Here is a 230,686-nt window from a genome sequence, read left to right as displayed (position 1 = left end):
GCGCTCCGCCAGCGTCTGACAGCGCTTCACGCTCGCTTTCAGCCGCTGCAAAAACGGCTGCGCCAGAATGCGGAAAGCGTGCAGAAAGCGCAGGCTGAGCAGGCTAAGCTGAATGAAACGCTGATCCTGCGGCGTCAGCAGTTCAAAGAGAAAAATCAGCACTATGCCGACCTGAAAGCGCTCTGTGAGCGTGAGGCGACAATCAAGGATCTTGAGAACTATCGTGCACAGCTCGAAGCGGGTAAGCCTTGCCCGCTCTGCGGTTCACGCGAACATCCGGCAGTTGTGCAGTATCAGGCGCTTGAACTGACTGACAATCAGCGCCGCCGCGACGCGCTGGAGAAAGAGGTTGCTGCGCTAAAAGAGGAAGGATTGCTGGTGCTCGCGCAGGTGAATGCGCTGACCCAGCAGATCCAGCGCGAGACAGAGGAAGCACAGGCTCTCTCTGAGGAAGAGCAAGCACTTACTAAGGAGTGGCTGGAGGTCTGCGCCTCCCTGAACATAGCGCTGAATATTCAGGATGATATAGCCCCCTGGATGAGCGAACAGGAACAGTATGAACGCCAGCTGTATCAGCTCAGCCAGCGTCTGACGCTGCAAAACCAGCTCAATGAACAGGAAGGTCAGGCGCGCCAGTACCAGCAGCAGCTGACGGCGACGCGTCAGGCGCTGGCGGCCTCGTTACAATCGCTGTCGCTTAGCGTACCCGATGAAGGGGCTGAAAGCGCCTGGCTGAGCGCGCGCGAAAGCGAATATACCCTGTGGCAGGAAAAACAGGCCCAGCACGGTACGATTCAGGAAGGTATTAACGCCCTGATGCCCATTCTGGAGACGCTGCCGGTTACCAATGATGCAGAAGCCGACGCGGTTATCCCTGAGAACTGGCGCGGCATCCACGACGAATGCGTGTCGCTGCAAAGTCAGCTCACCACCCTACAGCAACAGGAGACGCTTGAGCGTGAACGGCTCCAGCAATCACAGGCTCAGTTCAACGCCGCGCTGACCGCGAGCTGCTTTGCCGATCGGGACGCATTTCTCTCCGCCCTGCTGGATGAAACGTCGATCCGCCAGCTTGAACAACAAAAGCAGACGCTGGAAAACCAGCTCCAGCAGGCCACGGCGCTTTCGGTGCAGGCAAGCATGCAGCTTCAGGCGCATCAGGCACAGCGCCCCGAGGGGCTGGAAACCGATGCCGCAACGCTTCAGGCGCAGTTACACCAGCTGGCGCAACAGCTTCGGGACAACACCACGCATCAGGGGGAGATCCGCCAGCAGCTCAAACAGGACGCCGATAACCGTCTGCACCAGCAGGCGCTTATGCAGCAGATTGAGGAGGCGGCGCGTCAGGCCGACGACTGGGGCTATCTCAACGCGCTGATAGGCTCCAGCACCGGCGATAAATTCCGTAAATTCGCCCAGGGGCTGACGCTGGATAATCTGGTGTGGCTTGCCAACCAGCAGCTCAACCGTCTGCATGGCCGCTATCTGCTTCAGCGTAAAGCCAGCGACGCGCTGGAGCTGGAAGTGGTCGATACCTGGCAGGCCGATGCGGTACGCGATACCCGTACCCTTTCCGGCGGGGAGAGTTTCCTGGTCAGTCTGGCGCTGGCTTTAGCGCTTTCCGATCTGGTCAGTCACAAAACGCGCATTGACTCGCTGTTCCTGGATGAAGGATTCGGCACGCTCGACAGCGAAACGCTGGACACCGCGCTGGACGCGCTCGACGCGCTGAACGCCACCGGGAAAACCATTGGCGTGATCAGCCACGTAGAGGCAATGAAAGAGCGCATTCCGGTGCAGATCAAAGTGAAGAAGATCAACGGGCTGGGATATAGCAGGCTGGACAGGGAGTTTGCGGTGCAGTAAATGGGGGGATGATGCGCTCTGGTGCCCTCACCCTGGCCCTCTCCCACGGGGAGAGGGCACAAACATCAAAAACGGTTTGCGTTTATTCCGGCCAGAGCCACGCCGCGCCGCGTACGCCGCTGGAATCTCCGTGGACGGCTTTGCGGATCGGCGTTTCGCACTCGCCGCCAAATACCCACTGTTTCACCAGCGTTGGCACCGTGGCGTACAGCCGGTCGACGTTGCTCATGCCGCCGCCCAGTACAATCACGTCGGGATCAAGAATATTGATCACATGCGCCAGTGACTTAGCCAGCCGCATTTCGTAGCGGCTGAGCGCCAGTTCAGCCACCGGATCCTGCTCCTCAACCAGACGCATAATCTCGTTACCTTTCAGCGGCTGACCGCTCAGACGATGATAATCGGTGGCAAACCCCGTGCCGGAAATAAAGGTCTCAATACAGCCCTGCTTGCCACAGTAGCACGGTACTTCGGCGCGGTATTTGAGTTCATCTTCGTCCATCCACGGCAACGGATTGTGTCCCCACTCGCCCGCGGTGCCGTTGCTGCCAATATGCGAGCGCCCACCGAAGGCCACGCCCGCCCCGCAGCCGGTGCCGATAATGACCGCAAATACGGTCTGCGCGCCAGCCGCTGCGCCATCCACGGCCTCAGACACCGCAAGGCAGTTAGCGTCATTCGCCAGACGCACCTCCCGGTTCAGGCGTTGGCTTAAGTCTTTATCAAACGGCTGACCGTTGAGCCAGGTGGAGTTGGCGTTTTTCACCACGCCGGTATACGGCGAAATGGAGCCGGGGATCCCCATCCCGACCGTGCCCGTCTCGCCCGTTGCCTGCTCTGCCATATCGACCAGGCGGGCAATCGTCTCTATGGTCTGGTGATAATCATCGCGCGGCGTAGGCAGACGGTGGCGAAACAGTTGCTCCCCCTGCTCGCTCAGCGCAATAACTTCTGTTTTGGTGCCGCCCAAATCAATCCCAATACGCACAAGACACTCCTCATTATTTTGATTATCAACAGAGTAGAAGCCCACTTCCCGATTAGCAATGCAAGCGATGCGACAATTCGTTATCATGCCCGCTGATTTAACGACAAGGCCGTGGAAATTATCATGCTGTGGTTCAAAAATTTGATGGTTTACCGTCTCAGCCGCGACGTTTCGCTGCGTGCAGAAGAGATGGAAAAACAGTTAGCCGCTTACTCCTTTACCCCTTGCGGTAGCCAGGATATGGCAAAAACTGGCTGGGTTCCGCCAATGGGTTCTCAAAGCGATGCGCTGACCCACGCCAGCAGCACGGGGCAAATCATCGTTTGCGCCCGTAAAGAAGAGAAGATCCTGCCGACGCCCGTGGTTAAGCAGGCGCTCGAAGCGAAGATCTTCAAGCTGGAAGCTGAACAGGGCCGTAAGCTTAAAAAAACCGAAAAAGATTCGCTTAAGGATGAAGTGCTGCACTCGCTGCTGCCGCGCGCTTTTAGCCGCTTTAGCCAGACCATGATGTGGATCGACACTGTTAACGGGCTGATCATGGTGGACTGCGCCAGCGCCAAAAAAGCGGAAGATACGCTGGCGCTGCTGCGTAAGAGCCTTGGCTCATTACCGGTGGTACCGCTGGCGCTGGAAACGCCGATTGAGCTGACCCTGACCGAGTGGGTGCGCAGCGGGACTGCCGCGCAGGGCTTCCAGATCCTTGATGAAGCAGAGCTGAAAGCGCTGCTGGAAGATGGCGGCGTGATCCGCGCGAAGAAACAGGATCTGGTGAGCGACGAAATCGCCGTGCACATTGAAGCGGGCAAAGTGGTGACCAAACTGGCACTCGACTGGCAGCAGCGCATTCAGTTTGTGATGTGTGATGACGGCTCCGTGAAGCGCCTTAAGTTCTGCGATGAACTGCGCGATCAGAACGAAGATATCGACCGCGAAGATTATGCTCAGCGCTTTGACGCAGACTTTATCCTGATGACCGGCGAGCTGGCGGCGTTAATTCAGAACCTGGTGGAAGGTCTCGGCGGCGAAGCGCAGCGCTGACAGGCAAAACGCAGGCCGGGTAAGCGAATGCGCCACCCGGCATGCTTTTATTTCAGATAGCGGCACAGATAAGAGGTTGGCTCTGCAACCTGCAAATGGAACTCGCTGTGGCCCGGCACGTTGAAGACCTGCCCGGCACTATAGACTTTCCACTCCGTTTCACCCGGCAGCAGGACGTTCAGCGCGCCGCTGATCACCGTCATCTCTTCCGCTTCTGCGGTGCCAAAGGTGTATTCCCCTTCCGCCATGACGCCGACACTGGCGCGGCCAGTGCTGCTGCTGGTAAAACCAATGGATTTCACTTTACCGGAAAAGTATTCGTTACTTTGAAGCATGAACTGGCCCTTATATTTATAGAGAAAAATCCACTATAGGGGCCATGCTCATGACCTGTCACGCAAAATCATTACACCAGTAATTCTGACGCCAGGCGCGCCATCAGGACGTTAGAGAGCAGCACCGGAACATCCAGCGCCTTTTGCAGTAAATCACGATGCCGCTGATGGAAGCCCAGGCAGTCGAGCATCAGGACATCCGCCCCTCTGTCGATCAACTCCTGCCCGGCCGCAATCAGCTTCGCTTCGCTGTCCCAGAACGGGTTTGCCAGCGCGTACAGCGGGGTGTGCTCCAGCGCGGCCCACTTCACCGTCTGGTTATCCAGCAGTTCCTCAACGGGAACGATGACCCCAACCTGATGACCATCAACAATTGAGGCCACCAGCGGGGGGATAATCCGCATCGGTTCGAGCAGAATGGCATTACGCGCGCTGAGCCCTTTAACGGGTGCCGTGCTCATCAGCAAAATAACGTCATAGTCCTGATTGTCGAGCACTTCGATCACGCCCTGTAGCGCGCGCTCGATTTTCTGGCGTGACACATGCGCCAGTTTACCGTCACTGAGTAACGTTGCCAGGGGATCTTCCCCCTCTCCGACCGCGTAGTCTTCCATGACCTCTTCCCGACTGAGCTTCCCTAACAGACTGAGATGCGTAATTTGTTGTTCAGAGACATGCTCGGTTAAGAGCGGTAATACTTCGCTTACAGGCACCACACCAATCGTGAGGATCGCCAACGTCGCCTTCATTTTGATCGCCTTCCGTTACTACCACAACTGCCACATAAGTACAGGCTCACTACGCTGCACTGTTCATTTTTTCAACAAAACAGCACCAAGGGTAGCAGGGGATCTCTACACCGTAATGTAAAGATCGACTGGCCTTTCCGAATCCACCTGTAATAACTAAATATTAACTGCTGCTTAACATCAGCGATATGTTAAAAGTGTGATTCAGGCACGGTTGTAACGAATTCGGATTCCTGTCAGGACTTCTCAGGATCCTCATAGCGCCGTTTCGCATCCAGCGCTTCCTGTTCGGTTTCATGTTCGCTGATCAGCGAATCAGGTTTAGGGTGATCGGCACGCAGCTGGTACCAGGTTACGGTCTGATCGCCGTTACCTTTTTCAACGGTAACGATGCGGGCTTCTCGTGGATAGGGAGGTCTGGTTGGCATAGCTCATCCTTTTTTTATGTCTGAGCTATGAGTATAGACGGCTGTTAGCTGGCGCAAGCCAAACGCAGGGCGGTAATAATCTGAATCGCAACTTTCTCGGGTGACGCTGACGCATCCACAACGTGGTGTGCCGCCTCGCGGTACAGTGCATCGCGTTCGGCGAGGACGTCGCTGACCTCTTCACTCAGCGGTTTCGCGGTCAGCGCCGGGCGCTGTCCCTCTTCCGGAAACGCCTCCAGCCGCCCCACCAGCGTAGAGACCGGGGCACAGAGGTAGATCACGACACCCTTTTCGCGCATAAACTGGCGGTTATACGGTGCCAGAATAATGCCCCCACCGGTCGCGATCACGGTTGACGGCGCGGTCACCGCTTCCAGCGTGGCCGTTTCACGCGCACGAAAGCTCTCCCAACCCTCATCTTCAACGATATCGGCGATGGTCTTACCGGCATTCTCCTGGAGCCAGTGGTCAGTATCGACAAACTGACTCTGGCACAGACGCGCCAGCTCCAGACCAACGGTGGTTTTCCCACAGCCGCGAGGGCCAACTAAAAAGATGGGTGGGTTCATAACCAGGTGTTCCCCTTGCTGCCGGATAACTGAAGGCTGTAAAGAAATGATTGCAGTAGATGTTGCGCTAACTTTACTGCAAAGCGGTACGGAATGACAAGCCTGTGGAAGCCACACTGTACCACAAAACCGCCCGGAGGTGGGCTACGCCGGGCGGCGCTTCACTTCCAGCAGCCATTTATCCAGCTCGGCGGCAAACTGCTGGCGATCGCGCTGCGACAGGCTGTCCGGCCCACCGGTTTGCACGCCGCTGGAACGAAGCGTATCCATAAAATCACGCATGGTGAGCTTCTCGCGGATCGTTGCCGGCGAATAGCGTTCTCCGCGCGGGTTCAGCGCCGCCGCCCCTTTCGCCAGTACATCGGCAGCCAGCGGGATATCCGCGGTGATCACCAGATCTCCTGCGTCACACAGGCGTACTATCTCGTTATCCGCCACGTCAAACCCGGCCGGAACGCGCAGAGAACGGATGTATCTGGAGGGCGGCACGCGGATATTCTGGTTCGCCACCAGCGTCAGCGGCATCTGCACGCGCTCGGCAGCGCGAAATAAAATCTCTTTGATGACATTCGGACACGCGTCCGCATCAACCCAAATCGCCATAGTCTCTCCCCATTATGATTCTGGTGACTATTGTCGCCTGCATTTCGTTGTTAAGCTATCAATGAGAGATAACAACGCATAATAACGGAGAGACGTGATGGATAAGAAAATCGGGTTTATCGGCTGCGGAAATATGGGCAAAGCTATCCTCGGCGGACTGATTGCCAGCGGGCAGGTGTTGCCGGGGCAGATTTGGGTCTATACCCCATCCCCGGATAAAGTCGCGGCGCTGCGTGATGAGTATGGTGTCAACGCTGCCGAAAGCGCACAGGACGTGGCTCAGGTGGCGGATATTGTCTTTGGCGCCGTTAAGCCGAATATCATGATTAAAGTCCTGAGCGAGATCACCTCCAGCCTTAACAAAGAGACCCTGGTGGTATCGATTGCCGCAGGCGTGACCCTCGATCAGCTCGCCCGCGCGCTGGGCCACGACCGTAAGATTGTTCGCGCCATGCCAAACACCCCGTCGCTGGTGAATGCCGGTATGACATCCGTTACCCCGAACGCGCTGGTCACATCTGAAGACGTGGCGGATGTACTGAATATTTTCCGCTGCTTCGGCGAAGCGGAAGTGATTGCCGAACCGATGATCCACCCGGTAGTCGGCGTGAGCGGCTCTGCCCCGGCGTATGTCTTTATGTTTATCGAAGCCATGGCCGATGCCGCCGTACTGGGTGGAATGCCGCGCGCGCAGGCCTACAAATTTGCAGCGCAGGCGGTGATGGGTTCGGCCAAAATGGTGCTGGAAACGGGTAAACATCCGGGCGAACTGAAAGATATGGTGTGCTCACCGGGGGGCACAACCATTGAAGCCGTGCGCGTGCTGGAAGATCGCGGGTTCCGCTCCGCCGTGATCGAGGCGATGGAAAAATGCATGGAAAAATCAGAGAAGCTCAGTAAGTCCTGATGCGTTACGCCGGGCGTCAGGCGGCCACTTCGGTGCGGCCCCGTCCGGCATTTTTGGCTTTATAGAGGGCCACGTCCGCCGCCTTTAGCCATTCACGATAGTGGGTGAACTGCGCCCCCCAGGGGGCAACCCCAACGCTGATACACAACCTCGCCATAGGTGCTCCGTGCAGCGGCATGTTGACCAGCCGTTCGTGGACGCGCGACATCGCTGCAATCGCGCTGTCGGCAGGCGTGCCGGACATGATCACCGCGAACTCATCCCCGCCAAAACGGCCAATATAATCGCCTGAGCGCAGGGTCAGCTGAAGCTGGCGCGTGATGGCGACAATCGCTTCATCCCCCACGTCATGCCCCCAGGTGTCGTTGATCGTCTTGAAGTGATCGATATCGATGAGCAGTATCGTCGCCTGTCGATGGCTTCGACGGCAGGCCTCAAATTCGTTACGCAGCAGCGTTTCCCAGTGACGGCGATTGAATACGCCGGTCATTCCGTCGCGGGTACTCATCAGCTCAAGCCGACGCTTATGCTCTGCCAGACGGATCGCCGTGCGGTGGCTGAGCCAGGCAAACAGTATGGGGTAGACCACCAGCACGGGGAGCGTCAGCCACAACGCCAGCGGTTCAGAGGTCAATACCACAGGACTACCCGTGGATTGCACGGTGAGCAGAGCAGACAGAGCAAGCAGCGCCAGTCCTGTCAGAAATAACCGACATCCCCCCGATCCCATCATATTCATGCCGATCATCACGATCAGCGCCGCCGTTGGTAGCGCACTGAACCCTGTTAGCCCCATCCAGACACCGGCAATAATGGCATCGATTTTCAGATTAACAATTTCACTGCTGTGGGGTTCAGCCGAACGAAAAGCCAGCTGCCAGGCCAGATGGGGCCAGACAAAGACCCAGCCCACCAGCAATAACCACCAGACGCCGGAAAGAAACTGGCTCACCAGAACGCTGGCAAGCGGAACAAATAGCGCCGCCAGACCAACGATGCGTGCCAGCCGTATTCGCCGGGCAAATCGCAGACCGGAACGGTATGAATCATCCTGAGAAAGCTGCTGGTGCCACGCTTCCCGAATGTTCTCGTGATTGTCATAAAACTCATCATTCATCATTTTTGGGAATATTCTGAAACATTTTCCCAAATTATAGAGAGGGGGATAGCGGGGAAAGTATGAAATTTTGGGTGAGCCACAGCCGTGACTCACCCGTTAGCACTACGCCTGTTTTTTCAGGCACGCGCTCATAAACTTGCTGCGATCGTCGCCTTTCAGCATCTGCTGTGTCGCCTGGGCGTTGCACTCACGCATTTTTTGCTGCTGTGGGGTCAGGCTTTTTACACCGGGTTTAGCCGCACCATTTTTAAGGCAGTCGCTCATGTACGTTTTACGGGCATCCCCTTTCAGGCTTTGCGATGTCGCCTGTTGGTTACAGGTCGTCATGCGCTGCTGCTGGGGCGTTAACGTTTTCTCTTCCGCGTGTGCTGAGGCGATCAGACACAGGCCAGAGAGCAGGGTAACCAGTATTGTTGTTTTCATTGCACCATCCTTTATGTGAAGTTCCACGTTAAGTCTGGCTCGTTACGGGAAAAAAACCACCCTGCGACTCTGATTTTCGCCGGGCTCTGCGGTTATTTCAGCCCTGTATCGGAACAATATTCATTAACCGATTTCGCCGGGTGGGAGGCGGTAATTAATAACAGAAATTATGCGGTGAAAGGTGTGCTCTGTCTCAATTAAATTTTCCCTGCATAAATGTGTAAAAATAAAAACAGAGCGACGCCAGGCATCCTGCATGACAATTCTGTGACACGTCATTTCACCTCAGGCAGGTTAGCTGCGAGGATGCCTTAAAAGCTTCTTTACGTATTGCTGAAGCAGCTCCGCATCTTCCGCAGGCACCTGGGAATCAGGACGCGCTTTTTCCAGCGCGCCTTCAACGTTGTCGATCAACGCCTCCTGCTCCGGTTTTGCCATCTGTCGCAGCAGCGCCGTCACAACGATTTCCAGCGCCTCGACCTGGGCAACCAGCTCTTTCGACTCTTCTTCCTTTTGGGCAAGCTTAACCAACAACTCAGCAATGAGATTTTTCATGGTGCTATTTCCTTATGTGATTTCCCCTGAAATTAACACCCTCTCTGAATAATGAAAAGCATGGATTAGCTTTATCTTATGCAAAAGTGACATCGCTGCCAAAAAAGATATTTCAGCGCGAAAGCGAAACGTTTTCCTGAAAGAAAGGCGCCGCATTTCGTTATATAAAAATGCGGCGTTCATAAGAATAAATAATATATTATCGTGTTTACCGGGCCGACTTTGCCTCAGCGATTCGCCTGCGGCGTCGCAAGGCAAAGGCCAGTTGAATAATATTCAGCAGGACCACCACCGCCGTCGCGGCAAATACCCAGCGGAAACCCGCCATCGCCGAGACCGAGGCGCCGATAAGCGGGCCCGCTACGTTGCCTAAATACATGAACGACTGGTTGTAGCCAAAAATGCGGCCGGTTACCTGGTCACTGGAATATTTCACCAGCAGCGTCTGAACAGCGGGCAGCATGGCGCCATCTGCGAAGCCAAGCAGGAAGCGCAGGATGCCGAGCTGAAGAGGTGTGGTGACGAATGACATGGCAAAGAAAAGGATCACCGCAATGATGAGCGTTGCCATCAGAATACGTGCCGTACCGATCCTGTCGCCCAGTTTCCCCAGACGCGGAGCAGACATCAGCGCCGACACGCCCGGCACCGCGGCAATCATCCCGCTCAGAAAAGCAATGTTGCTGCTGTCCGGCGCCATCGACTTGATAAACAGCGCCAGAATCGGCCCTACCGAACCGTTACAGAGCTGGATCACCATCGTCGTCACAAAGAGGCTAATCATCAGGCCAGGATAAGGCAGCGAGGCGAAAACCGCTTTTCCGCTCAGGCGTTCGGATTTACTGACAACAGGCCGCCCGCCCTCTTTAATCAGAAAAAGGGTGACCAGAAAGCTGATCGTTAGCAGGATCGCGGTAATGATAAAGACCGCACGCAGCCCGACATGGTCCGCCAGGAAGCCGCCGAGCAGCGGGCCGCCAATGACCCCGCTGATCTGGGCCGTGGAAAGCGTGCTGAGCGCCCAGCCGCTTCGCTCACGCGGTACCTGTGAGGCCACCAGCGCCATGGCATTCGGAATGTAACCGGAGGTCAGCCCCATTATCGCCCGCAGAATAAACAGCTGCCAGACGTTGGTGGCGAAGGCCTGGAGCAAAATGGCTATCGCCATCCCCAGCGAGGCGCGGAGCAGCATCAACTTGCGCCCCTTGCGATCCGCCAGGCTGCCCCACATCGGCGACACAATGGCGGAGACCAGAAACGTCACGCTGAACGTCAGGCCGGACCACATCGAGAGCGCTTCATGGGAAGTCACTCCCAGCTGCGATACATACAGCGGCAGGAAGGGCAATATCTGGCTGATAGCCAGTCCGGTGAAGAAGCAGCCGAACCAGACTGAAATGAGATTAACTTTCCAGGATTCCATAACAGAAATAGTCTTCATTTTTAGGCGAATTCGCCGACAGATTAGCAAGTTACGCGCAATGACATAGCGCCAGAGATGCGGCCTTGCAGACTTTGGTGTTTTATCTTCCCAGTCATCATATTTGTGAAATAAGTCACAATTTATCCAATTTTTGGCGGAAGATTATGCTTCATCGACATAATCCATAGCCGCGCATCCCCAGATGGAAATGGTTGGCATGGGCGGCATTATAGTCCGGCCCCAGACCGTTACCGTAATAGCCACAGCTTGCCGAGAGCAGGGCCTGTAGCCAGGGCTGCGTCTTTTCCGCTTTCCAGCCGTTCAGGACGGTAACGCGCTGTCCATTTGCCAGCCTGAAAGCGCTGATATCCAGCGCATCCGCCGTGGCATGTTCGCTGCGCCGCGCATCCGGGCGGCTGTAGATATTGCGGCAAGCGAAGCTGCCCAGATGTTCAATACGAGTAAGCTCGCTTCCGGTCCAGGTTTTGGTGAGCGGTCGGGCCTGCTGGCTGACAAACAGCGCCGAACTTAACGCCAGCGGACAACTGGCCAGAAAGCTGCTGTTCAGGCTCACCGGGCCAAAATCGCGCACGCGCACCACGTTACTCAGCGGACACTCACCGGCGCTGTCAGCGACAGCCTGGGTACGGATAAGCTGGCGTTGATTCGCCTGCGCTAACAGGCTTTCGCATGCCTTCGGTGTTAAACGTCGAAGTTTAAACTGGGTTATTTTTCCGGGCGGATCGTCAAGCGTAAGCGGCACGAAAGGATTGTAATACGGCGGCAACCAGCGGTAGCCCACCGTGGCGATCCCGGCAATAACAATAAGAATAAGCAGACCTTTTCCTTTCACGCGCCCCCCTTCAGCATCCCCAAAACATTATGGCAGAAGGCCGCGAAACCCGCCGGGCATCGTGGTATGTTATGGGCTTTTCGTCAGACTGGAAGAGAGTGAGATGGCAAAGCAGCGCGTAGGTATTGTCTTTGGGGGAAAATCGGCAGAGCACGAGGTGTCATTGCAATCGGCTAAAAATATCGTTGATGCGATTGATAAAAGCCGTTTTGACGTGGTGCTGCTGGGCATTGATAAACAGGGCCAGTGGCATGTTAACGATGCCAGCCAGTATCTGTTACACGCTGACGATCCGGCGCACATTGCCCTTAATCCTTCTGATATCAGCGTCGCAACGGTTCCGGGCGTGGAACAGGGACAGCTTATCGATGCCGGGAACGCGCAGGCGCTGGCACAGATTGACGTGGTATTCCCTATCGTTCACGGCACGCTGGGCGAAGACGGCTCCCTGCAAGGCATGTTGCGGATGGCGAACCTGCCGTTTGTCGGTTCCGATGTGCTGGGCTCTGCCGCCTGCATGGATAAAGACGTCACAAAACGTCTCCTGCGCGACGCTGGTCTGAATATTGCGCCGTTCGTGACGCTCACTCGCGCCAACCGCGATAAACACAGCTTCGCGCAGATCCAGGCGCAACTCGGCCTGCCGCTGTTTGTGAAACCGGCGAATCAGGGCTCGTCCGTCGGCGTCAGCAAAGTCACCAGCGAAGCGCAGTTTAACGATGCCGTTCGTCTGGCCTTTGAGTTTGACCATAAGGTGGTGGTTGAGCAGGGAATTAACGGACGCGAAATTGAGTGCGCCGTTCTGGGCAACGACTTCCCGCAGGCGAGTACCTGCGGTGAAGTCGTGTTGAACAGCGACTTCTATTCCTACGACACCAAATATATTGACGACAAAGGTGCCCAGGTTGTGGTTCCCGCCGCGCTCGATCCTGACGTTAACGACAAGATCCGGGCGATCGCCGTTGAAGCCTATCAGGCGCTGGGATGCTGTGGGATGGCGCGCGTCGACGTGTTTCTGACGCCGGATAACGAGGTGGTGATTAACGAAATCAACACTCTGCCGGGCTTTACCAATATCAGCATGTACCCGAAGCTGTGGCAGGCCAGCGGGATAAGCTATCCGGAACTGATCACCCGCCTGATTGAACTGGCGCTGGAACGTCACGCCGCTGACAGCGCCCTGAAAAGTTCCGTTAACTAACGGTTAGTCAGCTTTCTCTGCCGTCGTCGTCTCATCGGGACGACGGCGGATAATAAATCCCGCCAGCCAGAAACTGATTACCCAGGTTACCAGCCCAACCGCATAGGTTTGCCAGCCTTTCGCTTCAAATCCCAGCAGCCCGACAACACCGTTGAGAATAAAGATCAGCCCGATCGCAAAGGCGTAGTAATGCCAGTCACGGCGTAATTTGGAAGTGAGCTTCATGACAACTCCGGCAGAAAAAAAACTATCCTCTCACAGTTTGATAAAGGCGTCTGTGGCGGATACGTAAATTCTGAAATGCAGCGCAGTTTCACTTATGTTATCAATTTGTGACGTGATGCAGAAATCGACAATCCAGGAGAAATCCTGAGCCGAATTTCCCACGATTCTGATATTGACAAATGCTATGACCTGTCACACTCACCCTGTACGACGCGTATTAAAACAGAGTGATATTATCGGGAGGTCTTATGGCAGACTTTACATTGTCGAAACCGATTTTTGGCGGAAAACAACCAAAAACCTCCACGGCGGGGAATATTGCCTATGCCCTGTTTGTTCTGTTTTGTTTCTGGGCAGGAACCCAACTGCTGAATATGCTGGTGCATGCCCCTGGCGTGTATGAGCATCTGATGCAGGTGCAGGATACAGGCCGCCCGCGCGTTGAAATCGGTTTAGGCGTGAGCACCGTATTTGGACTCATTCCCTTCCTTGCGGGCAGCATGGTTCTGGGCGTGATTGCCCTTGTCCTGCGCTGGCGCAACCGCCACTGATTACAGTCCCATACAGCGTGCCCGACGATCGTCAACGCGTTTCGCGAACCAGGCGGTCGTCAGGTTACGCGTGATCTTCGGGCTTTCCAGCTGAATGCCTGGCAGAATGGCTCTGGGTAAAGCCTTTCCACTTTTCTTCTCGGCCAGCGCAAAGACCTGCTTATACAGATCCGTTTTCTCAAACGCCAGGCTGTCGCCCTTCTCCAGCTGTCGGCGAATGTCGCTGTTGCTCATCTCCAGCTTCGTCGAGAGTTTTCGCACCGCACGTTCGGTGGTCCCGGCCTCACTGCTGCCGTAAGCAATGAGATCGCCGTCCAAAGCGAGCTTCACACCGCTGGCGCGGCTTACCGCATTCTGGAAGGCTGCATTTCGGCTGGCATACCAGCCCGCGTTAAAGTCGGCAAAGCGATACAGCGGTTTATCGTAGTTGGCCGGATAATTCAGCAGGTGATACGTCCCAAACCACAGCCCACCGCGCAGGGAGAAGACCTCCTGACGTACCGTACCGTCGATATCCCACGGATAGCCGTCGGTATGCTTTTCCGCAAATGCGATACTGACCTGCATCGGACCGCCGGTATGCACCGGATTTAGCGAGCCAAACAGCTTCTGCCCCATCGGCACCATATTGATGAAATCATCGAAAATGGCGCTAAGCTGTTTCTCGGTTTTCACCGTATCCAGCCGTTCACTGTAGCTTTTACCGTTTGGCGAGGTGATTTTAAGGGCGGTATGCACCAGGAAAACCGGGATATGCATCGATTCGGCCCGGCGGTCGATCTCCTTCCAGGCGATTTTGTTCAGGCCAGGCACTACAGGATCTGACTGATACATCGATTCCTGCTGCGCCACCGCGAGCACCGAGCAGATATTCTCCTCGGTAGGCGCGATCTTCTGGCTTTTGAAGGTCGCTGCCAGCGCATCAGCCCACTCACTGCGATCCTTCACGCTGGCGGGCATCTTTTGCCGCACCACGCTCGCCACATCAACGGGCTTCTCCCCTTCTTTGAGCGGGGCAGCCCCTTTTTCGGCACAGCCCGCCAGCACAAAAGCGGCGAGTAACGTCAGCGGTAATGCACGTGGTACGGCAAATGGCATAGCAATTCCTTTTTAACCTAATGTATGGGTGACTTCCTGCACGTCCTTATCGTCCAGCTCACGCTCGAAACTGCGTAAACGTTTGTAGATGGACATCAGCTCCACCAGCGTAGTCCAGGAGCTGATCAGATACTGGAACGAACCGCGAACCTGACCAAAGACGTTGGTGATTTGGGTCATCAGACCGAGCGTAATCGTACCCGCAACGATGGACGGGAACAGCAGGAACAGCCCGAAAACGTTATCAACCTGAAGATAAAGAATGCGCGCGATATTGAAATACATGTAATGGAAATAGAGGCGGAAATAGTTACGACGTACGGCGCCAAACAGCTCACGCACGGTAGGCGGTGACGCACGGTTGGCATCGTCTTCGCCATACACCAGTTCTTTACGGTAGGCCGCTTCCACGCGCTGGTTTTTAAACTCCAGCCCCGGCAGCTTGATCCCCACCACCGCCAGCAGCCCCGTTCCCATCAGCGACCAGACAATCGCAGCAATCACCAGGCCGTATGGCAGATGGCCGACAATCGGCAGCTCCGGAACGTGCGACGAGAGCGTCACCAGCACCGGCAGGAAGGCGATCAGCGTCATGATGGCGTTGATAAAGCTCACGCCCATATCTTCCAGAGTAGAGGCAAAACGCATGGTGTCTTCCTGCACACGCTGTGCGGCACCTTCGATATGCCGCAGGTGCTGCCAGTGTGCCATATAGTGTTCGTTCATCGCGGTACGCCAGCGGAACACATAGTGGCTGACGAAAAAGTTATTCATCACGCCAATCACCACGGCGATAAGGGCGATGCCGAGGAAGATCCCCACCTCATGGTAGAACTGGTTAATGGTCACTTTATGCGGCGAACTCAGCGCCGTCTGGATCAGATCGTAAAATGGCGCATACCAGGCGTTGACCGCTACGCCCACTTCCACCAGGAACCAGGTGACAAAGATGATTAACGACGTGCCGAGAATCGACCAGTATTGCCAGCGGTGAGGAGAATAGACAAACCAGAACATGGCAAAAAGCCCTACGCAGAGCACGTAATAAGCGTAGAAAAGCAGATAGCTCATGGACCAGAAGCGCGCTGCGCTAATGGGAATATCGCCCGTTGCCCCCGTAAGACGGGTCAGCCACGCGCCGCCACCGGCCTGCCAGAAAATGACAGCCAGCAGTGCCCAAATAAATGCCGACAGGAAAAAGGGCCCCGGCTTTGGGAAAAAAGACTTAAACATTGTGCTTCCTTCTTGTTGTTATGGCTGTTGCTGTGTTCAACATATCGCCACACGAAACCTTGCCTGTGCCAGCCTCCCGGCTCAGGCAAAAAAGTGAGACCTGCGGGTGAATTATTAGTTCGCTTCACAGTTTTCAGGAATTGTTTCGGTGCGTTTCATTCGCAACAGCGATCGTAGCGTCTATCATACGGTCGATGTCACAAAATGGGAGCCACGCCGCAAGTAAATTGTTCAAATTTACCCACGGTTACGTTTTTCTCGCTATCGTTATGCAAATCGGGCCATTGCCCGACGCCGATTAGTAGTATAACTACCCGTAACTTTCCTTATTCACTTGATGGATGCTTTTCGTTGAAACGTTGTCTGCTCTCTATCGCCGCGCTGTGTGCGGTGAGCCTGTCCACCGCCCAGGCAGCACAGCCTCTGACGGCCCCGGTTCTGGCCTCTGACATTGCCGATCGCTACGCGAACCTTATTTATTACGGCAGCGGTGCGACGGGAATGGCGCTGGTCGTGATCGACGGTAACCAGCGGGTGTTTCGCAGCTTCGGTGAAACACGACCGGGAAATAACGTTCGTCCGCAGCTGGATTCCGTTATCCGTGTCGCATCGATAACCAAGCTGATGACCAGCGAAATGCTGGTGAAACTGCTCGATCAGGGCGTGGTGAAACTCGACGATCCGCTCAGCAAATATGCACCGCCCGGCGCTCGCGTTCCGACATATCAGGGAACGCCGATCAGACTGGTGAATCTTGCGACCCATACCAGCGCCCTGCCGCGAGAACAGCCCGGTGGCGCTGCGCATCGCCCTGTCTTTGTCTGGCCAACCCGCGAGCAACGCTGGAACTACCTGAGCACAGCAACCCTGAAATCGGCCCCGGGCTCGCAGGCCGGCTATTCTAACCTGGCGTTTGATCTGCTGGCCGACGCTTTAGCGACGGCGTCGGGTAAACCTTACCCTCAACTGTTTGAAGAGCAGATCACGCGTCCGCTCGGGATGAAAGATACCACGTACACCCCTTCCCCGGACCAGTGCAAGCGTCTGATGGTGGCGGAAAAAGGGGCCAGCCCGTGCAATAACACGCTGGCCGCCATTGGCAGCGGTGGCGTTTACTCTACGCCTGGCGACATGATGCGCTGGATGCAACAGTTCCTCTCATCGGATTTTTACGCGCGTAGCAATCAGGCCGACCGAATGCAGACGCTCATCTACCAGCGTGCTCAGCTACGACGCGTCATTGGCATGGATGTTCCAGGTAAAGCCGATGCCCTCGGCATGGGCTGGGTGTATATGGCGCCAAAAGATGGCCGACCGGGGATTATTCAAAAAACCGGTGGAGGTGGCGGGTTCATCACCTACATGGCGATGATTCCGCAATCAAACGTAGGCGCTTTTGTGGTGGTCACCCGGTCGCCAAATACACGCTTCGTGAATATGAGTGATGGCGTAAATAATCTGGTGGCCGAGCTGAGTGCCAATAAAGCGCAGGTGCTTACGGCCTCTAACTGATCTCAATAGTCCGTGGGCAAACGGTTGATACTGATCAGTTTGCCCCGGCTCATATTGATGTAGTTCCCCTGTCGCAGCGCCGCCAGAACCTCAGCAACGACCGAACGAGAAATACGAGTGCTACGCTGAATATGATTCATAACACCAATTTTTGAACGTAGCGTGTCATCCCACTCGGCCATATTGATCAGCATCGCCCGGATTTGGCTATAGGAATTATTTCCGACCAATTGCATGTCACGTTTTCCCAATAAATGGTTAAGCCATGACAGCCAGCAGAAAGCCTCTTGCCAAAGTTGCGCGTCCTGAATAAGCTGGTACGCGTCAGATGCCGGTAAATAAAATCCGGTACAAGGCGTCTGTGCCATCAAAGAATATTCAAGATAGTTTTCATTTATCCATGCGCTTAAACCGTGGATATACGGTGCCCGCGCAATACCCATAAGTAATTCGTCTGATTTACGGTGGACGGCCGTCAGGCCGGATTGTATGACAACGGTCAATGGTTCATCATCATTATTGCCGGTAGTTATTAATTGTTGTGGTTCGATCTTAAATGGGGTACCGGCGACTTCCAGACACTTTATGAGCCGGCTTAATTCAGAAAGTGGCTTCGCATTAACGTTCATGCATACCTCAAGTCATCTGTATATGTCGGTTCTTTATAATTTTTAAAACACATAAAAAAGCGGGGGAAAAATCCCCCGCGCTTTCTATATTACCAGGTGTATTTCACACCCAGGTTTGCTCCCCAGTTCTGGTCAACGTCGCCGCCGCCCAGATAAGTCGCATCAGTGTAAGCACTGAAGTTTTTCGTGAAGCTGAACTGAGTGCCCAGTCCCACGCGAACCGCAGAGCCTTCCACGCCGTTATCAATGCTGTCATTGTTGATATCAGCATTGTTGTCGGCATCGTCATACACGTAAGCCAGTTTGAAGTAAGGCGTTAATGCCTGCTCGCCGCCGTAGTTGAAGGTATAACCTGCATCCACGCCGAGCTCATAACGCATACTGTCGTAAGACTGACCATCGATACGCATGTCGTTGCTTAGCTGGTAGTCATCACCGGACTGGAACAGGCCAGAGATCGCCGCGTAAGGCGTGACGTAGCCAGACAGGTTTGGTTTCCAGTCATAGCCCAGTTTCATCCCGAAACCAACGGCGTCAGTCGTGGTATTACCGTCAACATACTGACCGTTGCTCATGGTAGCAGAGAGGTCGTTGTTGAAGCGGGTGTAGCTCAGGGAGCTGTAGAGGAAGATGTCGTTCATGAACTTCGCCGACGCGTAGATCATCGCAGTCTGGCTGTCCTGATCGACCTGACCAGTACGATCGCTGATATCACCCTTCGCGAAACCAGCCGCACCACCGACAATCCACTTCGCGTTATTACCGTCGATCTGAGTATCCAGACCTACCATAATGCCGCTTACGTCCTGATCGTAGCTAACGGTGCCATTATCCGCGTCAAAGTTGCCGCCGAAATAGCTCACCCATGCGCCGCCGTTATCTGCCAGGCCATGACGGCTGTTGGTCAGACGGGTACCCACGGTATCCTGTTGCAGATTCCAGATGTTGGTATTAGCAGAAGGAATGCTCAGCGCCATGTTGGCGTAGTCAGTCAGCTCTTCCTGCTGGAGAACAACGGTGTCGCCCTTCTGCTGCGCCTGATAGGTATAAGCACCTAAATCGGCTTTGTTTGCGGCAGTAAAGCTGGCTGCGGTATCCGCGTTATTGTCATAGACGCGAACGATCTCTTTGTTTTCGTAGTCAGCTACGGAGCCTGCGCCGGTCGCATCGTCGATGCGCACTTTATAGTTACCGGCAACGTCACCGTTCACCGCCAGATGGCCGTCAGAGTTCAGCGCGACAACACCATAGTCGTAGTCCGCTTTAGAGCGATCGTTGGTGATATAGCGTGCGTTGTTCAGGTCGCTGTTCAGCACATAATCACGGCTGGCAACGTTAAGCACACCGCCATCGGTCAGCACCATATTATGCGTATCAACCTGACCCAGACCCAGCGCCAGCTCTGCACCGTTGTCCACGGTAATGGTGTTGGCATACAGCTCAGCTGTCTCTTCAGTGAGTGCAGCACGGCTGTAGCTATCCAGATACAGGCTGTCGGTAGCCACACCACCGCTGTCGCCAATATTCAGGCTAGACGCATTGGTCAGGGTGATGGAATCTGCCAGCAGGCCGGAGTTTTCAACATTGACCTGAGACTGGTTGTTCACCGTCAGCGCGTCGATGTTGGAGATCTTACGGGTATCCCACTCGGAACCGTTATCCAGCGCCACGTTGAACAGGCCGCTCTGATAAACTTCTTCACCTGCAACATGACCGTTGCTGTCAAAGGTAGAATCAGGCCAGATGCTGTTTGGAGAAAGCGTGTGCCAGTCTACATCGCTGTAGCCTTCACCATACATCTGCGCCGTGCCGATGGCTTCAACGCTGGACTGCGCGGCACCCACCCATTTACTGCCGTTGGTCAGCGTGACATCCAGCTTGTCGGTATCATCCCAGCCGTTGGTAGTTGGGTTATAGACGCCGTCATCGGTGGTATCCGTTGCCGGATCGCCATTCTCGTAGAAGTTGTTATCAAAGGTGCTGGCGAAAAGGATGTCGCCGGTAATGGTAGAGTGATCGAAGGTAGCGGTGGTCTGCATAGCGTTATCAGACGCGCCAGCAACAACGATCAGCGCCGCATCATCCGCAGCCGTGGCGTTGGTTTCACCGTAGTCGCTCGGCTTCGCCGTTTGACCGTAGAAGCCACTGGTACCCAGATCGCTGTACGCACCAGAGGTCAGCACAGAATCTTTCACCACCAGCGTATCGGTAAAGATATTGCTGCTGTTAGCAACGCCTTCAACACCGTCGTATGGCGTGTTATCCAGCTCCTGATAACCCTGCGTCAGCGTGATGCCCGCGATATGGGAGTTGTTCTGAATAACGATGTCAGATTCAACGTCCAGCGTGATCGCGTTACCCAGACCATAGGTGTCCAGATAATGCGTTTCAGTGGTTTCACCATTGACGACATCGTAGGCGTAATGCTCGTAGGTATCGTTGATGGTGGAGTTATCAACAGTCAGGCTAAAACGATCATACTGGGTATGAGTGGTACCGTCAGTATCCACGCCATCTGCACACGTCGTGGTCATACACTCTGACGTGATCATGCCGTTAATGGTGCTGTTAGAAATACTCAACGCGTTCGCACGGCCATTGACACCATCATCCAGATAGTATGTCGAAATAACTCCGTTTACGGTTGATTTATTGATGACTGGATAAATGTCACCATCATGTGTGGCATCTGAATAATCCCAGTCAGCATAACCATAATACCAGGGCGTGGACGCGGTATTGTCATAGCCAAAAGTATTATATGTTGTGCCGGATATATCTTTCGCATTGGCCTGAGAAGCGATAGCCAGTGTGCAGGCTAATGCAAGTTGTGATACAACCAGTTTCTTTTTCCATGTTTGCATTGGGTCATCCCTCCTCAGGGACGTAAGCAAGTTTGTCCATCAAATCATTTAGCAACATTAAATTGCGGAAGGAATTATGCAGTTTCACTTCGAAAAGGTTCAATGAATGATTCCATTAAGTCCGTATTCAGACAAATAAGCTTGTAAACCCAGGGCAATATCAATCATTATGAATAAATATTATAAATTCAACTGATTGCAAACTACTTTAGTTGCTTCGGCACATATAATAAAAAGCAATAAATCATTTATATTTATAATCCCGAACCAATATAGAAACCTCACCAATATTAAACACCACGCTGAACACCAGAATAAGTTTTATAATATAGACAAAATACATACAGCGAATATTAGTCGATTTCGAAAATCTAAAAGACAACTTTAGTAAAACACCGCTCCCTGCTTTCAGGTACACTATACCTCTTTGTTCCACAAACATCAGGCATACCATGACCGATTTAATTGCACGTCCCCGTCGCCTGCGCAAGTCTCCCGCACTGCGCGCCATGTTTGAAGAGACAACACTGACCTTAAACGATCTGGTGTTGCCGATTTTTGTTGAAGAAGAGATCGATGACTACAAAGCCATCGACGCGATGCCGGGCGTGATGCGCATTCCTGAAAAGCATCTGGCCCGCGAGATCGAACGCATCGCGAATGCGGGCATCCGCTCGGTAATGACGTTCGGTATCTCCCACCACACTGACGCGACCGGCAGTGATGCCTGGAAAGAAGACGGCCTCGTCGCCCGCATGTCGCGCATCTGCAAAGAGAGTGTGCCGGAGATGATCGTCATGTCCGATACCTGCTTCTGCGAATACACCTCTCATGGCCACTGTGGTGTGCTGTGCGATCACGGCGTGGACAACGATGCGACCCTGCTGAATCTGGGCAAGCAGGCGGTGGTTGCCGCTGCTGCGGGTGCGGATTTCATTGCGCCTTCTGCGGCAATGGATGGGCAGGTACAGGCGATCCGTCAGGCGCTGGACGCTGCGGGCTTCACCGACACCGCCATCATGTCCTATTCCACCAAATTTGCCTCCTCTTTCTACGGCCCGTTCCGTGAAGCAGCCGGCACGGCGCTGAAAGGCGATCGTAAAACCTATCAGATGAACCCGCTGAACCGCCGCGAAGCGATTCGTGAGTCTCTGCTGGATGAAGCCCAGGGCGCTGACTGCCTGATGGTGAAACCTGCTGGCGCATACCTGGATATCCTGCGCGACATTCGCGAACGCACCGAACTGCCGCTGGGCGCCTACCAGGTGAGCGGCGAGTACGCGATGATCAAATTCGCCGCGCAGGCGGGTGCCATCGACGAAGAGAAAGTGATCCTCGAAAGCCTGGGGGCGATCAAACGCGCGGGCGCGGATCTGATCTTCAGCTATTTCGCGCTGGATCTGGCTGAGAAGAAAATTCTGCGTTAATCCGCTTTAGCGCCGGGTAATGACTTCGCCTTACCCGGCCTGCTCTCTGCGCTAATCTTCACCAAACTGCAATACAAACGACATCTCCTCCTTCTACTGTCTGGGCAAGACGGCAGGAGGAGTGATCAATGTTTAGTCTCGACAGCGTTCTTGATGACCTTTGGCCTCAGGCGAGGCCCGCACCCTGGCAAAAAAGTCTGTTAAAAAGACTGCTTCACGAAGACGAATTTCAGCAGTTTGCCGCCAGCCACCGTCACCTGAAAGGGCTGGATATGGTGGAGCAGGTACTGGAACACCTTGATATTCACTGCTCCGTTTCCGCCCGCGACCTCGAACAAATCCCCGAACACGGCCCACTCATTGTGATAGCGAACCACCCCACCGGCACCCTGGATGGGCTGGCGCTGCTGTATGCCGTTTCCCGCGTGCGCCGCGACGTCAGGGTTGTTACCAACAGGATGCTGTCCCACCTTGAGCCCCTCAGTTCATTATTTATTCCCGTAGATAATATGGGCGGCAGAACCGCAAAAGCTTCGCTGATACAGATGGAGCAGCACCTGCAAAACGCCGGCGTGCTGATCTTCTTTCCGGCGGGCGAAGTTTCCCGCCCAACGCGCAAAGGCATCCGCGATAAAAAATGGCATCCGGGCTTTATCAAGCTGGCCGGCAAACTACGGGTGCCGCTACTCCCGGTACATATCCAGGCGCACAACAGCCTGCTGTTTTATGCCAGTACCCTGGTCTCGCCAACGGTATCCATGCTGCTGCTGATGCAACAGATGTTTCGCCGCCGTCACAGTCAGCTGCCGATCAAAATCGGCCAGCAGATTGCCTGGAATGACCGGTTTAGTTCTACCCTTTCATCGCGTGAGATGGCCGAGCAGTGTCGTCAGCACGTGATACGTCTTGGCAAGGGATTGCCTGGCGTCTTTAAAACCCAGTGCGCCATTGCCCGCCCGGAAGACAGGGCGACGCTCAAGCGCGAACTGGCGCAGGCCGAGTGTCTGGGCAAAACCAGCGATGGTAAGGCCATCTATCTTTGGCAGCGCAACGGGCAGGAAGAGGCGCCTCTGCTGCGCGAGCTGGGGCGGCTGCGCGAGATTGCCTTTCGTGCCGTGGAGGAAGGCAGCGGGAAGCGCCGGGATACCGACAGCTACGATGATGACTATCTGCACCTTATTCTGTGGGATGACGATGACCTGGAGATTGTCGGCGCGTACCGCTTTATGCCAACGGCCATGCAGGTGGAAAAGCGCGGCGTCGAGGGGTTGTACAGCTACAGCCTGTTCCACTACGACGAAAAAATGCAGAACATACTTGAGCACGGTATTGAGCTGGGGCGCAGCTTTATACAGCCGCGCTACTGGGGGCGTCGCGGTCTGGACTATCTGTGGTCAGGCATTGGCGCCTATCTGGCACGCTATCCCCATTACCGTTACCTGTTTGGTCCGGTGTCCATCTCCGGCGGCTTACCGCCAGCCGCACGGGATCTGCTGGTGGCGTTTTATCGTCTCTGGTTTCCGGCCAGCCATCCGCTAGCCGCCTCGCGTCAACCCTACCCGGCCTCACTTCCGGACGTGCTGGCACAGTTTGGCGGGGTGGATTACGTAGATGATCTGACAAAGCTGAAATCCCTGCTCGGCAACCTGGGTTGCGGCATCCCGCCGCTCTATAAACAGTATTCCGAGCTATGCGAGCCAGGCGGCGTGCAGTTTATCGATTTCGGCAGCGATCCGGCGTTCAATAACTGTATCGACGGGCTGGTGCTGGTGGATCTGTGTTATCTGAAGGCGAACCGCTATCAGCGGTATATAGAAGCACACCTTTAGCTCCGTTGCCCGGTGGCGCTGCGCTTACCGGGCCTACAATTAAACGAAGGCCGGGTAAGGCAACGCCGCCACCCGGCAATCAAGGCGCACGGTAAAACGGTTTATCCCCCAGGATCGTCGCCCGCTGCATAATCCTTCGCTGCGGCAGGTAATCCGCATTGGCGTAATGCTGCGTGACGCGGTTATCCCAGATCGCCAGATCGTTCTCCTGCCAGCGCCAGCGCACCTGAAACTCCGGTTTGGTGATGTGCGCGAACAGGAAGCCGAGCAGCGCCTCACTCTCTTTTTCCGCTACGTCCACGATGCGCGTGGTGAACCCTTCATTCACAAACAGCGCCTGTTTGCCCGTCACCGGATGGGTACGCACCACCGGGTGCAGCAGCGGGGGATGTTTCGCCACAGCTTCCTGCCAGCGCTGGTGCTCCTCTTCGCTTTTGCGGTACTTGTACTCCGGGAACGATTTTTTGAAGTCATGCTCCGCCCGCAGGCCGCTCAGCAGAGTCTGGAGCGGCGCGGAGAGCGCCTCAAACGCGGCAATCCCGCTGGCCCACAGCGTATCCCCACCCGTCTCCGGCAGCTGTTTTGCTGCCAGAATCGCCCCGGCTGGCGGTGTGTCGATAAAGGTAACGTCCGTGTGCCAGTTGTCATTATCGGGCGGGTTATCGTTATGGGTGTCCAGCACGATAATTTCCTCCACCCCTTCCGCATGCGGGTAGACCGGGTGGATATGCAGGTCGCCAAAACGCAGGGCCAGCGCGCGCTGCTGCTGTGGGGTAATGGCCTGTTCGCGCAGGAACACCACCTGATGACGCAGCACCGCGTGGTACAGCTGCTCAAACTGGTTATCGCTCAGCGGACGGGTTACGTCCAGGCCCGACACCTGCGCGCCAATATATGGCCCCAGCGGGGTAATGGTCAGTCGTTCACTCATTGTATTTCTCCATGCCAGGGCGTCAGGCGACGCTGTAGCGCGCGCAGTCCCAGTTCTAATCCAAAGGCAATCGCGGCGATCACCGCGATCCCTGCCAGTACCACGTCAGTCGCCAGGAACTCTCCCGCCGACTGCACCATAAACCCAAGGCCGCGCGTGGCGGCTATCAGCTCTGCCGCCACCAGCGTAGACCAGCCCACCCCAAGGCCGATGCGCAGCCCGGTCAGTATCTCCGGCAGCGCGCCTGGTAAAATGATGAACAGCAGTATCTGCGCGCGGCTGGCGCCGAGCGACTGCGCCGCACGTATGCGTACCTGCTGCGCACTCTTTACGCCAGCCAGGGCCGACATGGCTACCGGCGCAAATATCGCCAGGTATATCAGTAAGATCTTTGACGTCTCGCCGATGCCAAACCAGATCACCATCAGGGGCAGGTAAGCCAGCGGCGGGACGGGACGGTAAAGCTCTATCAGCGGGTCGAGAATGCCGCGTACCGTCGGGCTCAGTCCCATCGCGATCCCCACCGGAACGCCAATAATGACCGCCGCCAGCAGCGCCACCAGAATACGCATCAGACTGGCGCCTAAATGCTGCCAGAGCGTGGCATCCATAAAGCCCTGCGGCCCGGCGATAGTAATCAGTTTTTCCAGAACCTGGCCTGGCGGGGGCAGAAACAGCGGGCTGACCCACTGCTGCGCGGCAACCGCCCACCATACCGCCAGCACCACCACCAGCGTGCTGAGGCTTAAGGTGAGCTGGCGAGAGAACGGCCAGCGTAAGGCAAGGCGCGTCCGCCGCGTTTTTTCACTGAAAACAATGCTCATGAGAACGCCTCCCGTTGCTCAAACACGCGGCTTAAGACGTATTCACGCTGTTCAATAAACAGCGGATCGGATTTGATGCTGCGTACCGGCTCTCCCGCCACATAGCGGCGGGCAAACTCAAGCGGCAGGCGCTCCAGCACGCGTCCCGGCCCCGGTGAGAGCAGCACCAGCTCCGTCGCCATAAACACGGCCTCTTCGATATCGTGGGTGATTAACAGCACCTGCTTGCCGGTTTCGTGCCACAGGCGCAGCAGCAGGGTTTGCATCTGCTCGCGGGTGAAGGCATCCAGCGCCCCGAAAGGTTCGTCCAGCAACAGCAGCTGTGGGTTAGCCGCCAGCGCGCGGGCGATCCCGACGCGCTGACGCTGCCCGCCTGAAAGCTGCCAGATAAAGCGTTTTTCAGCCCCCTCCAGCCCGACCTTTTTCAGCATATCGCGCGCCGTACTCAGGCGCTGTTCACGCGCTACACCGGCCAGTTGCAGACCAAACGCAACGTTTTCCTGAACGTTTCGCCACGGGAGTAATCCTTCATTCTGGAAGACCACGCCGCGCTCTGCGCCCGGCCCCGTTACCCGTTTTCCTTCCAGCTGGATCGTGCCGTGCTGATACGGTACAAACCCGGCGATCAGGTTCAGCAGCGTCGTTTTCCCGCAGCCGGACGGCCCCAGCACCACCAGCAGTTCACCGCTGTCCAGCGTCAGGTTGATCTCTTCCAGGGCGGGTTTGCCGCCGTAATCGGCAGACAGGTTTGTAATGTTCAGCATTGCAGCCCCCTTATTTCACAAAGCGATCGGTCACGAACTGGCTGTAATCCGCCGCCACCGCAGGCACTTTGCCCTGCTCTTTCAGGAACGTCGCAGTGTCAACAATCGCTTTGCTCACCGGCCCGTTCAACTGCTGGACCTGCTGCGCAGGCGTCAGATAGGTGTTGCCTTTTACCAGCCCCGGCACGTCAGCTTCCGGCACGCCGCTCAGACGTGAGAGTTTCTCCAGGTTGGCGGGCTGTTTCAGCCATTCATCCGGGTTGCTGATGTATGGCTGCTGTGCGTCGATGGCGCTTTTGGCGAAGGCTTTCACCACTTCAGGGTGTTTCTCGGCAAAGTCCTTACGTACGACCCAGACGTCAAGGGTTGGCGCGCCCCACTGCCCCACTTTTTCGGAGTCGGTCAGCACGGTGCCCTCTTTTTCCAGCTCGTTGACGGCGGGGGCCCAGACGTATGCTCCGTCGATGTCGCCACGCTGCCAGGCGGCAATAATCGCCGGAGGTTGCAGGTTAATGATCTGCACCTGGCCCGGCTTAATGCCCCAGTGTTTCAGCGCTGCCAGCAGGCTGTAATGCGTGGTGGAGATAAACGGCACCGCGATGCGTTTGCCGATCAAATCTTCGGGTTTCGTTATAGTTTTCTTCACTACCAGCGCTTCGGAATTTCCGAGCTGCGACGCCAGCAGGAAAACTTCAATCGGCACCTGCTGGCTGGCGGCCACCGCCAGCGGGCTGGAGCCCAGGTTGCCAATCTGCACATCGCCCGAGGCTAACGCCCGCACAATCGCCGCGCCGCTGTCGAACTTGCGCCAGTCGACGTTCGCCCCGCTCGCTTTGGCGAAGGTGTTGTCCGCCTGCGCGACTTTCGCCGGCTCAGCGGAAGTCTGATACGCGACGGTGACGTCCACCGCCTGCGCCTGAAATGCCCACAGCGCCAGTGCGCCGAGAAGTGTGATTCGCGATGAAATTGCCATAGTGCCTGCTCCCCTTGTTGTTATGAGGGCAGTATTTCCGGCGCGAGAATTTTGATAAAGGAATAAAAAAGAATCGCTAATGACGATTCGTTTTTAGAAAAAAAGCGGGAAAGGATAGTGAATTTTGTGCGGTTGTTTCTCCGGGTGGCGCTGCGCTTACCCGGCCTACGGTTCGTGCAATTTGTAGGCCGGGTAAGGCGCAGCCGCCACCCGGCAAAGACCTCAGCGCTGAACCGTCAGCGCAGCAATATCCTGCGGCGTGGTGCGACAGCAGCCGCCAATCAGCTTCGCACCGGCATCCAGCCACTGCGGTAAATACCCCGCCAGCGTCTCGCAGGCGTCACCATGGTGATGCCAGGTTTTGCTCACCGCATCATAATGCTCGCCGGAATTCGGATAGACCACCAGCGGCAGCGACGTCAGGCTGTGCAGATGCGTCAGCGCCGCGGTGGTGTTTTCCAGCGCGATACAGTTGATCCCCAGCGCGACAACCTGTGGATAGCTTTCGAGCGCAGAAACGACATCCCGCAGCGGCGTCCCGTCACTCAGATGCTCGCTGTCACGCAGGGTAAATGAGAACCATGCCCGGGCGCGAGGATACGCCGTCAGCATCGCCGCCAGCACCTTAATCTCCGGGAAAGAAGGCAGCGTTTCGCAGGCCAGCAGATCCGCGCCCGCATCCAGCAGCGCCTCCACGCGGGGACGGTGGAACGCGGTGAACTCTTCAGCGCGACGCACATAATCGCCGCGATATTCAGATCCATCGGCAAGGTACGCGCCGTACGGCCCTACCGACCCCGCCACCAGCAGCGTGCCCGCCTGCGCATTCTCTGCCAGGTACGCTTCCCGCGCTTTGCGTGCCAGCTCTACGCTTTTGCCAATCAACGCCCGGGATTGCGCCTCGTCGAGCCCGCGTGCGGCAAAGCCCGCAGGCGTGGCCTGATAGCTGGCGGTGATCGCCACCTGTGCCCCCGCGCGGTAATAGTCGAGGTGCACGTCCCGGATCAGCTCCGGGTTTTCCATCAGCACTTTGGCCGACCAGAGGCTGTCGGCAAGGTTACAACCGCGCGCTTCCAGCTCCGTTGCCATCGCCCCATCCAGCACGACAAACGGCTGGTTTTCAAGGAGGGCGGTAAGCGGATTATTCTGCGACATGTTCAGGCTCCTGCGTGGTCATGTTTCGGGTCAGGTAGTACGCACCATAACACAGGGCGACAAACGGAAGCCCGCAATAAAGGGCAATACGCTGGCTGGGGTCAAACCACAGGCCGACGCAGGCCACCAGACAGAGGATAAAGCCAAGCACGGGCACCAGCGGATACCATGGCGCGCGATACTGCAACGCCGAAAGTGGCTGCCCGGACTGCACGTGACGGCGACGAAACACGAAGTGTGACGCGCAGATGCTGATCCACACCGCCACCACCGCAAAACCGGAAATGGCTGACAGGGCCACAAACACCGTATCCGGCGCGACCACGCTGGAGAACAGCGCCAGCACGCCACCCAGCATGGAAACGGAGAGCGCCGTCAGCGGCACGCCGTTTTTGTTGACGCGGGCAAAGCAGCGCGGCAGCGTTTTCTCGTTAGACAGAGACCACAGCATACGGCCAGAGGCGTACAGACCCGAGTTCGCCGCCGAGAGGATCGCCGTCAGGATCACGAAGTTAAAGATATCCGCCGCATACGGAATGCCGACCTTTTCAAACACCAGCACGAACGGGCTTTTCTCCACGCCAGCCTGCTGCATCGGGATCAGCGCCGCCAGCACAAATACGGTGCCAATAAAGAAGATGATGAGCCGGGCGATGGTGGTGCGAATAGCAACCGGAATAACCTTGTGTGGGTTTTCCGTTTCTCCTGCCGCGATGCCGATAAGCTCCGTTCCGGAGAAGGCAAAGTTGACCGCCACCATGGTCATCAGGATCGGCAGACCGCCGTGCGGGAACCAGCCTTCGGCAGTAAGGTTGCTTAAGCCCGGCGCCGGTGAACCGTCCTGCATCGGGATAAAACCGAAGATCGCCGCCCCGCCGAGAATAATGAAGGCGATGATGGTGATGACTTTCACCAGCGAGAACCAGAATTCCCCTTCGGCGAAGAAGCGCGTGGAAATGACGTTAAGAGCAAAAATCACCACACAAAAGACGACGCACCACGTCCAGACAGGAACCTGCGGGAACCAGTACTGCATACAGAACCCGGCTGCGGTAAAGCTCGATCCCAGCGCCACTGTCCACGTTAGCCAGTAGAGCCACGCCACGGTATACCCTGTCGCCGGGCCGAGATAACGAGCGGCGTAGACGTGGAACGCGCCGGTTTCCGGCATCGCCACGGAAAGTTCCCCCAGGCATTGCATAACCAGCCAGACCACCAGCGCACCAATAAGATACGCCAGCAGCGTGCCCGCCGCGCCAGTTGTCGAAATGATGTATCCGGTATTGAAGAATAACCCTGTGCCAATAACGCCACCCAGCGAGAGCATAATCAGGTGACGGGTTTTCATGGTGCGCTTAAGCTGCCCGTTTTGTTGTTCTGTTTGCATATTACCTTCTAAACGTATGGACATCTAAACATCCAAAGAAGGGTGTTATACCGCGATTGTTAACAAAAAGCCACCCGGCATGACTTCGGCGCAATTATTGGTAAATCCTTAAATCAGTTCTATAGTCGACACAGTTTCTTCTTCACCAGGACTCACTATGCGATTTAACGGACTGACCAAAGGTTTCTTTATTCTCATCCTGGCCCTTGTTACCTGGGCTTTCTTTGACGTGCTGTCTCCCTATTTCTCGGCGATTCTGTGGGCCGCTATCCTGACCATCATTTTCAACCCGGTGAAAAACAAACTGCGTACCGCGCTGGGCGATCGCAACGGGCTGGCTTCCCTCCTTACACTCGGCATTATCTGCCTGATCGTGTTTATTCCGTTGATGGTGATCCTTTCCTCGCTCGCGGTGGAACTGAACATGGTTTACACCAAGCTGCAACAGAACAACACGCAGTTCCCGGAAGTCATCGCCGGTATCTTCAATCGCCTGCCGGACTGGGCCAGCGGCTTCCTGGCGGATCACAACCTGACCAACGCCGCGCAGATTCAGAAAAAGCTTTCCGATGTCGCGTTACAGGGTGGACAGTATCTGGCGGGAAGCGCGTTCCTGATTGGTAAAGGGACGTTCGGCTTTGCTATTAGCTTCGGTATTATGCTGTACCTGCTGTTTTTCCTGCTCAAAGACGGGCCCTATCTGGTGCGCCAGATCCTCGACTCGCTGCCGCTGTCTGACTTCGCCAAACAGCACCTGTTCGCTAAGTTTGTCGGCGTCTCGCGAGCCACTGTAAAAGGTACGGCGGTCGTGGCAGTGGTTCAGGGTACGCTTGGCGGTATCGCCTTTGCCATCGTCGGTATTGACGGTAGCGTACTTTGGGGAGCGCTGATGGCGTTCCTCTCCCTGGTGCCCGCCGTCGGCTCGGCTATCGTCTGGGTTCCCGCCGCGATCTTCCTGTTTGCCACTCACCAGCTTTGGCAGGGTCTGTTCATTGTGGGCTTTTTTGTCATTATCGTCGGGCTGGTGGACAACCTTTTACGTCCGCTGCTGGTGGGCAAAGACACCAAAATGCCGGACTACCTGATACTGATCACCACACTCGGCGGTATGGAGCTGTACGGCATTAATGGTTTTGTGATTGGGCCGCTGATTGCCGCCCTGTTTATCGCCTGCTGGAACCTCTTCTCCGGCCGCGACCACGCAGGCAACGCCGAGGAGCTGGACGCAGACTTTATCGAAGAGGGAAAAAACCCTCCGGATCTCTAACGAAACGCGTTTTGTCAGGCGGCCCTGTGCCGCCTTTTTTTTCGCGATAAATCAGGGGTTTTCTATAATCTGAAATGAACGCTCTTCCACATTTGTCGTAGAAGGATCCAACAGGTGCGAATCGCCACGATCACAAACTGGGCCTATGGTGTCACGGTGTGCCTGACCATTGCCTCCGGTATCGTCATGCTGATGGCTTCCCATGCCGACAACGTAGAGCGTCAGGCTGTTAAGCAACGACAAATTTTTGACCAGCTTACGGAAGAGATTGAAGCAGAAACCTGGATGCTCTCCGATTTAGCGCGCCTTTACGCCATCAAAAAAGAGCCCGATGTGCTGAAAGCGTACCAGGCGAAAGAAGGTGAACTGAAGAATATTGAACACAAAGTGGGACAGTTAAAAGATACGGGCGCAACGGGCGAAGAGCTGGCGCTGCTGTATGAAGGGCTGAAGATTGTTGATGGCCTACAGGATGAACAGCAGGCAGCAATTGCCAGCGTCGCCCGGGGTGAGGAACAACAGGCCATTGCGTTACTCTTCGGCAAAATCTACGAACTTGAAACGGAACGCGCCCAGAGCAAGATTGACCATTTTCGTATGCTGCTGGATAAGCGCATTATTGCCGATGTCCAGGCGGCGACCAACACGTCGAAAACGCTGCGTACCGCCTCAGAGGTGATGGTCGGCCTGACCGCCCTGCTCTTCTTATTCGTGATGGGCTTTATTCTCAAGCACCGCGTGCTGCGCCCGGTGGTGCGCCTCAGCGATGTGGTTCACCGCCTGGCCTCACAGGATTACGCCGTCGAAACGCCCAATTTCAACCAGGTCGATGAGATAGGCGATATGGCGCAGGCCATTCGCATTTTCCGCGAGAACGGGCTGGCAAGGCAGCGGCTTGAAAAAGAACGCGACGCAGACTGGGCCATCCGCGAGCTGCTCGCACGAATGACCCAGCGCTTGCAGGGGTGCGAGAACGTCAGCGACGTGATTGAGGTGGCAGAGCTGTTTGCTCCCAACATTGCGCCGGGTATCGCCGGACGTCTGTATATCATGGATCGAAACCCGTGGGAGATGCGCTGTGCGGCGGAATGGTTATCTCCACATGGAGAAAAAAATGCTTTCCACCCCGATCAATGCTGGGCCATACGCCGTGGTCAGAGCCACCCACTGGTCAACGGCGAGCCGGATATCGGTTGCCAGCATCTGCCTGAATCACAAAAAGACAGCTCACTGTGCGTGCCGCTCATTGCGCAGGGGGAAGCCATTGGTTTGCTGTCGTTTCAGAACATCACGCCTGAAACAGCGCCGTCCCGCGCATATCTCGAATTAATGGCGGAAGCCCTGGGTCTGGCGCTGGCCAACCAGCGTCTGCGCGATGCCCTGCTGGAAAAAGCGCTATTCGACCCGCTCACCGGCTTGCGTAACCGCCACCACCTGGAAGATACCCTGCGCACTCAGATAGCTCAGGCAATGCGCAATGATGAGCCGGTGAGCTGCATGATGATCGACATCGATCACTTTAAAAGCATTAACGATCGCTTCGGCCATGAGGCTGGCGATCATGTGATAAAGAGCGTGGCGACAATTGTTCAGCGTGCCGTGCACGATGCCGGCCTGGCCTTCCGCTTTGGTGGCGAAGAGTTTCTGGTGCTGCTAACGGGTGCGGATGAGGAAGCGGCTCACGCCTGCGCAACTGAGATTTATAACGGCGTCCATACGCTGTCGCTGCGCTATGGGCTTGCTGAGATTGGCCCAGTGGATGTGTCGATCGGGATCGCCAGTTACCCGCAGCACGCCCAAAGCGACGACCTGCTGCGCGCGGCAGACGTGGCGCTTTACCGGGCGAAAGAGCTGGGGCGCTCGCGGATCGTCAGTTTCAGTATGCTGGAGACGGGTTAACCGAAACTCAGTGCAAATGACGTCAGAGGTACGCGCACTCTCTTATTCCCTCACATTGAGGGTGCGTTATCATTCTTTGTACAAATAAATTCATCTTAACGATGCCACCATTGATAAAAAATGGGGGTGCGTAAATATATCAATAAATCAAAGCGATCATTTTTTAAACCCGGGTGGCTAATTACACTGAGTTTTAATGTTTTAAAAAACGTAAGCTCCAGCCAGAGGTCTGCAATCACGGGGCAAACAACGATTATCCATTTGATTTTAATACATTTAATGAAGTATCGTTTGCAAAAAGCCGTGGCGTTCAACAAAATAGACAAACTTATAGGATAATTAACTTATAATTCTTATACTTCTGTTAAAAAGAGGAGGCCAATATGCGAATAATCCTAATGCTGTGCTGCTTTTTGGTACAAAGTTTAAGCTGGGCTGGCGAACTGCCAAAGCCTGTGGGCAAACCCATCTTAACAATTACCGGTAATATAGAAAATACGAACGAAAATGGAAAAGCCGTTTTTGATATTGCCAGCCTGGAAAAACTGGGGATGGTGAGTTTCCAGACGACCTCTCCCTGGTATAATGGCCGCACGAAGTTTGAGGGTATCCCGATGCGCAAACTCATGGAGTATGTGGGTGCTAAGGGTTCTGTTCTGAATGTGGTTGCACTCAATGATTATACTACCGTCATCCCTCTCAGCGACTTCCAGAAATACAACGCCATCCTGGCTTTAAAGGTCAATGGCGAATATATGCGCATCCGCGATAAAGGTCCGTCATTCATCGTCTACCCTTATGACAGTCTTCCTGAACTCAATAATCAGATTTATTACTCGCGATCGGCCTGGCAGGTCAGCAAAATGAAGATTGAATAGTAGTTCAGGAGAACATAATGAACAGGATACTGGTTGGAATCATTTTTTCTCTTTTTATCACTACGGGATATATAGCCTTTCTTGTCTACGACCGTCAGCAGGAGTTGCAAAAATTGACTCACTACACTGAGTCCTGGTCTGTAGCCCAACTGGTATCTGAATATTACCGATTTGAATCATGGATTGGACTGTACGCAACCGAGACTGATGACGTTACGGTAGACCAGGTTCGCATGCGCCTGGAAATCATGCTGAGCCAGAATGATTTATTGAAAGAGGGCGGCCTGGGTCGTTATATAAACAGCGCGAAAGCGCATCAGGTGCTCGCCTTACGCCTGGAAAATATACTGAACTATCTGGATGGTCATCTTGAGAAAATGAGCCGTTCAGAGTTAAAGCTCTATCTGAAAAATATGCATTCACTGGATGCACCGCTAAGCCAGCTTTCATCAACGGCTTTAACAAAAGATGTTAATACAATCAATGAAACTAACCTAAAAATACAGGTTCTGTATTATATTTATTCAGCACTTTCGCTGTTACTGGTTATTTTAAGCTTCATACTGGGCTTTTTGATTATCTATCAAAATAAAAACATTCTCAAAGCACATACACAGGTTAAAACTCTGGCTGAAGAACTTCAGCTGTCCAAAGAAACCCTGCAAATCCAGAATACAAAACTGGAATACGATGTTTATCATGACTCCCTTACCGGCATGAAAAACCGTCTTTTCTTCTGGGATGATCTCAATAAACTTAATCTACAGGCTGAGGAAAAACATATTTCGGTCACGGTGATGTTATTCGATTTAGACCGGTTCAAAGAGGTGAATGATACCTACGGTCATGATGCTGGCGATTTACTGTTACGTGAGGTATCCACGCGCCTTAACGCTTTGAGCCGCTTTTCAGAGACATTTTATCGTTTGGGCGGCGACGAATTTGCTTTTCTCTCCAGTGGCTTAACCGAAGCCGCAGCTGTTTCACGCGCGCGAGAAATCAGTGATAGCATCAGCAAGCCCTATACAATTAATAATCAACTCATCAAAATAGCCACCTGTGTGGGTATTGTTTTATCGGATAACGAACGACGTTCGGATTACCTTTATAAATTTGCCGATCTGGCGCTCTATGAAGCCAAGAAAGAAGGTTCTCAGCAGATCAAAGTCTTCCGCCAGCGAATGCTACAGAAGTTGCAGGAGAGCAGAACCCTTGAAAATGATATGGCAAGAGCAATAGAGAATGATGAGTTTGTTGTTTATTACCAGCCTATTGTGAATTCCGTCAGCAAGGAAATTTACGGCTATGAAGCGCTTATTCGCTGGATGCATCCTGTAAAGGGAATGCTCTCTCCGGATAGCTTTATTTTCGCCGCTGAAAAAACAGGCATGATCAACGAGATAGGTAAAACCGTACTTAAACTGGCCTGTAGGGAAGCGGTCTCCTGGGCTGTTCCGGCCAGGATCTCCGTCAACGTCTCGCCTGTTCAATTGGGCAGCAAATCATTTATTAATACGGTGCAGTCCGTTCTGGCTGAGACCGGGCTACCGGCTAATCGTCTTGAGTTAGAGGTCACAGAGTCATCCCTCTTCAGTGACAGAAATAACCCCATTACGATCCTCAAAAAACTCCGCGCACTGGGCGTAAGAATTTCTATTGATGATTTTGGCACGGGTTATTCGTCGCTCTCCAGACTCAGCGAACTGAATTTTGATAAAATCAAGATCGATAAATCTTTTGTCAATCCGATATCTACGCAGGAAGATGCGCTTAATATTGTGAAGCTGATTACCGGTATGGCTAAAAGCCTTAATATGGGCGTCATTGCCGAGGGCGTTGAGACCGAAGAGCAGCTTGAGCGGCTTCAGGCTCTGGGTTGCGAGCTTGTGCAGGGATATCTTTTCAGCAAACCACAGCCTCAGGTCGACAGCAAAATTAAGAGCGGCCAGGAATGATCCCCTCTCCTCAGCCCGATACCAACCGGGATCACATTTTTCACCCCTGGGTATTCACTGACAATAACCAGGTGTTATCATTCACCCCGTAAATACCTATCAACTCAAACCGAGGCTTTGATGCTGGAGAATGTAATCATCCGATAATCAGCTTCCCGACCTTTCCAGGCCGGACTGATTATCAATGCGCCGAAATCGTATGCGGACACCGCTGTGTGTTTGCACGTTTTGCACATGATGATTAAACAGGTTTTCCAGTATGAATTTATCCCGTCAGGAACAACGTACCTTACACGTTCTCGCCAAAGGTGGCCGTATTGTGCACGTCCGCGATAACTCTGGCCGCGTCACCGCCGTTGAATGCTATAGCCGCGAAGGGCTACTGCTGGCTGACTGCACGCTCGCCGTTTTCAAAAAGCTCAAAACCAAAAAGCTGATCAAATCCGTTAACGGTCAGCCCTACCGCATTAACACTACGGGGCTGAACAATGTTCGCGCTCAGCCTGATAATCGTTGAGGAGAGGATGATGGATATCCCACGTATTTTTACTGTTAGCGAAAGCGAACACCGCATTCATAACCCCTTTACACCAGAGAAGTACGCGACGCTGGGCCGCGTGTTACGCATGAAGCCAGGCACTCGCATTCTCGATCTCGGCAGCGGCTCGGGAGAGATGCTTTGTACCTGGGCACGTGATTACGGTATTACCGGTACCGGCATCGACATGAGCCCGCTCTTCACCGCGCAGGCCACGCGGCGCGCAGAGGAACTCGGCGTCAGCGAACGCGTCCATTTCATTCATAACGACGCGGCCGGCTACGTCGCGAATGAAAAATGTGACGTGGCGGCCTGCGTTGGCGCAACCTGGATTGCGGGGGGCGTAGCCGGGACAATGGATCTGCTGGCAAAAAGCCTCAAGCCCGGGGGAATAATGCTCATCGGCGAACCGTACTGGCGTCAGGTACCTGCGACGGAGGAGACAGCCCAGGCCTGCGGCGTCTCGTCGATCGCAGACTTTCTCACTCTGCCCAGTCTGGTTGCGTCTTTCGATCAACAGGGCTATGACCTGGTTGAAATGGTGCTGGCTGATCAGGAAGGCTGGGACAGGTACGAAGCCGCAAAATGGATGACCATGCGGCGCTGGCTGGAGGAAAACCCAGACGATGACTTCGCGCAGGAGGTTCGGGCGGAGCTGACGATAGCGCCTGAACGTCATGTGACGTACACGCGGGAGTACTTTGGCTGGGGGGTGTTTGCGTTAATGGCGCGATAATATGGCGCTGGCGGTATAGCCTTTAGGGTTATGCCGCCGATCAACTTCTTTGAGGTACAAAACGATGACGCGAAAATGTGCAGCCATCAGCAACATTTGCTGCCATGATCTGAGAATGAGATTTACTGGAATGTAGGGCAACTATTTGATTTAGATGGTGCGATAATAGGAATGTAACCTAACTCACAAATTACTGATAAAGATGAATATTTCAAGTTTCTAATAATCACATGCCCCCAATAATGCCCCCACTATCACCGAAGCTCAAAAACACGCATAACATATGCACCAGTGCCCCTATCATCCCGAATCTGGTTTTGGGCGAGCTTGTAGCTAATGGTATGCCATTTAGTAGAAGCATCTGGTCCGTTTAGAATTGAAGCACTTCAAGCTATAGCTATACCTCTACACTTCAAAGAAGATGAAATACGCCAGCGCTCTTCAAGTCCTATAGATTCTTCTTGCGATATCACTCTATGTACGTATGTCCTCTGATTGCCGAGGCAAGATACTTCAATAGTTTTCTGGCAACTCAAAAGCGAGCACTCAAAATCCCCTGCAAAAGCTTTTTGCCATTACCTTGATGATTTAATGAAGGTAAGAACCTTATAGCTTCAAAAGGGATAAAGAGGTTGAAATCGATTAAAAAATGATCAATTTTGTTGGGGTTTGTTCGCTTTTGACTGGTCGGAGAAAGTGTAATGGGTGATGAAAGTCAGAAAAATCATAAAATTAGAGTCGCTCAGTATTTGAGGATGTCCACAGACCATCAACAATTCTCAATCGACAATCAGGCTCTTTATCTAAAAAAATATGCAGAAGATCACAATATGGTGATTGTAGAAACTTATGATGATGAAGGTAAAAGCGGAGTCTCCGCTTCAGGTAGAAAAAACTTCAACAGACTAATAGAAGATGTCGTTACAGGAAGAGTAAAAATAGAAGCTGTTCTTGTTTATGATGTCAGTCGGTTTGGTCGATGGCAAGATAATGATGAGGCAGGGCATTATAGTTATCTACTTAAATATCATGGGGTTAGGATTATTTATTGTGCTGAGAACTTACCAGATGAATCGCCTGAAATCCAAATGCTTACACTTCCTGCTCTTAGATATGCTGCTGGAGCTTACAGTAGGAATCTTTCAGTAAAAGTTTTTGCGGGACACGTAAACCTTGTTAAAAGGGGATACTATCAGGGAGGAATACCAGGATATGGATTAAGAAGAAAGTTAATTGATAATAACAATAGACCAAAAATGATACTTTGTCCTGGTGAAAGAAAGAGCTTGCAAACTGACCGAGTAGTTCTTACCCCTGGTACAAAAAAAGAAATAAAGCTGGTAAAAAAGATATTTAATATGTTTATTTTTGATGGATTAAATGAATATCTTATCGCAACAAAACTAAACAGAGAGGGGTATACATATACTGATAAAACAGAATGGAACAGAAGCAGAATACATTCAATTCTAATTAATATTCGCTACACAGGGAAATACACTTATAATCGTACTTCACAGAAATTGAACGCCCAAAGAATTCAGAATCCACAAGAAGAATGGATCGAATATGATTCATTTTTCAAGCCTATAATTTCACCAGAGAAATTTAGATTAGCTAAAGAAATCATTGATAATCGTTCAAAAAAAATGACCAATGAAGAAATACTTAATTTTTTGAAAAATGTTCTCATTAAACATGGTAAAATTTCAGGTTTTATTATCGATGAAGATGATAATGGTCCGTCGAGTAGTGTCGTAGCAAGTCGTTTTGGTGGGCTTTTGAATGCCTATAAACTCATCAATTACACACCAGAAAGAGATTATCGATTTATAGAAATAAACTCAGCCTTAAGGGTTAGACATGCCGACACTATTAAGACAATATGCAAGGAAATTACAAATAGTGAAGTAACAATATCTGAAAACAAACTCATTACGATCAATAAAAGCTTAACCTTTACCATAATACTTGCACGCTGTAGAAAAACCTCTACAGATAAATGCAGATGGATTGTGAGATTAGACAGAAGCATTAATTCTGACATCAACATAATTGTAAGGATGAATAGCCTTAATAGCGTCCCCTTTGATTACTATATCCTCCCTTCTATTGATTCATTTGAAAATGAATTAAACCTAAAAGAAAATAACAGTCTTCTCTTTGAGATGTATCGATTCGACGATATCAACATATTTTTTAAAATGCTTTCGACCAATAAAAAGGAAGTAGCTTAAATGAAAGATGATCAAATCCACATGATTAAGATATCCGACATAAAAGTAGTCATCCCACGTTCACGAAATAAACTTCGACATTCGGAAATTACTGAAAGTATCGACACAAGTGGACTGAGAAAGCCAATAACCGTACGTCGAATCGTGGACAAAAAGTATCAATTCGCTTTAATTTGTGGTCAAGGAAGGCTCGAATCATTGACAGCTTTAGGAGAAGAATTAACACCAGCAATCGTACTTGATATAGATGAAAACAAAGCCTACATAATGAGTCTGGTTGAAAATATGGCAAGAGTAGTTCCTCGTGCTGGTGAACAGTTCCAACGTATAAAGGAAATGACAGAGCAAGGATTAACCAATAAGGAAATATCTAACTCAACTGGATTATCATTACACTGGATAACAAGTCTGACAATGCTTATCAGTAAAGGTGAAAATAAATTATTATCCGCTGTAGAATCAGGAAGCATACCTATCTCGCTTGCTGTTGAGATTGCAAGAGTCGATTTTGAAGGTGGTCAGGAATTGTTAATTAAAGCATTTGATAAAGGTCTAATAAAACACAAAGATGTAGGAAAAATACGTGAGATACTTGACTCACGAGATGAAGGCTTGAAAGGATACCTAAATAATAACTTTGGGATAACAAAGAAAAAGAAAAAAATGACTACAGATGAATTAAAAAAAATCTATCAAGATAACATTTCTCAGCACAGAAAGATTAAAAACAAAGCAGAATACGTTGAGATGAATTTGTTGATAGCAAATCAAATCTTTAAAGAACTTGTCAATGATGAAGAGTTTTTACGGATATTAGATGAAGAAAGCCTAAATGAAGTAGTAAATATTATAGTTAAAAACACGACCAATTGAGGTGCAAAATGATTAAATATTGCTTTAGTGAAAAAACAATCACTTTCAAATTATCTGATCTTGTTCATACTAAAAAGCTGCCTACTAACTTCAAAAATAGTAAAAAATATTCCCAGATCAAAAGCACCATATCAGCGTTGGGACTTGTTGAACCGATATTAATTTACATCGATCAAAGTGATAAAACTGCTAAAATAATCGATGGACACCTTAGAGTCGAAGCACTAAAAGATATTGGGGAAGATAAAGCAAACTGCCTAATTTCAACTACATATGATACTTATACACCGAACAAAAAAGTTAACCGTATAACAATTATACAAATACAGAGAATGCTGAAAGAAGCTGTAAGAGTGGGAGTGCCTGAAGAAATGCTATGTACATCATTAAATATAAGTATAGATTCTCTAAGAACCAACATGTCCGTATTGAAAGGGATATGCCCTCAAGTAGTTGATTTATTTAATGATAAAGATATTCCCATAAATACTTTTAGAGTATTAAAAAGAATGGTTCCTTTCAGACAAATAGAATGTGCTAATTTAATGATAAGGTTTGATAATTACTCAAAACTTTTTGCTGAGTCTCTATATCATAGTTCCTCCCCTGAGTTGTTAATTGACAAAACTAAAAATAATATAGATACAAAAACTGGTAATAGAAAAGCTATTGAACGACTTGAGAAAGAAATGGCTCAGGTTCATTTTGACACGCAATCAATACAAGAGAGTTATGGCTCAAATAGCTTGAAACTGACAATTCTCATTTCTCACATTAAAAAACTTCTTGAGAACCCTAAAATATTTCACTGGCTCCTTAGGAACAAAAATGAATACCTTAATGAACTGACTAAAATCTCTGACATTGATAAATTAAATTGAATCTTATTTTTTTTTGGGTTTACAAATTTTCTTTTTATAAATTGTGGGGTCTACATCTATCTTGCAGATCCTAACTTCGTATCCGAAATTAGAAATAGTTTTATTAAAATTCTTCAAATTTATCTTAGAAAACAAAGGCAAGTCATCTGGGAGGTTTTTACTTGTGGCAATCGCGAAAACTATTTTGTATTTCTGAGCCTCTGGCCTTAATGTATGGTCAGCTAATTTTATATGCGCTGGCAATTTTTCATTAAGCTTCCATCGAAATTCAGAATCGCTTATGAAAAGTTCAGAGCTTATAAATCCTTGTGAAAATAGATGGCTCATGCTTTGCGCACCGCTATAATATTTCACATGAATAAAATCAGTTGCACCTCTAATAATATCGCAAAATTCAATTTTACTTCGCCCACCACCATGATATATGAACTTTTGATCCATATGAGTAAAGCTTTGATCAGCAAGACAAGTTTCTTTATTGTATTGCTCTTCTCTTTTATAAGAATAAATCGGGAATTTGTCGGCTTCCTCATACAGCTTAATTCGTTTAATTTCATTATCAATGGTGGAAACAAACTTTCTATCAGCCACGTACCAAATCGAATCTCTCAGGATATAGTTTTGATCACCTTCCTTTATCTCAGCATACAGACATCTATAAAGAGACCATTTTTTTAAAGACTGATAATCTGCATCTAAAACATGCAAACTGCTTCCTTTGAGATCATTTAAAGTAATTTCAATCTTTTTGCTTTCAAAATACTCACAAATATGACTAACCGACAAACTTTCATAAATCATGCTTCTTTGCCGCTTCTCAAAACAATAGCCTATCTGATTCTCCCAATCTACAATTTCAGGTTCACCCAGCCATATGTCATTAAAATCTTTTGCTTTTATTAAATCGACCAGAATTGAATCAAGTATCTCAACTTCTGCTTCATCTGCCTCTTTTATATTATTAACCCATTCAAACTCTTCAGGGAGAGGCTGAGAATAAATGGAGTCTATTTTATTTAACAACTCCGGGATGGATTTCAGGTCAATATCAGGCATAATTACAAATGCATCTTTACCCGTTATTTTATTACCTAAAACATCTTCAGTGGAAGTCCCTGTCAGAGTGGTAAGTATATCCATCTCGGAATCAATTTTAAGGTTAAAAATATCAACCTCTTTACTACTTTGACTACGAGTTAATAGATTTGTTTCATTATGGCTGCCTTTATCCAAACTACGAATTTTGTTATGTTCAATACAATTAAGTGTAGTTTTAAGACCAAAACCTTTGACAATACTATTATCATTAATTAAGTGATGCCCTGTCCCGAAAGGAATTAGATATCTTGAGTTATTCATTTCAACAACCAAGACTGCACCAGTGCTACTATTTTTCCCGAAGAAATTATGATCCAATTCTGGCTTTTGGCTTGTAAATAAAGTTGTCCACTCAGGAGGCTTGGGATCTAAGAATTGTTTTGCATACAAATACACCCTAGCCTCATCTATGTTGAACTCAATCGGATTTCTCACTCTCTCCAAATTCAAAACTTTTTCAATATCATCATTGAATCTTTTTGCTTTATATATTGAGAGTTTAATCTTCATTTCATTCCATCCTGAAATCTTTAGCGGGCCAGAATATTTAACGAGTTCAATAATTGAGTATCCAGTGTTTCAGTTGCAGGCGTTGGTAGTCCCTTCGCAATTCGGTAATTTTTTATAGACTGCCTTGTGGAGGGCCCCATTATGCCGTCAATATTCCCGTTGTAATAACCGTTGTCCAGCAAAGCGAATTGAACCCGCATGATTAAGCGCTTACGCTTCTCTGTACCAGAAGTAAGCCCATTACTTGCACGGTTAGCTTCTGTAGTTCCAACTGAATTCGTAGTAGTAGAGTTAATATTGTCGTTAGAACGAAGCGAACGCACAGAGGAAGAGGACGATGAGGAACTTGTTCCTGAACTTGAAGACCCAGATGAACTTGGTGAGCTGTATGTTTTTGGATAATAAGGAGTGCTGCCACCATAGTACCCGCCACCTGATGATGAACGGTGAGAACTATGGCTCCGATGGGAGCTATGACTGCGATGCCCTGCAATGTAGAATGGAACTTCGGTGTTAAGTGGTGCGATCACTAAATCATGTTCATTAAGAGCCATACCAGGCAAATCACTTGCTCCGGTAGATGAATCACTTGCCCATACAGAATTATTGAGTGCTAAAAATCCCGGAAGTAGAGCAGCAAAATTAAATTTTTTCATAAAATTGGTCTCGGTGGTTGATGAAAACGGCCTGTTGAGGAACTGAAATAACCAGCACAGGAAGACTTCTGAGTGCATTCATCACATTCTTTCGGATAGTAATTTTTCCAATCAGAGATCGACTGAGCAGCAAGCTCCCAAGCTCTTTCAGGAAGATGACACAAAGGATAATTAAAAATTGTTAGAGGTATGCCTGACCTGTGTGCAGCGTCTATGGCGGAGATTATTTTCTCACTATAACTGCTGTGCTCAATGAAGATTGTTGACCAGTTCTTTCGTGCCCAACCGATAGATTCCAGCCCCATAAGGGAAATCTGATTGATGTTGGAGAACACACGGCCAACGAACTCTACAATATCATCCAATTCTGTATAGTTAGCCAGTGTCGGAATAACTCTAAGTTCGATATTAATCCCTGAGTTTCCTGCATTAATTAACCCCTTAACCGTTTCATTAAATGCGCCATCATTCCCTACCAGATGATCATGCACAAGTGGTCTTGATGAGTAGAGCGGGATACCAAAGGTGATTTTTATCTTTTTGCTTCGCTTTGCCATTTCCTGAGTAAAGTTGATATCAGAAAATTTGCGTCCGTTTGTTAAAACATGCAAAGCAGTATCTGGTGAATTCTCGATGATAAAATCAATGAAGTGAAGGAAATCATCTCCATACAGCAAAGGTTCTCCACCGCTGACCCCAACAACTCCATCCAAACCAAATGAAGCTATAGCAAGAGCTGATTGGGTAAGTAGCCAGTCATCATTTGATTTCTTTGGTGGCTGCGAACAAAACAGACACAAGTTATTGCAGCGTTCCGTTACTAAGACAGTATTATGATTGGCTCTGCGGGACAGAATTACGCGTATCATATTGCCATTGTTGATTATCCCAATATCTCCATCTTCAATTGACTCATATAATTCAGTGCTAATAACAGAGAAATCAAAGCATGGTTGAATGGCATCATTATTGCCTTCAGCAACTACCAGTAAATTGGGCAAAAAGAATAAAGGGTTCATTGGTTTTTGTTTGCATAACCGATAGAACCCCGTGGGCACATTCTTTTTTGAAGCAAAATGAAAGATATCGTTCCTAATAACCTCAGACATATGCCCATCCTTTTAGCATCTCAGCCTTCGGACCACCTTCTGAGATGCAGTTCATCAGATACCTGAACATCCCCTTGTGATACTGACAAAACGTTGAACGACTCCTATCACCAACAGGCTCACCCTGTACACTTATGTTCTGGCATGGATCTGCACCGCAAAATGGTTGATATGCACATGTATCACAACCCGGCAGAGCAAAATTGAACGATGAACTCAACACTGCGTTATAGTAAGGACTCTTAGAAAATGATAGCGTTTTAACCTCACCCGCACTGAACTCCGTTTCAGGGTTCACCTTCTGCAACATACGGCTCTCATCGCTACCATATACTCGACCGTCATAATTGAAAAGAATACTGTTAAGCACGACCCCGCTTGGCGACTTTAAATCCGCATAACCACTAAAGCCGGGATTGAAGATCCTTTTCAGATGAATGGAGGCCGAATGTTCCACAACCCTTATCCCTTCATTATTCATCTTAAGGATTTCATCTATCAACGAGGCATAGAAACTGAAGTATTCCTCCATAGAAAATGTGAACGATGCATTTTGTGCAAACCCATAGGGACTAACAGGTCGGATAAACATGTCCTTGAGGCCAAGAGACAAGTGAGCCTGGACAATCGATTCAGGATGCCTAATGAGATCTTTAGTAACTGTAGTAACCGTTGCAACGCGACCAGCGCCTAAAGACCGTTTGATAGCCTCTACCCCTGACACTGTTCTACTGTAAGCAAGCCCATGACCAAGAATTCGATTACTGTTGTGAACAACTTCCTCACCATCAAGCGAAACAGAGAACGTTATGTTCCTATCTCTCGTCCATTCAAGCATATCCTCATTCAAGACAGACAGGCTTGATGCTACAACCATCTCAAAATCGGTGCTTCCCAGCGTTTCAGCACATTGCTCATAGATAGATTGAATTAAATCGAACCGCAAGAGTGGCTCTCCACCCTGTATCTCTATCTTGTAAGGTGGTGTCGATAGTTTTTTGATAGTTGAAATGATATCAGGGATGAGAGCGGGATCTAGATCATAACCAGAGGCGTTCACGGAAGCTCTACTGACCTGACAATACTTGCAGGTATGGTCGCAACGTAATGTGGGCACAATCATGAAAATTGGCCTGACCGCCAGTTCATTCATCAATCGTTTTGCAAAAGCAGAACTTAAAGCATAGGGAGTTATACCCGATGAGATTTCGTTAGTTATAAATAGCTTGCTTTCGAGTGCGTTTGAATGTTCCGCATTGATTTGCTCATCAGAAAGATCAAGCAGCTCTTGCTCATCAATGAAGTGATGAAAACCAGCGAGATTGCTTATAAACACCTGTCCATTAGGCAATCTGTCAAAATTGAATGGCATCAATTCCATTACGAAAGCCTTTCATCGACACTGCGAAGCACTTTATGGACAATAGAATCTCTCAACGCCCCTGTTTTATGCTGTAGTTTTTCACGCAAAGTGTAATCATTCAGCAGCCTCTCGAATTCATAGAGGCATTCGGGACTATCGTTTTCAAAAGAGATTGTCCAGGAGGATATATCTTCACAAAGCTTCCATTGAGTAAGAGAAGTCATCCAATACAGGCTATTGCGTATAACCCATTCAGAATAAACATCTTTTTTGAACATCCTTTCGCACATTGCCATTGCCTCACAAAACTAATAATCACAATCAGCAACCGCTTTAAAGCGGATTTTTCCTATGGAAATAAGGATACACCATTTAATTAATATGTTACAGGATGTTAGCATCTGAATGGCAACTGCTTACCATGACTCGTCCAGCAGAAGCTTGAATGACTGGCTGGGATGAGATAGATAAAGAGGCAAAGGAATGGCGTCTCCCGACTTGCCGTATGAAGATGAAGCGTGAGTACGTCGTTCTGCTTTCTGAACAGGCTCTGGTGATTCTGGAAAGAATGAACCCCATCACTAAGCACAGAGAATACGTTTTTCCTCCTGGCTATCGTAATCCACTTGAACCGATTAACAGTTAGACAGCAAATATGGCGTTAAAACGTATGGGCTTCAAAGATCTGCTGGTAGCTCATGGCATGAGATCTATTGCCTCAACGGTTCTGAATGAGAAAGGCTTTCCACCTGACGTGATTGAAGCTGCGTTAGCACATATCGATACTAACGAAGTCAGAAGAGCCTACAACAGACCACAGTATCTGGAACAGCGTAGGGATATGATGAGCTGGTGGGGTGAACATGTAGAAGCGGCTTCTTTTGGGAGGACGAGTATGGGAGCAATTTCTGCCAAGGCACAGCTTAAATCAGAAACTACAAGCTAATGATGCAGCAGTATGCAATTAAATGATTAACTCATTGTATTTTATGTTAATTTTAAAATTAATCAAAATTCAGCATACATATGGCATACATTTTATAATGTGTAAAAAAATACTTTAAGATCAATCCGATTTCTGGTAAAAATTAGCTGTGGGACGAATACCTCACTTGATGAAAATGGAAGCGTTAAAGCAAGAAGATCTGTCCTTAAGTCTAGGACGACCGAGAGGTCTTTCTGGGTGCACTCTGGCGAGCCATGCGAAAGCTAGACCACGGAGTACAGTACACAGTTGGAAAAAGTTAGTGAAGGTGGGGTGGACTTTATACTCTTGCGTTGCTTCCCTCGGATTCAACTGCCCTTCCTGGCCGTGAGGACGCTAACTTTTATCTAAGAAGGATCACATGGCAAAGGATTTCTCTTTCAAAAACACTTTCACCCCCATTCAGAAGAAAGAAAGCTTACTTGCCTTATTGGGTATAAGTGATATCGATAAATTTGAAAAGCTGATTTCCGATGGTGTAGAAAAAGCTTACTACATAAAGCCACCAATTGAAAAAAAGAACGGTGGTCATAGAATTGTCTACGCACCAAACCGAATGCTGAAATCGATTCTAAGAAAAATAAACAATAAAATTTTCAGCCAAATTAATTTTCCAGATTACCTTTACGGCTCCATTCCTGACAAAGAAAATCCTCGCGATTATATCTTGTGTGCCCAACAGCATTGCAAATCTAAAATCCTTGTGAAAATGGATATCGAAAATTTTTTCCCAACGATGAAGTCAAAATTTGTATATCAAATTTTTAAAGAATTATTCAGATTTTCAGATGAAGTTTCCAATATATTAACAACTTTAACAACATATGAGGGTTTCGTTCCTCAAGGCGCACCAACGAGTACTTATTTAGCCAACTTATATTTTTATGATTGTGAGCCAAGCAAAGTCAGTTATCTTCGTAAACTTGGATTCAGATATACTCGTTTGATTGATGACATAACAATATCCCGTTTAAATAAAGAGGAAGATTGGAAGTTTGTTGAGTCTGTTATTTCTAACTTTATTAAACAAAAAGAATTGACTGTAAATAATGAGAAAACAAAACTTCTATCTGCTAAATCGCCACAATCATTTAAAGTTCACGGATTATGTATTGAGGATGAAGCGCCACGATTTAGTAAAACTGAAAGAACTAACATAAAAACGCAAGTACATCAAGTTGTAAGGACCGCTTATGGGCGAGATCAAATCCGAATGCAACCAAGTTTTCACAAGAAATATTTCTCTGTGAAAGGTAAAATAACGAAACTTAAGCGTGTAGATTGCCCTGATTATCCAGTTCTTAAAAATCTTCTAAAAAAACATTGCGATCCTCTTCCTGAGCATAAAGAAATAAAAAGAATTAATCGTGTTATATCAAACTTGTCGAAAGATCATGTTAGCATTGGTCATACGGAAAGATACAAAAGTAGGTATTTTCAAGTTGTTTTTCGTTTAGATATATTAAAAAAACTATATCCAGTTGAAGCAAATGAGTTTAGAGCACGGTTAAGACAAATAGGTCCAACTAAGAATGAGAATTAAAAAGCCTTTAACTGATATAATTTCCTATACCATCATCATAATTGTAACATTGTGTTTCATCTCAATGATTACCGCTGCGATAATTGTCTGCGTAGATATAGTTAGGACAAGAGATTTACATCTTTGCTTCTCTGAAAATTGCGTATTAAATGCTCAGAAAATTTTTAAAACTCCAATATCTCTTCTGAAGCAATCATTAATACTCATACCTATTTTTGTATTTTTTATAGGCCTATATAATTATAAGCTGGCGATAATAAATGCGAAAAACAACAACACACTTAACAAAGAGCGTGATTTTTATTCTTATTTAAAAGAAAATACAAGCGAACAAAAGGAATTGATAGAAACACTTAACAAGAAGAGACTCTTCAACGCACTTTTTGATGATCACTTAGATTTCAAAGTAGATGCTAAGGAAAAAATAGAATCTTATCTTAAAACAAGAAAAGCTACTGGCTTACTAAACGAACTTATTGACGATAAAAAACACAATTATAAAATTAACCTTACGTCCATTACAATACACTTTGGGTTTCACATTGAAGAAGAAGTTAATATAGAGCGTTTAGATGAAATTACTCATAACATATGCATTCTATTGATAGAAATCATTGAGGTCTGGTTTAATATAAATATATCAAGAGAGTAATGTCATATCTAAATCGAAGGGCTGAAATCCTTACCACAAATCAATATTACAGCCCTTCGATTAAAAATGAAATAAATAGGATGGATAAAAATTTATATCAATGATTATTATAAAAACAATAAAAGGTTATACATTATATATGTACTACCCCCATTAAGGCACAGCATAAGATGCTATTTAAAAAATAGCATCATCTTCATCTTCATCTTCATCTTCATCTTCATCTTCATCTTCATCTTCATCTTCATAAAAATAAGACCAAGCATCTCCATCGCCAATAACACTCAAGTTTTCAATTCTCTCCTTGAACGGAATATTACCTTCTGCGTACCAGTGTTCAATTTCATCCAAAACAACATTATCCTTTGTCCTTTTATTGAAAACCTGAAGATAATCACCAAGCAATGCAATATCCAAATCAAGCGGGGAAATATTTTTGATATGCTCATAGAATTTAGAGTTTTTATCTGTATTCAATATAAACACTAATACTTCTTTCCACATTATATCTCTATCTATGAAATCAAACTTTTTCCTCATTAATAAATATCCAACTTTTGAGTCATACCTAACCTCATCAGTATAGATCCCCTTCCTTGTCGCCGCCCTTTTAATTATGTCATAAATTTGCAGTATAATTTTCGATATTGTCTTACCTACAATTTTCTTCGTCTTCTCCGTATTAGAATAAATACTCTGATCAAGATATCTTTTGTTTGTATCTAATGCTTCATATTTTAATAAAAATGATAGAAGGGCTTCTTTTTCTTTAGATAACTGCTGAATAGTATTTAAACTATATCTGTCATATCTGTATAGATCGTAAAATTCATTTAAAAGAGAGATGAAATCATGATGAACTTGGGATAGGTTAATCCTCTCACTATTTTTTATTCTCGCCAATAAGCTTGAATGATTATGTGTTTTTAGTTTTCCCTCAAACACTTCAAAACCTTCAATATCAGTCTTTTCGTTAAACTCAATCAAAATTATTGCAACTTTTAAAAACCGCTCTACGCCAACTGATATATTATATAATAAATTAAATATTTCGGATTCATAGTGAAAGTTTTCCATTTCATGAAGGGCGTTCAGCCCATCATAAATAAAGGTACCAGCTATATCAAGTTCAATGCCCAACTCAAAATTCTGCCAAAACACATGGGACTTCACTTTAGATATCCTTATTTATTGAAAAAAGACATTTCTTAATAGAATTTTCAAATAACTGTATTATAGATAGTTAACCTTATCAACAAAAATCTTCAGAAAACCGATGGAACAGGGCGTAAATCGGATGCCCCATTTATTACGACATATCTGTTGTTTTTATCAGACGTAGGGAATTTTCCGCATTAGGAATTAAAATTTCATCTACTGGCATGGCTTCAATAAGGCCGTCTTTTTTCATATAGAAACCATCAATATGGAATTTATTTCGTGCTATAAAAGAAGATAAATCTCTAATTACTCTTCCTTGTGTGATACTTAGACCTACTGAAGAGTAAAGATCTTTCATATCATTAAAGAAACCATCCCCATTATAGTTTAATAAATTTAAATCGTTAATAGATTCAGCTTCATATAAAAATGGTCTTTCATTCTTTTGGTTTGATGAAGCCACAGCAGAATGTATAGCCTTATATTTTTTTGCGTATTCTATGTTCGTTGTGAACCAAACACCATTAGGGAATTTTTCGACAACAGACCAAGAAAGGCGGTAAATACGCTTAAATCCTTTTTTCACCAAAGTGAATTTTTCATGAGAAAAAACATCAATTAAATCATCGATCTGTTTTTGACATAAGTTCATTTGGGTATCCTCAACCTCAAAGTTAACTGTCAATCCTAGTTCAATAACTTAATGAAATCCAGTACAAATCTTTAGAGTCTTTTAATTTCCCTGGCCGCCTGTAATTCTTTATTATTCTTAAGAGCAAAAGAAATAGCATTTCTCTCCGCCAACATTAAAGATAATTCATGTAAGCTAACATGCTTGGCCTTGAACTCTTTTATAGTAAACCCAAATTGAAGATCATCCGTATCATCTAGAATTATTTTTTTGGGAGAAATAATCCTGAGCAAAGGATGACTCTTATCCGTCTTAAAAAGGTAGAAAATAAAATCCAAGTAGTCATCCAAAGTAAAGGTTGGGAATACTTTTTCCAAGAAATGAGAAGAACCGTTTGAATTAAAGTCAACAATAATCGAACAAAAATCATCTTCACAATAGTTTTTAATTCTTTTCATAACACCTCCTATTTTATAAAAAATAAATCTTTTTAAATTAAAGTCAAGACACAAGCAAGGGCTAACTCTACGAAGCGCTACGCTGCTTCTTCGAGTTCTCCCTTGTTTTTTCGCCCTTTGGTTGAAAAAAATTAAAAGCAAAATCAACACACTGCATTGACATTATTAGTTCCTATCATATAAATAAATTAAGCATAAGGAATATGCTTTTATTTAATTATATGAAAAGGAGTTCATATGGTCGCAAGTAATACTTTTAATAAGATCGTTGTGAGTAAGCATTCTCATAATGGAAGCGTTAACGAAGCGAAGTTCTCGCACAACAAGATTCGTTCTCATTGCGTCAGTGTCAGATTAAATGATGAAGAGCTAACGCTTCTCAATGAGAGACGTGGCCGTCATCGTAAAGGCGAATGGCTTCGTATGGCGTTTCTGCATAACCTCCCCTTTGTTATTCCATCGATTAATCTCGAAGCATGGAAATCGCTGAGCGAAATTTCACAGAAGCTGAACAAGCTTGTCGCTCATCTGGATAATAAAAGCCAGGGTAGCTCTCTGACGCACACAGAACTATTCGCAGTGAAGCGCCAGATATCTGAGCTTCGCATGAAGCTGATCACAGCCAACCTATGGAGATCACCTTCTGATGAAGGGAATGCAAAAAATCAGCAGGGGTAAAAACTTCTCTGGTGTCGTTCTCTACGCATTAAAGCCAGGCTCTCACCATAAATGCACACCTTATGTCATTGGTGGGAATATGGATGGAAGTGATGCTGGAGATCTAATAGCTGAATTTGATGCTACAAAAACGCTTCGCCCGGATGTTGCTAAACCCGTCTGGCACAATTCGCTTCGCTTGCCGAAAAACGAAGCGCTGACAGATGCTCAGTGGTCAGGGATTGCTGATGATTACATGTCCCGGATGGGCTTCTCTGAAACGCACCTCAGATGCTATGTCCTTCATGATGATGCGGCCGGCCAGCACATCCACATTATTGCCAGTCGTATAGATCTATCCAATAGAAGCCTTTACTTGGGCAAAAATGAAAACCTCATCAGCACCCGTATCATCCAACAGTTAGAAATAGATCACCAACTGACCAAAACCAAAGGGCCAGAATTGGTAGCATCACCATCTCCAGCTTCGCTATCCAGAAAATCCCTGCCCCAAAAACCGATAATCGCAATACCGAAGCCTAAAAAGCTATCGCGTAACGAAGCGATGATGGAGAAGTATAAAGGAGAGCTATCACCCAAATCGGTTATCCAGGAAGCTCTGGAAGCATTACTTGTCGATAAACCATCCACCACTGATTTCGTGATGCAGCTTGCCGCCAACAATATCAAAGCGCTTCCGAATATTGCCTCAACAGGGAAAATGAATGGGTTTTCATTCGAATATCAGGGGATCGCTTTCAAAGCTTCGCAGTTAGGTAAAGGTTATTCCTGGTCTGCCTTACAAAACAGGCTAGATTACCAGCCGGAACGCGACAATGCTTTCCTGTTTGCATTGAAAATGCCCTCAGTCAGTAAGGCATCGGTTAGCGAAGCGCCTGATAGTGCCATAGCAACACATCCCCATGAAATCACAACAGAAGACGTTAACAGTCCTGTCGAATCGCTTATCCTCGATAAACGAGCTGCTGGTCAGGACGAATACACTAACGCTTCTGTAAAGCAGTTTCACTTAGAAGATGGTGCTGGTGCTAAAGAATCGTTAAAAGTAGCGCCCAAGCGAAGCTATGCAGTGTCAGCGTTTAGGTGGTTGGAATACATCCCCTACCTCGATGTAATTTATCGTATGTTGAAAAACCTCAAAATCCCCCCCCTCAAACGCCCTCGAAAACACAAAACCATCACTGGCGTGAGAATGATAGAGATAACATCATCACCCCCCAAAACTGCCATTAAAACACCACATAAATCGCATAGAGCTTCGCTTTCAATGTAGGGCTGGCAAGCCTTTTTTGATAGATACAGGCCAATAAATTGATCGTTTATACCGATCGATAGTCTAGAGTTGATAGTCGCCAACTATCGTTAATCTTTAATCGATCGGTACAAGTGATTTGCCTTTCCTGTAAACCCAGTCAAAATGTGATTTCACACCAAAGAATATAACAGACTGATTTAACTAGCCTATTTACGTATTTAACTAACATGCAGGTTTTGAAATGGCAGATACCATCTTATCTGTAGTCCCTGATTTCTTCATACATCGAATATGAATTTCACATCTAACACAAAGGAACTTGTATGAGTATCTCCACCACGAAACGCCGCAATGAAGAAGTCAACGTTGGTCTCTCTGAACGTCGGAAAGCAGAGATTACAGCCCCCAAGTTTGACCTGTTTGGTGAAACTTACACGTTTGTTGAGACTTTCTCTGGCACTGTCATTGATTCCAACCCAAGCAAAAACCAGATCTGGGTAAAAACAGATGATGGCGATGAAAAGCAGATTTCAGCGTATGGAATCGCGTTCAGAAACTCACACAGGATTCGTCTATATGAGCTTCGAAAGTATAGTAACGATAACTTGTGTGTCGTATATGCCGATGCGCTCATTGTTAATTTAAACACTGGTGAATATAAATTAAACTTAAACAAAAAAACCGTCATTATTCCAGCCTTTCTGACAATGCTGTTCCATAATGCTTCTACAGCATCGTATTACAGAGCAATGCCTGTTTCGAAACTATTCTCTATTATTTTCATTTTACTTTGTGCTGCTGCACTTATTTCATTTCTAACATTGCCTTGGGGCTTTAAAGATGGATATGTGTGGGATGAGCACAAGTATATGTGGTTCACATATTTCCTCTCAAGGATCGGAAGTTTCGTTTGTATTAAATGGATTAAAAGAAGAAGCGAGAGGTTTGATCATGAACTCAGAAATCTTATCGACTTACTAAAAAGTTAAAAATTATAAGCAACAAAGATTTAGCCCGTAGATTCCTACTACGGGCTTTTAAAATAATCACAATCCATATTTTCTTTTCTTCTCTTTGATGGATAAAGCTCTTTTTAGGGTAGAAGCCTCATGTTTCTTTCTCTCATTAATGTAGACTTTTTCGGTTCTACTGCCATTGCTCACAATGAAATCGATAAGTGAAGAGCATAAGTTTTTCATTCGTTCTTTATCGATCATGTCATTTTCAATTTTGTTGATATTGCAATAATAAGAGAAAAGCAAAAAACTCAATACAACCTCCCTGTTTGAAAACGTTAGCTTTTCTATTTCAGGCTGGTATTTAATGTAAAACCCGGCACAAAACAGGTATGATTGTTCGATAATTTGTTGCCCCGAGAAGCCTGATTCAGAGAGTTTATCAACGAATCGATCAAGTAAAAGAAGATACCTCTCCATGAGATTAATATTTATTTTTTTCATAATATGCATCCTTGCAATTTATTTTTGTCATCCTAACAATTAAAGAAATACCATAATTATTAATCATGTCAATAGTTAAAACCTATCAAATTACATTTAATTATCTTTTACAGGTAAGGGCCTATTAAGCTCTTCAACTGTTATTTGTTTCAAATGAGAATTATAAAGCCATATCTTAAACTGCTCTAAATATCTGTTGTTTAATGCTATCAAAGCTTCGTTTTCAGTTTCGAGCCTTTTTATTCTCTGACAAGCGATTTCTAAATTGGCAGGCTTAATAGAACATGTTTTTTTAATACCAAGCTTGAGAATCTTCTTTTTTGAATTAAAACAATCCGAAACTTTGACATGACTACTTAAAGATTGTCTTGAAGGTCTCTTACCAATGATCTTTACTAACTTGTCGCATAAAGCATCCCAAGTTAGCTTCTCATCTCTATTCCAGTTATTTATAACATTTGTTATGCTTTTTTCATCATAAACAGTAATATGTTTAGCCATTTACTCTCCTTTTATAATTTTAGTTTGAAACTCATACCATTTTTCAGCATTGACATTCCCATCATTTTTATCATGATACGTTTTTTCAATAATTTTATTATGAATTACCAATAGTCGATCATCATCCTTTCCAGAGTCTTGTATTGGATAATAACCGCATACGTCAAAAGCATATGAGTGCTTGCAGTAACCATGCTTAGTAACGAGCACAGCTCCATCATTCAATGAATCGAAATCAGTTATGTCCATGATAGCTATTTCTTTTTTCCTATGGCTGTTACTTGCCTCGATTGTCGTTTTTTCTCTTATGAGCTTAGTCATTTGTAAGTGTGATCGGTGATCATAAGAAACATTTTGAGAAATAAGCTTACGCCCGGACCATCGAGCGATGCTAAACTCATCCATGCCATTAATTTGAGAAAAAGTATTCAACAGATGCCTTAATTGATGAGTTCTAATAGAATAAGGAATACCATCCTCATTTATATAGCCGTGTCTTTTGAACAGGTTTGTTGTGCCTTTAATACTTGCAATAGCATTAATATCCATTCTAAAAAACCCAGGCGTGGGTCTGAAAAAGGATGTAAAATCTTTTCTTGTTTTCTGACACAGTTGCCTGTCAAATAAAAGACATAAAGCATTTGAATATTTAATTCTTTTTTCTTCATCATACCAAGGAAAATTCTGAGGCTTTGTGGTAACGAGTGCATATTTGGATGACTCAGTGCCTTGGCCTTCCATTGTTCTTGAGGCAAACCTTGCATGGTTGGACAGTTTTTTTAATCGGGCTATCGCCTTTTGAGCTATAGGGACCATTACTGTAGGAATCCATTTGATATCCCCAGCATAACCCTTTGCTGAAAAAAATCTTAAACCATATCGTTCAATGCCTTTGTCATCTTTTTCAGTAATCTCACAATCCGCTGGAAGACTTAAAATTTCTGAAATTCTTCCTGGAGCACACATGAGTAGTGCAAGAACAGAAGTAGTGAAAATGTCCCTTGTTGACAATTGGCTTTCATCTTTTGAGAAAATCTCAGCAATAGCTATTACGCATTTTATGTCTGGTAGTTTTGAGTGTCCTTCGAGTGAAGGTTCATAACCTTTCCAGCTCTGAGTTATTTTATGTCTTAATGGATTTACCCAGAAAAAGTATGATGAGGTCGTCATTCTGTTTCCTGTTAAGAATGAACATAGTTTCTCAAGTTCTTTACCAATTCCAACTGCTTGTAGTTTTGAATATTTGGCAGATGCCAACCTTGCACATTCATCAAATATGATATTATTGCACTTAATAATATTAGCTTCTCCGTATAATTTCAATAAAACAAACTCAATGATTTTCAACATTGACAAAGTATTCTGGTTTGACTTTGACTTGTTAAACGAGTGAATATGAAACATATAAGCTTTAGCGAAATCAATGAAACTACCATCTAATTTATCTTTGCTATTTCGATTATTGTTCATGTCAAATTTATTGAATCTATAATATCTCTTCCATACATTGCTTTTCCATGAAATCGCTAACTTCGAGCTGAAAATATTACTCTTACAAAATTCAATAAATTCATCAACATTTGAACTCGGATTATTAGCATTGGCTGGCTCGAATAGTATGATATTGGTCATTGGGAACTCCAGGCTCTAAAGTTTTTACAAGTGAAACATTCAATTTGGTCATTTTTATCATTAAAAAATCCGAACGAGTTTAAAATATATTCAGTAAAGAGCTTCTTGTTTTTTGACTGTTCTTCTCCAAGAAATATCTTTGATAGCGGTTCAAAAAAAGGATTAAGCATCTTGTCTATATCATGAACATTGTCTGGACAATTTTTTACGTATATCCCTGATGAGTTTATAGATTTATGGTCTAATGCTTTAGCTATTACTTCAACTGATGCACCTTCCTTTGCTAAACGAGTTCCCAGGGTATACCTAAATCGTCTTGCATTAATCCGTATAGGGCCGTTATTACTTGATGACCCAATGTTGAATTTAGTAGTCAAATTATTTAGTTTGTTTGAGATAAAAGAATTCTTCATATGTAAAAAATCAGTTGTCATGATGGTATCTAAACTTTGTCCAGTATCAATTAATACATATTGTTTAATGTCCATGAGTATAGGTAATTCATTTTTTAAATGACTAATATTCCTCACTACCCTATCTTCGATATGTTTCTGGTTCAGATCAATCAAGGTTATAAGTTCCTCATACAGGCTATCGTCGATTCTCATCATGCTGAACTCACTTCTGAAGTTCTTCCTTTGTTTTACTTTCGGTATATTTAGAAAACAACCCTCTTCCGTTCTGATGAGATCTTTCGCTTTCAACGAAGTTAGCTGTGATGGCCTCCTTCCCGTTGTTGCTAATAGAATAACGTAGCAATACATAAACAGAGGGATTTTATCTTCTTTCAACAATCTTCTGATACTTTCAAGTATGATTTTCAGCTCTTCTTCCGTTAGTGGTCCACTATTCGGATCTCTTCGTTTAACGGCTTCCCCTGTTAAATTAGGTTTAATGGTTATTTTTTCCAGCATTCTTAGAGCTGAGTTATCTACTCCTTCATAACCGAGTTTTTTCCATTTACTAAGAAAGTTCTTTATTGAATTTAGCTTATAGTTTTTCTCAGGGCCTAAGCTAACATTAAATTGATAAACCGCTTTGGAATTAATCATTTCAAGATCCATCAATCTTAGCCATTGGCTAAAGATGTGATTTATATTCTTTATGTAGCCTGCACTATATTCAGACGAAAAATATGCCAAGGTATTAAGATAACCAACACGCATCGACTCTGGCATTTTATCGGCAACCTTATGTGGGCAAACACAATTATTTATATCTAATTGCCATTTATTATCTGAAATCCTGAACCTATACCCCTTCATCATTGCAAAAACTACATTCTCTTTTTTTAAAGTGCTTGTTTTCATTTCATTCCCCTTTAGTTATTTTCCTCAAAGAGTCATAAACTCTTCCAATAACTTCCTTTTCTTTCATTGATATGTGTTTGAAGTTATAATTTTCTGACATCTTTGAATCTTTTGACCACCCCATGAGATAGCATCTCAAACCTGATTTTCGGCTGATATCTAAATTCGAATCATCAATTTCACTTGAATAGAAATAGTTCCAGGAATGTCTCAATTTATGACCTGATAAATTCTTTAATTCCGGGCTTGATTTTTTAATAGTCGAAATTATCTTTTCATATGCTGAAACAGATAAAGGTTCTCCAACTGTTTTACATGAACTGTGTGTAACAAACAGGAAGTCATGCTTCTTCTTTTTGGTGTATTTATTTCTATAGTTATTTATGTAATCCAAAATCTCCAATGCTAACTCGTCCGACAATGGAATTTCCCTTTCACCAGTTTTGACTAAAGGTTGATTCAGCCTTCGATCTTCAATGCAATCATGTCTTCTGAAAATACTTAGTGTGTAATCCCTAGGATTTAAATCATTAACTTTTAGATTTAATAGCTCTCCTGCTCTTAAACCACAATTCAATAGTAAGGTAAAAATGAGTCTGTTTCTCACTTGAACATCCTTCTGGAAAGGATTTTGGCTTCCTTCAATTTCTAATAACTCAAACAGTTTTTTTATCTCTTCTTTGCTCAGTGATTTATCTTTTCTGTCATTCATGCTAAGAGATTTATTTAGCGGGAGATGTGCTCTAATACTTTCTATGAAACTCTCGACTTCATATCTAGCATGAATTCCCTTAATAGAATGAAGTAAACCACACAGCCAATTAAGATAGCTCGAAAAAATATGAATTCTATAACCGAAGGTTCTTCTTGCAATCTGATACCCTTTTATTAATCTTACATTTGTAATCTTTTGCTTATCAAATCTCTGCCTTGCATAACGGATCAGGTCATCCACTTCTGCTACACTTAGGAACTCCTTAATTTCAATCCTATCAATTATATTTATTTTCCTGCTTTTGAGGAAATTGCTTAGTATTAGTAAGTTTGTTGCAACTATCTCCATCGTTGATGCGGTCGCACTTCTATTCCTGACATTGGTTGTAAGATAGAGATTTTGATAATAAACAGGCAACTGTGTTTCTTTATCGAGAACCAAACATCCTCGTTCGCCATTGCTCATCACAAATTTTTTTATTTGATATGACATTATAATAACCCTCCGAAAACTTTACATTTAGTACTCACTACGGCTTATCTTTATTTTATCAATTTAAATTTTGCAAATTTTTTTGTTATATATGGCTTTATTTATAATGAATTTAAATATTTAAGAAAAATTCTTTCACGTGAAAGAAACAGGTACGGCTAGTTAAAAGTATCCATACCCGATATTAAGAAAACCATCTCTAAACCTTATAGCAAAAGCTCTGCCAGAAAAAAGGTAAAGAATTCCGTTAAATATAGTAATTTTTTAGATTTAAACTTTACAAAACCTCGTTTTTTTTTGAAACTCAGTCAGTGAACTTATAAGGCCTATAAATTTACTTTCTTAATATTATTAAAAGTTAAAAGATCGATGTAGCAACATTCCTCTTAAGCAACATGCTTTCTTGAATTCTCTATAGTTAATTGAATCCATTCATCGATTTCGCTTTCGATAAAAGCAATAGCACGAATACCGATCTTTACAGGCTGTGGAAACCGATTTTGGCTGATAAGACGATAAATCCAAGCCTTACCAAATCCGGTTTTATTCATCACTTCTGACAGGCGGATAAGACGTGTGCATGGCTGATTCATGGTATTTCCCTCATCTATGTTGACGGAAATGAATATACGATTGAATCACCAGCAAAAAGAGCGACCTTCAGATCGCCAAGGGTCTGGATATCAGTCTTTATCAGAATCCGCGATTTTCATCACGTCTGAAACTCTGATGTTTTTGAGATGACTGTTTTTGTTGATGAACAGATGGAACTGACGGATGAAAGGTATACTGGCTGCTTTTATCGCCAGTGGTCTGTCTGTGTCCCGAATTTGGTGATTGAGGCGGGTCTGTTCTTCATCATCATCGTCGGTGTAAAGGAGGCGTGAAAGTCGATCTTCTGATATGCGAACCTTGTGCAGAGTAGACCATACAAGGATGTCAATCATGGGTATGAGTCTGTAGTTGATGATTTTCTTGATGGTTCCATAGCCAAACCTGATCGAATCAGATGTATCGGCTTCAATGCCCCGTACTTTACGCCATTGAGGTAGCGCGGCTTTCAAAGATTCAGCTATTTCCTCATCAGTTCCATTCGCAAGGTCTATTTCGACCATGACAGTATCTCTGAACAGCTTAGGGAGAGCTTCGGATACAGGGCTATCGAGAAATTCACGGTTAACCGAATACTCATCACTTCCACCCCAGAAAAATAATGAATTCCGTAATCCAACGATGCTGAGCTGAGCCAGCCGTTCTGTCGTGGTCAAAAAGAAATGTGGGGGTTGGTAAAGGGTGTCCTCTCTCGTGAGGTATCCGAGATGTTGCTCTGTAATAAGAAACGGTTTTCCGCTGAAAATTCGGTCAATATAGAGGTTCACGGCTTTCGCTTCGAATTCCTCATGATAAGGCTTAAAGAACAGTGTCCTTGCAAGCAGCTCATGGTAAAGCTGTATGAGAGTCAGATCTTCAAATCCTCGATAGGTATTGATATCCAACCATTTTTTAACTTCTTTGGTGTGTTCCGTTGACCAGTTTCTCATGATTGCCATTTGGTGCCTTTGTTATTCCATTCAGAAATGGATAGTTGAACTCATCTGAGCGACCAGAAGCAATAATTATAAAAAATGCAGTCATAAAAAAGAGCTACGCTCTACCGAGACATAGCCCTTAGTTCAGCATCAGCTTCCTCTATGCACGTCGATTAAACGTCCCATGCATCACATTGCCACCATTCTCAAGGCTATCCATATAGTCAGCATACCATTGCAGCATCTCACGTCTGCCATCAAGATATTGCGCATGGTTATAGGTACCACGGATAGCATTCTTATCAAGATGCGCAAGCTGGGTTTCAATCCATGCGGTGTTGTAGCCTTGTTCATGAAGAACGGTGCTCATGGTATGACGGAATCCATGCCCCGTAACGCGGCCGGTATAGCCAATTCGCTTAAACACCTGATTGATACTGGCTTCGCTCATTGTTTTACTTGGATCATTACGACCGGGGAACATTAGATGAAAATTACCAGTCATTGCCCTGATTTTTTCAATAATTTCCAATGCCTGCACGGATAACGGAACAATATGAGGACGCCGCATTTTCATGCGTTCGGCAGAAATTTCCCATAACCCTTTATCAGTATAAATTTCAGACCATAACGCACCACGTAATTCACCCGTTCGAACACCAGTGATGATCATTAGTCGGGCGGCTAACACTACCAACTCACTACCAGAGTAGCCAGCAAGGGCTTTAAAAAAGGCTGGAAGCTCCTCAATGGTCAGGAATGGATAATGTTTAGACTCATGCCCCTGCATAGCACTGGTGAGATCTGGTGCGGGGTTATACTCGGCTCTGCCTGTAACTATGGCGTAGCGAAACACTTCACCACATCGCTGACGTACTTTCTTAGCTTTCTCAGTCGCACCTCGCTCTTCCATCTTTTTGAGCACGTTAAGCAATTCCAACGGCTTGATGTCTGCAACAGGACGTTGACCGATGAACGGGAAGACATCTTTGTTGAAGGCTTCAAGAATGTCAGAGGCATATCCCGCAGACCATTTCTTCACTTTCATGTTGTGCCATTCGAGCGCAATTTGCTGAAAGGTGTTTTTTACTTCTTCGATTTGGGCTAGTTTGCTTTCTTTCTTAAACGCACTCGGATCAACGCCATTAACCAGCAGCTTTTTAGCATCATCTCTTTTGCTTCTGGCATCCGCTAAGGTAATGGTCGGGTAAACACCAAACACCACACGTTTTTCTTTACCTGCGATACGGTATTTCATGCGCCAGCTTTTGGTGCCGTTAGGGAACACCTCCAGATACATGCCCCCACCATCTGCTAACTTATAGGGTTTATCTTTAGGCTTGGCAGTCTCGACCTGTCTGGCATTGAGCTTCATTTGGGGGCATCTCCTTTAGACCGAATACAACATGCCCCCACCGATGCCCCCAACTCACCGTAGATTTTCGTGAACGTGAGTAGACGAGCAGAGACAACAAGGGCCGTGAAACGGCGTATTATAAGGATTTAAAGGGTGTTTGAGTAGACTTAGGGAGACGTTAAAATAGGTAGGATGGTGCCGATAATAGGAGTCGAACCTACGACCTTCGCATTACGAATGCGCTGCTCTACCAACTGAGCTATATCGGCCCTGAAAGGCCGGTTACGAGCGTAACCACGGGGCAAAAGAGTAGATCTAACCGGGTGATGCGTCAATGCCCTTTTGAATCAAACGGCTATTTTTGCATCACCCGCGATTATTTACCCACGAATCGTATCATCACCGTAGCCGATCCACTTGTAGGTGGTCAGCGCTTCCAGCCCCATCGGACCGCGGGCATGCAGCTTCTGAGTGCTCACAGCCACCTCCGCGCCCAGACCAAACTGGCCGCCATCGGTGAAGCGCGTCGAGGCATTCACGTAAACCGCAGACGAATCCACTTCATTCACAAAACGATCGGCATTGCGCAGGGTCCGCGTCAGGATCGCGTCAGAATGCTGGGTTCCGTGTTCACGAATGTGCGCAATAGCATCATCGAGATCCGCAACCACCTTCACGTTCAGATCCAGCGACAAATACTCATCGTCGTACTGCTCCGCGTTAACCGGAACGACCTTCGCCGGACCGTCTTTCAGCAGGGCGAGAGACTTCTCATCCGCATGCAGCGTGACGCCACTTTCCGCCATCTGCTTGCTCAGCGCTGGCAGGAAGGTACTGGCGATGCCCTGATGCACCAGCAGCGTTTCCACCGTATTACAGGTGCTTGGACGCTGTGTTTTAGCGTTGACGATAATCTTCAGCGCAGGTTCTACCTCCGCGGTGTCATCCACTACGATATGGCATACGCCAATACCACCGGTGATCACCGGAATGGTAGATTGCTCACGGCACAGCTTGTGCAAGCCCGCGCCGCCGCGTGGGATCAGCATGTCGATGTATTTGTCCATGCGCAGCATCTCGTTGACCAGCGCACGGTCGGGGCTTTCAATCGCCTGCACGGCACCCGCCGGTAAACCACACTCCTCCAGCGCCTGCTGAATGACGTTTACCGTCGCGGCGTTGGTGCGCCAGGTCTCCTTCCCGCCACGCAGGATCGCGGCATTACCGGTCTTCAGGCACAGGGAGGCGACATCCACCGTCACGTTTGGACGCGCTTCGTAAATCACCCCAATGACGCCAAGCGGCACGCGGCGACGCTCAAGGCGTAATCCGCTGTCGAGCACCCCACCGTCAATCACCTGCCCTACCGGGTCGGCGAGGTTGCACACCTGACGGACGTCGTCGGCAATACCTTTCAGACGCGCAGGGGTCAGCGCCAGACGATCGAGCATCGCTTCACTCAAGCCGTTGCTACGCGCTTCCAGCAGATCCTGCTCGTTGGCGAGCAAAATTTCCTGCGACTGAGATTCCAGATAATCAGCGATTTTTTCCAGCACGCGGTTTTTCTCGCGGCTGGAAAGGAGCGCCAGTTTATAAGAGGCGGCTTTCGCGGCTGCGCCCATTTGTTCCAGCATGTTCTGGCTCCTTAACGAATAATCATGTCGTCACGATGCACTGCAACCGGGCCATATTCATAGCCCAGGATGGCGTCGATCTGCTGGGAATGGTGACCAGCAATCCGACGCAGCGCGTCGCTGTTATAACGACTTACGCCATGAGCGATGTCGCGACCTTCAAGGTTACGGATTCGGATCACTTCACCACGCGAGAAGTTGCCTGTCACGCTTTTAATTCCTTTTGGAAGTAACGAGCTTCCTCTTTCCAGAATAGCGGCGGTCGCGCCTTCATCCACGGTCAGTTCGCCAGCCGGGGGCGCACCAAAGATCCAGCGTTTTCGGTTTTCCAGCGGGGACGCCTGGGCGTGGAAGCGAGTGCCCACAGAGATGCCTTCCATCACATCACCGATCACGCCCGGGCGGCTGCCCGCGGCGATGATGGTGTCGATACCGGCCCGGCACGCCACGTCCGCGGCCTGGAGCTTGGTGCCCATGCCGCCTGTCCCCAGACCAGAAACGCTGTCACCCGCAATGGCGCGCAGCGCATCGTCAATGCCGTGAACGTCTTTAATTAGTTCTGCCTGTGGATTAGAACGCGGGTCAGCGGTAAACAGCCCCTGCTGATCGGTCAGAAGCAGTAGCTTATCGGCCCCTGCCAGGATCGCCGCCAGCGCAGAGAGGTTATCGTTGTCGCCCACTTTGATTTCAGCGGTGGCAACAGCGTCGTTTTCGTTAATGACCGGAACGATATGGTTATCCAGCAGTGCACGCAGCGTATCGCGGGCGTTCAGGAAACGTTCTCTGTCTTCCATATCCGCACGCGTCAGCAGCATCTGCCCGACGTGAATGCCGTAGATGGAGAACAGTTGTTCCCAGAGCTGTATGAGTCGGCTTTGTCCCACGGCGGCCAGCAGCTGTTTGGAGGCGATCGTCGCGGGGAGTTCGGGGTAGCCCAGGTGTTCACGCCCGGCGGCAATCGCCCCGGAAGTCACAATCACAATACGATGCCCTGCGGCATGCAACTGAGCGCACTGACGTACAAGCTCAACGATATGGGCACGATTCAGGCGGCGCGATCCGCCTGTTAACACACTGGTACCGAGTTTTACCACCAGCGTCTGGCTGTCACTCATGATTCTCTGCCGTTCAACAATAAGGGAAAATGATGTCAGTCAGACGTTTTAACAGGTGTCAGCTCCGTTGCCAACTGCCTTAGCGCATGACCCGTCACTTTGTTGCGCGGGATCAGGAAGCGTAGCGGCAGATTTTGACAATTTTATTACCGAAAAATTAAAACATACTTTTTTAGACATATTCTTACTTTGTCATAAAACTTTCACCCACGAACGATAAAACCCTTCCTGTTTTTCACGGGGTAATAAGTCGAATCTTATTACTCAGCGAATATTAGCGCGTTTTTATAAAATCAGGATTGAAAATGAAAAAGAGCACTCTGGCATTAGTGGTAATGGGCGTAGTTGCTTCCGCATCTGTTCAGGCAGCAGAAGTTTATAATAAAAACGGGAATAAACTGGACGTGTACGGCAAAGTAAAAGCAATGCACTACATCAGTGATGATGACGCTAAGGATGGTGACCAGACTTACGTTCGTTTCGGCTTTAAGGGTGAAACGCAGATTAACGATCAGCTGACGGGCTACGGACGTTGGGAAGCTGAGTTCGCAGGTAACAAAGCTGAGAGCGACTCTTCTCAAAAAACACGTCTGGCATTTGCCGGGCTGAAACTGAAAGACTTCGGCTCACTGGATTACGGCCGTAACCTGGGCGCGCTGTATGACGTCGCCGCATACACCGATATGTTCCCGGAGTTCGGCGGTGACGGCCTGGCACAGACCGATAACTTCATGACGAAACGCGCCTCCGGTCTGGCCACATACCGTAATACCGATTTCTTTGGCCTGGTTGACGGCCTGAATATGACCCTGCAATACCAGGGCAAAAATGAAAACCGCGACGTGAAGAAGCAAAACGGTGACGGCTTCGGTACCTCCCTGAGCTATGACTTCGGCGGCAGCGATTTTTCTGTGATTGGTGCGTATGCCAGCTCCGATCGCACTAACGATCAAAACCTTCAGGCACGCGGCGAAGGTAAAAAAGCAGAAGGCTGGGCAACCGGTTTGAAATATGATGCCAACGATATTTATCTGGCCACTATCTATTCCGAAACCCGCAATATGGCCCCTATTTCCGGTGGCTTTGCAAATAAAGCGCAAAACTTCGAAGTGGTCGCGCAATATCAATTTGACTTTGGTCTGCGTCCATCTCTGGGTTACGTGCAGTCTAAAGGCAAAGATATCGAAGGTATCGGCGATGAAGATATCGTGAAATACATCGACGTAGGTGCGACATATTATTTCAACAAAAATATGTCTGCGTTTGTTGATTATAAGATCAACCAGATCGATGACGATAATAAACTGGGCGTAAGCAGCGATGATATCGTTGCGCTGGGCATGACCTACCAGTTCTGATGTTGTGGTAATAAAAAACCGGCGCTGAGCCGGTTTTTTTGTGCCCGGTGACGCTATGCTTACCGGGCGTACGGGATAGTAAATTTTTCATGCCGGGTAAGGCGTAGCCGCCACCCGGCGCTGTGACATCATCAGGCTCTCAGTTTCACCGCTTCGCTGGAAAAATCGTCCGCAGGCTCCAGCTTCAGATCCAGCGTCGCCAGCAGATCACGAGCTTTGCCGTGAAATTCTTTTAGCGTATGCTCCAGACGATCGATCACTTCCTGATCTTTGATGCTCGTCGCCTGCCAGTGCCCGTCTTTATTAAACAGGCCAAACTGATAGCTATAGGTAAAACGGTTTTCCTGTGCTTCCATTTCCATCCACCAGCCCCAGAACTCACGTTTTTCGGGTGCAGGCTTCACGTTGACGCAAACAGCCAGGCAGTCGAAAAAAAAGCGATTCTCTTCACACTGCTCTTCTCGAATATACGGGCCAAGAGCCATGAACTTCTTAATCAGTCTACTTTTCGGGTGTCCACTCGGTAACGTCATTGCGATCTCCTTTTGTGAAGCACTGTTTTACCAAACCAACGAAATTTAGCAAACTATTAACACAATCTCTGCGTGATCCAGCGTGTGATCTCTTTCAGCGCTTTGTCAAAATTCTGGTACACCGGGCTGAAGGGTACCTCCAGCAATTTACCATCAGAAGATGACGACGTGATTAAGCGTGACTCCTCTTCCGGGCTAAACGGATCGTTCTTCCAGAAACCGGACATCATCGGGGTTGGGCAGCGGCGGCCGAGTAAGCCCTGCGTTTTTAATGAATAACGATTAAGTTCAATGCGCAACGCTTCGTCTGAAGCATCATGCATGCCAAGTCGGCTCGCCAGCACGTCCAGATACATCTCAGGAACGCTACCCTGACGCGCAGGATCGCTTAACAGAGCATGCACCACCGGGCCAAGACAGGCGACGGCCTTCAGGCGTGAAGATTCAAGGTAGGCAAGCCGTACCGCGACGTTAGCGCCAAAGCGGAAGCCAAACGCGCCAACCCGGGTGTGGTCAACCCAAGGGATATTCTCCAGCGCTTTTAATGCATGCTGATGCAGCAGGCTGGAGTCTTGCGTAAGTTTCCATTTGGATGAAAAACCAATGGAAGGCATATCAAGCGTCAGCATGGCGATTCCGTTTGGGGCAAAGTAGCGCTCATACAGGCTGTAATAGTCAATTTGTAACGAGTCCAGTCCACCGCACATCAGAACCGTCGGGAACGGTCCTTCCCCCTCCGGCATATGCAGGAATCCGGTCACCGGGCTGCCACCGGGAATGGCGAACTCAATTTCACGCATCCGGCCAGGCAACCGCTGCGCGGCCTCTTCATAAGCCCGGTTTGCCAGCGCCTGGGCCTGCTCTGCCAGTTCGTCGCCTTTAAGATGCGGATATGCAGCGATGCTGTACAGATTTGCCGCATGCAGCCAGTGCTTTCCGCTGAGAGTGGCATCTTCTTCCTGGCTCGCTTTTTGCTGCCAGAGCATGGCCTGCTTTGACCATTCGTAGATCCAGTTTCCACCACGGTAGCCCACCACCGTATCGTAGAGATCGCTGTCGGTACGCTCGGACTCGCTCATCACGATACGCGCCTGCACGTCGAGGATTTCACGCGGATCGATGCCGCGCCAGATCCACATCAGGCGGTTAATCATTCGATACCAGTGGGGCACGTTCTTACCGTCTAACGCTGACTGAACGGCAGGCATTGTCCCCGGATTAAAACGACGCACCAGCGTCGACGTTTCAGGGTGCTTGAAACGGGGTTTGAAGAGAGTTTCGGTAAGATTCGCCTGCGTCATTGCGTTGCCTCCATGGATACGTCATATGAAGACCATTGTAACGCGTGGCAGGCTAAAAAGAACAACGCCCGGCATAACCGGGCGTGTAAAGTTACGTACTGAAATTAACGGCCAGAGATAGGCGGTACGAAGACCACGCCCATATCCCATGGCTGTTCAATCCAGGTATCCTGCGGGATATCAATAACGTAATCATCAACCAGTGGGCGACCCGCTGGTTTCGCGAAGATAGTGACGAAGTGCGCTTTTGGATACATTTCGCGGATAGCCACCGCGGTACCGCCGGTGTCCACCAGATCGTCGATAACGATAAAGCCTTCACCGTCGCCTTCCGCGCGTTTCAGCACTTTCAGTTCGCGCTGGTTGTCGTGATCGTAGCTGGAGATACATACGGTATCGACATGACGAATACCCAGCTCACGTGCCAGCAGCGCCCCCGGTACCAGACCGCCACGGCTGACGGCAATAATGCCTTTCCACTGTTCGGAAGGCATCAGACGCGCAGCCAGTTTGCGTGCGTGAATCTGCAACATGTCCCAGGTGACGACGTATTTTTCGCTCATGTGAAGTGTCCCAGCCTGTTTATATACGGCTTAAAAAAATGAGGGTGAACCAGGTTGCGCGAGATTATAGAGATCTGACGCACTAAAAACCAGTGTTACGCGCCATGAGCCTGAGTTTTTACATGCTTAATGCTACCAGCCACGGGAGAAAGTGGTATTCTCAGTTGCATCTCGCAAGCCTGACTTGTGGTAACGATTAACCTGCTAACCCTGTGACCTGCAACATTGTTTTGCAGCGCAACGACAAGGAGACCTATCGTGTCTGAACTGTCTCAATTATCTCCACAGCCGCTGTGGGATATTTTTGCCAAAATCTGCTCCATTCCGCACCCTTCCTATCACGAAGAACAGCTTGCCGAACATATTATGGGTTGGGCGAAGGAAAAAGGTCTGCACGCTGAGCGCGACCAGGTTGGAAATATTCTTATCCGCAAACCTGCCACCGCAGGTATGGAAAACCGTAAGCCAGTGGTATTGCAGGCGCACCTGGATATGGTTCCGCAGAAAAACAACGACACCGTTCACGACTTCACAAAAGACCCGATCCAGCCTTACATCGACGGTGAGTGGGTGAAGGCGCGCGGCACGACTCTGGGCGCAGATAACGGCATTGGTATGGCTTCCGCGCTGGCCGTGCTGGCTGACGACAGCGTTGAACACGGTCCGCTGGAAGTGCTGCTGACTATGACTGAAGAAGCGGGCATGGATGGCGCGTTCGGTCTCCAGGCAAACTGGCTGCAAGCGGACATTCTGATCAACACCGACTCCGAAGAAGAGGGTGAGATCTACATGGGCTGCGCGGGCGGGATCGATTTTATCTCTACCCTGCCGCTGTCCCGCGAAGCGATCCCTGCCGGATTCGAGACCTTTAAGCTGACGCTGAAAGGACTGAAAGGCGGTCACTCCGGCGGTGATATTCACCTGGGCCTGGGCAACGCCAACAAACTGCTGGCGCGTTTCCTGGCGGGCCATGCTGCTGAACTGGATCTGCGTCTGGTGGACTTCAACGGCGGTACTCTGCGTAACGCGATCCCTCGCGAAGCCTTCGCTACCGTGGCGGTGCCTGCGTCGAAAGCGGACGAGCTGAAAAAACTCTCCAGCGTGTATCTGGAGATCCTGAAAAACGAACTGTCTGCAAAAGAGAAAAACCTGACGGTGGTGCTGGAGTCCGTTACGACGGATAAAGCCGCGCTGACCGCACAGTCTCGTGACACGTTCGTCCAGCTGCTGAACGCAACGCCAAACGGCGTTATTCGCAACTCTGACGTGGCGAAAGGCGTGGTGGAAACCTCCCTGAACGTGGGCGTGGTGACCATGGGTGACGACAGCGCAGAGATCATCTGCCTGATCCGTTCCCTGATCGACAGCGGTAAAGAGTACGTTGTGAGCATGCTGAAATCTCTGGGTACCCTGGCGGGCGCGAAAACGTCTGCAAAAGGCAGCTACCCGGGCTGGCAGCCGGATGCAAGTTCTCCGGTCATGGCACTGGTGCGTGAAACTTATCAGCGACTGTTCAACAGCACCCCGAACATTCAGGTTATTCATGCGGGTCTGGAGTGTGGTCTGTTCAAGAAACCGTATCCGGATATGGACATGGTCTCCATCGGGCCAACCATCACCGGGCCACACTCCCCGGATGAGCAGGTTCACATTGAAAGCGTCGGTCACTACTGGACGCTGCTGACTGAGCTGCTGAAAGCAATTCCTGTTAAGTAATTAGCCGTTTGATGCCCGGTGGCGCTACGCTTGCCGGGCCTACGATTAGCGTAATCTACAGTCCCAACACCAGTTGACGCTCCAGCTGCGGATCCAGCAAGGTGACGTGCAGCCCCACCAGCCTCACCCCTCGTCCGCCCCGCCGTTCTTCCCACGCCTTTTTCGCCGTCGCGATAAGATCCTCTTTGTTGAGGCGTGGCCAGACGTGCTCCTGCGTCGTCTGCTGAAAATCGTTAAATTTCAGTTTGATGCCCTGTCGGGCAATAAGCAGATCCGGTTTGACCTTCAGTAAGCGTCGTTCAAGCTCAGGATAAAGCTGTTCCGTAATAATGGTTTCACACTCGGTCCAGTCATGGATATCTTCGCTCAGCGTGCGTTCAACGCCGACCGATTTACGCAGCCGTTCGTTGTTCACATCCCGGTCATCAATGCCCTGACTGCGTTCCCACAGTACGCGGCCAAACTTGCCAAAACGCTTAAGCAGCAGCGCCAGATCGCTGCGCTGAACGTCTTCGCAGGTGCGTAGCCCCATATTTTCCAGCTTCGCGGCGGAGACTTTGCCCACGCCGGGGATTTTGCTGAGCGGCAGCGTCTTTAAAAACGCCGGAACCTCTTCCGGAGTGATGACGTACTGGCCGTTGGGCTTATTTAAATCGGAGGCGATTTTGGCGAGAAATTTGACCGGCGCGACGCCTGCCGATGCCGTCAGGTTCAGCTCGTTAAAAATAGTCTGGCGGATCTCCTGCGCCATGAGGGTGGCGGAGCCGTGGCAGTGCACGCCGTGGGTGACATCCAGATAGGCTTCATCCAGCGATAACGGTTCAATCAGTGAGGTGTAGCGGGAGAAGATCTCCCGAATGTGGCTCGATGCTTCTTTATAGGCATCAAAACGTCCGGGCAAAAGAGTGAGATGCGGGCACAGTTTCAGCGCCATCGCTGTCGGCATGGCGCTGCGTACACCGTATTTGCGAGCAGGATAGTTGGCGGTGCTGATGACACCGCGCTGAACCCGGCTGCCGCCAATGGCGATCGGAATATCCCGCAGCGCCGGGTTGTCACGCATCTCCACTGCGGCAAAAAAGCAGTCCATATCGACATGGATTATTTTGCGCATAGTAAGCCCTCACTTATTACTGGATAAGTATACAGTAAACAAATGAGGGTTGAGAAGTGCGCGCAGGAATTGTCGGGTGGCGGCGTTGCCTTACCCGACCTGGAAGACTAAATAATGCGTTGCTGCTCGCGAGCCATCCGCTTTTTCCGCGCATCGCACGGTTCCGGACAATCGCACACTTTTTCCATTCCGATGGAAGAGATGCCTCCGCAACTGCCCTGAATGCTTTTACGCTTGATGATCCAGCCTAAGGACATGCCGAAGATCACCAACACAAACACCGCAAAGGTCGCCAGAAAAGTCAGCATAATCAGCCTCCGAAATCATCAAGCATGATGTTCTCATCTTCCACGCCAAGATCTTTTAGCATCTTAATCACGGCGGCGTTCATCATTGGCGGACCACACATATAGAACTCGCAATCTTCCGGTGCCGGGTGCTGTTTGAGGTAATTTTCATACAGCACGTTGTGGATGAAGCCCGTATAGCCTGTCCAGTTATCTTCCGGCTGCGGATCGGATAGCGCCACATGGAAGGTAAAGTTAGGGTTATCACGCGCCAGTTGTTCAAACTCATCGTCATAGAACATTTCGCGCAGTGAACGCGCCCCGTACCAGAAGCTGATCTTACGCTTGCTGCCAAGTCGTTTGAGCTGGTCAAAAATATGCGAACGCATCGGCGCCATACCCGCACCGCCGCCGATAAAGACCATCTCCGCGTCAGTATCTTTGGCAAAGAATTCGCCGAACGGGCCGGAAATCGTCACTTTGTCGCCAGGCTTGAGGGACCAGATATACGACGACATGACGCCAGGAGGGGCATCAGGCACATTCGGTGGCGGCGTGGCGATACGCACGTTGAGCATAATAATGCCCTTCTCTTCCGGATAGTTAGCCATGGAATAGGCGCGAAGCGCGGGCTCTTTTACCTCGGAAACAAAGCGGAAGAGGTTAAATTTATCCCAGTCTGCCCGGTACTCCTCAGGCACATCGAAGTCAGCATACGCGACGGTGTGTGCCGGACAATCAATCTGGATATACCCACCCGCACGGAACGGGACGCTCTCCCCTTCAGGGACACGCAGCTTGAGCTCTTTGATGAACGTGGCTTTGTTATCGTTAGAGATAACTTCGCACTCCCATTTTTTCACGCCGAAGATCTCCTCCGGCAGCTCAATCTTCATGTTCTGGCGCACAGCGACCTGGCACGCCAGACGGCATCCCTCTTTCGCTTCACGCTTCGTGATATGCGACAGTTCCGTTGGCAGAATATCACCGCCGCCCTCTTTGACCGTCACACGGCACTGGCCACAGGAGCCACCGCCGCCACAGGCAGACGAGACAAAAATCCCGTTGCCGGAGAGCGTGTTAAGCAGCTTATCCCCTGCCGGGGTACGGATCTGATTCTGCGGATCGTCATTGATATCAATGATCACATCCCCGGAATTGACCAGCTTCGCACGCGCCGCCAGGATCAGCCCTGACAGCACCAGTACTATCAGCGTGAACATCACCACGCCAAGAATAATTTCCATCTGTTAGCCCTTATAGCTGCACACCGGAGAAGGACATAAAGCCCAACGCCATCAGGCCGGTGGTGATAAAGGTGATCCCTAAGCCACGAAGCCCCGCAGGTACGTTGGCATATTTCATTTTTTCACGGATCCCCGCCATGGTGACAATCGCCAGCATCCAGCCGATACCGGAACCGAAGCCATACACAACCGATTCACTGAAATTGTAATCGCGCTGAACCATAAACGAGACGCCACCGAAGATGGCGCAGTTCACGGCGATCAGCGGCAGGAAGATCCCCAGCGCGTTGTACAGCGACGGGAAGTATTTATCGAGGATCATCTCCAGGATCTGAACAAGCGCCGCAATCACTCCGATAAAGGTGATGAAGTTCAGGAAGCTAAGATCAACCCCCTCCACCAGCGCGCCATCGCGCAGCACGAAGTTGAATACCAGGTTGTTAATCGGAACGGAAAGCCCCAGCACAACGGTAACTGCCACGCCCAGACCAAATGCCGTCGATACCTTTTTAGAAACGGCAAGGAACGTACACATGCCCAGGAAGAAAGCGAGCGCCATGTTTTCAACAAACACCGCGCGCACAAATAAACTCAGGTAATGAGCCATTGTCGGTTACTCCTTTTCCTGCTGTTCAGGCTTCAACGTACGAATCAGCCAGATCAGCAAACCGATAATGAAAAATGCGCTTGGGGCCAGCAGGAACAGGCCGTTCGGCAGATACCAGCCGCCGTTCTGTACCGTATCCAGCACCGGAATGCCAAACAGCTTGCCGCTGCCAATAAGTTCGCGCAGGAAACCAACCGTCAACAGGATCACGCCGTAACCCAGGCCGTTACCGATACCGTCCATAAAGCTCGCCAGCGGTGGCATTTTCATCGCATAGGCTTCAGCACGCCCCATCACGATGCAGTTGGTGATTATCAGGCCGACAAACACCGAAAGCTGCTTCGAGGTTTCATAGGCGAAGGCGCGCAGGAGCTGATCGACCACGATCACCAGCGAGGCGATAATCGCCATCTGCACGATGATCCTCACGCTGTTGGGTATGTGGTGGCGGATCATTGAGATAAACATGCTGGAAAACGCTGTCACCAGCGTTACCGCCAGCGTCATGACCACCGCCGTTTCCAGCTTGGTGGTCACCGCCAGCGCCGAGCACACCCCCAGCACCTGTAGCGTTATCGGGTTATTGGCTAACAGCGGGCCAATCAGCACCTTTTTAACTTCTTTCAGTTCACCCGTATCAGCCATTATTCAGCGCTCCTTCACGTACATTCTTCAGGAAGGGACCAAAGCCCAGTTCACCCATCCAGAAATCAAAGCTGTGCTGTACACCGTTAGAGGTGAGCGTGGCGCCGGAAAGGCCATCAACGGCAAATTCATCGCCGGGACGCGCGCCCCCTTTCACCACCTTCAGCGCAGGCTGGCCGTTGTCGTCGAGCACTTTTTTACCAACAAACTGTGCTCGCCAGTTAGGGTTCTCAACTTCGCCCCCCAGCCCTGGTGTTTCGCCCTGATCGTAATAAGTAATGCCTTTCACCGTACGACCATCGGTATCCAACGCCACAAAGGCGTACATCATTGACCATAAACCGTTGCCATAGATGGGCAACACGATTTCCTGGATGCGCTTTTGCTCGTCACGGACGAGGTAAATCTCCGCGACATTGCTGCGGCGCTTAATGCCTGCCGGATCCTGCGAGGCGTCAAGCGTGGTGCTCATCTGCGGATCTTTTAGCGCCAGCGCCTGGTTGTATTTCGCCGGGTCTTTATCCATTAACTCCCCGGTTTTTAAATCCACCAGCCGTGCGGTAATACGTTCGGCAAACACCGCTGCGACGTCATCCTTCGTCATGCCTTCCTGCATCAGCCCGGCCACGGCCAGGATGTTACGCTGTTTATCCAGCGCTCGTTGCTCTTGCTGTAGCGGCTTTAACCCTACGGCAGAACCGGCCACGACAATAGAACAGACCAGACACAGTACCAGCACCACCAGCAGCGTTTTGCTGATGCTGTCGTTATTTTTGATCTCAGCCACGCGCCTTCCTCCGCTTAATGTTGGCGCGCACGACCAGGTAGTCGAACAGCGGCGCAAACAGATTGGCAAACAGAATGGCCAACATCATCCCTTCCGGATAAGCCGGGTTGACCACGCGAATCAGTACACACATCACCCCAATGAGCGCGCCGTAACACCATTTACCTCTGTCGGTAAACGAAGCCGAGACCGGATCGGTGGCCATGAACATCATGCCAAACGCAAAGCCTCCCAGCACGAGGTGCCAGTACCACGGCATGGAGAACATCGGGTTTGTGTCTGAACCAATGAAGTTGAAAAGCGTGGCGGTGAGTACCATCCCGAGCATGACGCCTGCGACAATGCGCCAGGACGCCACGCGGCCAAAGAGGATGATGGCCCCGCCGATCAAAATCATCAGGGTAGACACTTCACCGATGGAGCCTGGAATATTGCCGATAAACGCATCAAACCAGGTGACAGGCTGTCCGGTTGCATTATTGACCAGCGTTTCGCCGCCGCCAGCCGCCCACTGTGAAAGTGGCGTCGCGCCGGAGAATCCGTCTGCTGCCGTCCACACCAGGTCGCCCGAGATTTGCGCCGGATAAGCAAAGAACAGGAACGCGCGCCCTGCCAGCGCCGGATTGAGGAAGTTGCGTCCGGTCCCGCCGAAGATCTCCTTGGCAATCACCACGCCAAAGCTGATCCCCATCGCCGCCTGCCAGAGCGGCAGCGTTGGCGGAACAATCAGCGCAAACAGAATAGAGGTAACAAAGAAGCCCTCGTTGATCTCATGTTTGCGAATAATAGCGAACAGCACCTCCCAGAAACCGCCCACGATAAAGACAGTCATATAGATAGGGAGGAAGAAGACAGCGCCCAGCGTCATCATGCTGACCCAGCTGGCATCTGCCGCAAAGCTCACCCCCAGCGACTGCGCCAGACGATAGTGCCAGTCAGACTGAATCACCTGCGCCAGCTGCTCTGCATCGTACATATGGTGCAGCGCCGGAATAGTTTGCAACCCAACGTTATACATCCCCCAGAACATGGCCGGGAAGACCGCAAACCAGACCAGAATCATCATTCGCTTGAGGTCGATGGCGTCGCGAACGTGCGCCGCGCCTTTCGTCACCAGACCCGGCGTGTAGAAAATGGTCGTTGTCGCTTCATACAGCGGGTAGTACTTTTTGAGCTTCCCTTCGGTAAAGTGCGGCTCAATTTTTTCAAAGAGGTGTTTTAAGCCCATGGTTATCCTTCCTGCTCAATGCGGGTTAACACCTCGCGCAATACGGGTCCATATTCGTATTTACCTGGACACACGTAGGTACACAGCGCCAGATCTTCTTCGTCCAGCTCCAGACAGCCCAACGCCTGGGCACCGTCGGTATCGCCGGCCAGGAGATCGCGCAGCAGCACGGTGGGCAGAATATCCAGCGGCATCACGCGTTCGTAGTTGCCAATCGGAACCATGGCGCGCTCACCGCCGTTGGTGCTGGTGGAGAAGTTAAACAGCTTACGACGCAGGAAGTGGCCGAGCGTGGTGCGCGTTACCGAGTATTTTTCTGCACCAGGCAGTACCCAGCCGAACAGCTCTTTCTCGCGTCCTTCAAGCACAACGCTCACCTGAAGATGGAAACGACCCAGCCAGGCCATCGGGCCTGTCGCGTGCCTGCCGCTCAGCACCGAACCGGAAATAATACGGTTTTCACCCTCTTTCGTTTCGCCAGCCAACAGCGCCGTCAGGTCCGCCCCAAGCAGCGTGCGAACCAGACGCGGTTGGGTTGCCTGAGGGCCGCCGATGGCAATAATGCGTTCTGCGCACAGCTCACCCGTGGTGAACAGCTTACCGATAGCGATCACGTCCTGATAATTAAGATGCCAGACCTGTTTCGTCAGGCTTACCGGCTCCAGGAAATGAATATGCGTTCCCACCAGCCCGGCCGGATGCGGGCCGGCAAATTCATTAAAGGCTACCTGCCCTTGCGGATGCCCGCCCAGCTTACCGCCGCTGGCCTGGCAGACATGCACTTTGCCCGGCGTCAGGCGCGTTAACACGGTGAGGCCGGCATCGAAAGCTTTGCGTTCAGCCAGGATAAGAGGCTGCGGATCTGCGCTGAGCGGGTTGGTGTCGATGGCCGTGACGAAGATAGCGGCCGGCACAGTGCCAGGCACGGGCGTTTTGCTATAGGGGCGCGTGCGAAGCGCCGTCCACAGTCCCGACTCCAGCAGTTGCGTCTGCACCGCGTCGTGGCTGAGGGTGGCAAGATCGGCGGCGTCAAAACGCGCAAATTCGCGTTTCTCATCGCCTTCAATTTGAATAACAACCGATTGCAGGACGCGACGCTCACCACGATGGATGGCGACAACGGTGCCGCTGGCTGGGGCTGTAAACATAACGCCAGGATTTTTTTTATCCTCGAAGAGCGCCTGGCCTTTTATTACGCGATCGCCTTCCTGTACCAGCATCGCGGGACGCATGCCCACGTAATCATCACCTACAATAGCGACATGATGAATACTGGCGCCGGTGGTAACGTGCTGTTCAGGCACGCCAGAGATTGGCAGATCGAGTCCTTTTCTGATTCTAAACATGTGGTTAGCAGGTATCCATGAACAACAATCCAGAGAGGCCGGAGTGTATCATTTTCGGCCCTGCCAGGGGCAGCAAATCCGCCGACTGGCGCGCCGAAATGCGAGCTATTGCGCAAAGTTCCTGGAGTCAGGACAATGTGAATGGGTTATAAAGTAAAACTAATTTGTAAACGCAAAGGTTGGCTCTTGCGAAAATCTCCATCGGTGCTAATGTGAGCGCTCCTGTCCAGATTAGTCTGATTTCGGGTGTCTTTTGCCGTTCTGGCAAGTTGGTCATTGTTTTATCAAGGAACCAGTAGTATGCGTAAAATCGCATTGTTCATTGCGATGCTTCTGATACCGTGCATGTCGTTTGCCGGGCTGCTTGGCAGTAATAGTTCAACGACGCCGGTCAGCAAAGAGTATAAACAGCAGTTGATGGGATCCCCGGTTTATATTCAAATCTTCAAGGAAGAGCGCACACTCGATCTGTTTGTCAAAATGGGCGAGACGTATCAGCTGCTCGATAGCTACAAAATCTGTAACTATTCTGGCGGGCTGGGGCCGAAACAGCGCCAGGGTGACTTCAAAAGTCCGGAAGGGTTTTACAACGTTCAGCGTAACCAGCTAAAACCGGACAGCCGCTTCTATAAAGCGATTAACATCGGTTTCCCCAATGCCTTCGACCGTGCGCACGGTTACGAAGGGAAATACCTGATGATTCACGGTGCCTGCGTGTCAGTCGGTTGTTATGCGATGACGGATTCCGGCATTGATGAAATCTTCCAGTTTGTCACGGGCGCACTGGTCTTCGGCCAGCCGAATGTTCAGGTCAGCATCTATCCGTTCCGTATGACGGATGCGAACATGGCGCGCCATAAGTACTCTGTTTACACAGATTTCTGGAAACAGCTAAAACCGGGCTATGACTACTTCGAGCAGACCCATAAGCCGCCGGTGGTGTCCATCGTCAATGGCCGTTACGTGGTGAGTAAACCGCTCAGCCATGAAGTGGTTCAGCCGCAGCTGGCGTCAAATTACGCGGTCCCCGAGACAAAATAGCGCCCACTCGCCTGGCATGATCTTTTGCCAGGTTTCGTTGCCGGTCAGCGGCTGCGTTGCAATGACAGTGACCACATCGTTCGGTGTGGTCTCCTTCTGAAAATCAATTTCCACATCCTGATCGAGCAGCGTGGCGACGCCAAACGGCGCACGTCGGGTGATCCAGAACAGATTCGTCGAGCAGAACGCCATCACGTAGCGCCCGTCAGACAGCAGCATATTAAAGACGCCCTTCTCGCGTAACTCAGACGCCAGTGACGCTATGTACTTAAAAACGGCGGTCATGTTGCCGGGCGTACGGGGGTAGCGCTCGGTAAGCTTGTGCAGCAGCCAGCAAAATGCTTTTTCGCTGTCCGTTTCACCGACAGGACGGAAATTGCCGGTTTCCAGTGATTTATAGCCCGAGAGCTGCCCGTTGTGCGCATAGGTCCAGTTACGGCCCCACAGTTCACGGGTAAACGGATGGGTATTTTCCAGCGCCACTTCGCCGCGATTTGCCTGGCGGATATGGGCGATCACCGAACAGGATTTAATAGGATAGTCCTGCACCAGTCTGGCAATGGGTGAGTTAAAGCTGGGTTGTGGATCTTTAAACGTGCGACATCCTTTGCCTTCGTAGAAGGTAATACCCCAGCCGTCTTTATGCGGCCCGGTTCCTCCACCGCGCTGAACCAGCCCGGTAAAACTAAAGCAGATATCGGTTGGCACATTGGCGCTCATCCCGAGCAGTTCGCACATAGATCACCTCCACAACAGCGGGGGGCACCGGCGCCCCCCAGCGAAGTCTTACTTAACCATCTCTTTTTCGATCAGTTGGATCAGGATGTGGATCACTTTGATGTGAATTTCCTGAACGCGATCCGCATAACCGAAGTGTGGTACACGGATTTCAATGTCCGCTGTACCGTCCATCTTACCGCCATCTTTCCCGGTCAGGGTGATCACTTTCATGCCCTTCTCACGCGCGGCGGCGATCGCTTTGATCACGTTAGCAGAGTTACCGGACGTGGAGATACCCAGCAGCACGTCGCCTTCACGGCCTACGGCTTCAACGTAGCGGGAAAAGATATGGTCGTAACCGAAGTCGTTGCCTACACAGGAGATGTGGCTCACGTCGGAAATCGCAATCGCCGGGTAGCCCGGACGGTTTTCGCGATAGCGTCCGGTCAGCTCTTCGGCGAAGTGCATGGCGTCACAGTGGGAACCGCCGTTACCGCAGGAGAGCACTTTACCGCCGGCTTTGAAGCTGTCGGCAAGCAGGACCGCCGCGCGCTGAATAGCGTGAATATTGGCATCATCTTTCAGAAAATTCGCCAGCGTTTCCGCCGCTTCGTTCAGTTCGTTACGAATAAGATCCTGGTACATGAGGATAATCCTTCAGTATTGATTAAATAACACAGTGGAGTGTACCGGATAGCAGTAAAAGCGAGAAGCTAAAGCCATGCGAATCGTCCGGCGTTTTGATTTTTTGTGCCGGCTAAAACGCGAACAATGTGAACCAGGTTGTAATTATTTTGTAAACACATTGCTAAAGGAAATGACATCAACTACAACCATATCATCACAAGTGGTCAGACCTCCTACAAGCAAGGGAGCTTTTCTTTATGATGATTTTGAGCATTTTCGCAACCGTTGTGCTGCTCGGTGTGTTGTTCTATCACCGTGTCAGTTTATTCCTGAGTAGCCTGATTCTTCTGGCCTGGACGGCTGCACTTGGCGTCGCTGGCCTGTGGAATATCTGGGTCCTTGTTCCCCTGGCCATCATTTTGCTGCCGTTCAACCTGACGCCGATGCGTAAGTCGATGATCTCTGCGCCGGTGTTCAGGGGATTCCGTAAAGTGATGCCGCCGATGTCGCGTACAGAGAAAGAAGCGATTGACGCCGGTACAACCTGGTGGGAAGGCGATCTGTTCCAGGGCAACCCCGACTGGAAAAAGCTTCACAACTATCCGCAGCCGCGTCTGACCGCCGAAGAACAAGCCTTTATTGATGGTCCGGTAGAAGAAGCGTGCCGCATGGCAAACGACTTTGCCATCACTCACGAAATGGCCGACCTGCCGCCTGAGCTGTGGGCATACCTGAAAGAGCATCGCTTCTTCGCGATGATCATTAAGAAAGAGTACGGCGGTCTGGAGTTCTCCGCTTACGCTCAGGCTCGGGTGCTGCAAAAACTGGCGGGTGTCTCCGGGATCCTGGCGATCACCGTTGGCGTGCCAAACTCCTTAGGCCCGGGCGAGCTGTTACAGCATTACGGTACGGAAGAGCAGAAAGATCACTACCTGCCGCGTCTGGCGCGTGGTCAGGAAATTCCGTGCTTCGCGCTGACCAGCCCGGAGGCAGGCTCCGATGCCGGCGCAATTCCTGATACCGGCGTGGTTTGCATGGGCGAATGGCAGGGCCAGCAGGTGCTGGGCATGCGCCTGACCTGGAACAAACGTTATATCACCCTAGCACCTATCGCCACGGTGCTGGGCCTGGCGTTCAAACTCTCTGACCCGGAAAAACTGCTGGGCGGTGAAGAAGAGCTGGGTATTACCTGTGCGCTGATCCCAACCTCGACTCCGGGCGTTGAAATTGGTCGCCGTCACTTCCCGCTGAACGTACCCTTCCAGAACGGTCCAACCCGCGGTCAGGATATCTTTGTTCCGATTGACTACATCATCGGTGGCCCGAAAATGGCCGGGCAGGGCTGGCGTATGCTGGTGGAATGTCTGTCTGTGGGCCGCGGCATTACCCTGCCGTCGAACTCAACAGGCGGTCTGAAATCGGTGGCGATGGGGATTGGGGCTTACGCGCATATCCGCCGTCAGTTCAAAATCTCCATCGGCAAGATGGAAGGTATCGAAGAGCCGCTGGCGCGTATTGCGGGCAATGCCTACGTGATGGACGCCGCAGCCTCGCTGATTACCTACGGCATTATGCTGGGCGAAAAACCCGCCGTGCTGTCGGCGATTGTGAAGTATCACTGTACCCACCGCGCACAGCAGTCAATTATTGATGCAATGGATATCGCAGGCGGTAAAGGTATCATGCTCGGCGAAGGCAACTTCCTGGCGCGCGGCTATCAGGGTGCGCCGATTGCCATCACCGTGGAAGGGGCAAACATCCTGACCCGCAGCATGATGATCTTCGGCCAGGGTGCGATTCGTTGCCATCCGTACGTGCTGGAAGAGATGGCTGCCGCGCAGAATAATGATGTGGATGCCTTCGACAAGCTGCTGTTCAAACATATCGGTCACGTCGGCAGCAACAAGGTGCGCAGCTTCTGGCTGGGCCTGACGCGCGGGCTGACCAGCGCGACGCCAACCGGCGATGCGACCAAACGTTACTACCAGCACCTGAACCGTCTGAGCGCCAACCTGGCTCTGCTGTCTGACGTTTCCATGGCGGTGCTGGGCGGTAGCCTGAAGCGTCGCGAACGCATCTCCGCCCGTCTGGGTGATGTGCTGAGCCAGATCTTCCTGGCCTCTGCGGTGCTGAAACGCTACGACGATGAAGGCCGTCAGGAAGCGGATCTGCCGCTGGTGCACTGGGGCGTTCAGGATGCGATGTATCAGGCCGAACAGGCGATTGACGATCTGCTGGCGAACTTCCCGAACCGCTTCGTGGCGGGTGCCCTGCGCGCGGTGATCTTCCCGACCGGTCGTCATCACCTGGCGCCGTCCGACAAGCTGGATCACAAAGTGGCAAAAATCCTCCAGGTACCAAGCGCAACCCGCTCTCGTATTGGTCGGGGTCAATATCTGGCACCTACCCCGCATAACCCGGTAGGTTTGCTGGAAGAGGCGCTGCTTGACGTGATGGCCGCCGACCCGATTCACCAGAAGATCTGCAAACAGCTGGGCAAAAACCTGCCGTTTACACGACTGGATGAGCTGGCAAAACAGGCGCTGGCGGGTGGCATCATCGACAACAGCGAAGCTGCGATTCTGGTGAAAGCCGAAGAGAGCCGTCTGCGCAGTATTAATGTGGATGATTTCGAACCTGAAGAGCTGGCGACACAGCCGGTAAAGCTGCCAGAGAAGCACCGCAAACCTGAAGCGGCATAAGGCCTTTTGCTCCCACAAACCCCGCCCTGCGCGGGGTTTTTTATTGCCACATTTTCTGGTAATGACGTGCTACAGTGTCAAAAAGTGTTTATTAAGGAGCCTGTATCGTGCCTGGTTTAAAGATTTCTGTTTTGCAGCAACCTTTAGTGTGGATGGACGGCCCCGCCAACCTTCGCCATTTTGATCGCCAGCTGGAAGAGATTACCGGACGCGATGTGATTGTCCTGCCGGAGATGTTTACCACAGGTTTCGCGATGGAGGCAGCAAAACAGTCCATGCCGCAGGACGAGGTGGTGGCCTGGATGCACGCCAGGGCGCAGGAAACAAATGCGCTGATTGCCGGTAGCGTCGCACTCCAGACCGGGCGCGGACCGGTCAACCGCTTCCTGCTGGTTGAGCCGGAAGGAAAAGTCCATTTCTACGATAAGCGCCACCTGTTCCGCATGGCGGACGAACATCAACATTATGAAGCCGGAAGCGAACGCGTGGTATTTGAATGGCGCGGCTGGCGTATTCTGCCGCTGGTCTGCTATGACCTGCGCTTCCCGGTGTGGTCGCGCAACCGCAACGATTATGACCTGGCGTTGTACGTCGCCAACTGGCCCGCCCCACGCTCCCTGCACTGGCAGGCTTTACTGACCGCGCGCGCGATTGAAAATCAGGCTTATGTCGTTGGCTGTAACCGCGTGGGAACGGACGGCAACGGGCATCACTATCGCGGTGACAGCCGGGTGATAAGTCCGCAGGGTGAGATTATTGCCACCGCCGAGCCGCATCAGGCAACACGAATTGACGCTGAGATCTCGTTAACGGCGTTAAAGGAGTATCGGGAGAAGTTTCCGGCCTGGCAGGATGCAGATCCGTTTAGCATTGGTTGAAAAAAAGCCGGGTGACGGCTGCGCCTTACCCGGCCTACAAAAAGCACAGCGTAGGCACGGTAAGCGCAGCGCCACCGGGCGTTAATTAACTCACCAGCGCCTGCCCGTCTTTGCGGCTTTCCGTCGCGGCCACGTAGTGCCCTTCCGACATACGGTAAATCACCTGCGCACCGCCGAAGTTATAATCCTGAAGCGGATCTTCCACCACGATCTGATGCCCGCGCTCGCGCAGCGCCGCGATAGTATTGCGATCGAACGTTGATTCGACGATCACCTCCCTGCCCTGCACCACGCGCCAGCGCGGGGCATCGATTGCCGCCTGCGGGTTTTGCCCGTGCAGCATAATGCGCAGCGCCATCTGCATGTGCCCCTGCGCCTGCATCGGCCCGCCCATCACGCCGAAGGACATCAGCGGCTTGCCGCTGCCGTCCATCGCAAATCCAGGAATGATGGTGTGGAACGGGCGCTTGCTGCCCGCCAGCGCGTTCGGGTGCGCAGGATCCAGCACAAAGCCGCAGCCCCGGTTTTGCAGGCTGATCCCGGTATCTGGCACCACGATCCCTGAACCGAATCCCATATAGTTGGACTGAATAAACGAGACCATCATCCCACTCGCATCCGCGGTGCTGACGTAAACCGTCCCGCTCTGCGTCGGCGATCCGTAGACAAAATCAGAGGCGCTATCGTGGTTGATAAGCGCGGCGCGCGACTTCAGGTAATGGTCACTCAGCAGCTCTTTCGCCGCGAAGGCCATGTGTTCTTCATCCGCAACGTAGCGGTCGAGATCCGCCAGCGCCAGCTTCATCGCCTCGATGGAGAGATGAAGAGACTGCACGGAATCCGGGTGATGCTTCTCAATGCCGCACTGCTCAAGAATGCCGAGCGCAATCAGCGTGGCGATCCCCTGACCGTTAGGCGGCAGCTCCTGCACCGAACCGCCCGCGAAGTCGCGCGACAGCAGGTCAACCCAGTCCACGCGGTGGTTTGCCAGATCCTCTGCCGTCAGATGCGCACCGTGTTCTTTGGCAAAGGCGGCAATTTTCTGCGCCAGCTCGCCGCGGTAAAACGCGTCGCCGTTGGTTTTCGCAATCAGCTCCAGCGAGTTCGCCTGCGCGGGGTTACGGAAGATTTCCCCCACGCGCGGGGCGCGGCCTTCCGGCGCGAAGCAGGCGCTGAAGCCCGGCTGATCTTTCAGCTTGCTATAGCCTCGCTGCCAGAGATGACCAATCAGCGGCGAGACGGGAAAGCCGTTGCGCGCGTAGTCAATGGCAGGCTGCGCCAGCGTGGTCAGCGGCAGCGTGCCGAAGCGCTCCGCCAGCGCGACCCAGCCGGATACCGCTCCCGGCACGGTCACCGCGTCCCAGCCAATTTCCGGCACTGCGCTTTTTCCGGCAAACAGATCCGCATGCCAGCTGGCCGGCGAGCGGCCTGATGCGTTGAGGCCGTGAAGCTTTTCACCGTCCCAGACGATGGCAAAGGCGTCGCTGCCGATCCCGTTGCCGGTCGGCTCAACCACCGTCAGCGCCATCGCGGTGGCAATGGCTGCATCGACGGCATTGCCGCCCAGTTGCAGCATCTTCATCCCCGCCTGCGCCGCCAGCGGCTGCGACGTGGCAACCGCGTTATGGCCCAGCATCGGCGGGCGGCGTGAATCGTAACCGGACGTAAAATCAAGCGCTTTGGTCATCATGACTCCTTAGTCGTGGCGCGGATCGAGCGCATCGCGCAGCCCGTCGCCGAGTAGATTAAAGCCCTGCACGGCAAGGAAAATCGCCACGCCGGGGAAAACGGACATCCACGGAGCCTGCTCCAGAAACCCTTTCGCGGTGTTGAGCATGGAGCCCCAGGACGGATTTGGCGGCTGCTGTCCCAGCCCCAAAAACGACAGGCTGGCTTCGGCGATAATCGCCGAGGCGATCGCCAGCGTGGCCTGCACGAGGATCGGCGACATCACGTTTGGCAGGACGTATTTAATGATGATCCAGCGATCCGGCAGGCCAATCGCCCGCGCGCCGTCGATATACTCTTCGTTGCGAATGGCGATCACCTGGCCGCGCGTCAGCCGGGCGAAAATCGGCATTGCCGAGAGACCAATGGCGATCATCGCATTCGTCAGGCTTGGGCCCAAAAATGCCCCCAGCGCGATCGCCATGATCAGGAACGGACAGGCCAGCAAGGCCTCAATAAAGCGCGAGATCACGCCGTCCCACATCTTCTGGAAGTAGCCCGCCACCAGCCCCAGCGGCACGCCGATGACCACGGCAATAATGACCGACATACAGCCCGCCATCAGCGAGGTGCGCGCTCCCCAAATAATGCGGGATAAGATGTCACGCCCCAGCTCGTCGGTGCCGAACCAGTACATCGCCGACGGCGCTTTGCGCACCGCCAGGAAGTTGGCTTTGACCGGGTCGAAGGGGGCGATCCACGGCGCCAGCAGCGCCACCAGGACAAAAAAGCCCACCACAAGCGCGCCAATCACCGCGCTTTTATTGCCGAGAAATTTCTTCAGCACCCGGTTCTGCGCGCGCGGCAGCGTGGGGGCAACGGTTTGCGTCGTCAGTTCCGCCATGGTTAACCTCGCATTTTCGGGTTGATAAGGACGTAGAGCACGTCGGCCAGCAGATTGAGCATCAGGAAGCCGATCGCCACGATCAGCACCACGCCCTGCACCACCGCATAGTCACGATTGAACACCGAGTCGACGATCATTTTGCCAAAGCCCGGAATGGTGAAGACCTGCTCGGTCAGCACCGCGCCGCCCAGTAGCTCGCCGAACAGAAGCGTGGTGAGGGTGATTACAGGCACCAGCGCGTTGCGAAAGGCGTGCTTCAGGATCACTGCTTTCGGCAGCAGCCCCTTAGCGCGCGCGGTGCGGATGTAATCCGCTTTCAGCACTGCAATCATCGACGCACGGGTATGGCGCATCAGCGTCGCCGCCAGTCCGGTTCCGAGCACGGACGCGGGTAGCAGCAGCGTGCGCAGGTTCTGGATCGGATCTTCACTGAATGGCACATAACCGGACGCAGGTAACCATTGCAAGTTCACCGAAAAGACCAGAATCAGCAGGATCCCCAGCCAGAAGTGCGGAATTGATATCCCCGAGATCGCCACAAAGTTCGCCCCATGATCGACCCAGCTGTTTTTATTCACCGCCGCAAGGATCCCCATGCTGATGCCAAACACCAGCGCGATGATCATCGCCAGCAGAGAGAGCTCCAGCGTGACCGGCAGCTTGCTGGCAATCAGCTGCGTGACCGGTTCATGCGTGCGCAAGGAGACGCCCAGATCGCCCTGCAGCGCGCGCGTCAGCCAATGGAAATACTGCACGGGGATCGGCGCATCCAGATTAAGCTCAGCACGCAGTTGGGCAATGACCGCCGGATCGCGCTCCTCCCCGGCCATGGCGATCAGCGGGTCGCCGGGCAGCAGCTTTTGCAGCCCGAACACCATCATGCTCACCAGCAATAGCGTCGGGACGGCCAGCAGCAGACGTTTGCAAATCAGTTCCAGCATGGGTTCTCCTCAGGACGTTTATTTTGCCAGCATCAAACCGGCCAGACGCACGATGCCGTCCGGGTACGGCTTAAAGCCCTGCACGCTTTTGTTCAGGCCAAAAATGCGCGGCTCGAAGTAGAGGTAGGCAATCGGCATGTCGGTCTGGAGTTGCTTCACCACCTTGTCGTACAGCGGCTGGCGTGCGGCCTGGTCGGTGCTCTGACGCGCCTGAGTCAGCCATTCATCGATCTGCGCGTTACTGTAGCGGCCGTCGTTCAGGGTGCCTTTACTGTTGATAAAGCCGTAAATGCTGCCATCCGGATCCGGGCGCCCCGACCAGCCGGAGAAGCTCAACTGGTAGTCACCGCTCTGCTGGCGATCCAGCAGCGTGGCGAACTCGGTCATTTGCAGGTTCAGGTTAAAGCCCGCCTCTGCCACCATCGCCTGCAATACCTGTCCCACCTGCTGCGAGGTTGGGTTGTTTGGCACCAGCAGATTGACGCTCAGCGGCGTGGTCACACCGGCGGCTTTCAGCAGCGCTTTGGCTTTATCGACGTCGCGCGGCGGGACCGGCAGGTTAACGTGGTACGGGCTGACCGGTGAAAACGCCTGATTTGCCGGGGTGTAGAGCCCTTCAAAGACCACCTGGTTTAACGCATCGCGATCGATTGCCTGAGAAAACGCCTCGCGCACGCGGGCATCTTTGAACGGATCGTTGGCCGGCACCTTGCCGTTGTTAATATTGAAGGTAATCCCCTGATACCCCAGACCGGTGACCTTCGCCAGCGCCAGCTTGCTGTCGGCTTCGACGGTTTTGACGTCGCTGGCGGCAATGCCTTCGGTCAGGTCGAGATCGCCCGCGCGCAGGTTCGCGAGACGCACGGAGGCATCCGGGATCGGCAGATAGATGATTTTGTCGAAGTGATAGGCGTCTTTGTTCCAGTAGTTGTCGAAGCGGGTCAGAACGATGCGGTCCTGCGACACGCGGCTGTCGAATTTGTATGGACCGGAGCAGACGGGATGGGCGGCAAAGTCAGGCTTTTTCGCCGCATCGGGTGCCATCATCGCGCCCGCGCGGTCGGTGAGCTGCATTAGCAGCGCGGCATCCGGTGTTTTCAGGTGCAGCGCAATCTGCATCGGGCCGGTGACCTCGACCGATTCAACGGATGAGATCTCGCTTTTACGCAGGGAGCCTTTGAGGGTCAGGGCGCGGTCGAGGTTGTATTTTGCCGCAGCGGCATCAAATTTTTCACCGTCGTGGAAGGTCACACCTTCGCGTAGATCCATAGTCAGCGTTTTGCCATCTTCGCTCCAGGCCCAGGATTTTGCCAGACCCGGCACCACTTTCAGGTGCTCGTCGACGTCCACCAGCCTGTCGCACAGGGAGGCAAACACGAAACGGCCATAGTAGGTGCGCGCCAGATGCGGGTCGAGCATATCCGGGTCGGCCCCCAGGCCGATCCGCAGCACGCTTTCAGAATGGGCGGGCAGCGCCGCGCCAAGCAACATAACACTTCCCAGTACGGTCAAAAGAGAATTACGCATTGTCATTATCATGAGTTCCTTGAAGGAAGGGAGGAGTGAGTGGCCGCGTGTTCAAACAGCGCGCGGCGGCGCAGAAAAGCGGCGGATGGCGGTGCGATCTGGATAACGCTGCGATCGCGATTGATCTCCTGCCAGCGATGGCAAGCAACCTGACGTCCGCCGTCGAGCACCTGATTAATCGGCTCGATCTGGCGGCATTCATCTGTAACGTAGGGGCAACGGGTGTGGAAACGGCAGCCGGACGGCGGGTTAGCCGGGTTCGGTAAATCACCCTGCAACAGCGGCGTATCCCGCGCTACGCCTGGCTGCATTTGCGGCGCTGAGGCAATCAACGCCTGGGTATAAGGATGCAACGGTGCGTCGAAGATGTCGTCGACGGTGGCCAGCTCGACGATTTGCCCAAGATACATTACCGCCACGCGGTCGCTCATATGACGGATAACCGCCAGCCCGTGGGCGACGATCACCATCGTTAGCCCCAACTGGTGCTTCAGGCTTTCCAGTAAATTAACCACCTGTGCCTGAACGGAAACGTCCAGCGCAGAAACCGGCTCATCACCCAGCAGCAGCTTTGGGCCTGACGCCAGCGCGCGCGCAATGCCGATACGCTGACGCTGCCCGCCGGAAAATTCGTGTGGATAACGCCCGGCCCAGGCCGCGGGCAAGCCGACCGTCCTGAGTAGCTCGGAGACGCGGTACTGGCGATCCGTTTTTTTCATGTTCTGGTGCAGCCACAGCGGCTCACCGACAATTTGCTCCACCGTCATGCGCGGGTTCAGCGAAGCGAAGGGATCCTGAAAGATGATCTGTAGTTCACGCCGGAGCTGGTTCAGACGGGCGCCCGAGGCGTGGGTGATCTCCTCACCCTGATAAAATACCCGCCCTTCGCTGGCGCCCAGCAGGCGCAGCAGCAGACGACCAAGGGTGGATTTCCCGGAACCCGACTCGCCGACAATTGCCAGCGTTTCGCCAGGCATCACCGACATCGAAACTCGGTCGACAGCGCTGACAAAGCGGGCCGGCGTAAACAGTTTTTTCGGGCCGGGGAAAAGCTTGCTCAGATCGCGGGCTTCAAGAATGGGCATAGTCATGCGGTCTCTCCCAGGGCAATATGGTGTTCGAGCGGCACGCGGAAGCAGGCAACCTGATGGCCCGTACCGAGCGTAGTGAGCGGTGGTTTTTCAGCATGACAGCGCGTCTGCGCGAAGGGACATCGGGTGGCAAAGCGGCAGCCTTGAGGCATGGATTCCGGCAGCGGGACCGATCCGGGAATAGTTGATAGCTGGCCTTTACGCGCGCCCATAGAAGGAAGGGAACCCATAAGGCCAATGGTATAGGGGTGCTGCGGATCGGCAAACAGAGCTTCAACACTCCCCTGCTCCACTAGCTGTCCGGCATACATCACCGCCACCTGCTGCGCGACTTCAGCCACCACGCCTAAATCGTGGGTGATCATCAGCACCGCCGTGCCCGTTTCTTCTTTTAAGGTATTGAGCAGGGAGAGAATTTGCGCCTGAATGGTCACGTCCAGAGCGGTAGTGGGTTCGTCAGCAATAAGTAGTTTGGGATGGTTTATCAGCGCCATCGCTATCATCACGCGCTGGCGCATACCGCCGGAAAGCTGATGCGGGTAAGCCTTAAGGCGCATCTCTGCGGCCGGGATCTGCACCTTCTCCAGGATCTGTAGCGCAACCGTCATCGCCTCAGCCCGGGAGATCGTTTGATGGCGCATCACCGCTTCACTGAGCTGATCGCCAAGCGTGAAGGCCGGGTTGAGCGAGGTCATGGGCTCCTGGAATATCATCGCCAGCTCGCTGCCGCGCAGATCGGCATACTCCCGCGGCGAGAGCTTGCGCAGATCCTGGCGGCGGAAATTCATCTCCCCGCTGACGATCCGGGCGCTGGCAGGTAATAACCCCATCAGCGCCAGGGAAGTGATGCTTTTACCGCAGCCGGACTCGCCTACCAGCGCCAGCGTTTCTCCCGCCCTGACCGTCAGCGAGATATCGTCGAGCACGCTCACCGGCGAGCCCGCGAATTTAACGTTGAGGTTTTGCAGCCGCAGTACGGGCGTGGAGTCCTTAAAGGGTATCGTCGTCATAGCGTGGAATCGTCCTCAAGGTGAATAGCCTGAATCAGGGCGGTTTGCAGGCTGAGCAGGTGTTCGCGCATGGCGGCAGCTGCTTCGTTAGGCTGGCGATGAATAATCGCTGACATGATTTTGTGATGGTGGTCGTTGTAGCTATCGACACGTTCAGGGGTGCGGGCAAGTTCGCGTAAATGCTGCCAGCCAGGCTCCCGGCGGACGGCATCTATCGCATCAAAAAGCCCAAGCATCAGGCGGTTACCTGCTGCCTCCGCAATGGCGCGGTGGAAGGCGCTATCCCACAGTTCGTTGAGATCGCGGTCATCCGGGCTGACCTTATTAATGCGTTCCAGCATACGCTGCATGAGCGCGAGGTTTTCCCTGGTGGCACGCAGTGCCGCAAGTCGGGCTAAGCCGGGTTCGAGCTGTAGTCGAGCTTCCATGACTTCCAGCAGGTTGGTTTGCTGAACCAATCCCTGAAGCGCCAACGGCTCAACCGGGGCAGATGGACCAATGAAGGTACCCTTGCCCTGCTTGCGCCAGATACGCCCTTCCTCTTCCAGCACGTCCAGCGCGCGACGCACTTCACGTCGGCCTACGCCGAGAGTGTCCGACAGCTCACGTTCAGTGGGCAGCGGAATGCCTGGTGTTGACTCGTGCTGGTTGATAAGCCCGCGCAGCTGCTCAAGCGCGGTACTGGAATTAGCTAAAAACCGTGAAGGCTTTTCCATATTGGTTCGCTCGCTTTCATCATTGCTTTATTTTTATTAATAATAAGTTATTGATATGACGCAGAACTTAACGTGCTAGTAATTAAGCAATTAACGAACCAATAGCGTATTGGTTCGTTAATTTTCTGAAAAATGATCGGTAACCGAATGATTTCCTACCAATTATTTTACATAATTATTACATAAGAAGATGGGCGCGAAGGTAAGGATGGGCAAAAAACGCACAAAAACAGTGCAAATAATGCACTAAAATCGTGCATTTGTTAATAAAATGCACCGTATTTATTAACTTTTTGTTAATGGAAATAAAAAGAGGAATAAACAATATTCGAGGGACTATAAAACGACGAAAGCCTGAATCATTTCTGACTCAGGCTTTCTGAATAGTGGCGGAACGGACGGGACTCGAACCCGCGACCCCCTGCGTGACAGGCAGGTATTCTAACCGACTGAACTACCGCTCCACTGTTCCCGTTTGGGGAACGAGGCGAATATTACGGTTTGCCTCTGAACTCGTCAACGCTTTTTCTCAGGTTTTGAATCGTTTGCTGCAAAATTCACCCAAACGGTGATTTAACAAACGTTTCAGCACATTTTCACGTGCGCCACAGACAGCTTCCGCCCTTCTTCTGCACTAAATCGAGACGAGATTCATGGTTCATCAGTTCTTCATCACTGGCTAAAACAACCCGCAGGCGATTCGCCTGACGCACAATGCGCTGAATTCCCCCTTCATCCCGCGTCTGCTGGGATTCATTTTCCATACTGAATTTCATCGACGTTTGCCCGCCGGTCATGGTCAGGTAGACATCGGCCAGGATCTGGGCATCGAGCAACGCGCCGTGCAGCGTTCGCTTGGTGTTGTCTATCTCATAGCGAGAGCACAGGGCATCAAGGCTGTTACGCTTGCCGGGGAACATCTTCCTTGCCAGCGCCAGGCTATCCGTGACTTTACAGAACGTATTCGTCTTCGGAATATCACGGTTGAGCTTGCTGAACTCATAGTCCATAAAGCCGATATCGAACGACGCGTTATGAATGACAAGTTCCGCACCTCTGATGTAGTCGAGAAATTCATCTGCGACGTCGGCAAAGGTGGGCTTATCCAGCAAAAACTCATCGGCAATTCCGTGAACGCCGAACGCTTCCGGGTCCACCAGCCGATCGGGTTTAAGGTAAACGTGGAAGTTGTTGCCCGTAAGGCGACGGTTCACCACTTCAACGGCACCAATCTCAATGATTTTGTGCCCTTCGTAGTGGGCGCCAATCTGGTTCATACCGGTGGTTTCGGTATCAAGAACAATCTGGCGAGTAATTGCAGTGCTCATAGCGGTCATTTATGTCAGACTTATCGTTTTACTGAACGTTTCAAATACAGGAAGTCTACCAGAGATGCGTAAACAGGTAGAAATTTTCACCGATGGATCTTGTCTCGGTAACCCAGGGCCCGGCGGCTATGGCGCCATTATGCGCTATCGCCAGCATGAAAAAACATTTAGTGAAGGCTATTTCCTGACCACCAACAACCGCATGGAGTTGATGGCGGCCATCGTGGCGCTGGAAGCGTTAAAAGAACATTGTGACGTGGTGCTGAGTACCGACAGCCAGTATGTCCGCCAGGGCATTACCCAATGGATCCACAACTGGAAAAAGCGGGGCTGGAAAACGGCAGAGAAAAAACCCGTCAAGAATGTCGATCTCTGGAAGCGTCTTGATGCCGCCCTCGGTCAGCACGAAATCAAATGGGAGTGGGTAAAGGGGCACGCCGGTCATCCTGAAAACGAACGCTGTGACGAGCTGGCTCGCGCGGCGGCATCCAACCCGACCCATGAGGATGCAGGTTATCAACCTGAATCCTGATCACGGTTTTTTGTACTGCCGCGTGGCCCCCACGGTCTGGCGGATCCGCGTTTTTGATTTGCTTTGCTTCATCGGGTTGAGCGTAAGGGGGATCGTCCTCTTACGCGCGACAATAAATTGCATGCAGCCCAGCGCGGGTAAATGGGTGCTTAATAAGACCCCGCCTTTACGCGTCCAGGGGATGACCTGAAAACCCCCGTAGCTTAGCACTTCGAAATTTAACAGTGAAAGCCAGTCCAGCTGGCGCATCATGGTAAACATCCTGCTGTTATAAGGCGGCGTGCGACGCAGAACGGGCGTCAGTTTACGTAGCCCCATCAGACTCAGCGGATTAAAACCGCTCAGGATCAGCCAGCCGTCATCAATCAAAACGCGGTCGGCTTCCCGCAGCAGACGATGGGGATCGCTGCACCAGGGCAGCGTGTGGGCGAGCAGACAGGCATCAATGGATTTTTCCGCAAACGGCAAATGCAGCGGATCCGCTTTCACCTGAACCGGGGAGCCATTAAGCGATACGCTGACCTGATGCGAGATAGCGCAGCTTTCGGTATTGATTTCTGCGCTCAGATTGCCAATCTTAAGCAGGTGAAAACCATACATTTTCGCGAGCCAGGGTTTAAGCTGAAGTTCTAAGGCCTCGCGATAATATTCACCCCAGGGCAACTCTGCCCAACGTTCCGGTGGTGCGACAGTCTGAGGTATCCTTGCCGGTTTCATCAAAACACCCGCCACGCTATAAGAGGTAATGCATGAATCTTATCAGTATTTCCGCCTTTCAGGACAATTACATCTGGGTTTTAGTCGACGACGATCGCAGATGCATCATTGTTGATCCAGGCGAATCCGCACCGATCCTGCACGCGATTAAAGAAAACGGCTGGCAGCCGGAGGCGATCCTTCTTACCCATCACCATCACGATCATGTCGGCGGTGTTCCCGATCTCCTTGCACGCTATCCCCATCTACCCGTCTACGGACCAGCAGAGACACAGGATAAGGGTACGACGCAAGTTGTTGAAGAAGGCGAAAGTATCCTCATCCTCGGGTGGGAGTTTTCCGTATTTGCTACGCCAGGTCACACTTCCGGTCATCTCTGTTTCTACAGCAAACCTTATCTGTTTTGTGGCGACACGCTGTTTTCTGGCGGCTGTGGAAGGCTGTTTGAAGGCACGCCAGAACAGATGTATCAATCTTTACAAAAAATTAATGCGCTGCCAGCCGACACCGTAATTTGTTGCGCACATGAGTATACATTAGGGAATATGAAGTTTGCTGCAAGCGTGCTGCCTGAGGATCGGGCGATTCAGGATTATTACCAGAAAGTGAAGGAGTTACGTGCAAAAAACCAAAAAACACTCCCCGTAATTCTGAAAAATGAGCGACAAATAAATTTATTTTTAAGAACTGATGATGTTGATTTAATTAATAAAATTAATCAAGAAACAAATTTGTTACAACCTGAAGCGCGATTTGCATGGTTAAGGTCAAAGAAAGATAACTTCAGATAATTGCGGGTTGCCTTTTCAAAATTTCGCCGTTATCATCGCTCGTCTTTTAAGCAACTATTGACACACACATGAAGGCAAAAGCGATATTACTCGCCTCTGTCCTGCTTGTAGGTTGCCAGTCACAAAACGGCAGCAACGTACAACAGCACGCACAGAGCCTTTCTGCGGCTGGTCAAGGGGAAGCAGGGAAGTTTACGAGTCAGGCGCGATGGTTGGACGATGGGACATCCTTCGCGCAGGAACAAGACTTGTGGGCCTCTATTGGCGACGAGCTAAAGATGGGAATTCCGGAAAACAGCCGGATTCGCGAACAGAAACAGAAGTATTTGAGAAATAAGAGCTATCTCCACGATGTAACATTACGGGCAGAGCCGTATATGTACTGGATAGCCGGGCAAGTTAAGAAACGTAACATGCCTATGGAACTGGTACTACTACCCATAGTGGAGAGCGCTTTTGACCCGCACGCGACGTCTGGCGCCAATGCAGCAGGCATCTGGCAGATCATTCCGAGCACAGGGCGAAATTATGGTTTAAAGCAGACCCGCAACTACGATGCGCGTCGTGATGTTGTCGCTTCAACGACAGCCGCTCTCGACATGATGCAACGTCTGAACAAGATGTTTGACGGCGACTGGTTATTGACCGTCGCGGCGTATAACAGTGGTGAAGGTCGTGTACTGAAGGCAATGAAAGCGAATAAAGCGCGTGGAAAACCCACAGACTTCTGGTCGCTCTCACTGCCACAGGAAACAAAGATTTACGTACCGAAAATGCTGGCACTGGGCGATATTCTCAAGAACAGCAAACGTTACGGTGTACAACTGCCAACACCAGACGAAAGTCGTGCACTGGCGCGTGTCCGCCTCAGCAGCCCGGTTGATATTCAACAGGTTGCCGATATGACGGGTATGTCGGTAAGTAAGCTTAAAACCTTTAATGCAGGTGTTAAAGGCTCGACGCTGGGCGCTAGTGGCCCTGGCTATGTGATGGTTCCGCAGAAACATGCGGAACAGTTACGAGAGTCTTTAGCTTCGGGTGAAATTGCAGCCGTTCAGTCCACGCTGATCGCTGATACGTCGCCTGTAAGCAGCCGCAGCTATAAGGTGCGTTCAGGTGATACGCTTTCAGGTATTGCATCACGTCTTGGCGTGAATGCGAAAGATCTCCAGCAGTGGAATAATCTGCGCGGATCTGGTCTGAAAGTGGGTCAAACGCTGACCGTAGGTGCAGGTAGCAGCGCACAGCGTCTCGCTAAAAACAGCGATAGCATTACCTATCGCGTACGTAAAGGCGACTCGCTGTCCAGTATTGCTAAGCGTCACGGCGTAAACATCAAAGATGTGATGCGCTGGAACAACGATACTGACAACCTGCAACCTGGCGACCAGCTGACGTTGTTTGTGAAAAACAGCGCTACGCCAGATTCCTGATAGTACGATCGCTTGTAAAAAAGGCACCGATTCCCCTCGGTGCCTTTTTTATTTATCCCGCTTTTTGCGCTTCAGCCATAATGGTGTCGCTGGTAAACGAACCATCATCATGCAGTTCAAAGTACGCCTTCACGTCAGCAGAGGCGCTCTCCTGATACAATCGGATCGCCTGAGTCAATGCCTCGGGTGTGCGCATCCGTGCAATCCATGATGTGAACTCCAGCGGCAAACGGTCGGTTATCAATGAGCGTGAAATCAAGCCGGCTTCGGTGATAAACGTAAGCCACTCTCCACTGGAGTAGTTTTGCACGTGCGAGGTATCACGCAGCGCTTCAACCGTCTGGAGCCAGATATTTCGTACTGGATGTCCGGGAGACATCACGTCCATGATGATGAAGATTCCGCCCGGTTTGAGCACGCGTTTCACTTCCCGTAATGCCTGCCCCACATCATGCCAGTGGTGTGCAGAGTAACGGCTAATCACAACCTCAAACGACGCATCCTCAAAGGGTAAAGATTCAGCGTAGCCCTGGCGCGTCGTGACGTTATTCAGCCCTTTCGCTTTCGCCGCTTCAGCAACCACATCCAGCATCTGGCTCGATAAGTCATATGCCGTCACCTGAGCAACCTGCTGTGCGGCGGTAAAACTGGCGTGCCCCGCCCCGCAGCCTAAGTCCAGCACGTGCGCGTCAGGAAACGCGGCGAGCCGTTCGCCGAGACGTACCAGATCGCGGCCAGAGGCGTGCACGGCGCTGCTCAGGTAGGCACTTGCCTGAGAACCAAACTGTTTTTCGACGTTGTCATGATGGGAGTGTGTTGTTGTCATGTTGCTGTCCTTTTATGGGTTAAAAAATAAAGGGCAGCACCCGCACAGGCCTGCCCCACGGCAGACCTGACGCACCATTATTTATCAGGTTTGCCGGGACTGAATTCAACTAGTAGAGGATTATGATCGGAGGCGCGCGTCACCAGAACGGAGGCGTCGTGCACGCTTAACCCCCGATAGAAGACAAAATCGAGAGGACGACCAAACGCTTTCTTGCGCTGGTCATCGTTAAAACGAACTTCACGCAGCGACATTTCACGCGCGAAGCGGTACAACGCGTTCATACGTGGACGGCTCCAGGCATTGAAGTCCCCGGCCATAATGATCGGCCCACTGTGATGAGCAATCTGATCGCCAATGGGTAGTAACTGCTTACTGTACACATCAACACCCAGGCTGAAGTTCACCGCATGAATGTTTACCACCATCAGCAGACGGGTGTCGGGCAACGGATAGACCGTGACCAGCGCCGATTTTGCCAGACGCAGGATTGGCTCACGTTCACGCAGCGGGCAGCAATAGACCGGATGTGCGGCTGAAAGGGTCATCACCCCAGAAGGATGCTGTGGCAGAACAAAGGCAGGCACCTGATCGGCTGCAAGATAGTTTGTCGTTGCAAACCTGACCAGCTCAGGCGTGGTTTGCGCCTCCTGTAACAGAACCAGATGCGCATCTTTACCAAAATTTTTAAGTACGGATAACCACTCCGCACGCTGTTGTTTAAAGATGTTCCACACCAGTACGCGAATTTTTTCGTCACTGCTTAATGGCGTGCCCGCTGGTAATGCCTGACCCAGGCTCGCAAACGACCCCGGAGGCAAGATCCTCTCCGCGGGCATTCCGGCAACATAACGCATGGCATAGGTATTTTTTCGCACTTTTGGAAACGACCTCTGTAACATGAACCAGCCCGGAAAACGGACTGGTTCTAATGTTATAGGGATTTTAGGTCACACTTTCAACGCAATTACTGAGAAACCGCTTTCCAGTTTTGTAAGCAAGCACTTACTGATACTTATCCAAGCGCGATACGAGCGGGTTTATCAAGTCGTCCACTCAGACCAATAAGCAGGAAAGCGACAAGCACAATTACCGCACCAATCCATGGCGTTTGGGTTAATCCAACGTGTTCAACCGTCTGCCCGCCGATAACCGATCCGAGTGCGATACCGATATTGAATGCGGCGATATTCAGGCCGGATGCGACATCCACCGCATTGGGCGTATAGCGTTCGGCTTTCTGTACAACATAGACCTGCAATCCCGGTACGTTACCAAACGCGAATATTCCCATAACCAACACAGTTACCAGCGCTGCGTATTGTATCGACGCGGTGAACTGGAAAATCATCAGCAGGACAGCCAGCGCGGCGAAGATAAATTTTAGCGCCGGTACCGCACCATGCTTATCTGCAAGCTTGCCGCCCCAGATATTGCCGATTGCGACGGAGATACCGTAGCCCAGTAAAATCCAGCTCACTGCGCCCGGAGAAAAACCAGCCAGCTCCTGCATCATCGGTGCAAGGAAAGTGAACGCAGTGAACACACCTCCATAACCCAGAGCCGTAACGGCATAGATCAGCAGCAGGCGCGGGTGTGTCAGAACCTTAACCTGATCGCTCAGGCTGGCGCTCGCGCGCCCCGGAATACTGGAGGGCACCAGCAGCAGGCTGGCTACCAGAGCAATCACGCCCAACAGCGATACCGCGAGGAAGGTTTCTCGCCAGCCAAAATGTTGCCCAATAAACGTTCCTAACGGCACGCCGGTGACCAGCGCGACGGTTAAGCCGCCAAACATAATCGCAATGGCTGACGCCGCTTTCTCTTTTGGCACCAGGCTGGTTGCAATCGTGGAGCCGATGGAGAAGAAGACACCGTGTGCGAGGCCAGTCAGCAAACGGGCAATGACCAGAGTGGTGTAGTCCGGAGCCTGCCACGCCAGAATATTGCCGGCGGTGAAGAGCACCATCAGGGCAACTAACAGTTGTTTACGTGGAAAGCGTCCAGTCAGTGCGGTCAGCACAGGCGCCCCAACAGCGACGCCTAACGCGTAAATAGATACCAGCAGCCCGGCAGAAGGCAGCGAAATGGCGAGTTGTTCAGCAATAGTGGGAACAAGTCCTACAATAACAAATTCGGTCGTGCCAATTGCGAAGGCACTGATCGTCAGGGCAAGAAGCGCCAGTGGCATAAATACTCCGTCTCTTCAGGATTAAGATGACAGGCAGTATGCGCCAGTGTTTAAATAACAAAAATGGTTAGAATCTCAATAGAATTTTGCGGATGATGCAATAATGAAAGCCACATCGGAAGAACTGACTATCTTTGTTGCCGTTGTTGAAAGCGGCAGCTTCAGCCGTGCGGCCGAACAGCTCGGGCAGGCGAACTCCGCCATCAGCCGCTCGGTGAAAAAGCTGGAGATGAAGCTCGGGGTAAGTCTGCTCAACAGAACAACGCGGCAGCTCAGCCTGACGGAAGAAGGTGAACGTTATTTTCGCCGCGTACAATCCGTTTTGCAGGAGATGGCGGCAGCTGAGACGGAAATAATGGAGTCGCGTAGCACTCCGCGTGGATTGCTACGCATTGATGCGGCGACGCCGGTCGTGCTTCATTTTCTGATGCCGTTAATCAAGCCATTCCGGGAACGTTATCCGGAGATGACTCTGTCCCTGGTCTCTTCAGAGACGTTTATTAACCTGATTGAGCGTAAAGTTGATGTGGCGATCCGCGCGGGAACCCTGACGGATTCAAGTTTACGCGCTCGCCCACTGTTCACCAGCTACCGCAAAATTATCGCGTCACCGCAATATATTGCAGAGCATGGCAAACCGGAGACCGTTGAGGAGCTGAAGCAGCACCTGTGCCTGGGCTTTACGGAACCTGTCTCGCTGAACACCTGGCCCGTGGCCTGTCATGACGGACAACTTCATGAGATCACTTGCGGACTTTCGTCTAATAGCGGAGAAACGCTGAAACAGCTTTGTCTTGAAGGAAATGGGATCGCCTGTTTATCAGACTATATGATTGATAAGGAAATAGCTGCGGGTCAGCTTGTAGAACTGATGGCTGACAAACGCTTACCTGTAGAGATGCCTTTTAGCGCAGTGTATTACAGTGACAGAGCGGTAAGTACGCGCATACGCGCTTTTATCGACTTCCTTAGCGAACATATAAAAACAGCTCCCGGAGGAGCTGTGTGAGAGTTTAAGGGTACAGAGGAAGGGCTTTTATTAATCCCAGTCTGGTGCTAACCCTTCCGGGCTGACCAGACGATCGTTGCATTCCAGTGCAGCGATCGCGTTTTTATCTTCATCATCAAGCTGGAGATCCCGCGCTAACAGGTTACTTGCCAGGTTTTCACGTTTGGTTGAAGACGGGATCACGGCATAGCCCTCACCCATCGCCCATGCCAGGATCACCTGTGCGGCTGTCGCATTGTGTTTTTCAGCGATGCGTGCAATCACTTCATCTTTCAGCGCCTTACCATATGCCAGCGTCATGTACGAGGTGATGTGAATACCATGCTGTTTCGCCCAGTCCACGACTTTGTGGTTTTGCAGGTAAGGAGAGAGTTCAATCTGGTTGGTGGCAATATTTTCTTTACCCGCTGCGGCAATGGCCCTTTCCATCAACGGGATGGTGAAGTTAGAGATGCCAATTTTACGCGTTAAGCCCTGCTCTTTCGCTTCCAGCAGCGCCTGCATGAACTCCTCCACAGAGACGGCATCGTCAGGTGATGGCCAGTGGATCAGCGTCAGATCAACATAGTCAGTACGCAGCTTTCTCAGACTTTCCTTCAGGCTTGGGATCAGCTTGTCTTGGCTGAGATTCTCAATCCAGATTTTAGTGGTGATGAAAAGTTCGTCGCGCGGTACGCCACTCTCTTCGATGGCCTGGCCTACGGCAGCTTCGTTATCATAAATCTGCGCCGTATCAATAGCACGATAGCCCAACTCGAGTGCGGTTTTAACAGATGCGATAACAACGTCGTCTTTCAGGCGGAAAGTGCCCAGACCCAGTGCAGGGATAGTCATATGATTCCTCAATCGTTATGTTCATAAACTGAGGAGAATTATCGCTGTAGTTGTTATGCCGAAAAAGATCGTGAACCGCAGAGGATTTTTGCTAATTTCGCAACAATCAAACGACAGATAAGAAAAAAGCCCTGAGCGTTAGCTCAGGGCTTTTAATAAGTGGCGGAACGGACGGGACTCGAACCCGCGACCCCCTGCGTGACAGGCAGGTATTCTAACCGACTGAACTACCGCTCCACCGAATACTTCTGTAACCACCGGATTAATGCACCGGCTTACTACTTAATTTGATGCCTGGCAGTTCCCTACTCTCACATGGGGAGACCCCACACTACCATCGGCGCTACGGCGTTTCACTTCTGAGTTCGGCATGGGGTCAGGTGGGACCACCGCGCTAAAGCCGCCAGGCAAATTCTGTTAATCTGTATCAGGCTGAAAATCTTCTGTCTCTTCGCCAAAACACCTTCGGCGTTGTAAGGTTAAGCCTCACGGTTCATTAGTATCGGTTAGCTCAACGCATCGCTGCGCTTACACACCCGACCTATCAACGTCGTCGTCTTCAACGTTCCTTCAGGAGACTTAAAGTCTCAGGGAGAACTCATCTCGGGGCAAGTTTCGTGCTTAGATGCTTTCAGCACTTATCTCTTCCGCATTTAGCTACCGGGCAGTGCCATTGGCATGACAACCCGAACACCAGTGATGCGTCCACTCCGGTCCTCTCGTACTAGGAGCAGCCCCCCTCAATTCTCCAGCGCCCACGGCAGATAGGGACCGAACTGTCTCACGACGTTCTAAACCCAGCTCGCGTACCACTTTAAATGGCGAACAGCCATACCCTTGGGACCTACTTCAGCCCCAGGATGTGATGAGCCGACATCGAGGTGCCAAACACCGCCGTCGATATGAACTCTTGGGCGGTATCAGCCTGTTATCCCCGGAGTACCTTTTATCCGTTGAGCGATGGCCCTTCCATTCAGAACCACCGGATCACTATGACCTGCTTTCGCACCTGCTCGCGCCGTCACGCTCGCAGTCAAGCTGGCTTATGCCATTGCACTAACCTCCTGATGTCCGACCAGGATTAGCCAACCTTCGTGCTCCTCCGTTACTCTTTGGGAGGAGACCGCCCCAGTCAAACTACCCACCAGACACTGTCCGCAACCCGGATTACGGGTCCACGTTAGAACACCAGCCATTAAAGGGTGGTATTTCAAGGTTGGCTCCACGCAGACTGGCGTCCACGCTTCAAAGCCTCCCACCTATCCTACACATCAAGGACCAGTGTTCAGTGTCAAGCTATAGTAAAGGTTCACGGGGTCTTTCCGTCTTGCCGCGGGTACACTGCATCTTCACAGCGAGTTCAATTTCACTGAGTCTCGGGTGGAGACAGCCTGGCCATCATTACGCCATTCGTGCAGGTCGGAACTTACCCGACAAGGAATTTCGCTACCTTAGGACCGTTATAGTTACGGCCGCCGTTTACCGGGGCTTCGATCAAGAGCTTCGCGTTGCCGCTAACCCCATCAATTAACCTTCCGGCACCGGGCAGGCGTCACACCGTATACGTCCACTTTCGTGTTTGCACAGTGCTGTGTTTTTAATAAACAGTTGCAGCCAGCTGGTATCTTCGACTGATTTCAGCTCCACCCGCAGGGGCTTCACCTACACATCAGCGTGCCTTCTCCCGAAGTTACGGCACCATTTTGCCTAGTTCCTTCACCCGAGTTCTCTCAAGCGCCTTGGTATTCTCTACCTGACCACCTGTGTCGGTTTGGGGTACGATTTCGTGTTACCTGATGCTTAGAGGCTTTTCCTGGAAGCAGGGCATTTATCACTTCAGCACCGTAGTGCCTCGTCATCACACCTCAGCGTTAATAAGGTACCGGATTTACCTGGAACCTCCGCCTACATGCTTAAACCGGGACAACCGTCGCCCGGCTGACATAGCCTTCTCCGTCCCCCCTTCGCAGTAACACCAAGTACAGGAATATTAACCTGTTTCCCATCGACTACGCCTTTCGGCCTCGCCTTAGGGGTCGACTCACCCTGCCCCGATTAACGTTGGACAGGAACCCTTGGTCTTCCGGCGAGCGGGCTTTTCACCCGCTTTATCGTTACTTATGTCAGCATTCGCACTTCTGATACCTCCAGCATGCCTCACAGCACACCTTCAACGGCTTACAGAACGCTCCCCTACCCAACAACGCATAAGCGTCGCTGCCGCAGCTTCGGTGCATGGTTTAGCCCCGTTACATCTTCCGCGCAGGCCGACTCGACCAGTGAGCTATTACGCTTTCTTTAAATGATGGCTGCTTCTAAGCCAACATCCTGGCTGTCTGTGCCTTCCCACATCGTTTCCCACTTAACCATGACTTTGGGACCTTAGCTGGCGGTCTGGGTTGTTTCCCTCTTCACGACGGACGTTAGCACCCGCCGTGTGTCTCCCGTGATAACATTCTTCGGTATTCGTAGTTTGCATCGGGTTGGTAAGCCGGGATGGCCCCCTAGCCGAAACAGTGCTCTACCCCCGAAGATGAGTTCACGAGGCGCTACCTAAATAGCTTTCGGGGAGAACCAGCTATCTCCCGGTTTGATTGGCCTTTCACCCCCAGCCACAGGTCATCCGCTAATTTTTCAACATTAGTCGGTTCGGTCCTCCAGTTAGTGTTACCCAACCTTCAACCTGCCCATGGCTAGATCACCGGGTTTCGGGTCTATACCCTGCAACTTAACGCCCAGTTAAGACTCGGTTTCCCTTCGGCTCCCCTATACGGTTAACCTTGCTACAGAATATAAGTCGCTGACCCATTATACAAAAGGTACGCAGTCACCCCATAAAGAGGCTCCCACTGCTTGTACGTACACGGTTTCAGGTTCTTTTTCACTCCCCTCGCCGGGGTTCTTTTCGCCTTTCCCTCACGGTACTGGTTCACTATCGGTCAGTCAGGAGTATTTAGCCTTGGAGGATGGTCCCCCCATATTCAGACAGGATACCACGTGTCCCGCCCTACTCTTCGAGTTCACAGCATGTGCATTTTCGTGTACGGGACTATCACCCTGTACCGTCGGACTTTCCAGACCGTTCCACTAACACACAAGCTGATTCAGACTCCGGGCTGCTCCCCGTTCGCTCGCCGCTACTGGGGGAATCTCGGTTGATTTCTTTTCCTCGGGGTACTTAGATGTTTCAGTTCCCCCGGTTCGCCTCGTTAACCTATGTATTCAGTTAACGATAGTGCAACGGATTGCACTGGGTTTCCCCATTCGGACATCGCCGGGTCAAGGGTTCATATCACCTCGCCGGCGCTTTTCGCAGATTAGCACGTCCTTCATCGCCTCTGACTGCCAGGGCATCCACCGTGTACGCTTAGTCGCTTAACCTCACAACCCGAAGATGTTTCTTTCGATTCATCATCGACTTGCGAAAATTTGAGAGACTCGAACACACATGAGCTGTGTGTCGTTTCAATTTTCAGCTTGATCCAGATTTTTAAAGAGCAAAACTTCGCAGTGCACCTTTTCAGGTTCACTCTGAAGTTTTCTTGTGTTCGCAGTAAAAGATGGTGGAGCTATGCGGGATCGAACCGCAGACCTCCTGCGTGCAAGGCAGGCGCTCTCCCAGCTGAGCTATAGCCCCATCGTAGTCACCTCTGTACCGGTAATTTTTGTTGAGGCAAGGCGTGGTGACACGAAGCATACTTATGTATGTGAGTGTCGCCGCAACGCAGCATCAGCAAAAATTTGGTAGGCCTGAGTGGACTTGAACCACCGACCTCACCCTTATCAGGGGTGCGCTCTAACCACCTGAGCTACAAGCCTGTAGAGGTTTTTTACTGCTGTTTTTCATCAGACAATCTGTGTGGACACTACAAAGGCAGGTTCTTTAAGGTAAGGAGGTGATCCAACCGCAGGTTCCCCTACGGTTACCTTGTTACGACTTCACCCCAGTCATGAATCACAAAGTGGTAAGCGCCCTCCCGAAGGTTAAGCTACCTACTTCTTTTGCAACCCACTCCCATGGTGTGACGGGCGGTGTGTACAAGGCCCGGGAACGTATTCACCGTGGCATTCTGATCCACGATTACTAGCGATTCCGACTTCATGGAGTCGAGTTGCAGACTCCAATCCGGACTACGACGCACTTTATGAGGTCCGCTTGCTCTCGCGAGGTCGCTTCTCTTTGTATGCGCCATTGTAGCACGTGTGTAGCCCTACTCGTAAGGGCCATGATGACTTGACGTCATCCCCACCTTCCTCCAGTTTATCACTGGCAGTCTCCTTTGAGTTCCCGGCCTAACCGCTGGCAACAAAGGATAAGGGTTGCGCTCGTTGCGGGACTTAACCCAACATTTCACAACACGAGCTGACGACAGCCATGCAGCACCTGTCTCAGAGTTCCCGAAGGCACCAATCCATCTCTGGAAAGTTCTCTGGATGTCAAGAGTAGGTAAGGTTCTTCGCGTTGCATCGAATTAAACCACATGCTCCACCGCTTGTGCGGGCCCCCGTCAATTCATTTGAGTTTTAACCTTGCGGCCGTACTCCCCAGGCGGTCGACTTAACGCGTTAGCTCCGGAAGCCACGCCTCAAGGGCACAACCTCCAAGTCGACATCGTTTACGGCGTGGACTACCAGGGTATCTAATCCTGTTTGCTCCCCACGCTTTCGCACCTGAGCGTCAGTCTTTGTCCAGGGGGCCGCCTTCGCCACCGGTATTCCTCCAGATCTCTACGCATTTCACCGCTACACCTGGAATTCTACCCCCCTCTACAAGACTCTAGCCTGCCAGTTTCGAATGCAGTTCCCAGGTTGAGCCCGGGGATTTCACATCCGACTTGACAGACCGCCTGCGTGCGCTTTACGCCCAGTAATTCCGATTAACGCTTGCACCCTCCGTATTACCGCGGCTGCTGGCACGGAGTTAGCCGGTGCTTCTTCTGCGGGTAACGTCAATCGACAAGGTTATTAACCTTATCGCCTTCCTCCCCGCTGAAAGTACTTTACAACCCGAAGGCCTTCTTCATACACGCGGCATGGCTGCATCAGGCTTGCGCCCATTGTGCAATATTCCCCACTGCTGCCTCCCGTAGGAGTCTGGACCGTGTCTCAGTTCCAGTGTGGCTGGTCATCCTCTCAGACCAGCTAGGGATCGTCGCCTAGGTGAGCCGTTACCCCACCTACTAGCTAATCCCATCTGGGCACATCCGATGGCAAGAGGCCCGAAGGTCCCCCTCTTTGGTCTTGCGACGTTATGCGGTATTAGCTACCGTTTCCAGTAGTTATCCCCCTCCATCAGGCAGTTTCCCAGACATTACTCACCCGTCCGCCACTCGTCAGCAAAGCAGCAAGCTGCTTCCTGTTACCGTTCGACTTGCATGTGTTAGGCCTGCCGCCAGCGTTCAATCTGAGCCATGATCAAACTCTTCAATTTAAAAGTTTGATGCTCAATGAATTAAACTTCGTAATGAATTACGTGTTCACTCGTTGAGACTTGGTATTCATTTAGTGTCCGAAGACATTAAGAATCCATGTCACTTTGAGTGCCCACACAGATTGTCTGATAAATTGTTAAAGAGCAGTTGCGACGCGCTTCAGCGCTCTGTCGCGAGGTGGCGTATATTACGCTTTCCTCTTTCAGAGTCAACCCGTTATTTCAGGATTTTTTCTCTTCAGCCGACCGGGTTATCTGTGAAGTGATTCACATCCGCCGTGTCGATGGAGGCGCATTATAGGGAGCCGCCGAGGAATGACAAGCGGAAAAATGCATTTTTATTTCAACCGCTCACCTTTTCGCCAAAACGCCTATTTTTGGTGCTTTTTAATCTCTTTTGGCAGTTCTGCCAGACTCGTTATCACCCAGTCGGCTGCATTTTCTGCTTCTGGGGTGACCGGTTTACCGGTACGCACTAAAACTTTGGTACCTACACCTGCCGCCGCTGCTGCCTGCATATCTTCCAGTTTATCGCCCACCATATAAGATGCGGCCATATCAATGTGCAGGAATTCCTGTGCAGAGATAAACATGCCCGGGTGTGGCTTACGGCAATCACAGGTCTGACGATACGCCTCTACACTTCCCTGCGGGTGATGCGGACAATAATAGATGCCATCAAGATCGACACCACGATCGGCCAGAGACCAGTCCATCCATTCCGTCAGCGTCTCGAACTGCGCTTCGGTGAATTTACCCCGGGCGATACCGGACTGGTTAGTTACCACCACCAGCGCATAGCCCATCTCTTTCAACTGGCGCATGGCATCTATTACGCCCTCGATAAATTCGAACTCATCAATCTCATGGACGTAACCGTGATCCACATTAATAGTGCCGTCACGATCGAGAAAAATTGCGGGTACAGATTTTGCCACCGGTTTGCTCCTGAAAAAGTCTTGTTCAGCTAGTATCTCATGAATCGCAGCGCAATAAAGTGCTCATCGCACAGAGGTGGATTGATTTAGACGTCTGGATGCCTTAACATCCATTTTGTTTACGGTCATTCCCCGTATCTGGCAGAAGAAAATGCCACGGCTAACTTACTTACGATAAAAATAATCTAATGATTAAACTTTCCAATATCACCAAAGTGTTCCAGCAGGGGAACCGAACCATTCAGGCGCTGAACAACGTCAGCCTGCATGTGCCTGCTGGTCAGATTTATGGCGTCATTGGCGCATCGGGTGCGGGTAAAAGTACGCTGATCCGTTGTGTTAACCTGCTTGAGCGCCCAACCCAGGGCAGCGTAGAAGTTGGCGGCCAGGAGCTTACCGCTCTCTCAGAAAAAGAACTCACCAAAGCGCGTCGCCAGATTGGCATGATTTTCCAGCACTTTAACCTGCTGGCATCCCGCACCGTGTTCGGCAACGTTGCCCTGCCGCTTGAGCTGGATAACACGCCGAAAGAAGAAGTTACGCGTCGCGTCACCGAACTGCTCGACCTTGTTGGTCTGGGCGACAAGCATGATAGCTACCCGGCAAATCTGTCCGGTGGGCAAAAACAGCGTGTGGCCATTGCCCGCGCGCTGGCAAGCAATCCTAAGGTGCTGCTGTGCGATGAAGCCACCAGCGCGTTAGACCCGGCCACCACGCGCTCTATTCTGGAACTGTTAAAAGACATTAACCGTCGCCTGGGCCTGACGATTCTCCTTATTACGCATGAAATGGATGTAGTGAAACGCATCTGCGACTGCGTGGCGGTCATCAGCAACGGTGAGCTGATTGAGCAGGACACGGTGAGTGAAGTCTTCTCGCACCCGAAAACGCCGCTGGCTCAGCAGTTCATTCAGTCCACACTGCATCTGGATATTCCGGAAGATTATCTGGAACGTTTAAAAACAGACGCAACGCCTGACAGCGTCCCGATGCTGCGCATGGAGTTCACGGGCCAGTCCGTTGACGCACCGCTGCTGTCCGAAACCGCGCGTCGCTTTAACGTGAATAACAACATTATTAGCGCGCAGATGGACTACGCCGGTGGCGTGAAGTTCGGCATTATGCTGACGGAAATGCACGGCACACAGGAAGAAACCCAGGCGGCAATTGCCTGGCTGCAAGAACATCACGTAAAAGTAGAGGTACTGGGTTATGTCTGAGCCGATGATGTGGCTACTGGTTCGCGGCGTTTGGGAAACGCTGGCAATGACCTTCGTATCGGGCTTCTTTGGTTTTGTGATTGGGCTGCCGGTCGGCGTGCTGCTGTACGTTACGCGCCCGGGTCAAATTATTGAAAACGCGAAGCTGTATCGTACGCTCTCTGCGCTGGTGAACATTTTCCGGTCTATTCCGTTCATTATTCTGCTGGTGTGGATGATTCCGTTTACGCGCGTGATCGTCGGGACGTCGATTGGTTTGCAGGCAGCTATTGTCCCGCTGACCGTAGGCGCGGCACCGTTTATCGCCCGTATGGTGGAAAACGCCCTGCTGGAAATCCCAACCGGCCTGATCGAAGCTTCCCGCGCTATGGGTGCGACGCCAATGCAGATCGTTCGCAAAGTTCTGCTGCCAGAGGCGCTGCCTGGGCTGGTGAACGCAGCAACCATCACGCTTATCACCCTGGTCGGTTATTCCGCAATGGGCGGCGCCGTAGGTGCTGGCGGTTTAGGCCAGATTGGATATCAGTACGGCTATATTGGCTATAACGCTACCGTAATGAATACCGTTCTGGTATTGCTGGTTGTGCTGGTTTACTTAATTCAATTCTCTGGCGATCGTATCGTCCGGGCTGTTACGCATAAATAACGTTACAAACAACACAAACTCGACGAGTTAAGGATATAACATGGCGTTTAAATTTAAGACCTTCGCAGCAGTAGGCGCACTGATTGGCTCGCTGGCACTGGTGGGTTGCGGTCAGGACGAAAAAGATCCAAACCACATCAAAGTAGGCGTTATCGTCGGTGCAGAACAGCAGGTTGCTGAGGCCGCGCAGAAAATCGCTAAAGAGAAATATGGCCTGGACGTTGAACTGGTGACCTTCAACGATTACGTTCTGCCGAACGAAGCGCTGAGCAAAGGCGACATTGACGCTAACGCCTTCCAGCATAAACCGTACCTGGATCAGCAGATCAAAGATCGCGGCTACAAACTTGTTGCTGTCGGTAACACCTTCGTTTACCCGATTGCCGGTTACTCCAAGAAAATTAAATCTCTGGATGAACTCCAGCCGGGTTCACAGGTTGCCGTCCCTAACGACCCAACCAACCTTGGCCGTTCCCTGCTTCTGCTACAGAAAGTGGGCCTGATTAAACTGAAAGAAGGCGTTGGCTTGTTACCGACCGTTCTGGACGTAACCGAAAACCCGAAAAATCTGAAAATTGTTGAGCTGGAAGCACCACAGCTGCCACGTTCTCTGGACGATGCGCAGATCGCCCTGGCCGTGATCAACACCACTTACGCCAGCCAGATCGGCCTGACCCCAGCGAAAGATGGCATCTTCGTTGAAGATAAAGATTCCCCGTACGTCAACCTGATCGTGACTCGCGAAGACAACAAAGACGCGGAGAATGTGAAGAAATTCATACAGGCATATCAGTCTGAAGAAGTGTACCAGGAAGCCAATAAGGTGTTTAACGGCGGCGCGGTTAAAGGCTGGTAATCTCCCGGCAGTGTAATATCATCAAGACGGGCATTTGCCCGTCTTGTCATTTGTGCGGTCAACTGCTTCAATATCTGACGTTTTGATTATCCACTGAGGAATTATTATGCGTGCTTTACCGATCTGTTTTTTAGCACTGATGCTGAGCGGCTGTTCTATGCTAAGCAGATCTCCTGTTGAACCTGTTCAAAGCACTGCAACCCCGCCAAAAGCGGAGCCAGCAAAACCGAAAGCGCCTCGCGCTGCGCCGGTACGTATTATTACCAAAGCCGACGAGCTGGTCGGTAAGCCATTCCGTGAACTGGGCGAAGTGAGCGGCGAATCCTGCCAGGCAACGAATCAGGACTCCCCACCCAATATTCCGACAGCCCGCAAGCGTATGCAAATCAACGCGTCGAAAATGAAAGCCAACGCCGTGCTGCTGCACAGCTGCGAAGTCACCAGCGGCACACCAGGTTGCTATCGCCAGGCGGTATGTATCGGTTCTGCGCTTAACATTACGGCGAAATGAGTTCATTTCAGTTCGAGCAGATAGGCGTTATCCGCTCCCCTTATAAAGAAAAGTTCGCCGTTCCACGTCAGCCGGGTCTGGTCATTAACGGCGGCGGCGAGCTTCATCTTGTCGCGCCGTATAATCAGGCCGATGCAGTGCGCGGGCTTGAGGCGTTCAGCCATTTATGGGTGGTCTTTGTGTTTCACCAGACCATGGAAGGCGGCTGGCGTCCTACCGTGCGTCCGCCTCGTCTGGGCGGAAATGCCAGAATGGGTGTCTTTGCCACCCGCTCAACCTTTCGTCCCAACCCCATCGGGATGTCGCTGGTCGAGCTGAAAGGCATACGTTGTCAGAAAGATCAGGTGATCCTGGAGTTAGGTAGTCTTGACCTGGTTGATGGCACGCCGGTCATAGATATTAAGCCTTACCTGCCCTTCGCCGAAGCGCTGCCGGATGCCCGGGCAAGCTATGCTCAGGACGCACCGCAGGCAGATATGGCGGTTCACTTCACGTCTGAAATTACAACGCAAATCAGCGAGCTGGAAAAGCGTTATCCTCGCCTGCGTGACTTTATCGTTGAAGTGCTGGCCCAGGACCCCCGTCCCGCCTACCGCAAAGAAGAGGAAGCCGGGAATACGTACGCCGTCTGGCTGCTGGACTTTAACGTGCGCTGGCGCGTGACTGCGGCGGGTTTTGAAGTGTTTGCCCTGGAACCCAGGTAATTTTGTTCTCCTCTCTTTTGGCATCTTTGCCACACTGGTAAACTAAACCACTTTTTTTGTGTCAGGCTGGTGTTTCAGCCTGTTCCAATCGTCGAAATGGAACCGTAACAACATGCGTACTAGCCAATATCTGCTCTCCACTCTGAAGGAGACACCTGCCGACGCCGAGGTGATCAGCCACCAGCTGATGCTGCGCGCCGGGATGATCCGCAAGCTGGCCTCCGGGTTATACACCTGGCTGCCGACCGGCGTGCGCGTCCTGAAAAAAGTCGAAAACATCGTGCGTGAAGAGATGAACAACGCCGGTGCTATCGAGGTGTTAATGCCGGTCGTTCAGCCCTCTGAACTGTGGCAGGAGAGCGGTCGCTGGGAGCAGTACGGTCCTGAACTGCTGCGTATTGCCGATCGTGGCGATCGTCCATTCGTTCTCGGTCCAACGCATGAAGAAGTGATCACCGATCTGATCCGTAACGAGCTGAGCTCTTACAAACAGCTGCCGCTGAACTTCTTCCAGATCCAGACTAAGTTCCGTGACGAAGTGCGTCCACGCTTTGGCGTCATGCGTTCTCGCGAGTTCCTGATGAAAGATGCTTACTCTTTCCATACTTCTCAGGAATCGCTGCAAGAGACCTACGACAAAATGTACGCGGCCTACAGCAAAATCTTCTCCCGCATGGGGCTGGATTTCCGTGCTGTACAGGCTGATACCGGTTCAATCGGCGGTAGCGCCTCCCATGAATTCCAGGTTCTGGCGCAGAGCGGCGAAGACGATGTGATCTTCTCTGACTCCTCTGATTACGCCGCGAACATCGAATTTGCAGAAGCGCTGGCACCAAAAGAACCACGCGGCGCGGCAACGCAAGAGATGACGCTGGTTGATACGCCAAACGCGAAAACTATCGCCGAGCTGGTTGAGCAGTTTACTCTGCCGATCGAAAAAACCGTGAAAACCCTGCTGGTGAAATCGGCTGAAGGTAGCGCTTATCCACTGGTTGCCCTGCTGGTACGAGGCGATCACGAGCTGAACGAAGTGAAAGCCGAGAAGCTGCCGCAGGTTGCCAGCCCGCTGACCTTCGCAACGGAAGCAGAGATCCGCGCCGTGGTGAATGCAGGTCCTGGTTCTCTGGGTCCGGTGAACATGCCTGTTCCGGTGGTCATTGACCGCACCGTTGCGGCGATGAGCGACTTCGCTGCGGGCGCAAACATCGACGGTAAACACTACTTCGGCATCAACTGGGATCGTGACGTGGCGACGCCGGAAGTGGCTGACATCCGTAACGTGGTCGCAGGCGATCCAAGCCCGGACGGCAAGGGTACCCTGATGATCAAACGCGGTATCGAAGTAGGCCACATCTTCCAGCTGGGCGATAAGTACTCGCGCGCAATGAACGCTGCCGTTCAGGGCGAAGATGGCCGTAACCAGGTTCTGACCATGGGCTGCTACGGCATTGGCGTAACGCGCGTTGTTGCTGCCGCTATCGAGCAGAACTATGACGAACGCGGAATCGTCTGGCCGGATAACATCGCGCCGTTCCAGGTGGCGATCCTGCCAATGAACATGCACAAGTCTTACCGCGTGCAGGAGCTGGCTGAGAAACTCTACGCTGAGCTGAGCGCGAAAGGTATCGACGTGCTGATGGATGACCGTAAAGAGCGTCCTGGCGTGATGTTTGCTGACATGGAACTGATCGGTATTCCACACACCATCGTCATTGGCGACCGTAACCTCGACAGCGACGAGATTGAATACAAATACCGTCGCACCGGCGAAAAACAGATGATCAAGACGGGCGATATTCTTGATTACCTGGTGAAAGCCATCAAAGGTTAAGAAACAAAAAACCCCGCCAGTGCGGGGTTTTTTAATGGCTATATCTTATTTGCTTTCGCAGTCTTTCCCCGCAGCAAACTTCGCGTCTTTATCTGCCACCAGCGTTTTCACCAGCTCGCCGCTATCCGGGTTTGGCTCCAGCGTAAAGTGCCCTTCAACCGTCAGCAACACTGGCTTACTGTCGTTGCCGCGCGCGACGGCATAGTCTCGCTCCAGCTGGGCATTGTTCGCCACGCTGACTTTCTTCCCGGTTGCACAGTCAGTGAAGATCGCCGCATCCGCCATGTAGAAATACATCCCTCGCATCGCCATTGGGGTGGCTGGCAGGGTCGCTTTTACCGGGGCCAACGTGTAGTTGAACTGGGATTCAATCGGATTACCTTCGCGATCGAGCATCTCCATCCCCTCGCCTTTGGCGCGGAAGAAGGTTTTATCGCCCGTGGTATCCGTCAATACCAGCTTCTCAGCCGTACGCGCCCATGTTCCGTAAGATGCAAAAGAAGACGGTTCTTTCGCCCCCTGGTAACGCTGGTTCATGACCCAGGTGCCATCTTTTTGCAGAAACAGAGAGGTTTCGATGCCCTCGCAATCTGCACATGGTAATACGCCGCGCCAGCTTTGCTGCATCGGCTTTAATTCTTCATTTTGCGTTGGCTGTAGTACCTGCGTTTCTGAACGGTTATTACAGCCAAAAAGCGCGAACAGGCTTGTCACGGCCAGCGCTGATAATAATGCTTTTTTCACAATACTTTCCTTATGAAAAAGGGTATCCCTTTCGTCACATTATGGGTGACGGACTTTGCCACGCAGTGATTTTACGGTGGATTTCTGCGCCTTCGATGACAACCGACGTTCTTTCGATGCCCGCGTTGGACGTGTTGCCCGGCGACTTTTTTGTACAGCCGTCAGCTCTTTGATGACCGCGACCAGCCGGGCTATTGCCGCTTCCCGGTTAAGCTCCTGGCTGCGATACTCCTGCGCTTTAATCACCATCACACCCTCGCTGGTGATCAGGTGATGGCTGGCGGCAAGCAGGCTTTCTTTATAATACTCTGGCAGGCTGGAGGCCCGAATGTCAAAGCGCAAATGGATAGCCGTTGAGGCCTTGTTAACGTGCTGTCCCCCTGCTCCCTGGGCCCGGATGGCGGTGATCTCCAGCTCGTTATCAGGGATGCTGACGTTTCGGGACAATACAATCATGATGCGGGCTGCCAGGCTGTGAGATGAATTTCCAGATTATTCTGAGAATCGGAAAGCCAGATGGCGCCGTCCTGAATCGTCGCCTGTAGCGCCATCGTCCGGCTGGCGAACGCACTCAGCTGCGCCAGCTGTTCATCATCCAGATACCAGACGGTAAGATTTTTGAACAGCGCACATTTATTTTTATTTTGTTGCCACCAGATCTCCGCCGCTCGCTGGTTGTAGGCAAACAACGCCACTTCAGCAGACTGGGTGCAGGCCTTTTTGATCCGGCGTTCATCCGGCAGGCCAAGCTCAATCCATAAATCGATACCCAGATGATCGTTGCGCAGCCAGGCTTCCGGTTCATCTTCCGCGCTTAAACCACGGGTAAATTGCAGACGCTCGTCGGCATACTTAATCCACGCCAGCAGGCGCAGCATCATGCGCTCCTGGGTTTCAGAAGGATGACGCGCCAGCGTCAATGACGCATCCAGAAACTGGTTACGGTCAAGATCCGCCACATTGACCACAGCTTTATAAATTGTCGCTTTCAGCGCCATGAGAGAACTCCTTTCGAATCAGGCGTACATTGTAGCGAAAACCGCGGCAAAAGGCTGTTACGAGGTGGTGGCGCCCTCTTATCAAGGCGCTGATATTGCTTAAATGAGTATGGTATAGTCACCTTGCTAAACCGAGTTTAACTTCGTAGGCTTAATGATATCTCACAGTAAGTCATTACGCTGGCAGGAGGTGATGTGAATAATTATTGTGAGTTGATTCGCAGACGCTATGCGGAGATCGCCAGCGGAGATCTGGGGTACATTCCGGATGCGTTGGGCTGTGTATTGAACGTGCTAAATGAAGTGGCCTCTGATGAGAGCCTTTCTGAATCGGTCAGGGAAAAAGCAGCGTATGCTGCGGCGAATTTACTGGTGAGCGATTATGTCGATGAATGATACCTATCAACCCATCAATTGTGATGACTATGACAACCTCGAACTCGCCTGCCAGCATCATTTAATACTGACGCTGGAGCTAAAAGATGGCGAAGTGCTAAAGGCAAAGGCCAGCGATCTGGTTTCCCGTAAAAATGTGGAATACCTGGTTGTGGAAGATGCAGGTGCAACGCGTGAGCTACGCCTCGACAAAATTGCCAGTTTCAGCCATCCGGAAATCGGCACCGTTGTGGTGAGCGAATCCTGATAACCAACGGGCAGCCAGGCTGCCCGTTACGCTTTCCATTCAAAATTAACACCCGCTTCAGCCCACCCCTCTTCAGTGATGAACACCTCTGCCGCCGCGATGAGCGTGTCGCCGTAAAACAGAAGCGGCGTGGTATCACGTCGCCAGGGCGGAACGTTCTGTTCCTGCCAGATTTTCTTCAGCTTACGCCCGCCGTTACGACCGACGATATGCAGCATGCCGCTGGTCCTGAAGCGTATGGTAACGTTCTCGTCCGGCTCAGGTAGACGCACATTGCCCGAATGGCTTAACGCAACGACACCGGCATTCATCGGTAGCGTTAATGCTTTTTCCGGCGACGGCCAGTCGAGCACAACGTCAGCCAGCGACGGCACAGATTTTACCCACCAGAGTTGCCCTTTATAGCGCCTGACGTCATAACCATTCAGGTGTATACAAGGTGCGGCATCTTCCCTCGCCTGTGCAACTTCCTCCCAGATACGGTTGAGCATCGCCCGGGACGGCATAACCGCACGGTGGTAAGCCAGCCAGCGACGAATCAGAGCAGCCCGACGCAGAGGGCTCATCACTTTCAATGGCGCAATGTTCAGGGCACCGTCAGCGGTAATCAGCGTATCCAGCTCCTCGCTCAGCAACTCATCCAGCAAGCTTTCCTGTTCAGCACACAGCATGGCGCTTCTGGCCACCGCTTCGGAAAAATGGGCCCAGCGCTCACTCAGCAGCGGTAAGACGCGCAGGCGCAGGAAGTTACGGTCGTAGCTGTCGTCCTGATTGCTCTCGTCTTCAATCCAGCACAGATGATGCTGCTGCGCCCAGGCTTCCAGTGATGCGCGCGTCTCACCCAGTAGTGGGCGGATGAGCTCTGTTTCAGCAAAATCAGCGCGCTCAGGCATGGCAGATAACCCCGCAGGCCCGCTGCCCCTCTTGAGCGCCAGTAAAAACGTCTCGCACTGGTCGTCCAGATGCTGCGCGGTGACCAACGCTTCCCCTTGCTGTAATGCGCCGGAAAACGCGGCGTAGCGGGCTTTCCGCGCCTGCGCCTCAATACCCAGCCCCTCATCCTCAAGCGTGACGCGTTCAACGATCAGCGGGATCGCCCACCCTGAACACACCGCTTCGCAGTGCGCCACCCAGTCGTCGGCATGGGGGCTTAAGCCGTGATGGATATGCATCGCCCGCAGCTGGACGTCAGGCTCACGGTCGCGCCAGAGCTTAAGGCGGTGCAGCAAAACGGTGGAATCCAGGCCACCGCTGAACCCCACCAGCAGCTGGCGATAGGGTGAAACGGCGTGCGCGATAGCGGGTAAGGTCATAGGAAATTACACATAAAAAATGCCCGAACTGAACGGGCATTATCACACATGACGGCGATTACTGCTGGTAAAGCTCCAGCGGCAGCCCGTCCGGATCGTTGAAAAAAGTGAAACGTTTATCGGTAAAGGGATCGACACGAATCGCTTCGCAGGCCACGCCGTGGGCTTCCAGATGTTTTACCGCGCTGTCCAGGTCATCGACGCTGAAGGCCAGGTGGCGCAGGCCGCAGGCTTCCGGGCGTGAAGGACGCGCTGGCGGGAAAGGAAAAGAGAACAGTTCAATCACATATTGTCCGTTTAACGCCAGATCGCCTTTCCAGGAGTCGCGCTCCTCACGGTAAGCCTCGCTCAACAGCGTAAAGCCGAGAACGTCGCAGTAGAATGCCTTACTTTTCGCGTAATCGGTGGCAATGATCGCAATATGATGAACCGCTTTTAAACCCAGCATAGTTTCTCCTTTTTATGATGCTCTGAACGTTACAACCGACAACCCGCCCCTGGCAAGCAGACCCTTTTATTTTAGGACTCTCACCCAGTACACGCCGTTATCATCGCGTTTCGCGCCATGAATGTCCGTTTCAAAGCCCGGATAGTGGCGCCCTACCGAACAGAGCATCAGCAGGAAATCGAGCACCGCCCGGCTCTCCTCGGTGATCATTTCACCCGGCATCAGCAGCGGCACGCCCGGCGGATAAGGCAGGATCATGTTGGCCGATACCCGCCCGACCAGGTTCTCCAGCTCAACGGTTTCAACCTCCCCTTTCACCTGGCGCTGCCACGCCCTGTGCGGCGTCAGCTTCATTTCAGGCAGAACATCAAATGCCTGCAACATCAGGCGCGGCAGATCGTGCTGGCGGATCAGCCTGTGGATCCCCTGGGCCAGATCCTGAATACGCATATTGCGATAGAAGTCAGGATCTTCCGCGTAGAGATCCGGCAGCATATTCTTTACCCGCAGGTTCAGATCATATGCGCGCTTAAACTCCATCAGTCCGCGCAACAGCCCCATCGCGCGGGTTTTATCGATCCCGATGCTGAACAGGAACAGCAAATTATAGGGGCCGGTTTTCTCCACCACCACGCCGCGCTCATCAAGGAACTTCGCCACCAGTGCAGCCGGGATCCCTTCCTCATTCATCACGCCCTGCTCATCCATGCCCGGCGTCAGGATCGTCACCTTAACCGGATCGAGGAACATGTGGTCCGCATCGGCATCCCGAAAACCGTGCCAGCTCTCCCCCGGCGCGACGGGCCAGCATTCTGCCTCATCAATCTCTTCCGGCTGCCAGATATCAAAGAACCAGCCGTCCGCTTCATCTTTAAGTCGCTGAACCTCTTTTCGGAAATGCAGCGCCCGTTCCACCGAACGATTGATCAGGCGTTTACCCGGATTACCGCGCAGCATCGCCGCCGCCGTTTCGATGGACGCCACCAGCGGGTAGCTCGGCGACGTGGTCGTGTGCATCATAAAGGCTTCGTTGAAGGTGTCCTCGTCGTACTCGCCCTTAATGTGAATAAGAGACGCCTGGGAAAACGCGGCCAGCATTTTGTGCGTCGACTGCGTTTCGAAGAACACCTTGCCCGGCACCCGCTCGCCGCTCATCCCACTTTTACCCGAGTAAATCGGGTGGAAATTGGTGTAAGGCACCCACGCGGAGTCAAAGTGGATCGACGGCACGTCGAGCGTCTGCTTGATCCAGTTCGTGTTGTAAAGCAGCCCGTCATAGGTGGAGTTGGTGATCACCGCGTGCACAGGCCAGCCTGCCTCGGGGATCGCCGCGATCTTATTTTCAATGGCTTCATGCGCGAATTCACGGCGAGGAATGCCGCCGAGAATACCCAGCGCATTACGCGTAGGCGACAGCCAGAGCGGCACCACGTCGCTCATCATCAGCAAATGCGCCAGTGATTTATGGCAGTTGCGGTCAATCAGCAGCGTACTGCCGGCAGGCGCGGCGTACATCCCGACGATTTTGTTCGAGGTTGAGGTACCGTTGGTCACCATGTAGCTTTGGTCGGCGCCAAAGGTCCGGGCGATGTACTCTTCGGCTTCCAGATGCGGGCCGGTATGATCCAGCAGAGAGCCTAACTCGGTGACCGAAATCGACACATCCGCCTTCAGCGTGTTACCGCCGAAGAAATCGTAGAACAGACATCCCACCGGGCTTTTTTGATAGGCTGTTCCCGCCATGTGGCCTGGCGTACAGAAGGTGTACTTCCCTTCATTCACATAGGTGAACAGCGCGCGCGTGAACGGCGGTGTGATGTTATCGAGGTATTCACCGGTGTACTGCTGAATGCGGGTCGCAATGTCCTCGGCAACGCCGAGTGAGTATTCGAAGAACCACAGCGCCATACGCATATCATGCGCGCTCACGTCCATGGTCGAGTGAGTGTTGATAAACGCGTACAGCGGAAGATATTCGTTGAGCTTATTGATATCGCTGCACAACTCCATGTCGTATTCGTCCCAGTCGAATATCACGCCACAGATGCGCGGATTGTGTTCGATAAATTTCTGCAGGTCGGCGCTGTTTTGCGGCCAGATCAGCTGGTATCCACGTGCTTTAAGGGCTTGCTCCAGCTCCTTGATGGGTTCGTCTTTATAAAAGACGCCGTGTGGCCCCATGATGGCAATGATGTTCATGGTTTACCTCCTTGAAAAACATCAGATAAGCATAGTTAAGGTAAACGGCAGGTATAAAAAAAGCCGCAACAATGTGCGGCTTTTAGGATAATTGTGAGGCTTACGCGTAACCGTAGGTCATCAGACGCTGATAACGACGGTTGAGCAGATCTTCTGTGCTCAGCACGTCCAGGTCCGCCAGATCTGCCAGCAGCTGCGCTTTCAGGGAAGCAGCCATCACTTCCGGCTTACGATGCGCGCCGCCCAGCGGTTCAGGGATAACGGTGTCGATCAGCTTCAGCTCTTTCAGACGTGGGGCAATGATGCCCATCGCTTCAGCAGCCAGCGGCGCTTTATCGGCACTTTTCCACAGAATGGAGGCACAGCCTTCCGGAGAGATAACGGAATAGGTACTGTACTGTAGCATATTCACTTTATCGCCCACGCCAATTGCCAGCGCACCGCCGGACCCACCTTCACCGATAACGGTACAGATGACCGGCACTTTCAGGCGAGACATCTCACGCAGGTTGCGTGCGATGGCTTCAGACTGACCGCGCTCTTCAGCGCCAACACCCGGGTAAGCACCCGGCGTGTCGATGAAGGTGATGATTGGCATATTGAAACGCTCAGCCATCTCCATCAGACGCAGGGCCTTACGGTAGCCTTCTGGTGCTGGCATACCGAAGTTACGACGGATTTTCTCTTTGGTTTCACGGCCTTTCTGATGACCAATAATCATCACCGGACGTCCATCCAGACGCGCGATACCGCCGACGATAGCTTTATCGTCAGCGTATGCGCGGTCGCCTGCCAGTTCGTCAAATTCGTCAAACGCCAGGCGGACATAATCCAGGGTGTACGGACGCTGTGGATGACGCGCCAGCTGGGCGATCTGCCATGCGCCGAGATCGGCAAAGATTTTGCGCGTCAGTTCCACGCTTTTTTCGCGCAGACGATGCACTTCTTCGTCGATGTTAATATCCAGTTTTTCATCCTGACGGCTCACGGCTGTCAGAGAATCGATTTTCGCTTCCAGCTCTGCAATCGGCTGTTCGAAATCAAGGAAATTCAGACTCATAGTATTCCTGTATTAGTCAAACTCCAGTTCCACCTGCTCCGAACCAATGAGGCCACGGAGATCGTTCAGTAAACGATCGCTCGGAGAGACACGCCACGTTGCACCAAAGCGCAACCGCGCACGTGCATCCGCCCTCTGATAGTAGAGATGTACTGGAATGGTCCCCGAGCGGTGGGGTTCCAGAGACTGACGGAGTCGGTTTAAAAGCTGGTCATCAATTTGCCTGTCCGTCAGCGAGATAGCAAGCCCGCGAGCATATTTTTCCCGGGCTTCGTCAATGTCCATCACTTCGCGGGCGGTCATTTTAAGCCCCCCGCTGAAGTCATCAAAGCTGACCTGTCCGCTGACGATAAGTATGCGGTCTTTTTCCAGCAATTGCTGGTATTTATCCAGCGCGTCGGTGAACAACATCACCTCCAGACGCCCGGAACGGTCATCCAGGGTACAGATGCCGATACGATTGCCGCGCTTGGTGACCATTACCCTTGCAGCAATCACGAGCCCCGCAGCCGTGGTGATTTTACCACGTTCTGTCGGATGCATGTCTTTAAGCCTGTGGCCGCCGACATAGCGCTCAATTTCTTTCAGATACTGGTTGATCGGGTGCCCCGTCAGGTACAGGCCTAACGTTTCCCGCTCCCCATCCAGCACCACCTGTTCTGGCCAGGGCTGGCAGTTGGAATAAGACTGCTCAATCTGCTCTGGCTCTTCCGCCAGCACGCCGAACATATCTGCCTGGCCAATGGCTTCCGCTTTCGCGTGCTGATCGGCTGCTTTCAGCGCATCGCCGAGCGAGTTCATCAGCGCGGCGCGGTGTGGCCCCAGCCGATCAAACGCGCCGGACATGATCAGTTTTTCCAGCACCCGGCGGTTCAGTTTTTTGGTATCGGTGCGGGCGCACAGATCGAACAGCTCGCGGAAATAGCCGCCGTTGTTACGCGCTTCGATGATCGCCTCGATCGGCCCCTCTCCTACGCCCTTGATCGCGCCGATCCCATAGACGATTTCCCCGTCATCGTTAACGTGGAAATGGTACAAGCCAGAGTTAATATCCGGCGGCAGGATCTTCAGCCCCATGCGCCAGCACTCGTCCACCAGGCCAACCACCTTCTCGGTGTTGTCCATATCGGCGGTCATTACCGCCGCCATAAACTCAGCGGGATAGTGAGCCTTCAGCCAGAGCGTCTGATACGAAACCAAAGCATAGGCGGCGGAGTGAGATTTGTTAAATCCGTACCCGGCGAATTTCTCCACCAGGTCGAAGATTTTCATCGCCAGTTCGCCATCGATGCCGTTTTTCTTCGCCCCATCTTCAAAGATGGAACGCTGCTTGGCCATCTCTTCCGGCTTTTTCTTACCCATCGCACGACGCAGCATGTCTGCGCCGCCAAGGGTATAACCAGAAAGCACCTGGGCGATCTGCATGACTTGTTCCTGATACAGGATGATGCCATAGGTTGGCTCCAGTACCGGTTTCAGGCTTTCATGCTGCCACTGCACGTCCGGGTAGGAAATCTCTTCGCGCCCGTGTTTACGGTCGATAAAGTTATCTACCATCCCCGACTGCAACGGCCCCGGACGGAACAGGGCCACCAGCGCGATCATATCTTCGAAGCAGTCTGGTTGCAGACGCTTAATCAAATCTTTCATGCCGCGGGATTCAAGCTGGAAGACGGCTGTCGTCTCCGAGCGTTGCAGCATGTCGAAACTTTTCTTGTCATCAAGCGGGATAGCCGCGATATCCAGCGGCGGTTCGCCGTTCTTCTCGCGACGGGCGTTGATCATCTCCAGCGCCCAGTTGATGATGGTCAGCGTACGCAGGCCGAGGAAGTCGAACTTCACCAGCCCGGCGTATTCTACGTCGTTCTTGTCGAACTGGGTGACCGGATGCTGGCCCGCTTCATCGCAGTACAGCGGCGCAAAGTCGGTGATTTTGGTCGGGGCGATAACCACACCCCCCGCATGCTTACCGGCGTTACGCGTGACGCCTTCCAGCTTGCGCGCCATGTCGATCAGCGCTTTGACCTCTTCGTCGGCTTCGTAGATTTCCGGCAGCTGAGGTTCAGCTTCAAAGGCTTTCGCCAGAGTCATGCCCGGATCGGGCGGCACCAGCTTAGATATACGATCGACAAAACCGTACGGGTGGCCCAGAACGCGGCCCACATCGCGGATAACCGCTTTCGCGGCCATCGTACCGAAGGTGATGATCTGCGAAACCGCATCACGACCGTACATATCGGCCACGTGCTCAATCACCTGGTCGCGTTTTTCCATGCAGAAGTCGACGTCAAAGTCGGGCATGGAGACACGTTCCGGGTTGAGGAAACGTTCGAACAGCAGGTCAAATTCCAGCGGATCGAGATCGGTAATTTTCAGGGCATACGCCACCAGCGAGCCGGCACCAGAACCACGGCCCGGACCTACCGGCACGCCGTTATCCTTCGACCACTGGATGAACTCCATCACGATCAGGAAGTAGCCTGGGAACCCCATCTGGTTGATCACCTGGAGTTCAATATCCAGGCGCTCGTCATATTCAGGACGTTTCTCTTTACGGACCGCTTCATCCGGGAAGAGGAATTCCAGACGCTCTTCCAGACCCTCTTTCGATTTCATGACCAGGAAATCTTCGGTGGTCATGTCTCCCGTCGGGAACTGCGGCAGGAAGTATTCGCCGAGACGCACGGTGACGTTACAGCGCTTGGCAATCTCTACGCTGTTTTCCAGCGCTTCCGGGATGTCCGAGAAGAGCTCACACATCTCCTCTTCGCTGCGCATGTACTGCTGCGATGAGTAGTTGCGCGGACGTTTCGGATCGTCGAGGGTGAAGCCGTCGTGGATGGCGACGCGAATTTCATGCGCGTCAAAATCACCCGCCTCAAGGAAGCGCACATCGTTGGTGGCCACCACAGGCAGGCCACGCGCTTCCGCCAGGGCGACGGCCGCATGCAGGTAGCTCTCTTCATCCGCACGCCCGGTACGGATCAGCTCCAGGTAATAACGATCCGGGAAATACTCTTCGTAGAACGAGACGCACTGATCCACCAGCGCGTTGTTACCGCGCAGCAGACATTTGCCGACATCCCCCATACGGCCACCGGAGATCAGCAGCAGACCTTCGTTCAGCTCCGCCAGCCAGTCGCGGTCAATCCATGGACCCAGTGCGCCGTAACCGCGTTGGTAGGCTTTTGAGATCAGCAGAGTGAGGTTCTGATAACCCGTGTTATTCATAGCTAACACGGAAATCTGCGTCATCTCATCGCCGAGCAGCTCGCTCTGCACATGAAAATCCGCGCCGACGATGGGCTTTAATCCTGCGCCATGCGCCGTTCCGTAGAACTTCACCAGGCCACACAGGTTGGTAAAATCGGTGATCGCCAGCGCAGGCATGCCAAGCGAGGCCGCCTTTTTTACCAGCGGCCCGGTCTTTGCCAGCCCATCGATCATGGAGTAGTCGCTATGCACCCGCAGGTGTACGAAACGTGGTTCAGCCATCTTCAGATCCCGCGTTACTTAATTGCTTGCGTCTTGATTCAGGACACCAGTCCCAGCGAGCGTTTCACCGGGCCAAAGCTGCGCCGATGATGTTCAGTTGCGCCATGTTCAGCCAGCTTTTCCAGATGGAAAGCCGTTGGATATCCCTTGTGCTGGGCGAAACCATACGCGGGATAAGTGAGGTCCAGCGCGGCCATTTCGGCATCGCGCGTCACTTTGGCAATGATTGACGCCGCACTGATTTCTGCGACGCGGCTATCGCCTTTAACAACAGCCATGGAAGGCATCGGCAGCGCCGGGCAACGGTTACCGTCGATCAGCACATACTCAGGCACAATCTTCAGGCCAGCAACGGCACGCTGCATCGCCAGCATGGTGGCGTGCAGAATGTTCAGATCGTCGATCTCATCCGGCTCTGCGCGCCCGAGACTCCAGGCCAGCGCCTTTTCTTTAATTTCATCGAACAGCGCCAGGCGACGCTTTTCACTCAGTTTTTTCGAGTCGTTCAGGCCAACGATCGGGCGGGCTGGATCGAGGATCACCGCCGCGGTCACAACGGCACCCACTAACGGGCCACGACCGACTTCATCCACACCGGCAACGAGGTGGGTATGGGGATAAATAAATTCCATCATTGTGCTAACTCCAGCACCGCATCGGCCGCCTGCTCATCAGCATTACAGCGGATCAATTGATGCAGTTCACGGAAGGTATCATGCATCTGGTGGCTGGTTTTACCGTTGGCCAGCAGCGGCAGTAATGCATCAGCCAGCGCCTGCGGCTGGCATTCATCCTGCAAGAGCTCTTTCACCAGTTCGCGACCCGCAAGCAGGTTTGGCAGGGATACGTAATCTGTTTTTACCAGACGTTTTGCCAGCCAGAAGGTAAATGGCTTCATGCGATAACCGACCACCATTGGGCATTTTGCCAGCATACACTCCAGCGCAGCCGTGCCGGAAGCCAGTAGTGCAGCATCGCTCGCAAACATGGCTTGCCGCCCTTTCCCGTCCAGCAGGCGGACGTGAAGATCCGGGGCGACGTCGGCTTTGATACGCTCAAACTGCTCGCGGCGTTTGGCATTCACCAGCGGCACGACCACTTCAAGATCGGGGTAAGTCTTGCGAAGAATTTGCGCCGTTTTCAGGAAATCGGCACTGAGCATTTCAACTTCCGCACCCCGGCTCCCTGGCAGCAGCGCCAGACAGTGCACATCATGCGGGATGCCCAGTTCATCACGCGCCGCGTTTTTATCCGGATCCAGCGGCATGGCATCCGCCATGGTATGACCGATAAAACGGCACGGGACATTAAATCTGTCGTAAAACGCTTTTTCGAAAGGCAGAAAAGCCAGCACCAGATTGGTGGACCGTCCGATTTTGAAAACGCGTTTCTGTCGCCACGCCCACACGGACGGGCTGACGTAATGGATAGTTTTGATCCCCTGCTTTTTCAGGTTCCCTTCAAGGGTAATATTGAAGTCAGGCGCATCAATGCCGACAAATACATCGGGCTTGAGGTCGGTAAAGCGGCGGGTAAGGTCGGCGCGAATATGCAGCAGGCGACGCAAGCGGCCCAGCACTTCGACGATGCCCATCACAGCCAGCTCTTCCATTTCATACCAGGCTTCACAGCCTTCGGCCTGCATCAGCGGCCCAGCCACACCCACAAAGCGGGCATTGGGTACACGGGCTTTAAGCGCGCGGATAAGACCTGCACCAAGAATATCGCCGGAGGTTTCTCCGGCGACCAGGGCGATGGTAAGCGGACGACTGTCGACCATTAACGAATCAGACCACGGGTTGAACGTTCAAAGAATTCCATGAACATCTTCACTTCAGGGTGCTTATTCGCCAGCTCGGCAATTTCCGGCTTCGCCTCTTCCAGCGTTTTACCGCTACGGTACAGCAGTTTGTACGCGTTGCGGATGGCAGTAATCGCTTCGCGACTAAAACCACGACGCTTGAGACCTTCGATGTTCACGCCAAACGGCGTGGCATGGTTGCCCTGCGCAATCACAAACGGTGGGACGTCCTGCGCCACACCGGAGCATCCGCCGACCATCACGTGTGCACCAATGATGCAGAACTGATGGACTGCGGTCATGCCGCCAATAATTGCGAAATCATCGACCGATACGTGTCCCGCCAGCGTTGCGTTGTTGGCGAGAATACAGCGGCTACCCACGGTACAGTCGTGCGCAATGTGCGCATTAACCATAAACAGGTTGTCGCTGCCCACCTTCGTCAATCCACCGCCTTGCGTTGTACCACGATGAATGGTGACGCTTTCGCGAATGCGGTTACGATCGCCGATTTCCACGCGGGTCGGTTCGCCAGCATACTTAAGATCCTGGTTAACTTCGCCGATGGAGGCGAACTGATAGATCTCATTGTTGCAGCCAATGGTGGTATGACCATTCACGACAACGTGAGATTTCAGTACTGTACCCTCACCAATTTCGACATGGGGTCCAACAATACAAAACGGGCCAATGTGGACGTTGGCACCAATGATGGCACCCGTTTCCACAATGGCGGTAGGATGAATAAAGGCGGATTTATCAATCACGTATCAGGCCTCCCGGCTACGCGCACACATCATTGTCGCTTCGCAAACAACTTTGCCGTCAACCATAGCTACGCCTTTGAAGCGAGTCAGGCCGCGACGCGTTTTTTCAAAAGTGACTTCCATGATCATTTGATCACCAGGCACGACCGGACGCTTGAAGCGCGCTTCATCGATACCCGCGAAGTAATAGAGTTCACCCGGTTCCAGTTTACCTACGCTTTTAAACGCCAGAATACCGGTAGCCTGTGCCATCGCTTCCAGGATCAATACACCCGGGAAGATAGGCTTACCAGGGAAGTGCCCCTGGAAGAACGGCTCGTTAACGGAGACATTTTTCACTGCGCGCAGAAAGCGACCTTCTTCAAAATCCAGCACACGGTCTACCAGTAAAAACGGATAGCGGTGCGGCAGAAGTTCTAAAATCTCTTCAATATGCAGAGTATGAGTGTCAGTAGTCAAAATACTCTTCCTGTCAAATGTACTAAGTAGCAATAATAACACGGCCTGCCGGTTTATAAACAAAGCCGACAGGCCGGGAAATTTAGCGTTAAACGGATGAACGCTTAGTCTTGTTGATCGATTTTGCGCTCAATCGCTTTGAGTCGCTTGCTCATATCATCAATATTCATCACCAGTGCAGCTGTTTTACGCCAGACCTTGTTCGGTTGCAGCGGAATACCTGAGGAATAAACGCCAGGCTCAGTGATTGGACGCATCACCATACCCATCCCCGTCACCGTGACTTTGTCGCATATTTCCATATGGCCATTGATCACGCTGGCACCGCCAATCATGCAGTAACGGCCAATTTTCAGGCTGCCTGCCATGATAACACCACCCGCAACTGCGGTATTGTCGCCAATCACAACGTTATGTGCAATCTGGCACTGGTTGTCTATGATAACACCGTTACCAATAATGGTGTCGTCAAGCGCACCGCGGTCGATAGTTGTGCAAGCGCCGATCTCTACACGATCGCCGATAATCACGCGACCCAGCTGAGGGATCTTAACCCAGTTACCCCGATCGTTGGCGTAACCAAATCCGTCAGAACCAATCACCGTGCTGGACTGTACGAGACAATTCTCGCCAATCTCAACCTCATGGTAGACAGAGACATTGGCCCACAGACGAGTCCCTGCGCCAATTTTCGTATTTTTTCCAACAAAGCAGCCAGGGCCAATCACCACGTTATCACCCAAAACAACGCCGGATTCGATAACGGCGTTTGCGCCGACTGATACGTTGTTACCCAGCTGAGCCGTCGGATCAATCGCAGCACTGGCTGCAATGTTCTGTGCCGGCTGCGGCGTGGTATCAAGAATTTGGGCCATGCGCGCATAGGTCAGGTAGGGATTTTTCACTACCAGTGCAGCGCTAGTGGCAAACGGAAGATCGTCCTGCGTCAGCACAACGGCAGACGCCTGGCACTGGGCCAGGTGTTCACGGTACTTAGGGCTTACCATGAAGGTAATAGTGCCTGCTTTAGCAGATTGCATGGACGCAACAGCGGTGATGACGATATCGCCATCACCGTGTAATTCTGCATCCAACTGCTGAGCTAAATCAGCCAGTCGAATTGAAGGCATTACTTATTTAACCTGTTTCAGAACATCAGCGGTGATGTCTTTAACATCGCTGCTGTTGAATGCAACGGCGTTCGCATCAACAACCAGATCGATGCTCTGATCGGCTGCTACTGCTTTAACGGCAGACTGAATACGCGTCACCAGTTTGCCACGCTCTTCGTTAGAACGACGCTGACGATCCTGCTCGAAAGCCTGTGCTTTCTGAGAGAAGGTCTGGCGCTGAGACATGACGTCTTTTTCCAGTTTGCTGCGCTCGCTCGCTTTCATGGTAGAACCATCACGCTGAAGACGCTGCATCTTGGACTGAAGATCACCTTCCATACGTTGCAGTTCGCTCGCACGGCCTTTGAATTCGTTTTCCAGCGTTGCAGAAACACCGGTTTTCTGTGCAACCTGCTGGAACAAATTACCCATGTTGACGATTGCAATTTTATCCGCTGCCTGAGCAGAAGTTGCCATCGCTAAACCGAGACCTGCAGCTAATAACCACTTTTTCACAATTAACTCCTTACCATCCCATTGGCACCCGAGGGGTACCGTTCTTTGCGTGGCAAGGCGACCGTGTTACCGATCGCCGGTTGTCAGCGCTACACTGCCAACGCATTCCATTGCAGCGGATTATTACCAGGTTTTACCAATGTTAAACTGGAACTGCTCCGCTTTGTCTCCATCGTATTTCTTAAACGGCTGGGCGTAAGAGAAGACCAACGGCCCCAGCGGTGACATCCATTGTAATGCGATACCTGCGGACATGCGAATGTTGCTCGGATCGCTGTAGTCCGGAACCCCCGCCGCACGCATCTGGGCGGTGTTCTCCCAGTTGGTGTCCCACACCGTACCTGCATCCATAAAGAAGGAGGTACGCACGGAGTTCGCATACTTATCACTGATAAACGGCGTAGGCGTGATGAACTCGAGGCTCGCCACGGCCATAGCGTTACCACCTACTGCGTCATCAGAGCTACATACTTGCTTAGGATCACGGCTTGCGCAGTTATCTTCGTCATTACCGCCGTAATAAACCGCTTTCGGACCAATGTTATTGGACTGGAAGCCACGCACGGTGCTTGAACCACCGGCGTAGAAGTTTTCATAGAACGGCAGTTCTTTGCTTCCAATACCGTCACCATAACCCCAACGGGTACGACCCAGAACGACCCACTTGTGATCTTCATCAATTGGGAAGTAGGACGCTGTATCCAGCGTGACCTTGTAGAACTCGTTATCCGAGCCCGGGATAGTCACTTTACCGTTCAGGTTGACGCGTGAACCTTCCGTCGGGAAGTAGCCACGGTCAAGACGGTTGTAGGTCCAACCGTAGTTGAAGGTGAAGTCATCCGCGGCGAAACCGTTATCATCGCTGGACGTACTCGCCGACTGACCGATGGAGTCCAGGTAACGCCACATCGCCACCTGCGGTTGCATGTTGGACAGGTCGTTATGCACGTACCCTAAACCTGCGCGCAAGGTGTTGTATTCGTTAACCGGGAAGCCAAGCGTACCGTCCAGACCGTAACTCTTGTTGGTATACGAGGAGAGGTCCGCGTCGTCCGCTTTAAAGTCGTTATAGAAGATACGACCGCCCAGGCTTACACCGTCGACGGTGAAGTATGGGTTGGTAACGGAGAACTCAGAGTAGGTCTGGTAGTCGTTTTTCGTCCCGTTGATACCGACAGAGTAGCCCGTACCCAGCCAGTTATCCTGCTGAACACCGACCTGGAAGCTAACGCCACTTTCAGTACCGTAACCAATACCGAAGTTGAAGCTACCGGTATTACGTTCTTTAACTTTATAAACAACATCAACCTGATCCGGACGACCTGGTACACGCTGAGTATCGGTATCGACCGTTTCGAAGTAGCCCAGACGGTTCAGACGCTCTTTACCCTGATCTACCAGATCGCTTCCCAGCCATGCCCCTTCCATCTGGCGCATTTCACGGCGCAGAACGGAGTCTTTAGAGGTATCGTTACCTTCGAAGCGGATCTTACGCACGTAGAAGCGGTTGCCCGCATCAACGTTAACGTGCAGCTTAACGGTTTTATCCGTGTCGTTAATTTCCGGCTGCGTTTGCACACGCGGATACGCATAACCATAACGGCCGAGCAGCTTCTTAATGCTGTCTTCCATTTTGGTGACTTTAGATCCGCTGTACAGATCGCCCGGCTGAATTTTGGTCAGAGATTCAATTTCAGCTGAATGTCCTGCCAGGTTGCCGCTGACTTCAACACCCGAAAGCGTGTACTTATCGCCTTCTGTGATGTTAACGGTAATGTAGATACCTTTCTTGTCCGGAGTCAGACTCACCTGAGTTGAATCGATGTTGAAACGGGCGTAACCGCGATCCAGATAGTAGCTGCGCAGGGTTTCAAGGTCACCCGCCAGTTTCTGTTTCTGGTATTTACGATCGCCTACCACGTTCCACCACGGCACTTCGTCACGCAGCTGGAAGTTGGAGATCAGTTCGTCGGTGCTGAACGCGTGGTTACCCACGATGTTGATCTGCTGGATCTTCGCAGAAACACCTTCCTGGAAGACCAGTTTCAGGTCAACACGGTTACGTGGCAGCGGTGTAACAACCGCTTTAACGCTCGCGCTGTATTTACCGACGCTGTAGTAGAAATCTTCCAGACCTTTTTCAATGTCTGCAAGGGTTGTGCGGTCCAGAGATTCCCCCACACGAACACCCGATGCCTCAAGGTTCTGCTTGAGCATGTCGTCTTTCACCGATTTGTTACCGGAGAAAGTGATGCTGGCAATCGTTGGACGTTCTTTTACCTGAACCACCAGCGTATCACCATCGCGCAGGACGCGGACGTCCTCAAAGTTGCCAGTGGCAAACAGAGCACGGATGGTGTTACTGATATCTTCATCATTAACCGTATCGCCGGGGCGCACAGGCATACTGAGGAGGGCCGCACCAACGGCGACACGCTGAAGGCCTTCGAAATGAATATCTTTCACTACGAACCCGTCAGCACCGTATACGGTCGCGCTGCTAAACAGCAGCGACGCTATGAGCAACTTTTTCATCGCCATCGTTATTATGCGTTCTTCCTAACTAACTCTCTTACAACCGAGAGAAATCATTGAAAAGTGCAAGCCCCATTAACAGCACCAGCAAAATCGAGCCAATGCGATAACTAAAGTCTTGAACTCGCTCGGATACCGGTCCGCCTTTTAGCTTTTCAATCGCTAAAAACAGCAGATGGCCCCCATCTAATACGGGAAGCGGGAACAGGTTGATTATCCCCAGGTTCACGCTAATCAGCGCAAGGAACATGAGATAGTAAATCACCCCGAACTCCGCTGACATCCCAGCCCCCTGAGCAATCGAAATTGGCCCACTGAGGTTGTTCAGTTTCACATCACCGGTTATCAATTTCCCCAACATGTTGACCGTAAGCTTCATCAGCTGCCATGTTTTATCCGTGGCCTCAACGATGGCGCTAAACGGCCCATACTGGCGTATTGTCTTGTACTCATCTGGCAGTGGGATCACTTTCGGCACAACGCCTGCAAACCCTTCCGCCTTACCGCCGCCCGATTTGGTATCCGGGGTGAGAGTCAGTGAGAGCGAACTCCCCTGCCTTTCCACTTCCAGCGCGAGCGGCTTGCCTGGATTATCGCGCACCAGAGTAACAAAGGTCATCCATTGTGTTAATGGCTGACCATCGACTTTAACGATCCTGTCACCCGCTTGTAAACCTGCTTTACTCGCTGCCGATTTGGCCTGTACTTCGGCTAATACCGGCTCGATCTGCGCGCCGCGCGGTCGAATTCCGAGTGCGGCGACAGGGTCCTCTTTGTCTGGCTCAAAGCGCCAGTGGCGTAAATCCAGCACTTTTTCCTGCCGCTGGTCGGAACCAAATGGCGATACGCTGACGGTTGTCTGCTCATCACCAATTTTGGCAACCAGTTGTAACCTCACGGCATCCCAATCAGGGGTTTCGATACCATCAATCGCTTTAAGTTCCATTCCCGGTGTAATTTGCGCCATTGCCGCAATAGAACCCGTGGTGATTTCGCCCACGACCGGGCGCACGCCAGGCACGCCGATGATAAACACCAGCCAGTAGGCGAAGATAGCGAAGATGAAATTGGCTACCGGGCCGGCAGCGATGATGGCAGCACGTTGTCCAACAGTTTTATTGTTAAACGCGCTATGGCGAAGTTCCGGGGCGACAGGCTCAACGCGTTCGTCGAGCATTTTGACATAGCCGCCCAGGGGAATCAGAGCAATGACAAACTCGGTGCCATGCTTATCGGTGCGCTTCCAGAGCGATTTGCCAAAGCCAATCGAGAATCGCTCCACCCGCACACCACAGCGCCGGGCAACCCAGAAATGGCCAAATTCATGCACGGTAATTAGTACACCCAGTGCAACAATGAACGCCGCCAGATTCCAGAGAATGCTCAGCATAAAACCTTCCGTTATATCGTCCCAAACACCAGTAAAAGCAGGCAAGCAAATACGGGAACAGCCGCGGTAAGGCTGTCAATGCGATCCAGTATTCCGCCATGTCCTGGAATCAGGTGACCACTGTCCTTAATCCCTGCTTCACGCTTAAACATACTCTCGGTTAAATCACCCAGCACCGATGCCAGCGCCGCGAAAATCGAACATACCAGCAGCGTCGAGGGGGCAACCTCAAGATTCGCCCAGACGCCATAGCCCCAGGAGATAATCGCTGCCGTAAACAGGCCGCCGATGAAGCCTTGCCAGGTTTTGCCCGGAGAAACCTTTGGCGCCAGTTTATGTTTGCCGAACAGTTTACCAAACATATAGGCCCCGGAGTCAGCCCCCCAGACGAGAATCATCACATAAAGCAGCCATATCGCGCCGCTGTAGTGGTTTTCGTCATAGTGCCAGGCGCGCAACGCAACCATCCCCCAGAAAAACGGAACAATCGTGAGCAGACCAAAAATAAGGCGCAACACTTTAGAGTTACGCCAGATCGCCGCAGAGCCCGGATAGAAAAGCACTAAAACAAGCGCAGCAATCCACCAGGCCAGCGATATCCATAAGGATCCGGCAACCAGCGGCTGGTGAACATCATGATGATATTCAGGCAAGGTATACAGCATCAGGGCCAGTAAAAAACCACAGAGTACCGCCAGCCATACCCGCTGAGTGCGCGAGGTAAAGCCGCTAAGCTGCCCCCATTCCCACGCGGCGAGCATACACACCACCAGCGTAACAATAGCGAATCCCACCGGAGGCAGTAAAAACAGCGCTGCGATGACGACGGGTATTAATACAAAAGCGGAAATCAGGCGATACTTCAGCAAAAGCTACCCCCATCAGGCGTTATCGCCACCAGGCTCGGTGCCGCCGAAACGACGCTCTCGATTGGCAAAGGCATTCAGCGCACCTTCAAAGTCTTGTTCATCAAAATCTGGCCAAAGAACATCCGTAAAGTAAAGTTCGGCGTAGGCAATTTGCCACAGCAAAAAGTTACTTATGCGATGTTCCCCCCCTGTCCTTATAACCAAATCCACGGGTGCCAGTTCATTCATGCAGATTTGCTGACTCAGCGCCTCTTCATCAATCTGGTCGGGTCTTAACAGCCCTTCCTGAACCTGCTCAGCCAAATGCCGAACCCCCTGGATAATATCCCAGCGTCCGCCGTAATTCGCCGCGATATTGAGCGTCAGGCCGGTATTATTTTCCGTCAGCGCTTCTGCTTTGCGAATCCGTTCCTGCAAACGTGAGTTAAAACGACTGGTTTCGCCAATAATACGCAAGCGGACGTTGTGGCGGTGCAGGCTTTTTACTTCGCTATCGAGCGCCCACACGAACAGTTCCATCAACGCAGTCACTTCCTGCGCAGGTCGATTCCAGTTCTCACTGCTAAAAGCATAGAGCGTTAACGCATCAATGCCGTTATTGGCGGCAAAAGAGACGGCGCGGCGAACAGATTTCGCCCCAGCTTTATGCCCAAAGGCTCGTATCTTCCCTTGTCTTTTCGCCCAGCGGCCATTGCCATCCATGATGATTGCAACATGGCGACAGCCATGTGCTGGCAAGTTTTCGCTTATTGGTTGATTCGCAGACAACATAACGCGTTTTTAGTCCCTGAAAGGATTTAACGGTACACAGGAATACTGAAGCCTATACATAAAAAAGCCGTGTCAAACCACGGCTTACCTGACCACTTAAAGCCAAATACCTGCGATCAGGTGGCGCAGACTATATCACTGAAGCCCAACGCTAACAAATAGCACGACGACTAGTGCTTGCTTTATCACCAGCTTGCGAGACGTGTCACCTGTTTACGCGCAACAATGCGTGCCTGTTCATCCACGGCCAGCACCTCTTCCACGCTCTGCGGCTCACGCAAATCCATTATCTCCAGCACGGATAAATTCAACGCGGCGATGTCAGTAAAGCGGATCTGCTGATTCAGGAATGCTTCAACGGTCACTTCATTGGCTGCATTAAGCGCCGTTGTCGCCGCCTGCCCCTGATCGAAGGCCGTCATCGCCAGTTTCAGACAGGGATAACGGTCATAATCAGGCTCGCTAAACGTCAGTGAACTCAGCTTACAAAAATCGAGAGGCTTAACGCCCGATTTTACGCGGTTTGGCCACGCCATCGTATGAGCAATAGGCGTACGCATATCCGGTTCGCCCAGCTGGGCCAGCACGCTGCCGTCCTGATAGCGCACCATCGAGTGAATCACCGACTGCGGGTGGATCAGCACTTCCATCTGTTTCGCCGACGCATTGAACAGCCAGCGAGCTTCAATGTATTCCAGACCTTTGTTCATCATGGTGGCCGAATCGACGGAGATCTTACGCCCCATTGACCAGTTCGGATGACGACACGCCTGATCCGGCGTCATTGCGCTCAATTCAGACAGTGGCGTTTCACGGAACGGGCCACCAGACCCGGTAAGCAGAATCGACACAACGCCATTCTGCTCCAGGTCAGCGTACCCCAGGTTTTGTTGAAAAGGTTGAGGCAAACTCTGAAAAATCGCGTTGTGTTCGCTATCGACCGGCAAAAGACGCGCCCCACGCTGTTTTACCGCCTCCATAAAGAGGCGTCCGCAGGTGACCAGCGACTCTTTGTTCGCAAGCAGGACATCTTTACCCGCATCAATAGCGGCAAGCGTCGGCAGAAGACCCGCCGCCCCGACGATTGCCGCCATGACCTGATCAACTTCATCAAGCGCGGCCATATCGCACGCCGCCTGTTGCCCGCTGAGTACCTCGGTACGGCAGCCCTTCTCCTGCAACAGCGCTTTCACCTGGCGGGCGCTCTCTTCGTCATCCATCACCGCAAAACGGGGGGTAAACTCCAGGCACTGTTCGACCATTCGCTGCACGTTTTTTCCGGCCACAAGCGCGGCCACGGTGTAGCTGTCAGGATTATGACGTACAACGTCGAGAGTGCTGCAACCGATAGAGCCGGTCGAGCCGAGGAGAGTGAGATGCTTCATGAGATGCCCAAAAGTTAGACCAGATAAAAGCAAAACGCCGCCAGCAAGACTCAATGTCCTTCTGAACGGCGTTTATCAGTGTACAGCGAAAATCAGAACTGCATCAGTTCCGCTTCTTTTTCTGCCAGCGCCGCATCAATTTTCTTGATGGCCGCGTCGGTCATTTTCTGAATGTCGTCCTGAGAACGACGATCGTCGTCTTCGCTGATCTCTTTTTCTTTCAGCAGGGCTTTCACTTTATCGTTCGCATCGCGACGCACGTTACGTACGGAAACACGACCCTGCTCAGCTTCACCACGAACTACTTTGATCAGGTCTTTACGACGCTCTTCCGTCAGCGGAGGCAGTGGAACGCGAATATCCGCGCCGGCTGAGCTTGGGTTCAGACCCAGGTCGGATGCCATGATCGCTTTTTCAACGGCCGGGCTCATTGAGCGGTCGAACACGTTGATTTTCAGGGTACGGGTATCTTCTACCGTCACGCTCGCCAGCTGACGCAGAGGCGTTGGCGTACCGTAATATTCTACGATGATGCCATCCAGCAGGCTTGGGGAAGCACGGCCAGTACGGATTTTGCTGATTTGGTTTTTGAACGCTTCTACGCATTTTTCCATGCGTACTTCAGCATCTTTTCTGATGTCGTTAATCACGTTACGGATCCTTGAAAACTTGTCTCAGGCAGACTATCCGCCAGCACAGCGCTACAGGTGTGCTAAGTATAGTCGCGTTTAATTCATGACAACGCCAAAGGCGCGCCCGGGTAAGATACCACGTCGAAATAAAGCGGAATCTTACCTGTATTTATCGCCGACGGAAATTATTCCGTGATCAAAGTGCCTTCTTTTTCGCCCATAACAACGCGACGCAGCGCGCCAGGCTTGTTCATGTTGAAGACACGGATCGGTAGTTTGTGGTCACGAGCCAGCGTAAAGGCGGCAAGATCCATCACTTTCAGCTCTTTTTCCAGCACTTCGCTGTAGGTCAGCTGATCGTACATGGTCGCTGAAGGATCTTTTGCCGGGTCGGCAGTAAACACGCCATCTACTTTGGTCGCTTTCAGCACCACATCGGCTTCGATTTCGATACCGCGCAAGCAGGCTGCGGAATCGGTGGTAAAGAACGGGTTACCCGTACCGGCGGAGAGGATCACCACGCGGTTGTTGCGCAGCAGGCTGATGGCCTCTGCCCAGCTGTAGTTATCGCATACGCCATTCAAAGGAATAGCGGACATCAGGCGAGCGTTCACATAGGCGCGATGAAGCGCATCACGCATCGCCAGGCCATTCATCACGGTTGCCAGCATACCCATGTGGTCGCCCACTACGCGGTTCATCCCCGCTTTCGCCAGACCAGCACCACGGAAAAGGTTGCCACCGCCAATGACCACGCCAACCTGAATACCCAGTTCGACCAGTTCTTTGATTTCCTGTGCCATGCGATCAAGGATGCTTGCGTCAATACCGAAGCCTTCCGATCCTTGCAGCGCTTCGCCACTCAGCTTAAGCAGAATGCGTTTGTACACGGGTTTTGCATTGGTAGCCATGTTTCTTTCCTGAGACTGTCAACGATTAAGATGGGGTTAATTCTGGCGACATGATATGTCGCAAATCAGCACAGCGATACTGGAGCCTGTCTGATTTCGTGAGACGGGTGACAAAAAGAAGCCGCCCTCAGGCGGCTCCTTTTCAATCATTAAGACTGCTTGGACATTGCAGCAACTTCTGCTGCGAAGTCAGTCTCAACTTTCTCGATGCCTTCGCCCACTTCGAAGCGGATGAAGCCAGTTACATCAGCGTTGTGCTCTTTCAGCAGCTGAGCAACAGACTTGCTTGGATCCATTACGAAAGGCTGGCCAGTCAGAGAAACTTCGCCGGTGAATTTCTTCATGCGGCCTTCAACCATTTTCTCTGCGATTTCTTTTGGCTTACCAGACTGCATCGCGATGTCCAGCTGAACCTGGTACTCTTTCTCTACCACTTCAGCAGACACGTCTTCTGGCTTAACGAATTCTGGTTTGCTTGCAGCGATGTGCATTGCCAGCTGTTTAACCAGCTCTTCGTCAGCGCCTTTAGCCGCAACCAGAACACCGATACGCGCGCCGTGCTGGTAAGAGCCCAGAACATCGCCTTCCAGGGAAGAAACGCGACGGATGTTGATGTTCTCACCGATTTTAGCAACCAGCGCTACACGCTCTTCTTCGAACTGTGCTTTCAGAACTTCAACGTCAGTGATTTTGCCTGCAACCGCTGCGTCCAGAACTTTGTTAGCAAATGCCTGGAAACCAGCATCTTTAGCAACGAAGTCAGTCTGGCAGTTAACTTCCAGAATGATGCCGTAGTTGCCGTCGATTTTGGTGATGATCACGCCGTCAGCAGCAACGTTGCCTGCTTTCTTAGCTGCTTTGATCGCACCGGATTTACGCATGTTTTCGATTGCCAGCTCGATGTCGCCGTTCGCTTCGGTCAGCGCTTTTTTGCAATCCATCATGCCTGCGCCAGTACGCTCACGCAGCTCTTTTACCAGGGATGCGGTAATTTCAGCCATTCTTAAATCCTCGGGAGATGTGAACTGCCCGGCCGGGAGCCAAACAGTATAAATTGAAAAAAGGGGCCGATAATGGGCCCCTATTCATACACGGTACTAATAAGGGGTAAAACCTTATTATTCAGCTTCTACGAAGCTTTCTTCCGCCTGAGAAGCCAGATCCTGGGAACGGCCTTCACGAACGGTAGCAGCTACAGCGCTCAGGTACAGGCTAACAGCACGGATTGCGTCGTCGTTACCCGGGATAACGAAGTCAACACCGTCCGGATCGGAGTTGGTATCAACGATAGCGAATACCGGGATACCCAGGTTGTTAGCTTCTTTGATTGCGATGTGCTCGTGGTCTGCATCGATTACGAACAGCGCGTCTGGCAGGCCGCCCATATCTTTGATACCGCCCAGGCTGTTTTCCAGCTTGTCCAGTTCACGAGTACGCATCAGCGCTTCTTTCTTAGTCAGCTTATCGAAAGTACCGTCCTGAGACTGGGTTTCCAGATCTTTCAGGCGCTTGATGGACTGACGAACAGTTTTCCAGTTGGTCAGCATGCCGCCCAACCAGCGATGGTTCACGAAGAACTGGTCGCAGCTGTTAGCAGCATCTTTCACAGCTTCGCTTGCAGCGCGCTTAGTACCAACGAACAGAATCTTACCTTTACGGGAAGAGATCTTGTTCAGCTCAGCCAGGGCTTCGTTGAACATTGGTACAGTCTTCTCAAGGTTGATGATGTGAACTTTGTTACGTGCGCCGAAGATGAAAGGCTTCATTTTCGGGTTCCAGTAACGGGTCTGGTGACCGAAGTGAACACCAGCCTTGAGCATGTCGCGCATGGAAACAGTTGCCATGTTTAAAACCTCTATATTGAAAGTTGGGGTTATGCCTCCACGTATCCCATATTACCGACCCCGAAGGGCACCCCGGAATATGTGCCGATACGTGTGTGTTGTTACACAAAGTGAGATTTGTCGCTCCCGTCCAGCCTGTGTATCTGAGATGGATCGGAAGTCCGGCGCGCTTTATATCACAAAACACGGCCAGAAACCAATAATTGTTGGCGGAGTGTGCTGTTAATGATTCTCAATTTGGCACGGGGTGCGCCTGACTGATACCATTGACAACACTTACACTAGTATTGTCGAAAAAATCGACACCGATGGACAGATTACATGGCTATCTCTATTAAGACACCTGAAGAAATTGAAAAGATGCGCGTCGCCGGTCGTCTGGCCGCGGACGTGCTGGAAATGATCGAGCCGTTTGTGAAACCGGGCGTCAGCACTGGCGAACTGGATCGCATCTGTAACGACTATATCGTCAACGAGCAGCACGCGGTCTCCGCCTGCCTTGGCTATCACGGTTTCCCGAAATCCGTCTGCATCTCTATTAATGAAGTGGTTTGCCACGGCATTCCGGATGACGAGAAGCTGCTGAAAGATGGCGACATCGTCAACATCGACGTGACCGTGATTAAAGACGAGTACCACGGCGACACTTCTAAGATGTTCATCGTTGGCAAGCCAACGATTCTGGGCGAGCGTCTGTGCAAAGTGACGCAAGAGAGCCTCTACCTGGCGCTGAAAATGGTGAAGCCGGGCATCCGCCTGCGCACCATCGGCGCCGCAATCCAGAAATTTGTGGAAGCGGAAGGTTTCTCCGTGGTGCGCGAATATTGCGGTCACGGTATTGGTCGTGTGTTCCATGAAGAACCGCAGGTTCTGCACTACGATGCAGACGACGGCGGCGTAGTGCTGCAAAAGGGCATGACCTTCACTATCGAACCAATGGTCAACGCGGGTGATTACCGCATCCGTACCATGAAAGATGGCTGGACGGTAAAAACCAAAGACAGAAGCTTGTCTGCCCAGTACGAGCATACTATTGTGGTTACAGACAACGGCTGCGAAATTATGACGTTGCGCAAGGATGACACCATCCCGGCGATACTGACGAACATTGAGTGATAAGAAGCCGGCGAATGCCGGCTTTTTTAATGGCGATAGCTTTTTCTTATGGGTGGCGCACGATGAGTAATCTCTTACCCGAACAGTATGCTAACACAGCACTTCCCACCCTCCCCGACCAGCCTGATAACCCGGGCGTCTGGCCACCGCATGAGCTGACCTGCGCGCATATCAAAGCCCACATGGAAGTTTTCCATCGCTGGCTGGGTAGCGCATTTGACGCAGGCGTTTCGGCCGAGCAGCTCATTGAAGCGCGCACCGAATTTATCGACCAGCTCCTGCAACGTCTGTGGATCGACTACGGTTTCGGCCAGGTGAGCGACGTCGCGCTGGTTGCGGTCGGCGGCTATGGCCGGGGTGAACTGCATCCGCTCTCTGATATCGACCTGCTGATCTTAAGCCGTAAAAAACTGCCGGACGATCGGGCGCAGAAAATCGGTGAACTGTTGACCCTGCTTTGGGACGTAAAGCTGGAAGTGGGCCACAGCGTACGCACGCTGGAAGAGTGTCTGCTGGAAGGGTTATCTGACCTGACCGTCGCCACCAACCTGATTGAAACCCGCCTGCTGATTGGCGACGTTGCGCTGTTCCTCGAACTGCAAAAGCACATCTTTAGCGACGGCTTCTGGCCTTCGGAAAAATTCTTCGCCGCGAAAGTCGAAGAACAAAACCAGCGCCACCAGCGTTATCACGGTACCAGCTATAATCTCGAACCGGATATTAAAAGCAGCCCCGGTGGCCTGCGCGATATCCACACGCTGCAATGGGTCGCCCGTCGACATTTTGGAGCAACATCACTGGACGAAATGGTCGGGTTTGGTTTTCTGACCGAAGCCGAACGTAACGAACTCAATGAGTGTCTGCATCTGCTGTGGCGCATCCGTTTTGCCCTGCACCTGGAAGTCACCCGCTACGATAACCGCCTGCTGTTTGACCGACAGCTCAGCGTGGCGCAGCGCCTGAATTACCAGGGCGAGGGCAACGAGCCGGTCGAGCAAATGATGAAGGATTTCTTCCGCGTCACCCGCCGCGTCTCTGAGCTAAACCAGATGCTGTTACAGCTGTTCGATGAGGCGATCCTCGCGCTGACGGCAGACGAAAAACCGCGTCCGATTGATGACGAATTTCAGCTGCGCGGCACGCTTATCGATCTGCGCGACGAAACGTTGTTCATTCGCGAACCGGAAGCGATCCTGCGAATGTTCTACACCATGGTGCGCAACAGCACGATCACCGGGATCTACTCCACCACCCTGCGTCATCTACGCCATGCACGACGCCATCTGAAGCAGCCGCTGTGTTACATCCCGGAGGCGCGCTCGCTGTTCCTGAGCATGCTTCGTCATCCGGGCGCCGTCAGCCGCGGTCTGCTGCCGATGCACCGTCACAGCGTATTGTGGGCCTATATGCCCCAGTGGTCGCATATTGTCGGGCAGATGCAGTTCGACCTGTTTCACGCCTATACGGTAGATGAGCACACAATCCGCGTCATGCTGAAGCTGGAAAGCTTCGCTAAAGAAGAGACGCGATCCCGCCATCCGCTGTGCGTTGATTTGTGGCCACGTCTGGCGCACCCGGAGCTGATCCTGATCGCCGCCCTGTTCCATGATATCGCCAAAGGTCGCGGCGGCGACCACTCCGTACTCGGTGCGCAGGACGTGCTGAAATTTGCCGAGCTGCACGGCCTGAACTCGCGTGAAACGCAGCTTATCGCCTGGCTGGTTCGCCATCATCTGCTGATGTCAGTTACTGCTCAGCGTCGTGATATTCAGGATCCGGAAGTGATCAAGCAGTTCGCCGAGGAAGTGCAAACGGAGAACCGCCTGCGCTACCTGGTCTGCCTGACGGTAGCCGATATCTGCGCCACCAACGAAACCCTGTGGAACAGCTGGAAGCAGAGCCTGCTGCGCGAACTCTACTTCGCCACCGAAAAACAGCTGCGTCGCGGGATGCAGAACACCCCCGACATGCGCGAGCGTGTGCGCCACCATCAGTTGCAGGCGCTGGCCCTGCTGCGCATGGATAACATCAACGAAGAGGCGCTGCATCAGATTTGGGCGCGCTGTCGCGCCAACTACTTTGTGCGCCACAGCCCAAACCAGCTTGCCTGGCACGCCCGGCATCTGCTGAAGCACGACCTGACAAAACCGATGATTCTGCTCAGCCCGCAGGCCACGCGCGGCGGGACAGAGATCTTTATCTGGAGTCCGGACCGGCCTTATTTGTTTGCAGCGGTCTGTGCCGAGCTGGACAGGCGTAACCTGAGCGTGCACGACGCGCAGATTTTTACCACCCGCGACGGCATGGCGATGGACACCTTTATTGTGCTGGAGCCGGACGGCAGCCCGCTGTCGTCGGACAGGCATGAGGGGATACGCTTTGGCCTCGAGCAGGCGATTACGCAGCGCAGCTGGCAACCTCCGCAGCCGCGTCGTCAGGCGGCAAAACTGCGCCACTTTACCGTCGATACCGAGGTCAATTTCCTGCCGACCCATACCGACCGTAAATCGTTCCTTGAGCTGATTGCGCTCGACCAGCCAGGGCTGCTAGCCCGCGTCGGTCAGGTTTTTGCCGATCTGGGAATTTCGCTTCACGGCGCCCGAATTACAACCATTGGCGAACGAGTAGAAGATTTATTTATAATCGCGACGGCCGACCGGCGTGCCCTTAATAATGACCTGCAACTTGAAGTGCAACAACGGTTGACAGCAGCCCTCAATCCAAACGATAAAGGGTGACGTGTTTTTTAGTGAAATGGAAAGAGTAAACAATGCAGCAGTTACAGAACGTTATTGAGTCCGCTTTTGAGCGTCGCGCCGACATCACTCCGGCAAATGTGGATACCGTGACCCGTGAAGCGGTAAACCAGGTTATTTCCCTGCTGGATTCCGGCGCGCTGCGCGTGGCAGAAAAAATCGACGGTCAGTGGGTTACTCATCAATGGCTGAAGAAAGCTGTGCTGCTCTCTTTCCGTATCAACGATAACCAGGTTATCGACGGAGCAGAAAGCCGCTACTTCGATAAAGTGCCAATGAAATTTGCGGATTACGACGAAGCGCGCTTCCAGAAAGAGGGCTTCCGCGTAGTACCACCGGCGGCCGTTCGTCAGGGTGCCTTCATCGCACGCAACACCGTGCTGATGCCATCCTACGTGAACATCGGCGCCTACGTTGACGAAGGCACCATGGTGGACACCTGGGCTACCGTCGGCTCCTGCGCGCAGATCGGTAAAAACGTTCACCTGTCCGGCGGTGTGGGCATCGGTGGCGTTCTGGAGCCACTTCAGGCTAACCCAACCATCATCGAAGACAACTGCTTCATCGGCGCACGTTCCGAAGTGGTTGAAGGCGTGATCGTCGAAGAAGGTTCTGTGATCTCCATGGGCGTTTATATTGGCCAGAGCACCCGTATTTACGATCGCGAAACCGGTGAAATTCACTACGGCCGCGTTCCAGCCGGTTCCGTTGTGGTTTCCGGCAACCTGCCGTCTAAAGATGGCAAATACAGCCTGTATTGCGCGGTCATCGTGAAAAAAGTGGACGCGAAAACGCGCGGTAAAGTGGGCATCAATGAACTGCTGCGCACCATCGATTAATCGGGTATAACAAAAAGCGGGGGCAACCCCGCTTTTTTTATATCCGAAGGTGGCGAAAATAGATTTTTTCGTTAATTATTCATAGGTTATGTTGAGATCAAGGGTACCGCTATGTACGATAATCTGAAAAGTCTGGGCATTACCAATCCTGATGAAATTGATCGTTATAGTCTCCGCCAGGAAGCCAATAACGATATTTTGAAAATCTATTTTCACAAGGACAAAGGAGAGTTCTTCGCCAAAAGCGTGAAGTTTAAATACCCTCGCCAGCGTAAGACCGTTGTCGCTGACGGTATCGGTCAGGGATATAAAGAAGTACAGGAAATCAGCCCTAACCTGCGCTACGTGATCGACGAACTCGATCAAATCTGCCAGCGCGATCGCAGCGAAGTCGATCTGAAACGTAAGATCCTTGACGACCTGCGTCACCTGGAAAGCGTAGTCACCAATAAGATCAGCGAGATTGAAGCGGATCTTGAGAAATTGACACGTAACAAATGAGCCGTTTTATTGCCCGGTGGCGCTTCGCTTACCGGGCCTACGAACACATGTAGGCCGGGTAAGGCGAAGCCGCCACCCGGCAAACAGCATCATCTCTGTTCATCCAGCTGCAACGCCACATACAGCAGTAGCCGGTCGTCAAAATTCCCTAAATCCAGCCCCGTCAGTTCCGAGATCCGGTTAAGCCTATACTCCAGCGTATTACGGTGAATAAACAGCGCTTTTGACGTTGCCAGCGGCTGCACGTTATGCCGGAACCACGCCTGCAACGTGCGGCGCAGCAGCCCGTTGTTGTCCATTGCTTTCAGACGCACCAGCGGACGCGCCAGCTCGTTGGCCTGCCAGCCGCCGCGCAGGCTGTCGAGCAGGACCGGCAGCATCAGATCCTGATAGAAATAACTGCGGCTCTCCGGCATGCGCTGTTTACCCACCATCATGGTGGTGCGCGCCGTTCGCCATGAACGAGCGATGCTTCCCGGCCCGGTAAAGTAATTTCCCAGCGCGACGCGAAAACGGAGCTGTCCGTTCTCCTTCATGCGCTCGATTAGCAGCTCAACGCGGCGACGATGATCTTCCGCGTCCCAGCGACCAAACTGATTAAGCGCAGGCTTGAGCACCACCATTTCCGTCAAAGAGACAATCGCCACCAGGTTGTTACGCTCCGGCGTCGCCAGCATGTTTTGCAGCTGCTGTAGCTCCACCATGGCGCTGTCCACACCAAGCTGGCCGCTATCCACCTCAATAACGGCGACCACGCGCGGCTGATTCAGGTCGATACCCAGACGCTGCGCCCATTCGCTCAGGGCAGGCGTGTGCTCCTCAGCCTGAATCAAATTCATCACCAGCTCTTCACGCAGGCGGCTGTCCTGGGCGAGCAGGTGCATCAGACGCGACTGCTCCAGCATCATCTCCGCCGTCATGCAGACCAGCTCACCGTATTTACGCAGCGATTCAGGGTCGCCGGTCAGACCGATAACGCCAACAATCTCTCCTTCCAGACGCAGCGGCAGGTTGATCCCCTGACGGACCCCGTGCAGATGTTTCGCCACGGCGTCATCGATGTCGACCACGCGCCCCTGAGAGAGCACCAGCAACGCCCCTTCGTGCAATTCCCCAATACGCTCACGATCGCCGCTGCCGATAATGCGCCCGCGGGCATCCATTACGTTGATATTGGTATCAATGATGCGCATGGTTCGCGCCACGATATCCTGCGCCATTTTGGTATCAAGATGCCAGCCAGCCATATAACCCTCCCGTGAGCAGAGCTCAAGCATAGGGAAGTTCAGCTAAGGCTGCATTGTGCAGATGCCCAGAGGCAGAGAGAGATGTATGGAGTTGTGGGAAAGGTCACAGAAAAGAGAAAGCCCCTGCGAACAGGGGCTTAAGAAGATTACTGCATCAGGAGATAAATAGAGGTATCACCACGCTGAATATTCAGTGCCAGCACAGAAGGCTTGCTGTCGAGAATTTTGCGCAGTTCAGCGATGTTTTTCACCGGCTGCTGGTTAGCGCCCATGATCACATCACCTTTTTTCAGGCCGATACGGGCAGCAGGTGAGTTCGCTTTCACGTTGTTCACCACCACGCCTTTATCTGCCCCTTTGTTGCTCATTTCAGCACCTTCAATACCGCTGAAGATGGTGCTGGAATCCACCTGATTCTGACTGCTCTGTTGCAGTTCCAGGCTCACGTTAACCGGCTTACCTTCACGCAGCAGGCCGAGGGTCACTTTACTGCCGATTGGCATAGAACCCACTTCCGCACGCAGGGCGGCAAAGCTGCTGATCGGCTTACCGTTCAGAGAGGTGATCACGTCACCCGCTTTAATGCCGGCTTTCGCCGCCGAAGAGTTCGGCATGACCTGGCTTACGAATGCGCCGCGCTGAGCGTCCACTTTCATCGCTTTCGCCAGCTCGGAGTTCAGTTCGGTACCCATGATCCCCAGCTCACCGCGTTTCACCTGTCCATATTGCACCATCTGCGCAGTCAGGTTTTTCACCATGTTGCTCGGGATAGCAAAGCCGATACCGATGTTGCCACCGTCCGGTGCCAGGATAGCGGTGTTGATACCGATCAGCTCACCGTTCAGGTTAACCAGCGCACCGCCGGAGTTACCACGGTTAATGGCCGCATCCGTCTGAATGAAGTTTTCATAGTTTTCCGCATTCAGGCCGCTACGTCCCAGCGCAGAGACGATACCCGAGGTCACGGTTTCGCCCAGACCAAATGGGTTACCGATGGCGACGGTGTAGTCACCCACGCGCAGCGCGTCAGAGTCGGCAAGCTTAATCGCCGTCAGGTTCTTCGGATCCTGGATTTGAATCAGCGCGATATCGGAGCGCGGGTCTTTACCAACCACTTTGGCATCGAATTTACGGCCATCGCTCATCTGCACCTTAATGGTGTTAGCATTATCTACCACGTGGTTATTGGTCACCACGTAGCCTTTCGCTGCATCAATAATAACGCCCGAGCCGAGTGCCATGAATTTCTGCTGCTGGCCGCCGCCCTGACCGTCATCCCCTGCGCCGCCGCCCTGACAGAACGGAGAACTCTGGAATGGCGAACCGTCCTGGCAGAATGGCGAATTGTCGCCGAAGAACTGCTGGAAATTACGCGGCATACGCGGCGTATTGACGGTCGTGCTGCCCTCAACGTTAATACTCACCACCGATGGCATCACTTTTTCGAGCATCGGGGCCAGGCTTGGCATCTGCTGCGCAGTCGCTGCCGAGGAAGCTGTCTCGGCCGCCATCGCCAGAGGGGACAGCGCTAAACCTAAACTCAGAGCCAGTGCACTCATTGCTAATGTGGTTTTTTTCATGTTTCTCAATCTCGATTTACCAGATAACGCAAAATTGCTGTGTAACTCAGATTCGTTTTATACCGCTTAGTTCCGGGATTAAGTTTATGGAAAAAGTAAAAATTTATTGGTCGTCTTTACAAAACTCATGGCTTATTCAACGGCCATAAGCTTGCGGTATTCATCCCAGGCATACAAATCTGTCATCCCGCTGATATAGTCCTGGATAAGACGACAGCGATAATAATATTCCATGACTGGCCATTGGGAAGAATGGCGATCTATTTTACTGACGGCTTCAATGTATGCCAGCCGGTGGCGGGTTGAAAGCTTCTGATAGAGACGAGATTCAATCGGCAGGCGGCGAACACGTTCATTTTCGACCAGCTCACTGAACTCATCGACCGTCAGCTGGAGCAGCGGGCCATAAATCTCCAGCAACCCGCTGATAACCCGGTATCCTTGCAGCTCCAGCTGTTCGACATCCGGGTGGCTGAAAACATGGCGAACAGCCACGTTTTTATATAATTCAAGAAGCTGACTAAAACTGCTCTCATCTTCCAGCAGGGCGTGATTAAATTCCCCGCTAAATATCATCGGCAAATTATCAATGAAACGGGCGGCCGCATACGGCACCAGTTTATTCAGTGTGTTCACCCGCAAATACATAAAGAACTGATCTTCGGTACTGCGGCTCAGCGAATTTGAACGCGATTTATCCCAGGCATTCTCGACGACCTGCGCAAACAGAGAACCTTTTTCATGCTCTCCCCAGGCATCATGAAGATGCTGATACAGCTCCTCGACGCTGAATATTCTTTTTTCCACCGCGTCTTCCAGATCGGCCACGCAATAAGAAATGTCATCAGCCGCTTCCATAATCCATGTCAATGGAAAACGGCCATTAGGGGTAAGAGACAGTTCTTTACGCAACCGCGCGATGTATGCTTCTTCCGATAAGTAATAGCCCGGTTTTTTCATCAGGTAGCTATGCGTGGCGGGCGTTTCTCCGGTCCACCATGCGGGACGCGTGTATTTAAGAATACAGCCCACCTGGGCCCAGGTCAGATTCATCCGCATCAGGGAGTGCACCAGACGGATCCCCTGCGCGTTACCTTCGAAATGACACAGATCCTGGCGCACCTTACGGCGCAGATCGTTCAGGCTATCTTCGCCTTCACGCAGGCATAAATCGCGTACCACACAGCGGTCATCGCTGAGCGGCTGGCTTATGGCGTCAGAGGGAAAAAGCCGCTGTTTAAACCAGTCATTGATGGCGGCCTCGCCGAAATGACCAAAGGGAGGATTGCCGATATCGTGCATCAGGCAGGCCATCTCAACGATGCTTTCGAACGGCCCGGTCAGTTCATCCAGTCCGTAGATTTCCAGCAGACGTTGCTCTTTAAGGCGGCTGAGGATCTCTTTCGCAATGTAGCGCCCCACCTGCTGCACTTCCATGGAGTGCGTTAACCGCGTACGCACCGCGGCGTTACGCTCCAAGGGGAACACCTGGGTTTTTTGCTGTAACCGGCGGATGGCGGGCGAGTTGATGATGCGTCCGCGATCGCTTTCGAAAATGCGCAGGATCTCATGCTCGCTCTTATCGCCCTGTGGCGAACGGAAACGTCGGTGCCAGTTAATTTTGGTGCGAAAATCGATTGGTGCCATGTGCTCCCCCGCGTGAGAATGCGTTTCCCCTTAACCGCATGATAGACTATGCATCTTAACAAGGCACATCGCGAGTAAATCTATGAAAATCGGCATTATTGGTGCAATGGAAGAAGAAGTTACGCTGCTGCGTGACAAAATTGAGAACCGTCAGACCCTCTCCCTCGGTGGCTGTGAGATCTACACCGGCCAGTTGAACGGTGTTGACGTGGCTCTGCTGAAATCAGGCATCGGTAAAGTTGCAGCGGCACTGGGCGCGACCCTGCTGCTTGAGCGCTGCAAGCCTGACGTTATCATTAATACGGGTTCTGCGGGCGGTCTGGCGCCGACGCTGAAAGTGGGCGATATCGTGGTTTCCGACGAAGCGCGTTATCACGATGCAGATGTCACCGCATTCGGCTACGAATATGGTCAGCTTCCGGGCTGCCCGGCCGGGTTTAAAGCGGATGATAAGCTGATTGCCGCCGCTGAAAGCTGCATTAATGAGCTGAACCTCAATGCGGTGCGTGGCCTGATCGTCAGCGGCGATGCCTTTATCAACGGCTCTGTCGGTCTGGCGAAAATCCGTCATAACTTCCCGCAGGCTGTGGCCGTGGAGATGGAAGCCACGGCCATCGCGCACGTATGCCATAACTTCAGCGTGCCGTTCGTGGTCGTTCGCGCGATCTCTGACGTGGCGGACCAGCAGTCCCACATCAGCTTCGACGAATTCCTGGCCGTTGCGGCCAAACAGTCCACCGTGATGGTGGAAACCCTGGTGCAGAAACTGGCGCGTGGGTAAGGTGTCATTCAGGGCGCTGGTCGCCCTGCTTCTGCTCGCTCCGGCCTGGCTCATCGCCGCGCCGCGGGTGATCACTCTCTCCCCTGCCAATACGGAACTGGCGTTTGCCGCCGGGATCACGCCCGTTGCGGTGAGCAGCTTTTCCGATTATCCACCGCAGGCCGCCCATATCGAACAGGTTGCCACCTGGCAGGGAATGAACCTGGAACGCATCGTGGCGCTGAAGCCCGATCTGGTCCTCGCCTGGCGCGGCGGTAATGCCGAACGGCAGGTGAACCAGCTCTCTTCGCTGGGAATAACGGTAAAATGGGTGGACGCGGTGAGCATCGAACAGGTGGCGCAAACCCTCCGTGACCTCGCGCCCTTCAGCCCTACCCCCCAACGCGCCGGGCAGGCTGCACAGCAGATGCTCAACGACTATGCCGCGCTAAAAGCCCGATACGGCACGCAACCGAAACAACGCGTTTTTCTGCAATTTGGCAGCCAGCCGCTGTTTACTACCGGTAAAGGCTCGATCCAGAACCAGGTGCTTGAAACCTGTGGAGGTGAAAATATCTTTGCCGAAAGCCGGGTTCCCTGGCCCCAGGTCAGTCGTGAGCAGGTTCTGGCACGACAACCGCAGGCCATTGTGGTGGTCGGAAATGCGAGCGAGATTCCTAAAATAGAACAATTCTGGCATCGGCAGCTTAAAATTCCGGTCATCGCACTCAACAGCGACTGGTTTGAACGCGCCAGCCCGCGTATTATCCTCGCCGCAAAACAACTCTGCGCCGAACTGGCAGAGAGTCACTCAAACAGATAAATACCCCCTTCGAGGATTTAACGATGCTCGTGTATTGGCTGGATATTCTTGGCACAGCCGTTTTTGCTATCTCCGGCGTTTTGCTTGCCGGAAAACTACGCATGGATCCTTTTGGCGTACTGGTACTCGGCGTTGTTACGGCGGTGGGAGGCGGAACGATCCGCGATATGGCGCTGGCAAATGGCCCGGTATTCTGGGTAAAAGATCCCACGGATCTGGTGGTGGCGATGGTCACCTGCCTGTTAACCATCATGCTGGTTCGTCAGCCTCGCAGACTGCCAAAATGGATATTACCGGTGCTGGATGCCGTCGGTCTGGCGGTCTTTGTGGGGATAGGCGTGAATAAAGCCTTTATTGCCGGGACTGGCCCGCTGGTGGCGATCTGCATGGGCGTGTTAACCGGCGTGGGCGGAGGGATTATTCGCGACATACTGGCGCGAGAAGTCCCGATGATCCTGCGAACGGAAATCTACGCGACGGCCTGTATCATCGGGGGGATTGTTCACGCCACGGCGTATTACACCTTTGCTGTCCCGCTGGAGAATGCGGCGATGCTGGGGATGTTGGTCACGCTGGTGATCCGTTTAGCGGCGATACGCTGGCACCTGAAGCTGCCGACGTTTGCGCTGGATGAAAATTCAAGATAGGTGTCGTTTATAAGCCCGGTAGCGCTTCGCTTACCGGGCCTACAATCTGCTTTCAGGCTTAAATACTGAACGAAGAACCACACCCGCAGGTGCTGGTCGCATTCGGGTTAGTCACCACAAAGCGCGAACCTTCCAGACCTTCAGTGTAGTCCACTGAACCGCCCACCAGATATTGCAGGCTCATCGGGTCAACCACCAGCGCGACGCCCTGTTTCTCGATAGTCATATCACCATCGTTAACCTGATCGTCAAAGGTAAAACCATACTGGAAGCCGCTACAGCCGCCGCCGGTAATATAAACACGCAGTTTCAGATCCGGATTGTCCTCGTCGGCAATCAGGGTTTTCACTTTTTTCGCTGCTGCTTCGGTAAATTCCAGCGGCAACGCTACGTCATCACTCATCTTATGCTCCCATGAATACTGCGACTGCTATTGGGCAAAAATCACCCAATTCTTTTTGTCATTATCTAATACCCTGGTAATTCATTCAAGTATTCTGCTTCAGGGCCTGTTCAGCTTCCTGTTTCGCCAGGGTACGGGCAAGAATGGTGGAGTATAGCGGTTTTCCACCCAGGAATTGGGCTAATAGTGTCGCGCCGAGACAGGTAATGATCATTGGCAAAATGAGCTGGTAATTGTCGGTCATTTCCAGCACCAGTACGATCCCGGTCAGCGGCGCGCGCAGGGAGGCCGCCAGCAGCGCCCCCATTCCCGCAACCGCAAACGTCCCCGCCTCCAGATGGTAGGCCGGGAAACCTGCCGCCGCCGCCATCCCGAACGCCGTACCCAGCAGCGTCCCCAGTGCCAGCATCGGAGCAAAAATGCCGCCCGGGGCGCCAGAGGAGAAGCACAATACCGTAGTGATGACGCGTGAAATAAACATAAACAGCAGCAGGCCTACGCTGAAATTCCCCGCCGCGGCAATGGGAATCAGGCCGAAACCGCCGCCCGCCGCATTCGGTTCGATAAAGCCGAGGATCCCGCACACGCCGCCAAGCAGGCCTCCCACCAGCACCCATTTCGTGGTATTTCCGCCATGGATGCGCTGAAACATATCCTGCGCCCGTAAAATCAGGGTATTAAAAAGCGGGCCGACGACGCCAAAAATCATCCCAAGAACCAGATACAGCCACAGGGTATTGACCGGCGCATTGGTCAGCTTGCCAACTTCTATCACCGCCCCTTCGCCGTTAAAGATGCGAAAGACAATGCTCGACATAATCACGCCGGTAAACACCGCTTTAATGGAGATCAGGTTGTAGCGGAACTGGGCGCGCATCTCTTCGATGATAAACAGGATACCCGCCAGCGGCGCGTTAAACGCCGCAGACAGCCCCGCTGCGGCCCCCGTCGCCAGCAGCGTATGCCGAGCCTCGGCGCTGCGCATACGGAACAGATCGCCGACCATGCGCCCGACGTTACCGCCCAGCTGTACCGTTGGCCCTTCCCGACCGAGCACCATGCCCGCCCCGAGGGTTCCCATCCCGCCGATAAATTTCACAGGAAGCACCCGCCACCAGCGAACCGGGCGTAGCTCCTCCAGCGCCCCCTCAATTTCAGGGATCCCCGAGCCACCTGCTTCAGGTGCGAATTTACGCACCAGAAAATACCCCACCATAGCAAACAGCGCCGAAAGGCCAAAGGCCCACACCCAGACTAGCCATTCCCGATCGGCAAAGCTGGCGACGGTACCTATGCGCCAGTTGAGCACCGCGTTGACCGCTTTCTCGAATGCGACCCCCACCAGCCCGGCCAGCGTACCGACCACGGCGGCTGCCAGCAGAATGGCTAACGGGGTTTTGTCACGGTTGAGCAGCCGCCGGATACTGACCCGGTGCTTCGCGCGCGTAAACTGTTGTTGTTCAAAAGAAGGTGTGTTCTCGTTCATTACCTGTTCTGTTTCGTCATACAAAAGGCCGCAGGGATTCTACCAGAGACAATCCCCTCGTCCCCTGAAAAATACTTAACAATTGTTAAGCCTTCTGAGGGGCAAAAATTTTATAACCTCTTCCGAATCACTTAGAATAGTTGCCTTAACTTATTTCTACGAACCAGGAACGACGCCATGAGCAAGTCTGAAAACCTCTACAGCGCAGCCCGCGAGCTTATCCCAGGCGGCGTGAATTCACCCGTGCGCGCCTTTACCGGCGTGGGTGGCACCCCGCTGTTTATCGAACGTGCGGATGGGGCATATCTGTATGATGTGGATGGTAAAGCCTATGTCGATTACGTCGGCTCCTGGGGCCCGATGGTACTGGGGCACAACCACCCGGCGATCCGCAACGCGGTGATTGAAGCCGCTCAGCGCGGCCTGAGCTTCGGCGCGCCAACCGAGATGGAAGTCAAAATGGCGGAGTTGGTCACCGAGCTGGTGCCAACGATGGACATGGTGCGTATGGTGAACTCCGGTACCGAAGCGACCATGAGCGCTATCCGTCTGGCGCGCGGTTTTACCGGTCGTGACAAGATCATCAAGTTCGAAGGTTGTTATCACGGCCACGCCGACTGCCTGCTGGTAAAAGCCGGTTCCGGCGCGCTGACGCTCGGTCAACCGAACTCCCCGGGGGTGCCGGCTGATTTCGCGAAACACACGCTGACCTGCACCTATAACGATCTGAATACCGTTCGCGCCGCGTTCGAGCAGTATCCGCAGGAGATCGCCTGCATCATCGTTGAACCGGTGGCGGGCAACATGAACTGTATTCCACCGCAGCCGGATTTCCTGCCGGGCCTGCGCGCACTGTGCGATGAGTTCGGCGCGCTGCTGATCATCGACGAAGTGATGACCGGTTTCCGCGTCGCGCTGGCGGGAGCGCAGTCATACTACGGCGTAGAGCCGGATCTGACCTGCCTCGGCAAAATCATTGGCGGCGGCATGCCTGTCGGCGCGTTTGGCGGCCGTAAGGACGTGATGGACGCGCTGGCGCCAACCGGTCCGGTTTACCAGGCGGGTACGCTCTCCGGTAACCCGATTGCGATGGCGGCGGGCTTTGCCTGTCTGACCGAAGTGGCACAGCCGGGTATCCACGAAACCCTGACGGACCGGACGACGCAGCTGGCAAACGGCCTGCTGGAAGCCGCAGAAGACGCGGGTATTCCGCTGGTGGTAAACCACGTCGGCGGGATGTTCGGGATTTTCTTCACCGATGCGAAAACCGTGACCTGCTATCAGGACGTGGTGAAATGCGACGTGGAACGCTTCAAACGCTTCTTCCACCTGATGCTGGAAGAAGGCGTGTATCTGGCCCCGTCAGCGTTTGAAGCGGGCTTTATGTCCGTGGCACACAGCGAAGAAGATATCAATAACACCATCGACGCAGCGCGTAAGGTGTTTGCGAAGCTGTAAAATGTGCGGCTTGATGCCCTCACCCCAACCCTCTCCCACAGGGGAGAGGGTTCCCCAGTAATTTGAAAGCAAAAGCGATAACGTTGCCTCAGAATAACTGAGGGCTTTCAGCGATACCTCGGTCCGGCTGTAAATCGCTGAGGCGTTTCCTGTAGGTCGGGGCGAGGCGCAGGGATGCGCCGAGAGGGCGGGCTTTACAGGGACGTTTCCTCCGCCCGTACCCGATAAGCCGGAAGGAATAAGCCGAAGGTACCGCGAAGCGGCGATTTTCCGCCGGAAGCCCGGGTCGCCAGGGTGGTGGCGACTGAGCCACCCTGGCACGTTCACCGCTCATGTCGTGACAGAGTAGCAAGGAACATAAAGTGAACGGAATGACCACCAGAGCCGTATGTTCCCCCTCACCCCAGCCCTCTCCCTCAAGGGAGAGGGGGCCGTCTGTGCAGGCATTATTTTGTGTGGAACCCTCTCCCACAGGGAGATGGAGCAAACACGAAAACGGCAATCTAAGGATTGCCGTTTACTTTTATTACCGACTTTGCTTTCTCAACAGATATATAAAGTACGGCGCGCCGATAAAGGTCGACAGCAGGCCCGCCGGGATCTGATACGGAAACAGCACCATCCTTCCGCACCAGTCAGCAAAGACCAGGATCGCTCCGCCCGTCAGCGCAGAGATCACGATATGCGGCAAAGTCCTGCGGAAGCCCATCATACGGGCGATGTGCGGCGCCATTAATCCGACAAAACTGAGCGGGCCGATAGTCATGGTGGCCGTCGCCGTCAGGCACGCGGCCAGCAGCAACAGGGCGATACGCGTTGGCGTCAGCGCCACCCCGACCGCGCGGGCGGTATCCCCACCCAGCGGCAGAATGGTCATCCAGCGACGGCACAGCGGCACAATCGCCAGCAGCACGATCATCACAATCCCGGTATGCACCACCTGACTGCCGGTGGCGTTGTACGTTGAACCGGAAATCCAGGTCAGGATCTGCGCCATGCGCGGATCGCCGCTCGCCTGCAACATCATCAGCAGCATAGTAAACGCGGTGCTGAGCGCCATCCCGGCCAGCAGCATGCGGTGAGGTGAGAACCCCCCTCGCCCGGAGGCGATCAGGATAATCATCAGCGTGACTGCCGCGCCGATACTCCCGGCAGGCATCAGCCAGCCGAACGCATTTCCCGGCACGAGGAACAACATTAACACTACGCCAAACGCGGCTCCGGAGCTGATCCCTAATACTTCCGGGCTTGCCATCGGGTTGCCGGTGAGACGCTGGATAATACAGCCGGCCACCGCCAGCATGACGCCCGCAATCAGCGCGGAGAAGATCCGCGGCCAGCGCCACTGCATGAGTTCATGCAGCAAATCCCCCGTCGCCCAGTGCCAGCCCGTGGCGTCGCGTCCCAGCGAGAGTGCGGCAAACGAGGCGATAACCAGCACCGCCAGTCCGGCAAGGCTGAACCACACCACCGACTGACGTTCGGCATGTACTTTATCGCCGGCATCCATTGCCGGGGCGCTAATGCTGCGCAGGCGCGGCAACAGCCACAGCAGCAGCGGCGCGCCGATCAGGGCCGTCACCGAGCCCGTGGAAACTTCCATCCAGACGCGCGCCAGCCAGAGAATGAGTTGATCGGAAAGCCAGAGGATCAGCGCACCAATCAGCGGAGCCAGCATCAGACGCGCCAGCAGACGGCGCGCGCCGAGCATTTTTGCCAGCAATGGCGCAAACAGGCCGATAAACCCGATGATGCCGACGGCGTTAACCAGTAACGCGCTCAGCACAATCGCCAGGGTCAGGGCCGCCAGACGCGCCAGCGACAGCGCCAGCCCCAGATTGCGCGCCACGCCGTCATCGAGGCCCATCAACGTCAGCGGACGCAGCAGCAGCAGCGTCAGCACCACGCCGCCGAACAGCTGCGGCCACAGGAGCTGGACGATACTCCAGTCGGTCTGGGTGAGCGTGCCGGTACTCCACATAAACATGCTTTGCAGCTGGTCGTGGTGAAACAGCACCAGCAGCTGGTTGATCGCCCCACAGTAGAGGCTGACGACCAGCCCCGCGAGGATCAGCGTGACCGGCGAGAGACGTTTTCCCCAGGCCACGCCAAAGACCAGCGCACCGACCACACATGCGCCTGCCAGCGCGGCAAACTGCGAGGTTAACGCTCCCGGCAGGGTCCAGAGAGTGGTGATGGTGATCCCCAGCTGAGCCCCCGTCGCCACGCCCAGCGTGGTCGGCTCTGCCAGCGGGTTACGCAGCACCTGCTGAAACAGTACGCCCACCAGTCCCAGTCCCGCCCCGACCAGCAGGGAGATAGCCAGACGCGGCAGCAGGCTGTAGTGGAACAGCATTTGCTGAATATTATCGATATCCGGTGCGGCAAACGCGGCTGCCCATTGATCGCGCGGTAACGCCGTGCTCAGGTTAAAGCCGGTTAACATCAGGGCAGCCAGAAAAATGAGCGCTAACAGCAACATTGGGAAACGAGCCATACGCGTGCTCATGCCTTGCCTCCCAGTGCATTGTCCAGCACGCGGGCAAAATGCATTGCCGACAGCGTCGCGCCGTAGAACCATACCGCTGGCGCGCGCAGGAAGCGCTGCTCGCGGACGAACGGCATTGCCTGCCAGAGCGGGGTCGCCATCAGGGTTTGCATCTCGCGCTCGTTCCCGTGATCGAAGCACAGCACGTCCACATCACGAAACGCCGCCAGACGGTCAATACCCACGGCGGTACTGCCCCAGAATGTCATCTCGCCTTCCCAGGCATTGCGAATGCCAAAGCTGTCGAGCACTTCCTGGAACAGACAGTTATTTCCAAAGACAAGCATATGGCGGGCATCCAGCAGGGTTACCATCAGCAAAGGCCGATCGCCACGGTGGGCAAAGCGCGGCTTGAGGGAATCAATCAGCGCATCAAATTCATCGAGATGTTTTTTCGCCTGAGCCTCACGGTTGAGAAACTGCGCCATCTCGTGGATGGAATTTTTTGCCATGGTCAGCGGCTTTTTGCCGTCGCTAAAGGAAAAGCCCCGTCCGGGCGCAATCTTCGCCATGGTCTCTTCCGACGGGCCATACCCCGCAGACCAGAATAAATAAGACGGTTTCATCTGGGTGAGAAGCTCAAGGTTCGGCTCCGTACGCAGGCCAATGTCGATGACGGAGTCCGGCAGTTTTGGCTCATTCACCCACAGGGTGTAGTTGGGAATATCGGCCACGCCGTAAGGCGTCACGCCAAGCGCCATCATCAGTTCGACGGGCAACCACTCCAGCGCCACGATGCGGTGCGGATCGATAGCGGCAGCGCGGGCCGGGCCCATCTTTAACAGCAGCGGTGAGAGCGCCATGGCCGTCAGCAGGCGACGGCGGCTAATGAATGTTGAATCCAGCATCAGTAGACAAAGCTCACGGGTGCAGCACCGGCTGGGTGAGACAGGATGCCCATAGGAATACCGTAGATATGTTCCAGCGTTTCGCTGCGCATCAGTTCGGCAGGGGTACCCTGAGCGATCATTTCACCGCCGCGCAGCGCTACCAGGTAGTCGCAATAGCGTGCCGCCATGTTGATATCATGCAGAACGGCAATCACCGTCAGGCCGCGCTGCTGACTTAAGCGATGCACCAGCGCCAGGACGTCAACCTGATGAGCAATATCCAGCGCCGAAGTGGGTTCGTCGAGCAGCAGGCAGCGGCTGTCCTGCGCCACCAGCATCGCGATCCATGCGCGCTGACGCTCGCCACCGGACAGGCTATCCACCAGACGGTGCGCCAGCGGTTTTAACCCAACCAGCGCGATCGCCTCTTCCACTTTCTCTCTGTCAGCGACGCCAAAACGCCCGAGCGCACCGTGCCACGGATAACGTCCAATCGCCACCAGCTCGCGCACCGTCATCCCCTCCGCCTGCGGCAACTGCTGCGGCAGATAGGCCACCTTGCGGGCAAAGGCCTTACTGCTCCAGCTCCCCAGCGGCTGGTCATCCAGCAATATGTCGCCCTCGGACGGCGGCTGATGACGACCCAGCATCTTCAGCAGCGTCGATTTACCGGAACCATTGTGCCCGATTAAACCGGTCACTTTACCTGCGGGAAACGTCAAAGAGAGCGGATGCAGCAAGGTGCGCCCGGGTACGCGAAAGGAGAGATTGTTAAGCGTGAAGGTGGAGTCGGATTGCGTTTTATTATCCTGCATGTCAGCCAACTTAAATAAAAAGGGCACGGCGAACCGTGCCCATAAAGAGGTTAGAAGCGGAAGGTCGCGGTGGCAACAACCTGGCGTCCTGCTCCCCAGTAGCATGCATACTCGCTGTAGCAGCTGGAGACGTATTCACGGTCAAAGATGTTGTTCACGTTGACACCGACGGAAGATCCCGGCAGACCAAAGCGCGCCAGATCGTATTTCACGGTCGCATCCGCCAGGGCATAACCCGCGACGTTAAAGGACTCATAGGCTTTAGGCGACGCTGAGGAGTAGTACGTCACCGTGTTACCGATGTAACGCGCGCCCGCACCGACGTTCAGGCCACTCAGCGCCGTCTCGTGGAAGGTGTAATCCGCCCACAGGGATGCCATGTTGCGCGGTACTTCTGCCGGACGACGACCTTCATACCAGGTATCATGGGTATATTCCGCATCGGTGTAGCTGTAGGCCGCCGTTACGTTCACGTTAGCCGACACCGCCGCTTTCGCTTCCAGCTCAAAGCCACGGGAGCGAATTTCACCGCCCTGCACGCTAAAGCCGCTGGTCGGGTTCGCCGGATCGGCGGTCAGGTTGTTGTTCTTGGTCAGCTGGTATACCGCGGCCGTCACCACAACAGGCAGATCTTTCGGAACATACTTCACGCCCGCTTCATACTGCTTGCCGCGCGCCGGATCGAACGGTTTGCCGCCCTGGGTGGTGCCAGAGAGCGGTTCAAAGGATTCACTGTAGCTGAAGTATGGGGTAATCCCGTTGTCGAACAGGTAGTTAATCCCCCCGCGCCAGGTAAATGCCTGATCGTTAATTTCCGCGGTGGTCCCGTTATTACGGTTAAAGGCAGACGTTTTTGCAAAGTCATAGCGGCCACCCATGGTGAGTACCCACTTATCCCATTCCGCCTGATCCTGCGCATAGAGCCCGGTCTGCTCCTGGCGATTGAGCATGGCATACGGGAAGTTCACATTGACGTTCGCATTGCCGTGCTGCGGATTGTTCATGCTGATCGGATCGGCGGTACCGTAGTCAGCATCAATATCATTGCGCATACGAAGGTAATCCACCCCCGTCAGCAGCGTATGGTCAACGGCACCGGTCGCGAATTTCGACTGGAGCTGTGTATCAACCGTGAACGAGTTGAGGTCTTCATCTGAGCGCACGTACGCACGGCTGATTTGGGCCGGAGCGATATAGCCATTACCGTAAACTGAACGGTAAAGCGTATTGATTTTGGTATAACGCAGATTCTGACGCACGGTGAAGGTGTCGTTGAATTCATGCGCGAAGCTGTAACCCACCATTTTCTGACGACGGGAGATCTTATTGTCTTCATCGCCTTCGTTGAAATCGGTCGGCAGTTTGTGCGCCTTTCCGTTAGCATCATAGTAAGGCACAACGGTACCTTCACGCGGCAGCCAGCCGTAGTAACCCGCATCCGGATCGCTCTGGAAGTTGCTCAGGAAAGTGAAATCGGTTTTATCATCAGGACGCCAGCTGAAAGACGGCGCAATCGCGTAACGAGTAGACTTCACCATCTCCTGCTGCGCATTTTCACTGCGTCCCAGGCCGGTCAGACGGTAGGACCACACGCCGTTATCATCAATCGCGTCGCTGAAGTCAAACCCAGTCTGCCACAGGTTATCCGTCCCCATTTTGAACTGAATTTCTTTTAACGGTTCCGTGGTTGGACGCTTGCTGACCATACTCACTACGCCGCCAGGGTGGCTTTTGCCATACAGTACGGACGTCGGGCCTCGCAGCAGCTCTACGCGCTCCAGGAAGTATGGGTCCATCGACGCTTCAGAGTAGTTATCCCCTTGCAGCTTCATACCATCCAGATACTGGTTGGTATTCACGGTGCTGGAGGTGGTGAACCCACGAATCGAAACCACATCATAGGTCGTTGAGGCGCCGCGCGTTGCGAAAACGCTCGGCGTGTAGGCCAGCGCCTGTTTAACCGTCCCCGGCTGTTTCATGTCCATCTCTTCACGTGTGACCACGGAAATGGACTGCGGGGTTTTCTCGATCGGTGTATCGGTTTTCGTCGCCGTTGCAGTGCGCTTTGCTGCAATCGTCGGTGCAGGCCCCCAGGCACTCTCCTGCGCAGCCGGTGCGGCAGTAACAGTAATGGTTTCTTCTTTTTTCGGGGTTTCGGCGGCATGAGCATAAGCAGACATGCCGGCAACCGCTGTGGCTACGACGACCGCGATTTTACGCAGCGACGTGTTAATTGGCTGAGCAGTATTGGAAAGCGCCATGATGGATCTCTGATGGAAAAGTGAATGATAACGTAAACGAGAATTATTATTATGACCGCAGAATAATATGCGAAACGTTGGCTGCATAGCAAGCAGTATGCGGCCCTACAAGATTTAAGGGTTTAAGAATTAACCAGATGAAAATAGAGGGTTAATGAAGTTAGCGAAATGATCGCTAAAGCCCGCCGAAACGGGCCGGAGGGCTTAACGATAGAAGAGTTCGAAAGTCGCGACGGCGTCGACTTTCCCGGCTTTAACCTCTCCCGTTTTGATGTAACGGGCTTTGAGTGGGATCTCAACCGGGACGTTGTCCTGGCTACGGGTTATTGCCGTGTAGCTCTGGTCGAACTGTAACACCGCATCGTTCTTGTCGAGGATTTGAATGCCTACGCCGCTTGCAGCGTTGTCTCCGGTAGCAATGTTGAGGATATTGCCATCCGTTACGCCAGTCGACCCTGCACTGGTGAACTGATAATCAATTTTTGTCCCGGCGGCGCAGTCCGTAATATCAATCCTGAAACGACTGTCGGTCAGGATGTCAGAATACTGACCGTTAAAATCGTGCGCATTGACCGTTTCTAGCGGCACGTAGATGTTTTTATCCGCCAGGTTACATGTGTTTGTCGTGATGTGCACACTGGTTGGTGAAAAGCGAATTTCGCCTATCACGTCGTTATCGTAAGTTTCATGTGAGGTTAACAGGGACGTATTAAGATCGCCCTCTTCGACTTCACCAATAACGATCAACTGAGCGGTAGCCCGGAAATTGTAATTCGTTGAAAAGCTTCTGATCGTGCCAAGATAAGTTTCCGGCCTGATAATGTCTTCTTCGGTATAGCTGGGGAACTGGGTTGTAGACGCTGCAACGCGAATGCCAATCCCGGCCACGTTGGTTTTATACACTCCGGGTAAAACATCTTCACGTGCATCAGCATCACTCAATGAGAGATAGCCTCTACGTACCCGAACGGAATCACCATCACATCTTTGCGCAATTTCACCTGATTCCACGCTGGCGTCATAAATAATGGTACCGACCTGAACGTCTGGCTCAAGCTGGATGACAGCGGGAATGTTGAAGGTAACAATTCCCCCGCTACTTCCGCCTCCCGTAAATGTACAAGTTGCGAATGCCGGAGCTGAAAACAGCATGATTAGGCCAGCCATTGCGCTGATGAATAGTTCTTTGCTACGCCTCATTGGCAATTTACCGTCATTTTCAAAATAGTTGCTGAGCGCCCGGGAGGGAGATCCCCCGCCCACGCACACCGTTGATCGCGCCCGTCACCCCACTGCACATTCAGGGAAACCGCTTCATGCAGACCGGTAAGCCAGACTTCTCCTTCATCACCGACGATAGCCGTTGCACTTTCCTGCGTGACAATGGCGCCGAAAGGTACCGGCTTGCCGTGGAAAAGCAGCGTGATAAGCGCACGCTTCCCCACTCGTGCATCAAAATTCGCTGAGATGGCCGCACCTTTTGTTGGGACAACATCCTGGGTAGCGGCGGCAATTTCAATATCTTCACGATCCTGGGTGTTGACCGTAATACCGTTTTTCCGGTAAGCCGTTAGGGAAGGGACAATCGCGTTACCAAAGCGATCGGTGTAGATCCCTCGCCCGTTCTGTACTTTGACGTTATCGCCATCTTTGATATGGACAATGGCAAAGGCGTCGCGGACGGATTGCCCCAGGGTTACTCCATGTTCATGCGCAACAATTGAACCCTGCGCGCTGTAGTTCCACTGTCGGTTATCGCCCCCGTAGTTATACCCCAGCCCGACATCACCGGCAGATCCCCGGTAGCGCCCGGATACACTGCCGCCATAGCCAGTATCTTGACTGGCATAGGTCTGCTGGAGGTTATAGCTGAGGTTATTGTTCTCAAGTGCCGTGCCGCCGATCCCTACCTGATGCGAAACGAATCCACCGCTGGCAGTGTTGGCGCTGTAAGTTGACCATGCGTTCGCTAGCCAGCGTGAAAGAGGTACGTTGACCATCAACGCCATTTGCCGATCGGTATTGGCGTCCGGCGTACGCGTCAGGCTGTAGCTTACCGACCAGGTTATACCGCGCCAGCCGGAGCTTAGCCCCGCACTGACGCTGCGCTCGTGTCCCGCCATGTTCCAGTAATCCTGCTGATAACCATTAAGGTAAGCCGATCCCCAGTCCGAAACGCGTTGGGAAAGATTAACCTGCATGCGGCTGCGCCGATTATTGGTTCGCCGATAGGTATAAATCCCATCGTCAATCTCGCTGTCACGCTGGTCGACAGCTTCCTGAAAGGTATAAAACCCTGAGGTGGAATAACGGTAGCTGGCAAGCGTCACGGTGGTGTCTGTATCCGGAATATCCCTGGAATACTGCGCACGCCATGACATCCCGCGGGCATCATCTCGTCCATCATCAAAAGCCGTACGGGCGGCGGTCACATCCACGGATGCCGATCCGAAACGGCCAAGATCGGCCCCTGTTCCCGCCAGCATAGCCTGATACGACGATGCAACGAGCGCGCCGGCGTATGTTGTTACGCCATAAGGCAGGCCGTAAATGACCGTCCCTTGCAGAAAAGGGGGCTCGTCCTCACCTTCATTACCGCGATAACGCCCTGCCGCCAGCGAATATTTAAATGCCCCTTCCCGCTGTAGCACCGGTACCGATGCGCTGGCCTGGATGAAGCTGTGTTCGCTGCCGTCGGCCTCTTCCACCGTCACCTCCAGATCCGCGCCGGATGTGACCTGGCTTAAATCGCGGATCTCAAATGGTCCCGGAGAGACGTTGCTTTGATAAATGGTGTAGCCGTTTTGCCTGATGGTGACTTTTGCATCGCTATTTGCGATACCACGCACCACGGGGGCAAACCCCTGCTGGCTGGTGGGCAGCATGGAAGTATCCGTTTCCAGCTTCACGCCGGTCATTTGGACGCTGTCGAAAAGCTCGCCGTTAGTGTACGTCTGGCCTATCTCAAGCTGGCTTTGCAGGGTTTTGATATCACGTTGCAGCGTACTGGCGATTGCATCCCAACCGGCGTTGTCACTCCAGGTGCTGTTGTTACGCAACCGCCACGCCCCGAGGTTGATCCCCGACTCCAGACCAAGCCATGCAGATGACGTTTCACCAGAACGGTAGTGCTGCTGAGAGCCGCTAAACTGGTAGCTTGTCCAGGCGGCGGGAGCACCGTCATCCCAGAATTTCGGCTCGATAGCCCCGGCCGCAGCCTGATCGCGGTATTTTTGCGGGATCACCAGCTTGAGGGTCTGATTATCCTGGTCGTAATCGTAGCGGGCATTATCAATAAAATGGGAGATGTCATCGATTATCGCCGCATCATCCAGATCTTTCATGTCCGGGATCGTGTCGACTTTTACCCCTAATGCACGCAGATCCGCTTTGGTCAGCTCCGGTAACAGGCGCTGCTTATCGTCAGACAAGATCCAACTCACCGTGCGTTTATCCAGAACATCCCGATCCCACATAATGGTCGTCAGAAAGTTTCCCGGCAGTAAGCCATTATCATTGATGAAATTTTTTAGCGTTGAGGTGTTTTCCAGCGGAGTGTCCATCTCAAGGATCCGCAGGTTAAATTCGTCATCTGCACTCACAGGCTGGATCATCGCGAGCAGCGCTAACGCGATTCCCTTCAGAACCTGTTTGTAGAGTGGAGATGACGACATAGGGTACCAGCATTGTGTGTTTAAAGAGCCTGCTTGCGCTGGGAGGTTTGCGCGCCGAAATCGCTAATAGCAGTCCACGTCACGGGCCCGTTTGCAGATTGAGGCACAGAAAAATATTGCTCGCTGAAAGGTGCGACCATCATTGAAATCGCCCCCGGCGTGGTTTTTGTGTCAGTCACAGGGACACTTTTCCCGCCCACGGCCAGCTCGCCAAAGGAGACGTAAAACGGCGTTGGGTTTTTCGCAATGAGCCTGTTACCCTGGCGGAGGAACGTGATTTTTTCATAGGCCTGTAGGGCATCGGCTTCTTTCAAATCAGCAGGGCGCCAGAACAGTTTCAGACGCGTTTTCATCGCGAATTGCAGCGTATTCTTGTCTTTTAAGTCAGGTGATAACGCCGAGACGGATTTCACATTCGCCAGAAATAAAGATTCGCGATCTGCGGGCAGATTTTTTTTATCGCCGGTAAAAATGATGTGCAAAAGGGTCTGACGATTTTCCTGTAATTTATAGACAGGCGGCGTAATGATGAAAGGTGCTTTTGCATCGTTGGGGTAACTCACCCAGCTTTGCACCAGATATCGAGTATGAGGGTCTTTATTTTTGAGTGCTATTTGTACTTCGGATTTATTCGATGGATAAATAATTCGCGTGCCACCGAGAACCACACTTGCCTGTACTGAACAGCAAGAGATAATCAAACATCCACCTAACAATTTTAATAAATAATTCATACTACGTTCCAGAAGGCAGCCCTTTCAGGCTGCCAAAATAGATTTAGCGATAAACAACCTCGAACGTTGCAGATGAGGAGTAGTGACCTGCTGTTGGTTTGTTATCACCAACCTGAATAACTTTCGCGGTGTAATTAAAGACAGATGCTGTGGCGCCAGTGGCATCGTTCGCAACATCGGTACCGGCTTCCGGTTCTGATCCGTTGAAAACCACGTCCCCCTTAGTCCCATTTTCATTACTGACAATGATGCCAACGTTGGTCGCATTGCCAGCGCCGGAAAGATCGTTCTTCAGGCGCTTGTATTCCGCATCCGTTGTGGTGCCGCTGAACTTGAGGTTCAGTTTGGCAACCAGCGGATCACATTTTTTCACTTCAATCTTAAAGGCCTTCGACGTCCCGACCTGACCGTCAGTACCAAAATCAGAAGGATAAGTATCTGCAAATGTGACGGTGGAAGTATTGGACCCCGAGCCATCAACATCAATTTCACAGGTATCCGCCACAATTTTTCCGGCGAAATTTACCGTACCAGAATCGTTCGCTGCAAATACCGGCAGAGAGAGTGCAGCCATAAGCGTGCTGGCCAGCACCGTTGAAACAACATATTTACTCATAACAATATCCTTATATGTGATGATGAAGATATCCATTCTTGATATATACAAAAATGTTGGGAAGTCCTCTAAGGAATATCCTGTGAGGTCAGTAAATTTCTGGAGAGGATTTAATCAGATTATTCTTCATCACGTCTAGATCGCAAAATGATAACACCCGAATAATCGGACACAACTTTCTGTTTTAGATGAAAAAAAGCAAAAATTAATAATTCTACATTTTAAATTTAATAATTTTAAATATAAATGAATGTAAACATAAAAAAAGGCCGCTTAATCATTAAGCGGCCTTTTATTCAGGAAACTAATTAGTTTCCGCCAAACATGTCCTTGATCCAGCCGGCGACACCGTCGCTGTCTTTCTTCTCATTCTGCTGCTGCGGCTGTTGCTGCTGCGGCTGCTGAGGTTGAGAAGACTGATCGAACGGGTTACCTGTCGGTTCTTCTGGCTGACTTTGCTGACACAGCGCATCCGGGTTAGTCGTCCAGACCGGCAGCGTACGCATCCCGCCACCGCAGATAAAGTTGCCCGATGCGTCCACGCCCATATCAACGATATCTTCCGGGGCAACCAGGTTCAGCGGCACCGGAGACTGGTTGGCCAGGTAGCGCTGGTAAATCGACATCGCACCGCTCGCGCCATACAGTTTGGTCGGCTGGTTGTTATCGCGCCCCACCCAGGTGATGACCACTTCACGACCATCAATACCGGCGAACCAGGTATCGACGTTGTTGTTGGTGGTCCCGGTTTTACCCGCCAGATGCAGGCCCGGATACTTCGCTCCCAGCTGACGGCCGGTACCGCGCTGGACAACCTGCTGCATGGTCCACAGCGTCATATAGGCCGCCTGCGCCGGAACTGCGCGCTCAGCCTGCGGGAAGCTCTGATACAGCACGGAGCCATCTTCGGCAATCACCGAACGCAGAGCGGAAAGCGGAGCACGGTTACCGCCGCTGGCGATGGTCTGGAACGCCTGCGCCACTTCGATTGGCGTCAGGTTAAGCGCCCCCAGAATCATCGCTGGCACCGGGTGCAGCTGATCTTTCGGTACCCCCAGCTTCTGCCAGGTGTCGGTAATGGCCGGCAGGCCCAGCGCCATTCCGAGGTTAACCGTTGGCACGTTCATCGAGCGGGTTAACGCATCCACCAGCATGACCTGGCCGCTGAACTGTCTGTCATCGTTCTGCGGTGACCAAACCTGGCCGTTAGGCTGGCGCAGGGAAATTGGCGCATCGGCAATCCAGGTATTCAGGCGATAAAGATTCGGCTGGCTCAGCGCGGTCAGATAGGTCGCCGGTTTTGCCAGTGAACCAATTGAACGACGCGCCTGCATGGCACGGTTATAGCCCGCAAACTGCGGCTCAGCACCGCCCACCATGGCACGAACTTCGCCGGTGTTACGGTCAACCACTACCATCGCGGTTTCCAGATCGCTCAGCTTACGCTGCTTTTTCAGCGCCGGAATACCTTCTACCGCCGCTTTTTCTGCGGCGTCCTGTGCCACGGAGTCAAAGGTGGTAAAGATCTTCACGCCGGAGAGATCTTTCACTTTATCCCCGAGCTTAGACTGCAACTCCTGACGCACCATCTGCATAAAGGCTGGCTGCGGAGAAATCACCCCACCACGCGGCTGAACGCCCAGCGGACGCGCGCTCAGCATGTCGTACAGCTCCTGGTCAATCACCTGCTGTTGTTGCAGCAGACGCAGCACCAGGTTACGACGCTCCAGCGCCAGTTTCGGGTTACGCCACGGGTTGTAGATCGACGCGCCTTTCACCATGCCCACCAGCAGTGCCTGCTGGTCAAGGCTCAGCTCTTCTACCGGACGACCAAAGTAGTACAGGCTCGCCAGCGGGAAGCCGCGGATCTCGTTGTCACCGCTCTGACCGAGGTACACCTCGTTCATGTACAGCTCAAGAATACGATCCTTGCTGTAGCGTGCATCCATCAGCACGGCCATGTACGCTTCATTGGCTTTACGCCAGTAAGAGCGTTCGCTGGAGAGGAACAGGTTTTTCACCAGCTGCTGGGTCAGGGTACTCGCCCCCTGCACCGTACGCCCGGCGGTCAGGTTCGCCAGTACCGCACGACCAATGGAGTAAAGGCTAATACCGTCGTGCTCGTAGAAGTGGCGGTCTTCGGTTGCCAGCAGGGTATCTACCAGCAGATCCGGGAAGCCATTACGCGCCACGAACAGGCGCTGTTCGCCGTTTGCGGACGACAGCATGGTGATGAGGCGCGGATCGAGACGGAAGAAACCGAACTGGCGATCGTTATCCATGTTCTCAATGGTTTCCAGACGATCGCCGTCAAAGGTCAGACGCGCGCGCACCTGCCCTTCTTTACTGTCCGGGAAGTCGAACGGACGGCGGATCATCTCAATGCTTTTCGCCTGGACGGTAAATTCACCCGGACGGGTCATTTTCGTGACCTGACGATACTGCGTGGCTTGCAACAGCTTCACCATCTCGTTCTTGCTGATGGACATGTCCGGCTCAAGGTTCACCATGCGACCGTACACTGCCGCAGGCAATTGCCAGACTTTCCCGTCGATACGGCTGCGGATCTTCTGATCCAGATAAACGCCGTAAATCGCGATCAGGACAACAAAAACAATGAACAGCTTCAGCAGCAACCAGAACCAGCCGCGCTTACCACGAGGCTTACGCCCTTTGCCTTTCCCTTTACGTGGCATCGGTTCTTCATCCTCATAATCGTCTTCATAGTCATCGTCATACTCCTCATCTCTGAGGCGACGACGGCTTACCTTTTCTTTCGCCGGACGCGTCGGCTTTCCCTTACGTCCTATTGGCTCGCGGTCATTCCCCGCCATGCTTTTTCTCCGCAACATTCAGGCGCAAAGGCCAGATTTTCTTATCTTGCACAGGTCAGTGAAAGAAGAAATCTCTCAAAGTTTGTTTCTCCCTCTCCCTGTGGGAGAGGGCCGGGGTGAGGGCATCAGGCCGCACTCCCCTTTTCGATCCATTACGAATATTTCTTCGTGCGCCGTGTCGGCGCGGTATTCGCCGGATCGTCCGGCCAGACGTGTTTGGGATATCGCCCTTTCATCTCTTTCTGCACTTCACGATAGCTCCCCGCCCAGAACGCCCCCAGATCGCGGGTGATCTGCAAGGGACGATGCGCAGGCGAAAGCAGCTCAAGCACTAACGGCACGCGCCCTTCAGCGATGGACGGCGTGGTGGCCTCACCAAACATCTCCTGCATCCGAACCGCCAGCGCCGGCGGATTATCCTCATGATAACGAATGGCAATCCGGCTCCCGGTTGGCACAGTGTAATGCCCAGGCAGTTCACTATCCAGACGTTGACGTAACGACCAGTCCAGTAAATTCTGTAACGCTGCCTTAACATCAAGCGCCTTCAGGGCGCGCAGCGAGTGTACACCGTTCATCTGCGGCAACAGCCATTGTTCAAGCGTCGCGAGCAGCGTCTCATCATCCACCGCAGGCCACCCCTGTTCCGGCAGCCACTTCGCGGCGCAATGCAGGCGAATGCGATACTGTTCGGCCTCCGGCGTCCAGTTCAGTACGCTCAGCCCTTTTTCCCGAATGCCGTTCAGCATCGCCTGGTGTAACTCTTCCTCCGACGGCTTCGCCAGCGGTTTCGTCCCGAGCGTCAGTTTGCCAATCTGGCTACGACGGAACGCCTTCAGCGTGCCCTGGGCATCATCCCATTCCACGATGTCAGATTGCTGAAGCAGCTGCGGGCAGGCACGCGTCAGCGCGTCAATATCCACGGCAACCGCCTGTAAAATACGCGCGTCCGGGGAGTGGCTGCCCTGGAGCAAGAGCGGCGCGATCAGCCATTCGTGACGCGTCAGGGCGTCATCGCTGTCCAGCATCGCGCCCATCCCATTTGCCAGCTGATAGCGACCATCCAGCCCGCGACGGCGAGCGATCCTGTCCGGGAAGGCCTGGGCCAGCAGAGGGATAACTTTATCGCTGTCAGGCGAACCGCCCCGGCAATTCAGGCGTTTACACAGCTGCTGCGCGCGTTGTTGCCAGTTTCCCTGATGGCGAGAAAAGGCCTGTCCCAGATCGCTGCTGCCACCGCGCGGCGGCTCCTCAAGAATAGCCGCCAGTTTTGCCGCCGTGGCAATTTCATCGTCGCCCTGTGCTGCCACCAGCATTGCCGCCAGACGCGGATCGTTGCCCAGCGCCGCCATTTTCTGACCGCGCGCCGTCAGTCGCTCGCCTTCCAGCGCGCCAAGCTGGGTCAGCAGGCTGCGCGCGGCGGAAAGGTTCACGACAGGCGGAGGATTAAGCCAGGTGAGCTGGTCAGGGGCCGGGCAGCCCCACTGCATCAGATCCATCACCAGCCCGGAGAGATCGCTTTGTAAAATCTCAGGCGTGCTCTGCAATGCCGCACGCTCCGCCTGCTCGGCGCTGGTTAAATGCAGGCAAATACCCGGCTCAAGACGCCCTGCTCGCCCTGCGCGCTGCACCATTGAGGCCTGGCTGATGCGCTGCGTCAGTAGCCTGGTCAGCCCGGTACGCGGATCAAAACTGGCCACCCTCTCCTGCGTACTGTCCACCACCAGGCGAATGCCTTCGATGGTCAAACTGGTTTCCGCGATATTGGTTGCCAGCACCACTTTGCGCTGCCCCGCCGGTGCGGGAAGGATCGCCTTGCGCTGGTCAGCCAACGGCAGCGCGCCGTAGAGCGGGCACAGCATAACGTCACTGTTCACCCGGGATGCCAGCTGCTCCTGTACGCGCTGGATTTCGCCTGCGCCGGGTAAAAACAGCAGCAGCGAGCCGGGTTCCTGACGGAGCAATTCGGCGGTGGCGATGGCAACCGCTTCGTCAAAACGCTGATGGGCAGGCAGCGGCTGATAGCGGCGCTCGACCGGGAACGCACGCCCTTCAGAGGAGATCATCGGCGCGTCAGGGAGCGTCTGCCGGAGCCGCTCGTTATCCAGCGTCGCCGACATAATCAGCAACCGAAGGTCGTCGCGCAGCCCCTGCTGAACGTCGAGCAGCAGCGCAAGGGCCAGATCGGCCTGGAGGCTGCGCTCGTGAAATTCATCAAGGATCACCAGCCCGACGCCGGTCAGCTCCGGATCGTTTTGCAGCATACGGGTGAGAATACCTTCGGTGACCACCTCCAGCCGCGTGGACGGTCCAACGCAGGTTTCGGCGCGCATCCGGTACCCTACCGTCTCGCCCGGTTTTTCATTCAGCAGTTCCGCCAGGCGCTGCGCCACATTGCGCGCGGCCAGCCTGCGTGGCTCCAGCAGGATAATTTTCCCGCTGATGCTCCCCTCGCGCAGAATTTGCAGGGGCAGCCAGGTGGATTTACCCGCTCCGGTGGGCGCGCTGAGCAAAACCTGTGGCGCATGTTCTAAGGCTGCGAGAAGCTCAGGAAGGACGACGGCGACGGGCAAAGAGGACACTTACGGCTCCAGAGGGTTAACATTAATCGGCGTACATTGTAGCATCGGCGCATATCATTACCGAGTCTTGCGCATGTCTGAGTCAAAACGGCTATTCTTCGCCATTGAATTACCCACCACGCTTCAACGGCAGATTGTTCGCTGGCGCGCCAGCCACTTCCCCGCGGAAGCGGGCCGCCCCGTCGTCGCCGCCAATATGCACCTGACGTTAGCCTTTCTTGGTGAAGTAAGCGCTGAAAAGCAGCGCGCGTTAAGCGCAATGGCCGGACGCATTTCGCAGCCGGGGTTTACGCTGCATCTTGACGATGCCGGGCAATGGCTGCGCTCTCGGGTGGTCTGGCTGGGGACGCGGCAGCCCCCTCGCGGACTGCTACAGCTCGCCAACATGCTGCGGGCGCAGGCCGCGCGCAGCGGCTGTTATCAGAGCCCGCAGCCGTTTCATCCCCACATTACCCTGCTGCGCGACGCGGGTCAGGCCGTTGCCATCCCGCCACCGGGCTTTCACTGGTCCTTTCAGGTGAATGAATTTGCGCTGTACGAATCTGCCTTTGTACAAGGACGCACCCGCTATACTCCGCTCCAGCGCTGGACGCTGGGCGACACGTTAAGGAATCCTGATGAAGTTTAGCCCTGCACTCCAGCCCGCCACGCTGATCCAGCGTTACAAACGCTTTCTCGCTGACGTGATCACCCCTGAGGGCGAAACGCTCACGCTGCACTGCCCTAACACCGGCGCCATGACCGGTTGCGCCACGCCGGGTGACACGGTCTGGTATTCCACATCAGAAAATACTAAACGCAAATATCCCCATACATGGGAAATGACCGAGACGCAAAGCGGGGCATTTATTTGCGTGAATACCCTGCGCGCAAATCAGCTGGTTAAGGAAGCCCTGACAAATGGAATCCTTCCTGAACTGGTGGGTTACGGCACGCAAAAAAGCGAAGTGAAATATGGCGATGAAGGCAGCAGAATTGATTTTATGTTACAGGCGGAAGACCGCCCTGAGTGCTATATTGAAGTGAAATCAGTGACGTTAGCGGAACAGGAAAACGGCTTCTTTCCGGATGCGGTAACGCTACGTGGCCAGAAGCATCTGCGAGAGCTAATGAGTGTAGCGGCGGCGGGCAAGCGCGCCGTGTTGCTGTTTGCGGTTCTGCATTCAGCCATTGAACGGTTTTCCCCGGCCCGTCATATTGATCCTAAATACGCGCAATTGTTGAATGAGGCACAAAAGCAGGGGGTAGAGATTTTCGCTTATAAAGCGGAACTTTCTGCCGATAATATGACTCTGAGATCCTCTCTTCCCATTGTCTTATAAGGGATTAGACGATTGACTAATAAGTGTTCTGGCCGCGTGCGCAAATACGCTTTTCCTCACAGGGTTGTCAAGTGTTACGTTTAGATAATTGCCATACGGAAAAGCATCTGCTATTTATAGCGACCTGATTTTTCCCCCAACACGGGGATCGATAGTGCGTGTTAAGGAGAAGCAACATGCAAGAAGGGCAAAACCGTAAAACATCGTCCCTGAGTATTCTCGCCATCGCTGGGGTGGAGCCGTATCAAGAGAAGCCGGGCGAAGAGTATATGAACGAAGCCCAGCTGTCGCACTTCAAGCGTATTCTTGAAGCATGGCGTAATCAACTCAGGGATGAAGTCGATCGCACCGTTACACATATGCAGGATGAAGCTGCTAACTTCCCGGACCCGGTCGACCGTGCCGCTCAGGAAGAAGAGTTCAGCCTCGAACTGCGTAACCGTGACCGCGAGCGCAAACTGATCAAAAAGATCGAAAAAACGCTGAAGAAGGTCGAGGACGAAGATTTTGGCTACTGCGAATCCTGCGGTGTTGAAATCGGTATTCGTCGCCTGGAAGCGCGTCCAACAGCCGATCTGTGCATCGACTGTAAAACGCTGGCAGAAATCCGCGAAAAACAGATGGCCGGCTAACGCCTGCCCTCTCACTACTCAGCTAAGGCGGGAGTCTCTCCCGCCTTGTTACCGTTGATATGTCTGAATCTCACTATATCGGGCGCTTTGCGCCATCTCCCTCCGGTAAATTACACTTCGGCTCATTAATTGCCGCGCTCGGCAGCTACCTACAGGCTCGCGCCCGTCAGGGTCAATGGCTGGTCCGCATTGAAGATATCGATCCTCCACGTGAAGTTCCCGGTGCAGCAGAAACTATTCTGCGTCAGCTGGAACATTACGGTCTTCACTGGGACGGCGACATACTCTGGCAGTCTCAACGCCATGATGCCTACCGTGAACGTCTGGCGTGGCTTGCTGAACAGGGCCTTTCCTATAACTGCACCTGCACGCGGGCGCGAATTCAGAGCGTGGGTGGCGTTTACGACGGCCACTGCCGTACGCGGCACAACGGTCCTGAGAATGCTGCCGTGCGGCTGATACAGCGTACTCCAGTGACGCAGTTTACCGACGTACTCTCAGGAACAATTCAGGCGGATGAACGCCTGGCGCGTGAAGATTTTATTATTCACCGTCGTGATGGTTTGTTTGCCTATAACCTGGCGGTGGTTATCGATGACCATTTCCAGGGCGTTACGGAAATCGTGCGCGGGGCGGATCTGGTTGAGCCTACCGTGCGGCAAATATCGCTTTACCAGCAGTTTGGCTGGGCGGTGCCGGATTACATCCATCTGCCGCTGGCAGTCAATGAACGGGGAAATAAGCTATCGAAACAGAATCATGCCCCGGCGCTGCCTGAGGGCGATCCGCGCCCGGTTTTGATCGACGCGCTGCGATTTCTCAACCAGAATGTAACGCAGGAATGGCAGGATCTGAGTCTGGATGAATTGCTGAAAACGGCCATTGCTGACTGGGCGCTTATGGCCGTGCCAAAAATCCAGCATTCTCAAATGCGTTGCGCTGAGCTATGATTAGCCGCTTTTTTGATAACAAAACACACTACGAGGTGTACTATTTTTACCCGAGTCGCTAATTTTTGCCGTAAAGTGCTGAGCCGCGAAGAGAGCATGGCGAACGACGCTATTGCACAGCCACACATGTCGGTCATTCCGCGTGAGCAGCACAATATTTCCCGCAAAGATATCAGTGAAAATGCCCTCAAGGTGCTCTATCGTCTGAATAAAGCAGGCTACGAGGCCTATCTCGTCGGCGGCGGGGTGCGCGATTTACTGCTGGGCAAAAAACCAAAAGATTTCGACGTGACGACCAGCGCCACGCCTGAGCAGGTGCGTAAATTATTCCGCAACTGCCGTCTGGTTGGCCGCCGTTTCCGTCTGGCGCACGTGATGTTTGGACCGGAAATTATTGAAGTGGCGACCTTCCGCGGTCACCACGAAGCGGGCGTTAACGATCGCACGACTTCCCAGCGCGGCCAAAACGGCATGCTGCTGCGTGACAACATCTTCGGCTCTATTGAAGAAGATGCTCAGCGTCGCGATTTCACCATCAACAGCCTTTACTACAGCGTGGCGGATTTTACCGTGCGCGATTACGTCGGCGGTATGCAGGATCTGAAAGACGGTCTGATTCGCCTGATCGGCACGCCGGAAACACGCTATCGCGAAGATCCGGTCCGAATGCTTCGCGCCGTGCGTTTCGCCGCCAAGCTGAACATGCGTATCAGCCCGGAAACCGCAGAGCCGATCCCGCGCCTGGCGACGCTGATCAACGACGTGCCCCCTGCCCGTCTGTTTGAGGAGTCGTTAAAGCTGCTCCAGGCAGGCTACGGGTTTGAAACCTACAACCTGCTGCGTGAGTACAACCTGTTCCAGCCGCTGTTCCCGACCATTACCCGCTACTTCACCGAAAACGGTGACAGCGCAATGGAGCGGATAATTGCGCAGGTGCTGAAGAACACCGATACCCGTATTCATAACGATATGCGCGTGAATCCGGCGTTCCTGTTCGCGGCCATGTTCTGGTATCCGCTGCTGGAAACGGCGCAGCGCATTACCCAGGAGAGCGGTCTCGCCTATTATGATGCGTTCGCGCTGGCGGCAAACGACGTGCTGGACGAAGGCTGTCGCACGCTGGCGATCCCGAAACGTATTACCACGCTGGTGCGTGATATCTGGCAGCTTCAGCTGCGTATGTCCCGCCGTCAGGGTAAACGCGCCTGGAAGCTGATGGAGCATCCTAAGTTCCGCGCCGCGTTCGATCTGCTCTCTCTGCGTGCTGAAGTTGAAAGGAACCCGGAACTACAGCGCCTGGCGCAGTGGTGGGGCGAGTTTCAGGTTTCTGCGCCACCGGAGCAAAAAGATATGCTTACGGATCTGGATGATGAACCGGCACCGCGCCGTCGTCACCGTCGCCCGCGCAAACGCGCACCGCGTCGTGAAGGCACGGCATGACCCTTGCGTATATCGCCATCGGCAGCAATCTGGCCTCTCCGCTGGAGCAGGTTAACGCTGCCGTGCAGGCTCTGGGAGAGATCCCCCAAAGCCGCATCGTCGCGCTGTCCTCATTTTACCGTACGCCGCCGCTTGGCCCGCAGGATCAGCCTGATTATCTGAACGCCGCCGTGGTGCTGGAAACGACCCTTGACGCAGAAACGCTGCTGGATAATACCCAGCGTATTGAGCTACAGCAGGGTCGCGTCCGCAAAGCCGAACGCTGGGGACCGCGCACGCTCGATCTCGATATTATGCTTTTCGGTCATGAGGTGATTAACACCGAACGCCTCACCGTTCCGCATTACGACATGAAAAACCGCGGGTTTATGCTCTGGCCGCTGTTTGAAGTCGCGCCCGATCTCACCTTCCCTGACGGCGCCTCGCTGCAATCCGTTCTGCAAAATCTCAACGCGGATAAACCGGCCCGCTGGTAATCCCGCCTCCGCATCGATTAACCATTCCTTATTTGCGGTTAATCGATTGCCTAAAATCATTGTTCCCTCAAATGTTACTGTTAGAATGCGCAAAGATTCGCTTTTGGGCCATCAGGAAACAGTATGAAACCAACCACCATCTCCTTATTGCAGAAATGCAAACAGGAAAAAAAACGCTTCGCCACTATCACCGCGTATGACTACAGCTTCGCAAAACTGTTTGCCGAAGAAGGGATCAACGTCATGCTGGTCGGAGACTCGTTAGGGATGACGGTACAAGGACATGATTCCACTCTGCCGGTCACGGTCGAGGATATTGCTTACCATACCCGCGCCGTGCGCCGGGGTGCCCCCGCCTGCCTGCTGCTTTCCGATCTGCCGTTTATGGCGTATGCCACCCCGGAGCAGGCCTTCGAAAATGCGGCGACAGTGATGCGCGCCGGCGCCAATATGGTCAAAATCGAAGGCGGCGCCTGGCTGGTCGATACGGTGAAAATGCTCACCGACCGCGCCGTGCCGGTTTGTGGTCATTTGGGGCTGACGCCGCAGTCGGTCAACATCTTTGGCGGATATAAGGTGCAGGGCCGAGGCGATGCGGCGCAGACGCTGTTTGATGATGCCGTGGCGCTGGAAGCTGCGGGCGCGCAGCTGCTGGTGCTGGAGTGTGTGCCGGTTGAGCTGGCTAAGCGTATCACTGAGGCGCTGTCGATTCCGGTGATCGGCATCGGTGCGGGTAACGTCACCGATGGCCAGATTCTGGTCATGCACGACGCCTTCGGGATCACCGGCGGCCATATTCCAAAATTTGCTAAAAATTTCCTGTCAGAAGCAGGCGACATGCGTGCTGCTGTGCGGCAGTATATTGCCGAGGTTGAGTCCGGCGTTTATCCGGGCGAAGAACACAGTTTCCATTAAGGAGTCCAGGTGTGCTAATCATAGAAACCCTGCCGCTGCTGCGTCAGCATATTCGTCGGGCGCGTCAGGAAGGTAAACGTATCGCCCTTGTCCCAACCATGGGCAACCTGCACGACGGCCATATGAAGCTGGTCGATGAAGCGAGAGCCCGGGCAGATATCGTGGTAGTTAGTATCTTCGTTAACCCGATGCAGTTCGATCGCGAAGACGATCTGGCGCGCTACCCACGTACCTTGCAGGAAGATTGCGAGAAGCTCAAAAAACGTCATCCGGATATCGTCTTCGCACCGGCACCCGCTGATGTGTATCCCCAAGGCACCACTGAATCGACCTACGTCGACGTGCCGGGTATTTCGACCATGCTGGAGGGCGCCAGCCGCCCGGGCCATTTCCGTGGCGTCTCCACCATCGTCAGCAAGCTGTTTAACCTGGTGCAGCCGGACATCGCCTGCTTTGGCGAGAAAGATTTCCAGCAGCTGGCGCTGATCCGCAAGATGGTCGCGGATATGGGTTACGACATCGAGATCGTCGGCGTACCGATTGTGCGTGCGAAAGATGGCCTGGCGCTCAGTTCCCGTAACGGCTATCTGACCGCCGAACAGCGTAAAATTGCGCCGGGCTTAAGCAAAGTCATGAATACTATGGCAGAGCAACTGCTGGCAAAAGAGTTAACAGCAGAAGAGATTATCGCCCTGGCTGAACAGGCGCTGAACGAGAAAGGTCTTCGTGCTGACGACGTTCAAATTCGGGATGCCGATACGCTTCTGGCACTTACAGAGACCAGCAAACGTGCGGTAATTCTGGTGGCGGCATGGCTCGGCCAGGCCCGCCTTATCGATAACAAAGTGGTTGAGCTGGCGTAGTTTTTCTACCCGGAAGATGAAAGGTAAACGTAATGATTCGCAAAATGCTGCAAGGTAAACTTCATCGTGTGAAAGTCACTCAGGCCGACCTGCATTATGAAGGCTCCTGCGCGATCGACCAGGATTTTCTCGACGCGGCGGGTATTCTCGAAAACGAAGCCATTGATATCTGGAACGTAAATAACGGCAAACGCTTCTCTACCTACGCCATTGCCGCTGAGCGCGGGTCCAAAATCATCTCCGTCAACGGGGCGGCGGCGCACTGCGCGGACGTAGGCGATATCGTGATTATCGCCAGCTTTGTCATGATGTCTGACGAAGAAGCGCGTCGCTGGCAGCCAAAAGTAGCCTACTTTGAAGGCGACAATGAGATGAAACGTACCGCGAAGGCGATTCCGGTACAGGTTGCCTGATAATATTTATCCCACGACCCATTCCTGCGCATTTATTAAATGAATGGGTCTTTAAAAAGCATTTATAGAATTAATATTCAAACTCTCCCCGCACAACCAGACAATCCCATCACATTGATAACAAATAATTTTAAATTTACTAAACTATTCATTTAGTTTAAATCACGCACAACATCTATATTTCATTGAGATTAACAATATAATTCGCCACGAAATTTAATTTCAAATAAAAGATTTACGGGCACTTATTATTCACTCAACGAATATGGATATTTAAATGATTTCTAAAAAATATGGTTTGGCAATTGCTATGGCAAGCGTATTGGCTGCGGGTTCAGCGGTAGCAGCAGATCCTGACACCGGCACTATTACTTTCCACGGCATGGTTTCTAACAATACTTGCCAGGTCTCCCTTGACCAGAAAATCGATCAGAACGGTAACGATTTTGATGTGACTCTGGACACTGTATTTGTGCGTGATTTCGCAAACGCACTGGGTAGCACCAGCACCCTGGGTGAAAAGAAATTCAGCCTTACACTGACCGGTTGTGATACCGCAACTGTGAAGAAAGCATCTGCACAGTTCTCTTCCTGGGCTGGCTCCTCTTCTACCGAAGGCGGTCTGCTGGTTCCACCAAGCAATGCTCAGGGTTCAGCTAAGAACGTTAACCTGGTGCTGTCAAACGACGGTAACTCAGCTGTCGATCAGATCAAAATTGACCAGACTAACAACTCCCAGAAAGCAACCATCGATGAAACTTCTGGCGCAGGAAACCTGTACTACCGCGTAGCTTACACCCAGGGTCAGGGTTGGGATGCAACAAGTAATCCAGTTTCTGCTGGTACCGTGCAGGCACAGGTTGCCTTCACCATGATTTACGAATAAGAGATTCGAAAACTTTAAATTAAGCAATCCTTCATGATGAATGAGGGATTGCTTGTGTAATTCCAAAAGGAAGTGGAAAAAATGTCTCATTCAGTCTTCATTAAAAGTTTTCAAGCCGTATTGCTCGCAACTGCCGTTTTGGCCACATCGAATGCAAGTGCGGATATTGTTATTTCCGGCACCCGTATTATCTATCCACAGTCATCGAAGGATGTTGTTGTTAATCTCGATAACCATGGAACCAAACCGCTTTTGGTTCAAACCTGGCTTGATGATGGGCGTGATGGCGTAAATCCGGAAGAGTTAAAGCTTCCTTTTATCATTACCCCTCCAGTATCCCGTATTGACCCGAAAAAAGGCCAATCCGTACGTATTACCTACACAGGTACACCTTTACCACAGGATCGTGAATCGCTTTTCTGGTTCAATGTCCTGGAGATTCCACCAAAATCAAAAGCTGCGGATAAAGAGAATCTTAACCAGCTTCAGCTGGCATTCAGAACACGTATTAAATTCTTTTACCGTCCTGACGGGTTAAAAGGCTCGGCAGGTGAAGCAGCTGAGCATTTAACATGGACGCAGAAAAAAGAAGGAAACGCGGTTAAGCTTGTTGCCCATAATAATTCACCGTATAACGTCTCCGTTTCGGCGGTAACCATTAAAGCCAGTCAAAAAACATACGACGTTGATCATAAGGCCGTTCCACCGTTCAGTGATACCACAATGACGGTTAAAGGTTTAGCTTCTGCCGTAAATGGTAAAGTAGAGTTTGATTCTATTAATGACTATGGCGGCACAGACCATCACGAAGCGGGACTAAAATAGAGCACCCTTTAATACATATAATAATTAATAGCATTAACTCTGTGGAGAGCACCCTCTCTGCACTGATTAAGTGGATGTGCCATGTTATTTAAACGTTCTCTTTTATGTCTTACGATAAGTGCAGCATTGCCTTTTTATGCCTGTGCAGAAAATATCACGCCAGCAAAAGATCTGCCTGACAATGAAGAAGAGGTCGAGTTTAACGATCAATTTCTTTTAAATGGCAGCGCTAATATTGATATTAATCGTTTTTCACATGGCAACCCGGTTTTACCGGGGACCTATCGCACTAAGATCAACCTGAACGGTAAACTGAAGTCCACCGTGGAGGTCACGTTTAAAGATAACGGAACACCTCGTGCGACCCCGTGCATAACAAAACTGCTGCTGTCACAATCGGGTGTCGACACCAGCACATTGCCTGACGGACCGGAAGACGATGAAACCTGCGTCGATATTAAAAAATCTTTCGCTGGCGCTACGGTTAGCTATGACAGTGGCAAGCAGGCTATGGATTTTAATTTTCCCCAGATTTATGTGCTGAAACGCCCGGCGGGCTATGTCGATCCATCGTTGTGGGATAACGGGATTCCTGCCGCTCTGCTCTCTTATGACATGAACGGCTGGCGTAGCGAGAACAACGGCAGTACATCAGAAAGTGCATATGTAGGGTTACGCTATGGTCTGAATATGGGGCCATGGCGCCTGCGCTCGCGTGGCAATTTTAACTGGGACAAAGATAGCGGCACAAAATACTCCAGTCAGGATGTCTATTTGCAGCGCGATATTACACCATTGAGTGCCCAGTTTGTCATCGGCGACTCTTACACGCGTGGCGAGGCATTTAACTCTATAAGCCTTCGCGGCGCACGCATGTACAGTGACGATCGCATGTTGCCAATGGGGTCCACAGGCTACGCGCCTGTCATTCGGGGTGTCGCGAACAGTAACGCGAAGGTCAGCGTCACGCAGAGCGGCAATAAGATTTATGAAACCTCGGTGCCACCAGGCGCGTTTGAAATAAACGACCTGAGTACCACAGGTTACGGAAATGATTTACTGGTAACGATTGAAGAAGCGGATGGCAGCAAACGCTCCTTTACCGTACCCTTTTCATCCGTCACGCAGATGCTCCGTCCGGGAGCCTCTCGCTGGGACGTCGGTTTAGGTGAATTAAATGACGATTCACTGATTGATGCGCCTAAAGTGGGTTACGGTACGCTTTACTATGGCCTGAATAATACGTTCACGGGTTATATTGGCGCGCAATATACCGACATGGATTTTTATGCCGGTATTCTCGGCGTGGCAATGAACACCCCTGTTGGTGCGTTTGCATTCGACGTTACGCAATCTTATGCAGATATTGAGGGGCTGGATAAATTAAGCGGGCAAAGTTATCGTTTAACCTACAGCAAAATGATTGAGTCGACGAATACTTCCTTTAACGTTGCGGCTTATCGTTTCTCGACGGAAGACTACCTGACGCTTAACGATGCGGCGCAACTTCAGGACAGTATTAGGCACCAGAAGTACTCAAACCGTAGCTATGACTCAAACGAAGCGCTATATGCAGACTATCAGCGCACCAAAAACCAGGTGCAAATTAGTCTTAACCAACCGCTAACCTCCGGAGAAGACAATTTTGGCTCCCTGTATGTAAGCGGCACCTGGCAGGATTACTGGAACGCGACGGGCTCTACTTCCAATTACAATATTGGGTATAACAATAGCTTCACCTACGGCAGCTACAGCTTGTCATTACAGCGAACCTATGATCAGAACGGCAAGAAAGACGATAGCGTTTATTTAAGCCTAAGCATTCCATTAAGTGTATTCTCAAAAGATAGAGGGAATGCCGGTGGATTCTCCAACATCAATATGGGATTACGTTCCGACCTTAAAGGCGGCACAAGCTTTAACACGTCCGCGGGTGGAAATACGCAAGATAATAAGGTGAGTTATTCCGTTAGCGCCTCGTCAAACAGTGGTAATTATGGTGACCTGAATCAGATAAGCGGCTACGGGTCCTATAACAGTGAATATGGCCCGCTGGGGTTATCTGCCTCTTTTGGTGATGACAACAGTAAACAATATTCTGCCTCCTATAACGGTGGCATGGTCATCCATTCAGGAGGTATTGCATTTGCGCCAGGGAGTATTGGTGACAACGATGCGCTGGCACTGGTCAAAGCGAGTGGTGCGAAAGGCGCCGGTATCGGCTTTGGTAACAGCGAAATAGGCAGTTCCGGCTATGGCATTCTGCCTTATATGTCTGCCTACCGTGAAAACCGCGTATACCTTGATATCAGCACGCTGGAAAACGACGTTGAAATTAAAAACACCAGTGAAATTACGGTTCCCCGCAGTGGTTCCGTTGTGCTGGTTGATTTTGCAACCGATGAAGGTCGTTCATTAATTTTAGAACTTAAGCGCACCGATAACGGATTTATTCCTTTAGGCGCTGATGTTTTAAATGAAAAAAATGAATCTATTGGCACCGTGGGACAGGCGGGGCAAGCCTATGTCCGCGGCGTTGAGGATGAAGGCACGCTTCATGTTGTCTGGGGAAGCGATAAAGACAGTAAATGTGACGTGCATTATAACGTCTCATCACATGCTCAAAAAGTAGGACTTACAACGGTGCTCAGCAATCAAGTGTGCCAGATGTAATTATTCGGGAAAATAGACGAGAGTTTGTATGAAAAAAAATCTTTATAGCCTGTCAGTCGTTGCCGTAACGATGCTGGCGTTATCAGGTTCGGCGCTCGCCGAGGGCACGAATCTCGATGTTAACTTTACGGCCAATATCCGTGAAACCACTTGTGATATGAAACTGATGGGCGGTACGGGTTCCGATACGGATCAAACACTGCTCATTGGTAACGGCGGCCAGGTGCGTCTCGACGATGTCAAAGCTGGCACCGCAAATGCCAATTTCAAAATTGTGATTGTTGAATGCCCGGCCTCTCTGACCTCACTGAAAGCCACGGTAAAAGGAAGCCAATCGGGTTATTTGCTTAGCGGCCTTGTTAATCAAAAACCAAAAGCCGATGGAGGCGCAGATTTCTCTGCTGTTGAAATTGCCAGAGCCAGCGCACCGGAGGCCCCTTTTATCATCAACTCTGACGATGATGCTAAGCGACTGGTCTGGAGTGCAACAGAAATCCAGAATAAAGAAGTTCCTTTAGTAGCCACAATACGTGAAACCAAAGTTAATAGCATGACAGTTGGTGATTTTGAGGCTACTGCGACTTTTGAATTTAGCTACGAGTAATTGGTGCAGGAAAACGGAGCAACATTATGAAATTTAAATCTACTTTTATCGCCCTGTCCGTTTCTGCACTTCTGTATTCGGGAATGGCAAACGCAGCAATTACAGGTACTGACAGTGTTAAATTAACGATAAAATCAAAAATAGTCTCGGGCACGTGTACAGCAAAAGTGCTTAACGGTGCAGGAACTGCGTCCACTGAAATTGCGTTTGGCGACGTATATAAAACCGATCTGGTAAATAAGACTCGTGTCGAGCCGTTAAAAATTGCCTTTACAAACTGCTCTGGTGTAACTAAGGCAACGGTAGCCGCAGCGAGTGGTGCAGGTGGGGGATGCTCGGGTCCGAAAACGGACGGAGATTCTTATTCTGCTGGGTTAGCAACAGGCTTCGAAATCTGGTCAGGAGTTGTAGATACTGGCGTAATGTTGAGTTGCAAAAGGCCTCCGGCGGCACAGGAGGTCACCATTGCTGACGGTGTAGGGGAATTCCCGATGAACTCACGCATTGTGATTGCGAAAGACAGAAATATTGCCGATGTTGGCACAGGTGCCGTTACTGCGCCAGTAACCTTCACAGTCACCTATCAATAATTCCAGGAACCATTATGCAACAATCACCGTTTAATTTACACCAGCCCGGTCTTGTGTTGCTTATCGGTCTGGCTGGTAGCACTCTGCCTGGCGTAAGCCAGGCAGGTTCAGGTATGGATGTAAACCTGACAGCAAACATCGTTAATAATACCTGTCGGCTAAGCGTCGAAAACGGCGGAGAGATCACTTTGCCGACCGTGTCACGAGACTGGTTTTATAACAGCGACAAGAGCGATCGTTTATCGCCAAACGATGATGAAGCTGGAACGCCTTTTACCATCCACGTAGATGACTGCTATGCGAGCAGTACAGAAGGCGCAACGATTAACAAACTAAAATTTAGTTTTGCTCCGCAAAATGGTTTCTGGAGTAATCACAACCAGGTGTTTAAAAACGATGCCACAGCCGGTGCGGCTGAAAATGTGGGTATCGTTATTTTTTCAGATACGTTCAAAACTAACGTCCTGAACAGCGACGGGACATCAAACGTTATTTACGATGTCAGTGGAAGTAGTGAGAACTATATAAAGGATTATGGCTTTTACGCACGTTATCAGAATATTGGAACGATCACCAGCGGCGCTGTGATAAGTAATGTTCTGGTTAATGTCAGCTACGAATAAAGGGATTTAGGATGAAAAAATACCTCACTATATTAGCGTTCGCAGCGTTCGGGCTGTCTGGCGCAGCAAAGGCTAATTTCGAGGAGTGCAAATTTTACGGTAATGATGACTTGCAGATTATGTCTCCAGGTGCACAACCAGTTATCACTCCTCTGCCTGTGGGCACAGTAACAACTCCCATACAGATCAGTAATACGATCATTATGGAAACAACGCCTGCGTTAAAATCTCACTGTGCTGGGGGAAATGACGGTGAAAACACCTATCAGATTACCGACAACTCAATGCTGGCAGGCTACATAGATAACAAAGCCACCTTCCGGACGAATATTCCGGGTATTGTCTATACCCTGGCGATGTATCCCGATGGTAACGGCGTCACCGCGTGGTTCCCGCCCAACGCAGGGTCCTGGTATATGACCGCACCTAATGACGATCACGAAGAGTTGCTTGACGAAAAAACCTGGCATGTGCGCATGGAAATCTATCAAACCAATGGATTTCAGGGTGTTCCTTCGGATGTTAATTTTTTAACGGCCGGTGCAGGCCCGATTGGTCAGATCATTCTGGGCGATCCAAGCGATCCGAAGACATCCGATCACCCTCGTCCCCATGTGAACATGAGCGAGATGTCATTTAGCATGCCTTTAAATCGCCCGACCTGTGTCTTACGTGCGCCCACAACGGTAAATCTTGGTGACTGGTATCCCGCAGAAGTCGAAAACGGGAATACCAGCAAAGTCGAGTTCCATGTTACGGGTACATGTGTAAATACAACCGCTGTTTACTATACGTTATCCTCCACACATACCACCGCAGATAAAAAATATTTTACCAATACCGTCGAGAATACTGGTGGTGTTACTGCGGCAGGAGGCGTCGGCGTCATGATTACGGATTCTGAAAATGATCATTACCCCGTGCCGGCAGACAGTTACCAACGTGTCATTGCTATAGGAGAGGTTGTTGGGGATCCTGTTAGTATTATTGACAGATCACTTTGGGCCAGGTTGGTCAAAACCGGTAGCGATCCGGTAACCGTCGGTGTTTTCGGTACCACCGTGACCATTCAGACCACGTACGAATAACCTACCCCTGCGGCTGATTGCTGATCAGCCGCGACATTGTCTCCAGCGAATCCGTTCTCAGAATATACAGTCGCTTCAGTAAGAACGGATTATCCCCCGGCTTCACCTTCCCCTTCACCGTTGTCACTGCCAGATGAAAACCGGCATCATTCGCGGCTTTAATCGCTTTATTGTCATACCCGCCAAACGGGTACGAAACATACAGCACGCGCGGGTTGAACTGCGCCAGTGCACGCCGTGAGCGTTCAAAATCGAACAGGATCACGTGATAGCTGCGGCTCAATAAGATGGGGTGTTTATACCCATCTACGCGATGCAGGAAGTGGGTGTGAGACTGAATGTCGAACACATCCTGAATAGCCTTAATTTCCTGAACGCTCATAAACTGTAGCGATCGGGGATCCCACTTCTGAGGGTGACCTTTGATTCGGGATGAAATAATAAACGCCGTCGCGTTGAAGCCATACTCTTTCAGCACCGGATACGCGTAGCGGCTCACCGATTTCAGGCCATCATCAAAAGTGATCACCACCGCTTTCGCGGGGAGGTTCATCTTGTTACGCACGTACCCTTCAAGCTGGTACATTGTCAGCGTGGTATAGCCTTGATCGCGTAACCAGGCCATCTGATTATTAAACGCACGTACGCTGGTTGTCGTGGAGGTATGTCGAAAACGGGTGTTCTCTTCATCACGCAGGATATGGTGGTAGGTCAGAACCGGCAGTCCGTTATCTTCCTGTGCATCCAGGCTGCTGATCCACGCCAGACGATTGCCGATGCGAATTTGAAACCAGGTCTGGTTCAGGCGATCTTTCAGCTTATTCAGAATCGGATAGCGAAGATTGGCGCTTAAGGTGCCAAAGGGCGCGCTTCCGCTGCTGGGGGCGTTATACACCGGCGTGTCTTTCCAGGTGATGAGGTTTTGATTGCTGAGCGGCTTGTTCAGATCGCCCAGACTGTCCTCAACGCGTTGCTTACCCTGCACTTTTTCCAGGTGCTCTTTATCAATAAACCCCGTACCGAATCCGAAACGAAATTCATAGTAATCCGCCGCGGCCGGAAAGACGGCGAGGATCTGCCCGGCGCGGACATTGCCCACGTTCACGACGGCATTTCCCACCTGCGCCCAGATGGCCGCATCTTCGGTGGTTTGCATATATTGGGCAGGAAGGCCTTGCTGACTGGTCAGGCTGGCAGACGCACCACCGGAGACCAGTAGCAGAAGGATAAAGATAACGCGCATGAACATGGGATATAAATCGATACGGATAATCAGTCGCCATTGTACCAAAAGCGACATCAATACCAATGTTTAATGCTTATACAGATCGTGAAGCAGAACGAAAGGCGGATTCTTCTGCTGCTGGTGCCACAGGCTGCTCACGCCCGGCGAGCCCTGCGCCACAATGGCGTGACGAAACTCAGCGCTGCTCAACGTTGCGCGCAGCGGATACATCGCTTCGAGTAAAGGCAGGCTGATACCGGAGATTACTTCACAGTTATCATGCTTATGGCTCATTAACGCCGCTGAACGGTAAGGCGCCGCGCCCGATCTGTCGGTGAGAAAAATCACGCCATCACCGGTGTCGGTTTCATGCAGCGCGTCGCACATCATCCGGCTTAGCATATTGGTGCTCAGCCCTCGCCAGTAATTTACCGCACGACATTGCGCCAGAGGGCCAAATCGGGCCTCCAGCTTCAGGAGCATTTCCTGTGCCTCTTCATCGTGGCAGGTGATAACCCATCCCAGCATAACGTCTCTCCTTAGCAGGCGAGTAGTTTATCCAGGTGAAGGTTAGTTTACGGTGATAACTGTCAAAGAAAGTGCCCGGCAAACAGAACGTCGCCGGGCAGAAGATTAGCTACGCAGCCCACGTCCACGCTGGATCAGATACCAGCACAGCAGATAGAACGCCACGATAAATACCGCCAGCACCACAACGGTGGTGAACAGCGGGACATCGGTAATGCCGAGGAAACCAAAGCGGAAGCCGCTGATCATATAGACAATCGGGTTCAGGTGCGACAGCGCCTGCCAGAACGGCGGCAGCAGCGTCAGGGAGTAGAACACCCCGCCCAGATAGGTTAGCGGCGTCAGCACGAAGGTCGGGATCAGGCTGATGTCATCGAACGTTTTGGCGAACACGGCGTTCAGCAAGCCAGCCAGTGAGAACAGGATCGCCGTCAGCAATAGCGTGAGCGCCACGAACAGCCACGAGTGCACCTGGAACGGCACGAAGAACAGCGAAATCGCCGTCACCAGAATACCCACGCACAGCCCGCGCGCCACGCCGCCGCCCACGTAACCGGCGATAATGACGTGCGTCGGCACTGGCGCCACCAGCAGCTCTTCAATGTTGCGCTGGAACTTGGCGCTGAAGAATGAGGACGCCACGTTCGCGTAAGCGTTGGTGATCACTGCCATCATGATCAGGCCCGGCACGATAAACTGCATATAGGTAAAGCCGTGCATCTCACCAATGCGGGAGCCAATCAGGTTGCCGAAAATGATGAAGTAGAGCGTCATGGTGATCACCGGCGGCACCAGGGTTTGCACCCAGATGCGCATAAAGCGGTTAATCTCTTTCGCCCAGATGCTTTTCAGCGCGACCCAGTAAAGATGCGTCATGCCTTGTCTCCTTGTTTATCGTGCACCAGAGAGACAAACAGCTCTTCCAGTCGGTTCGCTTTGTTACGCATGCTTAATACCTGAACGCCCTGCGCGCTCAGCTGGGAGAACACGCTGTTGATTCCCTGCTCGCGCAGCACTTCTACCTCCAGCGTCGAGGTATCGACCAGGCGATAGTTATACCCCTCCAGCTTCGGCAGGGCGCTTTTCGCCGCCAGATCGAGGATAAAGGTCTCTGATTTTAGCTTGGAGAGCAGGTTCTTCATCGAGGTGTTTTCCACCAGCTCGCCGTGCTGAATGATGCCGATGTTGCGGCACAGCATCTCTGCCTCTTCAAGGTAGTGCGTGGTCAGAATGATGGTGGTGCCTTTGTCGTTCAGATCCTTCAGGAAGCCCCACATGGAACGACGCAGTTCAATATCCACGCCAGCGGTCGGTTCATCAAGAATGAGCAGCTTTGGCTCGTGCATCAGCGCGCGAGCAATCATCAGGCGGCGCTTCATCCCCCCGGACAACATCCGCGCGCGCTCGTTACGCTTCTCCCACAGGTCAAGCTGTTTGAGATACTTTTCGCTGCGCTCCAGCGCTTCTTTGCGCTCAACGCCATAGTAACCCGCCTGGTTAACAACAATCTGCTGTACCGTCTCAAACGGATTGAAGTTGAACTCCTGCGGCACCAGCCCCAGCTGGCGCTTGGCGTTGACCACGTCTTTTTGCAGGTCGTAGCCAAACACGCTAACGCGGCCAGACGTTTTATTGACCAGCGAGCTGATAATCCCGATGGTGGTCGATTTTCCCGCCCCGTTCGGCCCCAGAAGCGCGTAGAAATCTCCCGCTTCGACTTTAAGATCTATCCCGCGCAGCGCCTGGACGCCCCCCGGGTAGGTTTTTTTGAGCTGTTCAAGCTCCAGTGCAATCGCCATGAATTCAACTTACCTTAAGTTCTGACACACGTTGTGTGGTTTCATTAAAAGTCGGGTTACCCTATAGTAGCGCAACGCAATCACTTGGTTACAGGTCGCTAACCTCCATGAACGACATAGATACACTCATCAGCAACAATGCACTATGGTCAAAAATGCTGGTGGAGGAAGACCCCGGATTTTTTGGAAAACTGGCACAGGCGCAGAACCCGCGCTTTCTCTGGATTGGATGTTCCGACAGCCGCGTCCCCGCCGAACGTCTGACCGGTCTTGAACCGGGCGAACTGTTTGTTCACCGCAATGTTGCTAACCTCGTTATTCATACCGATCTCAACTGCCTTTCGGTTGTTCAGTATGCCGTTGACGTTCTGGAGGTTGAGCACATCATTATTTGTGGCCACTACGGCTGCGGCGGCGTACAGGCGGCGGTCGAAAATACAGAGCTGGGGTTAATCGATAACTGGCTGCTGCACATCCGTGATATCTGGTTCAAACATAGCTCACTGCTGGGCGAAATGCCGCAGGAGCGCCGTCTCGACACGCTGTGTGAGCTGAACGTGATGGAGCAGGTCTATAACCTGGGCCACTCGACGATTATGCAGTCTGCCTGGAAACGCGGACAGAAGGTCTCCATCCACGGCTGGGCGTACGGTATTCACGACGGCCTGCTACGCAATCTGGAAGTGACCGCCACCAACCGCGAAACGCTGGAACAGCGTTACCGCTCGGGAATTGCCAACCTCAAGCTTAAGCACGTTAACCATAAATAACAAAGCCGGGGGTTTTCACCCTCTCCCTGTGGGAGAGGGCTGGGGTGAGGGCATCAGCCCGCAATTATTCGTCCAGAATCACTACTTTCCCAACATACGGCAGATGGCGATAACGCTGCGCGTAATCAATGCCGTAACCCACCACGAATTCGTCCGGGATGGAGAAACCAACGAACTCCACCGGCACCTGCACTTCACGGCGTTCAGGCTTATCCAGCAGAGTACAAATCGCCAGTGATTTTGGTTCACGCAGGCTCAGGATCTCACGCACTTTAGAGAGCGTGTTGCCGGAGTCGATGATGTCCTCAACAATCAACACATCTTTGCCACGAATATCTTCATCCAGATCTTTCAGGATTTTCACATCACGGGTTGTGGACATGCCGCTGCCGTAGCTGGAGGCGGTCATAAAATCGACCTCGTGCGGCACCTGCACTTCACGGCACAGGTCTGCCATGAACATGAAAGAGCCACGCAACAGACCGACCAGCACCATTTCGCTGCCGCTGTCCTTGTAATGTTCGGTGATTTGACGACCCAGTTCGGCGATACGCGCTTTGATCTCGGCTTCCGGGATCATCACTTCAACAGTATGTTTCATATTACTAACCAAATGATTTTAGTGAAAATCTCTCAATGCGGATGACTCTCGCTCCGGCATCGATACGCAAGCCAGCCATTATACCAGTAAATGGATAAGCCTGGCGTATGAGTTATAAAAAGCAATATTTGTGATTCCGATCACAGTTGTTAATACCTATAATTAATTGCTAGCAAATAATTAACAAAACTGACGAGTACTTTTCTATGGCTGAAACAAAAACTAAACAGCCGCGTCTACTGGTGACATTAACAGCCGCGTTTGCCGCATTCTGCGCGCTGTATTTGTTAATCGGTGGCGTATGGCTGGTCGCGATTGGCGGCTCCTGGTACTACCCGATTGCGGGTCTGGTTATGGTTGGCGTAACCGTCCTGCTTTTACGCAGAAAACAATCTGCTCTGTGGCTGTACGCAGCGTTACTGCTCGCAACCATGATCTGGGGCGTCTGGGAAGTCGGGTTCGACTTCTGGGCGTTGACGCCGCGCAGCGACATTCTGGTCTTCTTCGGTATCTGGCTGATCCTGCCGTTTGTCTGGCGTCGTCTGATCGTCCCTTCCAGTGGCGCCGTGGCCAGTCTGGTCGTTGCCCTTCTGATTAGTGGCGGCATCCTGACCTGGGCCGGTTTTAACGACCCGCAGGAGATCAACGGTACGCTGAACGCGGAATCCACGCCGGCTGCGGCTATTTCGCAGGTGGCGGACGGTGACTGGCCTGCTTATGGTCGTAACCAGGAAGGTCAACGCTACTCCCCGCTGAAGCAGATCAACGCGGACAACGTGAAAAACCTGAAGGAAGCCTGGGTATTCCGTACCGGCGACCTGAAGATGCCAAACGATCCGGGTGAGCTGACCAACGAAGTGACCCCGATTAAAGTGGGCAACATGCTCTACCTGTGTACGGCGCACCAGCGTCTGTTCGCGCTCGACGCGGCTACCGGTAAAGAGAAATGGCACTTTGATCCACAGCTGAACTCCAACCCGTCGTTCCAGCACATTACCTGCCGCGGCGTCTCTTACCACGAAGCGCGCGCCGATAATGCCAGCCCGGAAGTCATTGCCGACTGTCCTCGCCGCATTATGCTGCCAGTGAACGATGGCCGCCTGTTTGCCATTAACGCTGAGACCGGCAAGCTGTGCGAAACCTTCGCCAATAAAGGCATTCTGAATCTTCAGACCAACATGCCGGACACCACGCCGGGCCTGTATGAGCCGACCTCCCCGCCAATCATCACCGATAAAACCATCGTGATTGCCGGTTCGGTAACGGATAACTTCTCTACCCGTGAAACCTCCGGCGTTATCCGTGGTTTCGACGTGAACACCGGTAAACTGCTGTGGGCCTTCGACCCGGGCGCGAAAGATCCTAACGCGATCCCATCGGATGAACACACCTTTACCTTTAACTCACCGAACTCCTGGGCACCGGCAGCGTATGACGCGAAGCTGGACCTGGTCTACCTGCCGATGGGCGTGACCACGCCGGATATCTGGGGCGGTAACCGTACGCCGGAGCAGGAACGTTACGCCAGCTCCATCGTGGCGCTGAACGCAACAACCGGTAAACTGGCATGGAGCTACCAGACCGTTCACCACGATCTGTGGGATATGGATATGCCGTCCCAGCCGACGCTGGCGGACATTACCGTTAACGGTAAAACCGTACCGGTGATTTACGCCCCGGCGAAAACCGGTAACATCTTCGTGCTTGATCGTAGCAACGGTAAGCTGGTTGTTCCTGCGCCGGAAAAACCGGTTCCGCAGGGTGCGGCCAAAGGCGACTACGTCACCAAAACGCAGCCGTTCTCTGACCTGAGCTTCCGTCCGAAGAAAGATCTCAGCGGTGCAGACATGTGGGGTGCCACCATGTTTGACCAGCTGGTATGCCGCGTGATGTTCCACCAGCTGCGCTACGAAGGGATTTTCACCCCGCCGTCAGAGCAGGGTACGCTGGTCTTCCCGGGTAACCTGGGGATGTTCGAATGGGGTGGGATCTCCGTTGACCCTAACCGTCAGGTCGCCATCGCTAACCCAATGGCGCTGCCGTTCGTTTCCCGCCTGATCCCTCGTGGTCCGGGTAACCCAATGGAGCAGCCGAAAGATGCGAAAGGCAGCGGTACCGAAGCCGGTATCCAGCCACAGTATGGCGTTCCTTATGGTGTGACCCTGAATCCGTTCCTGTCTCCGTTTGGTCTGCCGTGTAAACAGCCTGCCTGGGGTTACATCTCCGGTCTGGATCTGAAGACCAACAAGATCGTCTGGAAGAAACGTATTGGTACGCCACAGGACAGCATGCCGTTCCCGATGCCTGTTCCAGTGCCGTTCAATATGGGTATGCCAATGCTGGGTGGTCCAATCTCTACCGCCGGTAACGTGCTGTTCATCGCGGCAACCGCAGATAACTACCTGCGCGCGTACAACATGACCAACGGTGAGAAACTGTGGCAAGGCCGTCTGCCAGCCGGTGGACAGGCAACGCCGATGACCTATGAAGTGAATGGCAAGCAGTACGTTGTCATCTCTGCGGGTGGTCACGGTTCGTTTGGCACGAAGATGGGCGACTATATTGTCGCGTATGCACTGCCTGACGACGCTAAGTAACGAAAAAGCCCGGTGGCGCTAACGCTTACCGGGCCTACGGGTGCCCTATGTAGGCCGGGTAAGGCGAAGCCGCCACCCGGCTTTTTTTATACGGTAAAACCGAGCATCATCCCCGTATCTTCATGCTCCAGCAGATGACAGTGGGCCATATAGGCAAACTCTTTCGGCGCCTCGTGGTCAAACTTCACCAGCACCTCGCTGACGCCGCCTTCCACCCTCACCGTATCTTTCCAGCCCGCACGATGCGCCTCCGGTGCTTTACCATTTTCAGACAGAATACGGAACTGCGTGCCGTGGATATGGAACGGGTGCAGCATCATGTCGCCTTCGCCTGAAATCACCCAGCGTTCAAACTGCCCTTTCGTGGCGGCGAACATGGGCGTGTTCATATCGAACGCTTTGCCGTTGATGCGGTTGGCGTTGTGGAAATCGAAACCATGGCCGCCGTGATCCATGCCGCCCATTTTACCGTGGTCCATATGCATATGGCCCATCATCTGGCCGTGATGTATTCCCGCCATGGCCTGATTGCCGTACTTCTTCATCAGCGCCTGCATGCCCATCATGTCGAGCATCGGGTCCATAGAAAGCTGAAGTTTACGCTGCGTAAGCCCGTCCAGCGACGGGAGTGCTGGCAGCGTGGTGAGGGTCTCCGGCAGCGTACCGGAGGCGGTGATCTGTAGCGGCTGAATGCGCAGGACCGGATGCGGCTTATCAAACGGCGCAACGGCCATCCCCATCTGGCTGACCGGCAGGGTCACCAGGTCAAACGCTTTGCCATCGCTGATGTCCACCAGCACCTCGAAGCGCTCCCCCATCAGCATCGGCAGCTCGCTCACCTTCACCGGCTCCGGCAGCAGGCCGCCGTCGCTTGCCACCACGTAAAGCGGGCGTTTATCGCTGGTGGCGAAGTTCAGCGAGCGGGCGTTACAGCCGTTAAGCAGACGTAAGCGCAGCCAGCCTTTTGGCGCGGCATGCTGCGGGTAGATCGCGCCGTTGGTCAGGAGTATATCGCCAAACCAGCCTACCGCCGCGCTCATTACGTCCAGCTGATAGTCAATTTGCCCGTCAGCGTTGAATTTTTTGTCCTGCACAATCACCGGGACATCGTCGATTCCCCACTGTTTTGGCAGGCGCAGCAGGCGGCTTTCATCGTCTTCAATCAGCACCAGGCCGGCCAGCCCCATCGCCACCTGATGGCCCGTTTTGCCATGCTGATGCGGGTGGAACCAGCAGGTCGCCGCGCGTTGTTCCGGAGTAAAGGTTACGCTGCGTTTACCACCAGGCCTGATAATGCCCTGAGGCCCTCCATCCACTTCGCCCGGGACTTCCAGCCCGTGCCAGTGCAGCGTGGTCTCTTCCGCAAGCGTGTTATGAATGTCTACCGTCACCGCCTTCCCTTTGCGTAACTGCAACGCCGGGCCGAGCAGATTGCCGTTATAGCCCCACGTCGTGGCGGCGTGCTGACCGAACGTGGTTTTACCGGCCTGCACCACAAGCTGAATGCGGCTGCGGGCATCTGCGGCGAGTAATTCAGGAATGGGTAAAGCCGGTCTGTCGGCGGCAAAAACGGCGCGGCTCCAGAGAGGTAACGCGCTGGCAACCCCCAGTGCGGCAGAAAATTTTAAAAAATCACGACGTTGCATGTGCATTTCCTTATTTCCAGCAGGCGATCTTTTGAGCATAAACCCTCCCCTTACCGGAAGGTCAAGCACGGCGGCAATAATAAAGATCGTCGGCCTGGCATCAAGTATGCTAACGTTAATTTTCCGTGATGCAGTGGTAAAGGCAATGAAGACGTTTTTCAGAACAATTTTGTTCGCCAGCCTGATGGCGATGTGTGCGAACAGTTACGCGCTAAGTGAAAACGAAGCGGAAGATATGGCCGATCTGACGGCAGTTTTTGTTTTTCTGAAAAACGATTGTGGTTACCAGAATTTACCCAATGGGCAAATTCGTCGCGCACTGGTCTTTTTTGCCCAGCAGAACCAATGGGACCTCAGCAACTACGACAGCTTCGACATGAAGGCGCTCGGTGAAGACAGCTACCGTGATTTAAGCGGTATTGGCATTCCCACTGCTAAAAAATGCAAAGCGCTGGCTCGCGATTCACTCAGCCTGCTCGCCTACGTGAAGTAACCTTCCCGACGCCCCTTGTTGACCCGTTAACCGCCTCACGGCGGTGTTGTGTTGCGCCCATCTGCCGGATGTAATGGATGTTAACGAAGGAGGTGCTCCCCATGACCGAAAAAACGGTATGGCAAGAAACGCTGCATGACCAGTTTGGTCAGTATTTTGCCGTGGATAACGTGCTCTATCATGAGAAAACCGATCATCAGGATTTGATAATCTTCGAAAACGCCGCCTTTGGCCGCGTGATGGCGCTGGACGGCGTGGTGCAAACCACCGAGCGCGACGAGTTTATCTATCACGAAATGATGACCCACGTCCCGCTGCTGGCCCACGGCCACGCGAAGGACGTGCTGATTATCGGCGGCGGCGACGGCGCGATGCTGCGTGAAGTCTCTCGCCATCAGAATGTCGAAACCATCACCATGGTGGAAATCGACGCCGGTGTGGTGTCGTTCTGCCGCCAGTATCTGCCCAACCATAATGCCGGCAGCTATGACGATCCGCGGTTTAATCTGGTTATCGATGATGGCGTCAATTTTGTTAACCAGACCACGCAAACGTTTGATGTCATTATCTCTGACTGTACCGACCCTATCGGTCCGGGCGCGTCGCTGTTTACCTCGTCGTTTTACGAAGGCTGCAAGCGCTGCCTGAAGCCTGGCGGAATTTTTGTGGCGCAAAACGGTGTTTGCTTCCTGCAACAGGATGAAGCACTTGATAGCCACCGTAAGCTGAGCACCTATTTTGCTGACGTCAGCTTCTACCAGGCGGCGATCCCCACTTACTACGGCGGGATCATGACCTTTGCCTGGGCGACGGATAACGACGTTCTGCGCCATCTCTCTACCGAGATCGTGCAGGCCCGCTTCCACCAGGCCGGACTCCAGTGCCGCTACTACAACCCGGCGATCCACACCGCAGCCTTTGCGTTGCCTCAATATCTGCAAGACGCGCTGTCCTCAAAGGAGGTGAACTAATTGAAAAAGCTTAAACTGCATGGCTTTAACAATCTGACCAAAAGCCTGAGTTTTTGTATTTACGATATCTGCTACGCCAAAACAGCAGAAGAGCGCGATGGTTACATCGCCTATATCGATGAACTCTACAACGCCAACCGTCTGACCGAGATCCTGACAGAGACCTGCTCGATTATCGGCGCGAACATCCTGAATATCGCGCGCCAGGATTATGAGCCTCAGGGTGCGAGCGTCACCATTCTGGTGAGTGAAGAGCCGGTTGACCCGAAGCTTATCGACAAAACCGAGCACCCCGGCCCGCTGCCGGAAGTGGTAGTCGCCCACCTGGATAAAAGCCACATCTGCGTGCACACCTACCCGGAAAGCCACCCGGAAGGCGGGCTGTGTACCTTCCGCGCGGATATTGAAGTGTCGACCTGCGGCGTGATTTCACCGCTGAATGCGTTGAATTATTTAATCCACCAGCTGGAATCCGATATCGTCACTATTGATTATCGCGTGCGCGGTTTTACCCGTGATATCAACGGCATGAAGCACTTCATTGATCATGAGATCAACTCCATTCAGAACTTCATGTCCGAAGACATGAAGTCGCTGTACGACATGATGGATGTGAACGTCTATCAGGAGAATATCTTCCATACCAAGATGATGCTTAAAGAGTTCGATCTTAAGCACTATATGTTCCATACCAGGCCGGAAGATTTAAGTGACGAAGAGCGTAAGGTCATTACCGACCTGCTCTGGAAAGAGATGCGCGAAATTTACTACGGCCGTAACATTCCGACCGTGTAAACGTGATCCGGAGCAGGGACGCTACGGGGAATTACTTCTGTTTCATAAAATCGCGGTAGGCGTTCAACACGCTCAGGAAGTCTTCCACGCCGCAAAGCGACAGGCTCTCTTCGTCGTAGTAGCTCATCCCCTCTTCCATCTCATCACCCGAGAACTCAAGTTGGTTGGCGCGCACCATCACCTCTTCGCCATCCATCCAGAGCGTGTATTCGTGCCCGGCGCGTTGCCAGGAGCGTTCACTGCCTTTCACCGTTTCCGCCGCCTGTTCGACTTCATCCAGCAGCGCGAGGTTCTCTTTCACCTCTTCGTTAAACCAGTGTCCAACGGCTTCGTGCCCCATCGACATTCGCACTTTCACCACGCCGGTGATGTCGCGCAAAAATTCGTAATCCATAGCGTTTTCCTCTGCAAAGCCATTAGGGTAATTATCGCAGCAGAGAGGAAGAAAAAAAGCGGGAGAGGTGGGAGGAATGAAAATAAAAAACCCACCGACGTTGCGATGGGTTTTGTAGGCCCGGTAAGCGTAGCGCCACCGGGCAATGGGTCAGGTGCGGAGCGGTCTGGCGCCCTCACCCCCAGCCCCTCTCCCACGGGAGAGGGTAGCATTTATACTGCGGTCTGGAAGATCACCCCGTCAGCCTTCTCGGTGTACTGAGAGAGCTGGTCGAAGTTCAGATAACGATAAGTATCCACCGCCGTCTTATCTACCTGAGCCACAAAGGTCTGGTACTCTTCCGGCGTTGGCAGTTTGCCAATCAGCGCCGCAACCGCCGCCAGCTCCGCAGAGGCCAGGTAAACGTTCGCCCCGGTTCCTAAACGGTTAGGGAAGTTACGGGTTGAGGTGGAAACCACCGTCGCACCGTCGGCCACGCGCGCCTGGTTGCCCATACACAGGGAACAGCCAGGGATTTCGATACGCGCCCCGCTCTTACCAAACACGCTGTAGTAGCCCTCTTCGGTCAGCTGCGCCGCATCCATACGGGTTGGCGGCGCCACCCACAGACGGGTCGGCAGCTGGCCTTTGTGGGTATCCAGCAGCTTACCGGCAGCACGGAAGTGGCCGATGTTGGTCATACAGGAGCCGATGAACACTTCGTCGATCTTATCGCCCTGCACGTCAGAGAGCAGACGCGCATCGTCCGGATCGTTAGGCGCACACAGGATTGGCTCTTTGATATCCGCCAGATCGATCTCAATCACCGCCGCGTACTCTGCGTCAGCGTCGGCTTCCAGCAGCTGCGGATCCGCCAGCCATTTTTCCATGCCCTGAATACGACGCTCCAGCGTACGACGGTCGCCGTAGCCTTCCGCTATCATCCACTTCAGCAGCACGATGTTGGAGGTCAGATACTCAATAATCGGCTCTTTGTTCAGCTTGATGGTACAGCCCGCCGCAGAACGCTCGGCAGAGGCATCGGTCAGCTCGAACGCCTGCTCCACTTTCAGATCCGGCAGACCTTCAATTTCCAGAATGCGGCCAGAGAAGATGTTTTTCTTGCCTTTCTTCTCGACGGTCAGCAGACCCTGTTTAATGGCATACAGCGGGATCGCGTGCACCAGATCGCGCAGGGTAATGCCCGGCTGCATTTTACCTTTGAAGCGCACCAGCACCGATTCCGGCATATCCAGCGGCATCACGCCGGTCGCTGCGGCAAACGCCACCAGACCGGAACCCGCCGGGAAGGAGATCCCGATTGGGAAACGGGTATGGGAGTCACCGCCGGTACCGACGGTATCCGGCAGCAGCATGCGGTTCAGCCAGGAGTGGATAACGCCGTCGCCCGGACGCAGGGAGACACCGCCACGGTTCATAATGAAGTCTGGCAGCGTGTGGTGCGTGGTTACGTCAACCGGCTTCGGATACGCCGCGGTGTGGCAGAAGGACTGCATCACCAGATCGGAAGAGAAGCCCAGGCACGCCAGGTCTTTCAGTTCATCACGGGTCATTGGGCCAGTGGTGTCCTGAGACCCCACGGAGGTCATTTTCGGTTCGCAGTACGCGCCAGGACGGATACCGGCGACGCCGCAGGCGCGACCCACCATTTTCTGTGCCAGCGAGAAGCCGCGGTTGCTTTCCGCCACGTCTTTCGCCTGACGGAAAACGTCTGAGTGCGGCAGACCCAGCGCTTCACGCGCTTTGGTGGTCAGGCCACGGCCGATGATCAGCGGAATACGGCCACCGGCACGCACTTCGTCGATCAGCACGTCGGTTTTCAGTTCGAAGCTGGCCAGCAGTTCGTTGGTTTCGTGGTTACGCACTTCACCTTTATACGGGTAAACGTCAATCACGTCGCCCATGTTCAGGTTGCTCACGTCCACTTCAATTGGCAGCGCGCCCGCATCTTCCATGGTGTTGAAGAAGATTGGCGCAATTTTGCCGCCGAGGCACAGGCCGCCGCCGCGCTTGTTCGGCACGTGCGGAATGTCGTCGCCCATGAACCACAGCACGGAGTTGGTGGCGGATTTACGGGAAGAACCGGTACCAACCACGTCACCGACGTAAGCCAGCGGGAAACCTTTTTGTTGCAGGGCTTCGATCTGTTTGATCGGGCCAACCACGCCTGGCTGATCCGGCTCAATGCCTTCACGGGCGTTTTTCAGCATCGCAAGGGCGTGCAGTGGGATATCCGGGCGAGACCATGCATCCGGCGCCGGAGAAAGGTCATCGGTGTTGGTTTCACCGGTCACTTTAAAGACGGTAACGGTAATTTTTTCAGCAAGCTGAGGGCGGTTCAGGAACCATTCGGCATCGGCCCAGGACTGCATCACCTGCTTCGCGTAAACGTTGCCTGCTTTGGCTTTTTCTTCCACATCGTAGAAGTTATCGAACATCAGCAGCGTTGAAGAGAGCGCTTTGGCAGCAATTGGCGCCAGCTTGTCGTTATCCAGCGCGTCAATCAGCGGATGAATGTTATAGCCGCCCTGCATGGTGCCGAGCAGTTCAATCGCTTTTTCAGGAGTAACCAGTGGGGAGGTGGCTTCGCCTTTGGCAACGGCGGCAAGGAATCCGGCTTTTACGTAGGCAGCTTCATCTACGCCAGGCGGTACACGGTTGATCAGCAGATCTAACAGGAATTCTTCTTCGCCCTCAGGCGGGTTCTTCAGCAGCTCGACGAGCGCGGCCATTTGGGTTGCATCTAACGGTTTGGGTACAATTCCCTCGGCGGCACGTTCTGCTACGTGCTTACGGTATTCTTCTAGCACGACGGTTCTCCTCGCTCTCATTGTCATATGCGGCGGGCGTTCTCTTCACGCTCCTGTGAGACAGCAGTTTGTAGGGTAAATGCCCGATACCGCGTCGGGCAGCATAGCAGGATTTCTGCACAGTGTTAATCTGTTTACAAAAAAGCAACATTAAAAAATTTGCTGAATCGTTAAGCATGGTATAGCACCCCGTCACCGGGCCCGAAAGCAGTTCCGTAAGTTTGTCTCCACCCCAGCAACTAGCTGCTGGCCGCTCGCAAGAGCGGCCTTCTGAATGCCCGTCGCCTGCTCAGCCATCCGATATAATTGTGTAATAAATACTCACACTCTTTATCCGGATTCTTCGGAGGTTTTCCCAACAAAAGTTAAAACTGTAAAACACGGGTGAATGATACTCGCGGCAACAGCAACGCCTCACGGCACTGCACTCGTCTCGTTGGAGTCAATCTATGAAGTTGCCTTTTAAACCACATCTTCTTGTTCTGCTTTGCAGTGCGGGGCTGTTTGCCGCCTCGGGCGTCATGTTCGTTAAAAGCCGCGCAACGGAACCCGCTCCCGCACCTGCGCCGGTAGCCCCGCAGCTCCCCGCACCAACAGCACAACCTGCCCCGATGGCGACTCCGGCCTATAGCGCCGCGCAGATCGATCAGTGGACCGCGCCCATTGCGCTCTATCCCGACGCGCTGCTGTCGCAAATTCTGATGGCCTCAACCTATCCGGCGAGCGTGATTCAGGCCGCCCAGTGGTCAAAGGACAACCCTAAAATGCAGGGCGATACCGCCATTCAGGCGGTCAGCGGGCAGCCATGGGATGCCAGCGTGAAATCGCTGGTCGCCTTTCCGCAGTTAATGTCGTTGATGGGAGAAAACCCGTCGTGGGTACAGAGCCTCGGCGACGCCTTTCTGGCCCAGCCAAAGGATGTGATGGATTCCGTGCAGCGTCTGCGCCTGCTCGCGCAGCAGACAGGCACGTTGCAATCCACCCCGCAGCAGACCGTCACCACCGTGAAAAAATCTGCGCCAGCCTCCACCAGTACAGCCGCGACGTCAACGTCGGCTAGTCCGACGGTGATTAAAATTGAGCCAGCCGATCCACAGGTGGTTTATGTCCCTACCTACAACCCTTCCACCGTTTACGGCACGTGGCCAAACGCCAGCTATCCGCCTGTGTATCTGCCCCCGTCTCCCGGCCAGCAGTTTACCAATAGTTTTGTCAGAGGCTTTGGCTATAGCCTCGGCGTAGCCACTACCTATGCGCTGTTCAGTAACATAGACTGGGACGATGACGACGAACATCATCACGATCATGATGACGATCACCACGGCGGTTATTCGCATAACGGCGATAACATTAATATTAATGTTAATAACTTCAATAAGATCACCGGCGAGCACCGTACCGATAATCATCAGGTCTGGCAGCATAATCCGGCCTACCGCAACGGCGTGCCCTACGCCAATAGCCAGCTTGCCAGCCGCTATCATCAGACTTCAGTGCCGAGAGGGCTGAGCGCTACCCGGCAGCAGACGGTCAACCGCGATAGCCAGCGGCAGGCTGCGATGGCGCAGATACAGCAGTCGACGGGCAAAACCCTCACACAGCTACAGCATGGCGACGCGCATTTCCCGCAACATTCAGCGTCCGCGCAGCAGCTGAAGCAGCTCTCTCAGCGCAGCAACTATCGCGGCTACGACAGCGCGCGGCCCCACGCACAACGGATGAATAATACTCTTGCGCAAACCAGACGCCCGACGCAGGTTCAGCATCAGCCGCTGCGGGCAAACGCCCTGAGCGGCAACGACAGCCGCTCGGCCAACTGGCAGGCCCAGCACCAGCGCGGGCTGCAAAGCCGCCAGCAGCTGTCCGAACATCATACCGAACACCGTGAATTCCATCGTCGTTAAGGAAGCCGCTATGAACATGAAACCGATCGGTGGAATGCTGTTGTTGATGGTATCCACCTTCGCCTGCGCCCAGCAATCTTTCTCCACGCCTGAGCAGGCGGCCAATGCCCTGACGAAGGCCATCAGCGAGCAGAATGAGCGCGCGATGGCCGACCTGCTGGGGGATAACTGGCGCGACTATCTGCCACCTGAAGGGGTTGATCCGGAGGCGGTAGCTCGATTCCTGCGTGACTGGAAGATTAACCATCGTACCGAAATCAGCGGCGATATTGCCCATCTGTCAGTTGGCGATAACGGCTGGCAACTCCCCATACCGGTAGTGAAGAAAAAAGAGGGCTGGCAATTTGATATGCAGAAAGCGGCGGATGAGATCCTGACCCGCGAAATCGGCCGCAACGAACTCGCGGCTATCGAAGCGCTGCACGCCTACGTCGACGCACAGCAGAGCTACTACGCCATGAACCACCGCTATGCGCAGAAGATTGTCAGCACGCCAGGGCTAAAAGACGGCCTGTACTGGCCCATCTCGCCGGGCGAAGCGCCAAGCCCGCTGGGTCCCGCCTTCAGCCCGCCGGAGCCGGGTATGGGCTATCACGGCTATCGGTTCCGCATTCTGCCGGATAAAAATGGCTTTGCGATGGTTGCCTGGCCCGTGAGCTATGGTCAGACGGGGGTAATGAGCTTTGTCGTTAACCAGGATGACAAGGTGCATCAGGCAAATCTCGGCAACGATTCGGCACAAAAAGCGCAGGCGCTCGCTGCATACCACCCGGATAAAACCTGGCAGCCTGTCACCCCCTGAACGCGGCGCATAAAAAAAGCGGCCTGAGGCCGCTTTTTTCATCTGAAGAAACTTATTTCTTCTTCGCTTTCGCGTTTGGCAGGTCCGTAATGCTACCTTCAAACACTTCTGCCGCCAGGCCCACGGACTCGTGCAGAGTCGGGTGAGCGTGGATGGTCAGCGCGATGTCTTCCGCGTCACAGCCCATTTCGATAGCCAGACCGATTTCACCCAGCAGCTCGCCGCCGTTGGTACCGACAATCGCACCACCGATCACGCGGTGAGTCTCTTTGTCGAAGATCAGTTTGGTCATACCGTCTGCGCAGTCGGATGCGATAGCACGGCCAGAAGCAGCCCACGGGAAGGTGGCGGTTTCGTAGCTGATGCCTTTCTCTTTCGCTTCTTTCTCAGTCAGACCGACCCATGCAACTTCTGGCTCGGTGTAGGCGATAGATGGGATCACTTTCGGATCGAAGTAGTGCTTCATGCCGGCGATAACTTCAGCGGCAACGTGACCCTCGTGAACACCTTTGTGCGCCAGCATTGGCTGACCGACGATATCGCCGATAGCAAAGATGTGCGGCACGTTGGTGCGCAGCTGTTTGTCAACGCGGATGAAGCCACGGTCGTCCACTTCCACGCCAGCTTTGCCCGCGTCGAGGTTTTTACCGTTCGGCACACGACCGATAGCCACCAGCACGGCGTCGTAACGCTGTGGTTCGGAAGGGGCTTTTTTGCCTTCCATGGAAACGTAAATACCGTCTTCTTTCGCTTCAACGGCAGTCACTTTGGTTTCCAGCATCAGGTTGAATTTCTTGCTGATGCGTTTGGTGAAGACTTTAACGATGTCTTTGTCGGCAGCCGGGATAACCTGGTCGAACATTTCAACCACGTCGATCTCTGAACCCAGCGCATGGTACACGGTACCCATTTCCAGACCGATGATACCGCCGCCCATAACCAGCAGGCGCTTAGGAACGGTTTTCAGCTCCAGCGCATCGGTGGAATCCCACACGCGTGGATCTTCATGTGGAATGAATGGCAGTTCGATTGGGCGAGAGCCTGCCGCGATGATCGCGTTGTCGAAGTTAATCACGGTCTTGCCGTTTTCGCCTTCCACTTCCAGGGTGTTCGCACCGGTGAATTTACCCAGACCGTTTACCACTTTCACTTTACGGCCTTTGGCCATACCCGCCAGACCGCCGGTCAGCTGAGTGATAACTTTCTCTTTCCAGGTACGAATTTTGTCGATGTCGGTTTTCGGCTCGCCGAAGACGATACCGTGTTCAGCCAGCGCTTTGGCTTCTTCGATAACTTTCGCTACGTGCAGCAGCGCTTTAGAAGGGATACAGCCGACGTTCAGACAAACACCGCCGAGGGTGCTGTAACGTTCTACGATGACGGTTTCCAGACCTAAATCCGCGGCGCGAAATGCTGCGGAGTAACCTGCCGGGCCTGCCCCAAGTACTACGACCTGAGTTTTGATTTCTGTGCTCATCATGACCTCTTAATGTATACCCGTCGTCCACCGGGTCGTTCTATCCGCCCGTATTTTACAAAATTGTTAACAATTTTGAAACAACAAACGGCTCACGAATTATCGCTTTCACCAATAACCTCAAAAACCCCATGAGATTATCAGAAAAAAGCCGGCCGACTGGCCGGCTTTTCGATTACATCACCAGGCGGCGAATGTCGCTCAGCATGTTGTTGATGATGGTGATGAAACGCGCACCATCAGCCCCGTCGATCACGCGGTGGTCGAAGGACAGAGAGATTGGCATCATCAGACGCGGCACGAACTCTTTGCCATTCCACACCGGCTCCATCGCGGACTTGGACACACCGAGGATAGCCACTTCCGGCGCGTTCACAATCGGCGCGAAGTGGGTGGTACCCAGGCCGCCGATGCTGGAGATAGTGAAGCAGCCGCCCTGCATTTCGCCGGCAGTCAGCTTACCATCACGCGCTTTTTTGGAGATGGTGGTCAGTTCACGGGACAGCTCAGTGACGCTCTTCTTGTTCACGTCTTTGAAGACCGGAACAACCAGACCATTTGGCGTATCAACCGCAACACCGATGTTGATGTACTTCTTCAGCGTCAGCTTCTGGCCGTCTTCGGACAGGGAGCTGTTGAAGCGAGGCATCTGCTCAAGGGCAGCGGCAACCGCTTTCATGATGAAGACCACTGGAGTGAACTTCACGTCCAGCTTACGCTTCTCAGCTTCGGCGTTCTGCTGTTTACGGAACGCTTCCAGATCGGTGATATCGGTCTTATCGAAGTGGGTAACGTGCGGGATCATTACCCAGTTACGGCTCAGGTTAGCACCCGAGATTTTCTGGATACGGCCCAGTTCCACTTCTTCGATTTCACCGAACTTGCTGAAGTCCACTTTCGGCCATGGCAGCATGCCCGGGATACCGCCACCGGCAGCAGCAGGTGCAGCTTCGGCGCGTTTCACCGCATCTTTCACGTAAGCCTGAACGTCTTCGCGCAGGATACGGCCTTTACGACCAGTGCCCTTCACTTTCGCCAGGTTCACACCGAATTCGCGCGCCAGGCGACGAATCAGCGGAGTCGCGTGGACGTAAGCGTCGTTTTCAGCGAACTCAGATTTTTCTGCTTTAGCAGCAGGGGCAGCAGCCGGTTTAGCAGCCTGAGCCGGTGCAGCAGCCGGTGCCGGAGCAGCCGCGGCAGCTGGAGCGGCGGCAGGTGCTGCGCCTTCCACTTCGAAGACCATGATCAGAGAGCCGGTAGAGACTTTGTCGCCGGTGTTGATTTTGATCTCTTTAACGGTACCGGCGAACGGCGCAGGCACTTCCATAGAAGCTTTGTCGCCTTCAACGGTGATCAGTGACTGTTCAGCGGCAACTTTGTCGCCCACTTTTACCATCACTTCGGTCACTTCAACTTCGTCACCGCCGATGTCCGGTACGTTAACGTCTTTCACGCCGCCAGCAGCCGCTGGTGCAGCAGCCGGAGCCGGAGCAGCTTCCGCTTTCGCTGGAGCCGCAGCGCCTTCAGCGCCCGCCACTTCGAAAATCATGATCAGGGAACCTGTAGACACTTTGTCGCCGGTGTTGATCTTGATCTCTTTAACGGTACCCGCGAACGGTGCCGGCACTTCCATAGAGGCTTTGTCGCCTTCTACGGTGATCAGTGACTGCTCGGCCGCAACGGTATCGCCCACTTTCACCAGGATTTCAGTGACTTCAACTTCGTCACCGCCGATGTCAGGCACGTTCACTTCTTTCGCTGCCGCGGCCGCTGCTGGAGCAGCAGCAGGTGCGGCTTCTTTCTTCTCTTCCTGCGCAGGTGCAGCAGCTGCTGCACCGTCGGCGGAATCGAAAATCATGATCAGTTTACCGGTCTCGGTTTTATCGCCAACAGAGACTTTGATCTCTTTAACGATGCCAGCCTGAGGAGACGGGACTTCCATAGAAGCTTTGTCGCCTTCTACGGTGATCAGCGACTGTTCAGCTTCAACTTTGTCGCCCACTTTGACCAGGATCTCGGTGATTTCAACTTCATCAGCCCCGATGTCCGGTACATTGATTTCGATAGCCATTATTCTTTTACCTCTTACGCCAGACGCGGGTTAACTTTATCTGCATCGATGTTGAATTTGGTGATTGCGTCTGCAACCACTTTCTTATCGATTTCGCCACGTTTAGCCAGTTCGCCCAGTGCTGCTACTACCACGTAGGAAGCATCAACTTCGAAGTGGTGACGCAGGTTTTCGCGGCTGTCAGAACGACCGAAGCCGTCAGTACCCAGTACGCGATAATCATCAGCTGGAACGTAAGTACGAACCTGCTCAGCGAACAGTTTCATATAGTCAGTAGACGCCACCGCTGGCGCGTCGTTCATCACCTGAGCGATGTACGGAACGCGTGGGGTTTCCATTGGGTGCAGCATGTTCCAGCGCTCACAATCCTGGCCATCACGCGCCAGTTCAGTGAAGGAGGTAACAGAGTACACATCGGAACCCACACCGTAGTCTTTCGCCAGGATCTGCGCTGCTTCACGAACGTGACGCAGGATAGAACCGGAGCCCAGCAGCTGAACTTTACCTTTGCTACCTTCGATGGTTTCGAGTTTGTAGATACCTTTACGGATACCTTCCTCGGCACCTGCTGGCATTGCCGGCATGTGGTAGTTTTCGTTCAGGGTGGTGATGTAGTAGTAAATATTCTCTTGCGCTTCACCGTACATGCGCTGCAAGCCGTCATGCATGATGACTGCCACTTCGTACGCGTAAGACGGGTCGTAAGAGATACAGTTAGGGATAGTCAGAGACTGAATGTGGCTGTGACCATCTTCGTGCTGTAGACCTTCACCGTTCAGGGTCGTACGACCAGAAGTACCACCGATCAGGAAGCCGCGAGCCTGCTGGTCGCCTGCCTGCCAGCACAGGTCACCGATACGCTGGAACCCGAACATGGAGTAGTAGATGTAGAACGGGATCATCGGCAGGTTGTTGGTGCTGTAAGAAGTCGCAGCAGCCAGCCAGGATGCGCCTGCACCCAGTTCGTTGATACCTTCCTGAAGGATCTGACCTTTCTCGTCTTCTTTGTAGTATGCAACCTGCTCACGGTCCTGCGGGGTGTACTGCTGACCGTTCGGGCTGTAGATACCGATCTGACGGAACAGACCTTCCATACCGAAAGTACGCGCTTCGTCGGCGATGATTGGAACCAGACGATCTTTGATCGACTTGTTCTTCAGCATCACGTTCAGGGCACGAACGAAAGCGATAGTGGTAGAGATCTCTTTGTTCTGCTCTTCCAGCAGCTGAGAGAAATCTTCCAGCGCTGGCAGTTCCAGCTTCTCGGTGAAGTTAGGCTGACGAGCAGGCAGGTAGCCTTTCAGCGCCTGACGACGTTCGTGCAGGTACTTGTGCTCTTCAGAACCTTCCGGGAAGGTGATGTAAGACAGTTTTTCTACCTGCTCATCGGTCACTGGAACGTTGAAACGGTCGCGGATATAACGCACGCCGTCCATGTTCATTTTCTTAACCTGGTGAGCGATGTTTTTACCTTCTGCGGTATCACCCATGCCGTAACCTTTGATGGTGTGGGCCAGGATCACAGTCGCTTTACCTTTGGTTTCACGCGCTTTTTTCAGTGCAGCGTAAACTTTCTTCGGATCGTGACCACCGCGGTTCAGCGCCCAGATCTGCTCGTCAGTCCAGTCTGCAACCAGGGCTGCGGTTTCAGGATATTTGCCGAAGAAGTGCTCACGAACGTAGGCACCGTCTTTGGATTTGAAGGTCTGGTAGTCGCCGTCAACGGTTTCGTTCATCAACTGGATCAGTTTACCGCTGGTGTCTTTACGCAGCAGCTCATCCCAACGACCGCCCCACATCACTTTGATCACGTTCCAGCCAGCACCTGCGAAGATGCCTTCCAGTTCGTTGATGATCTTGCCGTTACCGGTTACCGGACCATCCAGACGTTGCAGGTTACAGTTGATGATGAAGCACAGGTTGTCCAGCTTCTCACGGGTCGCGATGGTGATCGCGCCTTTAGATTCTGGCTCATCCATTTCACCGTCGCCCAGGAAGGCGTAAACGGTCTGCTCAGAGGTGTCTTTCAGACCACGGTGTTCCAGGTACTTCAGGAATTTAGCCTGATAGATCGCACCGATTGGACCCAGACCCATAGATACGGTCGGGAACTGCCAGAACTCAGGCATCAGTTTAGGGTGCGGGTAAGAAGACAGACCCTTACCGTGAACTTCCTGACGGAAGTTGTTCATCTGCTCTTCAGTCAGACGACCTTCCAGGAAGGCACGTGCATAGATGCCCGGAGAGATGTGGCCCTGGAAGTACACCAGATCGCCGCCATCTTTCTCGTTAGCTGCACGGAAGAAGTGGTTGAAGCACACTTCGTAAATGGTCGCAGAAGACTGGAAGGACGCCATGTGGCCACCCAGTTCCAGGTCCTTCTTGGATGCGCGCAGAACGGTCATGATGGCGTTCCAGCGGATAGCAGAACGGATACGGCGTTCCAGATCCAGATTGCCCGGGTATTCCGGTTCGTCTTCGACGGCAATCGTGTTTACGTAGTTGCTAGCCCCTGCACCTGAAGCCACTTTCACGCCGCCTTTGCGTGCTTCTGAAAGCAGCTGATCAATCAGATACTGAGCGCGCTCAACACCTTCTTCACGGATGACCGATTCGATCGCCTGTAGCCAGTCGCGAGTTTCGATCGGATCCACGTCATTTTGGAGACGTTCTGACATGGGGGTATTCCTTATCTATCTAATACGTTGATTTGTCTGGAACCTGTCCCATTGTATTTTCGCCAGAAAACACAATAAGACAGGTTCTGCGTTTAGTTGCCGCGCTCTAAAAGTACCTGGCGCTTAATCCTTTCGTTGCTGTATGCGGCGTAATGAACGTTCGCGACGCGATTGTTCACGGCTGCGGTCCAGCAAGATTTCCTCAATGAAAGCCAGATGGCGGTGCGACGCTTCGCGCGCCTGCTCCGGTTCCCCGGCCATTATCGCCTCGAATACTCGGGTGCGATGGTTGCTTACCAGCGGGAGCATCTCCCGACGGGCATACAACAATTCAAAATTCTGACGAACGTTCTGGGCCAGCATCGGCTCCATGCAGCGTAGCAGATGGAGGAGCACCACGTTGTGCGCCGCTTCGGTGACGGCAATTTGATACTGGACGACGGCATTGGACTCGGCGTCTAAATCGCCGGACTGCTGTGCCCGTTCAATGGCCTGATGCAGCTCGCGAATACGTACGCGGTCTTCATCAGTGCTGCGAAGGGCGGCGTAATAAGCCGCGATACCTTCCAGCGCGTGACGGGTCTCAAGCAGATCAAACTGGGATTCTGGGTGGTCAGAGAGAAGTTCTACCAGCGGGTCGCTGAAGCTCTGCCACAGGCTGTTTTGCACAAAGGTTCCGCCACCCTGGCGACGGAGCAACAGGCCCTTTGCTTCGAGACGTTGAATCGCCTCACGCAGAGAGGGGCGTGAAACGTCGAACTGTTTTGCCAGCTCGCGTTCTGGCGGGAGCTTCTCGCCCGGGCGCAGTGTCCCTTCGAGAATTAAAAACTCCAGCTGCTGCTCAATCACATCGGAAAGTTTTGGTTGGCGAATTTTGCTGTAGGCCATATTCCCTGTCTTACGCCTTTTTGCCCGGAGTCAATTGGTCTTACCAATTTCATGTTCGTATCGCTAAAGTAACAAAGTATTCACCTTCTGTCCATATTGGTTTTGATTGAAATCAGTAAACCCGGCACATTTTAACAACCTTACAGAACTAACGTTTCAGGAATGTAACTTTGCACAAATGAAATGGTTACTACCAAAGAGGCAGTTTTAACCATAATGAAACGAGGGTTTTTGCAATCTGAAGCGATTCAACAAAGCAAAAAATGAAAATTCGCCCTCTTCTGACGCATTTCTATTCTATAGGTTGGGGTATGAGGGGTTAACGTACCGATTTACAATTGGTTTCTTTTTATTCAAGTCGTCTTCATCCCTTCATAAAGCAGGTGCATTCGCTGGCACTTACCACTATTCTTGCGCTAACGGAAGCCATCTCCGCTTTTTTCGGTATCGTTAACCGTAAAGAAATAAATACAGAATATGGACTTTCATAATTACACACGCACAGCGTGAACATAACAACCACACACGAGGTTTCAAATGGAAGCTCAACAGCATGGCGATCAGCTAAAGCGCGGCCTTAAAAACCGCCATATACAGCTCATCGCCCTGGGCGGTGCTATTGGTACTGGCCTGTTTCTGGGCAGTGCATCGGTTATCCAGTCGGCCGGTCCGGGCATTATTCTGGGGTACGCGATTGCGGGTTTTATTGCATTTCTGATTATGCGCCAGTTAGGTGAAATGGTTGTTGAGGAGCCGGTCGCAGGCTCATTCAGCCACTTCGCCTATAAATACTGGGGCAGCTTCGCAGGTTTCGCCTCGGGGTGGAACTACTGGGTTCTGTACGTTCTGGTTGCCATGGCCGAGCTGACCGCCGTTGGGAAATACATTCAGTTCTGGTACCCGGAGATCCCCACCTGGGCGTCTGCGGCGGCCTTCTTCGTCATTATCAATGCCATTAACCTGACCAACGTAAAAGTGTTTGGTGAGATGGAGTTCTGGTTTGCCATCATCAAAGTGATTGCCGTTGTAGCGATGATCATCTTCGGCGGCTGGCTGCTGTTCAGCGGCAACGGCGGTCCGCAGGCCACCGTGCGCAACCTTTGGGAGCAAGGCGGGTTCCTGCCGCACGGCATGACCGGTCTGGTGATGATGATGGCAATAATTATGTTCTCCTTCGGCGGTCTGGAGCTGGTGGGCATCACCGCCGCGGAAGCCGACAACCCGGAGCAGAGCATTCCGAAAGCCACTAACCAGGTTATCTACCGTATTCTGATCTTCTATGTGGGCTCCCTGGCGGTCCTGCTCTCCCTGCTGCCATGGACGCGCGTGACGGCGGATACCAGCCCGTTTGTGCTCATCTTCCACGAGCTGGGCGACACCTTCGTGGCGAACGCGCTCAACGTCGTGGTGCTGACCGCCGCGCTCTCCGTTTATAACAGCTGCGTTTACTGCAACAGCCGTATGCTGTTCGGCCTGGCGCAACAGGGCAACGCACCGAAAGCGCTGCTTACCGTTGATAAGCGTGGCGTACCGGTTAATACCATCATCGTGTCGGCGGTCGTGACGGCGCTGTGCGTTCTGATTAACTACCTGGCACCGGAATCTGCCTTCGGTCTGCTGATGGCGCTGGTGGTTTCCGCGCTGGTGATTAACTGGGCGATGATTAGCCTCGCGCACATCAAGTTCCGCCGCGCCAAGCACCAGCAGGGCGTAACCACGCGCTTCCCTGCCCTGCTCTATCCGCTGGGGAACTGGGTTTGCCTGCTGTTCATGGCAGCTGTGCTGGTCATCATGCTCATCACCCCAGGCATGGCGATTTCCGTCTACCTGATCCCGGTCTGGATTGCGATCCTCGGCGTGGGTTATATGGTGAAACAGAAAAATGCCAAAACGGTGAAAGCGCACTAAGTGTTTTCTCGCTGTACTCGCGGTTGCGGGTACAGCGTCTTGTTACCTTCCTCACAAATTCGCGCCCACAGCAAAATCCTCCATATCACCGCCTTTATATTGCAACGCATATATTCGTTTGCCAGCGAATAATTCTCTCCATACCGAAACCCGGAGAGCTGTCGATGAATAACAACAAACTGTCAGTAAAAGAAAAGATCGGCTATGGCATGGGTGACGCCGGATGCAACATTATCTTTGGCGCCATCATGTTATTTGTTAACTACTTTTATACGGATATTTTTGGTCTGGCTCCTGCACTGGTTGGCGTTTTACTCCTGTCCGTACGCGTCATTGATGCCGTCACGGACCCAATTATGGGCGCGATTGCCGACCGTACCCGCAGCAAATATGGCCGGTTTCGTCCATGGCTGCTGTGGATTGCCTTCCCCTATGCGCTGTTCAGCATTCTGATGTTCACCACGCCGGAGTGGAGCTATAACAGCAAAGTAATCTATGCCTTTGTCACCTACTTCCTGCTGTCGCTGACCTATACCGCCATCAACATTCCGTACTGCTCGCTCGGCGGCGTGATCACCAACGACCCGAAAGAGCGCGTTGCCTGCCAGTCCTACCGTTTTGTTATGGTTGGTATCGCCACGCTGCTGCTGTCGCTGACGCTCCTGCCGATGGCCGACTGGTTCGGGGGAGATGACAAAGCCAAAGGCTACCAGATGGCAATGACCGTGCTGGCGCTGATTGGAACCTGTATGTTCCTGTTCTGCTTCGCCACCGTGCGGGAGCGCGTGCGTCCGGCAGTGCAAACCCATGACGAACTGAAAAACGACCTGAAAGACGTGTGGAAGAATGACCAGTGGGTGCGGATCCTGCTGTTAACCCTGTGCAACGTCTGCCCTGGCTTTATCCGCATGGCGGCCACCATGTATTACGTCACCTGGGTCATGGGGCAAAGCACCCATTTCGCCACGCTGTTTATCAGCCTGGGCGTGGTCGGCATGATGTTCGGCAGTATGCTGGCGAAAGTGCTGACCGACCGCTGGTGTAAGCTGAAGGTCTTCTTCTGGACCAACATCGTGCTGGCGATTTTCTCCTGCGCCTTTTACTTCTTCGACCCGAAAGCGACGACAACCATTGTCGTGCTCTACGTCCTGCTGAACATCCTGCACCAGATCCCGTCACCGCTGCACTGGTCGCTGATGGCCGACGTGGACGACTACGGTGAATGGAAAACCGGGAAACGCATCACCGGGATCAGCTTCTCCGGCAACATCTTCTTCCTGAAGCTGGGTCTGGCGATTGCCGGGGCAATGGTCGGCTTCCTGCTCTCCTGGTACGGCTACGACGCGGGCGCAAAAGCGCAGAGCGCGGATGCCATCAACGGGATCGTGCTGCTGTTTACCATCATTCCCGGCATTGGATACTTAATTACCGCGGGCGTAGTACGTCTGCTGAAAGTGGACCGTGAGACCATGAAGCAGATCCAGTCCGATCTGGAAAAGCGTCGCACCAACTATCGCGAGCTGAACGATTATCAGGAACTCAAAGCCGCTGAGACTAAATAAGGAAAGCCGAATGCAAACCTGGCCAAACCCGTTTATTGAACAACGCGCCGACCCGTATATCCTGCGTCACGATGGGCAATATTACTTTATCGCCTCCGTGCCGGAGTACGATCGGCTGGCGATCCGCCGCGCGGACTCGCTGGAAGGTTTACGCGATGCCGAAGAGGTGATTGTCTGGCGCAAGCCCGACACCGGCCCGATGAGCCAGCTGATCTGGGCACCGGAACTGCATCATATCGACGGCAGGTGGTACATCTATTTTGCCGCCACGCATACCCAGGCGCTTGATCAGCTCGGGATGTTCCAGCATCGCATGTTTGCCATTGAACGCGCAGACGGCGATCCGCTCACCGGTACGTGGGTGGAAAAAGGGCAAATCAAAACCCCGTTTGACACCTTCGCGCTGGATGCCACCACCTTTGTTCATCAGGGTAAACGCTGGTATCTGTGGGCGCAAAAAGCCCCGGACATTTCCGGTAACTCCAATCTTTACCTGTGTGAAATGGAAAATCCGTGGACGCTGAAAGGCGAGCCGGTGATGCTCAGTAAACCGGAATATGACTGGGAGTGCCGTGGGTTCTGGGTCAACGAAGGCCCGGCGGTGCTGTTCCATGGCGATAAGCTGTTTATCAGCTATTCCGCCAGCGCCACCGACGAGAACTACTGCATGGGATTACTGTGGGTAGACCTGAATGCCGATCCGCAAAACCCGGCTAACTGGCATAAATCCCCGCGCCCGGTGTTCGTCACCAGCTACGAAAACCGTCAGTATGGGCCAGGCCATAACAGCTTTACGCAGACGCCGGAAGGCGAAGATGTGCTGGTCTACCACGCGCGAAACTACACTGAAATTGAAGGCGATCCGCTTTACGATCCCAATCGCCATACTCGCCTGAAACTCGTCCGCTGGAACGAAAACGGGATGCCTGACTTCGGCATCCCGCCTGCGGATACGCCGTAACAGCTTCGGCGCGCTGGCTTAGACCAGCGTGCCGTAAATCGTCAGCAGCGCCACAATCACCACCACCACAAAGGATGTTTTCTTCGCCATCGAGACGGCAGCTTTTGGCGTTGCGACTTTGTCCGTGTGCGGCTCACGCGCCAGCGAGAACTGTGCCAGTCGGGTTAAAACCTGATACTGCGAGGTATGGCGGTCTGCAAGGGAGACAAACCACGCGGGCAGCGCCTTTTCACCGTGACCGATGAGGGCATAGACCACGCCTACCAGACGCACCGGAAGCCAGTCGAGCACGTGCAGGATGGCATCAATGCCGGACTGTAGACGTTCATGCGGCGTAAGATAGCGGGCAAGCCAGGTCTGCCAGGCGCGCAGGAACGCATAACCCATCAGCAGAACCGGCCCCCAGGGTCCGCCCACCACGAACCAGAACAGCGGCGCCAGGTAGTAACGGAAGTTAATCCACAGCAGCGCGTTTTGCAGCTCCCGCAGAAACTCGCGTTCATCGCAATCCGGCGGTACGCCGTGGATCATCGTCAACTCGCTCGCCATCGCGCCGCGCGCGTGGGCATCATCCCGGGAAGCGGCTTTCAGATACGCGTGATAGTGCAAACGCACCTTGCCCGCGCCAATACACAGCACGCCGAGCAGGATCCACACCACCAGCAGCGGCACGTTGAAAAAGAGGCCGTAAAGCGAGCGCAGCAACAGGAACGTAATCGCCATCACGCCTGCCGCCATCAGCAACGTGCGCAGCATGGAAAAATGCCTGATGCGGCGGAATAACACCTCCAGCCGATGATCCAGATGCCAGTGCTCGCCGAGCTTAAACAGGCGTTCAGCGATCATAACCAGCAGCATGGTAAACAACGTCATGTTATCTCCTTATCTGACGACGTGGTAAGCATGGCGTGAAACCGGGACCAGTCAAACGCCGGGCCGGGGTCGGTTTTTCTTTCGGGGGCGATGTCGCTGTGCCCTGTAATATTGTCTGCAATGGCGGGATAGCGCCCGATTAACGTTTGCGTTACAGCAACCAGTTTCTCATATTGCGCATCGGTGTAAGGCGTGGTGTCCGTTCCTTCCAGTTCAATTCCAATGGAGAAATCATTGCACCGCTCGCGCCCCTGATACATCGACACGCCGGCATGCCAGGCTCGCTTATCAAAAGGAACATACTGAACCACTTCGCCATCACGACGGATCAGACAGTGCGCCGATACGCGCAGATGCGCAATCTCAGCAAAGAAGGGGTGGACATCGGGATCTATCGTTCCAGTGAATAACGCATCGATCCACGGACCGCCAAACTCACCCGGCGGGAGACTAATATTGTGAACCACCAGCAGTGTGGGCTTTTCATCCTCCGGGCGGCAGTCGTGGTGCGGCGACGGTACATGCCGCGCGTCCACCAGCCATCCGTTTTCTAACAACATGCTGGAACTCCTTATCTATGGTGCTGTTACTCGGTTCAGAGTAGCATGTTTCAATATTATGATTCGTTACCAATTTGGAGTTTTATCATGCCGCCTCGCCGCTATAACCCCGACCACCGACGTGACGCGCTTCTGGAACGTATTAATAGTGATATCCCGGCAAGCGTTGCCCATGCCCTGAAAGAAGATCTCGGCGGCGACGTCAGCGCCGATAACGATATTACCGCCCAATTGTTGCCAAAAGAGACACGCTCGCATGCGGTGATCATCACCCGCGAAGCGGGGGTTTTCTGCGGCAAACGCTGGGTTGAAGAGGTCTTTACCCAGCTGGCAGGCGACGAGGTGCAGGTAACATGGCACGTTGAAGACGGTGATGCGGTCACGGCGAATCAGCCACTGTTCGAGCTGGACGGCCCGTCCCGCGTCTTGCTGACCGGCGAACGCACCGCGCTCAATTTTGTGCAAACGCTCTCTGGCGTTGCCAGTGAAGTACGCCGCTACGTTGACCTGCTGGCAGGCACCCGCACGCAGCTGCTGGATACCCGTAAAACCCTGCCGGGCCTGCGCACCGCGCTGAAATACGCGGTACTCTGCGGTGGCGGCGCCAACCATCGTCTGGGGCTCTCCGATGCCTTCCTGATCAAAGAGAACCACATTATTGCCTCTGGCTCGGTGCGTCAGGCCGTGGAAAAGGCCTTCTGGCTGCATCCGGATGTGCCGGTCGAAGTGGAAGTGGAAACGCTGGAGGAGCTGGACGAGGCCATTAAAGCGGGGGCTGACATCATCATGCTCGATAACTTTGACACGGAGCAGATGCGTGAAGCGGTCAAACGCACAAACGGCCAGGCGCAGCTTGAGGTGTCCGGCAACGTGACGTTCGACACCATCCGCGAATTTGCTGAAACCGGCGTCGATTACATCTCCGTTGGCGCCCTGACCAAGCACGTCCGCGCCCTCGACCTCTCGATGCGCTTCAAATAAATTATCCTCCCCTCTCCGCCCGGAGAGGGGAAATACGAAACCGCTCGCAATTACGCTGTCCTTCTCTGCAACACTGAATCATTTCCCTGAAAGCCCCTTCACGTTCACGCTTTTGTCCCTCGTTTCTGCATGCTGGCACTGCCACAGTAGCGCCACTTAACGTAAGGAGCAGACATGAACAGACAACAAGGATTTACCCTGATTGAGCTAATGGTGGTCATTGGCATTATTGCCATCCTGAGCGCCATTGGCGTTCCGGCCTATCAGAACTACCTGCTAAAAGCGGCGCTCACCGATATGCTGCAAACGTTCATCCCCTACCGCACCGCCATTGAGCTTTGCGCCCTGGATCGTGGTGGTGTGGATAGCTGCGACGCAGGCACCAATGGCATCCCCTCCCCGACAACCACACGTTACGTTTCAGCGATGAGCGTGGCAAAGGGGGCCGTATCGTTAACAGGGCAGGAAAGCCTTAACGGACTTGAAGTGCTCATGACACCGATCTGGAGCGACGGTAACGGTATGACGGGCTGGACGCGTGACTGCAAAATTGCGTCCGACACGGCGCTCAGACAAGCCTGTGAAGATGTTTTCCGCTTCGACAACAACTGACAGGAGTGGACAATGAATACCGAACAGCTAATGACGCTCTGTCAGCGCCATCACGCACTGCTACTCGCAAGCGACACCGATATGATCAGCATTGCGGTGGTGGGTAATCCTGCCTCTGAGCTGATGGAAGCGTTACGCTTCGCCACGCAGAAGCGTATTGATATTGAGTGCTGGACGGCAGAACGGATGGAAAAACGGCTTCAGTCCGTCTCATCATCACACCTGCCGGGCATAGCGCCAAACTCAGCCGCTGACGTGCTCAGTACAACCTTGCAGCAGGCAGTAAACCAGCGGGCTTCTGACATCCATATTGAACCGACGGAGCACGGCTACCAGATCCGTTTGCGAATCGACGGTGTTCTCTACCCGCAACTGCCGATCTCTGCCGCCCTCGGGACGACGCTTGCCGCACGTCTGAAGGTGCTGGGTCAACTGGATATTGCGGAGCGCCGCCTGCCGCAGGACGGCCAGTTTACGGTGGAGCTGGCAAGCGTCCCCGTCTCTTTTCGTATCGCAACCCTTCCCTGTAGTGGTGGAGAAAAAATCGTGCTTCGTCTGCTTCACCAGGTACAGCAGGCACTGGAGCTTGAACAGCTGGGGATGAGCGCAGATCAGCAGGCCCGTTTTGCCGGGGCGCTTAACAGCCCTCAGGGGTTGATTCTGGTCACCGGCCCGACCGGTAGCGGGAAAACAGTGACGCTGTACAGCGCGTTACAGGCGCGAAATACCCCTGACGTCAATATTTGCAGCGTGGAAGATCCCGTTGAAATCCCGCTTGCAGGCTTAAACCAGACGCAGATTAATCCGCGTGCGGGGCTGACCTTCCAGAGCGTGCTGCGTGCCCTGCTCAGGCAGGATCCTGACATCATTATGGTGGGTGAAATTCGTGACGGCGAAACGGCAGAAATTGCCATTAAGGCGGCGCAAACCGGGCATCTGGTGCTGTCCACCCTGCATACTAACTCAACGACTGAAACGCTGGTACGGCTGCAACAGATGGGCGTCGCGCGCTGGATGATCTCTTCGGCGCTCTCGATGGTGATTGCCCAGCGACTGGTGCGCCGTTTATGTCCGTACTGCCGACAGGAAGCCAGCCGCCACACCGAATTACCCCGCACGCTGTGGCCCCGGCCGCTTCCTCGCTGGCAACCCACCGGCTGCGATCGCTGCTACCACGGTTTTTATGGTCGCGTAGCCATTTTTGAAGTGCTCGTCATCGACGACACGCTGCGGCAGGCCATCGCCAGCGGAGCAAGCACGGAGGTGATTGGGTCCAGCGCTCGTCAGGCGGGAATGACCTCTTTGTTTGAGCATGGCTGCATGGCCGTAGAGCAAGGGCTGACCACGCTCGAAGAGCTGTTGCGCGTCCTGGGAATGCCCGATGGCTGCTAATTCGCTCTGGCGCTGGCGTGCCCTGAACACCGAGGGGGAGGTGCAAACCGGCACCCTCTGGGCCATCGACCGTGACGCAGCTTACACGGCTCTGGTGCTTAAACAACTGCACCCGCTGGCGCTAAAACGCTGTCAGCAGCGCCAGCGATGGCAGGTGCAGCACTGCTACGATATTTTTCGCCAGCTCGCCACGCTGCTACAGGCTGGACTCACGCTATCCCAAAGCCTGCACATGCTGGCGGAACAGCATCCTTTGCAGCACTGGCAGGCGCTGCTGCACAGTCTTGCTGATGACCTGAGCGAAGGTTGCGCCCTGTCAGAGACCATGAAGAAATGGTCAGAGGTGTTTAGCCCTCTTTATGTCTCAATGGTGAAGACGGGTGAGCTGACGGGTAAGCTCGAAGCCTGCTGCCGTCAGCTTGCGCAGCAACAAAAATCCCAGCAGCAGCTCAGTGCGAAGGTGAAGAAAGCGCTGCGCTATCCGCTGATCATCCTGACGCTGGCCGTTTTCGTGGTGCTGGCGATGGTCACGCTGGTTTTGCCTGAGTTTGCTGCAATCTACAAAACGTTCAACACCCCGCTCCCTTTGCTCACGCAGGCAGTCATAGGGCTGGCGGCCTTGGTTCAGGCGCATATCCTCACCCTTTTGACCCTGCTCGTGGCAATGGTTGTCATCGCCTGTAAGCTGCGGCGGCATCCACGCTGGCAGTATGTTTTGTTACACGTACCGGTTATGGGCACGCTGACGCGCGGGCAAAAACTGGGACAGATTTTTACCGTGCTGTCATTAACCCAGCAGGCCGGAATTGCCTTTTTACAAGGACTGGAGAGTGTGGAGGAGACCGTTGAGAGGGGCTACTGGCAGGAGAAACTCCGTGAGATACGCAGCGATATCGAACAGGGGATGCCCGTGTGGTCCTCCTTCCAGAAGGCCTCTGTTTTTACGCCACTGTGTATTCAGCTCATTCGCACCGGAGAAGTGTCGGGTTCACTGGATGTGATGCTGATGAATCTGGCCCGCCACCATACGGAACAGACATTTCAGCAGGCAGACAATCTGGCGGCGCTTCTTGAGCCTTTGCTACTGGTCGTGACGGGTCTGATTATTGGCACGCTGGTGGTGGCAATGTATTTGCCGATTTTCCATCTGGGGGATGCAATGAGCGCGGGGTAACGCTGGCGCACGGACGCGCGCCAGCCGTAGCCGTCAGAGGCTATTGAATACGCGGTTTTCCTGCTCCTGAACGCGGATAAACGTCGTGCGTTTCGTCAGCTCTTTCAGGCGGGAAGCACCAACGTAGGTGCAGGCAGAACGCAGACCGCCGAGGATATCGCGCGCCGTGTTTTCGACCGGACCACGCAGTGGCAGCTTAACGGTTTTGCCTTCCGCCGCACGGTATTTCGCGACACCGCCCACGTGACGGGTCATCGCGGATTCAGAGCTCATTCCGTAGAACAGCATGAATTTCTCGCCGTTCTCTTCTACCACGGTACCGCCGCTCTCTTCGTGGCCAGCCAGCATGCCGCCGAGCATCACGAAATCCGCGCCGCCGCCGAAGGCTTTCGCGACATCGCCTGGCATGGTGCAGCCACCGTCGCTGATGATCTGGCCGCCCAGACCGTGCGCAGCGTCAGCGCATTCAATTACCGCAGACAGCTGCGGATAACCCACACCGGTTTTCACGCGCGTGGTGCAAACGGACCCCGGGCCAATGCCAACTTTTACAATGTCGGCCCCGGAGAGGATCAGCTCTTCACACATTTCACCGGTCACCACGTTGCCCGCGATGATGGTTTTGGTTGGCCAGGCCTCACGTGCCTTGCTGACGAACTGAACGAAATGCTCGGAATAACCATTTGCCACGTCAATGCAGACAAAATTCAGCGCTGGATTGGCGTTCAGGATCTGTTTGGTTTTCTCGAAATCTGCATCAGAGGTACCGGTCGAGACCATCACATGCTTCACCACGTCAGCCGAGGCGGAGGCGACAAACGCATCCCACTCTTCAGCGCTGTAGTGTTTGTGTACCGCAGTAAGGATGTCGAATTGCGCCAGTGCGGTCGCCATCTCGAAGGTCCCGACGGTATCCATGTTGGCCGCGATAATCGGCACGCCAGACCACGTCTGACCGGAATGCTTAAAGGTGAATTGACGTTCGAGTTCAACGTCTGAGCGGCTTTTCAGTGTAGAGCGTTTAGGGCGGATAAGAACGTCTTTGAAACCTAACTTCAGATCTTCTTCGATACGCATGTGCGGATTCCTGGGGTTAGAGGCAAATATATTAAAAGCACAACTCCAGTGACGCTATCATACGCACTAATACCTGCTCCGCAAGACTGCGAAATTCTCTTTTTTTACGCTACAATCCTATAAATTTACCTGGTAAAAAGCGGGTAAAGAGAGCTAAACATTGGCTGTTGTAAGTTTGAATTTTAAGCAACTGATTTTAAAACTGAATAATTCCCAGGATCTGATTTAATGGGGTATATCGTCGCATTAACCGGCGGCATCGGTAGTGGTAAAAGCACCGTTGCGCACGCGTTTGCTCGTCTCGGCATCACGATTATCGACGCCGATATCATTGCCCGTCAGGTGGTAGAACCCAATACACCCGCCTTAAACGCCATCGAAGCGCATTTTGGTCGCCCCGTGATACAGGCTGACGGCACCCTGAATCGTCGGCAGCTGCGTGAGTGCATATTTTCCGATCCAGCGGAAAAAGCCTGGCTTAATGCCCTGCTCCACCCCATTATCCACCAGGAAACTCAGCGTCAGATTGCCGCAGCCAGTTCGCCCTATGTGTTGTGGGTGGTCCCGTTACTGGTGGAAAATCAGCTTCAAAATAAAGCAGACAGAACGCTGGTGATTGACGTTTCCCGCGAAACGCAAATCCAGAGAACCATGGCGCGTGACCATGTTTCTCGCGAGCATGCTGAACAAATTCTTGCCGCACAGGCCACGCGCGAAGCGCGCCTCGCCATTGCGGATGATGTTATTGATAATAACGGCGCACCAGATGCCATTGCATCGGATGTTGCTCGTCTGCACGCGCAGTATCTGACCTTCGCCGCGCAGGCCGTTGCACAGGAAAAACCATAATGTCGACTCATATCCTTTTTGAGCACCCGCTTAACGAAAAAATGCGTACCTGGCTACGCATAGAATTTCTTATTCAACAGCTTTCACAACATCTGCCTGTCAACGATCACGCCACCGCGCTGCATTTTTTCCGCAACGTGGGCGATCTGCTGGATGTGATTGAACGCGGCGACGTCCGCACTGAGCTGTTGAAAGAGCTGGAGCGCCAGCAGCGTAAATTACAGGCCTGGGCCGAAGTACCGGGCGTGGATCAAAGTCGAATTGACGCTTTACGCAAGCAGCTGAAAAACAGCAGCACGACCCTGATGGCCGCGCCGCGCGTTGGCCAGTTTTTACGAGAGGATCGTCTGATTGCGCTGGTGCGCCAGCGCCTGAGCATACCGGGCGGATGCTGTAGCTTTGACCTGCCAACGCTGCATATGTGGCTGCACATGCCGCAGGAACAGCGCAATCGCCAGGTGAACAGCTGGCTGGGCAGCCTGGAGCCGATGAATCAGACGTTATCCCTGATCCTCGATCTTGTGCGTAACTCTGCCCCGTTCCGCAAACAAACCAGTCTCAACGGTTTCTATCAGGATAACGGCGACGACGCCGATCTTCTGCGCCTGAACCTGTCTCTTGGCGAGCAGCTTTACCCGCAAATTTCCGGGCATAAAAGCCGTTTCGCGATCCGCTTTATGCCGCTGGACAGTGAACATGGCACCGTGCCGGAACGCCTCGATTTTGAACTGGCCTGTTGTTAAGGAGTGCCAATGTCTGACGTAACCACCGTAAACTGCCCAACCTGTGGGAAAACTGTCGTCTGGGGAGACGTAAGTCCATTTCGCCCATTCTGCTGTAAGCGCTGTCAGCTTATAGACCTGGGCGAATGGGCGGCGGAAGAGAAACGCATTCCGAGCGAAGGCGATCTCTCGGATAGCGATGACTGGAGCGAAAACCAGCAGTAACGTTCAAAGCCTGCTGGCGCGTCGCTTAGCAGGCCTACGGTTGTGCGGCCAGCCGGAGGATCACAGGCTCATTGGCAGGCGGGAATTTTTCCGCATCGCTGGCCTGAAGCTCAATCCAGTTACCCGGCTGCCCCTCTTTTCCCCACGGCTCACCTTCCCAGTTTTCAACCAGCCAGAACCACAGCGTGATGTGACGATCCGGAAACTGGTACTCCAGCTTATCGAGCAGCGTTGCACCAAGCGGGGTGATCCCCACCTCTTCCTGAAGCTCACGCACCAGCGCCTGCTCCGGCGTTTCACCTGATTCGATTTTTCCGCCGGGGAATTCCCATTTGTTGGCCATGTGCGCATCGGCGGCACGTTGGGTAATGAAGATCTGATTTTGCGGGTTGCGAATGATCCCGACAGCAATTTGCAGTGTTTTCATCATGTCACTTCCATAAAAAAGGCGCAGATATCTGCGCCTTTTCAGTTTGTTATGTTCTTAACTCAGACGGCCGTGGCACGCCTTGTATTTTTTGCCGGAACCGCATGGGCACGGATCGTTACGACCGACTTTACGATCGCCCGTCTGCGCTGCGATTGCCGCTGCGGCTTCGCTCTCATCGGTCTGATGGCTCAGCTGCTGCATCTGTGCCAGACGCTCAGCTTCTTCACGACGCTGCTGCTCCATCGCTTCCACTTCTTCCGGCATACGCACCTGAACTTTGCTCAGGGTGCTGATGACTTCATACTTCAGCGACTCCAGCATGGCAGCAAACATGGAGAAGGATTCACGCTTGTACTCCTGCTTCGGATCTTTCTGCGCATAACCACGCAGGTGGATACCCTGACGCAGGTAGTCCATTGCCGCCAGATGCTCTTTCCACAGGGAGTCCAGGGTCTGCAACATTACGCCTTTCTCGAAGTGACGCATCATCTCTGCGCCAACCACTTCTTCCTTACGCTTGTAGACGTCCAGCGCGGTTTCGTAGATACGCTCGCGCAGGGTCTCTTCGTGCAGCTCAGGCTCTTTGTCCAGCCACTCTTTGATTGGCAGTTCGAGATCGAAGTCGTTTTTCAGACGTTCCTGCAAACCTTCGATATCCCACATCTCTTCCAGAGACTGCGGCGGAATGTGCGCGTCGATAGTGGCTTTGAACACATCTTCGCGAATGCTGTTGATGGTTTCGCTCACGTCGGACACGTCCAGCAGTTCGTTACGCTGGGTGTAGATCGCACGACGCTGGTCGTTGGCAACGTCATCATATTCCAGCAGCTGCTTACGAATATCGAAGTTGCGGCTTTCTACTTTACGCTGGGCGTTCGCAATCGCTTTGGTAACCCACGGGTGCTCGATCGCTTCGCCAGGTTTCATGCCCAGTTTACGCATCATGCCGGACACACGGTCAGAGGCGAAAATACGCATCAGCGCATCTTCCATAGACAGATAGAAGCGGGAAGAACCGGCATCACCCTGACGACCCGCACGACCGCGCAGCTGGTTATCGATACGACGGGATTCATGACGCTCTGTACCAATGATGTGCAGACCACCGGATGCCAGCACCGCGTCGTGACGCACCTGCCAGTCGGCTTTGATCTGCGCGATTTGCTCTGGGGTTGGGTTTTCCAGCTCCGCCACTTCGGCCTGCCAGCTACCGCCGAGCATAATATCGGTACCACGACCCGCCATGTTGGTGGCGATGGTTACGGCAGCCGGGTAACCGGCCTGCGCAACGATATCTGCTTCTTTAGCGTGGAACTTGGCGTTCAGAACGTTGTGTTTGATGCCTGCTTTGGTCAGCTCGTTGGATACCACTTCGGATTTCTCGATGGAGATGGTCCCCACCAGTACCGGCTGGCCCTTCGCGGTACGTTCGCGAATATCTTCAATGATCGCCTGAATTTTTTCCGCTTCAGTCATGTATACCAGGTCCGGCATATCCTTACGGATCATCGGACGGTTGGTAGGTACTACCACGGTATCCAGCTTATAGATGGAGCTGAACTCAAACGCTTCGGTATCTGCGGTACCGGTCATCCCCGCCAGCTTCTCGTACAGACGGAAGTAGTTCTGGAAGGTGATGGATGCCAGCGTCTGGTTTTCGTTTTGAATATCCACGCCTTCTTTCGCTTCCACGGCCTGGTGCAGGCCATCGGACCAGCGACGTCCCTGCATGGTACGGCCGGTGTGTTCATCGACGATGATGACTTCGCCGTCTTTAACGATGTAGTCAACGTCGCGGGTGAACAGGGCGTGCGCGCGCAGTGCAGCCGTTACGTGGTGCATCAGCATGATGTTGCTCGGGGAGTACAGAGACTCGCCCTCTTCCATAATGCCTTCAGCCACCAGCAGCTCTTCGATTTTCACCAGGCCGCGTTCGGTCAGGTTGACCTGACGCGCTTTTTCATCCACGGAGAAGTGACCTTCACCCTGGAAGGTATCGGAGTCTTCTTTCTCCTGACGCAGCAGGTGAGGAATGATTTTGTCGACTTTACGGTACATCTCGGAGCTGTCTTCGGCCGGGCCGGAGATGATCAGCGGGGTACGCGCTTCATCGATCAGAATGGAGTCAACCTCATCCACCAGCGCATAGTGCAGTTTACGCTGGACGCGCTCTTCCGGGCTGAACGCCATGTTGTCACGCAGGTAGTCGAAGCCGTATTCGTTGTTGGTGCCGTAGGTGATATCCGCGTTATACGCTTCACGCTTGGCAGGTGCCGGCAGGCCGGACATGTTAATGCCCACGGTCATGCCGAGGAATTCGAACAGTGGACGGTTGTTTTCGGCGTCGCGCTGCGCCAGATAGTCGTTGACGGTAACAACGTGAACGCCCTTACCCGTCAGCGCATTCAGGTAAGCCGGCAGCGTTGCAGTCAGGGTTTTACCTTCACCGGTACGCATTTCCGCGATGCAGCGCTCGTTGAGCACCATCCCGCCCAGCAGCTGCACGTCGAAGTGACGCATGCCGAACACGCGTTTACTGGCCTCACGTACAACGGCGAAGGCTTCCGGGATCAGGCTTTCTAAGGTTTCACCTTTCTCCAGACGCGCACGGAACTCCGCGGTTTTCGCTTTCAGCTCATCATCAGTGAGCTTCTCCATCGCCGGTTCCATACCGTTGATGACGTTCACAGCTTTGCGCATGCGGCGCAGGGTACGATCGTTACGACTACCAAAAACTTTGGTTAACAATTTGATTAGCATAATAAATTCTCAAACGCCCCAGTCGGGCAGATAAATTAAGGTATTGAAAAAGGTTAATTTAGCTGAGGCGTTGAGGCCCGGCACGGATGCCGTGAACCTGGCTAATCCATGTCGAAACAGAGAAGGATGCAGGGGAAACAAAATCCGTTTGCGCCGTCTGATTTACGGTCACTGGCGGCTGGTTGTCCTGCGTCAGAAGCGCATTAAGCGTATCGAGCAGGGCAAGATGCTGAGCCTGAACCGGCAGCGTTTCTTCCGCAACAGGCATCGTCTGCGGCGCCATCGCGAACGACAGATGGCGGATAACCGTGCGAATCGCGTGCTGCTGCCAGTAATCAACGGAGAAATTGGGACGGCGGCTGGCTTCAAGCCATGCGAGATTAGTGAAGTTAACCCGTGTGGTGAGATCGTGTTTGGTCGTCGTGGAACGTGCTGGCGTGGCCGCGTCTGCGCTGTTGCTGAGCACAGGCAAGCCGAAACTCGCCGCGACCATCCCCAATAAGAGATGCGGCCAGAAGTAACGTCTGCCAAATTGTCGCCAGCGCGTCAGTATTCCGCTCACTTGCTCCACCACGTTCGCCCGCCAGTGCAGGCTGAGTTCAGTTATTCTTTTTTAGCGCCCAGATATTACCACTAAAGCCAATACACGGCAGCAGGAATGACACCTTGCAGCAGGTAAAAACGGTCAATAATGCAGCGAACACACCGTTATTCGGCACCCGACACAGGCCAGGGGTGAGGGGGACAAATTAAAGAAGGGCAGAAATAAAAACGACTGGCTTCCCTGGTCGGAGAGAGTACCAGGTGAACCAGTCGCTTTTCTTACGAAACGGCTTTAACCGTTACGCCAGGACCATAGTCGGGGCTTTGAACGCCAGCGGCAGTTCAGCTTCGTCTTCGAAGGTCACATATTCCCAGGCTTCCTGTTTTGCCAGGACGGCCTGCAACAGTTTGTTGTTCAGTGCATGACCGGATTTAAACGCGGTAAATGCACCAATGATGTTGTGACCACACATGAAGAGGTCGCCGATCGCGTCCAGCATTTTGTGACGAACAAATTCATCTTCAAAACGCAGGCCGTCTTCGTTCAGTACGCGATAATCGTCAACAACGATGGCACAATCGAAGCTGCCGCCCAGGCACAGGCCGCGGGATTGCAGATATTCGATATCACGCATAAAGCCGAAGGTACGTGCTCGGCTGATCTGACGCATGAACGCATCCGCAGAGAAGTTCATCGCATAGCGCTGGGTGCTGGAGTCAATCGCCGGATGGTTAAAATCGATGGTGAAATCCAACGAGAAACCATTGTACGGTTTGAATTCAGCCCATTTGTCGCCATCTTCGACGCGAACGGTCTCTTTAATGCGAACAAATTTCTTCGCGCAGTTCAGTTCTTCGATGCCGGCATCCAGCAACAAATAAACGAACGGAGCAGCACTCCCGTCCATGATCGGGATTTCTGGCGCATCGACTTCAACCATAATGTTGTCGATACCCAGACCCGCCAGGGCGGCGTTCAGGTGCTCTACGGTAGAAATCCGCACGTCATGCTCGTTCACCAGACAAGTACAGAGCATAGTATCACGCACAGATTTGGCATCGGCCGGAAAATCTACCGGTGGATTCAAGTCGGTGCGACGATAGATGACCCCGGTATTGGCCGGCGCAGGGCGTAACGTCAGTGTGACTTTCTTGCCGGTATGTAAACCGACACCCGTCGCCTGAACGATACGTTTAAGTGTCCTTTGTTTGATCATCGTATAATCTCGCCAAATTAACTATCCAACCGAGAGTGTATATCACTAACGGTGGGCCAGTTTAGCACAAAGAGCGCAAATCCCCAAATTCCAGCCAATTCTTAGTCAGCTTGCTTACGCAGGAACGCCGGGATATCCAGATAATCTGGCTCTTTTGCCGTTTGTGGAGTCGGGTCGTTCACCACTTTCGCAGCGGGTTTTTGCTCCTGAGTCAGAGGCGCCATACCGTGCTGCTGGTAACGATCCATAACCGGCTGCTGAGTCTGTTTGTTGGTCACCAGGGTGATCTCAGGACGCTTGTCCATACCGATACCGGTGGCCACAACGGTCACACGCAGTTCGTCGTTCATTTCCGGATCAAGGGACGTACCGATAACGACGGTCGCGTTGTCAGAGGCGAACGCACGGATGGTGTTACCCACGGTTTCGAACTCATCCAGACGCAGGTCAAAGCCAGCGGTAATGTTGACCAGCACGCCGCGCGCGCCAGACAGATCGATATCTTCCAGCAGTGGAGAAGAGATCGCCATTTCAGCGGCTTCTTCCGCACGGTCTTCGCCGCTCGCCACGCCAGAGCCCATCATCGCGTAGCCCATCTCGGACATCACGGTGCGAACGTCTGCAAAGTCAACGTTCATCAGACCTGGACGGGTAATCAGTTCAGCAATACCCTGAACCGCGCCTTTCAGCACGTCGTTTGCCGCGCCAAAGGCGTCCAGCAGAGAGATACCGCGACCCAGCACTTTCAGCAGCTTGTCGTTCGGGATGGTAATCAGAGAGTCCACGTGCTTGGACAGCTCGGTGATACCCTGCTCCGCGAAAGCCATACGCTTCTTACCTTCAAAGTTGAAAGGCTTGGTCACGACAGCAACGGTCAGAATACCTAAATCTTTAGCGACTTCCGCCACAACGGGTGCTGCACCGGTACCTGTACCGCCGCCCATACCCGCTGCGATGAAGACCATGTCTGCACCGTCCAGTGCAGCGCGCAGCGCTTCACGATCTTCTTCAGCCGCGTTGCGGCCCACTTCCGGGTTAGCCCCTGCTCCCAGACCTTTGGTGATGCCACCACCGATCTGAATCGTCTGGCCAACAGCCGTTTTACGCAGCGCCTGCGCATCGGTGTTCACCGCGAAGAATTCAACACCTTCGATGCGCTCGCGCACCATGTGCTCTACGGCGTTACCGCCGCCGCCACCGACGCCGATGACTTTAATCACCGCGTCGTTGGTTAATTCCATAGGTTCAAACATAATCTCTCTCTCCGTTGTGCCTGTCGCCCGAGACCGCTAATTCTCTCCGGTCTCTTAAAAAAATTAAAACTCTTTTCGCAACCAGGTGTTAAGTCGTTTGACCCAAGACCCCACCGAGACGCGTTTTTCCACTTCTGCTTCACCACTCAAATGGGATTCTTTCCCGTAGTGCAGCAGGCCCACGGCCGTTGAGTAATACGGCTCCTGAGCGTAATCCGTTAAACCGGTAATATTCAGCGGCGCACCAATACGCACCTGCGTATGGAACACGCGCTGAGCGCAGGCCGCAAGACCTTCAATTTGCGCTGCCCCGCCGGTTAATACAATCCCCGCCGCGAGATGATGTTTCACACCCTGCTGGCGAAGCTGTTCCTGTAACTGCAAAATCTCTTCGTTGACCAGGTTGAGCAGCTCGGTATAACGCGGCTCAATCACCTCTGCCAGCGTCTGGCGTTGCAGGCTGCGCGGCGGTCGCCCGCCTACGCTCGGCACTTCAACGCTCTCGTCTTTGCCGACGATAGAGCCCAGCGCGCAACCATGGCGCACTTTAATCGCCTCTGCATCGCTCGGTGGCGTACCAAAGGCGTAAGCGATATCGCTGGTCACCACATTCCCGGCGTACGGGATCACTTTGGTGTGGCGTAACGCACCGCCGGTATAGACGGCCATGTCCATTGTACCACCACCAATATCGACCACACAGACGCCCAGTTCACGTTCGTCTTCGGTCAGCACGGAATAGCTCGCGGCAAGACCGGCGAAAATGAGTTGGTCAACTTTCAGGCCACAACGTTCAACGGCTTTTACAATGTTCTTCGCCATATCATTGTGACATGTGATCAGGTGCACTTTTGCCTGCATAC

At 52.7% G+C, this 230,686-nt stretch carries 206 protein-coding genes, 5 tRNA genes, 3 rRNA genes and 1 pseudogene (2 of these 215 cut by a window edge); 81 read left to right on the top strand and 134 right to left on the bottom strand.

Annotated elements, in window-relative coordinates; all coding sequences use genetic code 11:
• On the top strand, nucleotides 1-1,866 hold the 3' portion of the coding sequence (gene sbcC, locus L463_RS13700) for an exonuclease subunit SbcC (RefSeq protein WP_032102865.1). Its footprint begins 1,266 nt before the window's first position; 1,866 of the gene's 3,132 nt are visible here — the last part of the coding sequence; the start codon falls outside the window, past its left edge; its stop codon occupies nucleotides 1,864-1,866.
• Between the two features lie 82 nt (nucleotides 1,867-1,948).
• Here the strand turns inward: sbcC and mak are convergent, their stop codons facing one another.
• Nucleotides 1,949-2,854, bottom strand: a complete 906-nt coding sequence (mak, locus tag L463_RS13705; protein ID WP_023303177.1) for a fructokinase — start codon at nucleotides 2,852-2,854, stop codon at nucleotides 1,949-1,951.
• A 123-nt stretch (nucleotides 2,855-2,977) separates the two neighbouring features.
• On the opposite strand from mak, the gene rdgC reads away from it, so the two are divergent.
• Entirely contained in the window at nucleotides 2,978-3,892 is a 915-nt protein-coding gene (gene rdgC / locus L463_RS13710; protein WP_006809928.1) for a recombination-associated protein RdgC, read from the top strand.
• Nucleotides 3,893-3,939: 47 nt separating this feature from the next.
• Here the strand turns inward: rdgC and ppnP are convergent, their stop codons facing one another.
• The 5 genes from ppnP to L463_RS13735 form a co-directional block, all read right to left on the bottom strand.
• Nucleotides 3,940-4,227: a pyrimidine/purine nucleoside phosphorylase gene (ppnP, locus tag L463_RS13715; RefSeq protein ID WP_023296006.1), complete on the bottom strand. Its 288-nt coding sequence runs from the start codon at nucleotides 4,225-4,227 to the stop codon at nucleotides 3,940-3,942.
• A 71-nt stretch (nucleotides 4,228-4,298) separates the two neighbouring features.
• Nucleotides 4,299-4,976, bottom strand: a complete 678-nt coding sequence (locus L463_RS13720; RefSeq protein ID WP_003859133.1) for an AroM family protein — start codon at nucleotides 4,974-4,976, stop codon at nucleotides 4,299-4,301.
• A gap of 236 nt (nucleotides 4,977-5,212) precedes the next feature.
• On the bottom strand, nucleotides 5,213-5,404 hold the full coding sequence (yaiA, locus tag L463_RS13725; protein WP_003859135.1) for a protein YaiA: 192 nt from the start codon (nucleotides 5,402-5,404) through the stop codon (nucleotides 5,213-5,215).
• Nucleotides 5,405-5,448: 44 nt separating this feature from the next.
• Nucleotides 5,449-5,973, bottom strand: a complete 525-nt coding sequence (gene aroL, locus L463_RS13730) for a shikimate kinase AroL (protein WP_017383154.1) — start codon at nucleotides 5,971-5,973, stop codon at nucleotides 5,449-5,451.
• A gap of 144 nt (nucleotides 5,974-6,117) precedes the next feature.
• Nucleotides 6,118-6,576, bottom strand: coding sequence for a YaiI/YqxD family protein (locus tag L463_RS13735; RefSeq protein ID WP_003859141.1), 459 nt, complete (start codon nucleotides 6,574-6,576; stop codon nucleotides 6,118-6,120).
• Nucleotides 6,577-6,673: 97 nt separating this feature from the next.
• On the opposite strand from L463_RS13735, the gene proC reads away from it, so the two are divergent.
• Nucleotides 6,674-7,483, top strand: coding sequence for a pyrroline-5-carboxylate reductase (proC, locus tag L463_RS13740; RefSeq protein ID WP_015571314.1), 810 nt, complete (start codon nucleotides 6,674-6,676; stop codon nucleotides 7,481-7,483).
• Nucleotides 7,484-7,499: 16 nt separating this feature from the next.
• Here the strand turns inward: proC and adrA are convergent, their stop codons facing one another.
• From adrA to L463_RS13765, 5 genes are all read right to left on the bottom strand, one after another.
• Nucleotides 7,500-8,603, bottom strand: a complete 1,104-nt coding sequence (gene adrA / locus L463_RS13745; protein ID WP_032102864.1) for a diguanylate cyclase AdrA — start codon at nucleotides 8,601-8,603, stop codon at nucleotides 7,500-7,502.
• 102 nt (nucleotides 8,604-8,705) lie between these two features.
• Nucleotides 8,706-9,026, bottom strand: a complete 321-nt coding sequence (psiF, locus tag L463_RS13750; protein WP_032102863.1) for a phosphate starvation-inducible protein PsiF — start codon at nucleotides 9,024-9,026, stop codon at nucleotides 8,706-8,708.
• A gap of 294 nt (nucleotides 9,027-9,320) precedes the next feature.
• The gene (iraP, locus tag L463_RS13755) at nucleotides 9,321-9,581 is read right to left on the bottom strand and encodes an anti-adapter protein IraP (RefSeq protein WP_003859148.1); all 261 of its coding nucleotides are present in this window, start codon (nucleotides 9,579-9,581) and stop codon (nucleotides 9,321-9,323) included.
• A 208-nt stretch (nucleotides 9,582-9,789) separates the two neighbouring features.
• Nucleotides 9,790-11,004, bottom strand: a complete 1,215-nt coding sequence (locus L463_RS13760; protein ID WP_015571317.1) for a multidrug efflux MFS transporter — start codon at nucleotides 11,002-11,004, stop codon at nucleotides 9,790-9,792.
• Nucleotides 11,005-11,173: 169 nt separating this feature from the next.
• Nucleotides 11,174-11,857, bottom strand: coding sequence for an extensin-like domain-containing protein (locus L463_RS13765; protein ID WP_023296003.1), 684 nt, complete (start codon nucleotides 11,855-11,857; stop codon nucleotides 11,174-11,176).
• A gap of 103 nt (nucleotides 11,858-11,960) precedes the next feature.
• On the opposite strand from L463_RS13765, the gene ddlA reads away from it, so the two are divergent.
• Nucleotides 11,961-13,058, top strand: a complete 1,098-nt coding sequence (gene ddlA / locus L463_RS13770; RefSeq protein WP_023296002.1) for a D-alanine--D-alanine ligase — start codon at nucleotides 11,961-11,963, stop codon at nucleotides 13,056-13,058.
• Nucleotides 13,059-13,061: 3 nt separating this feature from the next.
• Here ddlA and L463_RS13775 read toward each other — a convergent pair whose 3' ends face one another.
• Complete coding sequence (locus L463_RS13775) at nucleotides 13,062-13,283, bottom strand: DUF2754 domain-containing protein (RefSeq protein ID WP_015571318.1); 222 nt, start codon at nucleotides 13,281-13,283, stop codon at nucleotides 13,062-13,064.
• A gap of 248 nt (nucleotides 13,284-13,531) precedes the next feature.
• On the opposite strand from L463_RS13775, the gene L463_RS13780 reads away from it, so the two are divergent.
• Nucleotides 13,532-13,834 carry a DUF2755 family protein gene (locus tag L463_RS13780; RefSeq protein WP_003859159.1) on the top strand — a complete coding sequence of 101 codons (303 nt, stop codon included), beginning with the start codon at nucleotides 13,532-13,534 and terminating at the stop codon, nucleotides 13,832-13,834.
• On the opposite strand, the gene L463_RS13785 is transcribed toward L463_RS13780, so the two are convergent.
• Both L463_RS13785 and sbmA read right to left on the bottom strand, forming a co-directional pair.
• Nucleotides 13,835-14,932, bottom strand: a complete 1,098-nt coding sequence (locus L463_RS13785) for a DUF1615 domain-containing protein (protein WP_017383149.1) — start codon at nucleotides 14,930-14,932, stop codon at nucleotides 13,835-13,837.
• A gap of 12 nt (nucleotides 14,933-14,944) precedes the next feature.
• Nucleotides 14,945-16,165 carry a peptide antibiotic transporter SbmA gene (sbmA, locus tag L463_RS13790; protein ID WP_003859162.1) on the bottom strand — a complete coding sequence of 407 codons (1,221 nt, stop codon included), beginning with the start codon at nucleotides 16,163-16,165 and terminating at the stop codon, nucleotides 14,945-14,947.
• Nucleotides 16,166-16,516: 351 nt separating this feature from the next.
• On the opposite strand from sbmA, the gene ampH reads away from it, so the two are divergent.
• Entirely contained in the window at nucleotides 16,517-17,677 is a 1,161-nt protein-coding gene (gene ampH, locus L463_RS13795) for a D-alanyl-D-alanine-carboxypeptidase/endopeptidase AmpH (RefSeq protein ID WP_003859164.1), read from the top strand.
• A 2-nt stretch (nucleotides 17,678-17,679) separates the two neighbouring features.
• On the opposite strand, the gene L463_RS13800 is transcribed toward ampH, so the two are convergent.
• On the bottom strand, nucleotides 17,680-18,306 hold the full coding sequence (locus L463_RS13800; RefSeq protein WP_015571320.1) for a helix-turn-helix domain-containing protein: 627 nt from the start codon (nucleotides 18,304-18,306) through the stop codon (nucleotides 17,680-17,682).
• An 89-nt stretch (nucleotides 18,307-18,395) separates the two neighbouring features.
• Nucleotides 18,396-21,170: an autotransporter outer membrane beta-barrel domain-containing protein gene (locus L463_RS13805; protein WP_032102859.1), complete on the bottom strand. Its 2,775-nt coding sequence runs from the start codon at nucleotides 21,168-21,170 to the stop codon at nucleotides 18,396-18,398.
• A gap of 452 nt (nucleotides 21,171-21,622) precedes the next feature.
• Between L463_RS13805 and hemB the strand changes: the two genes are divergently transcribed.
• Both hemB and L463_RS13815 read left to right on the top strand, forming a co-directional pair.
• Nucleotides 21,623-22,597, top strand: coding sequence for a porphobilinogen synthase (gene hemB, locus L463_RS13810; protein WP_015571323.1), 975 nt, complete (start codon nucleotides 21,623-21,625; stop codon nucleotides 22,595-22,597).
• A 128-nt stretch (nucleotides 22,598-22,725) separates the two neighbouring features.
• A complete protein-coding gene (locus L463_RS13815; protein ID WP_032102857.1) occupies nucleotides 22,726-24,426 on the top strand; it encodes a bifunctional ornithine lipid synthase OlsF in 1,701 nt (566 codons plus the stop codon).
• 79 nt (nucleotides 24,427-24,505) lie between these two features.
• Here the strand turns inward: L463_RS13815 and tauD are convergent, their stop codons facing one another.
• The 6 genes from tauD to mmuP form a co-directional block, all read right to left on the bottom strand.
• The gene (gene tauD, locus L463_RS13820) at nucleotides 24,506-25,357 is read right to left on the bottom strand and encodes a taurine dioxygenase (RefSeq protein ID WP_017383145.1); all 852 of its coding nucleotides are present in this window, start codon (nucleotides 25,355-25,357) and stop codon (nucleotides 24,506-24,508) included.
• Nucleotides 25,354-26,181 carry a taurine ABC transporter permease TauC gene (gene tauC, locus L463_RS13825; RefSeq protein ID WP_032102856.1) on the bottom strand — a complete coding sequence of 276 codons (828 nt, stop codon included), beginning with the start codon at nucleotides 26,179-26,181 and terminating at the stop codon, nucleotides 25,354-25,356. The genes tauD and tauC overlap by 4 nt, the downstream gene beginning before the upstream one ends.
• Nucleotides 26,178-26,945: a taurine ABC transporter ATP-binding subunit gene (gene tauB, locus L463_RS13830; protein ID WP_017383143.1), complete on the bottom strand. Its 768-nt coding sequence runs from the start codon at nucleotides 26,943-26,945 to the stop codon at nucleotides 26,178-26,180. Before tauB ends, tauC begins: the two co-directional genes overlap by 4 nt.
• A 10-nt stretch (nucleotides 26,946-26,955) precedes the next feature.
• Complete coding sequence (gene tauA, locus L463_RS13835) at nucleotides 26,956-27,918, bottom strand: taurine ABC transporter substrate-binding protein (protein WP_023295999.1); 963 nt, start codon at nucleotides 27,916-27,918, stop codon at nucleotides 26,956-26,958.
• 222 nt (nucleotides 27,919-28,140) lie between these two features.
• Nucleotides 28,141-29,073, bottom strand: coding sequence for a homocysteine S-methyltransferase (gene mmuM / locus L463_RS13840; protein ID WP_015571328.1), 933 nt, complete (start codon nucleotides 29,071-29,073; stop codon nucleotides 28,141-28,143).
• Nucleotides 29,060-30,460: an S-methylmethionine permease gene (mmuP, locus tag L463_RS13845; RefSeq protein ID WP_032102855.1), complete on the bottom strand. Its 1,401-nt coding sequence runs from the start codon at nucleotides 30,458-30,460 to the stop codon at nucleotides 29,060-29,062. The genes mmuM and mmuP overlap by 14 nt, the downstream gene beginning before the upstream one ends.
• A gap of 157 nt (nucleotides 30,461-30,617) precedes the next feature.
• Here mmuP and L463_RS13850 point away from each other — a divergent pair, with 157 nt between their 5' ends.
• The 9 genes from L463_RS13850 to L463_RS13890 all read left to right on the top strand — a co-directional run bounded on the left by L463_RS13850 (nucleotide 30,618) and on the right by L463_RS13890 (nucleotide 41,724).
• A complete protein-coding gene (locus tag L463_RS13850; RefSeq protein WP_017383139.1) occupies nucleotides 30,618-31,727 on the top strand; it encodes an AI-2E family transporter in 1,110 nt (369 codons plus the stop codon).
• Nucleotides 31,728-31,841: 114 nt separating this feature from the next.
• Entirely contained in the window at nucleotides 31,842-33,626 is a 1,785-nt protein-coding gene (locus L463_RS13855; protein WP_032673148.1) for a diguanylate cyclase, read from the top strand.
• Nucleotides 33,627-34,009: 383 nt separating this feature from the next.
• Nucleotides 34,010-34,504 carry a putative pterin-binding protein gene (locus tag L463_RS13860; RefSeq protein WP_023303170.1) on the top strand — a complete coding sequence of 165 codons (495 nt, stop codon included), beginning with the start codon at nucleotides 34,010-34,012 and terminating at the stop codon, nucleotides 34,502-34,504.
• 17 nt (nucleotides 34,505-34,521) lie between these two features.
• Entirely contained in the window at nucleotides 34,522-36,459 is a 1,938-nt protein-coding gene (locus L463_RS13865; RefSeq protein WP_032102852.1) for a putative bifunctional diguanylate cyclase/phosphodiesterase, read from the top strand.
• A 259-nt stretch (nucleotides 36,460-36,718) separates the two neighbouring features.
• Nucleotides 36,719-36,976, top strand: a complete 258-nt coding sequence (locus L463_RS13870; RefSeq protein ID WP_017694448.1) for a YjhX family toxin — start codon at nucleotides 36,719-36,721, stop codon at nucleotides 36,974-36,976.
• 10 nt (nucleotides 36,977-36,986) lie between these two features.
• Nucleotides 36,987-37,733 carry an SAM-dependent methyltransferase gene (locus L463_RS13875; RefSeq protein ID WP_023295994.1) on the top strand — a complete coding sequence of 249 codons (747 nt, stop codon included), beginning with the start codon at nucleotides 36,987-36,989 and terminating at the stop codon, nucleotides 37,731-37,733.
• 701 nt (nucleotides 37,734-38,434) lie between these two features.
• Nucleotides 38,435-39,970, top strand: coding sequence for a recombinase family protein (locus L463_RS13880; protein ID WP_032673147.1), 1,536 nt, complete (start codon nucleotides 38,435-38,437; stop codon nucleotides 39,968-39,970).
• On the top strand, nucleotides 39,971-40,843 hold the full coding sequence (locus tag L463_RS13885; RefSeq protein WP_032673146.1) for a ParB N-terminal domain-containing protein: 873 nt from the start codon (nucleotides 39,971-39,973) through the stop codon (nucleotides 40,841-40,843).
• An 8-nt stretch (nucleotides 40,844-40,851) separates the two neighbouring features.
• Nucleotides 40,852-41,724: a plasmid partitioning protein RepB C-terminal domain-containing protein gene (locus tag L463_RS13890; protein ID WP_009652943.1), complete on the top strand. Its 873-nt coding sequence runs from the start codon at nucleotides 40,852-40,854 to the stop codon at nucleotides 41,722-41,724.
• A 3-nt stretch (nucleotides 41,725-41,727) separates the two neighbouring features.
• Here L463_RS13890 and L463_RS13895 read toward each other — a convergent pair whose 3' ends face one another.
• From L463_RS13895 to hxsD, 5 genes are read right to left on the bottom strand one after another with little or no spacing between them, the layout of a single operon-like run.
• Nucleotides 41,728-43,332, bottom strand: coding sequence for a TIGR04141 family sporadically distributed protein (locus L463_RS13895; RefSeq protein ID WP_032673145.1), 1,605 nt, complete (start codon nucleotides 43,330-43,332; stop codon nucleotides 41,728-41,730).
• Between the two features lie 20 nt (nucleotides 43,333-43,352).
• Nucleotides 43,353-43,988 (bottom strand): His-Xaa-Ser repeat protein HxsA, encoded by a 636-nt coding sequence (gene hxsA, locus L463_RS23460; protein ID WP_071993133.1) that lies wholly within the window; start codon nucleotides 43,986-43,988, stop codon nucleotides 43,353-43,355.
• Nucleotides 43,985-45,097: a His-Xaa-Ser system radical SAM maturase HxsC gene (hxsC, locus tag L463_RS13900; protein WP_032673143.1), complete on the bottom strand. Its 1,113-nt coding sequence runs from the start codon at nucleotides 45,095-45,097 to the stop codon at nucleotides 43,985-43,987. Before hxsC ends, hxsA begins: the two co-directional genes overlap by 4 nt.
• Complete coding sequence (gene hxsB, locus L463_RS13905) at nucleotides 45,090-46,478, bottom strand: His-Xaa-Ser system radical SAM maturase HxsB (protein ID WP_032673141.1); 1,389 nt, start codon at nucleotides 46,476-46,478, stop codon at nucleotides 45,090-45,092. The genes hxsC and hxsB overlap by 8 nt, the downstream gene beginning before the upstream one ends.
• Nucleotides 46,478-46,750 (bottom strand): His-Xaa-Ser system protein HxsD, encoded by a 273-nt coding sequence (gene hxsD, locus L463_RS13910; RefSeq protein ID WP_023302415.1) that lies wholly within the window; start codon nucleotides 46,748-46,750, stop codon nucleotides 46,478-46,480. Before hxsD ends, hxsB begins: the two co-directional genes overlap by 1 nt.
• A gap of 113 nt (nucleotides 46,751-46,863) precedes the next feature.
• On the opposite strand from hxsD, the pseudogene L463_RS0122655 reads away from it, so the two are divergent.
• The 3 genes and pseudogenes from L463_RS0122655 to L463_RS13920 all read left to right on the top strand — a co-directional run.
• A pseudogene (locus L463_RS0122655) lies at nucleotides 46,864-47,406 on the top strand (tyrosine-type recombinase/integrase); the annotation flags it as partial.
• A gap of 400 nt (nucleotides 47,407-47,806) precedes the next feature.
• Nucleotides 47,807-48,988 (top strand): reverse transcriptase family protein, encoded by a 1,182-nt coding sequence (locus L463_RS13915; RefSeq protein ID WP_081752225.1) that lies wholly within the window; start codon nucleotides 47,807-47,809, stop codon nucleotides 48,986-48,988.
• A complete protein-coding gene (locus L463_RS13920; RefSeq protein ID WP_032673140.1) occupies nucleotides 48,978-49,640 on the top strand; it encodes a retron Ec48 family effector membrane protein in 663 nt (220 codons plus the stop codon). The genes L463_RS13915 and L463_RS13920 overlap by 11 nt, the downstream gene beginning before the upstream one ends.
• A gap of 177 nt (nucleotides 49,641-49,817) precedes the next feature.
• Here L463_RS13920 and L463_RS13925 read toward each other — a convergent pair whose 3' ends face one another.
• The 3 genes from L463_RS13925 to L463_RS13935 form a co-directional block, all read right to left on the bottom strand.
• Nucleotides 49,818-50,813: a hypothetical protein gene (locus L463_RS13925; RefSeq protein WP_032673138.1), complete on the bottom strand. Its 996-nt coding sequence runs from the start codon at nucleotides 50,811-50,813 to the stop codon at nucleotides 49,818-49,820.
• 136 nt (nucleotides 50,814-50,949) lie between these two features.
• Entirely contained in the window at nucleotides 50,950-51,453 is a 504-nt protein-coding gene (locus tag L463_RS13930) for a hypothetical protein (protein WP_032673137.1), read from the bottom strand.
• Between the two features lie 71 nt (nucleotides 51,454-51,524).
• Nucleotides 51,525-51,890, bottom strand: a complete 366-nt coding sequence (locus L463_RS13935) for a hypothetical protein (protein ID WP_032673136.1) — start codon at nucleotides 51,888-51,890, stop codon at nucleotides 51,525-51,527.
• Nucleotides 51,891-52,127: 237 nt separating this feature from the next.
• Between L463_RS13935 and L463_RS13940 the strand changes: the two genes are divergently transcribed.
• From L463_RS13940 to L463_RS13950, 3 genes are all read left to right on the top strand, one after another.
• Entirely contained in the window at nucleotides 52,128-52,568 is a 441-nt protein-coding gene (locus L463_RS13940) for a hypothetical protein (RefSeq protein WP_032673135.1), read from the top strand.
• Entirely contained in the window at nucleotides 52,537-53,841 is a 1,305-nt protein-coding gene (locus tag L463_RS13945; RefSeq protein ID WP_032673134.1) for a relaxase/mobilization nuclease domain-containing protein, read from the top strand. Before L463_RS13940 ends, L463_RS13945 begins: the two co-directional genes overlap by 32 nt.
• Nucleotides 53,842-54,146: 305 nt before the next feature.
• Nucleotides 54,147-54,812, top strand: coding sequence for a hypothetical protein (locus L463_RS13950; RefSeq protein WP_032673133.1), 666 nt, complete (start codon nucleotides 54,147-54,149; stop codon nucleotides 54,810-54,812).
• Between the two features lie 57 nt (nucleotides 54,813-54,869).
• On the opposite strand, the gene L463_RS13955 is transcribed toward L463_RS13950, so the two are convergent.
• The 11 genes from L463_RS13955 to proB form a co-directional block, all read right to left on the bottom strand.
• A complete protein-coding gene (locus L463_RS13955) occupies nucleotides 54,870-55,283 on the bottom strand; it encodes a hypothetical protein (protein WP_032673132.1) in 414 nt (137 codons plus the stop codon).
• A gap of 96 nt (nucleotides 55,284-55,379) precedes the next feature.
• Nucleotides 55,380-55,784: a hypothetical protein gene (locus L463_RS13960; RefSeq protein WP_032673131.1), complete on the bottom strand. Its 405-nt coding sequence runs from the start codon at nucleotides 55,782-55,784 to the stop codon at nucleotides 55,380-55,382.
• Nucleotides 55,785-57,416, bottom strand: a complete 1,632-nt coding sequence (locus tag L463_RS13965) for a DNA-binding protein (protein WP_032673130.1) — start codon at nucleotides 57,414-57,416, stop codon at nucleotides 55,785-55,787.
• Nucleotides 57,413-58,726 carry a site-specific integrase gene (locus L463_RS13970; protein ID WP_032673129.1) on the bottom strand — a complete coding sequence of 438 codons (1,314 nt, stop codon included), beginning with the start codon at nucleotides 58,724-58,726 and terminating at the stop codon, nucleotides 57,413-57,415. The genes L463_RS13965 and L463_RS13970 overlap by 4 nt, the downstream gene beginning before the upstream one ends.
• A 1-nt stretch (nucleotide 58,727) precedes the next feature.
• A complete protein-coding gene (locus L463_RS13975) occupies nucleotides 58,728-59,933 on the bottom strand; it encodes a tyrosine-type recombinase/integrase (RefSeq protein WP_032673128.1) in 1,206 nt (401 codons plus the stop codon).
• Between the two features lie 386 nt (nucleotides 59,934-60,319).
• Nucleotides 60,320-60,526: a helix-turn-helix transcriptional regulator gene (locus tag L463_RS13980; protein ID WP_001075424.1), complete on the bottom strand. Its 207-nt coding sequence runs from the start codon at nucleotides 60,524-60,526 to the stop codon at nucleotides 60,320-60,322.
• Nucleotides 60,527-60,616: 90 nt separating this feature from the next.
• Nucleotides 60,617-61,474 carry a DUF6387 family protein gene (locus L463_RS13985; protein ID WP_032673336.1) on the bottom strand — a complete coding sequence of 286 codons (858 nt, stop codon included), beginning with the start codon at nucleotides 61,472-61,474 and terminating at the stop codon, nucleotides 60,617-60,619.
• A gap of 148 nt (nucleotides 61,475-61,622) precedes the next feature.
• Nucleotides 61,623-62,837, bottom strand: a complete 1,215-nt coding sequence (locus L463_RS13990; protein WP_001412614.1) for a tyrosine-type recombinase/integrase — start codon at nucleotides 62,835-62,837, stop codon at nucleotides 61,623-61,625.
• A 175-nt stretch (nucleotides 62,838-63,012) separates the two neighbouring features.
• Nucleotides 63,013-63,088: transfer RNA gene (locus L463_RS13995), tRNA-Thr, on the bottom strand.
• 111 nt (nucleotides 63,089-63,199) lie between these two features.
• Nucleotides 63,200-64,453 carry a glutamate-5-semialdehyde dehydrogenase gene (gene proA, locus L463_RS14000; RefSeq protein ID WP_032102827.1) on the bottom strand — a complete coding sequence of 418 codons (1,254 nt, stop codon included), beginning with the start codon at nucleotides 64,451-64,453 and terminating at the stop codon, nucleotides 63,200-63,202.
• 11 nt (nucleotides 64,454-64,464) lie between these two features.
• Nucleotides 64,465-65,568: a glutamate 5-kinase gene (proB, locus tag L463_RS14005; protein WP_015571369.1), complete on the bottom strand. Its 1,104-nt coding sequence runs from the start codon at nucleotides 65,566-65,568 to the stop codon at nucleotides 64,465-64,467.
• A 305-nt stretch (nucleotides 65,569-65,873) separates the two neighbouring features.
• Between proB and phoE the strand changes: the two genes are divergently transcribed.
• Nucleotides 65,874-66,926, top strand: a complete 1,053-nt coding sequence (phoE, locus tag L463_RS14010) for a phosphoporin PhoE (protein WP_017383128.1) — start codon at nucleotides 65,874-65,876, stop codon at nucleotides 66,924-66,926.
• Nucleotides 66,927-67,057: 131 nt separating this feature from the next.
• Here phoE and crl read toward each other — a convergent pair whose 3' ends face one another.
• The 3 genes from crl to gpt form a co-directional block, all read right to left on the bottom strand.
• Nucleotides 67,058-67,459 (bottom strand): sigma factor-binding protein Crl, encoded by a 402-nt coding sequence (gene crl / locus L463_RS14015; RefSeq protein WP_006809999.1) that lies wholly within the window; start codon nucleotides 67,457-67,459, stop codon nucleotides 67,058-67,060.
• Nucleotides 67,460-67,515: 56 nt separating this feature from the next.
• Nucleotides 67,516-68,760, bottom strand: a complete 1,245-nt coding sequence (gene frsA, locus L463_RS14020; protein WP_023295967.1) for an esterase FrsA — start codon at nucleotides 68,758-68,760, stop codon at nucleotides 67,516-67,518.
• A gap of 104 nt (nucleotides 68,761-68,864) precedes the next feature.
• A complete protein-coding gene (gpt, locus tag L463_RS14025) occupies nucleotides 68,865-69,323 on the bottom strand; it encodes a xanthine phosphoribosyltransferase (RefSeq protein WP_003863205.1) in 459 nt (152 codons plus the stop codon).
• Nucleotides 69,324-69,581: 258 nt separating this feature from the next.
• On the opposite strand from gpt, the gene pepD reads away from it, so the two are divergent.
• Nucleotides 69,582-71,039: a cytosol nonspecific dipeptidase gene (gene pepD, locus L463_RS14030; RefSeq protein WP_032102826.1), complete on the top strand. Its 1,458-nt coding sequence runs from the start codon at nucleotides 69,582-69,584 to the stop codon at nucleotides 71,037-71,039.
• A gap of 55 nt (nucleotides 71,040-71,094) precedes the next feature.
• Here the strand turns inward: pepD and dinB are convergent, their stop codons facing one another.
• The 8 genes from dinB to L463_RS14070 form a co-directional block, all read right to left on the bottom strand.
• Complete coding sequence (gene dinB, locus L463_RS14035; RefSeq protein ID WP_032102824.1) at nucleotides 71,095-72,153, bottom strand: DNA polymerase IV; 1,059 nt, start codon at nucleotides 72,151-72,153, stop codon at nucleotides 71,095-71,097.
• 107 nt (nucleotides 72,154-72,260) lie between these two features.
• Nucleotides 72,261-72,461: a (Na+)-NQR maturation NqrM gene (nqrM, locus tag L463_RS14040; protein ID WP_003863212.1), complete on the bottom strand. Its 201-nt coding sequence runs from the start codon at nucleotides 72,459-72,461 to the stop codon at nucleotides 72,261-72,263.
• 2 nt (nucleotides 72,462-72,463) lie between these two features.
• A complete protein-coding gene (nqrF, locus tag L463_RS14045) occupies nucleotides 72,464-73,687 on the bottom strand; it encodes an NADH:ubiquinone reductase (Na(+)-transporting) subunit F (RefSeq protein ID WP_015571374.1) in 1,224 nt (407 codons plus the stop codon).
• Between the two features lie 10 nt (nucleotides 73,688-73,697).
• The gene (gene nqrE / locus L463_RS14050) at nucleotides 73,698-74,294 is read right to left on the bottom strand and encodes an NADH:ubiquinone reductase (Na(+)-transporting) subunit E (RefSeq protein ID WP_003863217.1); all 597 of its coding nucleotides are present in this window, start codon (nucleotides 74,292-74,294) and stop codon (nucleotides 73,698-73,700) included.
• Nucleotides 74,295-74,300: 6 nt separating this feature from the next.
• Nucleotides 74,301-74,939 (bottom strand): NADH:ubiquinone reductase (Na(+)-transporting) subunit D, encoded by a 639-nt coding sequence (locus tag L463_RS14055; RefSeq protein WP_003863219.1) that lies wholly within the window; start codon nucleotides 74,937-74,939, stop codon nucleotides 74,301-74,303.
• Nucleotides 74,932-75,726: a Na(+)-translocating NADH-quinone reductase subunit C gene (locus L463_RS14060; protein WP_023295964.1), complete on the bottom strand. Its 795-nt coding sequence runs from the start codon at nucleotides 75,724-75,726 to the stop codon at nucleotides 74,932-74,934. The genes L463_RS14055 and L463_RS14060 overlap by 8 nt, the downstream gene beginning before the upstream one ends.
• Nucleotides 75,719-76,954 (bottom strand): NADH:ubiquinone reductase (Na(+)-transporting) subunit B, encoded by a 1,236-nt coding sequence (locus L463_RS14065; RefSeq protein ID WP_017694468.1) that lies wholly within the window; start codon nucleotides 76,952-76,954, stop codon nucleotides 75,719-75,721. Before L463_RS14065 ends, L463_RS14060 begins: the two co-directional genes overlap by 8 nt.
• 2 nt (nucleotides 76,955-76,956) lie before the next feature.
• A complete protein-coding gene (locus tag L463_RS14070) occupies nucleotides 76,957-78,300 on the bottom strand; it encodes a Na(+)-translocating NADH-quinone reductase subunit A (protein WP_023295963.1) in 1,344 nt (447 codons plus the stop codon).
• Between the two features lie 300 nt (nucleotides 78,301-78,600).
• Here L463_RS14070 and dpaA point away from each other — a divergent pair, with 300 nt between their 5' ends.
• Nucleotides 78,601-79,341 (top strand): peptidoglycan meso-diaminopimelic acid protein amidase, encoded by a 741-nt coding sequence (gene dpaA / locus L463_RS14075; protein WP_006810008.1) that lies wholly within the window; start codon nucleotides 78,601-78,603, stop codon nucleotides 79,339-79,341.
• Here dpaA and L463_RS14080 read toward each other — a convergent pair.
• Together L463_RS14080 and lpcA are read right to left on the bottom strand one after the other, a co-directional pair.
• Nucleotides 79,312-80,079, bottom strand: a complete 768-nt coding sequence (locus tag L463_RS14080; RefSeq protein WP_017383120.1) for a class II glutamine amidotransferase — start codon at nucleotides 80,077-80,079, stop codon at nucleotides 79,312-79,314. The genes dpaA and L463_RS14080 overlap by 30 nt on opposite strands.
• A 48-nt stretch (nucleotides 80,080-80,127) precedes the next feature.
• On the bottom strand, nucleotides 80,128-80,706 hold the full coding sequence (gene lpcA, locus L463_RS14085) for a D-sedoheptulose 7-phosphate isomerase (RefSeq protein WP_003863232.1): 579 nt from the start codon (nucleotides 80,704-80,706) through the stop codon (nucleotides 80,128-80,130).
• Nucleotides 80,707-80,945: 239 nt separating this feature from the next.
• Between lpcA and fadE the strand changes: the two genes are divergently transcribed.
• Nucleotides 80,946-83,390 (top strand): acyl-CoA dehydrogenase FadE, encoded by a 2,445-nt coding sequence (fadE, locus tag L463_RS14090; protein WP_015571378.1) that lies wholly within the window; start codon nucleotides 80,946-80,948, stop codon nucleotides 83,388-83,390.
• A 107-nt stretch (nucleotides 83,391-83,497) separates the two neighbouring features.
• The gene (locus L463_RS14095; RefSeq protein WP_017383119.1) at nucleotides 83,498-84,268 is read left to right on the top strand and encodes an amidohydrolase; all 771 of its coding nucleotides are present in this window, start codon (nucleotides 83,498-83,500) and stop codon (nucleotides 84,266-84,268) included.
• Between the two features lie 85 nt (nucleotides 84,269-84,353).
• Here the strand turns inward: L463_RS14095 and L463_RS14100 are convergent, their stop codons facing one another.
• The 9 genes from L463_RS14100 to dnaQ all read right to left on the bottom strand — a co-directional run bounded on the left by L463_RS14100 (nucleotide 84,354) and on the right by dnaQ (nucleotide 93,456).
• Nucleotides 84,354-85,955: a gamma-glutamyltransferase family protein gene (locus L463_RS14100; protein ID WP_032673127.1), complete on the bottom strand. Its 1,602-nt coding sequence runs from the start codon at nucleotides 85,953-85,955 to the stop codon at nucleotides 84,354-84,356.
• 9 nt (nucleotides 85,956-85,964) lie between these two features.
• On the bottom strand, nucleotides 85,965-86,840 hold the full coding sequence (locus L463_RS14105) for an ABC transporter permease (RefSeq protein WP_015571381.1): 876 nt from the start codon (nucleotides 86,838-86,840) through the stop codon (nucleotides 85,965-85,967).
• Nucleotides 86,841-86,842: 2 nt separating this feature from the next.
• A complete protein-coding gene (locus L463_RS14110) occupies nucleotides 86,843-87,784 on the bottom strand; it encodes an ABC transporter permease (RefSeq protein ID WP_015571382.1) in 942 nt (313 codons plus the stop codon).
• 18 nt (nucleotides 87,785-87,802) lie between these two features.
• Nucleotides 87,803-89,317 carry an ABC transporter substrate-binding protein gene (locus L463_RS14115; RefSeq protein ID WP_072203901.1) on the bottom strand — a complete coding sequence of 505 codons (1,515 nt, stop codon included), beginning with the start codon at nucleotides 89,315-89,317 and terminating at the stop codon, nucleotides 87,803-87,805.
• A 2-nt stretch (nucleotides 89,318-89,319) separates the two neighbouring features.
• A complete protein-coding gene (locus L463_RS14120) occupies nucleotides 89,320-90,402 on the bottom strand; it encodes an ABC transporter ATP-binding protein (RefSeq protein WP_032102818.1) in 1,083 nt (360 codons plus the stop codon).
• On the bottom strand, nucleotides 90,399-91,412 hold the full coding sequence (locus L463_RS14125) for an ABC transporter ATP-binding protein (protein ID WP_023303115.1): 1,014 nt from the start codon (nucleotides 91,410-91,412) through the stop codon (nucleotides 90,399-90,401). The genes L463_RS14120 and L463_RS14125 overlap by 4 nt, the downstream gene beginning before the upstream one ends.
• Complete coding sequence (locus tag L463_RS14130) at nucleotides 91,409-92,128, bottom strand: FadR/GntR family transcriptional regulator (protein WP_015571386.1); 720 nt, start codon at nucleotides 92,126-92,128, stop codon at nucleotides 91,409-91,411. Before L463_RS14130 ends, L463_RS14125 begins: the two co-directional genes overlap by 4 nt.
• A gap of 387 nt (nucleotides 92,129-92,515) precedes the next feature.
• Nucleotides 92,516-92,592 (bottom strand) — tRNA-Asp (locus L463_RS14135).
• A 132-nt stretch (nucleotides 92,593-92,724) separates the two neighbouring features.
• Nucleotides 92,725-93,456 (bottom strand): DNA polymerase III subunit epsilon, encoded by a 732-nt coding sequence (gene dnaQ, locus L463_RS14140; protein ID WP_003863237.1) that lies wholly within the window; start codon nucleotides 93,454-93,456, stop codon nucleotides 92,725-92,727.
• Here dnaQ and rnhA point away from each other — a divergent pair.
• Nucleotides 93,410-93,988, top strand: coding sequence for a ribonuclease HI (gene rnhA, locus L463_RS14145; RefSeq protein ID WP_160840538.1), 579 nt, complete (start codon nucleotides 93,410-93,412; stop codon nucleotides 93,986-93,988). The two genes, dnaQ and rnhA, sit on opposite strands and share 47 nt — an antisense overlap.
• Here rnhA and L463_RS14150 read toward each other — a convergent pair whose 3' ends face one another.
• On the bottom strand, nucleotides 93,989-94,705 hold the full coding sequence (locus tag L463_RS14150) for a class I SAM-dependent methyltransferase (protein ID WP_017383714.1): 717 nt from the start codon (nucleotides 94,703-94,705) through the stop codon (nucleotides 93,989-93,991).
• Nucleotides 94,706-94,737: 32 nt separating this feature from the next.
• Here L463_RS14150 and gloB point away from each other — a divergent pair, with 32 nt between their 5' ends.
• Both gloB and mltD read left to right on the top strand, forming a co-directional pair.
• Nucleotides 94,738-95,496: a hydroxyacylglutathione hydrolase gene (gloB, locus tag L463_RS14155; RefSeq protein ID WP_032102816.1), complete on the top strand. Its 759-nt coding sequence runs from the start codon at nucleotides 94,738-94,740 to the stop codon at nucleotides 95,494-95,496.
• A 68-nt stretch (nucleotides 95,497-95,564) separates the two neighbouring features.
• Nucleotides 95,565-96,929, top strand: a complete 1,365-nt coding sequence (gene mltD, locus L463_RS14160) for a murein transglycosylase D (protein ID WP_023295957.1) — start codon at nucleotides 95,565-95,567, stop codon at nucleotides 96,927-96,929.
• Nucleotides 96,930-96,981: 52 nt separating this feature from the next.
• Here mltD and L463_RS14165 read toward each other — a convergent pair whose 3' ends face one another.
• From L463_RS14165 to L463_RS14175, 3 genes are all read right to left on the bottom strand, one after another.
• Nucleotides 96,982-97,755, bottom strand: a complete 774-nt coding sequence (locus L463_RS14165; RefSeq protein ID WP_015571390.1) for a class I SAM-dependent methyltransferase — start codon at nucleotides 97,753-97,755, stop codon at nucleotides 96,982-96,984.
• A 77-nt stretch (nucleotides 97,756-97,832) separates the two neighbouring features.
• The gene (locus L463_RS14170) at nucleotides 97,833-98,633 is read right to left on the bottom strand and encodes an endonuclease/exonuclease/phosphatase family protein (protein ID WP_026080641.1); all 801 of its coding nucleotides are present in this window, start codon (nucleotides 98,631-98,633) and stop codon (nucleotides 97,833-97,835) included.
• 137 nt (nucleotides 98,634-98,770) lie between these two features.
• Entirely contained in the window at nucleotides 98,771-99,946 is a 1,176-nt protein-coding gene (locus L463_RS14175) for an MFS transporter (RefSeq protein WP_023295956.1), read from the bottom strand.
• 103 nt (nucleotides 99,947-100,049) lie between these two features.
• Here L463_RS14175 and yafC point away from each other — a divergent pair, with 103 nt between their 5' ends.
• The gene (yafC, locus tag L463_RS14180; protein ID WP_015571393.1) at nucleotides 100,050-100,955 is read left to right on the top strand and encodes a DNA-binding transcriptional regulator YafC; all 906 of its coding nucleotides are present in this window, start codon (nucleotides 100,050-100,052) and stop codon (nucleotides 100,953-100,955) included.
• Between the two features lie 30 nt (nucleotides 100,956-100,985).
• Here yafC and dkgB read toward each other — a convergent pair whose 3' ends face one another.
• The 8 genes from dkgB to gmhB all read right to left on the bottom strand — a co-directional run bounded on the left by dkgB (nucleotide 100,986) and on the right by gmhB (nucleotide 108,158).
• The gene (gene dkgB / locus L463_RS14185) at nucleotides 100,986-101,789 is read right to left on the bottom strand and encodes a 2,5-didehydrogluconate reductase DkgB (RefSeq protein WP_023295955.1); all 804 of its coding nucleotides are present in this window, start codon (nucleotides 101,787-101,789) and stop codon (nucleotides 100,986-100,988) included.
• Nucleotides 101,790-101,949: 160 nt separating this feature from the next.
• A tRNA-Asp gene (locus L463_RS14190) sits at nucleotides 101,950-102,026 on the bottom strand.
• A gap of 55 nt (nucleotides 102,027-102,081) precedes the next feature.
• Nucleotides 102,082-102,197, bottom strand: a 5S ribosomal RNA gene (gene rrf / locus L463_RS14195).
• Nucleotides 102,198-102,264: 67 nt separating this feature from the next.
• Nucleotides 102,265-105,170 (bottom strand): 23S ribosomal RNA (locus L463_RS14200).
• A gap of 180 nt (nucleotides 105,171-105,350) precedes the next feature.
• A tRNA-Ala gene (locus L463_RS14205) sits at nucleotides 105,351-105,426 on the bottom strand.
• Between the two features lie 105 nt (nucleotides 105,427-105,531).
• A tRNA-Ile gene (locus tag L463_RS14210) sits at nucleotides 105,532-105,608 on the bottom strand.
• A 70-nt stretch (nucleotides 105,609-105,678) separates the two neighbouring features.
• A 16S ribosomal RNA gene (locus L463_RS14215) occupies nucleotides 105,679-107,220 on the bottom strand.
• The 16S, 23S and 5S rRNA genes sit together here with 3 tRNA genes alongside, the layout of an rRNA operon.
• 371 nt (nucleotides 107,221-107,591) lie before the next feature.
• On the bottom strand, nucleotides 107,592-108,158 hold the full coding sequence (gmhB, locus tag L463_RS14220) for a D-glycero-beta-D-manno-heptose 1,7-bisphosphate 7-phosphatase (protein WP_017383733.1): 567 nt from the start codon (nucleotides 108,156-108,158) through the stop codon (nucleotides 107,592-107,594).
• 188 nt (nucleotides 108,159-108,346) lie between these two features.
• Between gmhB and metN the strand changes: the two genes are divergently transcribed.
• From metN to proS, 6 genes are all read left to right on the top strand, one after another.
• Nucleotides 108,347-109,378: a methionine ABC transporter ATP-binding protein MetN gene (gene metN, locus L463_RS14225; protein ID WP_006810022.1), complete on the top strand. Its 1,032-nt coding sequence runs from the start codon at nucleotides 108,347-108,349 to the stop codon at nucleotides 109,376-109,378.
• Nucleotides 109,371-110,024, top strand: coding sequence for a methionine ABC transporter permease MetI (locus tag L463_RS14230; protein WP_003856130.1), 654 nt, complete (start codon nucleotides 109,371-109,373; stop codon nucleotides 110,022-110,024). Before metN ends, L463_RS14230 begins: the two co-directional genes overlap by 8 nt.
• A gap of 40 nt (nucleotides 110,025-110,064) precedes the next feature.
• Nucleotides 110,065-110,880 (top strand): methionine ABC transporter substrate-binding lipoprotein MetQ, encoded by an 816-nt coding sequence (gene metQ, locus L463_RS14235; protein WP_003856132.1) that lies wholly within the window; start codon nucleotides 110,065-110,067, stop codon nucleotides 110,878-110,880.
• Between the two features lie 106 nt (nucleotides 110,881-110,986).
• A complete protein-coding gene (gene rcsF / locus L463_RS14240; RefSeq protein ID WP_015572735.1) occupies nucleotides 110,987-111,391 on the top strand; it encodes an Rcs stress response system protein RcsF in 405 nt (134 codons plus the stop codon).
• Entirely contained in the window at nucleotides 111,388-112,095 is a 708-nt protein-coding gene (gene tsaA, locus L463_RS14245; protein WP_017694476.1) for a tRNA (N6-threonylcarbamoyladenosine(37)-N6)-methyltransferase TrmO, read from the top strand. Before rcsF ends, tsaA begins: the two co-directional genes overlap by 4 nt.
• 112 nt (nucleotides 112,096-112,207) lie before the next feature.
• Entirely contained in the window at nucleotides 112,208-113,926 is a 1,719-nt protein-coding gene (gene proS, locus L463_RS14250) for a proline--tRNA ligase (RefSeq protein WP_023295954.1), read from the top strand.
• 45 nt (nucleotides 113,927-113,971) lie between these two features.
• Here the strand turns inward: proS and nlpE are convergent, their stop codons facing one another.
• The 3 genes from nlpE to L463_RS14265 are packed head-to-tail and all read right to left on the bottom strand — an operon-like array spanning nucleotide 113,972 to nucleotide 115,668.
• Nucleotides 113,972-114,670 carry an envelope stress response activation lipoprotein NlpE gene (gene nlpE, locus L463_RS14255; protein ID WP_017383734.1) on the bottom strand — a complete coding sequence of 233 codons (699 nt, stop codon included), beginning with the start codon at nucleotides 114,668-114,670 and terminating at the stop codon, nucleotides 113,972-113,974.
• A 39-nt stretch (nucleotides 114,671-114,709) separates the two neighbouring features.
• Nucleotides 114,710-115,126 (bottom strand): alternative ribosome rescue aminoacyl-tRNA hydrolase ArfB, encoded by a 417-nt coding sequence (arfB, locus tag L463_RS14260; RefSeq protein ID WP_006810027.1) that lies wholly within the window; start codon nucleotides 115,124-115,126, stop codon nucleotides 114,710-114,712.
• Complete coding sequence (locus tag L463_RS14265; RefSeq protein WP_015572732.1) at nucleotides 115,123-115,668, bottom strand: YaeQ family protein; 546 nt, start codon at nucleotides 115,666-115,668, stop codon at nucleotides 115,123-115,125. The genes arfB and L463_RS14265 overlap by 4 nt, the downstream gene beginning before the upstream one ends.
• Nucleotides 115,669-115,863: 195 nt before the next feature.
• Between L463_RS14265 and L463_RS14270 the strand changes: the two genes are divergently transcribed.
• Nucleotides 115,864-116,064, top strand: coding sequence for a YaeP family protein (locus L463_RS14270; protein WP_003856146.1), 201 nt, complete (start codon nucleotides 115,864-115,866; stop codon nucleotides 116,062-116,064).
• Nucleotides 116,051-116,311, top strand: a complete 261-nt coding sequence (gene rof / locus L463_RS14275; protein WP_003856148.1) for a Rho-binding antiterminator — start codon at nucleotides 116,051-116,053, stop codon at nucleotides 116,309-116,311. Before L463_RS14270 ends, rof begins: the two co-directional genes overlap by 14 nt.
• A gap of 26 nt (nucleotides 116,312-116,337) precedes the next feature.
• Here the strand turns inward: rof and tilS are convergent, their stop codons facing one another.
• The 20 genes from tilS to rpsB form a co-directional block, all read right to left on the bottom strand.
• Nucleotides 116,338-117,624, bottom strand: coding sequence for a tRNA lysidine(34) synthetase TilS (gene tilS / locus L463_RS14280; RefSeq protein ID WP_017383736.1), 1,287 nt, complete (start codon nucleotides 117,622-117,624; stop codon nucleotides 116,338-116,340).
• A gap of 58 nt (nucleotides 117,625-117,682) precedes the next feature.
• Entirely contained in the window at nucleotides 117,683-118,072 is a 390-nt protein-coding gene (locus L463_RS14285) for a VOC family protein (protein WP_003856151.1), read from the bottom strand.
• A 66-nt stretch (nucleotides 118,073-118,138) separates the two neighbouring features.
• Complete coding sequence (locus L463_RS14290) at nucleotides 118,139-120,271, bottom strand: lysine decarboxylase LdcC (RefSeq protein WP_032673125.1); 2,133 nt, start codon at nucleotides 120,269-120,271, stop codon at nucleotides 118,139-118,141.
• Between the two features lie 100 nt (nucleotides 120,272-120,371).
• Nucleotides 120,372-121,331 (bottom strand): acetyl-CoA carboxylase carboxyl transferase subunit alpha, encoded by a 960-nt coding sequence (gene accA / locus L463_RS14295; protein WP_003856154.1) that lies wholly within the window; start codon nucleotides 121,329-121,331, stop codon nucleotides 120,372-120,374.
• A 12-nt stretch (nucleotides 121,332-121,343) separates the two neighbouring features.
• Nucleotides 121,344-124,826: a DNA polymerase III subunit alpha gene (gene dnaE / locus L463_RS14300; RefSeq protein WP_023295951.1), complete on the bottom strand. Its 3,483-nt coding sequence runs from the start codon at nucleotides 124,824-124,826 to the stop codon at nucleotides 121,344-121,346.
• A gap of 38 nt (nucleotides 124,827-124,864) precedes the next feature.
• Nucleotides 124,865-125,461, bottom strand: a complete 597-nt coding sequence (gene rnhB / locus L463_RS14305) for a ribonuclease HII (RefSeq protein ID WP_023295950.1) — start codon at nucleotides 125,459-125,461, stop codon at nucleotides 124,865-124,867.
• Entirely contained in the window at nucleotides 125,458-126,606 is a 1,149-nt protein-coding gene (gene lpxB, locus L463_RS14310) for a lipid-A-disaccharide synthase (protein WP_003856161.1), read from the bottom strand. Before lpxB ends, rnhB begins: the two co-directional genes overlap by 4 nt.
• Nucleotides 126,606-127,394, bottom strand: a complete 789-nt coding sequence (gene lpxA, locus L463_RS14315; RefSeq protein WP_023295949.1) for an acyl-ACP--UDP-N-acetylglucosamine O-acyltransferase — start codon at nucleotides 127,392-127,394, stop codon at nucleotides 126,606-126,608. The genes lpxB and lpxA overlap by 1 nt, the downstream gene beginning before the upstream one ends.
• Before the next feature lie 3 nt (nucleotides 127,395-127,397).
• Entirely contained in the window at nucleotides 127,398-127,853 is a 456-nt protein-coding gene (fabZ, locus tag L463_RS14320) for a 3-hydroxyacyl-ACP dehydratase FabZ (RefSeq protein ID WP_003856165.1), read from the bottom strand.
• A gap of 104 nt (nucleotides 127,854-127,957) precedes the next feature.
• Nucleotides 127,958-128,983: a UDP-3-O-(3-hydroxymyristoyl)glucosamine N-acyltransferase gene (gene lpxD / locus L463_RS14325; protein WP_003856168.1), complete on the bottom strand. Its 1,026-nt coding sequence runs from the start codon at nucleotides 128,981-128,983 to the stop codon at nucleotides 127,958-127,960.
• Nucleotides 128,984-128,986: 3 nt separating this feature from the next.
• Nucleotides 128,987-129,481: a molecular chaperone Skp gene (skp, locus tag L463_RS14330; RefSeq protein ID WP_006810039.1), complete on the bottom strand. Its 495-nt coding sequence runs from the start codon at nucleotides 129,479-129,481 to the stop codon at nucleotides 128,987-128,989.
• Between the two features lie 123 nt (nucleotides 129,482-129,604).
• Nucleotides 129,605-132,022 (bottom strand): outer membrane protein assembly factor BamA, encoded by a 2,418-nt coding sequence (gene bamA / locus L463_RS14335; RefSeq protein WP_003856172.1) that lies wholly within the window; start codon nucleotides 132,020-132,022, stop codon nucleotides 129,605-129,607.
• A gap of 31 nt (nucleotides 132,023-132,053) precedes the next feature.
• The gene (rseP, locus tag L463_RS14340; protein ID WP_023295948.1) at nucleotides 132,054-133,406 is read right to left on the bottom strand and encodes a sigma E protease regulator RseP; all 1,353 of its coding nucleotides are present in this window, start codon (nucleotides 133,404-133,406) and stop codon (nucleotides 132,054-132,056) included.
• An 11-nt stretch (nucleotides 133,407-133,417) separates the two neighbouring features.
• Nucleotides 133,418-134,275, bottom strand: coding sequence for a phosphatidate cytidylyltransferase (cdsA, locus tag L463_RS14345; RefSeq protein WP_003856175.1), 858 nt, complete (start codon nucleotides 134,273-134,275; stop codon nucleotides 133,418-133,420).
• Between the two features lie 12 nt (nucleotides 134,276-134,287).
• Nucleotides 134,288-135,046, bottom strand: a complete 759-nt coding sequence (gene ispU / locus L463_RS14350; protein ID WP_032104202.1) for a (2E,6E)-farnesyl-diphosphate-specific ditrans,polycis-undecaprenyl-diphosphate synthase — start codon at nucleotides 135,044-135,046, stop codon at nucleotides 134,288-134,290.
• A 185-nt stretch (nucleotides 135,047-135,231) separates the two neighbouring features.
• Nucleotides 135,232-136,431 (bottom strand): 1-deoxy-D-xylulose-5-phosphate reductoisomerase, encoded by a 1,200-nt coding sequence (gene ispC / locus L463_RS14355; RefSeq protein ID WP_015572723.1) that lies wholly within the window; start codon nucleotides 136,429-136,431, stop codon nucleotides 135,232-135,234.
• Nucleotides 136,432-136,523: 92 nt separating this feature from the next.
• Nucleotides 136,524-137,081: a ribosome recycling factor gene (gene frr / locus L463_RS14360; protein ID WP_017383739.1), complete on the bottom strand. Its 558-nt coding sequence runs from the start codon at nucleotides 137,079-137,081 to the stop codon at nucleotides 136,524-136,526.
• 167 nt (nucleotides 137,082-137,248) lie between these two features.
• On the bottom strand, nucleotides 137,249-137,974 hold the full coding sequence (pyrH, locus tag L463_RS14365) for a UMP kinase (protein WP_002889306.1): 726 nt from the start codon (nucleotides 137,972-137,974) through the stop codon (nucleotides 137,249-137,251).
• A 149-nt stretch (nucleotides 137,975-138,123) separates the two neighbouring features.
• A complete protein-coding gene (tsf, locus tag L463_RS14370) occupies nucleotides 138,124-138,975 on the bottom strand; it encodes a translation elongation factor Ts (RefSeq protein ID WP_015572722.1) in 852 nt (283 codons plus the stop codon).
• Between the two features lie 117 nt (nucleotides 138,976-139,092).
• Nucleotides 139,093-139,818, bottom strand: a complete 726-nt coding sequence (rpsB, locus tag L463_RS14375; protein ID WP_003856207.1) for a 30S ribosomal protein S2 — start codon at nucleotides 139,816-139,818, stop codon at nucleotides 139,093-139,095.
• Nucleotides 139,819-140,139: 321 nt separating this feature from the next.
• Here rpsB and map point away from each other — a divergent pair, with 321 nt between their 5' ends.
• The 4 genes from map (at nucleotide 140,140) to L463_RS14395 (ending at nucleotide 145,030) form a co-directional block, all read left to right on the top strand.
• On the top strand, nucleotides 140,140-140,934 hold the full coding sequence (map, locus tag L463_RS14380) for a type I methionyl aminopeptidase (RefSeq protein WP_015572721.1): 795 nt from the start codon (nucleotides 140,140-140,142) through the stop codon (nucleotides 140,932-140,934).
• A gap of 62 nt (nucleotides 140,935-140,996) precedes the next feature.
• The gene (gene glnD / locus L463_RS14385) at nucleotides 140,997-143,672 is read left to right on the top strand and encodes a bifunctional uridylyltransferase/uridylyl-removing protein GlnD (RefSeq protein WP_003856210.1); all 2,676 of its coding nucleotides are present in this window, start codon (nucleotides 140,997-140,999) and stop codon (nucleotides 143,670-143,672) included.
• A gap of 32 nt (nucleotides 143,673-143,704) precedes the next feature.
• Nucleotides 143,705-144,529, top strand: a complete 825-nt coding sequence (gene dapD / locus L463_RS14390; RefSeq protein WP_003856214.1) for a 2,3,4,5-tetrahydropyridine-2,6-dicarboxylate N-succinyltransferase — start codon at nucleotides 143,705-143,707, stop codon at nucleotides 144,527-144,529.
• A 111-nt stretch (nucleotides 144,530-144,640) separates the two neighbouring features.
• Nucleotides 144,641-145,030, top strand: a complete 390-nt coding sequence (locus tag L463_RS14395; protein WP_015572719.1) for a DUF3461 family protein — start codon at nucleotides 144,641-144,643, stop codon at nucleotides 145,028-145,030.
• An 89-nt stretch (nucleotides 145,031-145,119) separates the two neighbouring features.
• Here the strand turns inward: L463_RS14395 and L463_RS14400 are convergent, their stop codons facing one another.
• From L463_RS14400 to dgt, 3 genes are all read right to left on the bottom strand, one after another.
• Nucleotides 145,120-146,277 (bottom strand): CdaR family transcriptional regulator, encoded by a 1,158-nt coding sequence (locus tag L463_RS14400; protein ID WP_003856217.1) that lies wholly within the window; start codon nucleotides 146,275-146,277, stop codon nucleotides 145,120-145,122.
• A gap of 146 nt (nucleotides 146,278-146,423) precedes the next feature.
• Nucleotides 146,424-147,857 carry a serine endoprotease DegP gene (gene degP, locus L463_RS14405; RefSeq protein WP_015572718.1) on the bottom strand — a complete coding sequence of 478 codons (1,434 nt, stop codon included), beginning with the start codon at nucleotides 147,855-147,857 and terminating at the stop codon, nucleotides 146,424-146,426.
• A 132-nt stretch (nucleotides 147,858-147,989) separates the two neighbouring features.
• Nucleotides 147,990-149,504 (bottom strand): dGTPase, encoded by a 1,515-nt coding sequence (dgt, locus tag L463_RS14410; RefSeq protein ID WP_032104204.1) that lies wholly within the window; start codon nucleotides 149,502-149,504, stop codon nucleotides 147,990-147,992.
• 82 nt (nucleotides 149,505-149,586) lie between these two features.
• On the opposite strand from dgt, the gene mtnN reads away from it, so the two are divergent.
• The 3 genes from mtnN to L463_RS14425 are packed head-to-tail and all read left to right on the top strand — an operon-like array spanning nucleotide 149,587 to nucleotide 151,734.
• On the top strand, nucleotides 149,587-150,285 hold the full coding sequence (gene mtnN, locus L463_RS14415) for a 5'-methylthioadenosine/S-adenosylhomocysteine nucleosidase (protein WP_003856223.1): 699 nt from the start codon (nucleotides 149,587-149,589) through the stop codon (nucleotides 150,283-150,285).
• Nucleotides 150,278-151,087 carry a vitamin B12 ABC transporter substrate-binding protein BtuF gene (btuF, locus tag L463_RS14420; protein WP_017383741.1) on the top strand — a complete coding sequence of 270 codons (810 nt, stop codon included), beginning with the start codon at nucleotides 150,278-150,280 and terminating at the stop codon, nucleotides 151,085-151,087. Before mtnN ends, btuF begins: the two co-directional genes overlap by 8 nt.
• 23 nt (nucleotides 151,088-151,110) lie before the next feature.
• Nucleotides 151,111-151,734, top strand: a complete 624-nt coding sequence (locus L463_RS14425; RefSeq protein WP_023295944.1) for a TRIC cation channel family protein — start codon at nucleotides 151,111-151,113, stop codon at nucleotides 151,732-151,734.
• 58 nt (nucleotides 151,735-151,792) lie between these two features.
• On the opposite strand, the gene erpA is transcribed toward L463_RS14425, so the two are convergent.
• Both erpA and clcA read right to left on the bottom strand, forming a co-directional pair.
• Entirely contained in the window at nucleotides 151,793-152,137 is a 345-nt protein-coding gene (erpA, locus tag L463_RS14430) for an iron-sulfur cluster insertion protein ErpA (RefSeq protein WP_003856230.1), read from the bottom strand.
• 85 nt (nucleotides 152,138-152,222) lie between these two features.
• On the bottom strand, nucleotides 152,223-153,623 hold the full coding sequence (gene clcA, locus L463_RS14435) for a H(+)/Cl(-) exchange transporter ClcA (protein ID WP_023295943.1): 1,401 nt from the start codon (nucleotides 153,621-153,623) through the stop codon (nucleotides 152,223-152,225).
• Nucleotides 153,624-153,800: 177 nt separating this feature from the next.
• Here clcA and hemL point away from each other — a divergent pair, with 177 nt between their 5' ends.
• Complete coding sequence (gene hemL, locus L463_RS14440) at nucleotides 153,801-155,081, top strand: glutamate-1-semialdehyde 2,1-aminomutase (RefSeq protein ID WP_015572714.1); 1,281 nt, start codon at nucleotides 153,801-153,803, stop codon at nucleotides 155,079-155,081.
• Nucleotides 155,082-155,607: 526 nt separating this feature from the next.
• On the opposite strand, the gene fhuB is transcribed toward hemL, so the two are convergent.
• The 10 genes from fhuB to hrpB form a co-directional block, all read right to left on the bottom strand.
• Entirely contained in the window at nucleotides 155,608-157,590 is a 1,983-nt protein-coding gene (fhuB, locus tag L463_RS14445; RefSeq protein WP_032673124.1) for a Fe(3+)-hydroxamate ABC transporter permease FhuB, read from the bottom strand.
• Nucleotides 157,587-158,477: a Fe(3+)-hydroxamate ABC transporter substrate-binding protein FhuD gene (fhuD, locus tag L463_RS14450; protein ID WP_003856240.1), complete on the bottom strand. Its 891-nt coding sequence runs from the start codon at nucleotides 158,475-158,477 to the stop codon at nucleotides 157,587-157,589. The genes fhuB and fhuD overlap by 4 nt, the downstream gene beginning before the upstream one ends.
• Complete coding sequence (gene fhuC / locus L463_RS14455; RefSeq protein WP_032103217.1) at nucleotides 158,477-159,274, bottom strand: Fe3+-hydroxamate ABC transporter ATP-binding protein FhuC; 798 nt, start codon at nucleotides 159,272-159,274, stop codon at nucleotides 158,477-158,479. Before fhuC ends, fhuD begins: the two co-directional genes overlap by 1 nt.
• A 50-nt stretch (nucleotides 159,275-159,324) precedes the next feature.
• Nucleotides 159,325-161,535, bottom strand: a complete 2,211-nt coding sequence (gene fhuA, locus L463_RS14460) for a ferrichrome porin FhuA (RefSeq protein WP_032103215.1) — start codon at nucleotides 161,533-161,535, stop codon at nucleotides 159,325-159,327.
• A 204-nt stretch (nucleotides 161,536-161,739) separates the two neighbouring features.
• Nucleotides 161,740-162,687: a fimbrial protein gene (locus L463_RS14465; protein WP_223826492.1), complete on the bottom strand. Its 948-nt coding sequence runs from the start codon at nucleotides 162,685-162,687 to the stop codon at nucleotides 161,740-161,742.
• A gap of 44 nt (nucleotides 162,688-162,731) precedes the next feature.
• Nucleotides 162,732-165,209, bottom strand: a complete 2,478-nt coding sequence (locus L463_RS14470; protein WP_032103213.1) for a fimbria/pilus outer membrane usher protein — start codon at nucleotides 165,207-165,209, stop codon at nucleotides 162,732-162,734.
• Nucleotides 165,210-165,229: 20 nt separating this feature from the next.
• Nucleotides 165,230-165,943, bottom strand: coding sequence for a fimbrial biogenesis chaperone (locus L463_RS14475; RefSeq protein WP_032103211.1), 714 nt, complete (start codon nucleotides 165,941-165,943; stop codon nucleotides 165,230-165,232).
• Nucleotides 165,944-165,986: 43 nt separating this feature from the next.
• On the bottom strand, nucleotides 165,987-166,595 hold the full coding sequence (locus tag L463_RS14480; RefSeq protein ID WP_015572710.1) for a fimbrial protein: 609 nt from the start codon (nucleotides 166,593-166,595) through the stop codon (nucleotides 165,987-165,989).
• Nucleotides 166,596-166,867: 272 nt separating this feature from the next.
• Nucleotides 166,868-169,393 (bottom strand): bifunctional glycosyl transferase/transpeptidase, encoded by a 2,526-nt coding sequence (gene mrcB, locus L463_RS14485; protein WP_015572709.1) that lies wholly within the window; start codon nucleotides 169,391-169,393, stop codon nucleotides 166,868-166,870.
• Between the two features lie 152 nt (nucleotides 169,394-169,545).
• Entirely contained in the window at nucleotides 169,546-171,975 is a 2,430-nt protein-coding gene (gene hrpB / locus L463_RS14490) for an ATP-dependent helicase HrpB (RefSeq protein ID WP_032103209.1), read from the bottom strand.
• A 73-nt stretch (nucleotides 171,976-172,048) separates the two neighbouring features.
• Between hrpB and thpR the strand changes: the two genes are divergently transcribed.
• From thpR to L463_RS14570, 16 genes are all read left to right on the top strand, one after another.
• Entirely contained in the window at nucleotides 172,049-172,603 is a 555-nt protein-coding gene (thpR, locus tag L463_RS14495; RefSeq protein WP_003856249.1) for an RNA 2',3'-cyclic phosphodiesterase, read from the top strand.
• Entirely contained in the window at nucleotides 172,593-173,297 is a 705-nt protein-coding gene (sfsA, locus tag L463_RS14500; RefSeq protein WP_032103207.1) for a DNA/RNA nuclease SfsA, read from the top strand. Before thpR ends, sfsA begins: the two co-directional genes overlap by 11 nt.
• A 176-nt stretch (nucleotides 173,298-173,473) precedes the next feature.
• Nucleotides 173,474-173,929, top strand: coding sequence for an RNA polymerase-binding protein DksA (gene dksA / locus L463_RS14505; RefSeq protein WP_001155232.1), 456 nt, complete (start codon nucleotides 173,474-173,476; stop codon nucleotides 173,927-173,929).
• 59 nt (nucleotides 173,930-173,988) lie between these two features.
• Entirely contained in the window at nucleotides 173,989-174,879 is an 891-nt protein-coding gene (gene gluQRS / locus L463_RS14510; protein WP_032103206.1) for a tRNA glutamyl-Q(34) synthetase GluQRS, read from the top strand.
• Nucleotides 174,880-174,921: 42 nt separating this feature from the next.
• Nucleotides 174,922-176,319: a polynucleotide adenylyltransferase PcnB gene (gene pcnB / locus L463_RS14515; RefSeq protein WP_026080645.1), complete on the top strand. Its 1,398-nt coding sequence runs from the start codon at nucleotides 174,922-174,924 to the stop codon at nucleotides 176,317-176,319.
• A complete protein-coding gene (gene folK, locus L463_RS14520; RefSeq protein ID WP_032103204.1) occupies nucleotides 176,316-176,795 on the top strand; it encodes a 2-amino-4-hydroxy-6-hydroxymethyldihydropteridine diphosphokinase in 480 nt (159 codons plus the stop codon). Before pcnB ends, folK begins: the two co-directional genes overlap by 4 nt.
• 123 nt (nucleotides 176,796-176,918) lie before the next feature.
• Entirely contained in the window at nucleotides 176,919-177,710 is a 792-nt protein-coding gene (gene panB / locus L463_RS14525; RefSeq protein ID WP_015572705.1) for a 3-methyl-2-oxobutanoate hydroxymethyltransferase, read from the top strand.
• Between the two features lie 11 nt (nucleotides 177,711-177,721).
• Nucleotides 177,722-178,573 carry a pantoate--beta-alanine ligase gene (panC, locus tag L463_RS14530; protein ID WP_032103202.1) on the top strand — a complete coding sequence of 284 codons (852 nt, stop codon included), beginning with the start codon at nucleotides 177,722-177,724 and terminating at the stop codon, nucleotides 178,571-178,573.
• 32 nt (nucleotides 178,574-178,605) lie between these two features.
• A complete protein-coding gene (gene panD / locus L463_RS14535) occupies nucleotides 178,606-178,986 on the top strand; it encodes an aspartate 1-decarboxylase (RefSeq protein ID WP_003856284.1) in 381 nt (126 codons plus the stop codon).
• A 277-nt stretch (nucleotides 178,987-179,263) separates the two neighbouring features.
• Entirely contained in the window at nucleotides 179,264-179,872 is a 609-nt protein-coding gene (locus L463_RS14540) for a fimbrial protein (RefSeq protein WP_032103200.1), read from the top strand.
• A gap of 81 nt (nucleotides 179,873-179,953) precedes the next feature.
• Nucleotides 179,954-180,697 (top strand): fimbrial chaperone, encoded by a 744-nt coding sequence (locus L463_RS14545; protein WP_015572704.1) that lies wholly within the window; start codon nucleotides 179,954-179,956, stop codon nucleotides 180,695-180,697.
• Between the two features lie 81 nt (nucleotides 180,698-180,778).
• Nucleotides 180,779-183,370, top strand: coding sequence for an outer membrane usher protein (locus L463_RS14550; protein ID WP_032103198.1), 2,592 nt, complete (start codon nucleotides 180,779-180,781; stop codon nucleotides 183,368-183,370).
• A 28-nt stretch (nucleotides 183,371-183,398) separates the two neighbouring features.
• Nucleotides 183,399-183,974, top strand: coding sequence for a fimbrial protein (locus tag L463_RS14555; protein ID WP_015572703.1), 576 nt, complete (start codon nucleotides 183,399-183,401; stop codon nucleotides 183,972-183,974).
• 26 nt (nucleotides 183,975-184,000) lie between these two features.
• On the top strand, nucleotides 184,001-184,564 hold the full coding sequence (locus tag L463_RS14560; RefSeq protein WP_015572702.1) for a fimbrial protein: 564 nt from the start codon (nucleotides 184,001-184,003) through the stop codon (nucleotides 184,562-184,564).
• Between the two features lie 14 nt (nucleotides 184,565-184,578).
• Nucleotides 184,579-185,187, top strand: coding sequence for a fimbrial-like protein (locus L463_RS14565; RefSeq protein WP_032103196.1), 609 nt, complete (start codon nucleotides 184,579-184,581; stop codon nucleotides 185,185-185,187).
• Between the two features lie 11 nt (nucleotides 185,188-185,198).
• The gene (locus L463_RS14570) at nucleotides 185,199-186,275 is read left to right on the top strand and encodes a fimbrial protein StkG (protein WP_032103195.1); all 1,077 of its coding nucleotides are present in this window, start codon (nucleotides 185,199-185,201) and stop codon (nucleotides 186,273-186,275) included.
• A gap of 1 nt (nucleotide 186,276) precedes the next feature.
• Here the strand turns inward: L463_RS14570 and L463_RS14575 are convergent, their stop codons facing one another.
• From L463_RS14575 to L463_RS14590, 4 genes are all read right to left on the bottom strand, one after another.
• Complete coding sequence (locus L463_RS14575; protein WP_032103194.1) at nucleotides 186,277-187,524, bottom strand: polysaccharide deacetylase family protein; 1,248 nt, start codon at nucleotides 187,522-187,524, stop codon at nucleotides 186,277-186,279.
• Nucleotides 187,525-187,587: 63 nt separating this feature from the next.
• Complete coding sequence (locus L463_RS14580) at nucleotides 187,588-188,028, bottom strand: PTS sugar transporter subunit IIA (protein WP_015572698.1); 441 nt, start codon at nucleotides 188,026-188,028, stop codon at nucleotides 187,588-187,590.
• Nucleotides 188,029-188,133: 105 nt separating this feature from the next.
• Nucleotides 188,134-188,904: an ABC transporter permease gene (locus L463_RS14585; RefSeq protein WP_006810078.1), complete on the bottom strand. Its 771-nt coding sequence runs from the start codon at nucleotides 188,902-188,904 to the stop codon at nucleotides 188,134-188,136.
• Nucleotides 188,901-189,827, bottom strand: a complete 927-nt coding sequence (locus L463_RS14590) for an ABC transporter ATP-binding protein (RefSeq protein ID WP_017383763.1) — start codon at nucleotides 189,825-189,827, stop codon at nucleotides 188,901-188,903. The genes L463_RS14585 and L463_RS14590 overlap by 4 nt, the downstream gene beginning before the upstream one ends.
• A 107-nt stretch (nucleotides 189,828-189,934) precedes the next feature.
• On the opposite strand from L463_RS14590, the gene can reads away from it, so the two are divergent.
• Nucleotides 189,935-190,597 carry a carbonate dehydratase gene (gene can, locus L463_RS14595; protein WP_003856301.1) on the top strand — a complete coding sequence of 221 codons (663 nt, stop codon included), beginning with the start codon at nucleotides 189,935-189,937 and terminating at the stop codon, nucleotides 190,595-190,597.
• 64 nt (nucleotides 190,598-190,661) lie between these two features.
• Here the strand turns inward: can and hpt are convergent, their stop codons facing one another.
• Complete coding sequence (hpt, locus tag L463_RS14600; protein ID WP_003856303.1) at nucleotides 190,662-191,198, bottom strand: hypoxanthine phosphoribosyltransferase; 537 nt, start codon at nucleotides 191,196-191,198, stop codon at nucleotides 190,662-190,664.
• Nucleotides 191,199-191,404: 206 nt separating this feature from the next.
• On the opposite strand from hpt, the gene L463_RS14605 reads away from it, so the two are divergent.
• On the top strand, nucleotides 191,405-193,795 hold the full coding sequence (locus L463_RS14605; RefSeq protein ID WP_032103193.1) for a glucose/quinate/shikimate family membrane-bound PQQ-dependent dehydrogenase: 2,391 nt from the start codon (nucleotides 191,405-191,407) through the stop codon (nucleotides 193,793-193,795).
• An 86-nt stretch (nucleotides 193,796-193,881) separates the two neighbouring features.
• On the opposite strand, the gene cueO is transcribed toward L463_RS14605, so the two are convergent.
• Nucleotides 193,882-195,441 (bottom strand): multicopper oxidase CueO, encoded by a 1,560-nt coding sequence (gene cueO, locus L463_RS14610; protein ID WP_032103192.1) that lies wholly within the window; start codon nucleotides 195,439-195,441, stop codon nucleotides 193,882-193,884.
• Between the two features lie 145 nt (nucleotides 195,442-195,586).
• Between cueO and L463_RS14615 the strand changes: the two genes are divergently transcribed.
• The 3 genes from L463_RS14615 to speD all read left to right on the top strand — a co-directional run bounded on the left by L463_RS14615 (nucleotide 195,587) and on the right by speD (nucleotide 197,700).
• Nucleotides 195,587-195,934 carry a YacC family pilotin-like protein gene (locus L463_RS14615; RefSeq protein WP_003856306.1) on the top strand — a complete coding sequence of 116 codons (348 nt, stop codon included), beginning with the start codon at nucleotides 195,587-195,589 and terminating at the stop codon, nucleotides 195,932-195,934.
• 101 nt (nucleotides 195,935-196,035) lie between these two features.
• Nucleotides 196,036-196,905, top strand: a complete 870-nt coding sequence (speE, locus tag L463_RS14620; RefSeq protein WP_015572694.1) for a polyamine aminopropyltransferase — start codon at nucleotides 196,036-196,038, stop codon at nucleotides 196,903-196,905.
• Nucleotides 196,906-197,700, top strand: coding sequence for an adenosylmethionine decarboxylase (gene speD, locus L463_RS14625; RefSeq protein WP_017694500.1), 795 nt, complete (start codon nucleotides 196,906-196,908; stop codon nucleotides 197,698-197,700).
• Between the two features lie 31 nt (nucleotides 197,701-197,731).
• On the opposite strand, the gene yacL is transcribed toward speD, so the two are convergent.
• Both yacL and acnB read right to left on the bottom strand, forming a co-directional pair.
• Nucleotides 197,732-198,094, bottom strand: coding sequence for a protein YacL (gene yacL / locus L463_RS14630; RefSeq protein ID WP_017694501.1), 363 nt, complete (start codon nucleotides 198,092-198,094; stop codon nucleotides 197,732-197,734).
• A 212-nt stretch (nucleotides 198,095-198,306) separates the two neighbouring features.
• On the bottom strand, nucleotides 198,307-200,904 hold the full coding sequence (gene acnB, locus L463_RS14635) for a bifunctional aconitate hydratase 2/2-methylisocitrate dehydratase (RefSeq protein ID WP_032103189.1): 2,598 nt from the start codon (nucleotides 200,902-200,904) through the stop codon (nucleotides 198,307-198,309).
• A 449-nt stretch (nucleotides 200,905-201,353) separates the two neighbouring features.
• On the opposite strand from acnB, the gene L463_RS14640 reads away from it, so the two are divergent.
• A complete protein-coding gene (locus L463_RS14640; RefSeq protein WP_023295925.1) occupies nucleotides 201,354-202,808 on the top strand; it encodes a DUF3300 domain-containing protein in 1,455 nt (484 codons plus the stop codon).
• A 10-nt stretch (nucleotides 202,809-202,818) separates the two neighbouring features.
• Nucleotides 202,819-203,610: a DUF2950 family protein gene (locus tag L463_RS14645; RefSeq protein ID WP_023295924.1), complete on the top strand. Its 792-nt coding sequence runs from the start codon at nucleotides 202,819-202,821 to the stop codon at nucleotides 203,608-203,610.
• A 52-nt stretch (nucleotides 203,611-203,662) separates the two neighbouring features.
• On the opposite strand, the gene lpdA is transcribed toward L463_RS14645, so the two are convergent.
• The 4 genes from lpdA to pdhR all read right to left on the bottom strand — a co-directional run bounded on the left by lpdA (nucleotide 203,663) and on the right by pdhR (nucleotide 210,724).
• On the bottom strand, nucleotides 203,663-205,087 hold the full coding sequence (gene lpdA / locus L463_RS14650) for a dihydrolipoyl dehydrogenase (protein WP_003856313.1): 1,425 nt from the start codon (nucleotides 205,085-205,087) through the stop codon (nucleotides 203,663-203,665).
• 175 nt (nucleotides 205,088-205,262) lie between these two features.
• Nucleotides 205,263-207,158 (bottom strand): pyruvate dehydrogenase complex dihydrolipoyllysine-residue acetyltransferase, encoded by a 1,896-nt coding sequence (gene aceF / locus L463_RS14655; RefSeq protein WP_017694504.1) that lies wholly within the window; start codon nucleotides 207,156-207,158, stop codon nucleotides 205,263-205,265.
• 14 nt (nucleotides 207,159-207,172) lie between these two features.
• Complete coding sequence (gene aceE, locus L463_RS14660) at nucleotides 207,173-209,836, bottom strand: pyruvate dehydrogenase (acetyl-transferring), homodimeric type (protein ID WP_003856315.1); 2,664 nt, start codon at nucleotides 209,834-209,836, stop codon at nucleotides 207,173-207,175.
• Between the two features lie 123 nt (nucleotides 209,837-209,959).
• Nucleotides 209,960-210,724 (bottom strand): pyruvate dehydrogenase complex transcriptional repressor PdhR, encoded by a 765-nt coding sequence (gene pdhR, locus L463_RS14665; RefSeq protein WP_015572686.1) that lies wholly within the window; start codon nucleotides 210,722-210,724, stop codon nucleotides 209,960-209,962.
• 537 nt (nucleotides 210,725-211,261) lie between these two features.
• On the opposite strand from pdhR, the gene aroP reads away from it, so the two are divergent.
• The 3 genes from aroP (at nucleotide 211,262) to L463_RS14680 (ending at nucleotide 215,155) form a co-directional block, all read left to right on the top strand.
• On the top strand, nucleotides 211,262-212,632 hold the full coding sequence (aroP, locus tag L463_RS14670; protein ID WP_015572685.1) for an aromatic amino acid transporter AroP: 1,371 nt from the start codon (nucleotides 211,262-211,264) through the stop codon (nucleotides 212,630-212,632).
• A gap of 164 nt (nucleotides 212,633-212,796) precedes the next feature.
• Complete coding sequence (locus tag L463_RS14675; RefSeq protein ID WP_023295923.1) at nucleotides 212,797-214,194, top strand: glycoside-pentoside-hexuronide (GPH):cation symporter; 1,398 nt, start codon at nucleotides 212,797-212,799, stop codon at nucleotides 214,192-214,194.
• Between the two features lie 10 nt (nucleotides 214,195-214,204).
• Nucleotides 214,205-215,155: a glycoside hydrolase family 43 protein gene (locus tag L463_RS14680; RefSeq protein ID WP_032103185.1), complete on the top strand. Its 951-nt coding sequence runs from the start codon at nucleotides 214,205-214,207 to the stop codon at nucleotides 215,153-215,155.
• An 18-nt stretch (nucleotides 215,156-215,173) separates the two neighbouring features.
• On the opposite strand, the gene ampE is transcribed toward L463_RS14680, so the two are convergent.
• Nucleotides 215,174-216,028: a beta-lactamase regulator AmpE gene (gene ampE, locus L463_RS14685; RefSeq protein ID WP_003856320.1), complete on the bottom strand. Its 855-nt coding sequence runs from the start codon at nucleotides 216,026-216,028 to the stop codon at nucleotides 215,174-215,176.
• Entirely contained in the window at nucleotides 216,025-216,588 is a 564-nt protein-coding gene (gene ampD, locus L463_RS14690; RefSeq protein WP_023295921.1) for a 1,6-anhydro-N-acetylmuramyl-L-alanine amidase AmpD, read from the bottom strand. Before ampD ends, ampE begins: the two co-directional genes overlap by 4 nt.
• A gap of 87 nt (nucleotides 216,589-216,675) precedes the next feature.
• On the opposite strand from ampD, the gene nadC reads away from it, so the two are divergent.
• The 4 genes from nadC to hofC all read left to right on the top strand — a co-directional run bounded on the left by nadC (nucleotide 216,676) and on the right by hofC (nucleotide 220,747).
• Nucleotides 216,676-217,569 carry a carboxylating nicotinate-nucleotide diphosphorylase gene (gene nadC / locus L463_RS14695; RefSeq protein ID WP_015572681.1) on the top strand — a complete coding sequence of 298 codons (894 nt, stop codon included), beginning with the start codon at nucleotides 216,676-216,678 and terminating at the stop codon, nucleotides 217,567-217,569.
• A 174-nt stretch (nucleotides 217,570-217,743) separates the two neighbouring features.
• Nucleotides 217,744-218,181, top strand: coding sequence for a prepilin peptidase-dependent pilin (gene ppdD, locus L463_RS14700; protein WP_032673122.1), 438 nt, complete (start codon nucleotides 217,744-217,746; stop codon nucleotides 218,179-218,181).
• A 12-nt stretch (nucleotides 218,182-218,193) separates the two neighbouring features.
• A complete protein-coding gene (gene gspE / locus L463_RS14705) occupies nucleotides 218,194-219,573 on the top strand; it encodes a type II secretion system protein GspE (RefSeq protein WP_015572679.1) in 1,380 nt (459 codons plus the stop codon).
• Nucleotides 219,563-220,747 carry a protein transport protein HofC gene (gene hofC, locus L463_RS14710; protein ID WP_032103182.1) on the top strand — a complete coding sequence of 395 codons (1,185 nt, stop codon included), beginning with the start codon at nucleotides 219,563-219,565 and terminating at the stop codon, nucleotides 220,745-220,747. The genes gspE and hofC overlap by 11 nt, the downstream gene beginning before the upstream one ends.
• 33 nt (nucleotides 220,748-220,780) lie before the next feature.
• On the opposite strand, the gene L463_RS14715 is transcribed toward hofC, so the two are convergent.
• A complete protein-coding gene (locus L463_RS14715) occupies nucleotides 220,781-221,824 on the bottom strand; it encodes a GMP reductase (RefSeq protein ID WP_017383777.1) in 1,044 nt (347 codons plus the stop codon).
• Between the two features lie 228 nt (nucleotides 221,825-222,052).
• Here L463_RS14715 and coaE point away from each other — a divergent pair, with 228 nt between their 5' ends.
• Genes coaE through yacG form a run of 3 tightly spaced genes read left to right on the top strand, consistent with a single transcriptional unit; the run spans nucleotide 222,053 to nucleotide 223,620 of the window.
• A complete protein-coding gene (gene coaE / locus L463_RS14720; protein ID WP_032103181.1) occupies nucleotides 222,053-222,673 on the top strand; it encodes a dephospho-CoA kinase in 621 nt (206 codons plus the stop codon).
• On the top strand, nucleotides 222,673-223,416 hold the full coding sequence (gene zapD, locus L463_RS14725; RefSeq protein ID WP_032103180.1) for a cell division protein ZapD: 744 nt from the start codon (nucleotides 222,673-222,675) through the stop codon (nucleotides 223,414-223,416). The genes coaE and zapD overlap by 1 nt, the downstream gene beginning before the upstream one ends.
• A gap of 9 nt (nucleotides 223,417-223,425) precedes the next feature.
• Nucleotides 223,426-223,620: a DNA gyrase inhibitor YacG gene (yacG, locus tag L463_RS14730; protein WP_015572675.1), complete on the top strand. Its 195-nt coding sequence runs from the start codon at nucleotides 223,426-223,428 to the stop codon at nucleotides 223,618-223,620.
• Between the two features lie 34 nt (nucleotides 223,621-223,654).
• Here yacG and mutT read toward each other — a convergent pair whose 3' ends face one another.
• The 6 genes from mutT to ftsA all read right to left on the bottom strand — a co-directional run.
• A complete protein-coding gene (mutT, locus tag L463_RS14735) occupies nucleotides 223,655-224,047 on the bottom strand; it encodes an 8-oxo-dGTP diphosphatase MutT (RefSeq protein WP_032103220.1) in 393 nt (130 codons plus the stop codon).
• 57 nt (nucleotides 224,048-224,104) lie between these two features.
• Complete coding sequence (gene secA / locus L463_RS14740; protein WP_015572673.1) at nucleotides 224,105-226,810, bottom strand: preprotein translocase subunit SecA; 2,706 nt, start codon at nucleotides 226,808-226,810, stop codon at nucleotides 224,105-224,107.
• Nucleotides 226,811-226,868: 58 nt separating this feature from the next.
• Nucleotides 226,869-227,372: a secA translation cis-regulator SecM gene (gene secM, locus L463_RS14745; protein ID WP_032103219.1), complete on the bottom strand. Its 504-nt coding sequence runs from the start codon at nucleotides 227,370-227,372 to the stop codon at nucleotides 226,869-226,871.
• Between the two features lie 280 nt (nucleotides 227,373-227,652).
• Nucleotides 227,653-228,570: a UDP-3-O-acyl-N-acetylglucosamine deacetylase gene (gene lpxC, locus L463_RS14750; protein ID WP_003856337.1), complete on the bottom strand. Its 918-nt coding sequence runs from the start codon at nucleotides 228,568-228,570 to the stop codon at nucleotides 227,653-227,655.
• Nucleotides 228,571-228,671: 101 nt separating this feature from the next.
• Nucleotides 228,672-229,823 (bottom strand): cell division protein FtsZ, encoded by a 1,152-nt coding sequence (gene ftsZ / locus L463_RS14755; RefSeq protein WP_003856338.1) that lies wholly within the window; start codon nucleotides 229,821-229,823, stop codon nucleotides 228,672-228,674.
• A 63-nt stretch (nucleotides 229,824-229,886) separates the two neighbouring features.
• Nucleotides 229,887-230,686, bottom strand: partial view of a cell division protein FtsA gene (ftsA, locus tag L463_RS14760; protein WP_003856340.1) — the 3' portion only. Its footprint extends 457 nt past the window's final position; 800 of the gene's 1,257 nt are visible here — the last part of the coding sequence; the start codon falls outside the window, past its right edge; its stop codon occupies nucleotides 229,887-229,889.

This window comes from Enterobacter sp. BIDMC 27, from assembly GCF_000534415.1.
GTDB lineage: Bacteria > Pseudomonadota > Gammaproteobacteria > Enterobacterales > Enterobacteriaceae > Enterobacter > Enterobacter hormaechei_C.
This window is presented reverse-complemented; position numbering and strand designations above follow the sequence as displayed.

What these genes read in the sequence shown, in the direction of transcription:
- rdgC (WP_006809928.1), top strand. Translation starts at nt 2,978, where the DNA reads ATGCTGTGGTTCAAAAATTTGATGGTTTACCGTCTCAGCCGCGACGTT.
- ppnP (WP_023296006.1), bottom strand. Translation starts at nt 4,227, where the DNA reads ATGCTTCAAAGTAACGAATACTTTTCCGGTAAAGTGAAATCCATTGGT.
- L463_RS13720 (WP_003859133.1), bottom strand. Translation starts at nt 4,976, where the DNA reads ATGAAGGCGACGTTGGCGATCCTCACGATTGGTGTGGTGCCTGTAAGC.
- yaiA (WP_003859135.1), bottom strand. Translation starts at nt 5,404, where the DNA reads ATGCCAACCAGACCTCCCTATCCACGAGAAGCCCGCATCGTTACCGTT.
- aroL (WP_017383154.1), bottom strand. Translation starts at nt 5,973, where the DNA reads ATGAACCCACCCATCTTTTTAGTTGGCCCTCGCGGCTGTGGGAAAACC.
- L463_RS13735 (WP_003859141.1), bottom strand. Translation starts at nt 6,576, where the DNA reads ATGGCGATTTGGGTTGATGCGGACGCGTGTCCGAATGTCATCAAAGAG.
- proC (WP_015571314.1), top strand. Translation starts at nt 6,674, where the DNA reads ATGGATAAGAAAATCGGGTTTATCGGCTGCGGAAATATGGGCAAAGCT.
- adrA (WP_032102864.1), bottom strand. Translation starts at nt 8,603, where the DNA reads ATGATGAATGATGAGTTTTATGACAATCACGAGAACATTCGGGAAGCG.
- psiF (WP_032102863.1), bottom strand. Translation starts at nt 9,026, where the DNA reads ATGAAAACAACAATACTGGTTACCCTGCTCTCTGGCCTGTGTCTGATC.
- iraP (WP_003859148.1), bottom strand. Translation starts at nt 9,581, where the DNA reads ATGAAAAATCTCATTGCTGAGTTGTTGGTTAAGCTTGCCCAAAAGGAA.
- L463_RS13760 (WP_015571317.1), bottom strand. Translation starts at nt 11,004, where the DNA reads ATGGAATCCTGGAAAGTTAATCTCATTTCAGTCTGGTTCGGCTGCTTC.
- ddlA (WP_023296002.1), top strand. Translation starts at nt 11,961, where the DNA reads ATGGCAAAGCAGCGCGTAGGTATTGTCTTTGGGGGAAAATCGGCAGAG.
- L463_RS13775 (WP_015571318.1), bottom strand. Translation starts at nt 13,283, where the DNA reads ATGAAGCTCACTTCCAAATTACGCCGTGACTGGCATTACTACGCCTTT.
- L463_RS13780 (WP_003859159.1), top strand. Translation starts at nt 13,532, where the DNA reads ATGGCAGACTTTACATTGTCGAAACCGATTTTTGGCGGAAAACAACCA.
- L463_RS13785 (WP_017383149.1), bottom strand. Translation starts at nt 14,932, where the DNA reads ATGCCATTTGCCGTACCACGTGCATTACCGCTGACGTTACTCGCCGCT.
- sbmA (WP_003859162.1), bottom strand. Translation starts at nt 16,165, where the DNA reads ATGTTTAAGTCTTTTTTCCCAAAGCCGGGGCCCTTTTTCCTGTCGGCA.
- L463_RS13800 (WP_015571320.1), bottom strand. Translation starts at nt 18,306, where the DNA reads ATGAACGTTAATGCGAAGCCACTTTCTGAATTAAGCCGGCTCATAAAG.
- L463_RS13805 (WP_032102859.1), bottom strand. Translation starts at nt 21,170, where the DNA reads ATGCAAACATGGAAAAAGAAACTGGTTGTATCACAACTTGCATTAGCC.
- hemB (WP_015571323.1), top strand. Translation starts at nt 21,623, where the DNA reads ATGACCGATTTAATTGCACGTCCCCGTCGCCTGCGCAAGTCTCCCGCA.
- L463_RS13815 (WP_032102857.1), top strand. Translation starts at nt 22,726, where the DNA reads ATGTTTAGTCTCGACAGCGTTCTTGATGACCTTTGGCCTCAGGCGAGG.
- tauD (WP_017383145.1), bottom strand. Translation starts at nt 25,357, where the DNA reads ATGAGTGAACGACTGACCATTACCCCGCTGGGGCCATATATTGGCGCG.
- tauC (WP_032102856.1), bottom strand. Translation starts at nt 26,181, where the DNA reads ATGAGCATTGTTTTCAGTGAAAAAACGCGGCGGACGCGCCTTGCCTTA.
- tauB (WP_017383143.1), bottom strand. Translation starts at nt 26,945, where the DNA reads ATGCTGAACATTACAAACCTGTCTGCCGATTACGGCGGCAAACCCGCC.
- tauA (WP_023295999.1), bottom strand. Translation starts at nt 27,918, where the DNA reads ATGGCAATTTCATCGCGAATCACACTTCTCGGCGCACTGGCGCTGTGG.
- mmuM (WP_015571328.1), bottom strand. Translation starts at nt 29,073, where the DNA reads ATGTCGCAGAATAATCCGCTTACCGCCCTCCTTGAAAACCAGCCGTTT.
- mmuP (WP_032102855.1), bottom strand. Translation starts at nt 30,460, where the DNA reads ATGCAAACAGAACAACAAAACGGGCAGCTTAAGCGCACCATGAAAACC.
- L463_RS13850 (WP_017383139.1), top strand. Translation starts at nt 30,618, where the DNA reads ATGCGATTTAACGGACTGACCAAAGGTTTCTTTATTCTCATCCTGGCC.
- L463_RS13860 (WP_023303170.1), top strand. Translation starts at nt 34,010, where the DNA reads ATGCGAATAATCCTAATGCTGTGCTGCTTTTTGGTACAAAGTTTAAGC.
- L463_RS13865 (WP_032102852.1), top strand. Translation starts at nt 34,522, where the DNA reads ATGAACAGGATACTGGTTGGAATCATTTTTTCTCTTTTTATCACTACG.
- L463_RS13870 (WP_017694448.1), top strand. Translation starts at nt 36,719, where the DNA reads ATGAATTTATCCCGTCAGGAACAACGTACCTTACACGTTCTCGCCAAA.
- L463_RS13875 (WP_023295994.1), top strand. Translation starts at nt 36,987, where the DNA reads ATGGATATCCCACGTATTTTTACTGTTAGCGAAAGCGAACACCGCATT.
- L463_RS13880 (WP_032673147.1), top strand. Translation starts at nt 38,435, where the DNA reads ATGGGTGATGAAAGTCAGAAAAATCATAAAATTAGAGTCGCTCAGTAT.
- L463_RS13885 (WP_032673146.1), top strand. Translation starts at nt 39,971, where the DNA reads ATGAAAGATGATCAAATCCACATGATTAAGATATCCGACATAAAAGTA.
- L463_RS13890 (WP_009652943.1), top strand. Translation starts at nt 40,852, where the DNA reads ATGATTAAATATTGCTTTAGTGAAAAAACAATCACTTTCAAATTATCT.
- L463_RS13895 (WP_032673145.1), bottom strand. Translation starts at nt 43,332, where the DNA reads ATGAAGATTAAACTCTCAATATATAAAGCAAAAAGATTCAATGATGAT.
- hxsA (WP_071993133.1), bottom strand. Translation starts at nt 43,988, where the DNA reads ATGAAAAAATTTAATTTTGCTGCTCTACTTCCGGGATTTTTAGCACTC.
- hxsC (WP_032673143.1), bottom strand. Translation starts at nt 45,097, where the DNA reads ATGTCTGAGGTTATTAGGAACGATATCTTTCATTTTGCTTCAAAAAAG.
- hxsB (WP_032673141.1), bottom strand. Translation starts at nt 46,478, where the DNA reads ATGGAATTGATGCCATTCAATTTTGACAGATTGCCTAATGGACAGGTG.
- hxsD (WP_023302415.1), bottom strand. Translation starts at nt 46,750, where the DNA reads ATGTGCGAAAGGATGTTCAAAAAAGATGTTTATTCTGAATGGGTTATA.
- L463_RS13915 (WP_081752225.1), top strand. Translation starts at nt 47,807, where the DNA reads ATGGCAAAGGATTTCTCTTTCAAAAACACTTTCACCCCCATTCAGAAG.
- L463_RS13920 (WP_032673140.1), top strand. Translation starts at nt 48,978, where the DNA reads ATGAGAATTAAAAAGCCTTTAACTGATATAATTTCCTATACCATCATC.
- L463_RS13930 (WP_032673137.1), bottom strand. Translation starts at nt 51,453, where the DNA reads ATGAACTTATGTCAAAAACAGATCGATGATTTAATTGATGTTTTTTCT.
- L463_RS13935 (WP_032673136.1), bottom strand. Translation starts at nt 51,890, where the DNA reads ATGAAAAGAATTAAAAACTATTGTGAAGATGATTTTTGTTCGATTATT.
- L463_RS13940 (WP_032673135.1), top strand. Translation starts at nt 52,128, where the DNA reads ATGGTCGCAAGTAATACTTTTAATAAGATCGTTGTGAGTAAGCATTCT.
- L463_RS13945 (WP_032673134.1), top strand. Translation starts at nt 52,537, where the DNA reads ATGAAGGGAATGCAAAAAATCAGCAGGGGTAAAAACTTCTCTGGTGTC.
- L463_RS13950 (WP_032673133.1), top strand. Translation starts at nt 54,147, where the DNA reads ATGAGTATCTCCACCACGAAACGCCGCAATGAAGAAGTCAACGTTGGT.
- L463_RS13955 (WP_032673132.1), bottom strand. Translation starts at nt 55,283, where the DNA reads ATGAAAAAAATAAATATTAATCTCATGGAGAGGTATCTTCTTTTACTT.
- L463_RS13960 (WP_032673131.1), bottom strand. Translation starts at nt 55,784, where the DNA reads ATGGCTAAACATATTACTGTTTATGATGAAAAAAGCATAACAAATGTT.
- L463_RS13965 (WP_032673130.1), bottom strand. Translation starts at nt 57,416, where the DNA reads ATGACCAATATCATACTATTCGAGCCAGCCAATGCTAATAATCCGAGT.
- L463_RS13970 (WP_032673129.1), bottom strand. Translation starts at nt 58,726, where the DNA reads ATGAAAACAAGCACTTTAAAAAAAGAGAATGTAGTTTTTGCAATGATG.
- L463_RS13975 (WP_032673128.1), bottom strand. Translation starts at nt 59,933, where the DNA reads ATGTCATATCAAATAAAAAAATTTGTGATGAGCAATGGCGAACGAGGA.
- L463_RS13980 (WP_001075424.1), bottom strand. Translation starts at nt 60,526, where the DNA reads ATGAATCAGCCATGCACACGTCTTATCCGCCTGTCAGAAGTGATGAAT.
- L463_RS13985 (WP_032673336.1), bottom strand. Translation starts at nt 61,474, where the DNA reads ATGAGAAACTGGTCAACGGAACACACCAAAGAAGTTAAAAAATGGTTG.
- L463_RS13990 (WP_001412614.1), bottom strand. Translation starts at nt 62,837, where the DNA reads ATGAAGCTCAATGCCAGACAGGTCGAGACTGCCAAGCCTAAAGATAAA.
- proA (WP_032102827.1), bottom strand. Translation starts at nt 64,453, where the DNA reads ATGCTGGAACAAATGGGCGCAGCCGCGAAAGCCGCCTCTTATAAACTG.
- proB (WP_015571369.1), bottom strand. Translation starts at nt 65,568, where the DNA reads ATGAGTGACAGCCAGACGCTGGTGGTAAAACTCGGTACCAGTGTGTTA.
- phoE (WP_017383128.1), top strand. Translation starts at nt 65,874, where the DNA reads ATGAAAAAGAGCACTCTGGCATTAGTGGTAATGGGCGTAGTTGCTTCC.
- crl (WP_006809999.1), bottom strand. Translation starts at nt 67,459, where the DNA reads ATGACGTTACCGAGTGGACACCCGAAAAGTAGACTGATTAAGAAGTTC.
- frsA (WP_023295967.1), bottom strand. Translation starts at nt 68,760, where the DNA reads ATGACGCAGGCGAATCTTACCGAAACTCTCTTCAAACCCCGTTTCAAG.
- gpt (WP_003863205.1), bottom strand. Translation starts at nt 69,323, where the DNA reads ATGAGCGAAAAATACGTCGTCACCTGGGACATGTTGCAGATTCACGCA.
- dinB (WP_032102824.1), bottom strand. Translation starts at nt 72,153, where the DNA reads ATGCGCAAAATAATCCATGTCGATATGGACTGCTTTTTTGCCGCAGTG.
- nqrM (WP_003863212.1), bottom strand. Translation starts at nt 72,461, where the DNA reads ATGCTGACTTTTCTGGCGACCTTTGCGGTGTTTGTGTTGGTGATCTTC.
- nqrF (WP_015571374.1), bottom strand. Translation starts at nt 73,687, where the DNA reads ATGGAAATTATTCTTGGCGTGGTGATGTTCACGCTGATAGTACTGGTG.
- nqrE (WP_003863217.1), bottom strand. Translation starts at nt 74,294, where the DNA reads ATGGCTCATTACCTGAGTTTATTTGTGCGCGCGGTGTTTGTTGAAAAC.
- L463_RS14055 (WP_003863219.1), bottom strand. Translation starts at nt 74,939, where the DNA reads ATGGCTGATACGGGTGAACTGAAAGAAGTTAAAAAGGTGCTGATTGGC.
- L463_RS14065 (WP_017694468.1), bottom strand. Translation starts at nt 76,954, where the DNA reads ATGGGCTTAAAACACCTCTTTGAAAAAATTGAGCCGCACTTTACCGAA.
- L463_RS14070 (WP_023295963.1), bottom strand. Translation starts at nt 78,300, where the DNA reads ATGTTTAGAATCAGAAAAGGACTCGATCTGCCAATCTCTGGCGTGCCT.
- dpaA (WP_006810008.1), top strand. Translation starts at nt 78,601, where the DNA reads ATGCGTAAAATCGCATTGTTCATTGCGATGCTTCTGATACCGTGCATG.
- L463_RS14080 (WP_017383120.1), bottom strand. Translation starts at nt 80,079, where the DNA reads ATGTGCGAACTGCTCGGGATGAGCGCCAATGTGCCAACCGATATCTGC.
- lpcA (WP_003863232.1), bottom strand. Translation starts at nt 80,706, where the DNA reads ATGTACCAGGATCTTATTCGTAACGAACTGAACGAAGCGGCGGAAACG.
- fadE (WP_015571378.1), top strand. Translation starts at nt 80,946, where the DNA reads ATGATGATTTTGAGCATTTTCGCAACCGTTGTGCTGCTCGGTGTGTTG.
- L463_RS14100 (WP_032673127.1), bottom strand. Translation starts at nt 85,955, where the DNA reads ATGACCAAAGCGCTTGATTTTACGTCCGGTTACGATTCACGCCGCCCG.
- L463_RS14105 (WP_015571381.1), bottom strand. Translation starts at nt 86,840, where the DNA reads ATGGCGGAACTGACGACGCAAACCGTTGCCCCCACGCTGCCGCGCGCG.
- L463_RS14110 (WP_015571382.1), bottom strand. Translation starts at nt 87,784, where the DNA reads ATGCTGGAACTGATTTGCAAACGTCTGCTGCTGGCCGTCCCGACGCTA.
- L463_RS14115 (WP_072203901.1), bottom strand. Translation starts at nt 89,317, where the DNA reads ATGACAATGCGTAATTCTCTTTTGACCGTACTGGGAAGTGTTATGTTG.
- L463_RS14120 (WP_032102818.1), bottom strand. Translation starts at nt 90,402, where the DNA reads ATGACTATGCCCATTCTTGAAGCCCGCGATCTGAGCAAGCTTTTCCCC.
- L463_RS14125 (WP_023303115.1), bottom strand. Translation starts at nt 91,412, where the DNA reads ATGACGACGATACCCTTTAAGGACTCCACGCCCGTACTGCGGCTGCAA.
- L463_RS14130 (WP_015571386.1), bottom strand. Translation starts at nt 92,128, where the DNA reads ATGGAAAAGCCTTCACGGTTTTTAGCTAATTCCAGTACCGCGCTTGAG.
- dnaQ (WP_003863237.1), bottom strand. Translation starts at nt 93,456, where the DNA reads ATGAGCACTGCAATTACTCGCCAGATTGTTCTTGATACCGAAACCACC.
- L463_RS14150 (WP_017383714.1), bottom strand. Translation starts at nt 94,705, where the DNA reads ATGAAACCGGCAAGGATACCTCAGACTGTCGCACCACCGGAACGTTGG.
- gloB (WP_032102816.1), top strand. Translation starts at nt 94,738, where the DNA reads ATGAATCTTATCAGTATTTCCGCCTTTCAGGACAATTACATCTGGGTT.
- mltD (WP_023295957.1), top strand. Translation starts at nt 95,565, where the DNA reads ATGAAGGCAAAAGCGATATTACTCGCCTCTGTCCTGCTTGTAGGTTGC.
- L463_RS14165 (WP_015571390.1), bottom strand. Translation starts at nt 97,755, where the DNA reads ATGACAACAACACACTCCCATCATGACAACGTCGAAAAACAGTTTGGT.
- L463_RS14175 (WP_023295956.1), bottom strand. Translation starts at nt 99,946, where the DNA reads ATGCCACTGGCGCTTCTTGCCCTGACGATCAGTGCCTTCGCAATTGGC.
- yafC (WP_015571393.1), top strand. Translation starts at nt 100,050, where the DNA reads ATGAAAGCCACATCGGAAGAACTGACTATCTTTGTTGCCGTTGTTGAA.
- dkgB (WP_023295955.1), bottom strand. Translation starts at nt 101,789, where the DNA reads ATGACTATCCCTGCACTGGGTCTGGGCACTTTCCGCCTGAAAGACGAC.
- metN (WP_006810022.1), top strand. Translation starts at nt 108,347, where the DNA reads ATGATTAAACTTTCCAATATCACCAAAGTGTTCCAGCAGGGGAACCGA.
- L463_RS14230 (WP_003856130.1), top strand. Translation starts at nt 109,371, where the DNA reads ATGTCTGAGCCGATGATGTGGCTACTGGTTCGCGGCGTTTGGGAAACG.
- metQ (WP_003856132.1), top strand. Translation starts at nt 110,065, where the DNA reads ATGGCGTTTAAATTTAAGACCTTCGCAGCAGTAGGCGCACTGATTGGC.
- rcsF (WP_015572735.1), top strand. Translation starts at nt 110,987, where the DNA reads ATGCGTGCTTTACCGATCTGTTTTTTAGCACTGATGCTGAGCGGCTGT.
- tsaA (WP_017694476.1), top strand. Translation starts at nt 111,388, where the DNA reads ATGAGTTCATTTCAGTTCGAGCAGATAGGCGTTATCCGCTCCCCTTAT.
- proS (WP_023295954.1), top strand. Translation starts at nt 112,208, where the DNA reads ATGCGTACTAGCCAATATCTGCTCTCCACTCTGAAGGAGACACCTGCC.
- arfB (WP_006810027.1), bottom strand. Translation starts at nt 115,126, where the DNA reads ATGATTGTATTGTCCCGAAACGTCAGCATCCCTGATAACGAGCTGGAG.
- L463_RS14265 (WP_015572732.1), bottom strand. Translation starts at nt 115,668, where the DNA reads ATGGCGCTGAAAGCGACAATTTATAAAGCTGTGGTCAATGTGGCGGAT.
- rof (WP_003856148.1), top strand. Translation starts at nt 116,051, where the DNA reads ATGTCGATGAATGATACCTATCAACCCATCAATTGTGATGACTATGAC.
- tilS (WP_017383736.1), bottom strand. Translation starts at nt 117,624, where the DNA reads ATGACCTTACCCGCTATCGCGCACGCCGTTTCACCCTATCGCCAGCTG.
- L463_RS14285 (WP_003856151.1), bottom strand. Translation starts at nt 118,072, where the DNA reads ATGCTGGGTTTAAAAGCGGTTCATCATATTGCGATCATTGCCACCGAT.
- L463_RS14290 (WP_032673125.1), bottom strand. Translation starts at nt 120,271, where the DNA reads ATGAACATCATTGCCATCATGGGGCCACACGGCGTCTTTTATAAAGAC.
- accA (WP_003856154.1), bottom strand. Translation starts at nt 121,331, where the DNA reads ATGAGTCTGAATTTCCTTGATTTCGAACAGCCGATTGCAGAGCTGGAA.
- dnaE (WP_023295951.1), bottom strand. Translation starts at nt 124,826, where the DNA reads ATGGCTGAACCACGTTTCGTACACCTGCGGGTGCATAGCGACTACTCC.
- rnhB (WP_023295950.1), bottom strand. Translation starts at nt 125,461, where the DNA reads ATGATGGAATTTATTTATCCCCATACCCACCTCGTTGCCGGTGTGGAT.
- lpxB (WP_003856161.1), bottom strand. Translation starts at nt 126,606, where the DNA reads ATGGTCGACAGTCGTCCGCTTACCATCGCCCTGGTCGCCGGAGAAACC.
- lpxD (WP_003856168.1), bottom strand. Translation starts at nt 128,983, where the DNA reads ATGCCTTCAATTCGACTGGCTGATTTAGCTCAGCAGTTGGATGCAGAA.
- bamA (WP_003856172.1), bottom strand. Translation starts at nt 132,022, where the DNA reads ATGGCGATGAAAAAGTTGCTCATAGCGTCGCTGCTGTTTAGCAGCGCG.
- rseP (WP_023295948.1), bottom strand. Translation starts at nt 133,406, where the DNA reads ATGCTGAGCATTCTCTGGAATCTGGCGGCGTTCATTGTTGCACTGGGT.
- ispU (WP_032104202.1), bottom strand. Translation starts at nt 135,046, where the DNA reads ATGTTGTCTGCGAATCAACCAATAAGCGAAAACTTGCCAGCACATGGC.
- ispC (WP_015572723.1), bottom strand. Translation starts at nt 136,431, where the DNA reads ATGAAGCATCTCACTCTCCTCGGCTCGACCGGCTCTATCGGTTGCAGC.
- pyrH (WP_002889306.1), bottom strand. Translation starts at nt 137,974, where the DNA reads ATGGCTACCAATGCAAAACCCGTGTACAAACGCATTCTGCTTAAGCTG.
- tsf (WP_015572722.1), bottom strand. Translation starts at nt 138,975, where the DNA reads ATGGCTGAAATTACCGCATCCCTGGTAAAAGAGCTGCGTGAGCGTACT.
- rpsB (WP_003856207.1), bottom strand. Translation starts at nt 139,818, where the DNA reads ATGGCAACTGTTTCCATGCGCGACATGCTCAAGGCTGGTGTTCACTTC.
- map (WP_015572721.1), top strand. Translation starts at nt 140,140, where the DNA reads ATGGCTATCTCTATTAAGACACCTGAAGAAATTGAAAAGATGCGCGTC.
- glnD (WP_003856210.1), top strand. Translation starts at nt 140,997, where the DNA reads ATGAGTAATCTCTTACCCGAACAGTATGCTAACACAGCACTTCCCACC.
- dapD (WP_003856214.1), top strand. Translation starts at nt 143,705, where the DNA reads ATGCAGCAGTTACAGAACGTTATTGAGTCCGCTTTTGAGCGTCGCGCC.
- L463_RS14395 (WP_015572719.1), top strand. Translation starts at nt 144,641, where the DNA reads ATGTACGATAATCTGAAAAGTCTGGGCATTACCAATCCTGATGAAATT.
- L463_RS14400 (WP_003856217.1), bottom strand. Translation starts at nt 146,277, where the DNA reads ATGGCTGGCTGGCATCTTGATACCAAAATGGCGCAGGATATCGTGGCG.
- degP (WP_015572718.1), bottom strand. Translation starts at nt 147,857, where the DNA reads ATGAAAAAAACCACATTAGCAATGAGTGCACTGGCTCTGAGTTTAGGT.
- dgt (WP_032104204.1), bottom strand. Translation starts at nt 149,504, where the DNA reads ATGGCACCAATCGATTTTCGCACCAAAATTAACTGGCACCGACGTTTC.
- mtnN (WP_003856223.1), top strand. Translation starts at nt 149,587, where the DNA reads ATGAAAATCGGCATTATTGGTGCAATGGAAGAAGAAGTTACGCTGCTG.
- L463_RS14425 (WP_023295944.1), top strand. Translation starts at nt 151,111, where the DNA reads ATGCTCGTGTATTGGCTGGATATTCTTGGCACAGCCGTTTTTGCTATC.
- erpA (WP_003856230.1), bottom strand. Translation starts at nt 152,137, where the DNA reads ATGAGTGATGACGTAGCGTTGCCGCTGGAATTTACCGAAGCAGCAGCG.
- clcA (WP_023295943.1), bottom strand. Translation starts at nt 153,623, where the DNA reads ATGAACGAGAACACACCTTCTTTTGAACAACAACAGTTTACGCGCGCG.
- hemL (WP_015572714.1), top strand. Translation starts at nt 153,801, where the DNA reads ATGAGCAAGTCTGAAAACCTCTACAGCGCAGCCCGCGAGCTTATCCCA.
- fhuB (WP_032673124.1), bottom strand. Translation starts at nt 157,590, where the DNA reads ATGAGCACGCGTATGGCTCGTTTCCCAATGTTGCTGTTAGCGCTCATT.
- fhuD (WP_003856240.1), bottom strand. Translation starts at nt 158,477, where the DNA reads ATGCTGGATTCAACATTCATTAGCCGCCGTCGCCTGCTGACGGCCATG.
- fhuC (WP_032103217.1), bottom strand. Translation starts at nt 159,274, where the DNA reads ATGCAGGATAATAAAACGCAATCCGACTCCACCTTCACGCTTAACAAT.
- fhuA (WP_032103215.1), bottom strand. Translation starts at nt 161,535, where the DNA reads ATGGCGCTTTCCAATACTGCTCAGCCAATTAACACGTCGCTGCGTAAA.
- L463_RS14465 (WP_223826492.1), bottom strand. Translation starts at nt 162,687, where the DNA reads ATGCTGTTTTCAGCTCCGGCATTCGCAACTTGTACATTTACGGGAGGC.
- L463_RS14470 (WP_032103213.1), bottom strand. Translation starts at nt 165,209, where the DNA reads ATGTCGTCATCTCCACTCTACAAACAGGTTCTGAAGGGAATCGCGTTA.
- L463_RS14475 (WP_032103211.1), bottom strand. Translation starts at nt 165,943, where the DNA reads ATGAATTATTTATTAAAATTGTTAGGTGGATGTTTGATTATCTCTTGC.
- L463_RS14480 (WP_015572710.1), bottom strand. Translation starts at nt 166,595, where the DNA reads ATGGATATCTTCATCATCACATATAAGGATATTGTTATGAGTAAATAT.
- mrcB (WP_015572709.1), bottom strand. Translation starts at nt 169,393, where the DNA reads ATGGCGGGGAATGACCGCGAGCCAATAGGACGTAAGGGAAAGCCGACG.
- thpR (WP_003856249.1), top strand. Translation starts at nt 172,049, where the DNA reads ATGTCTGAGTCAAAACGGCTATTCTTCGCCATTGAATTACCCACCACG.
- sfsA (WP_032103207.1), top strand. Translation starts at nt 172,593, where the DNA reads ATGAAGTTTAGCCCTGCACTCCAGCCCGCCACGCTGATCCAGCGTTAC.
- dksA (WP_001155232.1), top strand. Translation starts at nt 173,474, where the DNA reads ATGCAAGAAGGGCAAAACCGTAAAACATCGTCCCTGAGTATTCTCGCC.
- gluQRS (WP_032103206.1), top strand. Translation starts at nt 173,989, where the DNA reads ATGTCTGAATCTCACTATATCGGGCGCTTTGCGCCATCTCCCTCCGGT.
- folK (WP_032103204.1), top strand. Translation starts at nt 176,316, where the DNA reads ATGACCCTTGCGTATATCGCCATCGGCAGCAATCTGGCCTCTCCGCTG.
- panB (WP_015572705.1), top strand. Translation starts at nt 176,919, where the DNA reads ATGAAACCAACCACCATCTCCTTATTGCAGAAATGCAAACAGGAAAAA.
- panD (WP_003856284.1), top strand. Translation starts at nt 178,606, where the DNA reads ATGATTCGCAAAATGCTGCAAGGTAAACTTCATCGTGTGAAAGTCACT.
- L463_RS14540 (WP_032103200.1), top strand. Translation starts at nt 179,264, where the DNA reads ATGATTTCTAAAAAATATGGTTTGGCAATTGCTATGGCAAGCGTATTG.
- L463_RS14545 (WP_015572704.1), top strand. Translation starts at nt 179,954, where the DNA reads ATGTCTCATTCAGTCTTCATTAAAAGTTTTCAAGCCGTATTGCTCGCA.
- L463_RS14550 (WP_032103198.1), top strand. Translation starts at nt 180,779, where the DNA reads ATGTTATTTAAACGTTCTCTTTTATGTCTTACGATAAGTGCAGCATTG.
- L463_RS14555 (WP_015572703.1), top strand. Translation starts at nt 183,399, where the DNA reads ATGAAAAAAAATCTTTATAGCCTGTCAGTCGTTGCCGTAACGATGCTG.
- L463_RS14560 (WP_015572702.1), top strand. Translation starts at nt 184,001, where the DNA reads ATGAAATTTAAATCTACTTTTATCGCCCTGTCCGTTTCTGCACTTCTG.
- L463_RS14565 (WP_032103196.1), top strand. Translation starts at nt 184,579, where the DNA reads ATGCAACAATCACCGTTTAATTTACACCAGCCCGGTCTTGTGTTGCTT.
- L463_RS14570 (WP_032103195.1), top strand. Translation starts at nt 185,199, where the DNA reads ATGAAAAAATACCTCACTATATTAGCGTTCGCAGCGTTCGGGCTGTCT.
- L463_RS14575 (WP_032103194.1), bottom strand. Translation starts at nt 187,524, where the DNA reads ATGTTCATGCGCGTTATCTTTATCCTTCTGCTACTGGTCTCCGGTGGT.
- L463_RS14580 (WP_015572698.1), bottom strand. Translation starts at nt 188,028, where the DNA reads ATGCTGGGATGGGTTATCACCTGCCACGATGAAGAGGCACAGGAAATG.
- L463_RS14585 (WP_006810078.1), bottom strand. Translation starts at nt 188,904, where the DNA reads ATGACGCATCTTTACTGGGTCGCGCTGAAAAGCATCTGGGCGAAAGAG.
- L463_RS14590 (WP_017383763.1), bottom strand. Translation starts at nt 189,827, where the DNA reads ATGGCGATTGCACTGGAGCTTGAACAGCTCAAAAAAACCTACCCGGGG.
- can (WP_003856301.1), top strand. Translation starts at nt 189,935, where the DNA reads ATGAACGACATAGATACACTCATCAGCAACAATGCACTATGGTCAAAA.
- hpt (WP_003856303.1), bottom strand. Translation starts at nt 191,198, where the DNA reads ATGAAACATACTGTTGAAGTGATGATCCCGGAAGCCGAGATCAAAGCG.
- L463_RS14605 (WP_032103193.1), top strand. Translation starts at nt 191,405, where the DNA reads ATGGCTGAAACAAAAACTAAACAGCCGCGTCTACTGGTGACATTAACA.
- cueO (WP_032103192.1), bottom strand. Translation starts at nt 195,441, where the DNA reads ATGCAACGTCGTGATTTTTTAAAATTTTCTGCCGCACTGGGGGTTGCC.
- L463_RS14615 (WP_003856306.1), top strand. Translation starts at nt 195,587, where the DNA reads ATGAAGACGTTTTTCAGAACAATTTTGTTCGCCAGCCTGATGGCGATG.
- speE (WP_015572694.1), top strand. Translation starts at nt 196,036, where the DNA reads ATGACCGAAAAAACGGTATGGCAAGAAACGCTGCATGACCAGTTTGGT.
- yacL (WP_017694501.1), bottom strand. Translation starts at nt 198,094, where the DNA reads ATGGATTACGAATTTTTGCGCGACATCACCGGCGTGGTGAAAGTGCGA.
- L463_RS14640 (WP_023295925.1), top strand. Translation starts at nt 201,354, where the DNA reads ATGAAGTTGCCTTTTAAACCACATCTTCTTGTTCTGCTTTGCAGTGCG.
- L463_RS14645 (WP_023295924.1), top strand. Translation starts at nt 202,819, where the DNA reads ATGAACATGAAACCGATCGGTGGAATGCTGTTGTTGATGGTATCCACC.
- lpdA (WP_003856313.1), bottom strand. Translation starts at nt 205,087, where the DNA reads ATGAGCACAGAAATCAAAACTCAGGTCGTAGTACTTGGGGCAGGCCCG.
- aceF (WP_017694504.1), bottom strand. Translation starts at nt 207,158, where the DNA reads ATGGCTATCGAAATCAATGTACCGGACATCGGGGCTGATGAAGTTGAA.
- aceE (WP_003856315.1), bottom strand. Translation starts at nt 209,836, where the DNA reads ATGTCAGAACGTCTCCAAAATGACGTGGATCCGATCGAAACTCGCGAC.
- pdhR (WP_015572686.1), bottom strand. Translation starts at nt 210,724, where the DNA reads ATGGCCTACAGCAAAATTCGCCAACCAAAACTTTCCGATGTGATTGAG.
- aroP (WP_015572685.1), top strand. Translation starts at nt 211,262, where the DNA reads ATGGAAGCTCAACAGCATGGCGATCAGCTAAAGCGCGGCCTTAAAAAC.
- L463_RS14675 (WP_023295923.1), top strand. Translation starts at nt 212,797, where the DNA reads ATGAATAACAACAAACTGTCAGTAAAAGAAAAGATCGGCTATGGCATG.
- L463_RS14680 (WP_032103185.1), top strand. Translation starts at nt 214,205, where the DNA reads ATGCAAACCTGGCCAAACCCGTTTATTGAACAACGCGCCGACCCGTAT.
- ampE (WP_003856320.1), bottom strand. Translation starts at nt 216,028, where the DNA reads ATGACGTTGTTTACCATGCTGCTGGTTATGATCGCTGAACGCCTGTTT.
- ampD (WP_023295921.1), bottom strand. Translation starts at nt 216,588, where the DNA reads ATGTTGTTAGAAAACGGATGGCTGGTGGACGCGCGGCATGTACCGTCG.
- nadC (WP_015572681.1), top strand. Translation starts at nt 216,676, where the DNA reads ATGCCGCCTCGCCGCTATAACCCCGACCACCGACGTGACGCGCTTCTG.
- ppdD (WP_032673122.1), top strand. Translation starts at nt 217,744, where the DNA reads ATGAACAGACAACAAGGATTTACCCTGATTGAGCTAATGGTGGTCATT.
- gspE (WP_015572679.1), top strand. Translation starts at nt 218,194, where the DNA reads ATGAATACCGAACAGCTAATGACGCTCTGTCAGCGCCATCACGCACTG.
- hofC (WP_032103182.1), top strand. Translation starts at nt 219,563, where the DNA reads ATGGCTGCTAATTCGCTCTGGCGCTGGCGTGCCCTGAACACCGAGGGG.
- L463_RS14715 (WP_017383777.1), bottom strand. Translation starts at nt 221,824, where the DNA reads ATGCGTATCGAAGAAGATCTGAAGTTAGGTTTCAAAGACGTTCTTATC.
- coaE (WP_032103181.1), top strand. Translation starts at nt 222,053, where the DNA reads ATGGGGTATATCGTCGCATTAACCGGCGGCATCGGTAGTGGTAAAAGC.
- zapD (WP_032103180.1), top strand. Translation starts at nt 222,673, where the DNA reads ATGTCGACTCATATCCTTTTTGAGCACCCGCTTAACGAAAAAATGCGT.
- yacG (WP_015572675.1), top strand. Translation starts at nt 223,426, where the DNA reads ATGTCTGACGTAACCACCGTAAACTGCCCAACCTGTGGGAAAACTGTC.
- mutT (WP_032103220.1), bottom strand. Translation starts at nt 224,047, where the DNA reads ATGAAAACACTGCAAATTGCTGTCGGGATCATTCGCAACCCGCAAAAT.
- secA (WP_015572673.1), bottom strand. Translation starts at nt 226,810, where the DNA reads ATGCTAATCAAATTGTTAACCAAAGTTTTTGGTAGTCGTAACGATCGT.
- lpxC (WP_003856337.1), bottom strand. Translation starts at nt 228,570, where the DNA reads ATGATCAAACAAAGGACACTTAAACGTATCGTTCAGGCGACGGGTGTC.
- ftsZ (WP_003856338.1), bottom strand. Translation starts at nt 229,823, where the DNA reads ATGTTTGAACCTATGGAATTAACCAACGACGCGGTGATTAAAGTCATC.